Here is a 214,072-nt window from a genome sequence, read left to right on the forward strand (position 1 = left end):
CATGACGGGCCGGGGCCTGCTACCGGGCGCTCCGATGCTTACCCGGACGGGACTTTCACCCGCAGGCCTGGACCAGCTTCCAGGACGCAACATGCAGGTCAGCTTACGCGCACCTTTAGCATTCTTTATTTGTGCTTTACGGCTGTCAGTCCGGACAATGACGGCCATGGACCTCCTCTTCGCCGCCGTCGGCTGGGTGGGCGCCGCCCTGCTGCTGGTCGGGTACGTTCTGGTCACGCAGTCCCGGTTGCCCGGCGACGGCGCGGCGTACCAGCTCATGAACCTCGCCGGCTCGCTCGGGCTCATGGCCAGCAGCGCCTACAGCGCCGCCTGGCCGTCGGCCGGCCTCAACCTGATCTGGGCGGGCATCGGCGTCTTCGCCCTGGTCAAGCTCGCCCGCGTAGGAGTGTCCGCGTGATCGTCGAACTCAGCCACCGCATCGTGGACGGGATGGTCACCTATCCCGGCATTCCCGGCCCGAAACTGGGGGTGCATCTGAGCCGGGAGGACTCGCGCAAGGTCTACGCGCCCGGCACGGAGTTCCACATCGGCGTGATCACGCTCGCCGCCAACACCGGCACCTACCTCGACACCCCGCACCACCGCTATCCGGACGGGCCCGACCTGTCGCAGGTGCCGGTCAGCAGGCTGGCCGACCTGCCCGGCCTCGTCGTGCGGGGCGGCGCGGGCCGCGAGGTGGCGATCGACAAGGACCTGGACGTACGGGGACGGGCCGTGCTGATCCACACCGGCTGGGACCGCCACTTCGGCACCGGCGCCTACCTCCACGGCCACCCCTACCTGGCGCCCGGGTCGGCGCAGTGGCTGGCCGACCAGGGGGCGGCGCTGGTGGGCATCGACTCGCTCAACATCGACGACACCCCGCCGCACGGCGAGCGGCCCGCCCACACGATCCTGCTGAAGGCGGGCATCCCGCTGGTGGAGCACCTGACGGGCCTGGGGGCGCTGCCCCCGGAAGGCTTCCGCTTCCACGCCGCGCCCCCGATGGTCGCGGGCATGGGAACCTTCCCGGTCAGGGCCTACGCGGTCGTGCCCTAATCGTCGTCGTTATCGGCTTCGTCCCAGGCCTTGTTGCGGTCGGCGGCGCGCTGCAGCGCCCCGGCCGCTTCCTGCTCGGAGGCGTAGGGACCCATCCGGTCCTTGTTGGGGCAGCCCTGCTCGGGCTCGACCCGCATGTGCTTGAGACAGAACCACCACTGGCCTTCGCTCACGGGGTCAATTCTGCCCCGTAGACTCATGTTTCATGACGACACTGCTCCAGCCCGGCCGAGTTTCGCCCATGCGAAAGGTCCCCGCCCAGATCGAGCGGCCGGAGTACGTCGGCAAGAAGCGCCCCAAGACCGGCGAGTCCGACGTGAAGAGCCCCGAGATCATCGAGCGCATGCGGGTGGCCGGCCGGATCGCCGCCCAGGCGCTCGACGAGGTCGCCAAGCACATCCGGCCGGGCGTCACGACCGACGAGCTCGACAGGGTCGGCCACGAGTTCCTCATCGACAACGGCGCCTACCCGAGCACGCTCGGTTACAAGGGTTACCCCAAGTCGCTGTGCACGTCGATCAACGAGGTCATCTGCCACGGCATCCCCGACGACACCGTGCTCCGGGACGGTGACATCGTCAACGTCGACATCACCGCCTACATCGGCGGCGTGCACGGCGACACCGACGCCACCTACCTGGTGGGCGAGGTCGACGAGGAGTCTCGGCTGCTGGTGGAGCGCACGCGCGAGGCGATGATGCGGGCCATCAAGGCGGTCGCGCCCGGACGGCAGCTCAACGTGGTGGGCCGGGTCATCGAGGCGTACGCCAAGCGCTTCGGCTACGGCGTCGTCCGCGACTTCACCGGCCACGGGATCGGCACGAGCTTCCACTCCGGGCTCATGGTGCCCCACTACGACGACCCGTCGCTGCGGGTGGAGCTGGTGCCGGGGATGACGTTCACGATCGAGCCGATGCTGACGCTGGGCACCATCGAGTACGACATCTGGCCGGACAAGTGGACGGCGGTGACCAAGGACCGCAAGCGCACGGCCCAGTTCGAGCACACGATCGTGGTCACCGAGACGGGCAGCGAGATCCTCACCCTCCCCTGACCCGCGTCAGCCGCGTTTGGGCACCACCCCGGTCACCGTCGTGCCCTCACCGAGCACGCTGTTGACCGACAGGCTCCCGCCGAGCTCCGCGAACGCCGCCCGCATCCTGGCGATCCCGCTTCCCGCCCCCGCGGCGGGAAAGCCCTGGCCGTTGTCGCTGACCGTCATCCGGAGCCCGCTCTTGGAGACCGTCACGGCGATGGACACGGTCCGCGCCCGGCTGTGCAGCTCGACGTTGGACAGGGCCTCGTCCATCGTCGCCATGACGGCCCGGGTGACCTGGGACGGCACGTCGGTGGCCGGCAACGCCCAGGTCTCGACGGCGATCCCCGTGCGCTCGGACCATGCGGCCAGACAGCTCTCTAGAGCCTCGGCCAGGCTCTGCCCCCCGCGCATCCGTGTCTCTTCCGACAATGGTTCTCGCCTTCCTAGGCACGCCGGGCCTGCGCCGGTCCCCACTCCGGCGCTCCCACCTGGCGGTGCGCGTCCCCCCTCAAGGCCTACGCACGCTGGTCATGGGGTTATGCCCGTCTCCCCTGCGAGACAGGCTACCTGGCGGTACAGAGACTTGTAGTGGGAAGATAGAAGGCCATGGCCGAACGGCTACTCGCCGGAAACCTGCCGCTCACCTTTGTCCGCGCGGTTGAGACGGGCGAGGTAGGCGTTGTAGGAGTCGAGTTCGGAGTCGGCGCCGGAGCGGTCGGCCTTGCGGTCGGTGCGCCGCGCCTGCCGCTCGTCGTCCTGATACCACTGCACGGCGATGGCCAGCAGCACGATCAGCGTCGGGATCTCGCCGAAGCCCCAGGCGATGGCCCCGCCGTCCTGCTGCGTCTGCAGCAGCGAGGGCCCCCAGGCGCGGCCCAGCTGCTCGTACCAGCCGGAGGCGATCACCGTGCCCATCATCATCAACGCGACCCCGAAGAACGCGTGGAACGGCATCGTGACGAAGAGCATGAGCAGCCGCCCGACGTACGGGAGCCGGTTGGGGGCGGGGTCGATCCCGATGATCACCCAGAAGAACAGGCACCCGCTGAGCAGGAAGTGGAGGGTCATCCAGATGTGCCCGAGATGCTCCTCCATGGCCGACTCGAAGAGCGGCGTGAAGTACAGCGCGTACGTCGAGGCGATGAAGATGGCCGTGGCGACGGCGGGATGCGTGACGACCTTGGTGAACCGGCTGTGCAGGATCGTCGTGATCCACTCCCGCGGCCCCCGGTCGCCCCGCCGGGTGGCGGGCTTGAGCGCGCGCAGGGCCAGCGTGACGGGCCCGCCGAGGACGAGGAAGATCGGCACGACCATGGAGAGGGTCATGTGCTCGATCATGTGGATGTCGAACAGGACCTTGGCGTAACGGGCCAGCCCGCTCTGCGTGGCGAACACCAGCAGCGCGATCCCGACGTACCAGGAGGCCGTGCGCCCCCACGGCCACTTGTCGCCGCGCTTGCGCAGCCGGCGCACGCCGAGCGCGTAGAGCCCGGCCAGCACGGCGGCGACCGTGGCGAAGAACAGGTCGAACCACCACAGGGAGAACACGTTGCCGAGCGTGATCTCGGCGGGAAGGGGGAAGCCGAGCAGCTCGAAGGCCCGGTCGGCGGGCACGGTGAACTCGGGCGGCGGCGTGCGCGACAGCGCCACGGCCACTCCGACGGTGGCCAGCATGAGCACCATCTCGCCGCCGGCCAGCCGGGTGAACGCGCGCGGCCTGCCCTTGCCGAGGTCGGCCAGCGTGCGCTGCCGGTGCCAGTAGCCGATGTAGCCGAGCAGCACGAACGCCACGATCTTGACCACGGCGAGCAGGCCGTACTGGGTGGTCCACAGGTCGGACACCGCACCCAGCCGCGCGACCAGGCTGAACACCCCGGACAGCCCCACCCCGGCGTAGCACCACACGGCCATGTCGGAGAACCGGCGCGCGGCCACCTCGAGCTGCGGCTGCTTGCGGACCGCGTGGAGGGCCAGCACGGCGAGCCCGCCCACCCACAGGGCGAGGGCGAGCAGGTGGAGCGACACCGCCGACGTGGCGAGGTCGTGGTTGGGCGAGGAGGAGGTGTGGCCGGTGAGCGGCGCGGGCAGCAGCGTCACCAGCGCGAAGACCAGCAGGCCCGCCGCGGCCCCCGCGGTGATGGCGCCGCGGGAGAACAGCGCGATCGCCACCCCGAACAGCACCACGAGCGTGAGCGCCACGCCCTGCGTGGTCTGGGTGGCGTAGCTGGTGAGGAAGGTGCGGTCGAGGATCTGGGGAACGGTCCTGCCGATGGACTCGGCGGTGCTGAACACGATGGCGACGAAGGCCGACCCGGCCCAGGCGAGGGCCGCCCACGAGGCGGCCTTGACGTACTGGGTGGCGGTCCTGCCGAGCACGCCCTTGTCGTTGGGCAGCAGCGCGGCGGCCATGAGCAGCAGGCCGACGGTGGCCACGCCCGCCATATCCATGAGCAGCTTGGACAGCGGCAGACCCCAGCGGACGACCGCGCCGGAGTCGGGCAGGCCGGGGATGATCCTGGGGAACGCCCTGCCGCCGGCGATCATGCCGATGACCAGGGCGACGACCGCGGCGGCCGCCCCGGCGAGCGCGAGCCGCGCCGCTTTGCTCATGGCTTCTTCTTCCGCGCGCTGAACAGGAAACCGATGCCGATGCCGACGAGCGCGCCGATCACGATGATCAGCCAGACGGGGAACGTCACCGGCTGCGCGGCCGAAGCCCGGTCGGTGGCGGGGTCGGTGGCGGGCGGGGTCTGGGCGGGCTGCGTGGCCGGTGCCGAGGTGGCCAGCGCCGATGCGGCCGGCGCCGCGCTCTCGGAGGCGCTGGAGGTCGGGCTGGGGGACGGGCTGGGGGACGGCGTCTTCGCCCCCTTCACCCGGAACGGGATCTCACCCTCGATCGGATGCCCGTCGGACGAGACGACCCGGTAGGCGATCGTGTACTTCCCGTCGGGCACGGGCTCCTTGACCGCCTGGGTCACCACCTTGCCGTCCGCCTGCGGCTTGCCGCTCTGCAGCTCGGCGCCGCCGGGGCCGCGCACGATGACGAACGGCAGGCGCACACCCGCGGTGAACTCCAGCCGCACCTCGTCAAGGCTCTTGACCTCGGCGTCCTTGGCCGGGGAGCTGCTCTTGAGCGCGTCGTGCGCCAGCGCGGGAGCCGCCATGCCGAACACGAGCACGAGCAGGGCGGCGGCAGTCGCGGCGAGGGCCGCAAGCGGGGATCTCTTCATGGCACCCCCCAGGCTACCGACGCCACCGCCCGGTCCGGACCTCGCTATAGCCCCGCACAGGCAAGCGCCCGCTGGTACGCCTCCACGGCCCCGTCGGCGTCACCCAGCATCTCTATGCTCTCGGCCGCGGCGTACCAGGTGCTGGCCACCTTCCGCGAGTCGGGCAGCGGCGTGAGCCGGTCACGTACGGCATGCGCGTGGGTCTCGGCCTCCGCGAAGTTCCCCAGGGCCCCGTGGGCCCGGCTGAGAAGCAGATCGGCCTCCGCGCCGAGGGCGCGGGCGTTGCCCGGCAGCACGGCCTGCCCGGCCTGGATGTGACCGAGGGCATCGGCGGCCAAGCCGAGGACGATCTCGGCCCGGGCCAGCTCGGTCTGGGTTCGGCCCAGGTCGACCGCACTCGCCGAGGTCTGCGTAAGCTCCCCCGTGGCCCGCGCCAAGATGTCACGGGCCGCCTTCGCCTGATCGGGTCGCACCCGCATCAGCTGCGAGCCGAAGAAGGATCGCACGCGAGCGAGATTGCGCGGGTGGCCGTTCTCCGACTGCACCGCCAGTGCGCGCTCGGCAAAACCGAGCGCCTCCTCACCGTGCCCGGTGCTCTGCGCCACCAGCGAGGCGTTCCAGCAGGCGGCGACGATCGATCGGGGCGTGCCCAGCAGGTCGGCGGCGTTGAGCAGCTCGGCAGCGAACTGGCTGGCGCGGAGCAAGTCGCCGCGGTAGAGGTAGGCCGACAGGAGTGTGGAGCCCAGCTCGACGAGGAGATCCGTCCAGACCGGACGGGTGTGCGCCCCCAGAATTTGCTCTCCGACCCCGACCGCCTCGGTGAGCCTGTCGCGGTCGCGATAAACCCGGCAGAGGGCGATGGCGAGTTCGGTCGCGCGCTCCTCCGTGATTTCCTCGCTCCGCAGCCGAGTGAGGATGGAGATCGCCTCATCGAGGTCGCCGGCCGCCTCCGTGGCCAATGCCAACCCGAATTCCGTATCTTGACGAAGCTTGGTGAGACCTGTCAGGTTGTTGTCCGTCAGTAGCTCAGCGAAGCGGGCCCGAGCCTCGGAGACCTCACCGTTCTCCAGGGCGAGTCGCGCGTAGCCAAGTGCCAGCTCGATGTCCTCCATCTGCTCGGCCGTGACACCGTTGACCAGATAGGAGAGGGAACAGTCGAGCTTCTGAGCCAACAGCTCGAGCACCGCCGGAGTCGGGGTGCGCTTGCCGCTCTCGATCAGAGAGACGTAGCTGTCCGACAGCTCCGGGTGTGCGAGCTGCGCCTGAGACAGGCCTCGTTGACGCCTGACCGTCTTAATACGGAGTCCGACCATGTCAGATGTGGTCACCGCTGCCGCTCCCTGAGATTATTACGTCCGAGCACCACACACAGGCTAGGGAGAGACCCCATGCGCATCCGTGCCGCCCTGTCCGTACTTGTTGCCGTGATTGCGGCCGTTGTGGCCGTTGGAGGTAATGCTACGACCGTGAGTGCCGAATCGTCTCTAGCGATACAAGCCGATGGCGTCCCCTGTTGCTGACCTGTTGCCGAGCAACAGACGACGACATCACGGTCCGGAGCCGACCTGGGCGGCCACGTGTCCCTGGGCGCGAGGAAAAGTCGACCTGGTCCGCCATGCTTGACAGGCTCCTCCCTGTGAGCTCTTCCACTCGCCGGACCCACTAGCGAACCGTGTGCACGTGCACGTGAAGCCGTTTGGCGTAGGCGTTCCACGAGTCGGCGCAGTCGAGAAGTTGCCGAGCGCGCGCACCAGCTCCGGCTGGTGCCTGCGCTCGTAGTCGAGCAGCGGCGACAGCAGCCGACTGACGAAGGGGCGGCGCGCGTCCCCCGGCAGAGTGGCCGACAGCAGCAGGTTCGTCTCTCCAGGTGAAGGCGAAATTCCTGCTTGTTGCCGAGCAGCATAGGGCCGGGGCGGCATGATCGATCTGCCCGCGGCGGGCGGCCCGTGGCGCCCATGGCCGGCGATTCCTCGACCACCTGGCCGCCCAGCGTGGCGGGACGGGACGGCGGGTGCCGGCCGATCTCGGGGCCGCCACATTGACGATCGCGTACGGAACCGCTAGAGAAGCGCATTCGCCAGCCACTGACCGATGCCGCATCCACCCCGCAGGCAATGCCGCCTCAACATGGCCTCCCTTCCGGCGCTGTCGATAGCCTAGCGGCCGGCTCATATATTGGATCTACATCGTCTCCCTCGCTTTACGGGATCGCGAGGGGGTTACGCTGCCTTGTTGACACGGGTTGGAGGCAACAGGGGGTCGGCATGAGCGACGGGATCTTCATCCACCTACTGGGAGCGGTGACCGCCACTCGCGGATCACAGTCGATCGACCTTGGCCCCGCCAGGCAGCGGGCCGTTCTCGCCATCCTCGCCTTGTCCGCCGCCCGTCCGGTTCCGTTGGACCAGCTTGTCGCCGATATCTGGGGCGAGGGTGCGCCGCGTAACGCCGAGCAGAGCGTCTACACCTACATCGCCGGCCTGCGCCGTGCCTTCGAGCCTGATCGCGGGCGTCGCAAGCCCTCGCAGCTGCTGGCCGGGACCCCGGCCGGCTATGTCTTATCCCTGCCGTCTGCACAGGTGGACGGGTCTCTGTTCACGGAGCAGGTCAGCGAGGCCCTCCGGGCGCGGCGCGACGGCGACGACCTCCAGGCGCTGCATCTGCTCGACCAGGCCATGGCCATGTGGCATGGCACCGCGCTGAGCGGCCTGTCCGGGCCGTTCGCAGAGGCGGAACGGGCCCGCCTGGACGACCTGCGACTGACGGCGCAGGAGCACCGCGCGGACAGCCTGCTGCGGCTGGGGCAGCACTCTGAGATCCACTCTGAGATCGCCGACGAGCTCCGGGACCTCACCCGGCGTCACCCGCTACGCGAGCGAATGCGTGAGCTGCTCATGACGGCCCTGCTCCGCGCGGACCGCCGGGCGGAGGCGCTGGAGGTGTACGAGCAGGGCCGGACTCTCCTGGCCGAGGAGCTGGGTCTGTCGCCGGGAGAGGGCCTGCGTCGCTGCCACGAGATGGTGCTACGCGCCGACGCGATCGCCTCCTCGGCCGCCCCTGCCCCGCGCACGCTGGTCGAGACTCCCGTCTCAGGCAGCGCGGTTCCCGGCGCGCAGGCACCACACCAGCTGCCCCGCTCATTGGCGGAGTTCGTCGGCAGGATGCCGGAAATCGTGCGGTTGAAGGAGCGGCTCGCACCCAAGGACGACAGCCCGCCCCTGCCGCTGCTGATCGTCTCGGGGCCGCCTGGCATCGGCAAGTCCGCGCTGGCCGCACATGTCGCCAACCTGATGGTGGAACGCTTCCCCGACGGGCAACTCTACGTGAACTGCCGGGGCGCCACGCCTGATCTTCCCGCGCTCACCGCGCTCGACGTGTTGGGACGATTCTTGCGCGGGCTCGGCGTGCCCTCCCACGCCGTGCCCGCCGACCTTGACGAGGCAGCGGCCATGTGGCGCAGCCGTCTGCACGACCGCCAGGTGCTGGCGCTGCTGGACGACGCCGCTGACTTGGTCCAGATCCGGCCGCTGCTGGCGGTTCCGGTCGGCAGCGCGCTGCTGGTCACGAGCCGCGAGAGCATGACCTGGGGCGAGGATGCCTACCAGCTGGAGCTCGGCAGGTTGTCCGAGGAGGAGGCGGCCGCAATGCTGGCCAAGCTCGCCGGCGTGGGGCGGGTCGCGGCCGATGCGGAAGAGACGGCCAGGCTCGTACGCCTGTGCGAGGGCCTCCCACTGGCGCTGCGCATCGCCGGAGCGCGCCTGGCCGGGCGCCCCGACTGGAGTGTGTCGGCCTTGACGGCCCGCCTGAGCGACGAGAGACAACGCCTGCACGAACTGGCCGTAGGCGACCTGGCCGTCCGTTCCAGCCTGGCCGCCAGCCACGCCGCACTCGAACGCGGCACACGGCCGGTGGACCGGCTGGCCGCGCGCGCCCTGGCGCTGCTCGGTCGGCTGCACGTGCCGGAAGTGACCGCTGAGGTAGCCGGCGCGCTACTCGTGGTCCCGAAGCCGGAGGCCGAGTCGGCGCTGGAACGGCTGGTGGATGCGCACCTGGTAGAGCGCGCCGGGCGTGAGCGCTACCAACTGCACGACCTTGTCCGCCTCTTCGCCGGCGAGCTGCGGCCGGCGGGCGCCCGCGAGGCGCTGATCCGCGTCCTGTCGTACTACGCCGCCTCTACGCGTCTGGCCAGTCAGGTCAGCGACCCACACCGTACGCAGCCGGCGTGGCCAGTCGAGGCGGCCCCCCACGCGGTGGTCACCCCGGAGGAGGCGAGAACGTGGTTGTACGAGGAGGAGGGGGTTCTGTTCGCTGCGGCGGTCCAGGCCCTCAACTCCGCCGACGACACGATCGCCGGGCTCGGCATCAATCTCGCATTCGGCCTGTTCCGGCATCAGGAGCGCGCGTATCACACATCGGAGGCGTACAAGCTGAACACCCTCGCTCTGCGGGTGAGCGAGCGGCTCGGCGACGAGGCGAGCGCCGCGCTGGCGCACGGCCACATCGCCTGGGCCCTGCGCCTGACGGCACGCATCGATGAGGCCGTGGCGCATCTCCAGGCCGAGTTGACGATCGCCAGGCGGCTCGGCGACACCTTCAGGGAGATGTGCACACTGGGCAACCTCGCCAGCGCCTTCGACTCGGGACAACGCTACGAGGAGGCCTTGCCCTGGGCAGAGTGTCAACTCACGCTGGCCAGGCGCATCGGCGCGGGCGTGGGAGCGCGGTACGCGCTGATGATCAAGGGCTATGCCCTCGCGGGCATGGGGGACCCGGACAAGGCGCTCGAGCCGCTGCACGAGGCTCTGGCCGACGCTGCGAAAACGGGAGACGCCAGCCACGAAGCACAGATCCGCACCGCGCTGGGCGAAGCCCACCTCGACATGGACGACCCGCAGCAGGCCCTGTCCTATCTCCTCACGGGCCACGACCTGATTATGGAGAACGGCTACCGGATCGGGCTCGTACGCTGCCTGATCGCGATGTCACGCGCATTTCGGACGCTGGGTGAGCTCGACCGGGCTCTGGCCTGCGTCACCGAGGCCATCGCCGGCGGCGGCGGGCTCGGGCATCCCCGCTGGGAGCAGCGGCTGAGGGAGGAGCAGGCGGCCGTGGCCGAGGCTCGGGCGGCTATCTCGGCGGGCCCGTGTCTCTGAGCGCCAGGAAGAAGTCCACGCGGTCGGCCATCGTGGACAGGTTTCTGCCGGTCAGCTCCTCGACCCTGCGGATCCGGTAGCGGACCGTGTTCACGCGGACGTGCAGCCGCTCCGCGCAGACGTTCCACCAGCCTGAGCAGTCGAGGAAGATCCCGAGCGTGCGCACCAGCTCGGACCGGTGCCGCCGGTCGTAGTCGAGCAGCGGCGACAGCAGCCGGCTCGCGAACGAGCGGCGCACGCCGCCTGACGGGGTGGCCAACATTCGCGCAATTCGTTGATCTCGGCAGTAGCGGCACCGTCTACATTTCCCCTCTCCTCACGCCACAGCGATCTTCACTACGCTGCCTTCTCGACGGGAATCCGGGGACAAGTCGAGGAGGCAGCATCAGCGAAGGAATCCTCATCCGCCTTCTCGGCGAGGTGACCGCCGAGTTCCGCCGTCAGGGCGCCGAAGAACCCATCGATCTCGGACCTGCCAGGCAGCGGACCGCCCTGTCGATCCTGGCCGCGGTGGCCCCGCACCCTGTCCCCATGGATCGGTTGGTCGCCGGCATCTGGGGGGAGAACGCCCCGCGCAATGCCGAGCAGAGCGTCTACACCTATGTCGCCGGCCTGCGCCGCGTCTTCGAGCCCGGTCGCGGGCGGCGCGAGCCGTCGCGGGTGCTGGCGGGAACGCCGGCCGGCTATGTCTTACAGGTGGAGCCCGCCCAGGTGGACGCGCTGCTGTTCGCCGAGGGGATCGAGGAGGCCAGGCGGGTCCAGCGCGCAGGCGACGACCTCCAGGCCGTGCGCCGCCTCGACGAGGCCCTGGGGATGTGGCGCGGCACCGCGCTGAGCGGGCTGTCCGGCCCGTTCGCGGAGGCGGAGCGCGATCGCCTGGAGCAGCTCCGGCTCGCCGCCCTGGAGCTGCGCGCGGAGAGCCTGCTGCGCCTGGGCCGCCACCGGGACATCGTCGAAGAGCTGGGAGACCTCACCCGCCGAAACCCGCTGCGCGAACGGGCCCGCGAGTTGCTCATGACGGCCCTGTTCCGCTCGGGCAACCCGGCGGAGGCACTGAAGGTCTACGAGGAGGGCAGGGTCCTGCTCGCCGAGGAACTCGGCCTGTCACCGGGCGAGGGCTTGCGCCGGTGCTACGAGATGGTGCTGCGAGCCGACGCGGCGCCCGCCCCGAGCGCGCCGACGCCCCATGAGACACCACACCAGCTGCCCCGCCCGCTCGCGGAGTTCGTGGGCAGGTCCGCGGAGACAGGGTGGCTGACGGAGCGGCTCGCGCCGCGGGGCGAGACCTCGTCGAGCCCGTTGGTGATCATCACCGGGCCGCCGGGCGTCGGCAAGTCGGCCCTCGCCGCCCACGTCGCTCACCTGGCCAAGGACCGCTTCCCCGACGGACAGCTCTACGTCAACTGCCGGGGGGCCACGCCCGAGTTGCCCGCGCTCACCCCGCTCGACGTGCTCGGGCGGTTCCTGCGGGCGCTCGGCACGCCGCCCAGCGCCGTGCCCGCCGATCTGGACGAGGCGGCGGCCGCGTGGCGCAGCCGCCTGCACGACCGGCGGGTGCTGGTCCTGCTGGACGACGCCGCCGACCTCGCGCAGATCCGGTCGCTGATGTCGGCCTCGCTCGGCAACACGCTGCTCGTGACCAGCCGGGAGAGCATGAGCTGGGGCGAGGACGCCGTCCAGCTGGAGCTCGCCAGGATGTCCCAGGCGGACTCGGCCACGATGCTGGCCAACCTGGCCGGCACGAGCCGGATCTCGGCCGACGCGGGCGAGACGGCCAGGCTCGCCCGGCTGTGTGACGGCCTCCCGCTGGCGTTGCGCATCGCGGGAGCGCGCCTGGCCGGCCGCCCTGACTGGAGCGTGTCCACGCTGGCTGCCCGCCTGAACGACGAGCGGACCCGGCTGCACGAGCTCGCGGCCGGCGACCTGGCGGTCCGCTCCAGTCTGGCCGGCAGCCACACCGCGCTCGAACGCGGCTCGCGCCCCGTGGACCGGCTGGCCGCGCGCACGCTGGCGCTGCTGGGGCTCCTGCACGTGCCCGAAATGACCGCGGCGGCCGCGGGCGCGCTGGCCGGCATCACGCCCGGCGAGGCGGAAGCGGCCCTGGAGCGGCTGGTGGACGCCCACCTGCTCGATCGCGCCGGCCCCGGCCGCTACCAGTTGCACGATCTCGTCCGCCTCTTCGCCGGCGAGCTGCGTCCCCACGACTCACGCGGGGCGCTGATCCGCGCGCTGTCGTACTACGCCGCCTCCACGCGCCTGGCCAGCCACGTCAGCGACCCACACCGCACTCAACTATCGGCCCCGGTCGACGCGCCCTCGCACGAGATCAGCACCGCGGAGGAGGCGCGGGCATGGCTGCGCGAGGAGGAGGCCATCCTGTCGGCCGCGGCCGTGCAGGCGCTGAACTCTCCTGACGACACGATCGCCCGGCTGGGCGTCAACCTCACGTTCGGCCTCCTCTGGCACCAGAGTCGCGCCTACCACATGGCGGAGATGAAGGAGCTGAACACGCTGGCGTTGCGGGTGAGCGAGCGCCTCGGGGACGAAGCCAGCGCCCTGCTCGCACACGGCCACATCGCCCTCGCCCTGCAGATGACGGGACACACGGATGAGGCCGTCGCGCACCAACGATCCGAGCTGGAGCTCGCCCGGCGGCTCGGCGACGCCTTCGCCGAGATGCGAACGCTGGGCAACCTGGCCAACACCTACAACTCGGGGCAACACTATGAGGAGGCGCTGTCGTTTGCGGAGCTCCAGCTCGCACGGGCCAGGAGCATCGGCGCGAGCGTGGGGGTCAGGTACGCACTGCTGATGATGGGGGAATCCCACCTGGGGGCGGGAGGTCCGGAGAAGGCGCGCGAGGCGCTGCATGAGGCGCTGGCCGACGCCGAGGAGGCAGGAGACTCCGGCTACGAAGGGCAAATCCGACTCGCACTCGGCGAGGCCTACCTCGACCTGAAAAGCCCGAAGCAGGCTCTGCCACACCTTCTCCGTGCTCTTGAACTGATCTCGGCGAGTGGTTACCGAATCGGGAAGGTACGCTGCCTGATCGGGCTGTCGCGCATGTACCGGATGCTTGAGGACCCCAACCGGGCATTTTCCTTCGTCACCGAGGCGGCCGCATCCGGCGGAGCATTCGGGCACGTCACCTGGGAGCAGCGGCTGAGGGAAGAACAGGCGGCCGTGGCCGAGGCTCGGGCGGCTATCTCGGCGGGCCCGTGTCTCTGAGCGCCAGGAAGAAGTCCACGCGGTCGGCCATCGTGGACAGGTTTCTGCCGGTCAGCTCCTCGACCCTGCTGATCCGGTAGCGGACCGTGTTCACGTGCACGTGCAGCCGCTCCGCGCAGGCGTTCCACGAGCCAGCACAGTCGAGGAAGATCTCAAGCGCGCACACCAGCTCGACTGGCGCCTGACTCCCCCACCACGCTCCTATGGCCGGGGTTCAGGCCCCGAATCGTCGTCGAAAAGGTCGTCGATGTGCGTGGCTTCGAGGGCGCGCCGCAGCCAGATCTCCAGGAGGGCAAGATCGGTGCAGGTGGTGATCTCCCGATGCCGGGCGGGGGGAATGTCGATGCCGCGGACGCGCAGGACGGTGCACAGAGCGGCCACCTCTCCCATGGCGCGGCCTTGTTCACCGCCTTCTTTCCAGCCTTCTTTCCAGCCTTCTTCCCGGCCTTCTTCCCGGCCTGCGGCCTGGCCCTTGCGGTACAGGTTCTGGGCCCAGGGGCTGTGCTCGGGGATGTAGATCGTCACGGTCTCCTCCAGAAGACGGCGGGCCTGCGGCGCGGCCATGTCGATAGTGTAACCAAACAACGACGCCGCGTCATCGTCCGGCAAGTCGCCGAGGAGCTTGATGAATGCCTCGGCGACTTCCGGCAGGTGGCCGTGCGCCATCACCGACAGCGCCGCCACCAGCAGGTCCGCGGCCATTTGCGTCGGGTCGGTCAGGACGGGGATGCGGTCGGGCCCGACGATCACCGGGTCCATGGTGATGGTCAGGCAGCCACTCTGGATCTCCACCGGCTCGGTGAAGCACGCCGCGTCGGGATCGGGCGTGATGAAGATGACGTAGACCGGTTTGCGAGTCTCCAGCCGCAGCATTTCGGCTGCCTCGACGGTCTGCCGCAACTTCTGCTCGGACATTTCGGTCTCAACCTCGACGATGGTGGAAAACCATCGGTCTTGGGGCGGGCCGGCGAACACGACGGTGTCGGCATGCATCTCCCTGGAGATGCGGTCGCGCAGGTCGCCCGGCCCCACCCACAACGGACCGCCAGTCGGCAGTTCGATCCCGCCGACCTCGCGCAGCAGGCGGATCGGCAGGTCAAGATGGTCGCGGATAAGCCGGGTGAGGGCGTCGTGCCGGGGGGAGGGCATGCACGCAACGTTATCATCCGATCACGCATTCGTATGGCTTTCGGCAAACAGCCCGACGCCGGTTCGCGATCAGCCCGGAAAGCAAGCAGGAAGGCCCGCGGAAAGATCGGCTTACCTGGGCGGGCCCGTGTCTCTGAGCGCGAGGAAGAAGTCCACGCGGTCGGCCATCGTGGACAGGTTTCTGCCGGTCAGCTCCTCGATCCTGCGGATCCGGTAGCGGGCCGTGTTCACGTGCACGTGCAGCCGCTCCGCGCAGGCGTTCCACGAACCGGCGCAGTCGAGGAAGATCCCGAGCGTGCGCACCAGCTCGGACTGGTGCCGCCGGTCGTAGTCGAGCAGCGGCGACAGCAGCCGGGCCGTGAACGAGCGGCGCACGTCCCCCGGCACCGTGGCCAGCAGCAGCGCGTGCGTGTAGATCTCGTCGCTGGTCACCACGCCCCCGGCGCGGGCCTCGGCCAGCCGCCGGGCGTGCCCGGCCTCCTCCACGCCTCCCTTGACGGCGGCGGCCCCGGTCAGCGCGCCGCTCACGCCGACGCACAGGCGGGTGTCGGGCAGGGCGGCCAGCACCCCGGCGCCGGCGCGCAGCCGGTCGGCCAGCTCGGCGGTGGTGCGCTCGCGCAGCGGCACCACGGCGACCGCGCCGTCCGCGCCCGCCGCCGCCACGACCTCGCGGCCGAGCAACTCCTCCACGACCTGGCCGCCGAGCGCGGCGGGGTCGGGGCCGCGGGTGGCGCCCGGCCTGGGCGCGGTGGCGTTCACGACGGCGTACGGCTCCGCCGCGTCGATCCCGCAGGTCCGCAGCCTGGCGTTGAGCTCGGCCGCGTCGGACTCGGCCAGCGCGGCCACGAGCAGCTGCTCGGTCAGGCGGCGCTCGACGCGGCGGCCCTCCTCCATGCGACTGCGTTCGAGGCCGACGCAGGACGCCAGCTCGTAGCCCAGGTCGGCGCGCCCCATCAGGTCGCCGTCGCAGGCCAGCGCCCAGCCCGCGGCCCGATGGCCGCGCCCGACCGCGAAGATCGTGTGGTCGCCGACGCGCGCGGGCAGCCGCGACGCGGTCAGGTACGCCTTCGCCAGCCGTACGGGATCCTCGGCCGCGCCCACGATCACCTCGCCCGAAGCGGACAGCACGGCGCCGGTGACGCCCAGCTCGGCGGCGGTCAGCTCGAACAGCTCGCGCAGGTCCACGCCCTCGGCGATGGCCGCGACCAGCCTGCGGTGGCGGCCGAGCGCGTCGCGCACGTCGCCCGCCAGCTGCGGCACGACCAGCTCCGCCAGCGTCCGGAACGACACCTCCGTCGGAACCTCGACCAGCGGCAGGCCGGCGGCCTCGCACGCGGCCACCAGGTCGGCCGGGACGTGCCCCAGCCGCGCCTGCCCCGCGCCCAGCGCGGCGACCCCGGCCTCCACCAGCGCCGCCACGAACCCGGCCGAGTCGCCCGGCTCGTGCCACCACATCAGCCCCGACAGCACCAGCTCGCCGCCGCCCAGGTAGCGTCCGGGCTCGGGCAGGTCGGTGATGTGCACGGCGTGGAACTCGTGGGAGGGGTCGCCGACGAGCAGGGTCAGGCGCAGTTCCTCGATGGCCAGCAGGTCAGAGATGCGCACTTGGAGGAATATACAAGGTTCTGAGGCCAACCGCTGACCGGGATTTCACGCGACGCGCATATGATGCGGCCCGGCGGCGGTGCTCTACTCGGAGGATGACGGAGACCGCGTACCCGACCACCGTTCATGGCACCAGGGAGGGGGTCGGCCAGAGCGCGCGGCGGCCCGACGCGACGTTGAAGGTGACGGGCGAGTTCGCCTATGCCTCCGACCTGTGGCTGGACGGCATGGTGTGGGGAGCGACGCTGCGCAGCCCGCACCCGTCGGCCTGGATCCGCTCGATCGACGTGGGGCCCGCGCTGCGGATCCCGGGCGTGCTGACCGTGCTGACGCACGAGGACGTGCCGGGCGAGAAGTTCTACGGCCTCGACCACAAGGACCAGCCGGTGCTGGCCGTCGACCAGGTCCGCTACCAGGGCGAGCCGGTGGCGGTGGTGGCCGCCGACCACCCCGAGACCGCGCGCAGGGCGGCCGCGGCCATCGTGGTCGAGTACGAGGTCCGCGAGGCCGTGACCGACCCCCGCAAGGCCCGGCGTTTCGTGCGGCACCAGCCGGTGCGGCGGGGCGACACGTTCGAGGCCGAGGTCGTGGTCACCGGCGAGTACGAGGTCGGCATGCAGGACCAGGCCTTCCTCGGCCCCGAGTCCGGCCTGGCGGTCCCCGCCGAGGACGGCGGCGTCGACCTCTACATCGCCACCCAGTGGCTGCACGTGGACCGCGACCAGCTCGCCCCCTGCCTCGGCCTGCCCCCGGACAAGGTGCGCCTGACGCTGTCGGGCGTCGGCGGCGCGTTCGGCGCCCGCGAGGACCTGTCGATGCAGGTGCACGCCTGCATGCTGGCGCTGCGGCTGAACCGGCCGGTGAAGATCGTGTACGGCCGGGAGGAGTCGTTCTTCGGCCACGTGCACCGCCATCCGGCCCGGATGCGCTACGAGCACGGCGCGACCCGCGACGGCAAGCTGGTCTACGTCAAGGCCGACATCCTGCTGGACGGCGGCGCGTACTGCTCCTCCTCCCCCGCCGTGGTCGGCAACGCCGCCTCGCTCGGCGTGGGCCCGTACGAGGTGGAGAACGTCCAGGTGGACGCCACCGGCGTCTACACCAACAACCCGCCCTGCGGCGCGATGCGCGGCTTCGGCGCGGTCCAGGCGTGCTACGCGTACGAGTCGCAGATGGACCGGCTGGCCGAGGCGTGCGGCCTGTCGCCCGTGGAGATCCGCGTGCGCAACGCCGTCTCCCAGGGCTCCCATCTCATCACCGGCCAGGTGATCGACTCCCCGGCCCCGCTCGCGGAGATGCTGCGCGACCTGGAAGCGATGCCGCTTCCTTCAGAAGCCCTCAGTGACCTGCGGTCGATGCCCGGCGGCGTCTCGCAGACCACGCACGGCGAGTCCGTGCGCCGCGGCGTCGGCTACGGCGTCGGCATCAAGAACATCTGCTTCTCCGAGGGCTTCGACGACTTCTCCACGGCCAGGGTGCGCGCCGAGCTGGTGGGCGGCGAGCCGCACGTCACCGTGCACACGGCCGCCGCCGAGGTCGGCCAGGGCCTGGTGACGATCCAGGCCCAGATCGCCCGCACCGAGCTGGGCATCGCGAACGTGACCGTGGCCACCGCCGACACCTCCGTCGGCTCGGCCGGCTCGTCGTCGGCCTCGCGCCAGTCGTACGTGACCGGCGGGGCGGTGCGGGCCGCCTGCGAGGCGGTGCGCGAGCGCTTCGGCGGGCTGACGCCGGAGGAGGCCCTGGAGAAGTTCGGGCCGATCGAGGAGACACGCGAGTACCGGCACCGCCCCACGTACCCGATGGACCCGATCACCGGGCAGGGCAGCTCGCACACCCAGCTCGCCCTGTGCGTGCACCGAGCCGTCGTGGACGTGGACGTGGAGCTGGGCCTGGTCAAGGTGGTCGAGCTGGCGGCCGTCCAGGACGTCGGCCGCGTCCTGAACCCCCAGGCGCTTGAAGGCCAGATCCAGGGCGGGTCCGCGCAGGGGCTCGGGCTGGCGCTCATGGAGGAGATCCAGATCCGCGACGGCCGGGTGCTGAACCCGTCGTTCACGGACTACCTCATCCCCACCATCCTCGACATGCCGCCGATGCAGATGAAGATCCTGGAAAATCCGGATCCGGCGGCGCCGTACGGGTTGCGCGGCGCCGGCGAGCCCCCGACGCTGTCCTCCACCCCCGCCGTCGCCGCCGCGGTGCGCGCGGCGACCGGACTGCGGTTGACTCGGGTTCCGATCAGGCCGGAAGATATCGCGTTGTTTGATAGCGGATCGACTATGGGGGTAACCGATGGCAAGCGCTCGTGAAGCGGCCGAGGCGGAGTTCAGGCGCTTCGACACCGACGGCGACGGGTTGCTGACCGCCGACGAGATCCGCCGGGCCAACGAGGCGCTGGGCGGCCAGGGCGCGTCCGAGAGCGAGATCGAGGCGTTCATCACGTCGGCCGACGACGACGGCGACGGGACGATCGGGCTCGAGGAGTTCGTGGGACTCGTGGGTCACGGGCGCCACGAGAAGGCGTGATCTCGTCACCTGCCGGGTAGCAATGCGCCATCCCCCTTGACCATTCGAAGGGGGATGGCGGGTGCTCGGCCGATTCTTCGAGCTCACCGGGCGAGGCACGACCGTCGGCCGCGAGGTGCGTGGCGGGATCACCACGTTCGTGGCCATGGCCTACATCATCCTGCTCAACCCGATCATCCTGGCCGGCGCCAAGGACGTCACGGGCGCCCGGCTCTCCATCGCCCAGCTGACCACCTCCACCGCGCTGGCGGCGGCCGTCTCCACGCTGCTGATGGCCTTCATCGGCAACGCCCCCTTCGGCCTGGCCGCCAGGCTCGGCCTCAACGCGGTGGTCGCCTACCAGGCCGCCCCGCACATGACGTGGGCCCAGGCCATGGGCCTGGTGGTGCTGGAGGGCTTCGTCATCATCGTGCTGGCCGTGACGGGCCTGCGCACGCTGATCATGAACGCCATCCCGCTCCCGCTCAAACATGCCATCAGCGTGGGGATCGGGCTGTTCATCGCCCTGATCGGCCTGGTGGACGCCGGGTTCGTGACGCGGGGCACCGGCACGCCCGTGCAGCTCGGCACCACGGGCCACCTCACGGGCTGGCCGGTCGTGGTGTTCTGCTTCGGCCTGCTCCTGATGATCGCCCTGTTCGTACGCAGGACCCCGGCCGCGATCCTGATCAGCATCGTCGTGACGGCGGCCCTGGCGGTCCTGGTCAACTCGGTCGCCACGGTCCCGCCCGGGTCGTGGGGCGTGGTGACGCCGCGGGTGCCGGAGCGCCTGATCGCGGCGCCGGACTTCGGGCTGGTGGGCGCGTTCGACCTGTTCGGCGGGTTCGCCAGGGCGGGGGCGCTGACGGCGGCGGTGGTGCTGTTCACGCTGGTACTGTCGGGGTTCTTCGACGCGATGGGCACGATCATCGGCGTGAGCGACGAGGCCGGGATGGTGGACGAGCGGGGCCAGGTGCCCCGGCTGGGCCGGGTCCTGACCGTGGACGGCGTGGCGGGCATGGTGGGCGGCTCGATGAGCGCCTCGGCGAACACCGTCTTCGTCGAGTCCGCCGCCGGCGTCGGCGAGGGCGCGCGGACCGGCCTGGCCAGCGTGGTGACCGGCGCGCTGCTGGGGCTGACGCTGCTGTTCACGCCGCTGGCCACGGTGGTGCCCGCCGCGGCTGCCGCGCCCGCGCTGGTGCTGGTCGGGGCGCTGATGATGACGCAGAGCAGGAACGTGCCCTGGGACGACCTGGACGTGGCCGTGCCGGCGTTCCTGACGATCGCGTTCATGCCGTTCACGTACTCGATCACGAACGGGGTGGGCGCGGGCGTGATCGCCTACACCCTCGTCAAGGCCGCCAGGGGGCGCTTCTCCGAGATCCCGTGGCTGCTCTGGATCGTCTCGCTGATCTTCCTGGCCTTCTTCGCGATCGACTGGTTGGAGGAGCTGTTCGGTTAGCGGATGTCGCCGCTGTTGCAGGCCACGCCGTTGCCGTCGACGTCCACGTACCAGGAGTATTCCTCGTGGGTGCCCTTGAAGTAGGGGCCGTCTCCGGCGGCCACGGCCTCCTTGCAGCCGGCGTAGCGCTTGTCGGGGGTGCGGCGGGGGCCCGACGCGGGGCTCGTGCCGGCGGGGTTGGTGGTGCCGGGGTTGGTGGTGCCGGGGTTGGTGGTGCCGGGATTGGTGGTGCCGGGATTGGTGGTGCCGGGGTTGGTGCTGCCCGGGTTGGTCGTGGTGCCGGGGTTGGGGTTCTGCTGGGCCGGAGGGGTCTGCGGCGGGGTGCCGCCGGGCTGCTGCGGCTGCGTGGCCGGGCCCGTGGGCTGTGCGGACGCGCCCGGCGTGGCGCCCAGCAGGCGGGTCACCAGCGCGTCGGCCTCCTCCTTCTCGAAGCCCGCGATGCTCATGCTGTCGCCGTCCATGTACTGGGTGACGATGGGCGCGGCAACCACGACCTTGGGCGCGTCGGGCTGCACCGGCGCGAGCACGATGGCCACCTGCCGCTGGTCGGGCACCAGCTCGTCGATGAGCTGCACGAGGCGCTCCTTGAAGCGCGGGGCTATCGCGATGCGCACGGAGTATTGGCCGTCCTTCTCGCGCACCGGCTCGATCCGCTGCACGGAGTCGACGGTGACGCCGTCCTCCAGGAGGTAGCAGTTCTTCTGCTCCTCGTCGAGCACGGCCGCGGCGCCGGGGCACGGCGCGGCCTTGGTCTCCCGGACGGGGGCGAAGTGGACGGGCACGGCCAGTTGCTGCGCCGGCGCGGCGCCTAACAGCGGCGTGTCGGGATTCTTGGTCATCAGGACGGCGATCGAGCCGACCACGCCCGCGACCAGCACCACGAGCACGAGCGAGACGATCAGCAAGATGGTGGTGGCCTTGCTGGCCCTCGCCTCCCCCGGGTCCGCGGGTGGCGGCTCTTCCGGCTTGTCCATCTCTATGAAGATCCCATCCTGACGTTCGGACTGCCGGTGAGCCTACCGAGGTACCGCGACACCCGGGTAATCAGCCCGATAATCGTCGCCTATTCGGGGGAGAGGGGAAGAACGGAGGTCCAAACGCATCAGAGCGAGAAGAGTTCGCCCATGAAAGTCGGTGTTCCGAAAGAGCTCAAGAACAGCGAATATCGGGTGGCCCTTACCCCGGCCGGAGTGCACGAGTTCGCGCGTCACGGCCATCGAGTCTTCGTGGAGGAGGGGGCGGGCGTCGGCTCCGCGATCCCCGACGACGACTTCGCCGCGGCCGGGGCCGTCATGGTCCCCGACGCCGACGAGGTCTGGGCGACCAGCGACATGATCATGAAGGTGAAGGAGCCGGTGCCGGAGGAGTACCACCGGCTGCGCAAGAGGCAGGTGCTGTTCACGTACCTGCATCTGGCCGCCTCCAGGCCCTGCACGCAGGCCCTGCTCGACTCGGGCTGCACCGCCGTCGCCTACGAGACCGTCCAGACGGCGAACGGGGCGCTGCCCCTGCTGGCGCCCATGTCCGAGGTGGCGGGCCGGCTGGCGCCGCAGGTGGGCGCGTACCACCTGATGCGCTCGGGGGGCGGCAGGGGCGTGCTGATGGGCGGCGTCTCCGGCGTGCGCGCGGCGCAGGTCGTGGTCATCGGGGCCGGCGTGTCCGGCATGAACGCCGCCGCCATCGCCCTCGGGATGCAGGCCGAGGTGCTGCTGCTGGACAACAACATCGACAAGCTGCGCCAGGCCGACCTGATCTACCAGGGCCACTGCCAGACCGTCGCCTCCAACATGCTGGAGATCGAGCAGGCGGTGACGGAGGCCGACCTGGTCATCGGCGCGGTGCTGGTGCCCGGCGCCAAGGCGCCGACGCTGGTGAGCAACACCCTGGTGAGCCGCATGAAGCCGGGCTCGGTACTGGTGGACATCGCGATCGACCAGGGCGGCTGCTTCGAGGACTCCCGGCCGACCACGCACGAGCGGCCCACGTACCGGGTGCACGACTCGATCTTCTACTGCGTGGCCAACATGCCCGGCGCGGTGCCGCACACCTCGACGTTCGCGCTGACGAACGTGACGCTGCCGTACGCGCTGGCCATCGCCGGCCTGGGCTGGAAGCGGGCGATGCGCGAGGACCCGGCGCTCGCGCTGGGCCTGAGCACCCACGACGGCCACCTGACCAGCCGCCCGGTGGCCGAGGCGCACGGTCTGGAGTGGACGGCCCTCGAACACGCTCTTTCGTGAGCCTTCTGTCCATCACACCCGACGCGAGTTACGCTAAGTAGCAATAGACTACTTAATGTAATCAATCGGAGTCACGATGGCGCAGATGAGCAGCTTCCGCGAGAGCGCGGAGCGCAACTTCCAGGACCTGGACGCCGACGGCGACGGCTTCCTGACCAGATACGACTACCTGGCGCTGGCCCAGCGGCGGCTGGAGCAGACCGGCGTGCGCGCCGACTCGCCCGAGGCCGAGGCCGTCGTCAACGCGTTCCTGAACGCCTGGGACACCCACGCCCGGGCCCTCGACACCGACCGCGACGGGCGGATCAGCAAGGAGGAGTACGTCAAGTCCTTCGAGTCGCTGGTACGCACGGGCGCGCTCGAAGCGGTGCTCGCGCCGATCACCCGGGCCACCTTCGCCGTCGCCGACCGCGACAAGGACGGGTGGATCACCATGGAGGACTTCCGCACGGTCTGGAACCGCGCGGACACCGACCTCGCCGCGGCCTTCTCCCGCGTGGACGCCGACGGCGACGGCCGCATCTCGTTCGAGGAGTATGCCCGCGCCCGCCAGGGCCTGCTCATCGACGGGATCTGACGTCTCTGGCCGGAGAGCGGGGTGCGTGCCGCCGAAAGGGCCACACGCGCGCCGCTCCTCGCGTCCGGCTACTTCTGCGACTGGGTGGGCGCCGGCGAGATGGTCTCCATCGGCGGCTGCTGCTGGTTGCCCGTCGGCTCCGGCGGCAGCGGCGCCTGGTCGGACGTCGTCGTGATGGCGTCCTCGCCGCCACACGTCGCGCCGGGCTCCGGCGTGTCACTCCCGTTCTGGAACTTCTTGATGAACGCCCCCAGCTTCGGGTCGGCGGGGTCGTTCAGCTTGAGCTGGTGCCCCCACGACGACGCGACCACCGGCGCGGGCAGGTTGGGGTACGGGCTGACCAGCATGTAGTCCTGCTGCCCCGTGGACGACGCCACTTCCTTCAGCTTGTCGACCTGCGCCTTGGGCAGGTCGGGCCGGTAGGTGAGCCAGACGGCCCCATGCTCCAGGGAGTGCACGGCGTGCTCGTTGTGGATGGGCTTGTCGTAGATCGAGCACGCCTGCCAGTAGTTGTTGTGCTGACCGCCGACCGGCGGGTTCTCCTTGTACGTGACGGCGTTCCACACGTGCTGCCCGGCCTCGTACTTGTAATTGGACACAGCGTCCAGCGAGGTCTCCTGGGCCTGCTTGACCAGGTAAAAGCCGACCACACCGACGAGCACCACGATGATCAGGCCGCCCGATCCCCACATGAGCAGCGCGGCGCGGCGTTGTTTGCGCTGCTGCTCGGCCCGCATCTTCGCAAGATGCTCGCGCCTCGCCTGCGCCTTCTCCTTCGTCATCGTTCCTCCATCGGCGTGCCAACTCCGGTCACCCTATTGCCTCCTGGGGTATGCGGAGAATAAGGCGCTCATAAGCGTCCGATCACGACGCCCTGGGTGGGTACGCTGGACGCGCCATGGAAAAACCCGTGAGGAAACCCATCCTGATCGTCTGCGGCGTGCTCGTGCTCGCCCTGGCCGCATTCTTCCTGTTCGGCCGCGACGGCACGCCCGGCGACACCTCGCCCGAGGCCGGATTCGCCCGTGACATGGCCACGCACCACGCCCAGGCCGTGGACATGGCGTTCATCGTCCGGGACAAGGGCCCGGCCAAGGAGATCAGAAACCTGGCCTTCGACATCATCAACACCCAGGCCAACCAGCGCGGCATGTTCCTGGGCTGGCTGCAGCAGTGGGGTCTCGACCAGGCGACCGACCAGCGGCCGATGGCCTGGATGAGCGGCCACGGCCACTCCGGCACCACCACGGCGACGCCCGGCACCATGCCCGGCATGGCCACGCCGCAGGAGCTGACCCAGCTCAAGCAGGCGCAGGGCACGCAGGCCGAGGTGCTGTTCCTGCAGCTGATGATCCGGCACCACGAGGGCGGCGTGCAGATGTCCGAAGGGCTGCTGAAGCTGTCCACGCGCGCCGAGGTCGTCAGCATGGCGCAGAAGATCGTCCAGGGGCAGAGCGGGGAGATCAAGCTCATGACGGAGCTGCTCGAGCAGCGGAGCGCGCAGCCGTTCCCGTCGATCCTCAAGCCCCAGTAAGGCCGTGGACGCCGACGCGATCGTGGTCGGCTCCGGGCCCAACGGGCTCGTCGCCGCCGTCACGCTGGCCCGCGCCGGGCGCAGGGTGCTGCTGCTGGAGGCCGCCGACCGGTTCGGCGGCGGGCTGCGCTCCGGGGAGCTGACACTGCCCGGGCGGGTACACGACCTGTGCGCGACGGTGATGGCGATGGCCGTGGCGTCTCCCGCGTTCCGGGCGCTGGAGCTGCCGGGCGTGGAGTTCGTCCATCCGCCGGTGCCCGTGGCCCATCCGCTCGACGACCGTCCCGCCGTACTCGTGCACCGCGACGCCCACCGCACCGCCCAGGGCCTGGGACGCGACGCGGGCGCGTGGCTGGCGACCGTGGGGGCGGCGGCCCGCGCCGGGTTCCCGCTGGTGGACCTGCTCCTCAAGCCCCTCGGCCCGTGGCGGCCGACGGCGGCGGCGCCGCGCGAGTTGGCGCGGGCGGCCGGGTTCGGGATGGCCGCGGCCCTGCCCGCGACGACGTTCGCCCGGCGGGCGTTCAGGACCGTGGAGAGCCGGGCGCTCATCGCGGGCATGGCCGCGCACTCCGTACGGGACCTGCGCGCGCCGATCACCGCCGGGTACGGGCTGATGCTGGCCTCCCTGGCCCACCTGGTGGGCTGGCCGCTGGTACGGGGCGGGTCACAGGTGCTGGCCGACGCGCTGGTGGCCGAGCTCAGGTCGCTGGGCGGGGAGGCGGTCACCGGCCACCGCGTGCGCCGGCTGTCGGAGCTGTCCGCGCCGACGGTGGTGCTGGACGTGTCGCCCCGGCAGTTCCTCGCGATGGCGGACCTCCCGGCGGGCTACCGGCGGCGGCTCGCCCGCTTCCGCTACGGCCCCGGCGTCTTCAAGGTGGACTGGGCCCTGGACGGGCCGGTGCCGTGGCGGGACCCGGCGGTGGCGGACGCGGGCACCGTGCATCTGGGCGGGACGCTGGAGGAGATCACGCTGAGCGAGGCGGAGACGACCGCCGGCCGGCACTCGCCCAGGCCGTACGTGCTGGCGGTCCAGCCGTACGCGGCGGACCCGGCGAGGGGCGGGCACACGTTCTGGGCGTACTGCCATGTGCCCAGCGGTTCGACCGTGGACATGACGGACGTCATCGAGACCCAGATCGAGCGGTACGCGCCCGGCTTCCGCGACCGTGTCCTGGCCCGCCACGTCATGGGCCCCGCCGCCCTGGAGGCCGCCAACCCGAACCTGGTGGGGGGCGACGTCACCGGGGGCGTCACCAGCCTCGTCCAGTTCCTCCGCCGCCCCGTCTGGTCCCCGGCGCCGTGGCGCACCCCGCTGCCGGGCGTCTTCCTGTGCTCGGCCTCCACCCCACCGGGCCCGTCGGTCCACGGGATGGGCGGCTGGCAGGCGGCCCGCCTGGCCCTGAAGCCCGGCCCGGGGATGGGCGGTGGCTGAAATGTCCTGGTGGCGTCAGGGGTGGGCGGTGCGCATTTCCTCGGCCAGCGCGGCGGCGAAGGCGTCCACGTCGGCCTCCGTCGTGTCGAAGGCGCACATCCACCGCACCTCCCCCGTCGCCTCGTTCCACGTGTAGAACCGGAACCGCTTGGCCAGCCGCTCCGTCACGTCCCGGGGCAGGATCGCGAAGACGGCGTTCGCCTCCACCGGGCGCGACAGCCTCACCCCGGGGATGCCGCCGACCGCCTCGGCCAGGCGCCGGCCCATGGCGTTGGCCTGGCGGGCGTTGCGCAGCCACAGGTCCCCCGACAGCAGCGCATCGAACTGCGCCGACACGAAGCGCATCTTGGACGACAGCTGCATGAACGTCTTGCGGATGTAGTCGATCCCACTGGCGGCGGCGGGGTTGAGGACGACGATCGCCTCCCCGTACAGCAGTCCGATCTTGGTGCCGCCGAAGGAGAGCACGTCCACCCCCACGTCCGTCGTGAGGGCGCGCAGCGGGACGTCGAGGGCGGCGGCGGCGTTGGTGAGGCGGGAGCCGTCGAGGTGGACGAGCAGCCCCAGGTCGTGGGCGTGCGAGCAGATCGCCGCGATCTCCTCGACCGTGTAGAGGGTGCCCAGCTCGGTGGTGTTGGAGATGGACACCACGCGCGGCTGCGCCCGGTGCACGTCGCCGAACCCCCACGCCTGCCGGTCGATCAGCTCCGGCGTGAGCTTGCCGTCGGGCGTGGGCACGGTGAGCAGCTTGATGCCGCCCGCCACCTCGGGCGCGCCGCCCTCGTCGGTGTTGATGTGGGCGCTTTCCGCGCAGATGACCGCCTCCCAGTGGGCGGTCATCGAACGGAGGGAGACGACGTTCGCGGCCGTGCCGTTGAAGACCGGCCAGACCTGCGCCTGGTCGCCGAAGTGCCGTTTGAAGACCTCCCCCATGGCCTCGGTGTAGACGTCTTCGCCGTAGGCGATCTGATGGCCGCCGTTGGCGGCGGCGATGGCCTGGAGGATCTCGGGGTGCACCCCGGCGTAGTTGTCGCTGGCGAACGCCTTGAGCCGGGGGTCGTGCCGGGAAGTCACGCAGTAAGGTCCAATCGGGTGCCGTTGATCTCGGCGGCGGGGCGGTCGTAGAGGCCGCCGATCGCCTTCGCGAGGTCGTGTACGTCGGTGAAGCCGGCGAACTTCGCGCCGGGCTTCTCGGCCCGCATGGCGTCGTTCACCAGTGCCTTGACCACCAGGATGGTGGCGGCGTTGCCGGTGCCGGAGAAGGAGTCGGCGAGGGAGAGCGTCCACGCCTCCGCCGCCGCCTTGGCCGCCGCGTAGGCGGCGCCTCCGGCGGAGGGCCGCTCGGCCGCCTTGGCCGAGACGATCACGAAGCGGCCGTTGTCGCTGTGCCGCAGCAGTGGCTCGAAGGCCAGCGACACGTGCTGGAGCGTGCGGATCAGCAGGTCGTGCAGGAGGTCCCAGTCGTCGAGGCTGGTCTCGGCGAAGGAGTCGGAGCCGCGCCAGCCGCCGACCAGGTGCACCACGCCGTCCACGCGGCCGTGCTCGCGCTCGATCCAGTCCGCCAGGCCCTGTACGGCGACGCGGTCGAGCAGGTCGACGTGTTCCTTGTCGACCCCGATCACCGTGTGGCCATTTTCCCGGAAATATCCGGACACGGCCTCACCCGTCGGCCCCCCGGCACCCGTAACCAGAATGATCATGCGCGCAGTCCCTTAGTCGATTCGACCACTTCGGTCAGCTTACGGCGCAGTGCCTCGTAGAACATGCTCAGCGGGAACTCGTCCGGCAGCACCGCGTCCACCTTGGCCTTCTGCTCCTCCGGCAGCGCCTGGACGCCCTTGGCCCAGACGGAGCCGGGGTGCGGCGCCACGTACGCGCTCACCAGCTCGTACGCCGCCAGCCAGTGCGCCAGCTTGGACCGGTCGATGCTGTCGCGATACAGCTTCTCGACCTCGCCCCGCAGATCGGCGACCCCGTCCGCGACCCGCTCCCAGTCGATCGTGAGCCGGTTGTCCGTCCAGCGCACGATGTCGTTGCGGTGCAGGTACGCGAAGAGCAACTGCCCGCCGAGCCCGTCGTAGTTCCGCACCCGCTCCCCGGTGATCGGGAACCTGAACAGCCGGTCGAACAGGATCGCCACCTGTACGTACCGCGCGTGCGGCACACCCCGCGCCTCCAGCTTGACGGCCTCGCCGAACGCGGTCAGGTCGCAGCGCAGCTCCTCCAGCGAGTACAGCCAGTACGGCATCCGCTGCTTGATCATGAACGGGTCGAACGGCAGGTCGCCGTGGCTGTGGGTGCGGTCGTGGACCAGGTCCCAGAGCACGAACGTGTCCTGCGCGAGCCGCTGCGAGGCCAGCAGCCTGGCCGCGTCCGGCGGCAGGTCGAGCTTGAGCGTCTCGGCCGCGGCCCGCGACACCCGCCTGAACCTGGCGGCCTCACGGTCGGCGAAGATCCCGCCCCAGGTGAAGCGCGCCGGAGCCTGCCGCACCGCGACCGTCTCGGGGAACAGCACGGCGGAGTGGGTGTCGTAGCCGGAGGTGAAGTCCTCGAACGCGATCGGCACGAACATCGGGTTGTCGTAGCCGCCCGCCTCCAGCTCGGCCAGCCAGTCCGGCCAGATCGTCCGGATCCAGACGGCCTCCAGGTTGCGGCCGGGGTTGCCGTTCTGGGTGTACATGGGGAACACCACGACGTGCTCCAGCCCGTCCTCGCGCTGGGTGTCGGGGTGGAAGAGGTCGAGCGAGTCGAGGAAGTCGGGCACGCCGAGGTCCTGCTCGGCCCACTTCGCCAGGTCGTCCCGGACGGCCTGGAGGTACGCGGCGTCATGCGGGAAATATGGCGATATTTCGCCCAGGCGCGCCCCGATCCCGGCCACCAGCGCCTTCGCCCGCTCCTTCTCCTCCGGCACCGAGCCGTCCTTGACCTGGAGCGGCCGCAGCTCCTCGACGGCCGCCTTGAGCCGGGTGAACAGGGCCGCCTTGGCCTCGTCGCGCGGCCCGGCGGCGCCGTCGGCGTCGGGGACGCGGGCGGCCCAGGTGATCACGTTCCCCCAGAGGCGGCGGTGGTCGTAGTCCTCGATGGAGTCGTCGCCGAAGAGGTCGGAGTCGGCGAACGCGATCACGCGCCCCCTGCCGTACCGGACGGCGACGGCCAGCGGCGCTCCCGCCGGGTCGGCGGCCGGCGAGGTCGCGAACAGCACCTCGCCCTCGCCCTCGACGGTGAGGACGCCGGTGCGGTAGAAGCAGGCCGTGCGGACCCCGGCGACCAGGCCGGAGGCGGTCGCGGGCTCGGCGAGCACCCAGGTGGCCACGTCCCGGTGGGCGTGCCTCGGGTCGCGCACGGTGGCGTGCCTCACGCCCACCCCGAACCGCCCGAGCAGCTCACGCAGGTTGTTGCCGTACTTGTCCTGCTCCTCCTCGGCCAGCACCACCAGCCCGCCGCCGTCGGCGACGAACGACTCGATCGCGTCCAGCTCGGCGGTGGTGAAGACGGGGCTGCCCTGCCCGATGGTGCGTTCCCACCGCTCCCCCGACGGGTGCGCGATCACCAGGACGTCCCGCTCGGCGAGCGCCTCGGGCGTGAGCGCGCCGGACGTGTGGACGCCGACCGTGTGACCCAGGTGCCGCAGCAGCCCGGCCGCGCGGGCGTAGCTGTTGTCGTCGGGATGGGCGGGGTTGATGGCCTCGGCCACCTCGCGCCGGACGGTCCACGACTCGCTGTGAGCCTCGTCGAACAGCACCCGAGGGAACGCTTGCATGAAATATCTCCTGTTTCTACCGCCTTCTGACGGAAAATATACACAAGGGCACCGCGTGCCCGCCAAACCCTCAGGCGGCGCCCGGCCGGACCACTCCGGTCTCATACGCGAACACCACGGCCTGCGCCCGATCGCGCAAGGACAGCTTCATCAGCACCCGCGCCACGTGGGTCTTGACCGTGGCCTCCCCCACGTACAGCTCCCCGGCGATCTCCGCGTTGGTGAGGCCGCGTGCCAGCAGCCGCAGCACCTCCAACTCGCGCGGCGTCAGGTCGGCCAGCCGGGGCGAGGGCGTCGGCTCGGCCCGGCCCGCGAACGTGGCGATCACCCGGCGCGTCACGGCCGGGTCGAGCAGCGCGTCACCGGAGTGCACCACCTTGATCGCCTCCAGGAGCTGCTCCGGCGGCGACACCTTTAGCAGGAACCCGCTGGTCCCGGCGCGCAGGGCGGCGTAGAGGTTCTCGTCGGTGTCGAACGTGGTCAGCGTGATGACCTTGGGCGGCGACGGGTCGCCGAGCAGTTCCCCGGCCGCGGCCAGCCCGTCGAGCCGGGGCATCGAGATGTCCATGAGCACGATGTCCGGCCGCGTACGCCTGGCCACGGCGACGGCCTCGCGCCCGTCGGACGCCTCGCCGACCACCTCCATGCCGGGGTCGCTGTCGACGACCATGCGCAGCCCGGCCCTGACCATCGCCTGGTCGTCGGCGATGACTATGCGAATGCTCACAAGCCGGAGGGTAGACGCCGGGCCCCTCCTTGAACACCGCTCGAACACCCAGGCCAAGCCGCACGCAAGTGAGTCACAAGTCACGACACGCGGACGCTCTGCCGGATGCGGGTCTGGGTGGCGTCGTCGCAGGTGGTCTTGGCGCAGAAGTACATCACGAGCATGGTCTTGGGCTGGCGGTCGATCACGTAGCTGACGAAGCCCAGCCTGGTGCCGGTCGCGGGGTCGTGCAGGGAGCCGTCGAAGCGGGTGGCGGGGCTGCTGCCCGCCTGGTCCTGCACGGGTTTGCCGACGTCGACCTGGCCGGGCAGCAGGGCCTCCATCTTGGCCTTCATCTGCTCGGAGTTGCCGCCGGCGTCGAGGGTGTCGGAGACCTGGACGTAGACGCCCGAGGCCGAGTCGGGGTCGTCCTCGACGACCTGGGAGATCGCCGTCCAGTCCGCGCCGGGGCCGGCCACGAACAGCGACTCGAACTCCTGGGCGTGCGGCGAGGCCACCGCGAACAGGTCCTGGTGGGTGCGTATGGTCCAGTCACCCGGGTACTCGAACGTGAGCGGCGCGGCGGCGCTGGTCTTGTAGCGGGCCCAGGTGTCGCCGCGGTGGTTCATGATGATCATGGCGACGAGCGCGAGTGCCGCGACGGCGGCGACCAGCGTGGCGGCCACGATCGGGACGCGCCCGGGGCGTTTCTTCAGGACGGACGGTTGCGTGGGCGGCGCGGGCGCCCGGTCCGAGCCGACCGGCGCGAACACGGGTGCGGGATGAGGCCCGGACGTGGGGCCCGTCCCAGGGCCTGTCGTAGGACCCGGACCTGTCGTGGGCGCGGGGTACGGCGCCGGGTAGGGCGCGGGGTGCGGGCCGGAGTGGGGGCCCTGGCGGGGCACCAGGTGGGGGCCGCTGACGGGGTCGGCCTGATACCCGCTGATCGCGTCGCGCAGCGCGGTCACGAACTCCGTGCAGGTGGCGTAGCGCTGCTCGGGCGCCTTGGCCAGCGCCCGCAGCATCACGGCGTCGATCTGCGGGGGCAGCTCGGGCCGCAGCTGCGACAGCGGCGTCGGCTGCTCGGCCAGGTGGGCCCAGAGCAGCGCGATGTCGTTCTCGCGCTGGAACGGCAGCCGCGCCGACAGCCCCTCGTAGATCACGCAGGCCAGCGCGTACTGGTCGCAGCGGCCGTCGATGTGCTCCTTGTTGATCTGCTCGGGCGCCATGTAGCGGGGCGTGCCGATGAACTGGTCGGTCTGGGTCAGCCCAGAGATCGACGAGCGGTGCTTGGTGATGCCGAAGTCGGTGAGGTAGACGTGCTCGCCGGCCAGCAGGATGTTGGCCGGTTTGACGTCGCGGTGGATCAGGTCGTGCGCGTGCGCGGCGTCGAGGGCGGCGGCGACCTGGGCGAAGATCTGGTTCGCCTGGCCGATCGGCAGCGGTCCGCGGTCGTAGATGAGACGGCGCAGGTCGAGCCCGTCGACGTAGCGCATGGCGATGTAGAGGACGCCGTCGGCGTCGGCGTTGGCCTCGTAGATCGGGATGATGTTGGGGTGCTCGATGCTGGCGACCGTTCTGGACTCCAGGATGAACCGCTGCCTGAACCGGTCGTCGACGCTGAGCACCGGGTTGAGGATCTTCAGCGCCACCCGGCGGCTCAACCTGGGGTCGAGCGCAAGGTAGACGACGGCCATGCCGCCCTTGCCGACGATGTCCTCGATGTAGTACCCGGCCACCTCCTGGCCGATGAGCGATCTTTCGTTCAATGGCATCACGTCTCGATGGGGTGGCCGCAGTAGCCGCAGAAGCGATGGGCGGGCCCGAGTCGCATGCCGCACGAGGTGCAGTACTTGATCGCCGGGTTCGGCGCGGTCATCACCTGCTGCTGTTGCTGCGGGACCATGGGGAACGACTGCGACCGCCGTACGACCACGGTCTGGTTGGCCCCGTCGTCGAGCGGTGGTGCGGCCGCCGCCAGCGGCTCTGGCAGCTCTGTCACCTTTTCAGGAGCACGGCGGCGCCAGAGCAGATACGCTCCGCCCCCGGCCGCGATGAAAAGGACTCCGGCGGCCACGATGAACGGCCACAGCGGCGTCGACCGGGTGGTCGGGCCGGCCGGCTGTTTCGTGCCCTGGTCCTCCGGCCCGCCCCGTTTCTCCAGCGAGGTCTTCAGCAGCTTGGCGGCCACCACGTCGCCCGGATAGAGCTCCAGCACGCGCTGGAAGCCGGGCGCGGCCTCCGTGTAGTACTTGGTGTGATAGCGGGTCAGCGCCGCCTCGAACGCCGTGTCGATCGCGCCTCTGCGCGGCACCACCTTGGCGGCGGCCAGGATGGCGGTGATCTCCCTGACGCCGATCATCCTGCCCTCTTTGCCGCCGCCCACCAGCAGGCCGATGACGTGACCGTTCTTGTCGCCGATCACGGGGGCCCCGACGAGTCCCTTGTCCGCGAGCCCGCCCAGCTTGACCGGCTCGTCCACCTTCTTCTCCGGGTCGGCGAACGGCCTGCCGGCGTCTCCGCCCGCGCCGCCCTTGCCCAGGTGGGCGATCTCGACGGTCTCCAGGACCTTCGGGCCCGGCCGGCCGAGGAAGCCCGCCACGTTGGTGGGCGCGCCCTCCTGGTCGGGCACCTTGTCGGCGAGCGGCGCGGTGGGCATGCCGACGCTTCCGGCCGTGGGGGTCACCGGCACCAGCACGGCGGGGCTGTCGGGCGTCGGGCCGGCCTTGATGCACTTGACCTTGATGCCGTCGGGGCTCGGCGGCGACACGTTGGGGAAGGCCGTGATCTCGGTGGTCACGTTGATGATGCAGGTGGCCGTGGAGGTCTTCGGCGGGTAGCACTCCTCCAGGTGGTGGTTGAGCAGGTCGTCCTTGAGCTTGTGCTTCTTGTAGTCGAGGGGGATCTTCACCTTGTGGTGCTCGGCGAAGACCTTGTTCGCCGCGTAGATCGCGACGTCGTTCGGGTTCACCGCCAGGCGCCTGAGCGCGACGATCGTGCCGTCGGGGTTGACGACGGTCCCGGTGCCCGTGGCGAACGGGATGTCGTAGGACCGCTCCACATGTTTGAGCTCGCCGACATGGTCGAGCAGGGTGATCTCCACGTGGGACACGGCTTCCAACCGCACCACGGCGGGGGTCACCAGGTCGGTGATGCCGCTCGGGTGTTCGTGGGCCGCGACCGGCATCGCGATCAGCGCCAGGGCTGCCACGATGCCACCGGCAAAAGCTGTGAAGCGTGCCATCTCCGCTCCAAACGCAGGTCTAAAACCAGGGTCCCAATCACATGCGGTAAGTCAATAGACCACCACGTAGACAAGCGCTTGCTAGGGGGCATAACGTACCTGGGTGGGCTACACGATCGGCGTAGATGTCGGTGGCACCTTCACCGATGTGGTCCTTGGAGGCACGTCCGGCGCGATTGCCGTGGCCAAATGTTTGAGCACCCACTACGACCCCATCGCGGGCATCGTGGCCGGCGTTACGCGCGCGCTCGGCGACCGCGACCCCGCGCAGGTCACGCGGGTGGTCCACGCGACGACGCTGGCCACCAACGCGGTGCTCGAACGCAAGGGGGTCCGGGTCGCTTTTGTCACGACTCAGGGCTTTCGCGCCTCCATCCCGCTCGGCCGTTACGCGCGGGTCGAGGAGGACCGCTACGACCTGCGCTTCTCGCCGCCGCCTCCGCCGGTGGCCGCGGGCGACTGTTTCGAGGTGGTGGAACGCGTCTCGGCGCGCGGCGACGTGCTGACGCCGCTGGACCTCGATTCCGTACGCCGGGCCGCCGCGTCGATCGCCGCCCGCGGGATCACGTCGGCGGCGGTCTGCCTGCTGCACTCCTACGCCAACCCGGCCCATGAGCGGCAGGTCGCCGAGATCCTGCGCGAGTCGGTCCCGGACGTGGTGACGTCATCGGAGGTCTGGCCGGAGATCCGCGAGTACGAGCGCGCCACCACCACCATCATGTCCGCATATATCGGTCCGTTGATGGCTTCGTACCTTTCGCAGCTCCGCGAGCGCCTGGCCGAGATCGGGGTCCGCGCGCCCGTCCACGTCATGGAGTCCAGCGGCGGCGTGATCTCCGCCGAGCTGGCCGCCCGGCGCGCGGTGGCCACGATCGAGTCGGGCCCGGCGGCGGGGGTGCTGGCGGCGGCGGGGACCGGGTTCCCGAACGTGATCTCGTTCGACATGGGCGGGACCACGGCCAAGGCGTGCGTGGTGCGCGGCGGGGCGCCCGAGATCACGCACGAGTTCCACGTCGGCGGCAAGGGCAGCTTCGGCGGGCGGCGGGCGGGCACCGGCGTGCCCATCAAGACCCCGGCCATCGACCTGGCGGAGGTGGGGGCGGGCGGGGGCAGCGTCGCCTGGCTCGACGCGGTGGGCGCGCTCCGCGTCGGCCCCCACTCCGCGGGCTCCTCCCCCGGGCCCGCCTGTTACGGCCTGGGCGGCTCCGAGCCCACCGTCACGGACGCGAACCTGGTGCTCGGCTACCTCTCCTCGGCCTCGCTCCCCCTGACGCCGGACCTGGCCGCCAAGGCCCTCGACCGGCTGGCCTCGCCGCTCGAGGTCTCCCGGGAGGAGGCCGCGTACGCCGTGCACGAGATCGTCAGCGCCTCGATGGCCTCGGCCGTCCACGTGGTGACGGTGCAGCGCGGCATCGACCCGCGCGGCTTCGCCCTGGTCGCCTTCGGCGGCGCCGGGCCCATGCACGCGGCCCGGGTGGCGGAGCGCTTCGGGATCGGGACGGTGGTCGTGCCCGCGCACTGCGGCGTCGCCTCGGCGGCCGGCCTCCTCGCCGGCGCCCTCTCCACGGACCGCGTCCTGTCCCGCCTGGACGCCCCCGACCCCTCCGCCGTCTTCACCTCCCTGACCGAGGAGGCCGCCGCCGACCTGGGCATCTCGCCTTCGGCCCCCGGGGTGCTGGTGTCGCGGTCGGTGGACGTCCGCTTCAAGGGCCAGTCGCACGATCTGACCGTGGAGTGGACGCCTTCGCGCGAGGTGCTGGCGTCCCGGTTCTTCGCGCGGTACGAGGAGGTGTACGGGATCGCGCAACGGGGCGAGATCGAACTGGTCAGCTACCGCATCCGCCTCACCGCCCCCGCCGTCACCCCGTCTCCCCATACCCCCACCCCAGCCCCTCCCGGCGCCGGTGCGGCGAGGCGCGGCACGGCGGAGCCAGGCGCAACGGAGGCCGGGCATGGGATGGCCGGGGGCGAGTCACCCCAGGGCGGGGCGGTGGCGGATGTGCCGCGAGCAAGGCAGGCGTACTTCCCCGAGACGGCCGGGTACGCCGACGTCCCCGTCCACACCAGGGACACCATGCCCGGCGCCCCGCTCCCCGGCCCCGCGATCATCGAGGACGCCGAGTCCACGATCGTCGTCCCGCCCGGCTGGACCGCCGCACTCGCCGCGACCCGCGCCGTCCACCTCACCAGGAGCACCGCATGCCAGACCCCCTGACCGCCGAGGTGCTCAGGAACGCGCTGGTCGTCGCCGCGGAGGAGGCCAGCATCGTGGTGGTCCGCTCCGCGTACTCGACGTTCATCGTGGAGGGCTCCGACGCCTCGGCCGCCGTCCTCGACGCCGGGGGCCGCCTGATCGCCCAGTCCATGGCCACCACGCTCATGAACAGCATGGCCCTCAAGGTAGCGCTGCCCGAGCTCCTCAAGGACATCCCCGCGGACCGGATGAGCCCGGGCGAGGTGTACGTGCTCAACGACGCCTACCGGGGCGGCGTGCACACCAACGACCTGCTCGTCTACCGCCCGGTCTTCGTCGGCGGGACCCCGGCGTACTTCACCGCCACCATGATCCATGTCTCCGACCTGGGCGGCCTGTCGGCGGGCGGCATGGCCCCGCTGGCCACGGACATCTTCCTTGAGGGCCTCCAGCTCCCGCCGGTGCGCCTGGCCACCGAGGAGGGCCTGGATCCGACCGTGGAGGCCATCCTCCGGGCCAACAGCCGTACCCCCGACAAGGTCATGGGCGACGTGCGGGCGCTGGTGGCCGGGACGGCGGTGGCCGCCACCCGCCTGGAGACCCTGGTCGGCGAGTACGGCGCGGAGGGCCTGGGCGCGGGCGTCGACGACTATCTCGGCTACACCGAGGCCAGGACCCGCGCGGCGCTGGCCGAGCTGCCGGCGGGCAGGTTCGAGGCGGCGTACCCGATCGACGATGACGGCATAAATCCTGAAAAATCGCATGAAATCCGTGTCGCCGTCACCCTCGGCGACGAACGAGTCGTGCTCGACTTCGCGGGCACCGGCCCCCAGGTCCCGGCCGCGATCAACGCCTCGGCCTCGCAGTCCCTGGCCGCCGCCGTCTTCGCCGTCCGCTGCTTCCTGGACCCCACGATCCCCATGAACGACGGCTGCCTGCGGGCCATCGACGTGCGCCTCCCCGAGGGCTCCCTGCTCAACGCCCGCTCCCCCTACCCGTGCGGCGGCCGGTACGTCCCGATCTACGCCGCCATGGAGGCCGTCTTCCAGGCCATGTCCGACGCCGTCCCCGAGCGCGCCATCGCCCCCAGCGGGATCCTGCAGCCGTTCTCGATCGCCGCCGTCGGGGCGCCGTACTGGATCCACCTTTCCTACGACTTCGGCGGCGTGGGCGCCCGCCGGGGCCTGGACGGCCCGGACGCCACGGGCGTGCACTTCGGCATCGGCCGCAACTCGGTGCCGCAGGCGGAGCCGGTGGAGAGCCGCTGCCCGCTGATCGTCGAGTCCGTCGAGACCATCCCCGACTCGGGCGGCCCCGGCCGGTTCCGCGGCGGGCTGGGCTCGCGCACGGTCTACCGCTTCCTCGCCGACTGCCACGTCACGACCCGCGGCGACCGCCTCCGTCTCCCGCCCCCGGGCCGTGACGGCGGACTGCCGGGGCGGCTCGGCGGCTTCTTCAAGCGCCACCTGGACGGGACCGTGGAGCGGCTGGCGTCCAAGGTCAACAATGTACGGTTCGCGGCCGGAGAGGCGTTCGTCGTGGAGACGACGGGCGGCGCGGGGCTCGGCCCGCCCGCCGAACGCGACCCCGAAGCGATCCTGGCCGACATCGAGGCCGGGCGCGTCACGGCCCGAGCAGCAGCCGAAGATTACGGGTTCCAGCCGCGGAGGCGCATCAAGTCGGCGGGGTCGAAGCTCACAGGGAAGGGCGACGACAAGGCGACCGTGGTTCCTGCCTTGTAGGCCACAGGTCCTGCGTAGGTGCGACCGTCGAGCTCGTAGACGTAGACGGTCGGCCCCTCCATGGGCTCGACGCGCCAGTAGAGGGGGATACCCGCCTCTGCGTACGCCGCCACTTTGGTCGCTCTGTCATGCGCCTTGCTGCTCGGGCTGACCACCTCCACGGCCAAGAGTAGGTCGCTGGGCGCGTACATGAGGTCAACCGCCTCAGACACCTGCTCGGGCACGACGACAAGGTCGGGGATGTAGAGATCCTCGTTGCTCGGGCTGACGTTGACGGTTGTCAAGCACTCCAGCTCAGGCGGTGCCGCAGCTTGGAGTATGGTCAGCAACCGGGTGATGACCCGCTGGTGCCGGGGGGTGGGGGCAGGGCTCACTACTAGGCTCCCGTTGAAGAGCTCGTAACGATTCCCGTCGTCGGGGAACTTGAACAGGTCGTCGACGGTGAACGGCGCGACAGGAAATGCCGTGCCCGCCGCCGGGTCGATCGTCGCCATTGCGGTCACCCACCCAGTATCGGGAATCTCGCCCTCGCCCACATGTTACTTGCCCAAATTCCGTCACTTAAAGTCACGAGGTCGCCACGCCTCGGCGCCCTGGCGGACGGCTGCGTGGACGGCACGGGCCGCGCGGGCGCCCCACTCCGAGCGCGGCCCGCCGAACAGTTCGGCGGGCCCGTCCGCCGGCGCGGCCACGCAGACCGCGTCCGACGCCGTCCCCGTGCAGGGGAAGCCCGCCTCGATCAGGGCCTGGGACTTCGCCTCCGTGACCGTCATCACCGCGTTGACCAGGGCCGCGTCCGTCATGGCGACCGGCAGCACGGTCACGATGTTGACGGTCCCCACCCGCAGCGGCGCCAGCTCCGGGTCCGCGGTCCCTTCCGGGGCGGCGGCCCAGGTCGGGACGCGGAGCCCGACGGTCGCGTACGCCTCCACGCCTCCGTCCGAGGCCCGGACGCAGCGGTCGACGGAGGCGGCGGTCAGCATGCCGACGCCGTCCCCCTCCGGGCCTAACGACAGCAGGTGGTCGACCGGGTCCATCCGCGAGTATCCGGCCACCACCTGCGCGTTCAGCACCCACTCGCGGGCGCCGATCCCGCCGCCGAGCAGCGCGGAGGAGATCATCCGCCACCCCGGCCCGAACTCCCACAGCAGCGCCCCCAGGCGCGCCCCGTCCTCCACCCGATATGTGAGCTTCACGGCCCTCCCCTGACCAGGTGCACGACGGGCCGGCCGTCCGGCCCCGGCTCGATCTTGACATGGGCGTCGAAGTGCCGTCCCACCAACGACTCGGTGAGCACCTGGTCGGGCTTGCCGGAGGCCACCGCGCGGCCGTCGGCCAGCAGGAGCAGGGAGTCGGCGTAGAGGCCGGCGACGGTCAGGTCGTGCAGGGTGGTGACGACGGTCAGGCCGTCCGCCCGCCGCAGCCGGTCCACCAACTCCAGCACCTGCTGCTGGTGCCCGAGGTCCAGCGCGGTCGTGGGCTCGTCCAGCAGCAGCACGGGCGCCTCCTGGGCGAGCGCCCTGGCCAGCACCACCCGCTGGCGCTCCCCGCCGGACAACTCCCCCACCCGCCGCCTGGCCAGCGCGGTCAGGTCGAGCCGTTCGAGCACGCCGGCGGCGACCTCCCTGTCGTGCGCGCTCTCCCTGCCCAGATAGGGGATGTACGGCGTGCGCCCGAGCAGCGCGTAGTCGAAGACCGTCATGTCGGGCGGCAGGGCGGGGGTCTGGGGCGCGTAGGCCAGCAGGCGGGCCCGTTCGCGGGGCTTGAGCCGGGCCGCCGGCCGGGAGTCCAGCGTGACCTCGCCCCGGTGCGCGACCAGGCCCATAACGGCCTTGAGCAGGGTCGACTTGCCCGCCCCGTTGGGCCCGATGATCGCCAGCCACTCGCCGCCGCGCACCTGGAGGGTGACGTCGGACACGACCTCGCGCCCACCGAGCCGTACCGACAGCGCCTGAGTGCTGATCACGTGGCCGTCCGCCTGGTCATGCGCAGGACCCCGACGAAGAACGGCGCCCCCACGAACATGGTCACCACCCCGATCGGCAGCTCGGCGGGCGCGATCACCGTGCGCGCGATGAGGTCGGCCAGCACCAGGAACGCCCCGCCGCCGATCAGCGACAGCGGCAGCACGATCCGGTACGAGCCGCCCGCCAGCCGGCGCACCACGTGCGGGATGACGATGCCGACGAACCCGATCAGCCCGCTCACCGCCACGGCCGCCGCGGTGGCCAGGGAGGCGGCCAGCAGCACGGCGAGGCGCACCCTGGCCGCCCGCACACCGAGGCTGGTGGCCTCCTCGTCGCCCACGGACAGCACGTCGAGCATGCGCCCGTGCAGCAAAAGCAGCACCGCCGAGACGGCCGCGTACGGCAGCACCAGCCAGAACTGGTCCCACCCGCCGCCGACGTCGCCGAGGATCCACGAGTAGATGCGCTGCAGCTCCTCGACCTTGAACTGCTGGAGGAACGTCTGGATCGCGGTCAGGAACGAGGTGACCGCGACCCCGGCCAGCACCAGCGTCGCGGTGCCGCCGGAGCGCCCGGCGGTGTTGCCGAGCGTGTACGCGAGGAACACCCCGCCCACGGCCCCGGCGAAGGCCGCGACGGGGATGCTCGCGCCCGACTCCGGCAGCAGCACGATGGCCACGGTCGTCGCCAGTCCGGCCCCGGCCGCGGCGCCCAGCAGGTACGGGTCGGCGAGCGGGTTGCGGAACACGCCCTGGTACCCCGCCCCCGCCATGGCCAGCAGCCCCCCGACCACCGCGGCCACCAGCACCCGGGGCAGCCGCAGCTCGAACAGCAGCCCCTGCTCGACCGGCGCGAGCCCGGAGTCCACGTGCACGAACGGCAGCCAGTCCACGGCCTGGAGCACCACCCGCCAGGGCGAGATGTCGGCCGCTCCGTCCAGCAGCCCGGCGATCATGGAGATGGCCAGCACGCCCAATGCGCACACGATCCAGAGTGGTCTGGCCTTGGACGGACCGGCCTGCGCCGCCATGGTCAGCCCTTGGCCCCGGCCTTGGCGACCGCGGCGCCGATGGACTCGGCGAGCTGGACGACGCGCGGCCCCCAGCGGGAGGCGAGGTCGTCGTCGAGCTGGATCACCTGGTCGTTCTTGATGGCCGACAGGCCCTTCCAGCCCGGCCGCTTGGCCAGGGTGTCCTTGCTCTGCTGACAGCACTTGACGTCGCCGAGGAAGATCATGTCGGGGTCGGCCTGGGCGACGAACTCGGCCGACAGCTTGGGATAGCCGCCCGCCTGGTCGGGGGCCTTGTCGGCGATGTTGGTGAGGCCGAACAGGCTGTAGATCTGGCCGATGAAGGTGTTGGACGTGGCCGCGTACGGCGTCTGGTCGAGCTCGTGGTAGTACGTGAGCTTCTTGTCCTTGGGCGCCTCGGCGGCCAGTTTGTCCATGGCCGTCTTCATGCCGGAGACGACCTCGTCGGCCTTGGCCTTGTTGCCGGTGGCCGCGCCGATCTCGGCGATCTCCTCGTACGCCTCGTCGAGCTTGGTGGCGGCGGGTTCGAGCAGGACGGGCACGTTCACCTTGCCCAGCTCGGCGACGATCTTGTCGATGTCGTTCGAGACGATGACCAGGTCGGGCTTCTGGGCGACGATGGCCTCGACGTTCGGCTTGAACCCGGACAGGTCGGTCTTGGGGGCCTCCGGCGGGTAGTTCGACTGGTCGTCCACCGCGACGACCTGGGCGCCCGCGCCGATGGCGAAGAGCGTCTCGGTGTGGGTGGCCGAGAGGGAGACGATCCGCTCGGGCTTCTTGGCGAGGGTGACCTTGCCGTTGCCCGCCTCGACGGTGACGGGGAAACCCTCCCCGGAGACGGGTGCGGAGGCGGGGGCGGAGGAAGCGCTCGGGGCGGCGGAGGGGGTGGCCGTGGTGCCGGTCTGGCCGCATCCGGCCAGGATCAGCGTTCCCAGCAGCGCGCCCGCGAGGGCCGTACGTCGGGGCCTCACGAGTAGTCCTTTCACTGTCGGAACCGAGAGACCCGCGTTGAGCGACGGATCACCCTTTTCCACGAGGGTTGATGACGTCAGCGCAGAGGCAGGCGACCTGGCTATGACAGTTGCGGGACAGCGCCGGACTCACACCGGACTTCGCTGCGACCCTGCGCATCGGACAAACGCTATCAATCCTCCGGATGCCCGCGCCGTCAAGGGGTGAGTTGGGACTCGGCCTCGGCAATGATCTCCTGGAGCCTGAGCCCGCGGGCGGCGTCGAGGGGGTGACCGCCGCCGTTCCGCACGGTCTCGGCGAACTCCGCCACGAGCGTGGCCTTGGGGTCGTCGTCGCCCCGCGTCAGCACGGCGCTGCCCGCGCGGCCGTACACGGCGAACATGGCCGGGGGCAGGTCTCCGACGGCGGCCATGCACATGGACGCCTCGCTGACCGCGCCGCCCTCGTGCTCCAGCAGCAGCCCGGTCCAGCCGAGCGGGTCTCCGTGCGCGCGCACGCCGGTCACCGGGCCGAGGGCGGCGTCGAGCAGGTCGATCACGTGCGGCCCGACGTCGAGCAGGGCGCCCTTCTTCAGCCGCCACGGCGTGGCGAAGGGGTGGTCGCCGAGGAGGACGCCGGAGATGTTCGCGGCGTGGCCGCCGAACGGCTGGATCTCGCGGCACCGGGCCAGGAAGGCGCGGGTCCGGGCGGCGTAGCGCAGGGAGAGCACCATCTGGGAGGCGACGCCCGCCTCCTCGACGGCCTCGGCCAGGCGGCGCGCGCCGTCCAGCGTGTCCGCGAGCGGCTTCTCCAGCAGCAGCGCCTTGCCCGCGCGGGCGGCTCGGATGCCGAGCTCGGCCTGTACGTCGGGCGGCACGCAGAACGCCACGGCCTCGCAGGCGTCGAACAGCTCCTCGATCCGCTCGAACACCGGCGCCCCGAGCCGGGCGGCGGCCTCGGGACGGCGGGCCCACACCCCGGCCAGCCGCGTGTGCGGCCCCCTGGACAACATCGGCGCGTGCGCCCGCTCTGCCCACGGTCCCGCTCCGACCAGCCCGACCGCCACCGGCTCCATGAAACCTCCCCTGTTCACCGCACTTAGGGAAGGATCTTCCCATATCCCAACATGACGGTCGGTTGGCTCGATGGGCGGGTGCCCCGCGCGGCGCCCGCCCATCGGCGTCAATGAGCCCCGTCGTTCAACTCGTCGTCCAGGTCGCGCCGGCGCTGTACGGCGTGCTGCGGGCGGTGGGCCAGGGTGCCGGAGTCGATGGTCAAGGTCTGGCCGGTGATGCAGCGGGCCTCGTCGGAGGCGAGGAAGCACACCAGGTTGGCGACGTCGTCCGGGGTGCACGGCCACGGGAGGAGCCGTTCGGCGGCCTTGTCGGCGAGCTGGGCCTGGCTCAGGGCCCGCCGGGCGAGCCGGGTGAGGACGAGGGCGGGGGCGACGGCGTTGCAGCGGATGCCGCGCGAGCCGTACATCGTGGCCACGTACCGCGTGAAGCCGATCAGGGCCGCCTTCGAGGCCCCGTACGCGGCGTGGACCTCGTCCCCGACCAGGGCGGACACCGACGACATGAGGACGATGGCGCCGCCGTCCGGCATGGCGGGCACGGTGTGCTTGACCATGAGCATGGCGCCGCGCAGGTTGACCTCCATCGTGCGGTCCCAGACGCCGACGTCGAGCGAGTCCAGGTCCCGGTCGCGGCCGTAGACGTCGGCGTCGAACACGGCGGCGTTGGAGTGCAGGACGTCCACCCGGCCGAACGACGCCACCAGAGCCGCGACCGCCTCCTCCACCTGCTTCTCGTCGGAGACGTCGCAGGTCAGGGCCATGGCCGTGCCGCCGTGGCCGCGGATGGCGGCGGCGGTGGCCTTCGCCCCTGCCGCGCGCAGGTCCAGGACGCCGACGAAGGCGCCCTCGGCGGCCAGCCGCGCCGCGCAGGCCGCGCCGATGCCCGAGCCCGCGCCCGTCACCATCGCGACCCGCCCGTCGAACCGGCCGGTGGGGCTGCCAGTGGGGCTGCCAATGGGGCTGCCGGTGGGGCTGTCGTTCACCACTCCACCGCCAGGGACGGCAGGCCGCGGCCCACGATCGACTTGCGGTAGGCGATCGGCGCGCCCGGCACCAGCCGCAGTCCGGGCAGGCGGCGGCCGAGCACGTCGAGCGCGGTGCGCAGTTGCAGGCGGCCGAGCGCGGCGCCGACGCAGAAGTGGATGCCGTAGCCGAAGACCATGTGCTCGGCGGCGTTCGGCCGGTCGATCAGGAAACGCTCCGGCTCCGGGAAGACGCTCTCGTCGTGGGCGGCGGAGTCGGTGGAGAGCAGGACGAGGGCTCCCGCCGGGATCGTCACGCCGTGCAGGGATATGTCGGTCACGGCGTAGCGGAACGAGCCCAGCGACGCGCCGTCGATGCGCATGCACTCCTCGGCGGCGTTCGCGGCCAGTTCGGGCGGCACCGGCCAGACACCCTCCCTGAGCAGGCGCAGGACGGTGTTGCCGAGCTGGTTGGGCACGGTGTCGTTGCCGCCGAGCAGGATCGTGGAGATCAACTCGACGACCTCGCGATGGGTCAGCTCCTCGCCGATCAGGGAAGTCATCAGGGAGGTGAAGTCGTCCCGCGGGTCCTTGGCCCGGGAGGCGACCAGGCGGTCCACGTAGTCGAGGTAGGTCAGGAAGCTGTCGGCGAGTTCGAGCTGGCGCTCCGGCGGCTGCGGCGACAGGAAGAGCTGGAACCAGTCCTTGACGTGCGCCTGCACGAACGCCTCGTCGGACTCGGGCACGCCGATGAAGCGGGCGGTCAGCTTGATCGACGGCTCGTGACCGATCTCGCCGACGAAGTCGGCGCTCCCGTGCGGCCCCAGGCGGTCGAGCAGGTCCTCGTTGAGCCGCCTGAACGCCTGTTCCATGGCCGCCACGGCGCGCGGCGTGAACGCCTTCGACACCGATCGGCGCAGGCGGGTGTGGTCGGGCGGGTCGACGTTCGCCACGAAGCTGGACAGGAACGAGCCGTGCTCGCCCAGCTTCTCCCTGGTCTCGCCGGTCAGGCTGCGGGAGATCGTCAGCGAGCCCTTGGAGGAGAAGCGCCGTGGGTCGCCGTAGGCCGCGCGCACGTCGGGGTAGCGGGTCAGGACGTACGCGCCGAGGTGCTCGCTGCGGAAGACCGGCCGCTCCGCGCGCAGCCGCCGCAGGAAGTCGTACGGGGCGGCGACGTGCCAGTCCGCGCTGACGTCGAAGTCCTCGATGTCATCAGTCATGCGAAGATCCTCCGCGGGTTGTCGACGAGCATCTGGTGGACCTGGTCGTCCGTGACGCCCCTTTTGCGGAGCTCGGGCACGACGTCGCGGGGGACGTGGAGGAGGTGGTAGTTGGGGTGGCGCCGCCGTACGACGTCGGCGTCGAAACGGTCGTTGAAGCAGTACGAGTCGTGACTTAAGACCATTTTTCCTGCGTGTCCGCGCTCGCACATTTTCGCCACGATCTCCACGCGGTCCTCGAACGGGCTGATCGTCTCGATGCCGAAGCGGTCCATGCCGAGGTAGGAGCCGTTCGCGATCAGCTCTTCCAGGTAGGCGACGTCCGTGGAGTCCCCGGCGTGCCCGATGACCACCTTGCCCAGGTCCACGCCCAGCTCGCCGAGCAGGCGCTGCTGTTCGAGGCCGCCCCTGGAGGCGCTGTGGGAGTGCGTGGTGATCGGCGTGCCGGTCTCCAGGTGCGCCATCGCGACCGCCCGGAACACCCGCTCGCATCCCTTGGTCATCCCCAGGTGGTCGGAGGCGCACTTGAGCATGGCCGCCTTGACGCCGGTCCGGCCGATCCCCTCGACGATGTCCCTTACGAAGAACTCGGCCAGCCGGTCCGGCCCCCCGAACAACGATCCCGGGCCCCGGTTGGCGAAGTACGGCGGCAGCGCGTCGTAGGTGTAGAGGCCGGTGGCGGCCACGATGTTCACGCCGGTCAGCTCGGCCACCCGCTGGACGGCGGGGACGTACCTGCCCAGGCCCACCACGGTCAGGTCCACGATCGTGTCGATGCCCTCGGCCTTGAGCGCGTCGAGCTTGCCCGCCGCCTCGCGCGCCCGCGTCTCGAGGTCCCATCCCTCGGGGATGTCCGGCCAGCTCCACAGGATCTCGGGGCTCAGGCCGAAGACGTGCTCGTGCATGAGCGTCGCCCCCAGCTCCGCCACCGGCCCCCGCACGGTCTCAGGCATCCGGGCCCTCCAGGCTCACGCACGGGAACCTCTCGTGCTCGAACGGCCGGTTGACCTCCAGCCCGAGCCCGTCGGTCTGCCGGTAGGGCAGGCCGGTGTAGAGGGCGTCGGCGTCGAAGTACGTGACGGTGAACGACAGGCGCGGGCTGTCGCGGCGGTTGGCGGGCGCGCCGTGCACGGTCAGGGCGTGGTGCACGGTGGCGTCCCCCGCCTTGAGGTCGAGCGGCGGCGACAGCTCCAGCTCCTTGAGCCACGGGTGCTGGGTGAGCTGGTCGTCCCCCGGCCGGGTGAAGCTGCGGCCGAGCAGCCCGTACCGGTGCGAGCGGTCGTAGAAGCGCAGCGACCCCATGTCGGCGGGCACGTCGGCCAGGGCCAGCCAGACGGTCAGCATGGCCGAGCGGTCCATCGGCATCCAGGGGAAGTCCTGGTGGAACTCGGTCGCGCCGTGCTCCCCCGCCTCCTTGACCAGGAGGTTGGTGACCTGCACGCGCACGGCCCGGATGCCGCGCAGCAGCCGTACGGCGTTGCGCCCCATCTCTGGGCTCGACGTCAGCGTGCCGAACATCTCGTCGCTCGCCGCGATGTCCCTCGACTGCCCGAACGCCTCGTCGACCAGCGTCGCGTGGCTCCTGGACCGGCCGTTCAGAAAGCCGAGGGCGCGTTCGCGCAGGGCCGCGGCGGTGCCCGGATCGACCAGCCGGCCGAGCCGCACCCAGCCGTGCTCGCCGAAGAACGCCGCCTCGTCTTCCGTCACCTGGCGCACCGGGATCTCCATGCCCCTTAGTCTGGCACCTGAGCAAGCGCTTGGTAAACCCGCGATTTGAGTAGCCCTTACTCATGCGCGCCCCGCCCCGCGGGCCCACCCTCGGAGCATGACCGCAGTTGAGACAACCCCCTCCACCACCGGCTTCACCCGCAACGCGATGATCGCCTGCGCCGCGATCTCGCCGCTCACCATCGCCGCGACGCTCCTGCTCGCCCCGTTCGTCACCACGGCCGAGGGCGAGCCGTACATCCGCGCCCTCGTCGCCAACCTCGACGCCTACGCCCTCTGGAGCTGGGTCGGCGCCCTCGGCACCGTCACCCTCATCCCCGCGATCTTCGCGGTGAGCAAGGTGGCCCGGTCGGGGCGGCCCGTGCTGGGCCTCGTGGGCATGATCCTGGCCTTCGCCATGGCCCTCCCCTACGGCCTGACCTCCGACGACACCATCTACGCGGCCGCCAAGGCCGGGCTCGACGTGCCCACCACGAACCGGCTCGTCACGCAGCTGAGCGAGGGGACGCCGACCTCGATACTCGGGTTCACGTTCTTCCTGAGCCTGCTCGGGTTCGTGCTGCTGGGGGTCGCCGCCCTGCGCGGCGCCGCGCCGAAGTGGGCGGCCATCGCCATGATCGTGGCGCCGGTCCTCATCCCGGTCCCCTGGTTCGCCGGGCTCCCGGCCGCGGCGGGCGGCGTCGCCTGGCTCGTCTTCACCGCCGCCACCACGGGCATCGCCCTCGCCCTGCTCTCCCGATGACCCGCCCGGCTCCCGCGACGGGGGGCGTCCCCCGCGGCGTCGAGGGAGCACGACGCCGCCGAGCGGGAGCGGGCGTTCGCGCGTACAGTGTCGCCCAAGCGCTTGCTCAAGGTGATGGGAGGCATCGTGCGGCGGTTCAGGTTCGGGGCGGTGGTGCGGGAGGCCGAGTCGGGTGAGGCGTGGGCGGAGAAGGCACGGCGGCTCGAAGGGCAGGGGTACGACGTGCTCCTCGTGCCCGACCATCTCGTCGGCCCCAGGTTCGCGCCCGTCGCCGCGCTGACGGCGGCCGCCTGCGCCACCACCAGGCTGCAGGTCGGCACGCTGGTGTTCGCCAACGACTTCCGGCATCCGGCCGTGCTGGCCAAGGAGACGGCCACGCTCGACCTGCTGTCCGGCGGGCGGCTGGAGGTCGGGATCGGGACCGGGTGGATGGCGCGCGACTACGAGGGGGCCGGGCTGACGCTGGAGCCGCCGGGGGTGCGGGTGGAGCGGCTGCGCGAGGCCGTGACCGTGCTCAAAGGGCTCTGGGGGGACGGGCCGTTCAGCTTCCAGGGCAAGCACTACCGCATCGACGGGCTCGACCAGCGGCCCAAGCCCGTACGGAGGCCGCGCCCGCCGATCGTGCTCGGCGGGGGCGGGCCGCGGATGCTGCGGCTGGCGGCCGAGGAGGCGGACGTCGTGAACCTCGGGATGCGGGTCCGGCCGGACGGGAGCGGGCCCGACGAGAAGGACGGCGGGACGGCGGCGTTCCTCCGCAAGCTCGCGATCGTGCGCGAGGCCGCGGGCGAGCGGTACGAGGCGCTGGAGCTGGGGACGAGCGTGGTGCAGGTGGGCGAGCGGAAGGCGGAGGAGGCGTGGAGCGCGGCCGACAGCTCCTCGCTCGACGAGACGCCGCAGGTCCTGCTCGGGACACGCGCCGACATAATCGACAAGCTCCGCTATTGGCGGGATGAGCACGATATTTCGTACTTCGTGGTGCATCACGAGCGTGACCTGGACGCCTTCGCCCCCGTCGTCGAGGAGCTCGCCACCTGACGCCGGGCCGGAACCGGGCATACCGGATGATGGACACCATGGATGAGATGCTGCTGCTCCGGCACGGCGAGACCGAGTGGAGCAAGGCGGGCCGGCACACCGGACGTACGGACCTGCCTTTGACGGAGCACGGCGAGGACCAGGCCAGGGCGCTGGCGCCGCTGGTCAAGGCGCAGTCGTTCGACCTGGCGCTGGTCTCCCCCGCCCAGCGCGCACGGCGTACGGCGGAGCTGGCCGGACTGACCGACTACGAGGTGGACCCCGACCTGTGGGAGTGGGACTACGGCGGCTACGAGGGGATCACCACGCCCGAGATCCGCGAGAGCCACCCCGGCTGGTACCTGTGGCGGGACGGCGTGATCCCCGGCGACGCCGAGCACCCGGGCGAGAGCGCGGAGCAGGTGGCCGCCCGCGCCGACCGGGCCATCGCGCGGGCCAGGAGGGCCGGCGGGCGGGTGGTCCTGGTGGCGCACGGACACTTCCTGCGCGTGCTGGCGGCCCGCTGGCTGGGCCTCGGGCCCGCGGAGGGCAGGCTGCTGAAGCTGGACACGGGCACGTACTCGCGGCTCGGCCACGAGCACGCCGAGCCCGTGCTCGTGGCCTGGAACGCCCCGCTGAGCTGAGCGGTCAGCCGACCTTCGAGCGCACGGCCGACTCGTGCAGGGCCCGGCTGACCAGCCAGCCGCGCAGCGATCCCAGCGCGGGGTCATAGGAGAGCGGCTGCTCCCACAGGGCCGTGAACACGTTCTGGGTGATCTCCTCGGCGTGCGCCTGGCTCCCGGTGACCTTGACCGCGACCCCGTACACGTACGATCCGTGCTCGTCGTACGCGTCAGCGAGCGCGTCGAGGTCACCGGCCGTCAGCCGTGCGCAAAGCTCCATGTCGCTCATCAATCGCACCCCAGCGTCGCGGCGGCGGCGATCATGTCGCGGGCGAGGGCGGGGTCGCCCTCGGCGGCGTACGGGAAGGAGCCGGGCGGCCATCGGCTGGCCAGCAGCCGGCAGAAGTCCACCGCGCCGGCCGACAGCAGCACGGCGACGTGGTCGGAGGCGGGCGAGAGCGGGATCGTCCAGGTGCCGCCGCCCGGCCCGGTCAGCACGACGGTGGCCGAGACGTCGCGGCGCGGCTCCCGCATCGCCCGCGGCAGCAGCGCCAGCCCGAACTCGGCGATCATGTGCACGTGCTCGGGACGCGGCGGCGCCTGGGAGCGGTCGATGGCGGCCCTGATGTCGTCGGCGTGCGTCCACGTCTCGAACGTGCGCTGGATCAGCGCCTGGCGCAGCGGCGCGCGGGCCGGCCGCGCCCCCGCCAGCGCGACCTCGACGCCGAGCAGCACCTCGCTGCCGGCGGAGACCCGTTCGAGGAGGTTGCCGGCCTGCTCGCGCCAGCGCCGGTGCACGGGCAGGCCGGTCATGCCGCGCACCCCCATGAATCCGGCCACGGTCGCGTCGTTGTCCGCCAGGTGCTCCATCAGCCCCCTGACCGTGCCGTGCTTGGCGATCGGGACGTCCCACTGCGGCACGCTCAGCTCGGCGAGCAGGTCATCCATGAGCGCCACCTGCTCGGCGTACGGGACCACCACGGACGACACGCCCAGCACGGCCGGGCTGCGGCGGCGGCGCGCCTTGGACAGCACCGCCTCGCGCAGGGTGGGCGGCGGCTCGGCGGCCGGGTCGGGATGGTCGAGCAGCGCGATGGCGGCGCGGCAGTCGGGGCACGCGGCGACGTGGTCGTCGGGGCTCTGCCCGTTGTAGAGGTACGAGTCCGTCATGGCCACCTCCGCAGCCGACGCTAACCCGGCTGGACCTCCGGCGCCAGGCGGCAACCGGGGAACGGTGCCAGAAGCGTCTCACGCCACGGGCCTTCCAGGTAGTCGCGAGCCCGTTTGCTCCAGTCCAGAAGGCGGGAATCGGGCGGGACCTCGTCGTCGAGGCCCAGGGCGGCGTCGCGGGCGCGCTGGGTGGCCAGGTGGTCGTCGAGGGAGACGGCCCAGACGGTGACGGCCTCGGTGTCGCAGAACAGCACCTCGTACAGCCCGACCAGGGTGTGGCCGTGTTCGGCGAGCAGCGGCGCCCGCTCGGTGCGCACCGCGTGCAGGTAGTCGAGCGCGGCCCCGGGGCGCACCCGGGCACTCTCGAAGAGGAAGAGCTCGGCGGCGGGCGCCTCGGACAGCGGCGGGCAGCCGGGCGCGGCGCCGAGGGGCCGGGAGAACGCGGAGAAGCGCAGGTCGTCGATGTCGGACAGGAAGAGCCGCTCGTCGACGCCCTGGTAGATCTCCATCATCTGCCGCCAGCCGCCGTCCCATCCGCCGTGGCAGTCCCACAGCGTGACGGCCTTGAACTGCGGATGGCCGGTGATGCCGACGGCGTAGAAGGCGCCCACGAGATCGATCTCGCGGGACCTGATGGACATGCCGGAGGTGAGCGAGGGCGCGCCACGGCTCTCGTCCTCGCGCTTGTAGCGGGTCAGCCAGGTGAGGTACTCCAGGGGCCGCCTGGAGTTCATCGGCCGGAAGTCGACCTCCTCGATCAGGTGGATCGCGCGCCGCACCACGCCTCCTCTACCAAGCGGTTGCTTGGCACGAGGATAGCGATCAGGTCAGCGCTTGGGAAGGTTGCGGCCCCCGCCCCGTGAGCCACTCCAGGACCCTCCGGTGCCCGGAGGTGGCGTCCTCGAAGTGGCCCCAGTGCCAGTACCGCGGCTGGTCGCGGATGCCGGTCACCCAGGTCCGGTAGGAGACGGAGGCGCCCCCGGCGGCGGGCGCCACTCCGTACGTGCGGATCACGACCTTGCCGCCCGGCGCGAGGAGCACGTCGTCGGCGATCGGATACAGGGTCATCTGATCGAGCATGCCCCTGATCCTCCCGGCCGCAGAAAGCCGGGCTGTTAAGCCTCCGGCGCGCCCCCGTTAAGCGAGCGCGCCGGAGGTTACAAGGCCGTTAAACGAGCAGGCCGTCGAACTCTCCGTCCTTCACCCCGAGCACCAGGGCCCGGATCTCGTCGCGGGTATAGATGAGGGCGGGGCCGTCGGGGAAGCGGGAGTTGCGGACCGCGATCCCCCCGTCAGGAAGCTCTGCGAGCTCCACGCAGTTGCCCTGCGAGTTGCTGTAGCGGCTCTTGCGCCAGGCGACCTGCTTCAGGTTCGCCGCCGGCATGCCGTTGTAGGTCTGGTTCATCTACATCTTTCTGAGAAGACCGCCGATGAGCTCGACGGTGCCCCCTGGCGTGGTGCTCTCCACGCACAACTGCTCCATGGCCGTGAGGTACGGGTCGATGTCCTCGCGTTTGTCCAGGTACAGGGCACCCCATAGCTGTTCGACGTAGACAACGTCCGACAAGTCGGACTCGGGAAACCGCAAGATGCTGAACGCGCCCCCTTCAGCGGCGTGCTTGCCGAACCTGAAGGGCATCACCTGGATCGTGATGTTGGGAAGGGCAGCCACTTCCAGCAGATGCTGGAGCTGCTCCGACATGACCTCCCGCCCGCCGATGGTCCGCTTGAGCGCCGCCTCGTCGATGACGGCCCACAGACGGGGTCCGTCTTTCTGGGTGAAGCGCTCCTGGCGCTGCATGCGCATATGCACACGACGTTCGATTTTGTCCGGACTCAGACCGGGGTTGCCAAGCTGGAATACCGATCGCGCATACGAGGCCGTCTGCAGCAGGCCCGGCACGAACTGCACCTCATAGGTGCGAATCAGCTCGGCGGCTTCCTCCAGGCCCACGTAGGTGGTGAACCACGAAGGCAGCTCGGCCGAGTACTTGTGCCACCACCCGGGGGTGTTGGCCTCGCGAACCATCTCCAGCAGGGCACGGCGCTCGGCATCGTCGACGACGCCGTACAGGGTGAGCAGGTCTTCCACGTCACGTGTCTTGAAGCCGACCCGGCCGAGCTCCATCCGGCTGATCTTGGACTCGGACGCCCGGATGTGGAATCCGGCCTGTCCACGGTCGAGCCCACTGGCCTCACGCAGGCGCCTGAGGCTCGCCCCCAGCATGATGCGCCGTACGGTCGAGCCTGAACCGGGCGGATCAATGGACACGTGCTGCTCCTTGTTTCGTTTCCTTGCGACGCGGTAGCTGCGTTAAGTAGCGGAGTATGCACTTACGGCGAGCCGCGCTCGGCGACCCACCGCATGTAGCGGGGTATGCACGTATGGTGGGCCGCGCTCGGCGGACCGCCATAAGTAGCGGAGTATGCACGTACAGTCTGTCACTTCACGGCCGAAAGATCATGGGCCGCGGACAAGATCCCCTTTCCCCCATATTGACCATTTGAGGGCAACCGTAGCGTGTGCACGGGCTGTCTGCACGTGCATTCGCTCTTGCACCTGCACGAGGATTTGTCGCAGAATGATCAACGTGCAATCCACCACGGCGCACGGCCAGTGGACCACGTTCGATTGGTGGCCTCCGGTCGGCTGGTGGCCGGAGGCGGCCCGCGATCTGCTGGTCCCCGGCCCGTCCGCGAGCGCCACGTTCGTGCTCCCGCCCAGCCCCGCCTCGGTCCACTCGGCCCGCAGCTTCACCGCCGGCACGCTGTCGGGATGGGGGCTGGCCGAGCTGATCGAGAACATGGAGCTGGTGGTCTCCGAGCTCGCCACCAACGCGCTGCGCCACGGCCTGCATCTGGACGAGGCCCACTGCCAGCGCCCCGTCCACATGTCCCTCGTCCGCCGGGGCCCCCTCGTGACCAGCGCTTTCACCGATCCCGGCTCATCGGTGCCGGTGCTGCGATACCCTGGCCCCCTTGACACCGGCGGCCTCGGACTCCACATCGTCGAATCACTCAGCCTCCGCTGGGGCTGGTCCGCACTTGCACCTCACGGGAAGATCGTCTGGGCAGTCCTCTCCTGACCGGGGGTGATCTGCATTACCGTGGATGCTCATGGCTCACGGTGAGTCCCGCGTGCGACCCCATGAGAGTTGCTGACAGATGGAAGATCACCTGCTCGGCTGGCTGCGAAAACTGAACGAAGACCGGCTGGGGCGCATCCTGGCCAACCGGCCCGACGCCATCGCCGCTCCCTGGCCGCGCCGGCTCGACACCCTGGGCCAGCGGCTGAGCAACGGCTTCGCCGTGATGGAGACCCTGCGGGCCCTGCCGCTGCCCTGCCTGCAGCTCGCCGAGGCCGCCCTGGCCATGACCCGCCCCACGGCCGAGGGGCTGGCCGCGTTCGTCGACGCGCCGGTCGAAGAGGTGACCCCCTGGCTGGAGCACCTCTACGACCACGCGCTGGCCTGGCCGGGCGACGACGGCGTCATCCACCTCGCGGAGGGCGTCACCCGCTGGTGGTCCGCCCCGCTCAGCCTGGGCGAGCCGCTCGACCACTACCTCAACTCCTGGTCGATCGGCAACGACGCGCTGCACGCGCTGACCCGCAACCTCGGCCTGTCCTCCCACGGCAACAAGCGCCGCGTCGTCACCCGCGTCACCGAGGCGCTCGCCGACCGCGAGCGCGTCAGCGCGATGCTGCGCGGCGCTCCCGACGGCACGATCCCGCTGCTCGACCGGTTCGCCTGGCAGGGCCCGGCGCTCAACGTCGACGGCGGCCGGTTCGTCACCCCCGGCACTGCGGAGAAGTGGTGCGCCGACCACGGCCTGCTCTTCCGGCCGAGCTGGCACGTCGCGGAGATCCCCCGCGAGGTGGCGATCAGCCTGCGCGGCCCCGGCTACCACCCGGCCTACCGGCCCGAGGCGCCCGAGGTGGCCACGATCCCGGTCGACCCCGAAGAGGTCGACCACCTGATGACGCTGGCCGCGCCGCACGTCGTCGAGCGCTGCGCGGCCCTGCTCGACAACACCGCCAAGACGCCGCTTCCCCTGCTCAAGACCGGTGGCGTGGGCGTGCGCGAAGTCCGCAGGGTGGCCAAGGAGACCGGCTGCGACGAGGACGAGACGCGGCTGCTCCTGGAGGTCTGCGCCGTGGCCAGGCTGCTGGCCTGGGACGAGCAGTCGGGCGGCATGATCCCCACCGAGCGCTTCGACCGCTGGCGGCTCGACGAGGGCTCGGCGCGGCTGCGGGTGCTGCTGGCGGCCTGGTGGCGCATGGAGCGCTCGTCGCTGCGCAAGGTCGACGGCAAGTACGGCACCGTGCTCGGCGACGACCCATCGGGCAGCGCGGTCGCCAGGATCCGCCGGGCCGTGCTGTCGGTCCTGGCCGGCCTGCCCGCGGGCACCGCATTCGCCGACCGCGAAAGCCTCGTGGCCAACGTCCACTGGCACGCGCCGCTGCTCGACCTGGAGCTGCTGCTGGCCTGCGCGCCCGCCGTGCTCGCCGAGGCCACGCTGCTGGGCCTGCTGGCCAACAACGCCGGCACCGATCTCGGCCGGGCGCTGGCCGGGCTCACCGCCGGGCCGGGCGACGAGAACGACGACGCCGTGCCCATGGTCGAGCACGACCCCGTGCTGGCCGAGGCGGCCACCAGGGCGCTGGCGAGCGTGCGCAGGAGCGCGCTGTTCGGCCCCGACCTGACCGCGGTCGTCACCGGCCCGCCGTCGGCGGAGCTGGCGGCGCTGCTCGACCGGGCCGCCGACCGCGAGTCGCGGGGCGCGGCCTCGGTGTGGCGGTTCACGACCGAGAGCGTGCGCCGCGCGCTCGACCACGGCTACGACGCCGACGCGCTGCTCGACGAGCTGGCCGGGGTCGGCACGATCCCGCAGCCGCTCGAATACCTGGTACGCGACACCGGTCGCAGACATGGCGAGGTCACCGTCAGCACCGTCGGATGCGTCGTCCAGGCCGGCGACCCCACGCTGCTGGCCGAGATCGCCGCGCACCGGCGGCTGGGCCGGCTCGGCCTGCGGCTGCTCGCGCCCACGGTGCTGGTGAGCTCCGCGCCGGCCGACCGCACGCTCGCCGCGCTGCGCGAGGTCGGCTACTCCCCCGTGCCCGTCGCCGACACCGGCCAGATCACCATCCATCGGGCCAGGCCCGAGGAGCCGCCGAGCGGCAAGCTGATCCTGCTGCCCGGGGGGCAGGTGGCCGAGCTGTCGGAGTTCCCCGGCCTCGCCGAGCTCGACGTGCCCTACATGCTCGCCGAGCCGACGCCCGACCCGTACGAGCACGCCCGCCGCCTGGTCATGGCCGACCGGACCGACGCCGACAGGAACGGCCGCACGTGGGCGATCATCGGCAGGATGGCGACCAGGCTGCCGACGGCCCAGCAGTCGCTGCTCGGGTTCGTGGTCGACCGGGGCGTGCGCGCCGGCATCACGCTCACCGACGGGCTGACCGCGACGATCAGCCACGGCGAGCTCAAGGGCGGCGCGCTGGACGCGTGGTGCGAGGAGGCGGGCGACTACCTCGAGTTCCCCCTCGCCGAGATCGTCGAGGTCAGGGGAGCTCTTTAGCCTTCTTCAGGTTGGCCACCAGCCCTTCGAGGAAGGCCGCGTAGCCCTGGTAGCTGTAGGGCGCCTCGGCGTTCCACGGATAGAGCTGGCCGGCCTTGACCGCGGGGAGCTTGGCGAAGGTGGGCTTCTTCAGCATCTCCTCGGGCTTGAGCGACTGGGTGCGGGTGTCGTAGAGGATCACGTCGGCGTCGTACTCGTCCGCGTTCTCCCAGCTCAGCGTCTGGAAGAAGCCGCCCTCGTCCACCTTCGCGGGCTTGACGACGTCCAGGCCCGCGTCCATCAGGTGCACGATGTCCGGGTACTCCGGCGGGTTGACCACCCACATCGCGTCGGGGCCGCCGGACATCATGAGGATCTTGAGGTTCTTGAACTGGGCGAGCTCCTTGGTGGCGGCCTCCATGCGGGCCTTGGCCTCGGGCACGCCCTGCATGTCGGCGCCGAGGGTCTTGGCCAGCTCCTCGTACTTGCCGATCACCTGGGTGGCGCTGCGGCCGGTGAGCATGACGCCCGCGGTGGGGGCGACCTGCTCGATGGTGTCCTTGGACTTCTCGGGCACGTACCAGAGGGTGCCCTTGATGTACATGCTGCTGACCAGGAGGTCGGGCTGGAGCGCGATGTACTGCTCGACGTTGAACTCGTCCCACACGTTGCCGAGGCCCTGGACCTTGGTGATGTCGACGTTGCCGACCTGCGGGTCCTTGGAGCCGTCCTTGAGCTTGTGCGGGCCGAAGACGGCGACCGGGCGCACGCCGAAGTCCCACAGCGCGGCGGCGGCGCCGACCTGGGCGACGATCCTGGACGGGGTCTTGGGCTGCTCGATCTTCTTGCCGCGGTCGTCGGTGAACGTCCAGCTCTGTGCGGCGCCCGAAGTGGCGGCGGCCGAACCGGTGGGGGCGGCGGACCCGCCGGGAGCCGCCGTCTCGCCGCCGCAGGCCGCCAGTGTCAGGGCTGCCGCGAGGCCCGCGGCGGCCGCCAGAAAGCCCCGGCGAGGCAGAACCGGTCCTGACATGTACATCTCCTAAGGTTAGGCTTGCCTGATTACCAGGCGATTAGATTAGCCTTGCCTAAGTTTGACCGTTACGAGAGGGGGTCGGGTGCGCCCGGCTGAAGACACGACCCCGCCGCATTGGGGGGCCGCGGTGGGCGATCCACCCGACACCGGCCGCCCCGCTCCCGCAGCGGGTTCGAAGGGGCCGGCCTTCGCGCTGAGCGCCGGACTCGTCGTCACGGTGGCCGTGCTGGCGCTGGTGGCGATGGCGAGCGTGGCGCTGGGGGCGCGGTCCGTGTCGTTCTCGACGGTGATCGACGCCTTCCTCGCCCCGAACGGCTCCAACGACCACACGGTCATCCGCGAGCTGCGCGTTCCGCGTACGCTGCTGGGCCTCGGCGTCGGCGCGACGCTCGGCCTGGCGGGGGCGCTCATGCAGAGCCTGACCCGCAACCCGCTGGCCGACCCCGGCCTGCTGGGCATCAACGAGGGGGCCGCCCTGGGCGTGACGCTGGCGCTCGGCCTGTTCGGGCTGTCCGATCCGGCGATCTACGTCTGGTTCGCGTTCGGCGGCGCCGCGCTGGCCTCCGTGGTCGTCTACGCCCTGGCCTCGGCGGGCCGCTCGGGCTCCAGCCCGGTACGCCTCACGCTCGCCGGCGTCGCCTTCGGCATGGTGTGCACGGCGGTGGCCTCGGCCATCCTGCGCATGGACACGCAGACGTTCGACCGGATGCGGTTCTGGCTGACCGGGTCGCTGGCCGGGCAGACCGCCGACACGCTGGTGCGGCTGGCGCCGTTCATGGCGGTGGGGCTGGTGCTCGGGCTGCTGCTGGCCAGGCCGCTCAACATGCTCGCCCTCGGCGACGACGCGGGCCGGGCGCTCGGCGTGGCCGTGAACCGTACCAGGGTCCTCACCGGGGTGGCCGTCACGCTGCTGTGCGGCGCGGCCACCGCCGCCGCAGGGCCGCTGTGGTTCGTGGGGCTCATCGTGCCGCACGCCGTGCGCGCGGTGGTGGGGCCCGACCAGCGGTGGGTGCTCCCCTACTCGGCGCTGGCCGCGCCGGTGCTGCTGCTGGCCGCCGACGTGGTGGGCCGGGTCATCGCCCGGCCAGGAGAGGTGCAGGTGGGGATCGTGTGGGCGGTGATCGGCGCGCCGATCTTCATCATGCTGGCCAGGCGGAGGCGGGTGGCGGCGCTGTGACCGTCCGCGTCGGCCCCTGGTCCGTACGGCTCGCGCCCCGCGCCCTGCTCGTCGGCGCGGTCCTCGTCGTGGTCGCCTGCGCGGTGACCGTGGCGGCCATCTCGACGGGCGAGTTCACTGTGCCCGTGCCCGACATCGTCTCCGCGCTCTTCGGCCAGGGCACGCCGGTCGCCGAGCTGATCGTCAACAAGCTCCGCGCCCCTCGCGTGGTGACCGGGCTGCTGGTCGGCGCGGCGTTCGGGCTGAGCGGCGCCATCTTCCAGAGCCTCACCAGGAACCCCCTGGGCAGCCCCGACTTCATCGGCTTCACCGCCGGCGCCTCGACGGGCGGCATCATCGCCGTCGTGGCGGGCGGCTCCGCGATGGCGATCTCCGGTGGCGCGCTGGCCGGGTGCGTGGTCACGGCCGTGCTCGTGTACGCGCTGGCGTTCCGGGGCGGCGTGCAGGGCTACCGGCTGGTCCTGGTCGGCATCGGGGCGAACGCGCTGCTGCTGGCGGTCAACTCGTACCTGCTGACCAGGGCGAACATCAACGACGCGGCCACCGCGGGCGCCTGGCTCACCGGCAGCCTCAGCGGGCGCGGCTGGAACCACGCGATTCCCGTGGCGCTGGCCCTGGCCGTGCTGCTGCCGGTGTGCGCGTTCGTCGCGCGCCCGATGCGGATGATCGAGATGGGCGACGACGCGGCCAAGGCCATGGGGATCCGGGTGGAGGTCGTGCGCGCGGTGGCGATCACGGCCGGCGTGCTGCTGTCCGGGGTGGCCACGGCCGCCGCGGGGCCCGTCGTCTTCGTCGCGCTCGCCGCGCCGCAGCTCGCCCGGCGGCTCACGCGTTCGGCCGGGGTGACGATGGGGGCCTCGGCGCTCATGGGCGCCGTGCTGCTGACCGGCGCCGACCTGGCCGCCCAGCGCGTGCTCGCCCCCACCCAGCTGCCCGTCGGCGTGCTGACCGCCGCCATCGGCGGCACGTACCTCGCCCTGCTCCTGCGAAAGGACCGCCACTGATGGCCCGTTTGTCAGGCACCGATCTCACGCTCGCCTACGACCAGCGCGTCGTGGCGGCCGACCTGAGCGTGGCGATCCCCGACGAGTCCTTCACCGTGATCATCGGCCCGAACGCCTGCGGCAAGTCCACCCTGCTGCGCGCCCTGGCCCGGATGCTCAAGCCCAGGTCCGGCGCCGTCCACCTGGACGGGAGCCTGATCACGTCGCTGCCGTCGAAGGAGGTGGCGAGGCGGCTGGGCCTGCTCCCGCAGAGCTCGATCGTGCCCGACGGGATCACCGTGGCCGACCTGGTGGCCCGCGGCCGCTACCCGCACCAGCGGCTCATGCGGCAGTGGTCGCACGCCGACGAGGCGGCGGTGTCCGAGGCCATGCGCGCCACCGACGTGGCGGAACTGGCCGACCGGATCGTGGACGAGCTGTCGGGCGGGCAGCGGCAGCGGGTGTGGCTGGCCATGGCGCTGGCCCAGGAGACGCCGATCCTGCTGCTGGACGAGCCGACCACGTTCCTGGACATCTCCCACCAGATCGAGGTGCTGGACCTCTGCGCCGACCTGCACGAGGCCGGGCGCACCATGGTGGCCGTCCTGCACGACCTGAACCAGGCCTGCCGGTACGCGACCCACCTGATCGTGATGCGGGGCGGCGAGGTCGTGGCGGAGGGGGATCCGACGGAGATCGTCACGCCCGAGCTGGTGCACCGGGTGTTCGACCTGCGCTGCGAGATCATCCCTGACCCGCAGTCCGGCACCCCGCTCATCGTCCCCGAGTCCCGCCGGCGCATCTCCACCACCGCCTGACCCTGCGTTGTCCGGCGGGTGTGGTCAGGTGGTGAGGGCGGTGGCGAGGGTGGTGGCGAGGGTGGTGATGGTCGCGGCGGCGCGGGCCGGGCCGTAGGCGTCCTTCAGAACCGCCGCCGCCTCCGCGCCCATCGCGGCCAGCAGCGCGTGGGACAGGGCGTCGGCGTCGCACCCCGCGCGGGACTCGGCCAGGAGGATCGCCACGTGCCGGTGCCAGAAGCGGTAGGCCCCGATCCGGTAGCGGGCCCCCGGGCTGGCGGTCTCCGACATGCGGACCAGGTCCAGGTGGGCGAAGAGGTAGTCGAGGTAGGCGGCCACGAAGGCGGTGAGGCGCTCGGGCGCGGGACCGCCGGGCCCGAGGGGCGGCGGGCCGGACAGGATGCGCTGCTGCAGGTCGCGCTCGCGCGAGTCCAGCAGCGCCACGGCGAGCCCGGACTTGTCGCCGAACCGCCGGAAGAGCGTGCCCTTGCCCACCCCGGCCTCCGCCGCGACGGCGTCCATCGAGACGGCCTCCACGCCCTTCTCCGCGAACAGCCGGGCGGCCGCGGCCAGCACCTTCTCCCGGTTGCGCGCCGCGTCCGCCCGCTCCTTCACCGGGCGGCCGACCAGAAGCTCCAGGGACTCCGACATGATTCGGACTCTAGTCCATTTCAGTGCCGCCGACATCCGCGGCGCGGGACGCCGTTCAGAGCACTCCGCACCGGCGTACGACCAGCAGCGCCAGGGCCCGCGTGACCTCGCGCAGCTCCCTCAGCTCGACCTGCTCCCTGGGCGCGTGCGCGTACCGCACGTCCCCGGGGCCGTAGTGCAACGTCGGGATCCCGCCGGCCGCGTACAGCCGCAGGTCGCTCCCGTACGGCGCCGCCGCCTCGGCGGGCCGCGCGCCCGTGACGTCGGCGACCGCGCGGCCGACCTCGTCCAGCAGCGCGTGTCCCGCGGGCAACCGGCCGCTGGCGAACTGGCCGCCGGGCCACGTCACCACCGGTGGGTTGTCGCGCAGCCAGGGATGGGCGACGGCCGCGACCGCCTCCTCGAACGCGGCCCGCGCCGCCGCCGGGTCCTCCTCCAGCCGCACCCCGAGCCGCCCCTCGGCGACCAGCAGGTCGGGCACGGTGCTGGCCCAGTCGCCCGCGCGCACGGTGCCGATCTCGATCGGGTACGGCGCCCCGTCACCCCGGAAGAGGCCGGGAACGTCGTGGTTGCGCTCGGTCTCCAGCCGCCTGATCGCCTCGAACACCGGCCAGAACGCCTCGACCGCGCTGACCCCCTCGTGCCGCGTGGCCCCGTGCGCGGCCCGCCCGGCGATCTCCAGCCGGAACGTCAGCGCGCCCGCGTTGGCCGTGATGACCGCGCCGCTGGTGGGCTCGGTGATGACCGCGGCCTCCGCCGTGTGGCCCCTGGCCAGCGTGGCGAACGCGCCGAGCCCGCCGTCCTCCTCGCTGATCACGCAGTGCACCGCCAGCGGCCGGGCCAGCCTGACCCCGGCCTTCTTGATCGCCCGCGCCACGGCCAGGTTCGCGACCAGACCCGCCTTCATGTCGCAGGCGCCCCTGCCGTGCAGCACGTCGCCGGTGATCCGGGCGGCGAACGGGTCGTGCCCCTCCCACTTGGCCAGGTCGCCGGTGGGGACCACGTCCACGTGACCTTGGAGCGCCAGCGCGGGCGTGCTGTCGCCAGGGTCGGCGCCGCCGGTCACGGCCACCACGCCGTACCCCTCGCTCCTGGGCGCCTCGGTGCCGGGGAAGCCGGGGCGGGCGGCCAGGCCGGGGAGGTCGAGTTTCCAGACGTCCACGTCCATGCCGGCCTCGGTGAGCAGGCGGGCGAACCGGTGCTGCAGCTCGGACTCGGCGCCGGTGCCCGTGACGCTGGGGACGCCGACGGTCTCGGCCAGCAGGTTCACGGTCTCGGCCTCGTCGATGGCGTTCAGGACGCCGGCCTCCACGTCGCGCATGGTGCACACCCTACTCATGAACCCCGATCGCGTTTCGCGGCAATACAGGGCGTGCGGACATGGGTGAGTTGGATCGTGGTGGTGCCGTTCGCGGGGTGGGCGGTCGTGCGGTTGAGCGGGTTCGAGCCGGACTGGCCGTGGGTGCCGGTGGTGGCGTACACGCCGTACGCGGTGTGCGCGGCGCTGGCGGGCCTGGCGCTGGTCTGCCTGCTGAGGCGGTGGGCGGCGGGCACGGTCGCGCTCGTCACGGTGCTGGCGTTGACGCCGGCCGTGCTCCCCCGGGCCCTGTCCGACGGCAACCCCGACGCCGGCGGGCCGGTGCTGCGGGTGCTCGCGGCGAACCTGCTGGTGGGGCGGGCCGACACGGCGGAGCTGATGGCGCTGATCACCAGGTTGAGGCCGGACGTGCTGACGTTGCAGGAGTTCACGCCGGACGCCATGCGGCGGCTGGACCGGGCGGGGGTGCGCGCGAGGTTGCCGTACGCCGTCACGCGGCCGCGGGAGGGCGTCGGCGGGTCGGCCGTGTACGCGCGGCACCCGCTCGCGGCCGGCCGGATCATCAGTTACGGCGGGTTCGGGCAGGCCAGGGCCTGGCTCACGCATCCCGGCGGGGCCCGCGTGGAGATCGTGTCGGTGCACCCGTGCGCTCCCAAGCGGATCGGGCGGCAGCCGTGCTGGCAGTCGGGTCTGGCGGCGCTGCCGCCCGCGGGCAAGGAGCCGCGGGTGCTGGCGGGCGACTTCAACGCCACGCTCGACCATCTCCCGGTACGCCACCTGCTGGCGAGCGGCTACCGGGACGCGGCCGACGTCATGGGGCGGGGGTTCGTGGCGACCTGGCCGCAGGAGGGCTCGGACGTGGACCTGCCCGGCGTGGCGATCGACCACGTGCTGGCGGACTCGCGGATGGCGGTGCGGGAGTTCGAGGTGCTGTCGCTGGAGGGCACCGACCATCGGCCGGTGTTCGCCGAGCTCAGGCTGCCTTGATCGCGCTTCCGGAGTCTCGGGGCTGTCATGACTCGTAAACTTGGGGCCGTGGTAGAGCCCAAGTTCGAAATTCAGATGCTGCACGACCGGGTCATGATCAGGCTGGAGCCGGAGGCCGAGGAGCGGCGCAGCGGCTCCGGGATCGTCATCCCCGCGACGGTCAAGATGGCCAACCGGCTGGCCTGGGGCGAGGTGTGCGGCGTCGGTACGAACGTGCGCTCGGTCAAGGTGGGCGACAAGGTGCTCTTCAACCCGGAAGACCAGTTCGAGGTCGAGGTGCACGCGCGGACCTATCTGGTGATGCGCGAGCGCGACCTGCACGCGGTGGCCACCACGGAGACCGACCACGGCACCGGTCTCTACCTATGACCCGCGGGTGAAGGAGAGCCAGAGGTCGGCGGCCCACGTCGTACGGGGCAGGTCCGCGAGCACGCGCGTCGTTCTGCCGGTCAGATCGAGCAGCACCAGCCGGTAGGCCGTGCCGCGCGCCACGACGGCGATGACGTGGCTGTCGTCCCACCAGCCGAACAGCGCCTCCGGCCGGGCGTTCACGCGCTGGACGATCTTGCCTTTGGCCGGGTCCACCAGGCAGAGCTGTTCCTTGAAGCGTGACGGGCACCAGGTCGTCAGCCGGGTGCCCGTCGGCGAGAACGAGTCCTCGGGGCCGGTCGGCAGGCCGACCCCGGCGTAGGTGCGCAGGACCGCGCCGTCCACGGCCCGGTAGACGCGCAGGCCGGTCCCGTACATCGAGACGAGGTTGCCGTCGGGGCTCCACCAGAAGCCCGCCTTCGCGCTCAGGCCGGTGACCCTGACCGTGCGCGCGGCCTTGGCCGCCACGTCCACGACGGTGAAGCCGATCACGCGCCATTTCCCGCCGGTCTTCTGCTCGACCGTGAGCGCGACCTGTTTCCCGTCGCGGGACCAGGACGCGTAGGAGGCGGTCAGCGGCTTCTTGACCGTGCGGATCCGGCCGGCCGCGCCCGTGGTGCGATCGGTGACGATCAGGGAGTCGTAGCCCGACCGGTACGCCTTGGGCACGCCCGCCGTCAGCCGCCCGCCGGGCGCGACGGACACTTCGGACAGCGCCTGCTCCAAGGTGAACCTACCGCCGGTCGTGGACCTGAGGTAGGTGCGTTCGGTGCCGAGGCCGTAGGCGCTCAGGCGTACCGGATCACCTGCTGTCTCGCGATATTTCACGCCCCCGGTCCCGGGGAGCGCGAGGTCCGCCCGGGCGGCGGCCGGCAGCGTCGTGGGACCCGTAAGTCCCGCGGACGCGTGGCCGGAAAGCGTTAAGGACAGCGCGATGGCGATTTTGGCGAGCACGCCCGCAGAATAGGCAGGAAAGCGCGAAATTTCGGTCCGCTATGCCGGACCGATCTATATGTGACCCCGGACGAACTCGATCGCGTCGAAGCCGAGCGTGAGCAGGCCGAAGTAGATGATCACCCCGGCGGCGGCCACGGTCACGACGAGCACGACGATGCGCACCAGCCAGCCCTGCCGCTTGTACCACTCCATCCAGGCGTGCAGCGTGCGCTTGCCGAACTCCAGCACGCGGCGGGCCCAGTGGAACTCCACGGCCAGCACCGCCAGCCCCGCGAACACGACCGCCCACCCCGGCCCGGGGAACGGCACCATGATCAGCCCGGCCGCCACCATAAGGGTCCCGACCACGCCGAACACGATCTTCAGCGTGAGCGCGCCCGTGCGCGTGGACCTGATCCCGTCCAGCCACCCGTGGAGGCCGGTACGGCGTTCGGGCATGCTCGAATGCCCGGCGGCTTCACCCTTGATCACGTCGGCGTCGCCGGTGTCGGAGTTCTGAACCTGCACAATTCCCCCCGGCAGTCGGTGTGCCACCCAGGATACGGGCCTTCACTAGGTGCCGACTTGCAGGCCGCTAGCAAAACGCGGAACCCCGCGCACGGTAAAATTTCCCGCCAGAAGAGGCTACTTCCGGCAAACATCGGTTAATGTCTGCTATGCCCGAGGTCTTGCTTCGTACCGTCACCGGTCCCGTACGCGCGGCGGCCATCACCGGCCCCGTACTCCCGCACGAGCACCTGCGCACCGACATGCGCTGGGCCGTCGGCATCGACTCGGACCCGCACCGGTGGCTCGACGAGGAGCAGGCCGTCACCGCCGAGCTCCGCGAGCTGCGCCAGGCAGACGGCCTCGGCCTGGTGGTCGACCTGACCTGCATGGGGATGGGCCGCGACGCCTCCGCCCTGGCCCGCATGGCGGCCGGCAGCCGGGTGCCGGTGATCGCCTCGACCGGCCTGTTCGCCGAGCCGTTCACCGAGGTCGGCGACGCGGACGTGGACACGCTCACCGCCCGGCTCATGGACGAGATCCTCAGCGGCGTGGACGACATGGGCGTCTTCCCCGGCGTGATCGGCGAGGTCGGCACCTGGGGCGCCGAACCGACGCCGCGCGAGGAGCGCTGCCTGGTCGCCGCCGCCCGCGCCTCCCTGAAGTCGCGCCTGCCCGTCGCCACGCACGGCGCGCACGCCCCCGCGCTCCTGGAGATCCTGCTCGGCCAGGGCCTGCCGGGCTCCCGGGTGGCCGTCGGCTACGCGGGCACCGACCTGGGCGCGGCCAGGAAGATCGCCGAGGCCGGCGCGTACGTGAGCCTGGGCGTGCTCGGCCTGGGCCCCGACCAGGCGGCCAGGATCGCGCTCGGCCTCATCGAGGACGGCCACGCCGAACGCCTGCTCATCAGCACGGGGCTGAGCCGGGTGGCGCAGCTGCGCAAGTACGACGGGCCGGGCTACGCGCACCTCCTCCGCGTCCTGCTGCCGCGCCTGCGCGAAGCCGGCGTCGGCGAGGACACGATCGGCCTCATCACCAGCGCGAACCCTGTGCGCTGGCTCACAGGCGGAATGGCTTGACCTCAACCAATGTCAAGGTTGCAGACTCGGCCGCATGACCTTCACAGCAGCGGAGCTTGACTACCTGTCCTCGCAGCACCTCGGCCGGCTGGCCTCGGTGTCACCCGGCGGGCAGGTGCAGAACAACCCGGTCGGCTTCTTCGTCGACTCCGGAACCGGCACGATCACCATCGGCGGGCACGCCATGGGCGCGTCCAAGAAGTTCAGGAATGTCGAGAAGGGCAGCACCGTCGCGCTCGTCGTGGACGACCTGGCCTCGGTCGATCCGTGGGTGGTGCGCGGCATCGAGATCAGGGGCACGGCGGTGGCGCTGAGCGACGTCGACCCGCCCGTGCCGTTCTTCTCGCGAGAGATCATCAGGATCACCCCGAAGAAGATCACCTCGTGGGGGCTGGAGGGCCCGCGCCAGACCCGGAACGTGTGAAAGCTCGCTAGGATCGGGGCAACACGAGCCTTGGCCGGGTGGGGATGGTGACGGAGCAGACGCACAGGGCCGGCCGCCGGCGCCGGTCGCTCGCCGCCCTGTCACGCCTGGTCCGGCTCGGCGACGTCCCCGTCGTCATCATGCTGGCGTGGGCGGGCTGGCTGGCCGTCCCGTGGTCGTTCAGCGGCCTGGCCCAGGCCCGCGCCGCGGCCGCTGCCGCCGCCGCGGAGGCCGAGCCGCCGCCGTTCGCCGCCGAGTCCGTACGCGCCGAGTCGGCGCCGCAGGCCGCATGGGGCATCCCGGCGGCCCAGCACCACCGGCTCACCACGGTGCGTTCCACCGCGGACGCCGCGCCGGACGTGGTGATGCCTGACCTGGTGACGCCGGACGTGATGAGGCCGGGCCTGGCGACGCCGGGCCTGATGGCGCCGGACTCCCTGGCGGCGGAGCGGGCCAGGATCGCCGGAGCGGTGCACGACGCGGCCGGGCACGGGCTGGCCGCCATCGCCATGCAGGCCGGGATCGCGCTCGTCACCCTCGACGACGACCCCGAGCAGACGCGCGCCTCGCTGCGAGCCATCAGGGAGACCAGCGCGACGGCGCTCGCGCAGCTGCGGGCGGCGCTCGACGGCATCGACCCGCCGGGCGCCGACCTCGCCGGGCTCGCGGGGCTGATCGACGGCGTCCGGGCGGCGGGCGTGCCGGTGGACGTCGAGCCCGCGGACTTCGCCGTGCCCAGCCGGCTCCGGGCCGCGGTCTACGGGGTGGTGCGCGAGTCGCTGACCAACGTCCTGCGGCACGCGGGGCCCACCAGGGCGCTCGTGCGGGTGGGCGGAGGTCCGGGCGAGTTCGTGCTGGAGGTGGCCGATCGGGGCGCGGGCCGTGCGAGCGCGGGCGAGGGCCGCGGGCTGGCCGGGATGCGCGCCCGGGTCACCGAGGCGGGCGGCCACTTCGCCGCCGGGCCGCGCGAAGGCGGCGGCTTCCAGGTGATCGCCCGGTTCCCCCGGGTCTCGGCGTGACCACCCCGGGCCGCGCGACCTCTCCGGACGGCGCGACCTCTCCGGACGGCGTGATCAGGGTGGCCGTCGCCGACGATCAGGCGGTGGTGCGGATGGGGCTGCGGGCCCTGCTGGAGCGCGCGCCCGGCATGGAGTGCGTGGGCGAGGCCGCCGACGGGGCCGCCGCGCTGGCGCTGATCCGCCGCGCCCGCCCCGACGTCCTGCTGCTCGACATCCGCATGCCCGGCATGGACGGGCTGGCCGTGCTGCGGGCCATCGCCGACGACCCCGGCCTGCGCGCCACCAGGATCGTCGTGGTGACGACCTTCGCCGTCGACGAGTACGTCTTCGCCGCCCTCCAGGCCGGGGCCAGCGGCTTCCTGCTCAAGGACAGCGCCCCGGAGGAGCTGGTCAACGCCGTGCGCGTGGTGGCCGCCGGGGAGGCGCTGCTGTCACCGGCGATCACCAAGAAGGTCATCGGGCTGTTCGGGCGGCACGGCACCGAGCCGGTCGAAGGGCTGGAGACGCTCACGCCCCGGGAGCGGGAGCTGGTGGCCTGGGTGGCCACCGGCAGGTCCAATGAGGAGATCGCCAAGGAGCTGGTGATCAGCCCCGACACCGTCCGCACCCACGTCAGCCGTGCCATGGTCAAGCTGCGCGCCAGGGACCGGGCCCAGCTCGTGGTCTTCGCCATGCGAGCCGGGCTCGGCGTGTGACTCACCGCCGGAGGAAGCCCTCGTAGTTGCGCTGCTGGAGCTGCGACTCGATCTGCTTCACCGTGTCCAGCCCGACGCCGACCATGATCAGCACGCTCGTCCCCCCGAACGGGAAGTTCTGCTGCGTGCCCGGATCCCGGAGGATCGCGAACGCCACCAGCGGCAGCAGCGCCAGCACCCCCAGGTAGAGCGCCCCGGGCGCGGTCAGCCGGGAGAGCACGTACGCCAGATAGCGCGCCGTGGGCCCGCCCGGCCGGATCCCGGGAACGAATCCCCCGTAGCGCCGCATGTTGTCCGCCACCTCCACGGGATTGAAGGTGATGGAGACGTAGAAGTACGCGAAGGCGACGATGAGCAGCACGTACACGCTCATGTAGAGGGGATGCGTCCCCGAGGTCAGGTTGAGCTCCACCCACGTCCGCGCCGAGTCCCCCAGCAGCGGCGCCGCCAGCGTCGGCATGTACAGCAGCGAGGAGGTGAAGATCACCGGCACGATTCCCGCCTGATTCACCTTCAGCGGAATGTACGAGTTGCCGCCTCCGTACATGCGCCGCCCCACCATCCGCTTCGCGTACTGCACCGGGATCCGCCGCTGCGCCTGCTCCACGAACACCACGGCCGCCACCAGGCACAGCCCGGCCGCCATCATCACCACGAAGCTCACCGGGCTCAGCACGAAGATCTTCGCCATGTATCCCGGGAAGACGGCCACGACCTGCGTGAACATCAGGATGGACATGCCGTTCCCGATGCCCCGGTCCGTGATCAGCTCGCCGAGCCACATGACCACGCAGGCCCCGGCCACCATGGTCAGGACGATCACGATCACGGGCAGCAGCCCGTCGTCGCGCAGCAGCGGCTTCGCGCACCCGGGCAGCAGCTGGCGGGAGCGGGCGAGCGCGACGATCGTGCCGGCGTTCAGCACGGCGAGCCCGACGGTCAGGTAGCGCGTGTACTGGGTGATCTTCGCCTGGCCCCGCTGCCCCTCCTTGCGCAGGGCCTCCAGCCGGGGCACCAGCACGGCGAAGAGCTGCATGATGATGCTGGCCGTGATGTAGGGCATGACGCCCAGCGCGAACACCGACAGCTGCAGCATCGCGCCCCCGCTGAGCATCTGCACCATGTCGAACAAGCCGCCCTTGGCCGACCCCACGCACTCCCGCACGGCCACCACGTCCACCCCCGGGGAGGGCAGGAGTTGCCCGAGGCGGAACAACGCGATCAGTCCCAGCGTGAACAGCAGCTTCTTTCGCAGCTCCGGCACCCGGAACGCCCTGGTCAAGACGGTCAACATGGTCAAGGAGTCTGACCTGGGCGGCGCCCGGGGTCGTCCGCCGAGACGAGGCACCCGCGTACGCAGATCCGCGTACGCCACCATCAGGACTCCACCCGGTCAGGACGGCACGCGATCAGGACGAGCCGCCGTCACGACAAGCCGCCGTCACGACTCCACGCGGTCAGGACGGCACGTGGTAGTCGTCGTCGCGGGCGTCCAGGATCGCCATGTGCCCCGGCAGGTGGCCGATCGCGTACTCGACGCCGCTGGCCATGACCGCCGCCTGCGGCGTCACCCCGCACGCCCAGAACAGCGGCACCTCCCCCTCCCGCACCTCGACCGGATCGCCGAAGTCCGGCCGGGCCAGGTCGCGGATCCCGATCGCCGCGGGGTCGCCGACGTGCACCGGCGCCCCGTGCACCAGCGGGTACTGCCCGCTCACCTCGACCGCGGTCTTCACCAGCTCGTCCGGCACCGGCCGCATCGACACCACCAGCGGCCCCGACAGGCTCCCCGCGGCCGCGCAGGCGACGTCCGTGACGTACATCGGCACATTCGTCCCCAGCTCCAGGTGCCGCACCGGCACCCCGGCCGCCAGCAGCGCGCGCTCGAAGGTGAAGCTGCACCCGATGAGGAACGGCACCAGGTCGTCCCGCCAGCGCTCCACCACGTCGCCGAGGTCCGCGACCGGCTCGCCGTCGCGGAAGAGCCGGTATCCGGGCAGGTCGGTACGCAGATCGCCGGGGAACAGCGGCGTGGACCAGGCGCCCGGCTCCCCCACGTCCAGCACGGGGCACGCCTGCGGGTTGAGGTGGGCGAACAGCAGCAGCTCGTACCGCAGCCGCCGCGGCACGGCGATCAGGTTGGCCTGCGTCCACCCCCGGCACCACCCCGCCGTGGGCACGCGCTCGCCCGCTCGGAAGCGCTCCCGCGCCTGCGCCGGGCTGAGATCGGCGACGTCCACACCCCCGACAGTACGCCCGCGTGGCAGGTCCGCGTGATGCCGGGCGCTTGCGGGGCAGCGGGCTTGCCGTGCGTCTCGGCCGACCTGGGCGCGATCCTCGGCATGGTGGCCAACGGCATGCAGTACGGCGCCATGACCGTGCACTACTACTGGATCGGCGCCGTGCCGGCCATGGTGTCCCTCGGCATCGTGATGATGCCCTTCTACCACCACTCGAAGGCCCGCAGCGTGCCCGAGTTCCTAGGCAGGCGCTTCAACGGCGCCACGCAGCTGCTGAACGCGATCACGTTCGCGGTCGTGCAGATCCTCATCGCGGGCGTGAACCTCCACGCGCCGACCCCGGTCATGGAACCGCTGCCGGGCTGGCCGCTGTGACGTACGGGGTGATCCTGCGAGCGACATCCGGACGGTGATCGGCGGGTTGTTCCTGGTGTACGGCGTGATCCTCGTCGTCGCCGGCGCGCTCGGGAACGCGGTCGACCTGTGGACCGGCCTGGCCATAGCCGTCTTCGGCGGCGCGTTCGTGGCATGGGCCCAAGTCAGACGCCTCTGACCGACGCCCACCTCAGTGGCGGCGGGTTCGTGGCGTGGGCCCGGGTCAGACGGCTCGGACCGGCGCCACTCTCAACACTCGCTCAGTACTCACTCAGTACTCGACCTCGAACGTGTGGGGCCCGAGCACGTACCCACCCTGCCCTGGCACCACGTACCCGTGCTCGATCAGGTGCGCGAGGCTCTCCCGCACCTGCTCCTCGGTGAGCCCGGACGTCCGGACCACCGCGGCCGGCTCCGCCAGGCCGTGCTCCACCGCCAGGGACGCCACCGCCTCGTAGACGTAGACGTCGACGTCCGACAGAGCCTGAACATCGTGGACCTCGATCATGATCGCTGTCTCGCCCCCTCCCTCAGCCGGTTCGGGTCGACCTCGCGGTCCGGGTAGCGGCGAAGGTATTCGCTCTCCAGTTCGTTCATGCGGGACGTGTGCACCGCCAGAGCGTCGTCCGACCCGTGGAAGAAGGTGTCGCTCCGGGTGATGTGCAATTGCCGCAGCTCGCGGAGCAGATCCTTGTCGCTGAGCTGCACCGGATCTATTCCCATCGTCGTCATGGACTCCCTCTACCCCAGAGTCCTCCGACAATATCTGTCACATTTCCTGACATTTGGGCATTGTCTGTAAGAGATCGTCGCCTTACGGTCCCCTTATGGACCTCGAGCTCAGGCACCTCAGGATCGTCCGTGCGGTCGCGGACGCGGGAAGTGTGAGCAAGGCCGCATCCCAGCTCGGGCTGGCACAGCCGGCCCTGACCGCCCAGCTCAAGCGCATAGAGCGGGTGCTCGGGGGCACGCTGTTCGAGCGCGACCGGCATGGCGCGAGACCCACCAGGCTGGGCGAGCTCGTGCTCTCCAGGGCACGGGTGCTGCTTCCCGCGGCGCAGGAGCTGCAGGAGGAAGCGGTGCGTTTCGCCGCCGCCCCCTCCCCCGGATTCCGCATCGGCGCCACCAACGGCCCCGTACTGGGCGGCCTGGTCCACCGGCTCGCCGCGGAACGCGCGGTCAGCACGTACACCTCCTGGTCGGCCCACGAACTGACCAGCATGGTCGAGCTCGGCCGCCTCGACTACGTGCTGACCGGCGCCTGCGGCGACTCCGGCGCCCCCACCGGCACGCTCGTATGGGAGACGATCAGCCTCGACCCCGTGTTCTGCCTGGTCGGCGAGGAGCACCCGGCCGCCAAGGAGAAGGAGGTGGAGCTCGCCGATCTCGCCGGCGAACAGTGGGCGGTCACGCCCGGCGACGGCTGCTTCGCCGACTGCTTCGCCACGGCGTGCGCGCGGGCCGGGTTCACGCCGGGCACGATCTACGAGACCGACGTGTCGACCTGCGCCCACCTCGCCCAGGTCGGTCGCGCGGTCGTGCTCTGCCAGGCCACCCACCAGCCCGCCCAGGGCCTGTCGATGGTGCCGCTGGCCGGCGCCCCGCTGCGCTGGCGCCAACTCCTCGGCCACCACCCCACCGCGTCCGAGGCCGACTGGGTGGTGTCACAGGCCAAGCAGGCCCACATGGACGCGGTCCGCCGCAGCCCCGTCTACCACGATTGGCTGGTACGGAACCCCGGCTACGGCACCGCCCCGTGAGCCGTACGAACCGGGGAGGGCCCGGACTCCCTCCCCGGTTCACCGTGACGTATCACGCCAGGCTGTACTCCCACCCGGGCCGCCATTCGAACGGCGCGTCGACCAACTCCTCCAGCGGAGTCCCGTGCAGCAGATTCTGCAGCGCCCACCGATTGGCGGAGTGCGACACCAGGAGCACCACCCGCCCCTGCCACTCCTTCATCACGTCCCGCAGGAACCCCGCCATCTCCGCCACGACCTGCCGATAACTCTGCCCACCCGGCCACGGCGTGTCGATGTACCTGCTCCGCAGCGCCGCCACCTCACTGACCGGCCGCCCGTTGTAGATCCCGTAGTCGCACTCCCTGAGCCGGCGATCGAGCCTGATCTCCTTGCCGTCCCCCGCAAAGGCGATCTCCGCCGTCTGCACGGCCCGCCGCAGATCGGAGGCGTAAACAACATCCACCGCCGCCCGCCGCACCCCCAGCTCCGCCGCCAGAACCCGCCCACGCTCGGACAACTCACCAGGCAACCACCCGGTGGCGATGCCCGTCTCGTTGTCCACGGTGATGGAGTGAGTCTCGTAAACCAGCTTCACGGCCACGCCCAGACGCTACCGCCCCAGGGATCCCCCGAGACTCAGCTTGGAGCGAAGACCCCGAATATGATCGAGTCAGGCTCCAACAACACTGCCGGGCATGGAATGATATCCGCGGAGACCCGTCTCCCGTTCGGCCGGACGCCACGACCGGAGCCGATGCTCTAGCCTTAGCATGCGCAGGGGCTCAGCATGGTCTCCCGACGTCCCACCGCACGCCACACAACTTCATCCAGGGGCGGTAGCTCAGCCGGTCAGAGCATCGGACTCATAATCCGTGGGTCGTGGGTTCAAGTCCCACCCGCCCTACTCTCAAATACGGCGTTCGACCTGGGCTTTCTCGGTCCTCGCCGGCCTCGGATCTCGTTGTTGATCATGGTTGGTTGCTCGGCGGTTGCTCGGCCGCGGGGGTTGCGTAACGCGGTAGATCATTTAGGCCGCCATCGTCACGACAGACCCCAGCGACGATCAAGAGAAGATCAAGCCGGAACGCCTGCACGGTCCACTCCCCCAAGCCACAGCACCGGGGTGGTCAACTGCTGGTTCCTGAGCATGCCCCCCCGCCCTCGCCTCGCGGCCAAGCGCACTTTTCATCCGCTGGAGCATACGCGGCCAGTCGACCGCACTGCGGTTCCAGCATCGCGCTCAAGACAACGCGACACGCCCGAGCTTTGCGGCTCTTGGGGCGTGAACTGGCATTTCTCAGATAATCACCAACTGTGATTGCATGCCAGCAGCTGGACTCCTAGCCTCTAACCACTACATGTAGTAGGTCCTTCTGGGTCGGTCCTCTACAAGTTGTGGTTGGCATGCCTGCGGACGCCGCCCTTCCGAGCATCGCGTTCCTCGCCTGCCGTTACGCGTCCTGAGGTACGGGTTCGCAGATCTACGACGATTGGCGAGGCGACGATGGCGTCTGGCGAGCTGGACACCGGCACGATCTCTGAAGCTGCCCTGAGGGAGCTGCATGAGGGCCAGCCAGGTCCGGCGACCATAGCGCTCCTGCAGCAGATGGGGCGGCAATGTACACGATCTGCCCGTACCAACTTCCCGCCACCGGAGGGCTACCCCTACTGGAGTGACGACGCCGTCGATCACCTGCTCGCTGACATGTTCGACCGTGAAGATCACGACAACCCCGGACAGGAACACAAGTGGCTCCTCAACTGCTACCTCCGAGCTACAGACGGGGCATCCCTGGAGCGGCTGCTGCTGACCACCATCGAGAACTTCCTCAAGGACCAGGCCAAAGGCACACTTCGGGGTCAACTTCGGCGAAGACTGCAGACGCTCTTCGAGGCCGACGACCGGTTCGAGCCCGTGGAAGGAGATCGCTGGACCCTGGCTGACGAGCCGGTTCGCATCTGGCAAGGTGACCTCACCGAATTGGAGCGAGCTGCCCTCGACGTGCGCGGCGTGGAGATCACCCGCTGGAACCACGCCGGCAAGACGCCGCGTGACAGCAGGGAGGCCCTGCTGACAGTGGCCGAGGCGGTCCTTACCTCGGCCCGGGGGGCGGTTCGCGCCGAGGACCTTGCCCGTGTCCTGCAGCAGCGCTTCCGGATGCTTAACGAACCGAGTTTCGTGTCCTTCGACGATCAGCTTGATCAGCCGGACGAAGTAGCAGCGGTCGATGTTGACGTGCGGGCGCGTGAGCTGTTCGCGCTGCTGTCGCCGGGGGAGCGCCGTTTGGTACCTCTGCTGGGCGAACGGAGTCGTTGGAAGGAGGTACTGGGCACGGGCCGGGCGCGAGCTGGTGTGATGGGTGACGCGCTCATCGAACTGTTGCGTCTGGCCACGGTGGATGACGCCGACCATGACAGGGTGGTGCTGGCGCTGGTGGAATTGTGCGGCGGGCTCGATGACCCGGGTTAGGTCGTCTGTCGATAGAGACGGAAGTGACGCCAGGTCGAGCGGAGGAGCATCATGTCGTCGGTGGGACGAGATGGAGAGCAGGGGCTGGGTCGGCTCATGGCTGCGGTCGGCGCGGTTCGAATACCCAACGAGGTTCGCGCAGTGGTGCAGGCTGAACCACATGATCCGGTTCCCGCCCAGTTGTGGCGTGCGCGCTGGGCTGAGGTCATCGAGCTGTTGCTGATCACGGAAGTGAACGATTCGGTCGTCGCCATGCCGATCACGCTCGAGGACCATCACGCCGACGCGCGAACGCTCGTGCTGGCGCCTGGCCAGAGCTCCCTCGCCGTGACGCTGGTGGTGTGGACGGACCTGGCGCACCGGGTGCCCATGTGCGTTCTTGACCGTCAGATCGGGACCGTGGCGGTCGACGTTTCGCGGCCGGGGTGGGAAGCCGCTGCAATCGCCGGGGGTGCCCAATGCGCCGGCGACCCGGTGAGCGCGGCCGATTCCCGGCATCAGGTACGGGCCAGGTTGCAGGACGCCATGGATGCGTTCGTGGAGGCGGCGTGGGCTCCATCAGGCACCGGGGATCTCGCCCGACTGCTGGCGGCGGCATCTCTCAGTCCGCAACGGTTGATCGACGCGCTGGGCGTCACGCCGCAGCGGGCGCTGGCGCTACGGCGGGGGCAAGCCGCGGTGTCCGATGTGGAGGCGGCAGCGCTGGCTCCACTGCTGGGCATTACCGAGGAGGCGGTGTTAGCCGCCAACGCCCCACCGCCTGCGGGACTGGTGGCGCACATGAGCAAGCCACACCGCCGGGCACAAGTCATGAGACTCGCACGGAAACGCGGCGTCAGCGAGTACCGCGCCCGGCTTGCAGCGACGTACGGAGTGAACGCGCAAGCTGCGCGCCAAACCGGCCAGTCCCACGAGCCGGCGTGGGAGGAACGGATCGATCGCTACTTTCAGGTGACCCTGGAGGACTGATGCCGCTCGTGCTCCGTGAGATGGTCGCCGCTCAAGTGGCGGCGATGCTGCAAGTGCTGGAGCAGCTCTCGCCAGGAGCAGTCGTGCGGCTCGGCACCGACCCTTTCACCACCTTGTCGACGTTCCCCGATCTCGAGGTGCGCCTGGTACCGGAGAGCGGAACAGGTGACCGTGTGGAAACCTCGGGATGCAGCGTGGCCGGGGTGTACATCTCTGACGCGGTGCCGCCCATCCTGGCCGTGGCGACCTCCACCAGCGCCGGCCGCAGAGCCTTCACCGTGTTGCACGAGCTCGGCCACCATCTGCAGCAGCACGAGACGACGCTCACCGACCTGCTGCTAGAGCAGCCCGATGACGGGCTCGCGCTGGAAGACGCGGCATGCGACGCCTTCGCCACCGAAATCCTGCTGCCTGTCTCGCTGGTCGACCGGTCCATCGGGGCACGCGGCCCGACCGCCGTGCAAGTCTTGGACCTCTGGCAGGCATCAGTGGCCTCGCGAGCGGCCGCGTGTGTGCGTGCCGCACAACGCCTTTCGAGCCCGGGCCATATCGTGCTCTTGGAGGCGGACGGCAAGGTGTCCTTCGCGACCAGCGTCGGTCTCCCTCCGATCGCCCGCGGCAGCGTACAGGCCGACATCAGCACCGTCCGCGAGGCCCTGGCCGGTTCCGGGCGCGCCTCTGGACACACCCGATTGCGTTACCGCGACGGTATCCACGGCGATGAATTGCATGCTCAAGTCGTACCGATGGGCGGCCTTCTCCTGCTGGTGGCCGTCACCGACCGCGCGCCTTGGCTGAAATTCGCGCCTCCCTCGCCCGCGTCTGGCCCGGTTGCCCCCACCTGGGTGTGCGAACACACCGAATGCGGCCACGAGTTCACCTCTTTCGACGCTCGTTGCCGGGGGTGCGGCCGTCCGCCATGTCCCGAGTGTCAGCGATGCCAGTGTCCACTCAGAGTCAGCGAGCAAACCTGTTCCCGCTGCTTCCAGCGCTTGCCCGCCTCGGTGTTCACAGCGGGGTCCGCGGCCTGCTCCGAGTGCTCCTGAAGAACTTTTGTCTGTTGGGGCGTCAGAGGCGCAATAGGTCGTCTGTTCCTGCTGTGAGGCCCCATCGCAGAGGACTCACCGGGTGCCGCGAACGCCGACGACGCTCACCTCGCACCATCGGTCGGCGGAACAGGAAAAGTACAACCTCCATGAATCGCACAACGATCCCGGCGGCCTTTGGGATCTTCGACACAGAGCTCAACCTCGATCCCGCGGAGCGGGAGAAGGCGATGAAGCGTCACCAGGACATCACCGACGTGCTCACCAAGGCGGGCATCGCGGCCTCCACCTTCCTGCAGGGCAGTTTCGCCCGCAAGACCATGCCCAAGCCGTTGAAGGACGTCGACATGGTGATCGTCCTGAGCGAGGAATTCCGTCAGGCGTGGTTCGGGGCGGGCAAGGGCGGGCCTGCGGGGGCGATGGCGCGGCTTCGCCGTGAGATCGAGAAGCACTGGCCGGATGCCCGTTTCGATGTCACCGACGCGCCTGCCCACGCCTTGCAGATCACCTTCCCCGACTGCACCTTCACCGTCGATTTGGTCCCGGCCTTCGCCGACGTCAACGGTGGCGAGGACGTGTTCATCGCCGATCGTGAACTCGACCGCTGGGAGTGGTCCAACACCCGCACCCTGCGCCGGGTGGTGGCTGAGAGGAACCAGGCGACAGACGGTGTGTTCGTTCACCAGGTGCGCATGGGCAAGGCGTTCAAGAGCGACAAGCCCGAGCTGCAGGGCCTGTGTGGGCTGGTCATCGAGTCGCTGTGCTACGACGCGATCACCAGGAGGATGGCGCACGCGAGCGCCATGGTGGCCTTCTTTGAGCACGCGGCCAGTGCGGTGATGGGCAAGGTGATGGACCCCACGGGGGTCGACGACCTGGCCGCGGAGTGGACGTTGTCCGACCGGACGATCTACAGCAAGGCCTTCACCACGGCAGCGGCGCGCGGCCGGGAGGCCCTCGATCTGGCTACTGACGGCGAGCACGAGGCCGCCATCGAGATCTGGCACTCGGTGCTCGGCGACCCGTTCCCGGCGCCACCACCGCAGACGTCCGCCCAGGCGCTGACCGGACTGACGGCCGGCAGCATCACCTCGACCGGTCGCGCCGTCTCCTCCCGGCGCGGGACCCAGCCGAACAGGCCGGCGAGGTCATGGCGTACTCGGTAACCGAGGCGCTCGCCAATCCCGCCGAGGCGGCCGAATACCTCCTCCGCCACGCCGATTTGTACGGCGTGGCGGAGGCCACCGGCCACAGCGGTTGGCGAGGCGCCGCCTTGTTCAACCTGACCCTGTTGCCCCTGCCCTCACTCACCCGCGACGGCTATCCGGCCGAGCACGTGCGGCTGGTGATCATGCCGCCTGGCGATCGGATCCACGTCTACCCGCGATCGAGCTCCGGACGCCGCTTCAAGCACCGCAACTCACAGCCCGCCGACCTGTGCCTCCAGTACGACCGAGACGATCCGGCACTTCGGTGGCTTCCTGAGGACGGCCTAGAGCCGCTCATCACACTGATCCACCGGCACCTGATGTTCGAGGAGGCGTGGCGACGCACCGGCGTCTGGCCGTGCGAAGATGCCCCGCACGGTGACGGCACTGATCAGCCCCACCGTATTCGCTCACCCCAGATGCGGAGGGAACAACACCGATGGGTCCGACGCTGCTGATCACACACTTAGCCCCCAGCCAGGCCAGCGAACAGTCAACCTTGCTCTCGGTCGGCCTGGCCATTCTCGGATCAAGCGTACTCGCCGGAGTGCTCGGCACCCTCCTGGGCAACGCCAGGGCCAACGCCGCCCTCCGGCGCGACCGCTACGCCCAAGCAGTCCGGTGCCTGGTCGCCTGGGCGGAATACCCCTACCGGATCCGCCGGCGCACCGATGACGAGCCCGGCACTCTCGCGGCACTCGCCAACCACGGGCATACCCTGCAAGAGCAGCTTGCCGAATCCAAGGCCTGGGTCGCCGCCGAAAGCCAAGCCGTCAGCAAGGTCTTCGACTCCTGCCTGGCAGAGCTCAGCGCTCGCGTCTCACCGGCATGCGTATCCGCCTGGCAAGCACCGCCCGTTACGACAGCTGCCGGAATGGTTCTCGGCTATACCGACCCACAAGGCGTTGACCAGATTGTCGCCCGGGTGGAATTCGCAGTCATCTACCGATTCGGATACCGCCGCCTCATGTGGCGGCGATGGGCATTGTGGCGTCTACGACGTCGTGGCTGCCTGGAGAGCTTCGACGCGATCGTGATTGATCCGGCGCTGTCGAAGCAACGTGAAGTTGGACCTGTCGGGGACGGTGAACAGTGAGACATCAGGAAGGATAATGGGCTGTGAAACCCAACAAGCGGCGCCGTAGAACGCTGCGAGGGACGCCGCCTCCTGGCAGAAGCCCTACAAGTGGTTAAGGTAATACTCGCGAGTCAAACTAGCGTTCGACCCATTGCTCAGTCCCGGCCCGAGACCACAAGACCATGGCTGCGCTGCCGTTAGCAAGAAGGCTCCAGCCCGCGTCCCTTTGACCACCACTCCAGCCTAACATCACAGGATGGAACGGATGAGAAGACGAGTTTCAATTCCCAAGTTACGCGAGGATGACGAGACGAAGGTTTCCTCCCTATGCGAGGAACGGGTTGAGGTTCGCCGCGATATAGGCGACCTGTATCCGATGATTATCGGGCTGTGCAGGATCTGCGGTCGACGTCGGATGTATAACACTGCAATCGCAGGGCCGCCCGCACGCTGCTCCTGCACCCAGGAGGAAGCAAGCGAGAAGAAAAAGGAAATGCTCTTCATCGACAAGCTGGAGCCACTACTCGCGACTCTACCATACATAGATCCCGTTCTCGATGCACAGCGAGGCGCAAAGTACTTGCCATACTACGCATGCGGCATTGACGCTCAGCATGGAGAACGTGTTTTCATAAATCTAGGCAGACTGCCTCTTGGAGACGAAAGTCCAACATACATTTACCTAATCGATTTCCCGGATTGGCACGGCGAAGCTTTCATCAAGGTAGGAATCGGCCTAGCTGAGAGACTGCGAGCCCACGAACGGTACGGCGGAGTCGTTCTTCAGGCGATTGAGGTGCCTCGCTGGCAAGCGTATGCGATCGAGCGGAGGATACTTGCGGAATGGCCTAGCTTCTATCCGGCCACGCCTCTCCCTCAGAACGGGGATACGGAATGTCTCGTTCGCGCCATAGCAAGCCAAATACAGCTGAGTCGATATGTCAGCTTGTTCTCCGAAGGCATGACAGAGTAGACGCGACATAAGGTGAGCCTTTTGGGATAGAGCCGATAGAACTGCGGATCGACCGTTCTTGACCCGACTCTAGGAAATGATTCAAAAAGCGTCGAGCCAAGCCAACATGACGATATAGATAATCTCAATCTCGGCGATACAGAACAACCGTCCAATGACGCAGAGTAGCAGTAATCGAGGCGATTTTTAGTCCGCTGGATCACCCCCCCCCCCCAAACGAGGCGAGCCCGCGACAGATGCCGCGGGCTCGCCTGAGCTGCTACGTAAGGTTAGGTGCGGACGGGCAAGGTGAGCAGGCGAGCCTGCCGGACATCCGGAGCCGCGCTGATGAGGGCTGCGGTGGATTCAGCGGCGGCGCGAGCGACCTCCGGATAGACGCTGGTGTAAGTATCCCGTGTAAACGTGGACGACACATGCCCAAGAGTCTCCTGCACGATCTTCAGGTCCACTCCAGCGGCCAGCATCAGCGACGCCGCACCGTGCCGGAGATCGTGCAACCTCACCGGTGGCAGGCCTGCCTCGTAGGACAGGAGATAGAACTGGTCACTGACATGCTGCGGATGTAGCGACCGCCCGAACTCGTCGGTGAAGACGAACCCGCTGTCCACCCACGTCTCCCCCGCGGCCAGGCGCTCGGCCGCCTGCGCTTTGCGGTGCCCCCGGAGGGCGGTAACGGTGTCGCCGTCCAGGGCGATGGTACGGTCGCTGGCCTCGGTCTTGGGCTTGCCTTGGATGGTCTCCCAGCCCAGCTGGGTGATCTGCCAGTGCACCCCGGCCGTTCCGGCGTCCAAGTCGATGTCCTTCCAGCGCAGCCCGACGGCCTCGCCGCGCCGTAGCCCCCGTAGAGCGATCAACCTGTACAACACGACCAGCCGGTGGCCGACCGCCCGGGTGAGAAAGGCCGAGGTGTGAACTGGGGTCCACACCATCACCGGCGAAGGACGCGGGGTGGAGATGTAGACATTGATCGGATTGACCCGGCCGCCGCGTCGCTGCGGCTCGGCGGCCAGCCGTTGGTGCAGGTCCCGGTTCCAGACAGTGACCCGCTCGTCGGTCCACACCAGCGCCCTCGGCTTGTCGGCATCCGGCAACTCGACCACCGCGGCGGGGTTGAAATCGATCAGCCGATCCTGCTTGATCGCGATGTTCAGGGCGTGCCGGAGGGTGGCGCGGATGCGGTGCATGGTGCTCGGGCCGACGGGCCTCCGGTAGCGCACCTTCGCCCGCTGTTCCGGATCGTTGCTGGCGCGGGCGGTGGTGATGACGTCGTTGAACTCCTCGATCGCGTCGAACATGCCGGCTATATCGGAGACCCGCAGCCGATCCAGTCGGATATCGCCCAGGTACGGGGTGAAATAGAGCCGGATGTGCGCCTCATAGGAGCGGCGTGTGGTCTGGTCGATCTTGCGCTTGCGGCGCAGGAACTCGGTCATCCATTCGGCGACCGTGATGGTCGGGTTCAGGTCCTGGTGGGTGCGCACCTTACGCCGCACCTCCTCCACCGGCGGCAGCGCGCGGGTGTCCTTGAGTACAGCGAGCATCAGCTCAGTGATCTTTCGCCGCACCTGCGGGTCCTCATCCAACGCCAGCAGCGCACGAGCCTGCTCCAGCTCGGTCTCCGCCTCTTCCACCGTGGTAAAGCCCCGGCGGCGCAGCGGATTACGCCGCTGCCCGTCTGCGTGTGCGGGCAATTCCAGTTGGTAGGCCCATCGACCGTGCGTGGTGCTCCACCGCTCCCCCTTACCTCCGGAGCGGCGCAGTTGCGGGCAGCTCTTGCCGAGCTTCTTTCCGCTGGCCTGGTCCCGGCAGGAACAGGTCTTGTAGATGGTGCCGTTCATCGTCGCGGCTGGCCTTTCTCGTGCGACTGTCGCCTTTGTTCGTCACCCGCCCACCCGCACAGGACGCTGGCTGCCGCACATCTGGCGTGATCCCGGTGCGCAGGCACCAGCCACGGCAGAGGCCGTTGGACAACCCCAGCGGACTACCGGGTGGCCGGGCAGCCGTATCGACGCCCACCTTCACGGCCCGCGTCAAGCAATGTCCGCTGGTCACATCTACGGCGCTACGCCGGCGGCCGATTCGTTCCTGTCACTCATGTAAATACCGGCTCGAAGGCACGAGTTAGGACAGCGTCGCAGATCAAGACCTGGTCAAAATCCAGAGACAAACCACTGGGCCAAGGACGCCGTTCCGCCACCTTGACGACCTGAGCGTAAGGCGAGGTCGGGTGCCGGACAGCCTCGCGCCAATGACGCAGCGACGAGATCCCCGTCCTCATGAGCCCCGGCCACCATGAGCACGGAGGCGTGTCGACGGACCCACTCATCCACCTCTCCCGGGCCCCTGAAGAGGGCTCACCAAAGGCCCCCTCGTCTTTGCCTCATAGCCGAGCGTAAAGATCACCAGCTACAACATCCGGACCTTGTGAGTGCCTCAGAATTCGATGCCATAAGAGGCTGGTTAAAGGTTGATCAAGCCATGGCACCATGACTCTGGCCTGCGAGCTTCAGGTAGCTGAGAGGGATCACAGTGGCACCGTTCTGCCCACTCACAGGAACGGATTGCTCATGTTCGCTCGTACCGGGGTGGCGGCCGCCGCTCTGGCCGTCATGTTGGCTTCCTCTCCGGCCGCTGCCCAGCCCCTCGATGGATGGGGTGATGATGCCGGCTGGGGGTCGGTCACCGTTTCCGCCGATCGCAAGCACATCACCGTTTGCGATCTGTCCCGTGACGGCCAAGCGGTGCGGGTCGAGTACGCCACCACGTACCTGCAGGAGTGGACGGTAGTTGATGCCAACGGCCCTCGCTGGGGCTGCGGCACCGACTCGGCGTTCTTGAGCCGTATCACTGTCTTCAAGCTTTGTGAGGGGGCCAAGTACGGCTCTTGCCGACCTTCGGTCTGGGTCTCACGGGCCGGAACCCTGGGGTAGAGCTGCATGTCACCAGTGCGGTGTCCGGCTGCCTGCCGCCGGTGTCTTTGCATTCAGACGGGGCGCCAGGTAGCCGGTGTTCCTTCGACAAGGCTGGTCAGGCGGCGCTGGAGTTCGACATGGACTTCTGGTTGGTGGGATGCGCGGAGGTACGCCGCCAGGGAGCGCAGTTCGCGGGCGGCGCGGAGAGTGGCAGCGGCAGGATGATCTTCCACATCCGAATCGATGCCGTAGTCGCGACAGAAGCTGATCCAGTAGGCGCGTGAGTGACCGAAGCGGCGGTGTTGCATCATGGCCGGGACGAGGTCGGACAACACCGGACCGTGAGCGATTGAGTCCCAGTCCCCGAAGACCCAGCGGTCACGATCGCGGAAGAGATTGCCGGTGTGGGCGTCACCATGCAGGAGTCCTTCGCCGAGCGGTGGGGTCAGCTGCCGATAGTCCTGTTCGATCTCGACGCAGCGCCGCAGGAGCCAGCGGTGGTGCTCCTCTGGCAGTTCGGTGGCGTGCTGTGTGAGGTCAGCACGTAGAGTGCCCAGGGGCTGCAGGGCGGGCACGTCGATCGGAGCCCGGCGGGTATGAAGATCGCGTAACAGCACAGCCAGATCATGCGGCGCCGATGCGCTTCTGGCCGTGCCGGAGACATACCGCCAGGCGGTGGCGATCCAGCCGTGCACGGTGACGGGCTGGTCGACGGGCAAGGGTTCGATGGTGGCGAACCCCTCGCCGGCCAGCCAACGGGTCATCCGGATGGCGCTGTCCAGCCGCTGGAGTGCTTGCCGGTTTCCGGGAGCGTGTCGCATGCGCAGGACGGCGTTCGGGCCAGGCAGGTGGTAGACGGCGTTGGCGCGTAGGTGCAGCAACCGAGCGCCGTCGGACTTCAGGCCGAGCCGCGCGCTGGCGGCACTGAGCGGCGGACTGGTCATGGGACAGGTCAACCGATCCGTGCACTGTGCCGATAGTCCTTGAACTCTCGCACCCGACGATCGGAGGAGTGCGGCTGGAGACGTTGAGCAAAATCGTCCATCAGCGCGCGGCCACGAACCGAAGCAAGCTGCTTGGTCGCCGGAACAGCTCTCCGGGCATAGTGCAGCGATTGCTCAAGTTCGCCCAGTTCGAGGTAGGAGCGGGCGGCGTGGAGCTGGTTGAAGTGGGTGGAGCGCGGAAAGTCTGAGCCGAACCCCTTGAGGGCTTGCTCGGCGCACGCGGCGGCGCGCTGGTGTTGGCCGGCGAGTTGCCAGCAGTAGCCGATCTCGGCGGCCAGTTCGGCTTCGGTGAAGGTCGCGCTCCAAGTCGCGTCCCGACCGTTGCTGTCGCGGTCGAACGCGGTCTCGGCCTGTGCCAGCAGCTTGGCGACCTCTCCTACGGTGTGCGCGTCGTGGTGTTCGCGGTCGTCGTCAGCGACGGCCAGTGCGCGAGCTTGGCGGATCAGCAGCTCGGCCGTCACCCGGGAGGGTGCTCCTGCTTTGCGGGCCGCTTCCACGGCGGCGCCTGCCAGCCGGATGGCCCAGCGCCGCTGCTTGAGGTCGCAGGCCTGCTGTGCGAGGGTGGCCAGCGCCCAGGCGCCAGTCAGACCGTCTCCCGCCTGTTTGGCCAGCTTCAACGCCTGGCCGAGGTGCTGCTGAGCTTGACCGTGCTGGGCCAGGTCGTAGGCCATCCATCCGGCCAGTCGACTCATTTGCGAGGCGACGGTGAACAGCTGCGCGCGGACGTCCTCGCTGGCGCTGCCCTGCAGCAGCGGCGCCACCTTCGAGTTCAGGAAGTCCATCACCGCGGGACGTACGAGCCCGGCACCGTACTGGTGGTCCATCCGCGTGAACGCCTGATGGGCCTCCTGGATGGCTTGCACCTCTGTCATACCGACCCTGACTGACCCTGGGCCCGGCGAGGAGGTTGTGGTCGGTGGATCGAAGCTCCACGAAAGCAGCCACTCGCCAAGAACCGCCGGAGTGAACGGTAGGGCTGTCAGTAGATGACGTCGTGTTGTGTCGATCTCCCACCTCCACAAACGGCACGCCGACTCCCTACAACACCCTGCTCCGTCATCGCGCTTGTCCAGTGCGGACACGGGCTCGATATGGAGCTGTTCGACGGCCAACCAGCCCTCGACTTCCTCCACCGGCACCTGCCACGCCCGGGCGATGCGGACACGGTAGACAGGGCGCATGCTTTGCTCGGCGCGCTCCCAGCGAGCCCAGGTGGTCGCCGAGACGCCGATCAGCTCCGCGGCTTCCTCCTGGGTGAGGCTTTTGCGTTCACGTGCGCGGACCAAGCCGGGACGGCTCTTGCCGGATTGCCGTTTGGGCTGGTCCACCGCGCCACGCTCCCTCACCGTCTAGGGGACCACACAGTGTGCGACACCAACACCCATCAAGCCAGTCCCCGGCCGAAACGACCAGCAAACGACCACCGCATTGGCATGGAGCGTGACCGGGCGCGGCGAACGACCACATCACGCCGTTCACAACCCCGCGTCGCCCCGATTGCATGGACGTCGTCACAGCGCGTGACCGTTCGGGCTCACACCGACCGCGCTGGGGACCAACGGGGAGTCCTCGCCCGGCCGTGCCTGCCAGCCGCCGACGGCCGGGCGAGTCCCCTGTGAAGGAATGAGAGAGAAAGGTGGCACCGTGCTCCGTGGGGACACCGCACGAGACGAGCACATGATGCCACCGCCGGCTGGTCAGATGCGGGAGAGGCAGGGCTTTGCCTTCCTCGCCACCAGCCTCACCGCGGTGTGGCCGGGATTGGCTCTTCCCGGTGAAGCGCCCCGGCGAACACCGTACTGCCACCGTCGGCCCTGGCCAGTACCGCCTCAAGGGGTGGCCCATGACCGGCATATCTCCGGATTCGGGCCGCCCATTCCCCTAGCAGTCTCCTGCGCGCCGTCCAAGCCTGCTTGCTCGACGCGGTTCGCGGCGGCCGGGCCGGGGAGGGCAGATGCCCCCGAAAGCGTAACCGTCTGCCCTCCCTCTCAGCCGGTCCACACTCATCACAGCCCGGAATCCGAGCTGCCGAGTGCGTTAACGCTGCCGGTGTCGCTCTCGCCCGTGTCTATGGCCGTGGCGCGCCACCGGCAATCAAGGCAGTCCATTCCCCTGTCGGCCCGTATGCCGGACCGCAGGGGGCCTATCCACGCTTGGAAAGAGCAGACAAGTGGTTCACGACGGACGTGGCCTCAAGACGGACAACCGTCGACATGCTGAGCAAGCCGACGAGCTCGTACGTCATCACGGAGCAGCCATCAGAATCCGGTGCAGCTGCAGTCTCCTGAGCAGTGGAGGCCGGGCTCCGTGCTGAGGTGGGATCCGTATCAGCGTTCGGAACGCGACCCGGTCCGAGTCAGGGAAATCTCATGCTGCGACGTCTACGAGTACGTCTGTCAGGGCGGGGAATATGTGATCTTTCGCCGCAACGATGAGGGCCGCCGTGAGGAGACGGCACGCGGGCCTCGTCTCCGAGCCCTCAAGGTGTGGCAACAACTTCTCGCCGAGCACGACCGGACCTGCCACCAGGCCGAGGACTCGCCATCGCGGCAAACCACTCCGGCAACCGACCCCGCGCCACAGGCCAGGAGGCGGGTCCGCTGAGACGATCTGGTCGGCCCACCTCTTCGAGCGGGATGCTCGTAGAGGTGGGCTCCAGGTGGATGGGCCCGTGGCACCCTGCGGGCACGCCGGGTGCCACCTGATGTCACGACGTCGGCCCTGCGCACCGCCTCAGCCGCTAAGGCTCCGTTGGGACGGCTTCGGCGTTCTGGCCGACGTCAGCCTCGCCTGATGTGGACCCGAACCGCTCGTCGTCTCCATTCCCCAAGAACGCATGTACGCCGCGAAGCGGCACCGTGTAACGGCCGCCGATTCTCAGAATGGGGCAGGGGAACTGGCCGACTCGAGCAAGCCGGTATGCCTTGGTACGACCCATCCCCAGCATCCGCCCGGCTTCAACGACACCCACCACCAAAGACGGCTTCGACACCGCGGACGCCTCGGAGGCATGTTGCTCTGCAGAAGCATTCTGTTCGGCAACGATCTGAGAGGTCTGATCCTTCATTGATCAACACCCCCCAAAGAGGAGCCCGGCGGCTTACGGAACACCACCAGGTCCTCGTGCGCGACCGCGTGGATCGGTATGCCGCGCGCCCAGCCTTTGCGTGCCTCATGGAGTTGGAAGAATGACGCCCGGTTGAGGAGTTGGCCGTCGCCGAGCCCGCACAGCAGGCACACGATCCGATCGGCGAACACCAGCCCGGCCTTCTCGGCTAGGTGGTGGACGTGGCCGGGTAGGTCGACCAGCTCGCCGCGTACCCGGTATGGCCGCACCGTGATCGCCACCACGCCGCCCGGCCGCAGCAGTGTCACGCATCCGGCCAGGATGCGGCCGAACCCGTCGAGGAGTTGCGGGAGCTGCTGGTGGGCGAGGTTGTCGCGGTCGGCCGAGTAGCGCTGGTTCCACTTGCGCACGCCCGGCTCGCCGGTGTCGCGGGTGGAGCGGATGTGCCCGTGCGTGGCCGCTCCGTACGGGGGCGAGGTGAGCACCAGTGCCGCCCGGCCGGCCAGGTCAGGCAGCAGCCGGGCGATGTGCCGGGAATCTCCGGCCACCACCTGCCCAAACCCCGCCGCCCCCTGCTTGCGGGCGTGACCGAGGTTGGCGACCGCCAAGCGTGCCCACCTTTCCTCGTACTCCACGCCCGCGGCGTGCCTGCCGAGATGCGCGGCTTCGACGAGGGTGGTGCCGATCCCGCACATCGGATCGACCACCAGTTCACCCGGACGGGTGTAGGTCTCGATCGCCCGGGCGGCGATCGAGGGCAGCATTTTGCCTGGATGCCTCATCGACTCCGGCACGTACCGGTCCTTACGTTGAATCCGCGACGGCTTTTGCCCCGTCGCCCATACCGACGTGGTCACCTCCACCATCAACGCTCACCCCCGGTCTGAACCGAACCCTCGGCGCCGTTTGGCTCGACGGCACCTTCCGAGGCCAGGGCCGTCGATCCGTCAGGGCCCGAGGGCGTCCTGGGTTTCGTGAAGATGAGCAGGTCGCTGTGCGCGCGAGCGCTCGCCGGCAGCCCGGGGCATTCCGGCGGCTCCTGGATCGCGGCCAGGGCACAGTGGGAGAGGTCCGGGTCGATGTGCTCACCGCGAGCGGGATGCCGCAGGGCGATGATGTGCTGCAGGTACACCAGCCCCGCCTCGCGGGCCTGGGTGATGATCTGCGGCATCGGGTCGACCACACCGGCTTCGCGGTGCAAGCCGGTGACCACGGCCAGGTGCCCGCCCGGCTTCACCAGCCCTGCTGCGCAGGTGACGTCGAAATCCTCGGCTTCACCCTCGGTGCCCAGCCGGTCAGTGGGCTTGGACCGGCTCAGGGGCTGTTGGCAGGTCTGCTCGGTCACCACCAACCCTGCACCGCCCGCGAGATCGGCCAGCGCCGAGGACTCATCGCGAGGATCGATGACGCGCAGTTCGGTGACCTCCAGGTCATAGTCGGGGTGTGTGCGCGCGAGGCAGGTCCAGGACACACCCGCGCGAGCCACGTCGGCGAAGACGGCCACCGGCAGGCAGCCCGCCGTCAGCGCGGCCGAGACCAACTGGTGATCGCTCGCGCCGAGGTGAACCACCGTCTCGCCGGGCCGGGTGCACGCGGCGACGAGGTGACGGGCCAACCGGCCGCTGACCGGATGGCAGCAACCCGCCGGACAGGTCGCGATCGATTCGGTGTCGGCTTCCGCCAGCCACACCGACAGCGGCAGATGTCCCCGAACCGCATCCCGAACCTCCCCAACCAGGCGAAAGCCTGGCTCACCGAGCCGAGCGTCCGGTTCGGATGCGAGGAACGAGGAGCCGGTCGTGGCAGGCGCGATGAGAGGGCAGGAACTCGCGGTTGTGGAAGCGGTTGAGGTGGTGGGTTCGGTCATGTGGGTGTGGCCCGAGTACCGGGCCACCGATCCCTGTCACTGTTCCAAATACCTGCCGCAGGACCCGAGTTAGGACAGCCCATCAAGCAAAGGTTCGACAATGCCAGCGGTGTCGTGCCCTCGCCGGATGCGCCGAGCGGGCCCGGGCTTCCTATCAACAGCCTGGGGCCGGATCGTGTGGTCAGGCACTCACCTGATCATTGAGGCTGTCTCGCACCTGGAAGGACGCATTTCGCATCCCACCTGTACCTTCACCCTCCGCAACCAGCCGACCACGCAGATAATGGCACGGTGCGGGTCGGACGCTGAGGGGGTCCGGCCTGTACGGTGTGCTGGTCCGGCGTACCACCCGTCCAGGTCAGCGCCCATGTTCCCGCATCTCCTTCCTCCGACATCTCGCCAAGGACGCCGTTTTCGCAGGTCACAGCGCTTTCGTGCAGGTTCCGGGCAGCGTCCGTCACCGGCTCTGCCACGGTTGCCCGGTGTTGATCTTTTGCAGCGAAAGTTGAGCATTATCACTGAAGGCTGGTGACTGCCAGGTTTCTCACCGATGGTTAAGCGCGCAGGTCAGAGCGCTGTGTCGAACGTCGGGACGAGGGAACCGCTGCGGCCCCAGGCACATGCGCGGCCGTGCCGCCACGTCTCGAAGGCGCTGCGCAGCCCTCTCACCTGCGGTGTTCCCCTCACTCAAACTTCGATGACAACGCTCAACCTTCGCTGCGAGAGGTCAGGTGTCCCCGGACACGGGACCTTGAGCGCGTACCACCGAAGTGTGGGTGATCGCTACTCTGGCCATCATGCACACGCGACTGAACCAGATCGTGGTGGATTGCCAGGATCCGCAGAGCCTGGTGCGCTTCTGGGCCACCCTCCTCGGCGGTGACCCGGTGGATCACGCCCGGGGCTGGTCCCATGTCGAGCTACCGGGGGGCGTACGGCTGGCGTTCCAGCCGGTTGCCGAGGACAAGGCCGTGAAGAACCGACTGCACCTGGACATCGAGGTCGACACAATCGAGGAGGCTGCCACCCACGCGCTGCGGCTGGGCGCCACGCGGATCGGCGAGACCGTCACTGACGATCAAGGCTCGTTCCAGGTTATGGCCGACCCGGAAGGCAACGAGTTCTGCTTCGTCTGTCATCGAGCCGCCGCTGCGTGATCTGCCTTCCCGGGATCGCTCAGACTTCGGCGGCATGCGCTCAAGGTCTCCTGTCAAAGGCGACCCGGCACCGTGGACGGGTGCGACCTACCCTGGGACGACGGCACAGCACGACGTGCCAGAGGGAGGCGATCTGCATGCCGAGCCAGAGGAACGAACTGGCCGAACGCCGCTTCGCCAAGCTCGTCAACCAGGTCAAGGCGATGATGTCCGCCTGTCTCAAGCCGGAGTACCGCGGCTTCTACGGCCAGCTCGTACTCGCCCGCGAAGCGGTGACCGAGCTGGGCGAGGTGGCCGAGGTGCGACGGGCCGCACGGGCGGCGGGACGCCAGCTCGGCTGGCGGGTCCGAACCCATGTCTCCGACGACGGGACCGTCATCATCATCGACGACCGCGACCCGCCCCAGGAGGTCCATGAGCTGGCGGCCCGCCGTTCCGCCGAGGCCGTATCGGCCCTCATCACCCGAGCGCAAGCCGAGGCCCGCATGCGCCGCACCAGCGCGCCCCCAATCCGCCCACGCGGCCCAGGCGAGGACCTCTGAGCGATCGCACTGCAGGCCAAATCCCGTAGCGGCGCCCCAGAGCCCGCCAGGGGCCGGGCCTTGGTCCACTGCGTTGACGCAACTTTGACCCGAGGCTTTCGGCCTCATCCCATTACCGCAGGTCACGGCAGCTTTCCGGGCGCGACGTCATGGATCCCACCTTCTTGCTACCCCACGGGCGCACGCCCCGATTCCAGCGTTTTCGCAGGTCACTCATAATTCCGGAGGCTGATCCAAGCTTGGCGCGATCTTTGCCGTGCCCGATGTCTGATCGTTTTCTGCCCGGTTGCTGTCCGGGCGCTGTGGCGGCATAGCGACGTCCGAACCGAACACGCCTTTTCGGGAGCGTCGCTATGTCCCACCCGGTCCGTCTCTCCACCGACACCACCGATGCGGCCATCACCAGCACGACCATCACCGGCCCGACCGATCGTCCGGCCGTTACCGGTCCGTCCACGGCCCACCCGGCCCCAGCCGAAACGTTGCCCACTGGCGACCTCGAAGCGGAGAACGCGCAACCCGGCCAGGCGTCCGATGGCGTCGGCGGCAGCCCGTGCCGTCTGGCCGGCTCGCTGCCGCTGGATGTGGCCGAGCATGCCTTCGCCCTGCTCATGCGAGGCCCTGCCCCACTGTCGGTCGATGGCGCGCAGCTCGGGCACGGGCTTCCGGCCCGGCCGATCCCGCTGAACGAGCTGCGGGAGATCCTGCTGCATCCGTCCTGCTCACGCACCACCCGTGACCACGTGTGGCGGCAACTCATCGACCAGGCCCGCACCCATCGAGGAGCGTGGATGGTCGCCGCCGTCACCATGGCGATCCCGATGCTGCGCCGCCTCATCAGCACCCTCGCCAGCAAGATCCCGGCCGAGCGGATCGACCGCGAGGACCTGGAAGCCGAGGTCCTGACGGCCTACATGGAAGCCATGTGCCGGGTGAATCTGGCCTGGTCACACCCGCTGCTACGGCTGTCGCGGCTGACCCACATCGCCGTCATCCGCGCCCACGCCACCGACCAGCCCGCTCTGCTGGCCGACCCAGATCTCACCGACCGAGCCGACAGCGGACACCAGACGCTCGCCTACCCAGCCGGCCACCCTGACCTGCTCCTGGCCCGGGCCGTCGCCCAACAGATCATCACCGATGAGGAGGCTGAGCTGATCGCCTTCACCCGGCTGGAGGGCGTCCCGCTCAGCTCCTACTGCCGCCGCCGTGGCCTGCTCTACTGCACCGCGATCAAGCGCCGCCAGCGCGCCGAAACAGCCCTCTACCAGGCACTCCAGGCTGGCGACGTGCCCAGCGACCTGTAGCGATCGCACAGGGGCCGACGCAGTTCAGCCAGCAAAGACTGCACAAAATCCGCTGGCCCCGATGTCCTAACTCGGCTCTTCACCCAGGTCTTTTACCAGGTGAGAAGGCAGCGCGGAGGGTGCCGAGCCCGGTAGCGGGACCGTACCTGGTCACCGGTCCCTGTCACCCGGCCCAGCCCACCCACTCCGCCCGCTGAAGGAGGACGCCCACCCGGCCCCGCAGCCGGGCCCGGCACCTCCGCGCCGCCCTCACCCGCATCGCATCCAGCACGACCGTTCCGGGAGACAGAACATGACATCCGGCCCGCGCCGCACCACCGCCTCGTCCCAGTCCCACAGCCTCAAAGTCCTGCTCATCGCCTTGGTGATCCTCGGCGGCATCGTCCTGGGCGCCCTGCTCGAATACGCCATCGCCCACGCCACCACCGCAGCCACGCCCGTTTCTGGCCCTGTCTCAGCCCCTCTGTCTGCCGCTGTCTCTGTCTCCGGCGAGGTTCTGGCCGCACCGGCCTCGCTGAATGCGGTGATCGACAATCTGCGCAACGTCATCGTCGGCCTGCTGGTGGCCCTGGCCACGCTCTTCCTCACCGTCGGAGGAGTCCGCTACATCCTCGCAGGCGGCGATCCCGGCGAAGTCGAAGCAGCCAAAAAGACCCTGCGCTACGCCGCCCTCGGCTACGGCATCGCCGTCCTCGCTCCCCTGCTCGTCACCATCCTCAAAGGCATCGTGGGCGCCTGATGCCCCGCCACCAACACGGCCATATCAGGCGAAGGCTGAGCTGGCTGGTTCGCACCTGTCTCGTCGTCACGCTGGCCACCACCGCAAACGGGTTCGCCGCTGCTGCACCCGCGTACGCCGATCCGACGCCCACGCCCACGCCATCGTCCATCTCCAGCCCGGTTCCGTCGCCGCAGGTGAGCTGGATTCCCCCCGCCCAGCAGGCGCCGTCCTCGCCATCCGCAGGTGTGCAGGAGTGCGGGTGGATGGACGTCGGCTGCAAGATCAACCATGCGATGAACGGCTGGTTCACCCGCCTGGTGGTCGAGGCCATCAATCCCGCCTTCGTCCTCGTGGGCAGCGTCCTGCTCTCCGCGCCGCCGCCCATGATGCTGGAGCGGGTCCGGGAGCTGTCGGGTCACGTGCGGCTGGTCGCCAACGCCTTGTTGGTGCTGATGGTGCTCGCCGGGGGCGTCATCGTGATGGCGTACGGCAGCGTCCAAACTTCCACCACTCCGGCTGAGGTCATCCTGCGCGTGGTCGTCGCGGTGGTGGCGTTGAATGCCTCGCTCACCATCTGCCAGTACGCCATCGAGCTGGCCAACGCTCTGGTTGCCGCGCTGCTCGGTGATGGAGTCGATGGGCAGCGGGCCGGGAACCTCATCGCCGCCAAAGTCGACGGCCTGATCAAGGACCCGGAAGGCACCGCGCTGTTCCTGGTACTGCTGATCGGCGCTGCGGTGCTGATGGGGCTCCTGCTTGCCTTCATCGGCCTCATCCGCGTCACCCTGCTGCTGTTTCTCATCATCGCCGCACCGCTCGCCCTGCTGTTTCACGCCCTCCCGCAGACCGAAGGCGTCGCCCGGCTGTGGTGGCGGTGCTTGTTCGGGCTACTCGCCATCCAAATCTTGCAAGCCCTCGGCTTGATCCTGGCGTTCAAGTTGTTCCTGACCGACTCACCCGCCACCTACCCGCTCAAGCCCGCTGGCCCCAGTCTCGGGGACGCCGCCGAGACGACATTGCGGCCCACGGTCAACCGCGTGCTGGACGCGCTCATCGTCATCGGCATCCTGTTCGTCCTGATCAAGATCCCAGGCTGGGTCGCGCGCACCATCTGGCAGCAAGGCCAGCCTCACATGTTGAAACGGCTACTCAAAGCCGTAGTCGTCTACAAGACCCTAGGCGCCGCCCGCGCCCTCGGCAAAGCCGGACAACGCGCGACCCACCGCAAAGCCGCCACCATCAACCGGCATCGCCGACGTCCTCCTGGCAGCAGCCCGCAGAGCGGCCCCCGTGGACCACGGCGCGCCCCCAATGGCCCCCGCCCATCCACCACAGCTCCAGGAGCCTCACCCATGCCCAGCAGCGCACCCGCCTGGCAGCAACTCCCGCTACCCCTCGGCCTGCCACCCAATGCCACCACCTCGGCACCCGCTCCCGCAGCATCTCCCGCCGCCGCGCGGCGAATTCGACAGGGCAAGCAACTGACGTTGCCGTTCCCGGTCACCCGCGTCCCACGCCCACCCGCACCACGAACAGCGCCCGCGCCCACCACCGGACCGTGGATCCGTCCACGCCCGCCCTGGATTCAAGATCGGCTTCCGGGCATGCCCACCCGCGCCCCCCGACCGGGCCAGCTCCGCCTCCGGCTGGACCCGCCGCCCCGCCGTATCCCGCGCTCCCAGCGTCAACCCAGGAATGAGGGCCGGTGAACCACAACCACTTTGAACCGCCGCCTCTGCTGGCCCGCATCCCCGCCGACATCAACCAGCCGGACAAGATCGCCTATGGGCTCACCTTCCGCCAGATCCTGATCATCATCCTGACCGGCGGCATCGCCGCCGCCATCTACTACCTGTGTCACCAGCATCTGCCCGTCATCATCCTCGCCGCCATCCTGCTCCCGCTCCTCGCGCTCGGCCTCACGGTGGCACTCGGGCAACGCGACGGGCTGAGTCTGGACCGCTTCTCCCTCGCAGCCCTGCTGTTCGCCCGGACCCCTAAAAGGCTGATCTCCGCCCCTGAGGGGGTTACGGGCCCGCCGAGGTGGTGCCGCCTGCGCGGCAAGCTGCCCGCCCCGCTGCGGCTGCCGGTGCGGACGATCCGCACCGACGGAGCACTCGAACTCACCGACGGAGGCGTCGCGGTCCTGGTGGAGACCAGCACCCTGTCTTTCCACCTGCGCACCACCAGCGAGCAGGCCGCACTCGTCGGGGCGTTCGGGCGGTGGCTGAACTCTCTTGAAGCACCCGTGCAGATCCTCGCCCGTGCCCGCCCTGCCGACCTCACCGGCCTGGCCGAGATCGTTGAGCAACAGGCAGCGAGTCTGCCCCACCCGGCACTCGCTGCAGCCGCCCGCGAGCACGCCGACTACCTGGTTGAGCTCAACGCTTCTCGCGAACTACTGACCCGGCAGGTGCTCATCGTGCTGCGCGACCAGCCCACCACCAGTAGAGGTCGCCGCTCGGTGCGGCGAGACGCCGCCGCGGCCGTCGTCCTGCGGCGGGCCGCCGAAGCAGAACGCAGCCTAGCCGCGCTCGGCGTCACCACTCGCATCCTCGACGCCGAGGCCGCCAACCAGGAGCTGACCGAGTGCCTCGACCCCGGCGGCCGGCAGCCGCTCGGCCAGGCCCTCCCCGGCGAGCTGATCACCTCGACCAGGAGCACCACGTGAAACTACGCCGCCGTACCCGCGACCACGGACCCGGCACGCTGACCCATCCAGCCGCTGTCCAGGTCGGCGTCCGGACTGTCACCTTGCCCAACGCTGTCTGCGCGTCGTTCGTGGTGACCGGTTACCCGCGCGAGGTCGGCGCGGGATGGCTGGAGCCGCTGCTCACCTACCCGGGGCACCTCGACGTGTCCCTGCATGTCGAACCAATCCCGCAGCAGGTGGCGGCCATGCGGCTGCGTCGCCAGCTCGCCCGCCTGGAATCGGCCAGCCGCTCCGACGCCCAACACAGCAGACTCCCCGACTTCGCCACCGAGGCCGCCGCTGATGACGCCACCGACCTGGCCGACAGCCTGGCTCGAGGGCACGGCCGCCTGTTCAAGGTCGGCCTCTACCTCACCGTCACTGCCGCTTCGGAGCCGGAGCTGGCGGCAGAGGTGGAGCGGGTCCGGGCGCTCGCGTCGTCGCTCCTGCTCGATGCCCAACCGGCGACTTTTCGCGCCTTGCAGGGGTGGACGACTAGCCTCCCGCTCGGAGTCGATTCCCTTCGGGCGACGCGCACCTTCGACACGATCGCGCTGGCGGCGGCCTTCCCGTTCACCTCGCCCGACCTCGCTACGGCAGTCGGAGAGAGCGGGGTCTTGTATGGGTTGAGCGCCACCAGCTCCGGTGTCGTCTTGTGGGACCGCTACGCCCAGGACAACCACAACTCCGTCGTCCTGGCACGATCCGGCGCGGGCAAGAGCTTCTTCACCAAACTCGAAACCCTCCGCCTCCTCTACCAAGGCGTTGAGGTCGCCGTCGTCGACCCCGAAGACGAATACGCACGCCTCGCCCAAGCGGTCGGCGGCACCTGCCTGCACCTCGGCGCAGCAGGCGTCCGGTGGAACCCCTTCGACCTGCCCGCCAGCCACGGCCCCCGCGACGACGTCCTGTCACGCCGGGCCATGTTCCTGCAGACCTTGATCGCCACCATGCTCGGCGGCACACAGCTCTCCCCGCAGTCACGCGCCGTTCTCGACGCGGCGATCATCGACACCTATCAGGCGGCCGGGATCACCCGCGATCCGGCCACATGGACACGGCCCGCGCCACTCCTCGCCGATCTGGTCACCACTCTTACCAGAAACGCCGCCGGTCCCTTGGGGACAGAATTGGCCGCACAGCTCGCCCCCTACGTCACCGGCTCTTACCGCGAACTGTTCGACGGCCCCACCACCACCCATCCCTCCGGGCACTTGACCGTCTTCTCTCTGCGGGATCTGCCCGAGGAGATGAAAGCTGTCGGCACTCTGCTGGCGCTGGACGCTATCTGGCGGCGGGTGGCCAACCCGCGCGACCGCAAGAAGCGCCTCGTCGTCGTGGACGAAGCCTGGCTGCTCATGAAGGAACCCGAGGGCGCTCGTTTTCTCTTTCGGATGGCCAAGGCAGCCAGGAAGCACTGGGCCGGGCTCGCCGTCGTCACCCAGGACGCCGCCGACCTGCTCGGCACCGAACTGGGGCAGGCGATCGTCGCCAACGCGGCCAATCAGATCCTTCTCCGACAGGCGCCGCAGGCTATCTGCGCGGTCGGGGACGCCTTCGACCTGACCGATGGCGAACGCCAGTTCCTACTCACCGCCGAGCGAGGCGAGGCGCTCCTGGTCGCCGGCCCTGCCAGCCGAGCCGCCTTCCACGTCATCGCCTCACCCCGCGAAGTCGAACTGATCACTACAGACCCGCAGTTCCTCAACCAACTCGACCAGCACCATCAACACGGCCCGCTCCAAGCCCAAGCCGCGCAACCACCCAGCCCGGCCGACTTCACCGAGATCACCACCGACAGCCAAGACGAGGATGAGGAAGGCGACCCGCTATGACCATCCAGGAGTCGCCCCGACAGGATGGGCCGTGCCTGCTGTGCGGCATCGACGATCACGACGTCCAGACCGCCCTCGACTTCCTGGCCGAGCTACCTGCCCGCCTGCCTGAACTCGCCCTTGCCCACGGACCCCGGCTTTCTGCGGTCATGGGGGTGATATGGGCTGTGGCTGCTGTGGTGCGTTACCTGCTCGGCTGGCTTCGTCACGCCGACATGACACCCGAAGCCCGGCTCATCGAGATCTCCTCCCCGCCGCGCAGTGATCCCGAGGGCGCCGTGGTGCTGTGGCGGCAACTCGTCGGCCTCCTCCGCCCTGCATGGAAACGCGCCTTCACCGGGCAACCGCATCTGGTGTGGGAATACCACGGCAGCGACGCCGGAGTCCGCATCCGGCTGTGGGTGCCCGGCACCATCCCGCCCGGCATCGTGGAGAAGGCTGTCCAAGCCGCGTGGCCGGGCGCGACCACCACCACAAGCCCCGCCACCTCACCGCTCCCGGACGATGCCGAGGTTGCCGGTGGGCAGCTTGTGCTGGCTGCACCCGAGCACTTTCCACTCAAGACGGACCACGACCACGACCCTGTCCGCTCCTTTCTGGAGGCCATGAGCGGACTGCGCGAAGGCGAACACGCCGTCGTGCAGATCCTGGCCCGTCCCACCACGGGCAGGCGCCTGCGGCACGCCTACCGAGCAGCCGCCCACTTGCGCGGAGGAGGCAGCCGCCACAGCCTCGGCCGCGTCTTCGACGAGATCCTCCCTCTGCCCGGTGCCAGCCGCGACCGCCGCCACAACGGCGAGCTTGCCCGCGACTTCCCCGAACGCACCGAGCAAGTCCGCACCATCCTGGCCAAGGCCGGTCAGCCGCGCTATACCGTCGCCATCCGCTACGCCGTCGCTACCAGCCGCGAACCCACCTCCACCCCGACTCGCACTCCGATGAGCAGTCGCCAAGATGGTGTGGGCTCCTCTGATCTGGTTCGCGGGTGGCTGCGAGGCCACGCCCACACCCTGGCCGGCATCTTCGCCCTCTTCACCGGAAGCCACCAGTACCTGCGCCGAGCCCGCCTCTTGCGCCCCAGCCGCACGATCAGCTCACGCCGCCTCGACGGCGGCTACCTGCTGTCCGTCACCGAGCTGGCCACGCTCGCCCACCTGCCCTGGGACATCGACGCCCCCGGCATCACCCGCGCCGGAGCCCGCCCCGTCGCCCCGTCACCAGCCGTGCCCCGCACCACGGCGGGTGGAACCGCCCGCATCCTGGGCGACGCCGACAGCGGCCCACACCGGCCCGTGGCATTGCCCGTGGCCGACGGCCGCCACCACACCCACGTGCTCGGCGGCACCGGCGTCGGCAAATCCACCCTGCTCGCCAACCTGGTCCTGGCCGACGCGGCAGCAGGCCGGGGCGCCCTGGTCATCGACCCGAAGGGCGACTTGATCACCGACATCCTCAACCGCCTGCCCAAGCGGGCGATCGGCAAAACCGTGGTGTTCGACCCGCAAGACCCCGCGCCACCACCGTCGATCAACATCCTCGCCGGGCACGACCCCACCTTCGCCGTCGACTCCGTCGTCACCATCTTCCACCGCTGCTTCTCCACAGCCTGGGGGCCACGCGTGGATGACCTACTCCGCTCCGCCTGCCTCACCCTGACCAGCGTCCTCGGCCGCAAAGCCACCCTCGCCGACGTCCCCCGGCTGCTCACCGACCAGGCTTTCCGCACCAAGATCACCGCCCGACTGGACGACAGCCTGCTGGCCGGGTTCTGGAGCGCCTACGAAGCCCTCACCCCCGCCGGGCAAGCAACCGTCATCGGCCCCGTGATGAACAAACTCCGCGCCGTCCTGCTCCGCCCCTTCGTACGGCAAGCGCTGGCCAGCCCAGACACCACCGTCCCCATCGGCCGACTCCTCGACCGGGGCGGGCTCGTCCTAGCCCGACTGCCGAAAGGCATCCTCGGTGACGATGCCGCCCGGCTATTCGGCTCCATCCTGCTCGCCCACACCTGGCAAGCCACCACCCGCCGCACCAACGTCGCCGAGGCCGACCGGCCCGACGCCTCGCTGGTCATCGATGAGTGTCACAACTTCTTGAACTTGCCTGGCCACATCAACGACGTCCTCGCCGAAGCGCGCGGCTACCGACTCTCCCTCGTCCTGGCCCACCAGCACCTCGACCAACTCCCAGCCGACCTGCGCGAAGCCCTGTCCGCCGACGCCCGCAACAAGATCTACTTCAACGCCTCGCCCAAAGACGCGAACGACCTCAAACACCACACCGCGCCGCTGATCAGCCCGCACGACCTCACCCACCTCGGCGCCTACCAAGCCACCGCCCGCCTCGTCATCCATGGCCAGCAGACCTCCGCGTTCACCCTGCGCACCCGCCCGTTGCCGTCAGCGATCGAGGGCCGGGCAGACGAGATCCGCCAGGCATCACGCGAGCAGTTCACCCAGCCGGACACCGCACTCCAGCCGCCCGCCCCCAAGCCGCGCGGCCACAACAGCGTCGAACACGACCTGCGCACTGACCTCCGCAACGGGCTCCTCGGCCACGATCACGAGCCCATCTAAACCCGCCAACGCAGCCCGCCAACCGGATCGCCGCCGCGCATCCACTCAGCACCCTTTGCCTTCAGGAGAGTCCGCTATGCCCGCAGCTCGTATCCCACGTGGCCTGCCCCGCTTCGACGCCGCCGCCATGGCCAGCATCGTCGCCCGGCTCACCCCCCGCGACTACCAGGTCCTGGAACACCTCCTTCATCACCGCGTGCTGACCACCCACCAGCTTCAGCGGCTGTTCTTCACCAAGCCGCAACCCACCCGCCGCCGCCTGGGCATCTTGCACAAGCTCCACACCATCACCCGCTACCGGCCCTGGACTCCCTACGGCGGCTCCGCCCCCTGCCACTGGGTCCTCGGCCGTGCCGGGGCCGAACTCCTCGCCCTGCGCAGCCACACCACCGTCAAAGAGCTCGGCTACCACCCCGACCTGGCCATGTCGATCTCCGTCTCGGCCAAGAGCGGCCACCAGATCGGCGTCAACGACTTCTTCGTCCACCTGTGCCATCTGGCCCGCCACACTCCTGAAGCTCACCTGCGCGCGTGGCTATCGGAAAAGCAGTGCGCCACGATCTGGGGCGGCCTGGCCCGGCCCGACGCCTTCGGCTGCTGGCACGAAAACGGCCGCCAGATCGACTTCTTCCTCGAACACGACACCGGCAGCATGACCCTGGCCAAAGTCGCGGACAAACTCGCCGCCTACACCGACCTCGCCGACACCACCCAGATCACCACCCCGGTGTTGTTCTGGCTGCCCAGTCGCGCCCGCGAAACCAACCTCCGCACCCTCATCGCCACCACCGAGATACCCATAGCCACCGCCGTCCAGACCGACCTCGACGACGGCCCCGCCGGACCCTGCTGGCTCCCCATCCCGAACCGGCCGAGTCAGCCTCGGATGAGGCTGACCGACCTCGCCAACGCGTGGCCGCATCTCACCCTCGGCCGAAGCCCCGAACAGCCCACCACCACCACCAACGACTCCTACGACGACTACCTCGACAGCCTGTTCCCCAAGGAGGACGAGAGCAGGTGAAGGCCGCCGCGGCCGGCGCCGCCCTCCTGCTGCTCATCGTCTTGGCCTTCATCGCAGCCGCCACCAGCATCCTGACCACGTCCGGAACACCCGGTGGCACCGTCTGCGTGATCACACCCAGCATGGCGAGCAACCTGGCAGGCAGCCCGGTCGCGGCCCCGGCCTCAACGCGGACAGCACCGATACTGGACTTGGACGCCGAGCAGCAGGCCCACGCCGCCCTCATCGTCCAGGTCGCCATGGAACGTGAGCTGCCCGCGCGGGCAGCGGTGATCGCGGTCGCCACCTCGCTGCAAGAGTCCCAACTGCGTAACCTGCGTTACGGTCATCTCGACAGTCTTGGGCTGTTTCAGCAGCGCCCGTCGCAGGGCTGGGGAACACCTGAGCAGGTCCTCGACCCCCGCTACGCCTCCGGCGCCTTCTATGATCGCCTGGTCACCGTGCCGCACTGGGAGCAACTGCCACTCACCCAGGCCGCTCAAGCCGTCCAGCGTTCCGGCCGCCCCGACGCCTACGCGCAGTGGGAGCCGCTCGCCCAGCGCACCGTCGACGCCCTCGCCGGGACGTGCGTCCCGATCATCCCGGGCGAGCAGGTCGCTGCCGTGCTCGCGTATGCGCATGCCCAACTCGGCAAGCCGTACCTGTGGGGAGCCGAAGGACCGGCTGCCTTCGACTGCTCCGGGCTGACCATGCGCGCCTACCAAGCAGCCGGAATCACTATCCCACGAGTGGCAGCCGACCAATGGCGCCACGGACCGCCCATTCCGCAAGGGCAGGAGCAGCCTGGCGACCTCGCCTTCTTCCGCATGGAGCCAGACGGGCCCGGGCACGTCGGCCTCATCATCGGCAACGGACAGATGATCCACGCCCCCAACCGCCGCACCGTCGTCAAAATCGACACATACCAGCGCGGGGACTTGATCGGGTTCACCCGGCCATCCGCCCACCCCGCCACCGGTCAGCCCGACCCACGCTGACCGTACGCCGCAGCGGCAGCGTGGCCGCGCGACGGCACCCGACGGCACGCCCTCCCGGCCGCCGTACGGCTACCACGGGCCGTGGACGGGCCCGCCACACCCCCGCTACAAGCACGGCGACCGCGCGGGATGACGCCCCAACAGGGGCCGTACCAGCATCCGGCATAGTGTGGCCCGACACCAGACGGATTCCTACCTGGTGAGGTGAGCTGCACTTTCTTCCCGAAACTCGTGGTTACGAAGAGCAATGTGTCCGATACTGTTCGGGAGAATCTCCGGCGGCACCGTGAAGGAGACGCCACGTGTGTGCGATGCGGTTCGCCCCGTCCCAGCTCGTCGTCAGCCTCTCCTACGACCTCAACAACCCGATGAAGATCCGAGCCAAGCACAAGGTCGCCGGCATGCTCCTGCTCGACCGCGACCACGCCAACCGCCTCGAGAAAGGCTGGAACGTCCCCGGCGTCTACCTCCTGCTCGACCGGCCGAACGCCGAGGGCCGGTGGGGAGCCTACGTCGGCAAGGCCACCACCCCCGGGCTACGCCACCGCGTCCTGCAGCAGCTCAAGGAGCGCGCCCACTGGTATCGGGCGCTGCTCATCCGCTACGAATCCAATGAGGATGAGACGCTCAACAGCAGCGAGGCCGGGTGGCTGGAGGGGCGCCTCTACGACCACCTCGCCAAGGCCGGGCAGGTCGACCTTCACAACCGCAACCGGCCCCAGGACCCCACCCTGTCCGACGATGACGAGACCAGCCTCATCGACTACCTGCTGCCCATCGAGTCCGTGCTCCGGCTCATCGGTCACACCCTCTACCCGCGTCCAGTCGACGCCCCCGACGGCGGCGGGCCCCTCATCAAAATGAGAGAACCTGCGCCTAAGCCGGACAAGCCCGCACCCTACGTGAGTCCACTCGGTCTAGGACCGAATCCGTACCTGCTTCAAAACCCCACGCCCGAAGCGGTGCGGGAGAAGATCGCGCTCATCATGGCGGGCAAACATCCTCGGGTTATGGGGAAAGATCCGGGCAGACGGACCTGATCCGGTGGTGCAGGAGGTATGCCCCGGCCAGCACACTGTGATTGTGCTGGGCGGGGCATGCCACCTACGCCACCGGATCAGGCGCTACCAGGCGCATCATCCTCTACCGTCTCTTCTCCGCCGAAGATCCGGCAGGCGCGTTCCTCCTCGGCCGTGAGCACCACGGCGAGCAACTCCGGAAGGCCGATGGTCACGGCCTTGCAGAGGCGGTGCCAGCCGTCGATGATCAGCACACCGCCGTTCGGGACCGTGGCCACGATCAGCGGCTCGGACAGATCCACCTGGGCCGCGTGCTCGGCATTGATGGCGACCAGTTGGAGCATGGCCGCCCACCACTCGGTCACGATCCGCCCGTCCGGGGCCCGGCCCTGGGTGAGCTGCTTGGCGGCGGTGATGTCCCAGCACCAGCCAAGCATCCGGAAGACCTCCACACGCGAGCTGTCCGCCCGCTCTGATCCCTGCCGGTTGGAGGGCGGAGAGTCTGGGGAGACGGCCTCGGGTTCGCCGGTGGCGGTGTGGTGGGTCATGCCGTGGCCTCCTGCCCGGTCGAGGCGCTCGGAGACTGCTCTGCGGAGCGGGCCGGCGCGAGTGTCTCGGCTTGGGTGAGGAAGATACGGGCGGCGCCTTGACGGATGAGCGCGAGGCTGCGGTCAAGGTGGGCCAGGGCGAGCTCGTGCTCGCTGCTCAAGCCGAGGGCCCGTTGGGCGATCCCAGGGTCGGATGAGATTGGGTCGTCGAGGTAGGGGGTGATCCAGGAGACGAACCTGGCGACAGCCTGCGCCGGAAGCAAACGTCCGCCGTCGGCGTGCTCGATGTACCGGGCCACCAGCAACCACCACGTGCACAGGGTCTGCGCGCACAGGGTGTCGTAGATCTGCTCGGCGGTCAGCCGCTCGCCACGGCCGAGGCGCCGGACGATGTCGTCGAGGTGATGCTGGCGGGTGCGTCGGGCCTGGTCGATGATCGCCTCCAGGGAAGCCGGAACCCCTTCGGGCAGTGCGCCCGTGGCGGGATGCTGCGGGGAGTTGCTCATGACGTTGGTGTCCTTTCTTCAGGGGAGTCGCCAGCGCCCGGATGCGCTAGCGCGGTCGGTTGACCGGTCATGGCCCCGCCACCGTGGAGGGTCGCGTGTCGGGGCTGGCCGCTCGGGGATGGTCATGTTCCACGGGCGCGGCCGTGGAAGGGTTGCCTGCCTGGTCGATCAGGTGCTGGGTGAGAAGGTGGCCGCTGTCGTTGAGGAAGTCACGGGTGGCGATGCGCGCGGCGTGGGCGAGGGCGTGATCGAACAACGTGCCCGGCCGGGCGGCCGGAGGCTCCCCGGTGAGGTAGTGGCGGGCCCAGGAGCGCACCCGCCGTAGCGCGTGATCGGAGGTCAGCTTCTTACCGGTGATCTCCTCGTCCACCAGATCCCACCAGGCGCGTGACGCCTGGGCGTGGGCGGCGGCGAACGACTGCTCGCCGGAGAGCCGTTGCCCGTTCTGCAAGACGAAGATCGCCTCGGCCGACGCTGCGTAGAACGCGTGGCGGACTGCAGCGATCTTGTCGGCGGTCAGCTGATCGAACGAGCGCCGCGCCTGCTCGGCCTGGTTCGCGCTGACGTGCCGGGCGGGGATGATGCTGCTCGGCTCCCCGGGCGGGTGGAGGGGGGTGGGCTGGCTGAGGTCATCCATCGTGCGCATTCCTTTCGTCGAGTGACGGGGATCGGTGAGAGGTGAGGGTCGTGAGGGTGGCCGCTCGACCAGCCGCTGTGACCTCATCCGTGCCGGAGTGGGACGGGTGAAGCGGACAGGGGGAAGAGGGGGCCGGACGGTAGGCGGTGCGTGATGGCCGCCCTGGTACGGCACGCGCGCTCGTCGGCCCGCGCCCGTGAGGCGCCGGTCAGCCGCGTCGTCGGCTCGGCCTTGTCCCTTTCGCCCGCCCGAGGTGGGGATGGGGGAGCCCAACCCCGCCCACCGGGCGACGGCGAGGCGGGCAGCCTGCTTCGTGGCGGCCGTGGACCTCGCGATCGCAAGGTCCCATTCCCAGCCCATCAGCTCGAACCGGGAACCGCCCGTGCACGGCGTCACGGCCGGTAGCCCTCGGCCGAGGCCCGCTCGTTCGCGGGGGTGGCTGGCATGCCCGTGTCGGCCGGAGGAGTGTCTTGATCGGTGGGGAGGGCGAGCTCCTCGGCGAGCTTCTCGGTCGCGTCCAGGAAGGCACGCGCGCCACCCCGCCGGGACTCGGCCATCGCCAGGGCGAACAAGCCACCGTTGTTCACCGGGCGGGCGTTGATCAGCGACTCCCGTGCCCGTTGCCGCACGGTCATCAGCGCGGTTGCGCCGTCGACCGTCTTCTCGAGGCCGTGGGTGAGGTCGGTGACCTGCTGCCACCACGACATCCGTTGGTAGGCGTAGGCGATACGCCCCAGGTCCTTGTCACGCAACGTGCCTTCATCGTCGAGGGAAGCGATGCGGGCGAGTGCCTCGCCGAGTTCCCAGCGGGCGGCGGTGGCGTAGTGGACCGCCAGGTCTTCGAGTCGTCCCATGATGATCTCCTTTTGCTCGTGGGTGCGGTGTTGTGAGGGGTGGGTGCCCTGTGCCTGGGGTGGGCCGGTCGGGTGGCCGGGTGCGGCAGGAAGTACGGGACCGTGGGTTCTACCGACGCGGGCTACGGTGCGGAATGGTCCATAGGCGCGGGTTTCCGTAGCGCCCCACGTAAGGCCGTGGTGTCGGGTACGGCCCCCGGGCGGGGCCGTACCCGACAGGCCGCTCAGGCGGTGGCCAGGAGCCGGAACGCGCGAGCCTTGAGTTTGGCGTTGTCGTGGTCATCCAGCAGGGCCCGCTCCGCCCGTACGGTCGCCCCGTCGCGGCTGCCGAACACCGGGCTCTTGTGGTCCAGCCGCTCGGTCACCGCGTTGTACGCGGCCCACCGCGTGTTACGGATCGGCTCCTGGGTCGGAGCCTGCGCGAACAGGTACTCCAGATCCCGCATGGTCAGGTCGTGATTACGCTTGCCCAGCTCTTTGGCGTCGGCCGGGAGGGGGTGCAGGCGGGCGGCGAACTGCCGGAACTCCTTCACATCCATCGGCATGGCGAGGAGCTTCTCGGCCTCGGCGGCGAACGCTTCGCCGTGCTTCCAGGTGAGTTTCAGCGCCTCACGCGCCTCGGCGATGCGCCCGGCCACGTTGCCGGTGTGCCGGACGGTGAACTTCGAGGCGTGGTTGGCGAGCGCGGCCCGTTCGGTGTTCGCGCACACCACCCGGACCGGGGTGGCAACCGTGACGAACGCCCCCCACCCGTCATGCCGGGAGAACGCCGCGAGGTACAGGTCGATTTGATCGAACCCGCCGACCATGAGCGGCTCGGGCAGCCGCATCGTGACGAACACCCGCCGTCCGCCGTTCAGCGAGCCGCCCGTGTCGAAGATCGCCCCCGACTCGTCCACCAACGTCTGCAGGAAGCCGGTCACGTCCTCGTTCTGCAGAACCTGGTAGTCCCTGCCGACACGGCCGAGCCGTTCGGGCTGGCCGCTTGCCGGGTTGGTGCGCACCACGAGGAAGTCCTCGTCCGTGACGACCGGCAGGCCGGTGACCGGGTCGGTAACCTGACCGACCGGCACCTTGCGCACGTTCCACCCGGCGAGCTGGGCGTTGGACAGAAGCTCCTCGGCGGTCATCGGACCGGGCGCGGTATAGCCGAGCCCGTGCCAGCCCGGCTTACCTGCGGCGGCGAACCCGGCCGAACCATTGGCGAAGATCTCGATCTCGTGAGCCATGACAGTGCCTTTCTGATGTGTGGGCATGCGAAACAGACGAGGTGGCGGATGGGGCGGTCCGGTCTGGCCCCTCAGCGTCGGGGCCGGTGGACCGGTGATCGGTGGTGGCCAGGGCGGGCCGGGCGGTGTTGCCGCCCGGCGGGAGAGCCGGGGGCCGTAGACGGTGGGGGCGTCGGTGGGGTGACCGGCCGGGCTAGGAGTCCGGGCGGGCCGTTGTGGGGTGGCCCGCCCGGACCCCGGGCTTCAGCCGTTGTAGGTGTCCGCCTCGGCGGGCGTGCCAGGCTCAGCCGTGACCTCGATCGGGGCCTCTGTGGGGTTGGCGGTGGGGGCGAGGGCGAACCGTCGGGGCCGCTCACAAGTCAGCACCGCTTCCCCGAGGTTGACGAGGCGGTCCAACGCGTTGGCCACCGCACCGGACGAGGCGTCCAGCACCTTCCCGATCTCGTACGGGGTGAAGTCCTTGTCCGGGAACTCGATCAGGTGCGCGTGCACCCGATCCCGCAACGCCCCCGGCCGCACCCCGCTCCCCACGCCGCCGCTGACAGTGCCCGGCCGCGCGGCCGACGCGGGGCGGGCCGGGGCGGCGGCGGTACCGGTCAGCGCCGCCCGCGCGTTACGGTGCACCGAGGCGACCCTCGCCATCGCCATCTCCAGGCACCCCAACGCCATCACGGCGTTACCGTCGTCTTTTGCCAGGGCGACCCCGCCGAACAGGTCGGTCAGTTCCGCCAGCTCGGCCCGTACGCGCGCCCATTCCGGGTCATCCGCCGTCTCAACAGCGGGCTCGTCGGTGTGGGTATCGACGGGCTCTCCGCCACCCGTCAGGGCATCCGGGTGACCGTGCGTCTCCCCGGTCGGGTCCTCGTCGGTCCGCTCGTCCTCGGTCCCCATCTCAGATGCTTCCCCTAGGGTGACATCGGCCGTTTCGGTGATGGCGGGAAGCGTCTCCTCCTGCGGTGTGGGCGCTTCCGCAGCGTCGGCAGGTCCGGCCTCGGTGCCCGAGGTTCCACTGTCCGGGTCGGTGATGTCGCCGGTGTTGGTGGTGATCGGGTACCACCGGTCAGCGGCGCGGCCCCGCGTCTGGCCGTCGTTCGTGCCCGGCTCGCGGCGGGCGCGCCCGTCGGCTTCGAGCTGGTTGAGGATCTTGCCCGCCACCATCCGGCTCAGACCGGCCGCCGCCCCGATCAGCGTGGCGGATGCGCCGGGCTCGGCGTTCAGCGCCGCCCACACCGCCTCCACACGCGCGTCCCCGCCCGCCGTGGGGTCGGCGTCCGGGGCGGCAGTGCCGGGGCCCTCAGGGCCGGTCAGGGACGCGGCGTCGGCGGGGACGATGACGGCGGATTCCGCGTCAGCGGCGATGTTGTCAGTGGCGGTCATTTCCGGAGTGTTGATAGCCATTGCGTGATGCCCTTTCCGGTCGCATTTCCCGGCCCCGTTCGGGCCCGGTGTTTTTCGTTTGCGTGACGACCATCCCTCGCATACAACGCGGACGGCAAGTCGACCGGGCCACATTTTTTGTCACTCCAACGGCTGGAGAGGCTAACCAAACAAACCAACCGCTGATCTGCAGAAATATCTCATGAGAAGCTCGCCGCAGCGGCTTGACATTCGCGGCCGGCCCAGCTCTTCCCGCATTCCACCGAACGACGGCAAACGACGCCACTTTACCCGATTCTCGATGAGTGTAATCTCGCAGATAAACACGCGGCCGGGTTGACATTCATACGCGATCGAACGTCCATGGAATTAGGCGATGAACCGCCGCCGACAAACCGCACCCGGGAATAACGCGCCGGGGAAACGAAAGGGAAAATCGCATGGCACGCACGATCACCGCCACCGACGAGCTCACAGTGGACACCGCCCACGCCGACGTAGCCGACCACGGGGCCGTCTTCGAGATCAACGACTACGACGACCTCACCGCCATGCACGAGGCACACGCCCAGCGCGGCCAACCGGCCGACCCCGCTACCATCGCCGCCGAGGTCACCGGCCAGGCCCGCACCCACCTCAGCCAATGGCGGCACACCCTCACGATGATGGCCGCCACCAGCTCCTACACCACCGTTCTACGCCCCCACGGCATCTACCGCCGCCACCGCCTAACCCCGCCCCACCACCCGCGACCGGCCCTGTGACTGGCCCCGGCACCGCCCCTCACGCCGGACCGGGGCCCACTCATGCCCAATCCCGGGCCGCACACCCGCCGAGCATCGGCCGTGCCCGACAGGGGAACCTCGGCGATCACGCGAACGGCCCCGCCCCATGACGGGAGATGGCCGAGCCGTCCCATCTGACAAGGGCAAACCAGACAATGTCGGCGAATCCGCACCCGGGCGACCGGTACGGGGCGGCGGCCCGGGCTCGGCACGCGAGGTTCCGATCCCATGCTCAGGGACGAGCCTCCTGAAAGGCCGGCACGTGCGAAGCAGAAGAGCCAGCAGAGAGGGAGGGCAAGCAGCTGACCAAGGTCAACCACAACCAGATGCAACAGAATTGACAGCCGCATGAGAACACGCCTGCGCACATATTCAGGGAATCGCCTTAAGGCGATTCGGGGCGGCCACCGCAACAGACGAAACCCACACGGCCTGAGGAAACGGCACGCCAGGGGGTGAGGCGCTCTCAGCGGCAACACCGAACGCGACAATAAAACGCGACACCGAAGACAACACCGAACAACGCCCCGCGCGTGAACCCGCAACAGCGAACGCCACACCCCAAGCGGACTCAGCTGTGAGCGATTTCCAGCCTCCGGCGGTGGGTTCGCCCCTCCCCCACCAGAAGCGAACCCATACCGGCCCGGTCCGCCCGCCCGACGCTTCTCCACGGCGGGCGGGCGAATAGGTATCGACGCCCACCTGCACCCCAGGTGTCAAGCCCGCACCCCGACCATCACGCGCGGCCCGTTCCGTCAATCAGGCGGCAACAGCGGCAGCCACTGCGGTGAGCTTCGGCTGAACCCGGCGATGACGAGGCGCGCCCCCGCCCGAAGGCCGGTCCCGGCCCATCGGATGGCCGCCTTCCTCGACTCGTGAGCCTGGCCACGAGCGGTCCCGCCGCTTGCCCCACGTCCACCACGCCCACCCCTGCTGCCTCCACACCACCCGAGCCCGGTCAGCGGCAGCTACCGCCCATGTGCGCGTCCCCAACTGTTCGTCGGCCAACACCGCCAACGGCGGCGCAACGGCGGTCAGCATGTCGCTCAACCCCGCTCCCGCGCCATCACCCCCGCGGGCCCAACCCGCGCCCGTCCCTAATGCTGAGGCCGGTGGCGGCGACGCGCTCAGCCTTGTACGACCCTCATCCAGGTCCGTCGCCGGCAGCTCGGCCAAGGTTGACAGCGCCGGTCCGATCTCCGTCGCGCCGCGCTCGATCGGGCCAGATGCAGACGAGGCGGGCACGGCCGAGGCTGGCTCTGTCGGGATGGGCTTGACCGGGATCGGTGGCAAAGCCTGACGCAGTTCCTCCGGGCCGGTGGCGCTGATCATGACCTGCTTGCCGCGCATCGCGAGCCACCGGTACCGCACTACCAGGAAGGCCCAATCGGGCCAGTCCCGGCGTAGCCTGGCCAGCGCCTGCTGCGCCCACGGCTCCTGGCCGTACGCGGACACCTGGTCCGCCCTCTGTCTCAACATGGCCTCCACAGATCCGTGGAAGGGTCCAGATCAACAGCCCCCTCCCCTCCGTCCGAGCCCGGTCTCCTCATCGGCACCATCAAGACGCCCGGCACGCCGCCGGGCCGACTGTCCGGCACATCGCCGGCAGTCTCCTCGTGCCTTGAGACTGCAGCGTCGTGGCAGGCAGTAGCGCTCGCCACCGGCGCGCTCAGCCCAGCAGACGCCGGCTCGAACTCCCGCGCAGAAGCCACTTCCGGCTCCCGCCCGGCAACGTCGACCGCACCAGCTGCCGGGCGCAGGCGAACCTCGTCGGCGTTTCGGGCCGCTCGGGCAGTCCCGCTTGTAAAGGCGAGCTCGGCCCAGACCGCGTGCCCAGTGATCGCATCACCCGCCGCCCCGATCCGGACTGCCAGTTCAGCTACCCCGGCCAAGCCGCGCCCGTGCTCGGCCAGCTCAGGTGGCGAGCCGGGCGTTCGGGAGAAGTCCGGGGCCGGACCGCCTCCCAGGTCATAGACGACGATCCGGGCCACGTCCGCGCCGCGCAGCACCTCCACCACGAAGAACCCCCGCTCCCGGCCCGAGCACGTGTGCCGCAGCGCGTTGCTGACCAGCTCAGCCGTCACCCACTGCGCGTCCTCCGCCCGGCCGGTGTCGGCCAGCAGTTGGCCCACCATCCGACGCGCGGGAGCCGACTGATCTCCCCGCCCCGCGAACGCCCGCCGCCAGGCCATCCCACGCCACAACTGCCGCGAACGGAACGTCGACATCACCAACCCCGGCGCCAGGTCCGGGAACTCCTCCCCACGCGACGGCTGGTGCGCCCGCGCGGCGATGTCACGGATCGGCTTGCTCGAAAGCGTGTACTGGGTGCGGTTGTCCATGCTGGGTCGTCCCTTTCCGGTCACGCCCCCGCCCGTCCGGGAGCAGCCAGCACGATCGCTCACCTCGCCGCCCGAATCACACCCCCAACCCGCATGCCCACCCCACACCCTGTCCCGACCCGCACCAACGCCGCCCGCGCGCCCACCGCACACACCCACCAACCCCCGACGATCACCCCGCGCAGATGCTTGAGCCTCTCGGCAGGGCCCGCCTACCGTCGCCCAACCCCATGCGCACGGGGGTACCACGTGCGGCCACGACCTGAACGGGAGAAGGGGGACCTCGCCTATGTCCGGGACCGGCTACCAGACGCTGCTCGACTGCCGTCGCCGCAGCCGATACCTGCGCCAGCACGGCTTCACCATTGACCAGATCGCCATCATCCTCAACCTTGACCACCCCGCCACACCTCTACGTCTCTACCGCCACGCCGCCGGACTCACCGCGGCCCAAACGGTGGCCACCTATCACAGACTCGCCGACACCACCGGCGCAGGACTGCGCGAATCTCGTCTCTACGACTACGAGAGCTGGCCTGAGGCAGGCCGGCGCCCCTCTGTCTTCACACTTCGCCTGCTGGCCCGCGTCTACGGCACCCGCCCCATCCACCTACTTACCTCGGCGGTCCTGGCCACCTACTCGGTGCGCGACCAACACGCCCTCCGCCAAGACGGCTGAGGCCCCTGGCCGCCGCAGGCTGGGGGTTCACATCGTCTGCTCCCGGCCTGCGGCGCCCGAACTAGCGAACGAGCCGCTCGTACAGCTGACGAGCATGCGCACTCGGCACCGCGTCAATCTCCGTCAGCCGCTCTCGCAGCAGCTCGAAGGAGCGCCGTACAGCAAGCTGACGCCCCAGCTCGCCCTGAATCGACATCAGCAGACACCACAACATTTCGCTGTGCGGGTCGATGCGCTCCACCGCCAGCCGCAACACATCCAACGCCCGATCCGGATCGCTCACACGCACCAGCTCGGCCAGCCGCTCAGCCGCATCAACTGCCTGTCGCTGAGCGGCCTGCCGCAGCGGAAGCACCCACAGGTCCTCACGCCCAGCCAGCAACGGCCCCCGATACAAAGCCAGCATCTCGTGCAACGCAGCAACCCGAGCCGGCTCCTCCTTCGCGGTGCCCGCTCGAACGAAGGCATCCTCGAACCGCCAATAGTCCACATCGAAGTACGCAGCCGCCAACTGCCGCCGCTGCCGCGCCTTCACCACGAACTTCACCCCCACCGCCAGACCAGACGCCTGCCGCATCACCTGGTTGAGCTGCCGAACCGCCGACTCCAGCAGGCGACCACCTCGCTCACCATCGCCCGGCCACAAAGTGTCGATGATGCCCTCCGTCGACATCCCCTCCCGTGACGTCGACAACAACGCAAACAGATCGGACGCCTCCGCACGACCGAAAGAGACCTCTACCCCGCCATACGACAACCGCGGCACTCCCAGCACCTCGGCCTTCGCCTTCCCCGGCACCGCCACGAACCCGGACGCCATCAGCGCCGCGGAAGAAGAGGCTACTGCAGCGCCCTCCGGCTCAACGACGCCCGTCTTATCGGCGTCTCCCTCAGTGCTGCCCGACCGAGGCACATCGACTTCGGCCTCCTCTTCTGCTTCCTCTGCGCGGCAGTCACCAGCAACAAACCCCGTCACAACGGGGCCGATCACCGGCGCCTCCGCGGAGACAGCAGTCACCAAACCGCTGTCTCCCCTGCCCTCAGAGCGCCCTCCAGAAGGGCCTCCCGGCGAGCCCGCAACCGCCAAACCAGCCCGAAAGCGCCGACGGACGATCAGCACAGCGCCCAGCAGCATGACGAGCAGCCCGAACACCAGCGCAGCGCCAAGAGGCTGTCCCACCTCAGACGAAGCCCCCACGCGCTGCCCCGTCGCCGCGCCTTCACCACCAGTCGCCGTAGGCGACGGAGATGATCGAAATACCGAAGGTGACGGGGAGGGCAACGGCGGAGCGGTCGGACTCGGTCGGTCATCACGCCGCGGCGAGCGTGAGCCGTTGTCCTGACCTTGCCGACGATCGACGCGCCTGACGTTCTCACCTCGGCGCGAGACGGATTTCGACGGCCGATCCGGCCGCGACAGCGCCTCCCGCTGCCCGCGCGGCCCGCCTCCCCCTCGGTCCATGCTCGCCACAGGCACAGGAGCTGGCGCTGGCGTGGACGGCTTCTCCCTGGAGAGCGAGCCCTTCGGCATCGAACGCACCCGCGGCCTCGGAGACGACGCCGTCTCCGCTGGCACACGCCGAGCCTCCGCAATCCGCTTTTCGAGATCAACTGCTCGGCCCTCTGCCAGGTCCCCGTGTACCAGCGCGCACAGCTTCTCGATGTCGAACATCTGGTGCCCCTGCTCCGGGACCGACTCCGAGGGACAATACGGATCCACACGCGCCACAGCCACGCTTGGACCACCGAGCAAAACGACCATCAACGCGCCCGCGATGATAAATCGGCCCAAAAACCCGGAACCTTCGCACTTCCAGTGGCTTGGAAGGCATTCCCGAATCACCAGGCTCCTCCAGAGGGGTTGACTACATCATCCCGATCTACCACCACATCCTTCGCACCACGCCACGGAAATAGAATGCAATTCACAAAGACTTGAAATCGCGGTGCGCCCCGCGCTCGCGGCCCCGTTCCAGCACGGCGGGCTCAGCCCTGACGACAATGGCATAGGGGCCGACGAGCTTCGCCACGGGCAAGGCGATCACGCCGGTACTGATGATCAGGTCCAGGACCCGCTACCTGCCGTCAAGGCCAGAGACTGAAGCAGTCGGCGAGCGCGTCATAGAAAGCGGACGGCAGCCGGACAGGTATTTCGCGTTTCACGCGGCGGTGGAGGCGAATACGCTCGTCGAGCGTGCCGGGCCTTACTTCATATCATCACTCAAGGTGTCGCTGATGTCGTGCAGGCCGGAACTCCTCCACGATCCGGGGGCGGGGTCGTCGAATGCGCCGAGCCAGCGATAGCCGCACTGCACCATTGCCGCCAAGCGAGCACAACCGGAGGCGTTCAGACCACCCAGGCGCCAGACGCGTTTCTCGAGCAAGCATCACATCGATGGGCCCGATGCCAGCAGTGACGGCACCCGCGCATCGATCTCGCCGATCGCGGACGCTGACCAGCCCCGTGCCCAGGAGACTGCCGGGCGCAGGGCCCGCCGCCGGCCTCGACCTGCGCGCCGCCCACCTGCTGCTTCACCACGACCTGGACGCCATGCAGGGACCAGTCTTTCCAGCCCTGGCCGTCCTGGCGGAACAACGCGCCACCATCGGGAATCAAGCGCCTCGACCACTCCTTGATGAGTGGATCCGTGAGCAGCAGCCCAACCGGCCAGCACATGTTGGCTGAGTCGGGGCCCCGTCAAAAGCGGAAGACTGGGCCCGTCTTGGCGTAGAGCTCACAGGCGTTAGGAAAGGTCTTCCGCCAGCCGATCGTCCGGTTCCGCCACATACCGTCCATCGTCGCTGTGACTGGGGCATCCTCTTCGGCGCACCGGCGGCGTGGGTTGCTAGGAAGACGGTCGAAGTCTCCGTCCGCCGCATCGATTGCGGCGCATGCAGCCCCGCCGTACGGGTGTCCCTGCGTCAGACCTGGGCACTGCATGAAAACCGCCTTCAGAGTGGTGCCTCCATGAGCTGTGACGGAGAGGAAGACCGCGTCCGGCCGGGCAGCACCGTAGGCCGGGATGGCTGCGAGAACGAGGCTGGCGCAGAGACCGGCACTGGCGATCAGCAGGGGCGGGCGCATCGGCACTCCAAGCAATCTGTGACTTAAAGTAGTCATAACGCTACCTTAAGCTGCGCTCCTCTGCTTGGTATCCAACCAGTAAGCCTCCTGAGACAAGACCGCCCCTCTTTCGAGGCGCCAATTCCATACAGCCGACGCAAATCCCGTCCCCGCACCGATCCCACGCGATACGAAACCCCTGCTGGACGCATCCGCACACGAACAAGCCCAGCCTCAGCCCCGACAGTCACCAGGGAAGCGACCTTCCCAACAGGGGTTGGAAGGTGCAGCCACCCGGCGAACGGCCCAGGATTCCAACGTCATGAATCATCCAGGGAAGATCAAAACCCGCAGTGCGCCCGTAGAGTCGCAGCTACTCTACGCTCCGTATCGATCAAGAGCATCGGGGAGCAGAACATGCCCGACAATGGTCCGCTACCGCGTGGACGAGTGCGCACCAGGACTCTGCTACTGGGGGGCGGAGCCGTCGCCGTCATAGCCGCCGCGATAGCACTCGGCGGCGCTGGAACATCTCGGCCCGGCAGCCAGCAGGACTCTTCACCTCGAACCGCGGACGCCCTGCGAGACGTCACTGGCCATGATGTCGCTACGTCTTCTCCGCCGTGGCACAAGTCGAGCATCTCAGCCACGTCCCCCGCACCGGTGTCGCTGATCCTCCTCCACGGGAGGACTGGAGAACGAGACGAGGTCAGGGGCGGTGCCAAGCAGATGGGCGCGGCCAGAAACCGGGCACACATCAATGAGCCGCACGACCGCCATCAACGCCTACGCCCACGGCCGCCGGCCGGTCCCGCAACCGACCGCCACGCTCCCCAGCCGGGCCCCCGAGCAAAGCGCACGCCGAGCGATCCACGCCCGCCCTCGCCGGGCACCTCCACAAGCGATAGAAGCCCATCACTGATCGCCATGAAGTGCGACGAGTTGTTCCCACCTCACAAACGAGAGTTTCAGCTGCGCAACATCGCATGCCATCGCCTCCTCGGCTGATCCACCACGCCTATCGACCCAGTCCAACCCCCATGACGACAACAACTCCCCGACAAGAGTGAGCAGCCTGCCGCATCTGGGCGTCTTCGTCCACACCCCGGTACCGAGCACCCGTACTGTTTGGCTGATCCGCCTGAAAGAGAAGGGCGGGGAGGGCACGATGGGTCTCTCACCCGCTGGTCAACTCGTGGAGGAGAAGGTGCAGGACGCCTTGTTCAGCGGCCCGTCCGCCGAGCCGGAACCGATCGTGATGACCCTGTACGCCGAGTATTACGAGCTGATGTGGCAGGGGCTCAAGACGCACGAATTCCGGCGCAGGTTCCTGCGTGACCAGCCGGCGAGGTGGTGGGTGTACCTTAACGCGCCCGTCTCCCGGTTGATGGCAGTCATCGACCTGGGTCCGGCAATCGTGGGCAGCCCGCAGGAGATTGCCGCGATCGCCGAGCGAGTGCGGCCCGGCAACGGGGCCAGCGTGTTGGAGTACGTCCAGGACTTGGAACAGGCGTACGCGATTCCGATTCTGCAGGTGCGCGAGTTCGAGGGCCTGTCGGCGGAGGAGTTGCGCGCACATCTCGGCTCGTGGCACCCGCCGCAGGGCTATCTGCGGCTGCGCAACCCGGGAAACCTGGACATGTTGCGCATCTGCGAGAAGATCGCAGGTGGGGAGCCGATCCGGCAGATGACCGTGCACCATCCGTAAGCTGCCGCACCGCGGCCAGGAGGTGAAGGGCCGATGGCCCGCCGTACGGAAGCACAGGCAGAGCCGTCGCCGCTGCGCCGGGCGCGCCTGGCGCGTAACTGGACGCTGGAAGACGTCGTCGAGCAGATGGACCGGCGCAGCCCAGACGGCCACTCGGGAGTGACACCGAGCATGGTCAGCAGCTGGGAGCTGGGCCGCCACACCACGAGTATCGGCCACCGCAAGACGCTGTGCGAGATCTACCGGCTGCCACCCGAGACATTGTTCGCCCACCAGGACGCCGGGCTGGGCCAGCGGGCGGCACTCCGGCTGCTGGCCGACTACCGCGACCTGCAGCAGGCAATGTTGGCTACCGTCGCAGGAGCGCGCGAGTGCCTGGTGGTGATGGGCTCCAGGTCGCGTGATGTGGACTATCTGCGAGCGATCGAGACGGCGCTGGAGCAGCACCCGGCGCTGATCTACTACCGGGTGCTGTACGGGCCGCCACATCACCAGGTGCTCACCGCACATCTGCTGCGGCTGCTGGAGCTGCGTGATCCCGAAGACCGTAGTCTGGGGGTCAAACGGCTGCATCTGGGGGTTGTGGAGGACCCGATGGCACCCGAACGGTTTTTCGTGGCCAGCGAACGCCAGGCGGTCGTGCCCATCCCCAGCCTGACCTCGCATGAGGCGTTCGACTCCGGCGTGGAGCTGGGTGCGGCCGAGGCACGACGGCTGTTGGACCACGGTCGGCAGGCGTACGCGGCTTCCCGCCGGGTCGAGACACGCCAGCAGGTGAATGACCTGCCGGTGCTGCGAATGCGAGAGGACCGCCCATGAACGCCACCATTCACACGATCGCGCTCCACGGCGCCCACGACGATCATCGGGCGGTGGTGAAGCTGACCCGCGAGCTGGTGCGCATCCCGAGCCGCGGTGGCGTTGACTCCTACGATCCGGTACTGGACTACACCGCGGCGTGGCTGGCCGAACACAACCTGCACCCGCGCCGGCTGACCGAGTCCGGGGCGACGGTCGCGTTGATATGCGAGGTTGCGGGTGCCCACCCTGGCCCCCGCTACGTGCTGGACGCGTGCTTGGACACCGCGCCGTACGGTGACGAGGCGGCCTGGTCGTACCCGCCGGCCTCCGGCGAGATCACCGGTGGGTGGTTGCATGGGCGAGGCAGCGCCGATTCCAAAGCGGGTGCGGCGATCTTCGCGCATGTTCTGGCGAGGCTCCAGCAGGCACGACACGATCTGCATGGCAGTGTGGTGCTGCTGCTGGACGTGGACGAGCACACCGGCAGATTCGGCGGCGCGAAAACCTACTTCGAGGGACCGGCCGCGCCCGACCGTGTAGACGGCGTCATGATCGGTTACCCGGGCATCGACCACCTGGTGATCGGCGGGCGGGGAGTACTGCGCGCCCGCGTGCACGTGCACGGGGTGGCGAGCCATTCCGGTGGCAGCAGGACCACTCCGTCAGCCATCGCCAAGGCCGCCGAACTGGTCAGCGCGCTTGGCCAGGTCCACCTGCCCGCTGGAGACGGGGAAGGATTCCCGCCGGCTGCGAAGCTGACGGTGACTGCGATCCGCGGCGGTGAGGGCTATTCGGTCACGCCGGACCTGTGCACACTCAGTGTCGATATCCGGCTCACCCCGTCCCTGGACGACAGCGCCGCAGAGGATCTGCTGCGCGGCTGCGTGACCCGGGTGGACGCCGGGTGGTCGGGCACCCAGCCGTCCCACGTGGAGATCACCACCCGCTGGCCGCCGTATCGGCTGAACGACGCGTCGCGGCTGAAGGCGGCGATGCTGGAGGCGGCCTCGGCCGCCGGGCTGGCCACCGAAGCGAAGGTGGCCGGCCCATCGAACATCGGCAACTACCTGGCAGGCCTCGGGATCGAGGCTACTGCTGGGTTCGGCGTCGACTACATCGGGCTGCACGGCACCGACGAACGGGTCCGCCTCGACTCAATCCCGCCGGTGCAAGCCGCCTACCATCACGCGCTGCTCACCCTTCTGCGTCCCGCCTGAACTGGGACGACGCGCTCCGCGTCGACAGCTGGCCGACAAGTGGAAGACAAGCGGCCACCAACCGGTGCGCTGGTCGGCCGCCAGGCTCCGGGCGATGGTGCAAGCAACACCACCATCACCTGGGAGGTCGCGTGGAGCATCGTCCCCTTGATCTGACGATCGGGTTCCCGCGTGAAACGGGACCTGAACGTCGCACCATCTGCACGCCCGCGCTCGCCGCCGACCTGGCGGGCGCCGGATTCGGTCTCATCGCCGAGCCCGGTATCGGAGCGGGTGTCGGCATCACCGATGACGCCTACACCGCGGCTGGGGTCCGGCTGGTCGGAGCCGACCGGGTGTGGTCGGCGCCGCTGGTGCTGCGTTACAAGTCGCCCGATCCTGCCGATCTGGCTCGTCTCAGTCCGGGGCAGCACATCGGCGCGCTCTTCCACGCCGAGGGTGACGCCGGCCTGCTGGCCGCTCTGCAGTCGCGCAAGGTGACCGCGTGGAGCTACGAGTTCATGGCCGAGGGCGGCCGCTTCCCGCTCGGCAAGGCTGGCGGGCAGATCGCCGGTATCCAGGCGGTGCTGGCCAGCGCCCAGGCGCTGCAGCACCCGGCCGGGCGCGGCGTCTTGCTCGGTGGCGTGGACGGCGCCGAGGCGGCCCGCGTCGTCGTTATCGGCAGCGGCAACGTGGGTGCTGCCGCTGCTCGCACCGCGGCCGCGCTCGGCGCTCAGGTCGTTGTGCTGGCCAGATGCGAAGCCTCACGCGCCGACTACGAGCGGAGGGCCCCGGCCGGGGTCCGGGTGCTGGTCAACTGCCGTGACGTGCTGCTGGAGCAGTTGAAGGACGCCGACCTGCTGGTGGGCGCGGTCCTGGTCTCCACCTACGACACCTCGCCCATGATCACTGAAGCGGATTTGGGGGTGATGCGGCCCGGCGCGGTCATCGTCGACGCCACCTGCGGCTACGGGCCCGGCTACCTGCCGACCGCAGGGCCGGTCCAGCAACCTGGCGATGAACCCCGCCTGGTGAGAGGCATCCTCCACATCAAGGTCGACACGTGGCCGGCGCTGGTGCCGGCGACTGCAACGGCCGCCTACACCAGCAACGCTGCCCCATACCTGATGAGGCTCGCCCGCGTTGTGCTCCTGGGGAAGGAGGACCCGGTCGTCCAGGCCGCGCAGATCTCCCGCGCCGGGCAGCTGACGCACCCGGTGCTCCTCCAGCACGCCCGCTTCTACGGGATGCAGCCATGACCGCCACCAGCACCGCCCCCACCGTTACGGCCGGTCAGGCGCTGGCCGAGAGGGGTTATGAGGAACGGGCCGCCACCTACGCGGCGGAGATTGCGTCGCTAGCGCCGCCGCGCCTGCTGGACGGGCTCCTGCATACGGGGACGACGGTGGCTGAGATGCCGTCCGGCACAGGCCACTTCCTGCGCGCCTACGCCGCCGCGGGCGCGCGATGCACGGTCCTTGTCGACTCCAACCGGGCCATGCTGGCCACTGCCCGGCCCGCGGTGCGCGGGCAGCACCTGCACACCGTGTGCTCCCCCATCCAGAACGTGCAGCAGGCCCAGACGGGGCCGGTCGGGCTGGTGGTGATCCCGAACGGTGCGCTCAACCAGCTGGCCGCCGACCTCGGGTGTGAAGGCGTGCTGGCCGGGATGAGCCGGGTGCTGGCGCCCGGCGGACTGCTCCTGGCCCAGCTGGTCGACGAGGTGGGCGGCTGCGGCTTCTACGATCCACGGCTGCCGGACGGGAAGTGGACGATCGACCGGCGCATGCGCGGCCTGCACGGAGAAGAGCTCGTGCGGATGCGTCGACAGCGCCGCCACGGCGACCTGGTCAGCATCGACCTCACTCTGACCGCCGCCACCGGAAGCGTGCGATACGACCACCAGGTGCGCATCCGGCTTCTGGGCGCGGACGGGCTGCGCGAGCTGCTGGCCGCCGCCCGCCTCGAGGTCGTACATGAGCTGGATGGCGACGACGACCACCTCACCGAGCTGCTGATGCGTCCCGCCGGGGACGTGCGGTGAACTCGACCGTCGCAGAAGCCAGCCGGTATTGGGACCGCTACTACAACCAGGCGTTCGTGCCAGGTCAGGGCCTGGAAGAGATCCTCGACACCCTGCAAGCTCTGCCACCGGTTCGGACGTGGCTGGACGCCGGCGCGGGGTCGGAGTCGCTGCTGTGGTCGATACCGCTTCGCGCCGAACGGCTCGTCGCCGTCGACATCGACGCCGACCGGCTGGCGCTGCTGCGCGCCTACGCCGCCACCGGCCGGCCCCGCCCCGCCTATCAGACCGTGCTCGACCTCTGCGCCCGCAGCCAGCGGGACTTCGCCGTACGCTGCCAGTCGCTGGCCGCCACCGTGCGCGCCGACTGCCTGACCGGGCCGCTGCCGGTCGCCGACAACAGCGCGGACCTGCTCACTCAGGTTGGGCTGCTCGGCCTGACCTCCACCCCGGCGGCGTTCACGACGGCGTGGAAGCACCTGCACCGAGCGGTCGCGCCGGGCGGCTGGTGCGCGGGCGCCAACTGGGTCGCCGCCGACCCCGCTCCCGGCCGCGTCCTCCTCACCGCCAGCCTCTACCAGCGGGCCTGCACCGCCAGCGGGATCACCCCGCATCTGCTCACCAGGGTCCCCATCAGCGGCGACCCGGACTTCACCGCCGTCTGGATCTACGCAGGGAGGGCATCATGACACGCCAGCACCCCAGCGACAGTCTGATCTTCGCCCCCGTCGGCATCGCGCATCTGACCGGAGACAATACTGACCTTCTGCGCTCGGCCGCCGCCAGCCGCTCGCAGCTGCGCATCACCACCGCCGCCCAGCTCAATGGCGTCCCCCACTTTGGCACCGTCGTGACGATGCTGACCGTGTTCGCCGTCGCCGCCCACGCTTCGCAGGCCCTCAACCTCCCCGCCATAGTGATCTTCGACGCTTTGGAGAACGCCCCGGCGGAGCACATCACCATCGACGATGAGGACTACACCCGCAACGTCGGCGACCTCATCGACGCCGGCCGCCTCGACGCCGGCGACCGCACCGCCGCATTCGAGCGGCTGCTGGCCTGGGCCGCCGATCGATCCGGCATCAGCTACGAGGTCCGCCCCTACGACGCCTACCAGGGACTGCGACCTGTGCGCGAATGCCTGCACCACATCGCCTCCCGTCTGGAGGACTTCCGGCCGATCGTCGCCCCCGCAGACGGGATCGTGCGGATCCGGCCCCGCTGCCCCACCTGCAGGCTGATGCGCAAGTCCGCGAAAGACCTGCAGATCACCGCCCTGTCAGGCGCGGTCCGCCTCGACAGCACCTGCCCGCTCCACGGCCCCTACAGCGAGACCGTGCACCTCGACGGCGGGGGCTGGTACGACGCCAACACGCCCGTCCGCTCCATCCAGAAGGGCTACCTCCTGGCCGCCGAACGCGACATGTACGAGGCGTGCTCGGTATCGGTGGACGGTGCCGACTGGGGCGGCGCCTGGCACGCCCACGTCCTAGCACCTGGCCTGGCCGCGCTCGGCGTCCCACCACCCGCCTGGCCGGTATCGATCTTCACACCGCTCATCGTGGACCGCACCGGCGGAAAACTATCCAAGAGCCTGTACGTAGCGCGCGGAGCCTACGCCGACCTGCCAGCACAGTTCCTGGACCTGAACGTGCTCCTCGACACCCACGGCGAGGACGTCTTCGACGTGGTGTGGACCGAGGTCACCCGGTGGGCCGCCGAACCCCAGCGGCTGCACCGCTCCTACACCGTCGACTACCTGCGCGCGCTGCTGGAAACGGGCTTGTCCGTCCCCTTCGAGCAGACCGGGCAGGCTTCCCGCAGCGCCTGAAACGAGCGCCTCATGACCATGACTCATGTCGTCTACGACATCACCGGCTGCCCTGGACTCGATCAGTTGTCCGGCGACGAGCTGATCGACGCGATGCGGCAGACCGCGCACCGGCTCGGCTGCACACCCCGCACCTCTCTCATCGACCCGTTCGAACCGTTCGGGCACACGTGCGTGCTGGTGCTATCCGAGTCCCACATCACCGTCTCCACGTGGCCCGAGAGCGGCCTGGCGCACGTCGACGTGTTCACCTGCCGGGCACAGGTAGAGCCTGGCGAGGCGATCGGCCCGCTGTTGCGGCTGCTCGGCGGGCAGATCGCCAACACCCGGCAGGTCCCGCGCCTGCCCCCCGACAACGCGCTGCACGCTGCGCAAGCAGGCGAGGCGATCCGATGAGCGTGATAACCGGCGCAGGCATCCTGCGCGAGATCAGCGCCCGTCTGCAGAACACACGCCGTGACAGCGAAGCTGGCGGCTCACCGCCGCTGCTGCCGCCGCTGCTGATGCTCGGCTGCATGGAACGGGTCGGCTCGAACTGGCTGTCCGACAGCCTGCGCCCCCTCATGAGCCAGCACAACGAGCCGCTGCGACAACAGCTCGGACCAGATCACCCGCTGTCGGCGCTCAACACGCACCCGGTCGGGTTAGATACAGCCGATCAGATGCTTACACCGTACGCGCGACACTGGTTGACAGCATTCGCCGTCACCAAGTACACCTCCACCCGTCAGGTGATCAAGGAGACCAATCTGTTCGCTGCGGTTGAGCACGTCCTGACGCTATTCCCCGACGCGCCCGCCGTAGTGCTCACTCGCAACCCGCTCGGCGTCGCTAGCTCCTTCCGGCGCGGCGATCTGTTCACACGCTGGCGCTACCCAGACCGCTATCGGCAGATCGCCGCCGCGGCGGCGGGTACCGGCCTGGCCCACCTTGTGCCTGACGACGATCCGCCCGAGGCGGTGGCCCTCACGCGCCTGCACGTGCTGAACACGCTCTATCTGGCCGCCGCCCTCGACCGCCGCCGCGACGGCCGGCCACTCGCCGTGATCTCCTACGAGGAGGCAGTCCTCGACCCACCGGCGTCCTGGGCCCGGCTGGCTCACATCGTGCCCGAGCTGGACGGCGTACCACGCCGCAACACGACGCCGCCGGGCAGCTGCCAGCCTGTCAGCGACAACACCTTCGCCACCACCACGGCGAAGACCAGCCTCGTCGCCCACCTCGACAGCCGATCCGCCAAACTGGTGGGCGAGACCACAGACCAGACACTCCTCGCGGCCCGGAACGTCTTTTGTGCACCGGTCACAGCGCTGGCCACACGGTGGCTGACGGGAGAAAACCTGTACACGCTGGCCCCACCGCCTGCCCGCCGCCCGCCCGCACCGCGCCCCGGCATCAGCCCGTCCAACACCCCGACTACATACGTAGCTCGTTACGGTCTGTACTGGCGCAACCTGCTGGTATCGAACAGCGAGTTCGCCGCATTCCTCAACGAGCTCGCCGACCACGGCCTCCACAACACCTCCGGCGGCTCCTACCTGCTGTGCTGCGAGATGCCGCACGAGCGCGGCGGCCGCCTGCACCGCGACCCCGTCAGCGGCCGGTGGATGGTCAGCCCCGGTTTCGAGAACCACCCGGCGTACTGGGTGACATGGATCGGCGCCGCCACGTTCGCGGCCCGCCACGGCGCCCGCCTGCCGCAGTTGGCCGAGATGGCTGACCTGATGGCCGGCGCGCAGGCCACCAACACCGACTATGCCGTGGGCGACACCGTGGCGGTCGTTCAGGACGACGTACCGGCTGGTGCCATCCACCACCTGCTCGGCAACGTGCAGGTGTGGTGCGCCAACGGGCCCGATCCGGCCGACGGGCCCATGGGTAGGTGGCTGACCGGGGCCGCGTGGAACACCCCGTCGACGTGGGAGGAGGTTATCCGGTCGCGGCACCGCCACCTTGCGGGCAGCTCTCGCGGCGTCGGCATCCGCCTCATCGCCGATGATCCGGACCGTCCGATGCCGGTCGGCCTGGTGTCCAGGCTGCTGGGCGAATGGATGAACGGGCTGGCCGAGCGCAGCCTGCCCTTGAGCGTGCTCGACGGTCGCCTGGTGGCGGCGTTCACACAGTCACAGGCCGATATTGGACTTGGCGCCCATGTAGGAGCCAGCACCGGGCCATTCAGCCCGAGCCAGCTCGACGAACCGCGGGGAGAAGCCGATCGCCGACAGGTCGGCCAGTGGCACGAACTGGACGCCGCGGATCGGTGTCGTGTCGGCGCCCTCGGCGACCGCGCCCACGCTGCCGCCGACCCGGGTGGCCTCGAACGTCAGGTGCACGACGTGTGTTCCGCCACCGGGCAGGTGGTCGCACACGTACAGGAGCCGGCCGACCTCCACGTCGATGCCGGTCTCCTCGCGCATCTCCCGCACCAGGGCGTCGCCGATGGGCTCGCCCGGCTCGACCTTTCCGCCGGGCAGCGACCAGGAGCGGCCGGTGTCGGTGTCCTGGTCCAGGAGCAGAATCTGGCCGTCCTCGATGACGACGCCCGTGACACGTACCTTCACCCGGGCACCGTACCCCGGCAGGCTGCTGCAGGGGTGGGGAATGGGCGGTCACAGGTGGTGATCGCCGCTGGAGGGCTGGGCACGAGAGTCCACGGATGGGCCCGGTACCTGCCTAAGGAATGGCAGCCAGTGGACGGCCGGCCCGGCATCGTCCACATCCTGAAAGAAATCGCCGACCTCGGCCCTGCCCACGTCGTCATCGTCTACCACCCCTACTACGAGCCGTTCGTCGCCTGGGCCAGCCAGGCCCTGAGCCTCGACGGGCACGATCGCTACCTGCGGTCTGCCGGCCGCGCTATGCGCGGCGACGCCCTGCCCCATGAGGTGATTCTCGAGTGGGTGCCGCAACGTGGTCGTTACGGCGACCTCACGTCCGTCCTCAACGGCGCCGATCACTTCGCCGGTCGGCGGGCATCCAGCGCTGGCGAGCTGTGGGTGGCGTTCGGTGACAATCTGTACCTGGCGTTCAACCCGCTGGCCGCGCTGCGGCAACCCACGGCCGGTGCAGTCGTCCTTGCGCGCCCGTATCAGTCCGAACTGGCCCAGGACCGCGGCGTGATCGCCACCGAGCGCTGTGCCGGCGGCGCCCTGATGGTGGAACTCGTGGAAAAGCCGGGACGGTGCGCCGCGCGAGCGCTGGAAGAACGCTACGGCCCGGACAACCTGATGCTGCTGGAGGGCCGGGCTCGCGTCGACGGCGACTTCATCGACTACGCCCGCATGTACCTGTCCGAACCCAGCGGCGAGCCGAGGCTGTCGCTGGCCCTTGCGGCATACGCCCACAAGCGTCCTGTCCACGTCGTATGCACGACCAGCGAGGTCGTGGACCTCGGCACCCCTACGGCTTGAAGCGGCCGCGGGAAGCAGGACTGCCCGCCGTGGTGGTTTCCGGATTCGAGATCGACAGGCACGCTGGCCAGGACGCCGCGATCGGCGGCGGCGTCCTGCGCCTGCTCCCGACTCAACCCGGCCTACCGACAACAGAGCAGACCAAGGAGGATAGCTGTGACTCCATCACCCGCCGTTTTGCCGCAGCGCATTCTCGGCCGGTGCAGGGTGGATCGTCCAACCATGTACCGCTCGAATATTGAGTTACGCACACTGAGCTGCGGTTAAGCGGCGTGGTGGTATTCGCTGATCGTGCCTGCGGCGACGGGTTTTCGGCGGATGGATCGCAGGTCGCTAAGGTCGGTCACGTCCCAGGCGGGCTTCGCTGCGATGTCCGGAGGACGTTGGTGCCGGAACTGGTGCGGCCGTCCCGATGCTCCCGCGGAGTCAGCAGCCGCAAGGCAAGATCGACCACCGACTGCCGGTTGTGAATCCCGTCGAAGGGTGACCAGACCGTCGCGCGTCAACATCACGGCGGCTCGTACCGGCCCGTCGCTGCGCGTCAGGCTCACGTAGTGGCTGGCGAAAGCCTCGTGGGTTCACCATCATCACCTCCGATACCTGCCGGGCGGGGACTTCGGCTTCAGCGTCCGATAGACCCTCTGGATTGGACAAGTGACAGATTGTCAACTCCCGGAAGCCCGGTTAGCGGCGAGCGACCGTGTTAGGTTCCAGGCACAGCCATCAACGGAGAGAGGTCGCTGCTGATGAATTACCGCCCGCACACGTTTCCTGTGTCGGTGAAGGGCGTGATCGTCCGCGATGGCAAGGTGCTGCTCCTGCGCAACGAACGCGACGAATGGGAACTGCCCGGAGGCAAACTGGAACTCGGCGAAGATCCGCCGGCCCGCCTGGAGCGCGAGATCACCGAGGAAACCGGCTGGGACGCGCGGATCGGGCCAATCTTGGACTCCTGGCAGTACCACATCCGTGACGGCGTCGACGTGCTGATCGTGACGTACGGCGCCACGGTGTCCACCGACAAGCCGCCCGTGCTCAGCCACGAGCACAAACAGGTCGGCCTATTTGCTGAGCATGAGGTGGAGGACCTGCGGATGCCGCAAGGCTACAAGCGGTCGATCGCCGATTGGTTCTCCAGGCTGCGTGATCCAGTGAGGTAGCCCTGATGCTGTGTGCGGCATGCGCGACCGTCGTCAATGACGGATGGGATGCCTCCCGCCTGTGTCCTGCCTGTCACGTCATCAGCGGAGCCCCGCTGCCCAGTCTCGCCTCCGCCGGTTCACCGCTCTGGCTGTGGACATCGCCGTCCGCGAGTCCAGCGCTGGCTTCAGGCAACCTTGCGGTGATCATCAAGGCGTACCGACACGCCGCGCGGATCACTCAGTCCGCTCTGGCTTCGGCGCTGGGCTACGACACGACCTACATCTCGATGCTCGAAAATGGGCGGCGAGTCATCACGGACGTGCCCACCCTTCGACGGGTGGCTCAACATCTGGGACTGCCCCCACATGTGCTCGGCGTTACCGACCCTGCGGATGCCGACTTCATCTCCATGATCAAGTTTGGAGAATCCACTATTCGCCTGGCTTCCGTGGCGCGCGAGTCCGGACATAGCGCTGAGGCCATCAACGAACTGTGGCCTCTCGTATGGCGACTCGAAGCACGGCTCGCCGAAGGACGCGCCGACCGCGCCGCCGCGCAACTCCTCGGACAAGCTCGCGCTATGCTCGGCGTCGCCCTCGGTGACGTTCTTCCTGAGGAAAGCCTCGCAGCCGCTGCGCGCTGGACCGGACGCGCACTCCTCATCGCCCATCGCCTCGACGATGTCGCACTTCTTGCCCGCGCTCTACGCGTCCACGGCAACGAACTACGCAAGATCGGAAAGAAGCCGGCGGCCGCCGCTCGACTGCAACGAGCCGCCGACATCGCTCCGGCCTTCGAACGCGGCGCAGTCCTCATCCCCCTCGCTCGTACGCTCGGCGAACTCGGCAACGTCGAGCAGTTCGACACCGCGATCATTGACCTGCAACGCTTCGTGGACTCCCATCACGGCACGCCACTGGTCAATCCCTTCGTTGTACGGGAAGTGCACCTGCGGGGTTTGCTCGCCACAGGTCGTCTGCACGAGGCGACACGACTTGCCGAAGCAGATATACCAGACGCCTCTGGTGTCGCCCCGCAATGGCAGACGATCGAACGCGTCACCGTCGCCGAAATCTTCCGCGCCACGGGCGACGAAGCCGCGGCCTCCCAAGCACTCATGCAGTCGATTACGACCGCGGAGAACACGCGCCTTCCCCACCAAATCCAGCGCGCCATGCGAGCCGCAAGAGGAGCTCTGCCAGAAATCGAGGAGGCTGGCGCCGCTGCTCTCCAACGCCTGCACCTAACGTTGTCGACGGCCTAACCCCTCTCTCCGGGCCGTCACGGGCCACGCCGGAAATCACCGATGGGCCTGAGCAGCGTCGCCACCGAACAAGCCCCATCTCCCTCGAAGAGCGCTCGCTATTCTTGCGCCAGAAGATCGGCAATCTTAATGGCGCAGCCTCGGACGTCGCGCACGATCTCCCCGCCCCAGAAGGAGATGACGGTCCAGCCGTCGGCGCGCATGGCCTCGCGCTTGACTCGATCGGAAGCCTGACGTTCAGCTGAGTGATGGTGCTTCCAGCCATCGCAGAACACCGCGACCTTGTGTTGGGGCCACGCGAAGTCGGCCACAGTGACCGGCCGCGGCATCCCATCGGAAGATCCTCGGTCCCCCCAAGAGTACTGCGCGTGCCCACGCGGAATTCCGAGCGTCATTAGCGCGATCGCGAGCTGCCGTTCGATCGCCGACCGTGGCCGCCCGAAGAAGCCGTCCGCGTATGTTGGGACCTTCCGGCCCTCCACATCCTCTGCGCCTACGAATCTTCTGAGGAAGTCTGCAGCTACGCTCCGGTTGAGCAAGTCGACTTCGAGCTGGTTGCCATAAGAGCGTAGACAGGCATAACACGAGCGCTCGCAGCCGCAGCCATCAAGTACCGGAACGAGGGCGGCAGCCACCTCGCCGAAGCGCTCGGCAAGCTGTCGGAGATATCCAGCACCACCTGGGACTTCTTCGTAGAGGACTGCCAGTCGCAGGGCTGCGTCCTCGCTCTCTGGGTCGGGCCGGGGCCAGTCGAAGCCAGCCACCTCGTCCTCGCCAGCCTGGAGAACCACCCGGCAGCCGAGGTCTAGGGCTGCTCGCACGCTGGCGAGGAACTCCTCAAGTTGATCCGCCCGGATGTCGAAAACTTCAAGGTCAGGAAGGATCTGCAGGCAGTCGACCCGGCGCTTGACCTGCAACACGCTGGTTTCGAGCTGCGGTCGATTACAGATCGCGTCGTGCAGTTTCGCCCGCTTCTTCTGTGCTTCGGTGGGTTTCGGCCCGGGGAAATCATCGAACCAGAGGCCGCAACTGGTGCAGATGACGAAGCGCTCGTTGTCTCGGTGGTCCTTGGCCACTCGGCCTCGGTTGAGGATCGTCAGGTCCGCACCACGTTCCCAGTGCAGGACCAGACCGGCACGTTCGAACAACCACGTCTCATTGGTGTTCGGTGCGCCAAGGTGATGGGTGACGTCGAAAGGCGTGCGAGAGCGGTGCTCCTCGTCGGCTGTAATGCGCTGGCGGCGGGTCGCCCGCATGGCCCGCATGGGAACGCTCAGATGCGGGTTCAGCTCATCGCTGTTGCATGACTGGCAGTGCGCGTCGACTGAGTCGTTAATTGTGTCGCAGCGTGTGCAGATGTTCACCTGCGGCAGCGCTCCGAGGCCGTCGGCGTTGAGCAGGTTGGACCGGCGGAAGTCCACCTGGTCCACGTGCCAGCGGGCGCCTCGTGCGTAGACCATCTGCCCGGGGGCATAGTCCTTGATCGCCTGTACGGAGTCCTGAGCAAGTTCGGTAGTCTCGCGCTCCAGGAGAAGCGCGGTGGTGTCGGTTGGGAACGCGTACGAGGGCAGGAAGCCCACATTGCCGAGGTAGGAGAGCACATACGCTCGGTTACGGTCACCACGCCGCATGGCATCGAGGCTTGCGCCGATAGTAGCAACGGCCTTTGCCGCCTCGCTGCTGACCTTCGCCGTAGCCTGGATCCACTCCTCCATCAAGCTCTTCTGCTTGACCCGGTACGGTTCCACCGCCTTGTCCAGGTCCGCGACAAAGCCTTCGACGACCGTCCGAGCCCACTCCATCGTCAGCCATGACAGATCCGTCTCTTCCAAGCCGAGCCGGAAGGCGCTGTAGATCCGTTCGGTAATCCGATCCGTGTCGGCCGCCAGCGCCGCCTGCACATCTTCGACGTCCTGAAGCGTTCCCGCTTGGTCTCCCGCAACGAGGTCGCCCATCCAAGTAGGCAAGTCGTGGCCACACAGCTCCAGCGCCATTGCACGGGCGTGCCGCTTGAGTACGCGCTCGTTGTCCAACAGGAATGCCGGCGGTCGGATGGCACCGCGGATCATTTCGACAGGCCTGGCGAAGTAGTAGCTGTCGTGCGGCATGCCGCCAGCGAAGGTGACGATGAGCGCAACTCGTTCCTCACGACGTCCCGCACGTCCAGCCCGTTGGGCGTAGTTGCTGGGCCTGGGCGGCACGTTGCGGAGCATCACCGCAAGGAGTTGGCCAAGGTCGACGCCGAGCTCCAGGGTCATCGTGCATACGAGGACGTTGAGGTCCCCGTCCTTGAAACGGTCCTCGATCTTCTCACGCTGCTCCAGCGGGATCTGTCCGGAGTGCTCCTCTGCCTTGATCACGAGGGGAGCATCGCTCGTGACGAGCTGTCCCTCGTAGTCGTCGGGGTCACCGGTCCATGGCTCGACCCGGCCAACGCAGTTGAAGGTCGTGCACCTGTCCCGTGGCGGCTGCTCCGGCTGTACAGCACGGCAGGCCCGGCACCGGAACAGCGGACCGATCACTGGCCGGACCTCAATCGCCTGCGGCTCAACCTGCCGCAGCAGTACCCGAGCTCGTCCCGTACCAATTACGGTGTCCGCGACCAGCCCTCGCGCCGCGAGAAAGTCGATCGCAGTCTTGATCCCACGCTCGACCTCGTCGCTATCTAGTATCCGTGGGAATGCCGTCTTCACCAGCCGGGCGATCGCTCCCTTCACGCCCATGCTGATCGCGCTCGCGCCCGCGACCTTGACCCCGGTGTCGCCGATGCCGGTGACGGTCATTCCACCGTTGAGGGTCGCCCCGGCTTCTGTAAGCTCCATTTCGACCTTGGCGTCGAGCCGCGCTCGCAACAGTTCATGTGCGACGCCCTTGCGCGTCCTGACCAGGTCAAGGATCCGGGCCAGCAACCACTTCGCGGCGGCTGGATCACTTCCGAGACGAGTCAGCAGAGGGTTCAGATCGGCGTCGGTCAGTGAGTCGATCCCCGGGTAGCCAATGGTGATCGCGCCGAGCCGTTCCAGTGTCGGCGGGCGCCGCTCGTCGCTCGCGATCTCTCCCAGAATGTCCCACTCGCAGACCCGCAGCGCCCGTTGGCGAGCGTCGACGCCGGCGGGATTGCCGTACAGGCCGGTCTCCTGGCCACGGCGGAACACATCCTGGACCAGCCCGTTGAAACTGGCCGCTGGCTGGCCATCGCGCTCACGAGCGGTGACACTTTCGACGATCAAACGCCGGACCTGTACAGCCCGTGCCCGGTCCCGCAAGTATCCAGCTTGAAAGGCCGTGTCCTGACGCGAGTCTGCGAAGATCAGCAGGCGGCGCAGCATCTCGTTGCTGTCTTGCTCACCCAGGCCGCTGTGCAGGCTGAACGCGGCGGCAGTGACGGCGGCCGCCGTTCGGGCGGTGAACTCCTGTACGGCACCGCCGCGCGCCCGAAGATAGCCGCAGACTGGGCAGCGGGTGAGCGGCTTGCCTGGATCGGGGACGGCGACGAACACCTCGCGGGTCGGCGCCCCGCATCCGAGACATGTGGCTCCGTGGGCGTCGTTGCCGCAGACGGTGCAGCGCCGGGCCGGGTGCCAGCGTCGATCCCTAGGCTTCGGCTCCTCGACAGGCTCATCGGTGATCAAACGTCGAGCGACATAGCGCACCGTAGGACCACCCGGCTCGTCAGACTCCAGGTCGTAGTCCTGGCCACAGCCAAGGCAGACCCCGAGCGGGGTGGTCGCCTGCGCCAGACAACTGGCGGCGGAACAGGTGGTCGGGCCGTCAAGGAGCAGGTGCTCGGCCTCGCCGCTGCACCGCACTGGGCTCGGCAAGCTGCGCAGGAACAGATGGACCTTAGCCTCCAGCACGGGTGGCCCCTCGGCCGTGTGACTTCCGGCGCCGAGCAGCAGCCAGCCGGCCACCTCGTCGTGCAGCGCCTCCTTCTCAGCTCCCGTACGCTGGGGGAGTTCCGCCAATGCGGTGACCAGTTCTTGAATGGTCTGCGGCTCGGCTAGCTTCGCCCGGAACAGGTTGAGCATCGGGCTGGTCTCCGGATCGCCCAGTAGAGCCCGCAGCTGACCCGGATCTCCTCCTTGAGCAAGGACAGCCCGCAGCTGTTCGGTGTCCGGGGCTGGGCCGATCGCATCGATGTCAGGGGCTGTGAAGGGGACGGCGGTCTCCTCCACGATGCCGTCGATGTTGAACGGGGAAGCGAACAAGCGACTGGCGAACGATGCCGTGCGCCGCAGATCGGCGTCGTGGTCACCGCCCGCGCTGACGGTAGCAGACAGGCCGACGCAGACCAGTCCGTCGGCGTCTACATGATCGCGGAGTCTTCTCACCAGTCCGGCGATCTCTGTACCAAGCGCGCCCTGATAAGTGTGCACCTCGTCGAGGATCAGGTGACGCAGGACCCCCGAGCCGAACAGTTTCCGGTCGTCGCGCCTGGTCAGGATATATTCGAGCATTGAGTAGTTAGTGAGCAGGATGTCGGGCGGGTTGTCCTGCATCCGCGTCCGCTCATTCATGGCGGTGGCACCCGTGTACACGCCGTACGTCAGGCCCAGTGCCTCGCAGGCAGTCCGCACCCGGTCCTGCTGGTCGTTGACCAGGGCATTCATCGGATACAGAGCAATCGCCTTCACACCGGCGCGGCGCCGGTTTTGGAAGGCGTGGGCCACAACCGGGATCAGGAAAGCTTCTGTCTTGCCGGAGCCAGTACCCGTAGCGACCAGGGTGTTCTGCCCGTTATGGATTCGGGTGATCGCCTCAACCTGGTGGGTGAAGAGCCGCTCTACCCTCGGGAACGCCTTGACGATCTGTGTCGGGAGCCCAACCTTCCCGGCGAGGCCGACGAGGGTTTCGTCAAGCTGGAAGCGCGGCTGGACGGACAGGTACGGCCCGCGCCACAGGAGCGCCTCGTGGTCAACCATCCGTTCCAGCTGTTCGCGGAGCCCGGCGTCGGCGATCGGGTAGGTCGTCCAGGTGAAACGCCGATAGTCATCCCGTAGCCGCTCGGCAAGTTCCAACGGGTTCATCCTGGACTCCTCGTGTGGTCGACCTCTCACACTTGCGTGCAGGCGATCAATGTAACGGACGAGACCGACAAAGCGCCCCCACTTGTTGAGGCTGGCTATTGGCCCAGGCGGGTGAAGTGATCCCGGACCATTCGCTTGTACGCATCGTTAGGTCGAACCGGGCTACCTTCGCTGTCTGCACTCTGTTTGAAGTTAGCGAGGATCAGCTCGAGATGATCGAACGAGAGTCCATAGAGGTGCGCAACCCGCGCATCCAGCTCAGCTCGAAGCTCGCGTTCCTCATCCTTCGACAAGGACGCGCAATCCACTCCGAGAACATCGGCCAACTCATCAAACTCACTCGTTCGGCAGGTCAAACGACCCGACAACCGCACAATTTTCGCTCCCAGGCCACGATCCAGAGGCACATCGACGATAGGCAGTGTGGCCATAATCGACTTTGTGACATGGGCACTGGCCTTACGGCGGACCACGAAGTCAAGTACCAAGCTGTTCATCAGACCCACCACGTACATCATTGCAGCGGCAGAAAGAACAGTTTGATAGCCATTCTTAGACTTATCTCCACTTTCATTCATTTCGAATGTAGACCGATAGAAGTAGTGAAGGGCATGAGTGACGATGGTTCCCGGCGGAAGAACTGCCGCGATCAATGTCCTTTCATCGCCTGGCCGAGCAACTTCACGGAAACACACCCGGAAATGGTCGGAGGGCAGCTCAAGAACTCCGGCGCGCGGACCGGACTGCATGAGTGCCTTCTCGCCTCGATTACGGGCCAACCCCTGAACGTTCTTCTTTTTCGCGCGCTTCCGTGCACGGTTCACCAAAGCCGCCTCCCCGACCTCATCCTTCAAGAAATAAGTCGGCTCAGCAAAATCATGCACGAACTGGTGAATGTGCTTGCCTTCGCGCAGTGGAAGACCAGTGCCCGATTCAGAGAAGAAGGCACGGTCATCATGCAGGTGCAACTCGCGACCCCAGTCGATCTGCCAACCGCCGGTCTCCATAGGCTGAAGTAGAAGCGGCTTACCCTTGTAGATTGCGGTGAGGAGATCGAGCAAGGAAAGGTCACGGGCGTCTGGGATGGCGAGCGTGTCGGGGGCGAGAGCTTCGATAGTGGCACGCGGAATCGGCAGAGTGCGCGACTCCAGGGCAAGCAGGTGCTCAAGCTGGGAGACACCACTGGTGAACGGTAGTGGATCTGTCGCCCCTCCGACCTTAGCGACCAAGAGGAGAAACTGTTCCCGGCTATCGATCGGGAAGATCTTATTAACGTTGTCACAGAGCACAAACTGCTCGATCGTGCAGCGTTCCAGCAACTCGCGGCGATGCTCGGCGGTCGCAGCGTCGGAGATCACCCCGGAGTCGATGACTAGACCGAGACGGCCGCCCGGCGCGAGCAGGCTCAGTTCCCGCTCGAGAAACGTGCGGTAGTAGTTGAACGTCGTGCCGTGCGCGTATAGCATCCGATATTCACCAGACGCGCCGATGAAGCTCTTCACCCCTGCGAGATGCGCGTCCGCACGCTTTCGCGCCGCCACGACCTCCGGCCGCTCATCGAGCGTTGCCTGGCGGGCGAACTTCTCATCCTTCTTCCTCAGCAGCGAATACGCCGGATCGAACCGACCGTAGAACTCGGCGGCCTTGAAGGTGATGCCCTCCCACGGCGGATTACCGATCATCGCATCGAATCCAGCATCGGCGCGCCGCCTCCCATCGGCGTCGAAGAACACCTCAGGAAACTCGATCTCCCAATGGAAGGGCCGGATCCCTTCCCGAACCGCAGTGGTCACGCCCTGGTAAAGCTCGGGCAGCGCGTTGCCGTCCTTGAGTTGTTTCCGGAAAGTCCGCCAGCGACTGCTGTTACCGCGCAGTGGCTTGGCCTCCTGTCCGGTTCTTGGATCGCGAAGGTTGGAGTCCGTGAACATCAGTGGCCCTTCGAAGAAGGGTGCCACCCACCAGTCGCCCATGGCCTGAAGCCGGGCGAAGTCACGACCCTCCAGCAGCCGAGTAAAGCGTTGCTCTTTCGCGCGAATCTGAAGCCGGTCATCCGAAGGGCTGACGGCCAAGCTCTTCCGCACTCGGATGACGCTGGTCAGGTCGGGCTCATCGAGATCGAAGAGGCTACCCTGATCCTCGTTCGCCGGCTGGGCGGCCTTGCCCCGGGTCCCCTGTGCAGGGGCGGGGACGCCTTCCCAGGTGCCAACGCTCGCGCCGATGACCGCGTTGCCGCAGCGCAGGTGCGAGTCGAGGAATGACAGTGGCTTGCCAGCCGCGGCGGTCGCCAGCCAGAGCGAGACTTTGGCCAGTTCGACGGCCATCGGGTTGAGGTCGACACCGTAAATGCAGCGTTCGACGATGAGCCGCCGGTATGCGGCGCGCTGCGCGTCGTCAAGCTTGTGGTCGAGTAGTTCACCCTCACGAGCGAGCGCCTCGCCGTAGGCCTCAGTGAGGCGGTGAACCGCAGGGACCAGAAATGCTCCCGAGCCCATCGCTGGGTCACAGATCCGCAAGCTGAGAATCTCATCGGAGCTGGCGTTCTCGGTCAGCGGGCGCAGAGTCTCACCAACAACGAAGTGGGCGAGCGGCCTGGCTGTGTAGTAGGAGCCGGAGCCCTTGCGTTGCCCTGTGGCTTCGAACAGGTAGAACGTGCCGGTGTCGTACCGCTCAAGTTCCTCGGCGCCGTCAGGGAGCTGGTCGGCATCGAGCACCTGAACCACGGCAGCTTGACCCCGGCCGACCCTGGCCAGGGCCTTCGGGGCAGCGGCGATCTGTGGCTCGAACGAAAGCAACCCCTCGTAAATGCTGCCGAGCTGCTCGACGCCAAGTTCCCGGTAGTTGACGGGCCGGCGTCCAACCGTGCCTTTCCCGACCATACTCTTGACCGGCTCGGTGTAGGAGAGTGCGTCGACGACATCCCGGACGAAGCTGTCGCCGATGGTCAGTTCGGGATCGTCCAGCAAGGGGCACTTGGCCGGGTCGAAGAGCCCCCCGTCGAAAGCAGTGATCTGGAGTTCGCCCGCGTCGGCGCCGTCACGGAGCATCGCCCACTGCGCTCGCAGTGAGCTCCACAGGTAACCGCCATCTGGAGTCCACACCGACTGGGGGTCGATGAGCTGCTTGCGAAGTCCGCGAAGTGCGTAGCCATGGTCGTAGGCGGGTGTTCCGACCGGGAGCAACCCACGGTCCTCGGCGTAGGAAACAAAGAGCAGCCGATACGCAATCTTCAAAGCGTCGGCAAAGAGCGCTCTAGGCGCGGGGATCGGTTCGCCGCGTCGTCGCCAGTCAGCCAGCGCGCCATTGGCGATCGCGCTCAATGCCGCGCGCACGCCGCCGGACAAGTTTTCGCTAACAGCGCTGGCGGCATGGGTGCTCGCCGCCTCAAACCGGTCCCACAAGCATTCACCGTTGCTGTCGGCTGTGAACGCTTCTGGGCGGAGCAGAGCCCATAGGACTCGCCATTCGTGCTCGTCGCCGAGTTCTGCGAGGCCATGGAGGTCGACCGACAGGTAGCTCGCTTCGCCTCCCAGGCCGGGATCGCGGCGAATAACACGCAGCTCAAGCCCATTGCTGAGCAAGACAGCAGGCAACTTGCCTTCCCTTGCACACACTTCGGCCTGTCTCTGGGGCCGGAGCTTGCCCGTTCGTCGGCCGCTAGGCGCGGTGTCGAGGTGCTGGCTGGGTGGGGTGACGAGCACCCAGGCCAGATCATCGGGCGAATCCTCGGGATGGGCGGCGACCGCTTCCTCAACGGGGGGCAGCGTGGCTGGGAACCTCCAGCCGAAGCAGGCCAGCCAGCTGAATACACGCTTTCGGGTCTGGCCGGTAGTGCTGGTCTCGTCGATGTCCGCGACAAGGGCGCGAAGGTGCTTGCGGGCCTCCGGGATTCCTGACGCGGCGTCCTCCGCACCGATATGCGCATGCTGCTCGCGGAGGAACAGCCCAGGGTCGGACAAATAGTAGGACGACAGCGTGGTGCCGGCGACGGTGATGTTCAGCATGGTTACGCCTCCACGCGGACGATGCAGCCGACAGGTTCCGCAGAGCCGACCGGGGCGACCTGGAAGCCGCGAGATAGCGAGTTACGGCGCTTGGCGAACTCCTCATCAATGACTGCCTTGGCCTCGTCAAGGCTGTGGAAGGCGCCGTGACCCATGTCGGTGAAGAGCCCGATCTGAACGGAGTCTCCGAAGTGTGCGGCGAACTTGTGCTCGGTCTCGGCCAGCTCAGCCTCGTGCCACCGGTCGAGATCACGCCGTACACGCGCGGCCTCGGTATTCAACTGCGCCTGGAGCTTCTCTGCGCGAGCGGTCAGCCTACGGGTGGCCTCCTGCTGCGCGTGCTCGGCGGCGCTGTCGAACCCTGCCGCGAGACGCGCGCGCGCTTTGCCCACGGCGTCAACGGCGTTGGCAACAGCACGTTGACGCAGCAATTGCAAGTCGGCCGTCTCATCATGCGATGAAGCGCCGTCGCGGGGTACGAACACAGGGATGAACGGCTCCTCCAGGACTCGGCCGTCGTCGGAGACGACACGACCGACGAACGTGAACAGGTAGCCCTCCTCCCGCTCGACCGCGCGGACAGCAACCCGGTCGGATGCCTTCTCATCGTAAAGACGAGTCCGTACAAGCTGAAGAACTGCGCGCACCAGGGGATGGACGGGGGTGAGGAACGCAAGACCTCGGTTGGCCGGGTCCAGGGCCACCGAGCGATTGAATGTCGCCTCGAACGGTTCATCAGGCACCTGGGGATACTGGCTGAGCCTCGATCCGGGAAGAATCTCAACGATGTCACCTCTTCCCTTGACCTTGCCTCCGCTCTGCTCAACGACCGAAGTCACCAGGCGACGGAAATCCTCGAAATCGGGCAACAGCCAGCGCGCCTGCTCCCGGGCCGTGTCGGTGTCGGCCTCGGCTTCCTTCTCGTTCCGCATGCCCTGCATGAGCGCGAGTGCACCGGTGCGCTCCAGATAGTCGCGAACCTGCTGAACCGCACGCTCCAACCGCGCTTCCAGCTCCTCATCGGAGACGTCCTCCAGGAGTGCGTCAGCGATATCAGTGCGTCCGGCCACGCCCAGGACGTCACTGCTGGAGCCGAGTTGTTTGGCGATCACTCCCAGCTTCTGGCGAAGGCGCTGAAGGATCTGCTCGTCACGGGTGTCGGCAAGATAGAGGTAGCTGATCTCAACGACTTCCTTCTGCCCGTACCTGTCCACACGGCCGTTGCGCTGCTCCAGTCGATTGGGGTTCCACGGCAGCTCGTAGTGGACGACGACGTGACAGGCATCTTGAAGGTTGAGTCCCTCACCCGCGGCGTCAGTGGCCAGCAGGATGGCGCCCGGTGTCCCGGAGAACGTTTCAAGTAGCTCATGCCGCCTGCCGAGCGGCACTTCTCCATCGATGCGGAAGATTGGCCCAAGTCCGAGATGGTCCTCCAAATATTGCAGAGTGTCCTTGTATTCCGTGAAGATGATCACTCGCTCGCCGCGACGGCCCGCGCGGAAGCCTTCCAGCCAGCCACGTAGCCGCGTCAGCTTGCTGTCGTCTCCTGGGGCCAGCGCTCGGACCTGATCCAAAAGGGTACTGACCAGGCGCTGTTCTTCGACGAGGTCACTGGCTGGGAGGTGCGCGGCGATGCCCTCCAAAGCGAGTTCCTCCGCCGAGATCAGCTCAGCTTCCGGCAACGCCACGTCGCCCCGGTACTGCTGGAGCACTTCCTTCCGCTTCCGCCCAGCGTGTTCGACAGGCGTCCCAACGAGCATGGCCAGACGGCGCTCAAGGCTTTTCATCAGGGCGAACGGGCTGGACAGCGCCCGCTTACGCAGCACCTCAAGCGCGAAGGCGTGGGCATAGTACGAGTCGGTGTCCCGCAGGGCACGTAGAACGCGCTTGCTGTGGCCGCGCAGCCGCTGGTGGATCTCCTTCTCCCGGCCACTCGGTGAGACCTCGATCGGCTTCGGTGGATTGCGTCGGCTGATCGGCTGTGGCGGATTACCGCGTGCGACGTCGTCCTTGAGCCTCCGAACAAGATAAGGCCGGACAAGGTAAGGATCGAGCCGCCCCTCATCAGTGGCTAGGTGTGGAGACAACAGCTGCAGCAGGCTGGCAAACGACTCCGGGTAGCCGTTGTGTGGGGTAGCCGAGAGGAGCAACAGCTCTCGGCTATGGTCAGCAAGGACGCGAGCGAGACGACTGCGATCCGTCCCAGTCGACTTCCCCTCACCGGCGTATGCGCGAGCGACATGATGTGCCTCATCGATGATCACAACGTCGAACTGAGGCGCAGATTGGATAGCCGACAGATTGCTCTTGAGGTAGTCGATGGACGACACCGCGTACGGCACGGCCGTCCACGGACTAACCGTCGTGGGGTTGTCCCGTCGGAGGTTCAGCCACTTTTTGCTGTCGACCTTGGCGAAGTCCAGGTTGAACCGGAAGCGCATTTCATCGACCCACTGGTCCTGCAGTCCTGCGGGGCAGGCGATGAGCACCCGGTCTGCGCGACCGCGCCGAGCAAGTTCAAGCAGGACAAGCCCTGCTTCAATGGTCTTCCCAAGGCCGACGTCGTCGGCGATCATGAGGCGTACGCGCGGTTGACGGATGCCCGCCAGGACCGGGACAAGCTGGTAGGGCTCAACATCGATCCGACCGTGCTCTACCGCCAGCAGGTCACCACGGCCATGGGCCATTGTGAGCGCGAGCGCGTCGTGAAGTTGACCGAGGACGATGGGATTGCCCGGTTCGAACCGGAGCTTGGTCGTCTCCTCCAGCTTCAGCGTGGGCTCCGCCGCTGCCAGCACCCTGAGCCGGCGTGGACCGGATCGATCGTCCGCTCGGCGGAGATCAAGGAAGGTCTCTGCGCCGGCTCCGCGCACGTCCTCGATCTCCCACAACCGGTCACGGAGTCGCACTCGCATCCCACGCTCGTACATAATTCGCGAGCTCTCCCCATGATGTCGTGATACCAGACGCCCTAGGGTACAGCCGAAGCGACCTGTTCGGCCTCCCACATGAACCGGATCGAAACCGACCGGAATGACAGGCCATACCGACCCTGCGTGTCGTGACCGGAGGCGGGCTCAAGGGCTCCGAGATTCACGTGCGCCTCCTTGCTAACTGAACCTCTTGCCATGGCGTTAGCGGTAGGAAGCACAGGCAGGATGCAGTGCGGCACACACTTCGACGGGTTCGCGAGATGAACTGGGTGCGGCTCCTTTTGAGGGACCGAGCTGATCAGGCGATGAGCTCGTAGTCGTGCTGGCCGTGGACGCGCTGATGTTCTTGGCCGAGGTGATGGCGCCAGTATTCGGGCAGATCGTTGTTGGTGATGAGGGCGCGGAGCTTCAGGATGGCTTCGGCTCCAGCAAGGCCCCAGCGGGCGCCGGTGATATCGAGGCGGTCGGCGATGAGGTGGCGACAGGCGCCTTCGATGACGCCGGTCGCAATGGGCCATCCAGCGGTCAGGGCCTGGTCGTAGCGGAGGAACTCGGCGTGGTCGGTCAGGTAGCGGATGCAGGCGTCGATGCCGACTCGCTGGCCGGTGGGCAGTTGCGCGGCCTGGGTGTCGAGATCGGTGATGACCTGGCGTGTGCGTCCGGCCAGGAGAGCCAAGGCGTGGGTGGCGACCCAGTCCTCGGCCGCGGGATCGGCTGGTCGGTGTAGGCACCACGCGCTGGCCCACAGCTTTTCGATGACGTGAATGAAATCGATGACGATGTCGATGACCGCACTGCGGCGGATGGCCTCGGCGCGGATGAGGTCGAGTTGGTGGCGGGCACCGTCGACGAGCACGACCCAGGCCCGAGCATGGCGGGGATCGCGGGCTTCGGCCTGGTCGAACAGGGCGGCAATCACCTCATCCGGGTCGTTGATCACCGAGCCGCACAGCCATTTCCCGCTCGCGTGCGGCCCTGGCCGTGGCCTGCGTTCGCTGGTGCGTCCGCCGGGCAGGGCGATCACATCGTGCGGACGACGCGGCGCGGGCTCGGCATCGTAGAGGGCGGCGAGAGTGGCCATCCGCTTGCGGCACGACTTCTGACCGGCCGCAAGGCGGGTCCGGAACGTGCGGGTGGCTCGGGCAGCCGCTTTCGCGGTGGCCGGGCGAAGCGCCTCGGGCCGCATCACCACGCCCTTGGCGTCACAGCTGAGCACCAGCAGCTCATCACGGGTCCGCGGCACGGGGGTGCGCTGCTGATAGAAGGCGTCGATATCGACGGCGGCGGCCTGGACCAGGCGTTGCAGCTGCCGTTTGCCGAGCACGTTCCCGCACCGAGCGGTGATCGCGGCGTGTGCGGCATCGAACGAACCGCGGACCGCTTCGGCCACCGCCAGGCGGGCCAGGCCGTGGCTGTGCCGACCCGCGGGCAGCGACAACGCCATGTCCGCGGGATAGACGTTCGGCAGGCCGGGAGCACGCCAGGCGCACCGCGTCACGGTCACCGTCCCGAAGACGGTGGCCAGCAGCCGGTGATGCCGCATCTCCACCCGCCGCCGCGGCAGGCCATCAGCTCCCACCACCGCGGCCCCACCGATCCCGGCCTCGGCGACGGCGTCCTGCTCGCGTAGCGCCCGCAGGTCCAGATGGGCCTGTAACAACAGCCGCAGCAGCTCACGGCCCTGCTGCTCGATCACCTCCTCAAGCCGATCATGCGTCCAGGACGCGGTCTGGGGGTCGGCGAGCTGTCCGAGTAGACAGTTGAAGGTTTCGATCGCCGCTGCAAAGACGTCAGCGGCCGCGTCTGCACAGTACGGTTCCACCGCAGGGCTCTTCTCGTGGGCGGTTTCGACTGGTTGGCACCTTCGAACCTCCCTGGCAGGAGAGCCCCGCCGCAATCACTGCGGCGGTGAGGACCCGATGCCATCACCGGAACCAGCCGGCCCCCTCTTCGATGCGCGGCCGGTCACCTGCCCGGTCACCTGCGCGGCTACCTGCTCGGTCACCATGAACAAGCCAGCGCCCACCTCCTCCAGCCAACCGCGCTCGACCAGCCGTTTCAGCTTCGACCGCAGCCCCTCCCGCGTCGAGGCCGCATCCTGTAGGCCCATCGCCACCAGCAGCTGCCCCGCCCGCATCGGCCCGCCCCCATCAACCAAGATCTCAACCGCGTCCCGATACGCCTGCGGCAACACCTTCGTCCCCATCCCCGAACGCCATCGCGGCACCGTCACCACCCCCAACCGCACCACCTCCGGGGGCCCCTCTTCCGCCCCCGCGGCATCAGCCGAGCCGCCCTCCTCTTCGGGCTCCTCGACCTGCGAGGCGGCCTCACCAAGGATCTCCTCAACCGTCTCGCGCGTGACCACCAGACGAGACAACCGGTCCTCCTCGGCCCCCAGCCGCTCGGTCAGCTCGCTGATCTGCTGTCGCAGCCCCTCGATCCGACGCCGAGCTGCAGCCTCCCGCCGCGCCAGCTCCTCCAGCAACGAGCCCATCGCCACCACCGCCTTGCCTCAGACGGTAGGACGCGATCCCTCACACAACCAGGCCCGAACCACGAACCCCCAGCTCAGCCACTCCCTCAGAAGGAGCCGTACCCAGATGAACTTCCGGATGGGCGAGCACACCACAACCATCAGCGGTCTCGCGCAGAGTCCAAATATTCCCAACCCGGCATAATGTCGCTGCCGCCCCAAGTCGGTACCTGGGGCCAACACGCTCATCGAGAACCTCGCCAGATTGCTATGCCCACGCCTCCAGAGCGTCGCTTACCGAAGGAGCGTTCTTCGCCAGTGTCGTCCGCCAGTCAAGGCGACGGCGGTGCTGAAGGTGACCGATGACGACGATGCGCGCCACCCCAAGCCCATCGGCCGCCTGATTGACCCAATGCGCACTGATGCGGGCTGGGATGTCGGGGACGCCGTGCGGAAACACCAAATTCGTGGCCTCCCTGTCCGCGTCCTTCTCCCGCCCTGTTTCGTTACTTTGAGTATCATCGAGCCCTTCGACGATGAGGTGCTCGGCGTCGACATGCTCGAGCAGGATGTGCGCGATCTCGTGAAACAGAGTGAACAGGACTTTATCGAGCCTTTTGCCACGGCCGGACAAGCCAATGACCGGATAGCCGTCGACCCACATCGAGCACCCATCAATCTTGGCGCCCGGAAGCGATTCGACGTATACCAGGCGCACACCGACCGCGCTGAACCGGTCAGGCAGGTCATGGAAGTCGGCGACCGACTTGAGCGTGCTCGAAAGAGTGCTAGCGAGCTCCCTTAGGCGGCTCGCAGAGTACCTCTCCTTCGGGCGAAGCTTGCGGGCCTCCCTCCTGATACACGCGACCCATGCTCGCTGTAGCAAGCTGATGTCTTCGCAACGGTTGGCGCGCCTCGCTGCCGCTGCGAATCCTGGCTCATCGTCAAGAGAGTCCAGCTCGAACAGTTCCTTCACCTCGGCCTCAAGGGCATCCAAGGTCGCGCCGGTAAGGAGGCCGCGCTTCTTCAGCAGCTGGATCGGGCCCTTGTCGTTTAGACGAGCGCGCCGGCGCACCTCATCCAACTTGACTTGGGTGTCCTCGTTCTTAAACTGCTCGGCGAGCAGGTACTGGTCCTGAAGGTTAAGCCAGAACTCGGCCGTGTGGCCCAGCGCGGCGCCGATCTGCGCCGCCGACTCCCTGGTGATCTCCTTCTTGCCCGTGACGATCTCGGAGACGAACTGGGTAGGGCGGTCCAGAACCGCGGCGAAATCAGCTTGAGACCAGTCTCTGGCCTCAAGCTCCCTCCCGAGGAGTTCACCGACCGGCACCTGGGCGATCGGTAGCGGGTCGTGTGGGCGGTTACTCATCGCGAGGTTTCCATCTCTGGAGCCAAGAGCTCGAAGACCACGGCTCCGTGGCTCTCCGCGTTCTTGAACGTCAGGTTGATAGCGCGGCCGGAGCTCAACGTCGCCCGTGCCTTGTGCGGGTCGCGGGTGTCACCGGGCTGGATACGCAGCATGCGGCAGTTCCGCAGGTCGGTGTCGAGGCTCGCTGCCCGCGCGCACTGAACGAGGACTCGAAAGTCCGCGACCTCCCGGGCAGTCCAGCCTCTCGGCCGGAATGCGGGGTCCGTGGCGAGGCGATGCAACTCCTCGTCCAGGTACTCCCGGTCCACGTATCTGCTCTCCATCACCCATCGGCTGATGACGCACTACTTCAAGTGGATGCTACAAGCCCACTCGGGTTGAAGCGCAGACCCCTCGACAGGATAACTCGAATCATTGTCATCACCCAAAGGGTGATGACAATGATGCTACAGTCGCATGTGGGTCCACCGAGCAGCGGTGGGCAGGATGGAAGGGGAGTGCCATGGTTATGGCGCCCATTCACGAGCCGGACGACATCAGGAACAAGACGTTCGAGGTGATCATCAACGGCACGCCGGTCGTCCTCGACCACGACACCGTGACCTACGACGAACTCGGGCAACTCGCGCACCCGGGTCACAATCCGCAGGCGATGTTCACCATCACCTACAAGAACGCCATCGGACCCCACGGCGGGAACGGCGTCCTCGTCGCTGGCGAGTCCGTGAAGGTCAAGAAGAAGGGCACGAGCTTCAATGTCCGGCTCACGACTCGTTCGTAACAGCGCCGACCTGGCGCGCCTGGTGCAGGACGGTTACGCCGTCCGCATCGTGGGCGGGTTCCTCGTCGTCGACGACATCCCATTCGTCAACGACGAAGCCCAGGTGCAGTACGGCTCGTTCCTCTGCCCACTGGATCTAAGCGGTGACACCACCGTCGCCCCGAGCAGCCATGTGATGTGTTTCGTTGGCGGCGTCCCCCGCGACAAGAACGGCCAGCCCATCGACGGCCTCGTCAATGACAGCGTCGAGAAGTGGTCAGCTGACCCTGACCTCACTGCGGTCTGTGGGTTCTCCCAGAAGCCCAACGGCGGCTACCGGGACTACTACGAGAAGGTCACCTACTACGCTGCGATGGTCCTCGGGCCCGCCCAGACCGTCGCCCCCGAGGTGACTCCGCTGACCTTCAAGCCAGTCGAGACCGACGAGGACGACGGCGTCTTCCTCTACCTCGACACCTTCTCAAGCAGGGCCGGCATCACCGAGTTCAATTCCCGTCTCGCCCTGAAGAAGGTCGTGATCGTCGGCCTCGGGGGAACCGGCGCTTATCTGCTCGACCTGCTAGCGAAGACCCCCGTAGTCGCGCTCCATCTCTACGACGGCGACTTCTTCCGCACCCACAACGCCTACCGGGCCCCCGGCGCAGCCGGGATCGAGGACCTTCGAGCTGGCCTGAAGAAGGTCCATTACTACGAGCAGATGTACTCAGCAATGCGTCGCGGCATCAAAGCGCACCCGGTGAATGTCACCTCCGAAAACGTCGACGAGCTCCTCGACTCCGACTTCGTATTCCTCGCGATGGACACCGGCCCGGACAAAAAGATCATCATCGACGCACTCGTCGCCAATAGCGTCCCGTTCATCGACAGCGGCGTTGGGGTCAGCAAAGACGCCGACGGCATCAATGGACAGGTCCGTATCACGGTTTCGTTGCCCGGCCGCATCGAGCACATCCAGCGAGACAGCTTGATCTCCTTCTTCGTTGGCGACGACGCCGAGTACGACACCAACCTGCAGGTCGCCGAGCTCAACTCGCTCACCGCCAACCTAGCTATCTTCCGGTACAAGAAGCACCTCGGGTTCTACGTAGATACCGAAAACGAACTGCACACCGTGTACGCGATCGACTCCAACGAGCTCTACAACCGGTACGGCACCCCTTCAGTCCAAAGCGAGGACATCGAGCCTGACGCTCAGGCCGCGACGGGCTCGGCTGGCACTAACGCGGGCGATAGTTCGGGAGCCGCCGTGTGAAAGCCCAGGCCCTGACGCCGGTATTCACCGAATACATCCCGGCCGAACCCGAGCCGGGCAATCTGTACATCTCAATGCAGTTCGAGACCGCAGTCCACCTGTGCGCGTGCGGATGCCGCTCGAAGGTCGTGACCCCATTCGGACTGCATGACTGGATCCTGACCTTCGACGGCACAGTCTCCCTGCGGCCGTCCGTTGGGAATGGCCAGCAACAATGCCGGTCGCACTACAACGTCCGGAACAACCGCATCGACTGGCTGCCGCAGATCTCGGCAACAGCCACTCGATCCGCTAACTTCCGCGACCGCGCTGTGCATATGGAATCGATATCCCATCCGATGCCGCAGTCGCCTGGGTGGCTGCGAATCTGGACCCGCATACGACGACGCCGATCAACCCGCTGAACACAGAAGATCAAGACTGTGAACATGACGCTGGTCACCGGCGACGGCTGCGCAGCGAGGAGCTTCAATCGTCGCTGCCTAAATTCAGCTCGATACATTCACCGTGGATGTCTCATCGTCTCAAGCCGCCGGAGGGGCAATCGAGCGAGTCGTAGGCCGATCTGCTGCACGATGCCAAGCGGCGAAGCATGCGCGCGCCGGTGCTGGCCATCGGCGACGGCACGGCTCTGGCTATCGTTCCGGGTCTCCTTCGCGGGATTCCAGAGTACGAAGCAGCGGCTCCAATTCCGACTCCCCGCGGTTGAGGATTATGTCGGTCAACCGCTGCTCGAACCATGCGGAGCGAGGATCGAACCCATGGCGCCTGAGCGCCGCACTGTAGGCCGCCGGGATCTCTACGTCAATCGAATTTTCGGTGGCGGATGCGATTTGTCCGATGAGAGTCCGCAAACTTTCAGTTAGGCTGCACCCAAGTTCAACATCGTGGCCCGTTGCCTCGCGGGCAAAGAAGCCGCCCTGCTCAGCGCGCCACCGCAGGAAAACCATCGACTTCCGTGCCTCTGGGGCGATTGTTGAACCTTCGGCATGCCACGGGCAGACCTCATTGATGACGTACGTGCACCACGCGATAAAGGAACGCGGATCGGCCTCTTGGCTTGACCAACCCCAGTCGATAACACATCCGCATGGATGTTCAAACGGCGTCCAGTAGATATCGCCCGTGCTGTTAGGGGATTGGGTCCTTTCCTCAGTTTGGGCCATGCGTTCAGAGACCGATCCGAAGGCATGCTCGATAAGAGGATCGCCAGCCTCATGGGCTCGTTGCGCCCAACTCGTTGCCTCATCGATGTCTCCATGTTCGAGCAGGTGAAGTGCGAACCGGCCCATCGCGTACGGGGCGCCGCCGTCGGCGGCTTTAGCCAGCCATGCCCCTGCCCGTGCCGTGTCGCCGCGGTCGTCCATAATGAGGGCGAGGTAGAACATGGCGTCGTGGTTCCCGGCGTCGGCGGCCGGTTCAAGCCAGCGAACGGCCTCGTCGTATCTGTCGAGATCCCACAGCATCGCCCCAAGTTGAGCCATGGCCTGGATGTTGCCGAACCCCGCGGCTTGGTTCAGCCACGTGTAGGCCGTGTCGGACTCGCCCAAGGCGCGATGTACCTCGCCAAGCCTGGCAGCGGCATCGGCGAAGTTATTGAGATAGGTCTGACGGATCTTTCTTCCCGGCGCGTCTTGGTCGCCGTCACCGGCTAGGAGGTGGGGCAGGACGTAGGCGGCCTCGGCTTGGGCGTGATCGGCTGCCTTTCGGAACCAATCACGCGCGCCTTCCAAGTCTCCGTGGTTCCGCAGGAATGTTCCTAGAAAGAGCGAACCATAGCCGTTTGGATCTTGAGCGGATCGTTCGTACCAGTAACGTGCGGAGTCCAGGTCGCCGTCGTCCTCAAGTTCACTTCCCCAGCCAGCCATCGCACCAGGATCTCCGGCTTCGGCTCCGCGCCGCAGCCATGACCTCGCGCCATCCAGGTCGCCCAGTTCCTTGTGGACGACGGCCAGCATCCCGGCCGCAGCAACATGTCCAACATCGTGTGCCTTCAGGAACCATGTCCGGGCCGACTCCAGGTCACCCTGATCGTAATGCGCCATGGCGAGGGCGAAGGCGAAGAGGGCATCCCCATCCCCAGCATCGGCCACACGCGTCAGAGCAGGGATGACGTACTGCACGAGGCCGTACATCATCGCTCGCATTCCTACTTGGGCGCAGGCGTCCAAGTCCGTCTCGGCGACGAGGATGTCCCATGGAGTGTCCGGCACGCGCCTGGCCGTGCTCCACTTTCTGGATTCGTGGTAGACGAGCACGTCTGAGACAGCGTAGCCATCCAGTTCGCCGACCTTGAGAGCTGACGGAGACATGGGGGCCACCTCGCCGAGTACGGGCCTGCAAGCCCAGCTGATCGCCGAGGCGAACCAGTCTGGTTCCGCAAGCGCGCGCTGAGCTGGCGTCAGATATTCCTCTGCAAGGCGTTGCAGCAAGCTGGGTGGAATCACGTCAGGGTGGCCACAGAATCGGGCCTCCACAGCAGCTGTGATCACTGCCGCTCCCATCGCGTTGCCGGGAGCCGCCCGGCGGCGAAGCAGCTCCGGTGCGCATGCCAACACTGCTGGGGGTGCGCCGTCGCCAACGGCCGCCGCCGCCTCCTTGACGCGTGGATCGACGAGGGCGATCTGGAGAGTTCGGGCAGCTTCCGAGTCTGAGAAACGCTCAGGGAGATCGATAAGCTGCGCCAAGCTGAGAACGGCCCGCGCCTCTCCACTCGTGCTCATCATCCCGCTGGCGCTGGCTAGTTCGTGGAAACGTTCATAGTCAGTGGACCACAGAGTGCCCATCAAAACGATTGGCTCTTGCGTGTTTCCCAGGAGCCTTCGCACCGTGCCGCTTGAGAGACGCCCGGATTCGAGAAAGCCAGCGAGACGGTCAAGCCAGATCACACAACGACCGAGCGGGATCCCAGAGTCGATCAAAGAAACCAGGTCGTCAGGAGACGGCGGCAGGATGAAGCCCCACTCCGGCAGCACTGCGCGAATCGCTTCGAAGGCACTGCGCGTCTTGCCTGCGGTTGCGGCACCGAGTAGGACCGCAAAGCCTCCGCCGCTGCGGGCACCTTCGAGGTACCTGCGCAATTCGGCATCGATGTCTCGTGGGATGTAGGTCGGGAGCTCAGGCGAGAGCTCCTCACTGGCCTGCTTCGGAAGTGGTCTCGCAGCATGGATTCCAAGAACGGCGCGGTTGGTCACGTCGCAGACCCTGGGCAAGGCGTCACCGAGGCGCACGAACCAGTCTAGGTAATCGCTGTCTACGGGTTCGCCGCTGGTGCCGGCTGTGGTGACTGCGTCAATCGCTCCTAGGCGTCGCAGCACTCGCTGCTCGTGTGCCTGTTTCATGGCCAAGAGCCGATCGACTGTCCAGGTCTTCGGCTGGGAGTCGATGAGTTGATGATGGTGGCTGCACAGCAGGATGAGGTTATCGCAGCGGTTGCGTTCCTCAGGGGTGAGAGGCGAGACGCCACGGGGTCCGTTCGGGCTGTCTCCCACGATGTGCGCGATCTCGCCTAGCGAAGCGATCTGATCGACCACGCTTGGCTCGGCGGTTAGTGCCCGGCGACACCCGGGAAACGCGCAAACACCCCCAGAGCGCTGAAGAAGCTTGCGTTGCTCAGCCACTGGAACGGCCATGTTAACCCTCCCTTCAGAGCCACAGCAGCTGCCCTGCGGCGACGCGCGGCCTACGTCCTACCAACAGCCCGCGAGGCGACTGCCCGACCCCTCAGGATTCTCCCGCACATCCAGGTTCCTCAAGGAACTTTGAAACCGCTCGGATCTGATTGTCTGACGAAGGCGTGGCTATGCATCCATCCTGGCCGAAGGTACGCCACAGGCCCAGCGCCCAGAGTGGCCACAGCCGCGCCACGAAAACAGGCGACAACTGGGCCGCGCTTTCGCTGCTGTAATGAAGCGCCGACACCAGAGTCATCCGGCGGAGCACCGGATTACGGCGGAGGCCGCGCAGGGCCGATCCGAGATGCACCAGCACGTTCAATTCCAGCGGGCCGTGCACCCGCGGTTCCCGGACCCGCAAGGCGACGAGCACGCACAGCACCTGCAGCACGACCACCACACGCAGCGACCACGCGCCGACGACCACGCCACCTATGGCTGCCGCCAGCGCGAGCGCGATCCCGAGCAAGGCCATGAGCGGGCAGCTTGAGACCGAGCCCAAAGACGCATTTACAGCACAAATTGAATAGTCAAGGCCATGCAATCAGCATCGGGGTATCGCCACCGACGCCATGGTTACATGCTCGGTGGTTGCTCTTCGGCCCGCGATACGGGCTAGCACCGGGCGGCATTCTTGGACATTTTGAAAGCGACATTTGCGGGCGGAGCGATACAATAAAATACGCCTTTTAATCCGTAGGTTCCGGGTTCGAGCCCCGGGCGCCCTACCACCCCCACCTGCGGTTCCTTCCCCTATGGGAAGGTTTCTTGCTGATCGTAAGACACATGTGGGTCACACCTGGGTCACTTCGTCATGCCGCCGCCTTCCGGAGATTGCGGGCGGTCCTGCGCCTTGCCCAGGACCAGCCGCGCGATCGCCTGGGCTGAGCGGTGATACACCTCTGGCAGCACCGAGGTGTAGATGTCGGAGATCACCATGATGCTGCTGTGTCCGAGCGTGCCTTGCACGACCCGCAGGTCGGAGCCGCAGGCCAAGGCGAGGGTGGCGGTGCCGTGGCGCGGGTCGTGCAATCGGATCGGGGGCAGAACGCTCGCGTGCACGAGGTTACGGAACCGGACGGTGAGACCTGGGGTTTCCCGCGATTCTGTAGTCGAGTCGTTTGATGGTGAGTCATGGTGAGACACTTGTGAGTCACGTGCCGGCGCGTGCGTTGTTCACCTTGCGGGTGCACGAGAGCCTGCGATACACAGCCTCACCAGCCGGGCGAGAATTTCCCAAACGGCGTGCTGTTGCCCGCCACACGGCTACGTCTCTAGCTTCATAGCCCTCGGCATCGTTCGAAGGAGACGGGTTCGGGTGGACGACAAGGTCTGGGTTGTGATCGTGATCGGGCTGTTCTCGATCATTGTGGCGCTGGCCGCCGGTATCCTGCGGAGCATCGGTGGTGACCGGGTTCCCGCGGTGATCCAGGGCGGAGCCGTAGCGTTCGTCACCACGATGACATTGGGGCTGGTCGTGGCAAACGCGCTGGGGGTCGTGTGAGCGGCACGCGTGCCGCTGTGGCCGAGGGTCACCGGCTGACCAAGGTGTGGGATGCGGTCGACGGGCTGACCGGGCTCGTCTCCCCGTTGGTCGCGTATCATCTGGCGCTGCGTGTGTTCTTCCTGCACGGCTTGAGGAAGCTGCAGGAGGCGGACCCGGCACCGTCCTGGCCGACGTGGGAGAGTCTGATCGCCCGTGCAGGCGGCCAAGGTGCCAGACAGCCGCTGGCTCAACTGCTTTCGAAGGTACGGCTACCGGAAGAGAACCTGCAGGGACGTTCCCGCTCGACGGAGGACATCGTCTCGCTCAGCCCGTCCCCCGCGGCAGAGCGGCAGTTGGGGGCGCTCGTTTTGGCGCTGGATTCGGTGGACGAGTCTCATGACCTGTTCGAGGACTGTTTGGAGCGGTTCTCCACCCGGTATGGGGTACGCGGCGAGTACTACACAGCCCGCGCGATCACCGAGCTCATGGCAAGTATGCTCGCGCCGCTGGAAACGGATCGGATTCTCGATCCGGTGTGTGGATCGGGAGGATTCCTCTTCGCAGCGGCACGGCATGTAGCGGCAGGGCCCATCGCAGGACACTCCCCTGTGCTGCATGGCCTGGACGTCAATAACGAAGCCCGCCACATTGCCATGATGCGCTTGGTCCTACACGGCCTCGATGCGGACATCGGCCTCGGCCCCGTGGACACCTTGCACAACGGCCTTGCACCCTCCTCGTTCGACGTAGTGCTCGCCAATCCGCCGTTCAACATGCCCAACTGGGACTACAACGACAAGCTCCGCAACCACCCGTGGGCCTATGGCCCCCCTCCCAAGGGGAACGCCAACTTCGCCTGGCTGCAGCGCATCCTGGAGACACTCAACGCCACGGGACGAGCAGGCGTGTTGCTCGCCGCCGGCGCGGCGACCGGCTCACGTGTTGGTGAACGGCTCATCCGTCAGCGGTTGCTGGAGGACGACGTGGTGGCCGCGATCGTGGCGCTGCCCGGCAAGATCTTCCGACACACCAAGACAGCCGCGTGTGTCTGGCTGCTGAGCAAGGACAAGAGCGCGAACTCGCATTGGGGGCGTAATCCTCGCCAGGAACAGGTTTTGTTCATCGATGCCGGTCGTACGGCCGAACGCGTCGACGGCAGGCAGCACGTGCTGTCCCGAGCCGGAGCGGACCGGATCCATCGCACGGTGTCAGCCTGGCGTGGGATCGGCACCGAGGCGTATGAGGACCAGGAGGGCTGGTGTCGCTCCGTCACGCTGGAGGAGATAGCCGCCCGGAACCATGACCTCCTGCCGACCCGCTACGTCAAGACCATCGCGCCCAAGTCCCCGTCCACGGAGATCGAGGCGCTGACGCGCGAGTTGTACGGGCATTTCGACCAGGCCACCCAGCTCGAACGGCGGCTACGCGAACTTCTGGAGAAGGGCTGAGCGGAGGCCGACATGGACAGAAGGGTCGTGGACGAGCACGGATGCGCCTGGTACCGACTCGGCGCTCTGCCGGGTGTCGCCTCGATCACCTACGGCGTCGACCGTGCCGGGCCGAACCTGCAGGGCGGAGTTCCGCTGTTGCAGGCGGGGCACATCAGCGACGGGCGCATCCGCGTTCACCAGCCTGCCTCCATCAGCCAGGAGGAACACGCGGCGTGCACCCGGTCGTGGCTCCATGCCGGGGACATCGTGATCGTCCTGGTCGGCCGGGTCGGCGATGCCGCCGTCGTCACACCGGGAGAACATGAGTGGAATGCGGCTCGCTCTGTTGGCGTCGTCACCTGCACCGAACAGGGACGCCGCGACGGCATCGGCTCTTGGGTGTCCTTTTGGTTGAGGAGTCCTGTCGCACGAGCCTGGTGCCTCGAACATTCCGCAGGTACGGCTCGGGCTTCGCTCAGCGTGACAGCGCTCAGAGATCTCCCCGTGCCAATGCCGCCGACGGCTGACCGCACCCGGATTCATAGCCTGCTGCGTGTCATCGACGAGAAGAAGGCCGTCAATGAGCGGATCGCGGAGTGCGCGGTGAAGCTGGCCGACGCCTACTTCGCCGACATACCCGCTACGGATCTCAGCCGGGACCGAACACCCCTTGCCGACGTGGCGAAAGTGAGCACCGGCGTGGGCCGCCCGACACAAGATGACCAATCACCAGCAGTGGGATGGGTCACATCGGCCGAGGTCCTGCAGAGCGCCCTCCCCCACCTGGACCAGGTCGCCCGTGTGATCGCTGCGTCATCGAAGCACATCGTTCAGCCAGGATCCCTTTTGATCGCCTCGACACCCGACGGAGTACAGACTGTCGAGACCCTTGTTCCCGTGATTCCCAGCCGCGGCATGCTCGCCGTCAGTCCGTTCCACGAGTCCGATCGCATGTGGCTCCTGCACGATCTGCGGGCCAGAGCTTCTGAGCTCGTGCTGACGGCCCAGGGGCGGCAGGCTCGTGAGCTCAGCAGGGGGATATTTGAGCAGCAAACTGTCCGATGGCCTGATCAAGCGGTGCGAGAGTCGTTCGGGCGCATTGCCGGACCGCTCCATGAGCGGGCGAAGCTGGTGACCGCGGAGAATCGCACCTTGGGCTCCCTCGCCAGAGCGGCATGGCGTGAGATGACTCCCCCAAGCGACTGGCCACCTGGCGACTCATAGCCTCCGACCCCGAAGAAGAGGAACAAGTAAGCGACTGAGAATCCTCAGAATGGGGCATCGGGAAGCGGCTGCGATAAGCGTGGCGATGAGACCTCCGATTCGAGGCCAATTATCGATGGCAAACGGGCTTCCAGGGAGCGCTACTGCGGATACTGCCGGGCTCGACCTGCGATTCCTATACCAACTCCCAAGCGGCTGCTCGTCCGCTGAGCAACTGAAGCTAACAATTCGGGACGATCCGGCTTTCCTCTTGTTTCATCGTCATGCGTCTGGCAGGTTTCGAATGTTCAGGTCGAGAAAGGGTGATGTATGTACGAAGACGTTCGGCCGGTTGCCGAGCCACGAGCGTGGATGATTCGCGGTGGCAGGGAAGGGCAACGCGAGGCGCGGGCGCTGCAAGAGGGGCTGGTCATCGTGGGTTGGCATGAGGCCGGAGACCTCAGCCGCTTGACCTGCCCCGTTGATGCTGGACGGTCATGGCGTGCACCCAATGCACATCGATGAGCTGGTCGAGCACTGGACGATCCTGGACGAGGAACGCGGTCTGATCGCTGGGAAGCGTGGTCCCACGCGACTCGCTTTTGTGATCTTGCTGAAGTTCTACACCCGCTATGGCCTATTCGGACATCGTCCAGCCTGGTCTGCACGGCCCCAGCCGCCCTGACCGTGTGCGCTGCCAGGGCTCAGGGGGACTCCGGGGGCGCGAGGAGGTCGGAGATAAAGGCCCGTACGGTCGCCTGCATGTCAACCTCCTGGGGGTCTAGGAGCCACTGCAGTTGGACGCCGTCGAGCACGCTCAGCAGCAGCGTGGCCAGGGTCCGGGGCGGTATGGAAGGCCGGATCTCGCCGCGTGCGGTGGCCGCCTCGAAGGCGTCGGTCAGCAGTTCCCGGGCCATGCGGTAGCGGTCGCGGAAGTGCTCGTGTGCCGGATGCTCGGCGGAGGTCGCCTCCGCCGAGAGCATGCAGTGCAGTTCGGCCAGTCCCGGGTGCTCGATGTTCTCGGCGAGGATCCGCATCACATGGTCGGTGATGTCGGCGCGCGAGGGGGATGGAGGGATCGCGGTCTCCGCCACCAGAGCCGGACGGTCCCGTTCCTGGAGGACAGCAGCGAGGAGTGCGTCCTTGTCAGGGAAGTAGTAGGTCAGCCCGGCGGCGGTCATGCCGAGTTTTGCCGCCACGTCCTTGAAGGTCGCTCCGCGGTAGCCGGCGGTGCCGAAGAGTTCGGTGGCGGCTTCGATCGCTGCAGCCCTCACCCGGGCGCTCTTCGCATAGGGTCCCCTCGCGCTCGACACTACTGAACCAGCCTCCATCTGTGTGGGGTACTAGTCGGTAAAGAAATCTTACTCCGGTGAGATTTTAGATGCCTCAGGCCACGGCCATGCCGTCTTGACGGTAGCCGTCGCGGCCAATCCTGCCGAGCCAGCGCAGGCTCGGCTTCGGGGTGCGCACGAAGGTTTCGCGGTCTACGGCGATCAGGCCGAACGTGGGCCCCCAGTGCCCCCACTCGTAGTTGTCGAGCGCGGACCAGTGCAGGTAGCCGCGTACGTCGATGCCGTCGTTGACAGCGGCGAACAGGGCGCGTAGGGCCTCGGAGATGTACTGGATGCGGCGCTCGTCGTCGTGGGTGGCGATGCCGTTCTCGGTGACGATGATCGGGGTCCCTCTCGTCACCTGGGCGGCGTTGCGCACGGCGATGCCGAGGGCGTCGGGGCGGTAGGCCCAGCCGGTGAGGGTGTTGTTCGGATGCGCCGGGTGGGGGACGACACCGCTCGCGTCGACGATCTGGCTGGTGTAGGCCTGCACGCCGGTGAAGTCGTCGCCTCGGGAGTGCTCAAGATAGAAGTCCTCCCAGGCGTACTTCACCTCGCCGAACTTCGCTTCGCTGCCGGGAGCGGGGGTGAGCGCCTGGCAGGCGACCGTCCAGCCGGTCTTGGCGTCGGTGCGGGTGTGGAGGATGTCCTGGGCGACGGCGTGGGCCTTGGCCAGGACGGCTCCGATCTCGAGGTCGGGGGTGGGCAGGCCCTTGTTGGCCTCCGACGCGACGGTCATCGAGGTCGCCCGGCCCGAGATGAACCGGTCGACCAGGCGTGTCGACAGGGTCAGGATGTTGGGCTCGTTGATGGTGCACACCCAGGGAACGTCCCGGAGGATCGTGGCCGCCTGCTCCACATAGCGGGCGAAGCGATCGACGCCTCTGTCTCCCTGCCAGCCGCCTTCCTGGATGAACCAGAGCGGGTGGGTGAAGTGCTGGAGGGTGATGACGGGAGTGAGACCCAGGTCGAGCGCTCCGTCGATCATGCGACGGTAGTGGGCCAGGGCGGCGCGGGAGAACTCGCCGGGCTCCGGTTCGATCCGCGCCCATTCCAGGCCGAAGCGGTAGGAGTTGAGTCCGGCGTCGGCGAGCAGGCGCATGTCCTCGGGGTAGCGGTGGTAGCTGTCGACGGCGTCACCGCTGCGCTCCATGGCGCTGTGCTCATGGTTCTCGATCCACCACCAGTCGCTATTGGCGTTGTTCCCCTCGATTTGATGGGCGGATGAGGCAGCGCCCCACAAGAAGTTCGGCATGGGTTCCTTCGGTGACTAACGAGTCGTACAGGTAAATCGGTGGTGGCCGACGCCGCGGTGATGGACGTCGCCGTTGGGCAGGACGATCTCCGCGGTCGCGGTGGGGGGAACATCGACGTCGAGCGCGAAGTGGGCGTCGTCGAGGCGCCAGCTGACGTCGATCGAACCGCGAGGGGTGAGGTGGAGAAACTGAGCCGCCGTGAGTCCGCCGCCCAGGTACGGGTGGACGGTGAAGCGGTGCCAGCCCACTGAGGACGGGTCCTGCCGCAGCCCCGCCACGTACCCGTGGAGGAACTGGATCACCGCGCCCTTGCTGTAGTGGTTCAGGGAGGCGTGGGCAGTGCCGTCGGCATCGATGCCCTCCCACTCCTCCCACATGGTGGTCGCGCCTCGGTCGAGCATCCCCAGCCAGGAGGGGGTACCGCGGCGGAGCAGGAGGGTGTAGGCGAGGTCTGAGTGGCCGGCGTCGGCGAGAGCGGGCAGCAGGAGGCCAGTGGTGAGAAAGCCGGTGCCGAGCCGGTCGTCGTTCTCGTGAATGAGCGTGACGAGGCGATCTGTGGCAGCGTCGCGCAGTTCCTCCGGTAGGAGGCCGAAGGTGAGGGCGCGCACGTATGCGGCCTGGGAGTCCGAGGCGGTGCGTCCGCCGGGCCGCAGGAATTCGGTGCGCCAGGCGTCGCGTACGCGTCCGGCGAGGGCGCCGTAGTGGTCAGCCGCTTCCGGACGTTCGAGGACAGCGGCGATGGAGCTGAACCGGGTCAGTGAGCGGTAGAGGTAGGCGGTGGCAACCTCGCCCTGGTCGGCGGCCATCACGCTCTCAAGGGAGAGCGGCGGGTCGTCGGGACGCCGCGGCTCACACCATTCACCGAAGTGGAACGGGCCGTCCCAGATGTACTGCTCATGAGGCGCGGGTGCGGCGGTGCGGGAGGGATGACGGATCTCCCTGGCGCAGCGCAGGGCGTACTCGATCCAGGCCCACATGCTCTGCCAGCTGTCCGCCAGGATCCCGGTGTCGCCGTACTCGGTGTACAGCGTCCACGGCACGTCGATCAGGGCGTCGCCCCAGCCTGCGGAGCCGCCGCCGACCAGCCCCTGGTGGTCCGGATGGTTCCGCATCCGCTCAGAATCCGGGGAGAACATGGCGGGCAGCCCGTTGTCGAGCTGGTCGTCGCGGACGGAGTGCAGCCACTTCCGGCTGAAGCCGTCGATGTCGTAGAGGCGTGCGGCGACCGGGGCGAACAGGCCGAAGTCCCCGGTCCAGCCGGAGCGTTCACGAGTGGGGCAGTCGGTGGGGATGTCGACAATGTTGCCGCGGAAGCTCCAGTCGGCCGCGTGGTGAAGCCGTTCGAGGTCGAGGTTGCTGCAGGTGAACCAGCCGCGTCGCGGCAGGTCGGTGTGGACCGCGACGACGGTGATGTCGTCGGCGCTCAGGGCGCGGCCGGGGTGGGTGACGCGGATGTAGCGGAAACCGTGGATGGTGTGGCGCGGCTCGAACACCTCGCCTTCCTCGCCACTGGCGGTCACCTCGTCGACCTGGCCGAAGGGCAGGGGCGCGATGTCGAGGTGGGCAGTGGTCAGGTCTCCGTCTGGTGCGAGGTGTTCGCCGAATTCGAGGCGGGTGTGCGCTCCCCGTGCGCCGAGGTTGCGCAGGCGCAGCCAGCCGGAGATGTTCTGGCCCGCGTCCACGATCGACACGTCCGTGCCGAGCAGCGTGACGGAGCGGGGCCACCACTCCTCCACCCGGCGTACGGGCGGCGCGGGGGACCAGCTTGGGGTCGGGGCCGTGACAGCATCGACCAGGACAGGCTCGCAGAGCTCGTCCTCGCCGGGGCGGATTCGCAGGTCGCTCGCCTGTCCGCGCATCAGGTCCGCTCGCGTGATCGGCGACGGCCTGGCGGACCAGTCCGACCCGGTCATGGCGACCGTCGTGGTGGTCCCGGCAGTGTCCTCGGTCTCCACCTGGGCTCGTACGGCAAGCGTTTCGCCCCAGGCGTTCCGCACCTGCCGGCCACCGTTCCGGCCTCGGAACCAGCCGTCCGAGACGGTCAGGACGATCGTGTTGCGGCCAGGTCGCAAAAGGGAAGTCACGTCATACGCCTGGGCATGAAGCGTCGCCTGGTAGCTGGTGAAGCCGGGGGTCAGCTCGATGTCGCCGACCCGGGACCCGTTCACCAAGACCTCGTACACGCCCAGGGATGTCGCGTACAGGCGAGCGCTCGGGGGGAGCTCGGCGAGCTCGAACGAGGTGTCCAGCTCCCAGGCTCCGTGGTCGACGGCGTCGATGTCGCGATCCGGCGGCGAGATCCACCGGCCTGCCCAGTCCTCCTCATGCCAGAGCGCCGAGCGCACCGTCAGCGTGTCCGACCAGGGGGACCCGCTGTCGTCCGCCACCCGCACACGCAGGTCCACGCGTGTGCGGCTCGGTATCGGCGACCAGGGCCAGGCGAGCCGCGGCACGCCGTCGCGGGTCCGGTGGCGTTGCGGAGCACCACCGTCCCAGGACGTCTCGACCTCGTACGCCGAACACTCCGCCCGACCGGCAGGCGGCCGCCAGCTGAGCACGGGCGTGCGCGTCGACAGGACTCCCGTGCCGGGCTGTTCGCAGGCGGACCACCAGGTGGGGGCGGGAGTCTGCTGCATGATGCCGTCTCTCCTTCCGTCAGCGGCCTTCAGCGGACGCCTCGTACGCGGCGCACGAGCAAGCCTCCGGCGATGGCGACGATGCCTCCGGCCAGGTACAGGACTGGATATCCACCCAGAGCCGTCATCCCGCCCAGCGTCATGACGGCTGGTGCGATCATCGGGCCCAGGGAGCGCGGGAGCCCGTCCGCGATGGTGAAGAAGGACATGTACTTGGCGTTGGCCCCGTCGCCGCCCGGCAGCACGCCCATGACCAGCACCCCGTCGGTGGGGATGAGGAAACCGTTCGCGAAGGTGAGGAGTGCGCTGCCGACGAAGAAGACCGGGACCGACGGGGCGAAGGCGATGATGGCGCTTCCCGCGGCCAGCATCAGCGCGGCAACCAGGACCAGCCGCTTGCGGCTTCGCACCTTGTCCGTGACGAAGGAGCCCACGACCGTGCCGACCAGGCCGCTGGCCATGCCGAGCACGCTGTTGATGGAGATCAGCGAGGGCAGTTCCTGCGGGCTCACCTTCAGGTGGTCGGTGAGGAGGTAGATGGTGAACACGCCGGTGAACGCGATGCCAAGGGTGATGAAGAACCGGCTGATCCAGACCCAGGAGAAGTCCGGGGCGCTCTTCGGGTTGAACCGGTATCCGCCCACCACGGTGCGCAGGAGCGATTGCGGCGGCACCTGCGCCGGGTCGAGCCTGCGGTCTCGGTAGAGCGCCATCCCGACCACCAGGCCCAGGAGGTACAGGGGCACACCGCCGGCGGCGAGGACGAACTGGTTGTCGATGAACTGCGGCCCCACGATGCCGGCAAGGAGGGCGGCCAGTACACCCATCATGGACGCGAATCCGACGACGCGTCCCCGCGCATGCTCGGGGATGGTGTCGGGGGTCATAGCCGCGTGGGACGCTCCATAGAGAGCCTGCCCGACGGCGAGGACGACCAGCGCTGCGAAGACGGCGGGCAGACTGTCGGCAAGGCCGAGCAGTACGAGCCCCAGCATCGCGAGCAAGCCGCCGATGACCATGCCAGGCCGGCGCATGCCGAATCGGGATGTGGTGCGATCGCTCAGCGCCCCGAAGAGCGGGCCGAGGATCATTCCGCCGAACGCCGAGATCCCCGTGGCGATGCCGAGCGCCGTCTCCTTATTGTCCGGGGCGATGCGCGCCATGATGATCGGAAGGGCGATCAGGGCGGGCATCATGGCGGCGGCGGTGCTGCCGAAGATCGTGATCAGGATGGCGACCACGGCTCGCTTGGACACCTTCTCGACCGGCGTCTCGTCGGCTACGTCGGTCGCCACGCCACGGATGTCGTCCGGGGCGGGCTCAATGGGGCGGAGCGCAGGTGTTGCCGGGGCCAACTCCGGCTGCGGCTCAGGCTGGGACATCGCAGATCTCCCGTGATCAGCGAAGGAAATCTAGCCGTAGCTAGATATTGACGTGGGGGAAACGTAGCAACAAAATCTGGCTACGCATAGATTTTCGTTTGGCCCAAGTCCGCATGACCCCCGAGGCGCCGGCCCGGAGGGGCCGGGGGACCGGATCGAGCCGCCCCTTCCGACCGGTCGAGATATCGCATCCGCCCGGCTGCCCAGCCCCAGTCCCTGTCAATCGTCGAGAGAGGCGAACCGTTGAGAGCCGACAGTACCCACCTGACCTCCATGCGCGTCCACGTCCAGAAGGCCGTGGACGAGGGAGCCTGGCCGGCCGCGCAGTTCGCCGTCGCCCGCCACGGCGAGGTCCTGGCCTTCGAGTCCTTCGGTGAGGCGCGGGACAGCGACCGCTTCTGCCTGTTCTCCTCCACCAAGCCGATCGTGGCGTCCGTGATGTGGCAGCTCTTCGGCGAGGGGCTCATCACCCTCGACACAAAAGTGGCCGAGGTGTGGCCCGAGTTCGCCGCGCACGGCAAGGACACCGTCACCCTCGAACACGTCCTGCTGCATACCTGTGGGCTTCCCAACGCCGCCGTAGACCCCGCGTCGCTGGCCGACAGGGAGACGCGGACGGCGGCCATGGCCGAGTGGCAGCTCGAGTGGGAGCCGGGGACGCGTTTCGAGTACCACCCCTTCTCGGCGCACTGGGTGCTGGCCGAACTGATCCAGCGGCTGACCGGCCAGGACTACCGCGAGGCACTGCGCACCCGGATCCTCGACCCGCTCGGCCTCGACCGCTTCGAGCTGGGCGTGCCCAAGGAGCGGCAGGGAGACCTCCAGCGTGTGGTGGCGACCGGTGAGTATCCGATGGAGGCGTTGGAGGTTATCCTCGGACGTCCGATCGATGTCCGTGTCCTGGAAGCGAGCGACGCCGCGGCGCGGGCCGTCGCCAACGATCCGGATCTGGTCGCCCTCGGCGTCCCAGGCGCCAACGCCTTTTCCAACGCGGCTGGCGTGGCCCTCTTCTACCAGGAACTGCTCCACAACACCTCCGGTCTGTGGCGGCCGGAGGTGCTGGCGGACGCCACCGGCCGGATCCGGAACACTTTTCCCGCTGACCCCTCGCGGTCGGACGCTCCTGCCAACCGGAGCATCGGCATGATCATCGCTGGTCCGGACAACGGCGCCACCGTGCAGCTCCCGGGATACGACACCCCGCTGCAGGCGCGCCCGTACGGGGGCCGCACCTCACCCCGGGCCTTCGGCCATCCCGGAGCAGGCGGTCAGGCCGCGTGGGCGGACCCCGAGACGGGCCTTTCCTTCTGCCTGCTGACCAGCGGGATGGACCGCGACATGGTGCGCGACTTCCAGCGGCACATCGCGATCGAGTCACTCGTCCCCGAGTGGGCGTGACGGCAGCCGGTCCCCAGCACCACTTCATCACCGAGGAACCCATGACATCCGAACAGCTCAGCCTCACCGAGCAGGCCTCCCTTACCTCCGGCGCCAGCCCATGGACGACCACCGCCGTCCGGGACGTCGTGCGCACCCTGCACGTCTCCGACGGCCCGCATGGGCTACGGCACAGCAAAGAGGAGGAGAACATCGCCTTCCCCGACGCTGTGCCCGCCACCTGCTATCCGCCGGCGGTCACCATGGGCTCCAGCTGGGATCCCGGCCTGTTGCACCGGATCGGGGCCGCCGTCGCCCGGGAGGCGTCCGCGCTCGGCGTCGATGTGGTGCTCGGTCCTGGCCTGAATATCAAGCGCAGCCCGCTGTGCGGACGCAACTTCGAGTACTTCTCCGAGGACCCGCACATCAGCGGTGTCATGGGCGCGGCCCTGGTGAACGGCATCCAATCCCTGGGCATCGGCGCGTGCGTGAAGCACTTCGCCGTCAACAATCAGGAGACGGACCGGATGCGGGTCAGCGCGGATGTCGACGAACGCACCCTGCGGGAGTTGTATCTGCCGGCCTTCGAGCACATCGTGCGGGAGGCGAAGCCGTACACGCTGATGAGTTCCTACAACCGGGTCAACGGCGTGTACGCGAGCGCGAATCCGTGGCTCCTGACGCAGGTGCTGCGTGAGGAGTGGGGCTTCGACGGCCTGGTGATGTCCGACTGGGGAGCCGTCGTCGACCGGGTCGCCTCGCTCGCCGCGGGCTGTGATCTCCAGATGCCGCCCAGCGGCACCGACCACCGGATCGTGGCGGCCGTCGAGGAGGGACGTCTGGACCCGGAGATCGTCGCGACCACGGCACGCCGCTTCCTGAAGCTCCAGGAGCGGGTGGACCGGGCCCAGCGGTTCGAGGACTGGGACGAGGACGCCCATCACGAACTGGCACGTGAAGCGGCCGGCGCGGGCGCAGTGCTGTTGAAGAACGAGGACGGTCTGCTGCCGCTCGACTCGACGGCGCGGCTGAAGGTGGCCGTCATCGGCGAGTTCGCCCGCACTCCGCGCTACCAGGGCCATGGCAGCTCCCGGGTGAATCCCACCCGTCTCGACAACGCCTGGGACGCGTTGCGTGCCGCGGCCGGGCCGGAGCTGGAACTGATCTTCGCCCCCGGCTTCTCCCTGGACAGCACAGCAGATCCAGCACTGTCGGAGGAGGCAGTGGCCCGCGCGGCAGAAGCGGATGTGGTGCTGCTCTTCCTCGGTCTGCCGGACGAGTCGGAGACCGAGGGCGAGGACCGTACCGACATCCTGCTGCCGGCCGACCAGGTCGAGCTGGTGAGCGCTGTGTCCGCGGCATGTTCGCAGGTCGCGGTGGTGCTGTCGAACGGCGCGACGGTCTCGGTGAGCGAGTGGCAGGGCGACGTGCAGGCCGTACTCGAGACCTGGCTCGGCGGCCAGGCGGGCGGCGCGGCCGTGGCTGACGTGCTGTTCGGGGCCGTGAATCCCGCGGGCAAGCTCACCGAGTCCATCCCGCTGCGCCTCCAGGACGTCCCCTCCTACCTGTACTTCCCCGGGCAGGACGGTCACACCGTGCACGGTGAGGGCCGCTACGTCGGCTATCGCCACTACGACACGCTGGACGCGCCCGTCGCCTACCCCTTCGGTCATGGGCTGAGCTACACGACGTTCGCCTACAGCGGCCTGGACGTCGAGCAGACCGGCGACAACGAGTGGATAGTCCGCGCCACCGTCACCAACACCGGCACCCGCGCCGGAGCGGAGGTCGTCCAGCTCTACGTCGCCTTCGACGAGGCGCGCCCCACCCGGCCCCGGCACGAACTGCGCGGTTTCACCAAGCTCGCGCTGCAGCCTGGAGAGTCGGGGCCGGCGGAGTTCCGGCTCACCGGCCGCGACCTGGCCTGGTGGTCGACCCGCCGCGGCGGCTGGCGCATCGACTCCGGCGCCTTCACCGTCGAGATCGGCGCCTCCTCCCGCGACATCCGGCTGAGCATCGAGCTGCACACCCCGGGCGACGGCATCATCGACGAGCTGACCACCCAGTCTCTGTTCGGCGAATGGCTCAGCCACCCCGTCGGCGGCAGGCTGCTACGCGAACGCGTTGCCGCCCACCCCGGCACCGTCCAGCTCGACACGATCGGCCCCATGGCGATGAAGGTGGCCGGTCAGATCCCCTTCGACCGGTTCACCGGCCCGATGCTCGGGCTCGACGAAGAGGCCATCCACGCACTGGCCGCCGCGGCACGAGCCGAGGTCGGTGCCGCACAGCCCACCCCCTCGTCAGAGGAGCCACCCATGACCACGACGCATCCGCGCCACACGTTCCATCCCCAGCTCGCCGACCGGCTCAGGAAGTTCGCCGAGAAGCCGGTCGACAGCCTCACCGCCCGCGACTTCGAGCCGCTCGCCGAGCCGTACGGCCCGCGCGAGGAGTGGGAGTTGGCGATCGACGACCGCGAGATCCCGTCGCCGGAGGCGCCGATCCCGGTGCGCGTCTACCGGCCGGCCAGTCCCACGTCGTCCCCGCGACCATGCCTCGTCTGGCTGCACGGCGGCGCCTGGGTCGGCGGTGACCTCGACATGCCCGAGGCGCACGAGACCGCCCGCGGCGTCGCGGGGCGGGCGGATGCCGTCGTCGTCTCCGTCGACTACCGCCTGTGCGGTGCGGATGTGCACTTCCCCGCCCCACACGACGACGTCGTCGCCGCCTACCGGTGGGTCCGCGCCAACGCCGCGGACCTAGGCGTCGACCCGGCCCGCATCGCCGTCGGCGGAGCAAGCGCCGGCGGCAACCTCGCGGCCGGAGCAGCCCTGCGTTTGCGCGACGAGGGTGAAACCCCCTGGCAGGCGTTGCTCCTCTACCCGCTGGTGCACGCCCCGTTGCCCGAGCCTTCCGACGAACTGGCCGCCGCCCTGGCCGAACTCCCGGCCGCTTTCAACCTGCTCACCAAGCACGCGGACCAGGTGTTCCGCGCCTACCTGGGCGACGAGCCGATCGAGACAGCGTCCCCTTATGCCTTCCCTGGCCTGGCGAAGGACCTGAGCGGTTTCCCGCCCACCTACGTCGACAATGACGAGTTCGACCACCTGCGCAGCAGCGGCGAACTCTTCACCGAGCAGCTCCGTGCCGCCGGGGTGGATGTCGAGCAGGCGCTCTCGGCAGGAGTGCTGCACGGGCACCTGAACCTCGTGGGCCTCGACACCGCGCACGCCACGCTCGACCGGATGGCAGCCCGCCTGCGCAAGCGCTGACGAGCTACCCGCACCCCGACTCCCCGATCAGCGACAAAGGAGCACCACACGTGCTGGAGCACGCAACCATGATCACCGCCGATGCGGACCGCGGCACGGCCGTCGTGCTCGCCGCCACGCTCGTCCTCGATCAGCCGCAGGCACAAGTGGAGCGGGCCCTTCTGCGCGCGACGGCCCACGGGGTGTACGAGGCGCGGATCGGCGGTCAGCCCGTGAGCGAGGCCGTCCTCGCCCCCGGCTGGACCGCCTACGAGTGGCGGCTCCAGGTCCAGGAGTACGACGTAACCCGGTTCATGGCGGACACCGTCGACATCGAGGTGCTGCTCGGCAACGGCTGGTGGCGCGGCGGCCTCGGCTTCAACGGCCTGAATCTGGACTACGGCCCCGAACTCGGCTTCATTGCGGAACTGGAGGTGACCTACCGGGACGGGGCCATCCAGCGGTTCGCGACAGGTCCGTGCTGGCGCGCGCGCCGCTCCCACCTGGTCGAGAACAGCCTGTACCACGGGGTGCGGATCGATGCGGGAGCCGTGGACCGCGGACAGCTCGTCGTCCGCACAAAGGAGTTCGACCGGGCGAGTCTGACCCCTCAGGTGAAGCCGCCCGTCATCCGACAGGAAGTGCTGCGGCCAACGCGGATCTGGACCTCGCCGGGCGGGAAGACCCTCGTAGACTTCGGGCAGAACCTGGTCGGCTGGGTCAGGCTGCGCGCCTCGGGACCTGCGGGGACGGAGATCGTCGTCCGGCACGCCGAGGTCGTCGAACACGGGGAACTCGCCACCCGGCCGCTCCAACGCGCCCGCGCCACCGACACCTTCGTTCTCTCCGGCGGCGACGACACCTTCGGGCCCGCCTTCACCTTCCATGGTTTCCGTTACGCCGAGATCACCGGCTACCCGGGCACGCTCACCGCGGACGTCCTCGAAGCCGTGGTCGTCCACTCCGCCATGCTCCGCACCGGCACGTTCGAGTGCTCCAGCCCACTGGTCAACCGCCTGGTAGAGAACTCCGTGTGGGGGCAGAAGGGCAACTTCCTCGACTTGCCGACCGACTGCCCGCAACGGGACGAACGGCTGGGCTGGACCGGCGACATCGCGGTCTATGCGCCCACCGCCTGCTATCAGTTCGACTGTGCGGACGTGCTGCACGGCTGGCTGCTCGACCTTGCCGCGGAGACCGAGCACGCGGGTTACGTGCCGTTCGTGGTACCCCACGTGCTGAAGTACATGTCGCCGGAGGCCCACGAGCACGTCGCACGCCTGCTCGGCCCGACCGCGATCTGGGGCGATGCCGCCGTGTGGGTGCCCGAGAGCCTGTGGTGGGCCTATGGCGACCGCGCCCGGCTCGCCGAGCATTACCCGGCCATGGTCGGGCATTTGGAGGCGGCCGAGGCTCGGATCTCCCCGACGGGCCTGTGGGACGAGGGTTTCCAGTTCGCCGACTGGCTCGACCCGACGGCCCCCGCCGACGAGCCCTGGGCGTCGAAGGCGGACAACGGCGTCGTCGCGACGGCCTGCCTCTACCGCAGCGCCTCTTTCGCCGCGGACACCGCGCACATCCTCGGAAAGCCGCGGGATGCCCGGCGGTGGCGGGACTTGGCCGACCGTACCCGCGAGGCGTTCCTCAAGCACTACGTTCACGACGACGGCACCATCCAGTCCGACGCTCAGACCGTGTACGCGCTCGCGATCCATTTCGGCCTGCTCGGCGACGCCCAGCGACAGGCGGCCGGCGACCGGTTGGCCGCCCTGGTGGCGGAGGCCGGCTACCGCGTCGCGACCGGGTTCGCGGGAACTCCCTTCATCACCTGGGCACTTGGAGAGACGGGGCACATCGACGCCGCGTACCGACTGCTGCTTCAGGACGAGTGCCCATCCTGGCTGTACGCAGTGACGATGGGTGCCACGACGGTCTGGGAGCGCTGGGACTCGATGCTGCCGGACGGCACGGTCAACCCCGGCGCGATGACCAGCTTCAACCACTACGCGCTGGGCGCGGTCGCCGACTGGCTCTACAAGGTCGTCGCCGGCATCCGCCCCGCCGAACCCGGCTACACCCGACTGCTCCTCCAGCCCACCCCCGGTACCGGCCTCGACTGGGCCCGCGGCGCCCTGGACACCCCGCACGGCCGCGTCGAGTGCGGATGGCGGCGCGTGGATGCAGCCGACGAGAGATTCGAGGTCGACATTCGTGTCCCGGACGGTATCGAGGCGGAAGTCGTCCTACCCGATGGGGCCCGGCACACGGTGATCGGGGGAGCCCACAGCTTCCGCGCCACCGAGCGAGCCTGGGCTGCACCGGCTGCTGTTCGATGCGGTCGAGTGCCACCATTTCCGGCGTGTGAAGGAGATCGGGGTTGATAGCCGTTGGACGGATGCTCTCGCTGAGGGCGATCTTGCTAGGTGCGGGGCTGCGGGTTGTCCTTAAGTCCCTTGAGCGGCCCAGTGCGACCGTTCCTGTGCCCCCGGGGCGTGGCGAGACCGGGGGCGCCAGGTTGTTCTTTCGGGGTCAGGCCGTGACGACGACGGGCTGATCGGCCGGGACGAGGGCGTCCCGGGTTGTGCGGTGGCCGGGGTCCTTGTGGAAGGCGCCTCCCTTCATGATTGCGATGATCTTGTCGCGGTTCTGCAGGATGCTGATGTCCTTGAGCGGGTCGCCGTCGACGAGGATGAGGTCGGCGTAGAAGCCGGGCTTGATCTGCCCGAGCTCGTCCGGCATCCGCATGATCTCCCCGCCCAGCTTCGTCGCGGCCAGCAGCGTCTCCGTCGGGGTGTAGCCGAGCAGCTCGACGAAGTGCTGCAGGTCGCGTGCGTAGGTGCCGTGCGGCGTCCAGGCGAAACCGTAGTCGCCGCCGGGCAGGACGCGGATGCCGCGCCGCCGCATCTCCTGCAAGCCGGCGATGGCGTACTCGAGTTCGCGCTTGTAGCCGGCGGCTTCGGCGGCCTCGGGCGGGTAGCCGAAGGTGGACGCGTCGTTGAGGGTGGCCACCAGCCAGTTCAGTCCGGGGGCGACGAAGACCTCGTCTTTCTTGGCTTCGAGCATGTCCAGGCCCTCTTCGTCGATGAAGCTGGCGTGGTAGATGATGTCGACGTTGTTGCGCAGGGACATCTTCACGCTCTCCGCGGAGCGGGCGTGCGTACACACGCGCAGGCCGCGGCGGTGGGCCTCGGTGGTCACGGCGAGGACCTCCTCGTCGGAGAAGTAGTTGTCCTCGGCGTGCTGGTTGCCGGTGATCTCCTCGCCGGACATGCTCAGCTTGACCAGGTCGGCGCCGTAGGCGACGTTGCGGCGGACCTGCTTGCGCATCTCCTCGGGGCCGTCGGCGAACGCGGTGATGCCCGCCACGAGGGCGCCCCCGGTGACGGCGATCTCCTGGCAGTTGGCCAGGTAGCGCGGGCCGGGGATGAGCCCGTCGTTGATGGCGTTGCGGATGACGACGTCCAGGCGGGGTTTGGCGGCGGCCGCGCCGACGCACATGGTGTACCCGGAGTTGAGGTAGGTCAGCGCGGAACGGGCGGACAGCAGGGTGTGCTCCTCCACGCCCAGGCTGCCCAGGCCCGGCAGGTCGGCGGAGTCGATCCAGCTGAAGTGCGTGTGGGCATCGCACAGGCCGGACATGAGGAACTGCCCGCGGCCGTCGACGACGCGCACGCCGTCGCGGGGCAGGTCGCCGCTTCCGCGGCGGACCTCGGCGATGCGCTCCCCGATGACCAGGACCTCGCCCTCGAACGGCTCGCTGCCGCTGGAGTCGAACACGCGGACGTTGGTGAACAGGATCGAGGTATTCGGTGACATGGTGGTCACCACCCTTTCGTGCGGTGTTGTCAGAACTGGGCGAGGAATTCCTGGAGTCGGCGGGTGACGTCTTCGGGTGCTTCGAGGGTGTGCCAGTGGCCGATGCCCTCGATGACGTGCAGCCTGGCCTTGGGCAGCAGGGCCAAGATGTCGTCGTTGACGGCCACAGGGCTGGTCTTGTCGTCGCTGCCGGTGAGCAGCAGCACCGGGGCCTTGATGCTCGCGAAATCCGGCTCCTCGGCCGAGGCCAGGGCCTCGCAGGCGGAGGCGTAACTGTCCGGGTCCTGGCCGAGCACCAGTTCACGGACCAGGGCTGCGGCCAGGGGCCGCTCGGTGCGGGTCTGCTCGGAGGTGGCGATCGACACGATGGTGTCGGCCACCGCGGACATGCCGTTCTTGCGCACGATGCGGGCGCGGGCGCGGGTGGCTTCCTTGGCTTGCGGGACCTGGGCGCGGACTGGCCCGAGCAGCGCGAGCTTGGTGACCCGGCTGGGATGGGCGACGGCGAAGGTGGACGCGACCAGGGTGCCCATGGAGTGTGCGACGATGGCGATCTCCTCGATGCCTTCCGCGTCCAGCAGGGCAATGAGTTCCTCGACCCAGCCGGTGATGCTGGGGGTGCCGTTCCTGGGGGAGCGGCCGTGGCCGGACAGGTCGTAGCGCAGCACCGTGTGGTGCTCGGCCAGGGCGGAGACCTGGGGATCGTAGACGGTGGTGGCGCCCCCGAGGCCGTGGATGAGGACCACGGGCGAGCCCTGCCCGGTCTTCTCGACGAACAGCTGGGCGCCCGCGGCGGGCCGGAGGTTGTCGCGGACGGGCACGGGGCCGATAGTGTTGGTCAGCTCGCCCAGCCCCGGGGCGGAGACGACGACCTGATCTCCGGTGGTGAGGTACTTGGGCGGGTCGAAGCCGATGCCGACGCCGACGGGGGTGCCGGTGGCGATGACGTCCCCGGGTTCCAGCGTGATGCCGGCCGAGAGGGTCTCGATGATGGTCGCCACGTCGAAGATCAGCTGGGAGGTATTCGTGTCCTGGCGCAGCTCGCCGTTGACGCGGGTCTGCAGCTGCAGATCGTGGATGTCGATCTCGTCGGCGGTCACGGCCCACGGACCCATCGGGCAGAAAGTGTCCAGGGACTTGCCGATGAACCACTGCTTATGGTCACGCTGCAGGTCACGGGCGGTGACGTCGTTGATGAGGGTGTAGCCCCACACGTAGTCCATCGCCTCGTGCCGGCCGACCTTCGAGGCGTGTCGGCCGATGATGACGCCGATCTCGCCCTCGTAGTCGAGCGCGGAGGTGATGTCGGTGTGCGGGTCGACCACGTCACCGGAGGCGATCACGGACGCCGCCGGCTTGGTGAAGACGACCGGGTGCTCCGGCACGTGCCGGCCGTCCGGGGAGCCGGTCGCGTCGAAACCGCTCTTGGCGAACTCCGCCGCGTGCTCGGAGTAGTTGCGTCCCACGCAGAAGATGTTGCGCGCCGGGATCAGGGGGGCCAGCAGGTGCCCGTCGACGGCCCGGCTGCCGATCTCCAGGCGGCGTGCTGCCTCGGGGCCCGCGTCGATGATCTGCCGCAGGTCGCTGACGGGAGCGCCGGTGTCGGCGAAGCGCACCTCGCGGGCCGTTCCGTGTTCGTCGACCGCGCACACCCGTACGCCGTCCTTGCTGTGAATGCTTGCGAAGCGCACCACACCTCCTGAGCCAATATGAACCAATGTCGATAATCGGTTCGCATCGGTCAGCCTAGGTCTGTGTTTCCGGGAGGTCAACACTCGATTTCCTGCGCATTGATCAACCCAAGTGCTAGCATTGGTCCTCATTGGTTCAGGAAGGGAGCAGAGATGGACCAGGCTGTGGGTCCCGCGGCCGCCGTGCTCAAACATGTGGAAGAGATCATCACCACTGGCGGCCTGAAGCCCGGTGACCGCCTGCCCACCGAACGGGACCTGGCGGCAGCCACCGGGGTCGGCCGCGCCGCGGTCCGTGCCGCCCTGCAGGACCTGGAGACCCGCGGACTCGTGCTGCGTCACGTCGGCCGAGGCACGTTCGTGGCTCCAGACGAGACCGCCCTTCCCGACGGCGCCGCCCACCAGCCCAGCCCCGCGGAGATCATGGCTTCACGCCTGGTCCTGGAGCCGGAGCTGATGCCGCTCGCCGTCGCTTCCGCCACCGGGGCGGATCTCGCGGAGATGGAACGCTGCCTGCGCGGTGGCGAGCAGGCGTCCAGCTCGGAGGAGTTCGAACGCTGGGACACCGCCCTGCACCACAGCTTCGCTGTGGCCACCCATAACGCGGTCTTGATCAGCGTCAGCTCCCTGCTCATCAACGCCCGCCGCCAGCCCATATGGGGCGGGCTCAAGCGCCGCAGCTTCAACCCTGAACGCCACCACTGCTACTGCACCGAACACGAGCAGATCGTCGCCGCCGTCCGCGAACGGGACCCGCAAGGCGCCCGTGACGCCATGCGCGAACACCTCCACCACGTACGTCGCGTCCTGCTCGGCGACCACCTCTGACGCCCCGCAGCCCGTCCCGCGTTCCATGGCTCAGGGCGTTGCGATGGGCATGGCGGTCGAGCGGGCGGGTAAGCGGGGTAGCGCCCGCGCCCAGGTGCGAATCCTCCAAGATCGGCTGAGACGGGCGGCAACACCGCGTGAGCCGGGATGTCCGCACCCGAAGTCGCCACCGAGCGAAGTGTCTGTGCGTGACTATCCCGTATCATCCGATCTTGCCAACGGACGACGTCCTTACTGGGACTGGACGCCCTGGAGGCACACGGCATCGGCCGCAAGATCTTCAGCGAGAAGATCTCCCCGGTGAAACGTGTTTAGGCGCATTCCGGAAGTGGCCGCGATACCTGCGGCCATTTCCACCGGGTCAGGGCAGGCGGCCCAGCCGGCGAGCGATGACGACCGCCTCATGCCGGGTGTCGGCGCCGAGCTTGCCCATGAGGGACTTCATGTAGCTCTTGACCGTGAAGGTCGTGAGGCCGAGCGCCGCAGCGATCTGCGCGTTCGTCAGTCCGCCCGCCACCAGGGCGAGCACGTCGTTCTCGCGGGCCGTCAGCATGAGCGCCGACGGCCTCGAGCCCTGATCGGTGAACTGCTCTGCCTTACGCAAGAGCTCCTCGCGGATCACCGAATCGGTGGTCCGGGCGGCGAGCAGACGCAACTGTGTGTAGGTGTCGCGCAGGGTTTCCCGCAGCCGGCGGTTCTCCTCGACGACCGCTGCATCGCCGCCCTGCGGATGCTCGGTCGTCTCGAGTGCGTGAGCGACGACGAGGTCGTGCTCGAGTGTTCTCGTCTCGGCGGCGACGACGTCGTAGATGCGGCCGCCGATGATCTGCGTGTCGCGGAACGCGGCGTAGATGACGGCGACTGTCCGCTTGGCGACCACCACCGGGACCCCCACCATCGCGCGCAGCCCTTCGGCTCGGATGATGCGGTCGTACTGGTGCGTGATGTGCGGTGCGCGGACGTAGTCGTTGACGACGACGGGCCGCTGGATCGTGGCGGCCTTCCCGCCGAGGCCGTGCCCGAAGGGCAGCTTGACCCCGGACAAAGGGCCCACGACAGGGCCGTCGAAGCGTTCGAGGAGCACGCCGTCACGATCGACAGGCCCGGCGAACGCGAGGGACACCCCGGTGAGAGACCTGATTCTGGCCAGCGTAGCCTTCACGCGTTCAGCCTGCGGCTTCCGGATCACCATCGGTACCCTCTTCGGAGGGTACGCGTGTTGAACATCACGGCGCAGAGTATGGCTCATGCCATACGCGAATCACAGGGCCCACCACTCCTCCGTGAAGGCACAGATCGAGTCCTGGCGGGCCGAATTCGGCACGGCCGAGGCCTGTGCGGCGCAATTGTTGTGCGACCGTCACGACCCGTCGGCGGTCGCCTTCACCTTCGTCGAACCCGATCTCAGTGCCCGTGATCTGACCTACGGAGAGCTGGCGGACGCGTCCAGGCGGCTGGCGACGGTGCTGGCGCTGTCCGGCGTCGCCGCCGGGGACAGTGTCGCCGTGCTGATGGGCAAGCGCCGAGAACTGGTGGTGACCCTGCTGGCGATCTGGCGGCTGGGCGCCGTGCACGTGCCCTTGTTCACCGCGTTCGCTACGCCCGCGATCGAGATGCGCGTCCGGGTAAGCGGTGCCCGGCTGGTCGTCACCGAGCCCAGCCAGCAGGACAAGCTCGCACCCCTCAAAGACCTCACGACACTGGTGGCCGGACCTGAGCTGGACGAGCTCATCGCCGGCTGCGAACCCATGGGTGACGCTGTGGCCGTCGGGGGAGCGGGCCTGCTGATCCGGTTGTTCACCAGCGGCACCACCGGCGAGCCAAAGGCCGTTCCGGTCCCGGTCAAGGCGCTGGCCTCCTTTGCCTGCTACATGTACTACGGGCTGGACGTCACCGCCGAGGACGTGTTCTGGAACGCCGCCGACCCTGGCTGGGCCTACGGCCTGTACTACGGCATCCTCGGACCCCTGGCCACGGGTCGGCGCAACCTGCTGCTGAACGGCGGGTTCACCGCCGAATCCACTCTCGCCGTCTTCAAGGCGTTCGGCGTCACGAACTTCGCCGCCGCGCCGACCGTGTACCGCGGCCTACGGAGGAGCGGCGCGGTGGACGGTCTCTCCCTGCGCCGCGCCTCGTCGGCCGGCGAGCCGCTCACGCCCGACATCACGGCCTGGGCTCCCGGTGCGTTTGGCATCGAGGTACGCGACCACTACGGGCAGACCGAGCACGGCATGATGATCGTGAACGCCTGGCACCCCGACCTCGCCGAACCCACCCGCCCCGGCTCGATGGGCAAGCCGCTGCCCGGCTTCGCCGCCGGCATCCTCGACGGCAAGGTGGCGCTCGACGTCGCCGCCAGCCCGCTGATGTGGTTCAGCGGCTACGCCGACGCGCCCGACAGGACCGCCGAACGATTTACGCCCGACAGACACTGGTATCTGACCGGCGACGCGGGGTCCGTGGACGACGACGGGTACTTCTTCTTCTCCGCCCGCGACGACGACCTCATCCTGATGGCCGGCTACCGGATCGCGCCCTTCGACGTCGAAAGCGTACTGGCCACCCACCCGGCCATCGCAGAGGTGGCCGTGACCGGACGGCCCGACGAGCTGCGCGGCGAGGTCGTCGAAGCGTTCATCGTTCTAGCCAACGGGGTTCACGGGACGCCCGAACTGGCCGCCGAGCTGCAGCAACTCGTCCGTACCGGGTACTCCGCCCACGCCTACCCACGCCGCGTGCACTTCGTGGACGCGCTGCCAAAGACCCCCAGCGGAAAGATCCAGCGCTACCTTCTCCGCCAGTCCGGCGCACCCAGCCAACTGTGACACACGCCACCCTGTGGCAGTTTCCCAGAACCCCGGCTTTCTACCACATGGAGAATCGCCATGTTCCAACACGCTTTACGCCCACGCGGTACGCGGCTGCGCCGTACCACCGCCGTGATGGTCACCGCCTGCGCACTTGCCCTGTCGGCTGCGACCCCGGCCACCGCGAGCGGCACGGATCCGAACCAGCCGCTGCCCGGCTACACGGTGGACAATCCCCCGCTGACCCCGCTGACGGTCGGCGGCCGGCCGACCCGTGTCCTGCAGGGAATTCATCAGCACGCGGCCTACACCATCGAGATCCCGCCGAGGTGGAACGGGCAGCTGGCGATGTGGGCGCACGGGCTTCGCGGCGGCACCGTCCTCACCGTTGACACCCCGCCCTTCGGGCTGCGCGAAAGCTGGATCAACCAGGGCTACGCCTGGGCGTCCTCCAGCTTCACCAAGAACGGCTACGACGCCGGTGACGGCGTGACCAGCACCCGCGATCTGGCCCGCCACGCCGCCCGCCTGCTTCCCCACCAGCCCAGCCGCACCTATCTCACCGGCGGCTCGATGGGTGGGCACGTCCTCGGCCGCTCCCTGGAGGAATACCCCGGCTTCTACGCCGGTGGGCTGTCGCTGTGCGGCCAACTGGGCGACAACCGCCTGTTCGACTTCTTCCTCGACGTCAACCTGGCGGCGCAGGCCCTGTCCGGTGTGGACGCCTACCCGGCGCCGGCAGACTACGCGAGCACCGCACTGCCGCAGATCCAGACCAAGCTCGGCCTCACCGGCCTGCCACCCGGCCAGAACCCGACCACCGACCTTGGCCGGCAATTCCAGCAGATCATCACGCAACTGTCCGGCGGTCCCCGGCCGGGCGCCGACGCCGCGGCCTCGCTGTACGCGAACTTCATACTGTCCGTGGCGCCTGCGGGGCCGAGCGTGGCCCAGAACCTGACCACCCGCTACTCCCCGACCACGCCCATCGACGTCAACCCGATCGTCGAGCGCGTCGCCCCGGCCAGCGTCAAGGAGCGCACCAGCATGGCGCTGAACGCCGCCCCGCGGATCCTCGGCAAGCCCCGGGTACCCGTGCTTGCCCTGAACGACGTGGGCGATCTGGTCGTGCCGCTGTCGATGGGGCAGATTTACGCGCAGGCGGTCGCCCGTCACGGCCAGTCCGAGCTGCTCGTGCAGCGCGCGATCCGCGCCACAGGACATTGTGACTTCACTTCTGCCGAGGTGACCACGGCGTGGAACGACCTGCGCACGTGGGTCGAGGCACCCGGCCGCCAGGCGCGTGCTGCGGCCCGCCCGGCCGGAGACGACCTCCTGAACAGGCAGAACGTCGCCTCTCCAACATTCGGCTGCCGCTTCACCGACCCCACCGTGACCCGGCAGTTCTACGAGGCATGCCCCGGCACCTCCCGCTGACCAGAACGGCCGTGCACCAACGGTAAGCACGACCGCCTACCAGGCCCATCCCGCTGCCGTCCACCGTGAAGGAGAAGTAGTCTCCGCCCATCCGATGAATCGCCCCGGCTTCGGTGGAGACTTGATCTCTTGAGAGGATCGAGTCCATGCCAGGCAAGTCCCCCTACCCCCGCCGAGCTGCGCCGACGAGCGGTTCGCATGATCGCCGAGGTGCGACCGGATTACCCGACCAAGTGGGCCGCGATCAACGCGGTCGCGACCAAGCTCGGCATCGGCACCGCCGAGACGCTGCGCACGTGGGTCCGCCAGGCACAGATCGACGAGGGCAGCCGGCCCGGCCGCACCTCTGATGAGTCGGCCGAGCTGAAGCGGCTGCGCCGGGAGAACGCCGAGTTGCGCCGCGCCAACGAGATCCTGTTCGCGCGGCAGGAACGAGCGGCACGGTGGCGGAAGTGATCTCCCTCTTGACTTCACAGCTTCACCGGCGCAGCTTTTTATGAACTACCTAGTCCGTACTTTCAGAAAGGAGCCCGCATGCGCCCTCTTCTGGACTGCCTGTTATCACTGATGATGCTGACCCCACAGCCCCTCTCAGCGATCTCCCCCTTCGACGAGCCCGGCGCTCCGACGGTGATCGGCCCCATCGCCAGCAGTGACGGGCCTCGCAACCACCCGTTCTTCGCCACCGACCAGAATCTCGGCAAGGCCGGCTACGTCGAGGAGGAGTACTTCGTCGAGGGCACCGCCAACCGGTACACCACCCCCGACCAGGCCACCGGAACGATCATCGACACCGGCCACCCCTACAGGACACGCATCGTCGTCCGCCGCCCGATCTCACCGAAAGAGTTCAACGGCACCGCGATCGTCGAGTGGTACAACGTGACCAACAACTTCGACTACGAGGTCATGTGGTCCCGCTCCTTCCGCCACCTGCTCGACGAAGGATACGCGTGGGTGGGCGTCAGCGCCCAGCGCAACGGTGTGCACACCCCGACCGGCCTCAAGGCGTGGAACCCGGCCCGGTACGGCAGCCTCGACCTGACCGCGGATGGCACCGTCACCGACGACGGCCTCGCCTACGACGTCTTCACCCAGGCCGCCAAGGCGCTGACCAGCCCGCGGGGCGCACGTCCCCTCGGCAATCTCAAGGTCAGGACGCTCATCGCGACGGGCCAGTCCCAGTCGGCCTCCCGGCTGGCCACCTACGCCAACTCGGTGCATCCCCTCGCGCCCGTCTACGACGTGATCACCGTCGTGGACGGCGGCGTGCAGATCCGCCCCGACCTGACCACCAGAGTCTTCAAGACGGCCAGCGAGTACGACGTGCTCGCCAACCAGGCCACCCGCCGCCGGCCCGACACCGACCGCTACACCTCCTGGGAGATCGCCGGCGCCTCCCACTCCGACCGGCACGCCTACCTCGTCAACAATCCGATCCGCCTGCGCGACGCAGGCGTGTCGGGCCTGCTCGCCGGGCCCACCGCGCCGTGCGTGGCGCCGGCACGCAGTAACGTCCCCTATGAGTACGTCCTGAACGCGATGTTCGACCACGCCGTGCGCTGGGCGCGAGAGAACCGGCGACCGCCCACCGCCCCCAAGCTGGAGATCACCGACACCACCACCAGCCCCGCCGCGCTCACCAGGGACGCCTACCAGATCGCCCGCGGCGGCATCCGGCTCGCAGCGGTGGACGCCCCGACGGAGCGCAACACCGGCTGGAACATCGGCCTGACCGACGCCACCAACAGCGCCTGCCGCCAGGGCGGCACCTGGATCCCCTTCGACGAAACCACCCTGAACGAGCTGTATCCCAGCCACCGCGACTACGTGACCAAGGTGCGCCAGGCCACCGAAAGGAACCTGCGAGACGGCTTCATCACCCGACGGGACGCCGACAGAACCATTCGCGACGCCGAACGCTCTCAAGTTGGTAGGTGAGAAGGTGTCGCTGTGTCGGCAGGCAGCGGCCGAAACCACTGCGATCCCTTGAACGGTGACCTCTCGCCATGGGCCCCGCACACCTGCGCAGCCGATTCGTCTCGGCGGCGCGGAGCCGCTGTCCGCCACAGCACAGTGGGGCCAAAATGGGCTCGTCATTCTCAACCGTGGGCGTCAGGGTGTGTCACCGCGGGTGCCGGCCGCCGGGCATGCTTCGAGGTCGTCGGGGCTGGAGACCCGATCAGCGGCTCGTCAAGTGTGGGTCGGCTGATCCTTGGGCGGTTGAACGCGCGGGCCGGGCCCTCAATATCCCCGCAGCGCCGGTGACCAAGAGGCAGCACGCGACCGGCACGATCAGAGCGATTCGGAGAGTCGTGACCTCGGCGATGAATCCGATGAGCGAGGGTCCTGCGAGAAACCCGCAGTACCCGAACGCCGCCACCCTCGAAACGTAGGTCGACGAGTGGCGTGGATCCACGTTCCCGGCCGCGGAGAACGTCAGGGGCACGGTGCCCGCGATGCCGAGCCCGGCGAGGGTCCAGCCCAGGATGGCCATAGGCGGATTGTCGCTCAGGATGGCCAGACCGAGTCCGGCTGCGGCGAGAATGGTGGCGGCCCGGCAATACCTGCTGGGGCCGACGTGCGCGACCACCCGGTCCGCGATGAGACGCACGCCCAGCATGCCGACGGAGAAGGCTCCGAAGGCGAGGGCGGCCACGTTGGGTTCGGCTCCGATGACGTTGCGCAGGTGCAGGTTGGACCAGTCGTAGGCCGCCCCCTCGGCGGTGAAGAGTGCGAAGGCGACCAGTCCCAGCACGATGATTCGCCTGTTCCTCAGTGTCGGCTGTCCCGTGGGTTCGTCTTCGGCGGTGGCGTGGTGGGGCACTGTGGGTAGCCAAGGGGCCAGGCACAGGCTGAGGATGGCGGTCGCGGCCGCGGTCCCGACGAGCATCCACCTGACATCGATGCCTGCCCGCAGCACGGCACTGCCCAGGAGGGCCGACAGCAGGCCCCCGGCTGAGAACCAGGCGTGGAAGGAGATGATGATGGGTCGGCCGATCTTGCGTTCGAGCGCCACCGCCAAGGCGTTCTGCGAGGCGTCGAAGATGCCGTTGCAGGCGCCGAGGACCACGGCGGCCGCCAGCAGCTCTGGCCAGGTGCGAGCAGCGGCCGGTCCGAGAGCCGACAGTCCGAAGAGCACACCTCCGCAGATCAGGACTCGACGTTCCCCAAAGCGCGACATCAGTCGTCCCGAGACGGACATGGCCGCGAGGGAGCTCAGCCCGAGCACCAGCAGCGTCAGCCCTACCTGCCCGTAGGAGAGGGCCATCCGATCCTTGATCGACGGGATCGACACGGCCCACACGCCGAGCACGAAACCCAGGATGAGAAAGTTGGGCGTCAAAGCGACTCGCTGCTGCGACAACGACGGCATCGGCTTCTCCCAGAAGAACGGGGCTGGTGCGGGTGGTCAGAGACTTCCGGCGCTTGCGGCGGGGCCGCTCCCGGCGCCCGCGGTACTGAAAGCGGTCGCATGGCGGACCGCCTCGGCGACCGCAGGGGAGACGGTCGGGTCGAAGACGCTGGGGATGATGTGGTCGGCGTTGAGCTCGCCAGGCTCGACCCGGTCGGCGATGGCGTTCGCGGCGGCGGTGAGCATGGTGTCGCTGATGTGGGTGAGCCCGCCGTCGAGGAGCCCCCGGAAGACCCCGGGGAAGGCCAGCACGTTGTTGATCTGGTTGGGGTAGTCGCTGCGGCCGGTGGCCACCACCGCTGCGTGCCGGTGCGCGGCGACCGGGTCGACCTCGGGCACCGGGTTGGCCAGCGCGAACACCACCGCGCCGGGGGCCATGGCGGCGATGTCGGCCTCATCGAGCAGGTTCGGCCCGGAGACGCCGATGAACACGTCGGCGCCGGCCAGCACCTCCTTGAGGGTGCCCCGGCGGCGGTGGGGGTTGGTGTGGTCGACCAGCCAGCGGCGCATGTCGGAGGAGCCGTCGGGGGCGTCGTACACCGCGCCCTTGCGGTCGCAGCCGACGATCTCGGTGGCGCCCTGCTGGAGCAGCAGCCGGATGATGGCCGACCCGGCCGCGCCGACCCCGGAGACGACGATCGAGACGTCCTCGATCCGCTTCCCGACCACCCGCAGCGCGTTGATGAGCGCGGCCAGGACGACGATCGCGGTGCCGTGCTGGTCGTCGTGGAAGACCGGGATGTCCAGCTCGGCCCGCAGCCGCTCCTCGATCTCGAAGCAGCGGGGGGCGGAGATGTCCTCCAGGTTGATCCCGCCGTACACCGGTGCCAGCGCCTTGCACACCGCGACGATCTCGTCGGTGTCCTGGGTGTCCAGGCACACCGGCCAGGCGTCCACCCCGCCGAACTGCTTGAACAACGCCGCCTTGCCCTCCATCACCGGCAGCGCCGCGGCCGGGCCGATGTTGCCCAGACCGAGGACGGCGCTGCCGTCGGTCACCACCGCCACCGTGTTGCGCTTGATGGTCAGGCGGCGGACGTCGGCGGGGTTCTCGGCGATGGCCAGGCACACCCGCGCCACCCCCGGCGTGTACGCGCGGGACAGGTCGTCGCGGTGCCGCAGCGCCACCTTGGGCGTCACCTCGATCTTCCCGCCCAGGTGCAGTTGGAAGGTCCGGTCGGACACCTTGACCACCAAGCAGTCCGGCAGCGCGGCCAGCGCCTTGGTGATCACCTCGCTGTGCCCGGCGTCGCCGGCGTTGCAACTGACGTCGACCACCAGCCGCCCCTCGGCCGACTCGGCCACGTCCAGGGCGGTGATCGCCCCGCCCGCCTCGGCGACCGCCTGCGAGAGGCGGGCGATGTCCATCGGCTCGGTGGTCGTCTCGACCCGGATGGTGATCGCGTAGCCCGGGCTGGTGGCCACTCCCCCACCCGACCGTGCCGGTGCTTGAACAGGGGGCGCGACTGCGGTCGCCGGCGTCGACCGGTCGCTTGCTTGTGGTCCTGCGGCAGCGGCGCTGTCGATCTCGGTACGGGGAGTGGGAGACGTCATTAGATGGTCCTCGGGAGGCAGTCTGATGGGCACTACGCGCGGAGCGGGCCGGCCCCTGCGTCGGGTAAGCGGCATGGCTGGGCGCTCATGTGATCAAGGATTCGCGGTCGGCTGACCCGGCGATGGCGTGGGTGAAACGGCGGACTAGGTGGAGGGCTGGGCAGTTGCCCAGCGGGGCTCGGCCATCCGCAGGTGGGTGCTCGACTCGTACGGCATGCCGGGCTGCCACTGGATGAGCTCCAGGACCAATCCCCAGTCGGTGCGGAAGTAGGTCCACAGCAGACCGTCCAGCGGGGGCCCCACCTCAGGGATGACACCGGACAGCGACTGAACGTCGGGACGCTGCATGAGTTCCTCGGCGGCGGCATGGATGTCATCGACGTGGATGGCCAGATGCCAGCCGCCGGGGTCTGCGGGGCGAGGCGCCCCTCCGGCGGCGTCTACGCTGCGGTCGGTGTATTCCAGGAGCTCGAGGTTGAACGAGTCGCCGAGGACCAGGTTGGCCTGGCGGAGTGTGCCCTTCTCCGGAGCGTCCTCCCCTGGCCACACGTAGCCGAAGTCGTCGTAGGGACCGGCAGTGATGACGACGTCGAATCCCAGCGCGTCGACGAAGAACCCGACCGCCTGGTCCAGGTCCGGTACGGCCATGCCCACGTGATCGAAGGCTCGCTTCACGCTGATCATCGGTTTCTCCGTTCTTCACTGCCGATGGCCGTGGACCCAGACCGATCGGCGCAGGAAGGTCCTCCTCGGACGACCTTCGAAGTGGGCTGATGCATCTATGAGAGACCCGCCCAAGCCGCCACACCTGAGGCGCCCCAGCGAGCTACCGGCACCATAGCCTAACGTACGTTAGTTCGCCAGAGCGGGCTCCGTCAGACGGATCCTCAGAAGTGCCGGCGACCCGTGGACTTGCATCTGAAGACCCATGGCCAGACGGCCTGTTCACCACTTGACCGGAGGCGCTTACCGGCCGACTCGCATCGACAGGAGAGCCTTGCGGCGGCGTTTCGACGGTTCGCTCACGATCGGTTGGAGATGGCTGGTTGGGGCCGCATAGCCCGCCGCCACTCGGAGATGTGCGAGGTCAGCAGCTTTTCGCGGCGCAGCTCGGAGTCCAGGCTCCACCCAGTTGGCCGGCTACAGCGGCAGGTTCAGCAGCGCGTGGGAGATCAGGACTGCTTGGTCGGCGCCGACAGCCAGCTCGGCGTCGGAACTGTCTGGGGCGAACCAGCGGGTCGACCCCTCCAACACGGTCATGACGACCTTGATGCGTCGCTCGGCATCGGGAAAGCCCATGTCGAGCGCCGCGGCTTTGAACAGGGCCTCGTACAGATCGATCCAGTACATCACCTGCTCACTGAGGTCAGTGGGCAGCATGTGCACCATCCGGTCGGTGTCCACCAAGAGGTCCCACAGGTTGCTCTCGGGCAGCCGAACCTGGCGGGTGAAGTGAAGCCTCACCATGGCGTCCCAGAACTCCGGCGCGTCCGCTGCGTCGGTGACGGCCTCACAAAGGGCTCGTCCAAACTGGTGGAAGTGCCACCGCAGGCATTCCGCGACGATCTCATCGCGGCCCTCGGGGAAGTGAGAGTAGATGCTCGGTGGTTTGATGTTGAGCTCTTTGGCCAGCGTCCGCATACTGACCGACTCCATGCCGTGGCGAATGCACAACTGCAGGAAGGCTTCGAGGACGCGCCGCTTCGCTGCGGTCATGCCGGTCCAGTTGTCGGATTCGAGCTTCTGGACGAATTCGTCGAGGGCTTCCTGACGGCGTGAAGTACCTATGCCGGCGGGCAGCTCCGACAGCACGTAAGCCTCCGACCTAACTCGTTGATTGGCCATCGTTGAAAGTCTACGGGAGCCAGGGGGGCGGGCCCGGTCAATAGGCACCATGCCCGGGCCGCGACCGAGACCTCGCCCTGGAGCCTGCCCGGGCGAATGCCCGGTGTGGTGGCCTGTTCGGGCCGAGCCACGGATCGGACCGACGATTCCGCTGCCGTCGTCCGCACCGGGTCGTGTCCGATGTTCGTCTGTCATCCCGAGATCCCTTCTCCTCATCAGTCCGCTGATCGGCTGGCTCAGCGGCGACGGACCCTGTGCGTGGGTGCAAGGGCGTCGATGGCACGCCTCGAATTTCGGCCCGCCGACGCCTTCCGTCAGGAGCTCGCAGACAGGTTGATGCCGACGTACTTGGTCTCCACGTACTCATCGATTCCCTCGGGTCCGCCTTCGCGGCCGAAGCCGGACTGCTTCACACCGCCGAAGGGCGCAGCAGGGTTGGACACGATGCCCTGGTTGATACCGACCATCCCGAACTCCAGGCGCTCGGCGACTCTGACCGTCCGCTCCAGGCCGGCGGTGAAGACGTACGCGACCAGGCCGTACTCGGTGTCGTTGGCGAGCTGCACGGCCTTGTCCTCATCGGAGAAGGTGGTGATCGGGGCGACGGGCCCGAAGATCTCCTCGCGGAAGACGTCGGCTCCCTGAGGCACGTTGGCCAGGACGGTGGGGGTGAAGAAGTAGCCGGGGCCGTTGCCCGGCCGACCGCCGGTGAGCAGGTCGGCGCCGCGGCCGGCGGCGTCGTTGACCAGATCGGCGACCTTGCGCTGCTGCTTGGCGTCGATGAGGGGCCCGACCGTGACTCCCTCATCGGTCCCCGGGCCAACGACCTCGGCCTCCATGCGCGCGGCCAGCCGCCGCCCGAACTCGTCGGAGATCGACTCGTGGACCAGGAAGCGGTTGGCCGCGGTGCACGCCTCGCCCATGTTGCGCATCTTGGCCAGCATCGCGCCGTCGACGGCGGCGTCGAGATCGGCGTCGTCAAAGACCAGGAACGGCGCGTTGCCGCCCAGCTCCATGGAGACTCGCAGCAACTGGCCGGCTGACTCCTTCACCAGTGCCTTCCCCACCGGTGTGGACCCCGTGAACGTGAGTTTCCGCAGGCGCGAGTCTGCGATCAGCGGGGTCATCACTTGGCCGCTGATGCCGGTGGGAATGACGTTGACGACGCCGGCGGGGACCCCGACCTCGGTGAGCAGGTCGGCCAGGGCCAGCATGGTCAACGGCGTCTGGGAGGCAGGCTTGACCACCATGGTGCAGCCGGCGGCGATCGCCGGCCCGATCTTGCGGGTGCCCATCGCCAGGGGGAAGTTCCAGGGCGTGATCATCAACGTCGGGCCGACCGGCTGCCGCATGGTCAGCAACCGCGTCTTGCCGTCCGGCGCGGTCGACCAGCGCCCGTCGATGCGCACGGCCTCCTCGGAGAACCACCGGAAGAACTCCGCACCGTAGGTCACCTCGCCCTTGGCCTGGGCCAGCGGCTTGCCCATCTCCAGGGTCATGAGCATGGCGAAGTAGTCGGAGCGCTCGGTGAGCAACTCGAACGCCGCGCGCAGGATCTCTCCGCGCTGCCGCGGCGGGGTGGCCGCCCACTCGGTTTGGGCCGCGACCGCGGCGTCCAGGGCGGCGGCGCCGTCACCGACGGTCGCCGATGCGACCTCGGTGAGGGTTCGACCGGTTGCCGGGTCTTCCACTGCGATGGTGCGGCCGTCGGAGGCGTCGCGCCACTCGCCATTGATGAAGAGCCCGACGGGCACCTGGCCCAGCGCGGTTTCCCGCAACTGAGCCGTCGTCGCTGCCTCGTTGGGTGCAGATCCGCTGTCCATCGGCGTCCGTTCTGTGTGCGATCAGGGGGCGTTGCAAGGAGGTGCGGCGTCGGCCCGCCAGCGGGTGTGGGCTCCGGGCCGGCCGACGCTGTCGGTCAGTTTTCTGAGACCGAGGTTCGCCGGAGTCAGGTGAGGATGGCCGGCATCTTCTCGAAGGCGACCAGCCGGTCGGTGATCACACGGGTCGGGGGCTCGGGCAGCTCGACCTTGGTGAACCGCTCGGTGGCCATGGTGAAGATGACGTCGACCTCGGCTCGGGCGATCAGTTGCCCCGCGCAGCTGTGGGCTCCGAGACCGAAGGTCAGGTTCCGGCTGGTCTCCATGGGCCGCTCATAGTCGAACTCGTGCGGGTTGTCGAAGACGGCCGGGTCCCGGTTGACCGCACCGATGGGGAACTTGATCATCGACTCGGCCGGGATGATCGTGCCGGCGATCTCGACGTCCTCGGTCGGGAACCGCGTCAGGAGCAGCTCGACAGGGTGGAGCCGGGCGAGCTCGTTGATGATGCGCTCGCGGGCCTCGGGCTTGTCGCGGTAGTCACGCATGATGTCGGGCCGCTCGGCGAACAGCTCGAACCCGACGCCGACCAGGTAGGCGGGGTTGGGGGCGCCGGACATGTAGAACAGCACCATGTTCTCCAGCACCTCGCGCGGGGTGACCTCGCCGCGCTTGCTGGCGGCCAGCAGCTCGTCGGCCAGGCCGTTGCCGGGGTTGGCCTCCTTCTCCTTGAGCAGGGCCTCGGTGGTGTCGAACATGTATTTCAGGTTCTCGATGGACTTCTCCCGGATGCCCTCGCCGGGGTCGGTGGCCTGGACCAGCATGGCGTTCCACAGGGCCCAGAACAGGGGCTCGACCTCGCCGTCGGGCAGGCCCAGGACCTGGGCCATGGTCGTGTGGGTGGGCAGGACCCCAAGGTCGAAGTGGGCGTCGATGACCGCGCCGGGCTGGTAGCCGTCCAGGATCCCCTGCAACGAGGCGCGGGTGGCCTCCACCCACTGCTTGATCAACTTGGGGGTGAACCAGCGCGAGAAGAGCCGACGGGCCCTGGTGTGCTCGGGCGGGTCCAGGGAGAGCACGGTGTGCCCGAAGGCCAGCCAGGGGTTTTCATGGACCCAGCTGGGCTCGCGGATGCTCATCACCGGGGCCTTGACGAACTTCATGGCCTCCTCGTAGCCGAGGACCACGAAGGTGCGCTCGTCGGTCTGGTGGACCGGGCCGAGCTCGCGGGCGCGGTCGTACCAGGGGTGGGGGTTGTTCTGGAACTCCTTGTTACTCCACGGGAACAGGTCGTCCTCGATCGTGGTGGGCGCCATGGTGGTCCTTTCAGCGGCAGGGATGAGGATGGGCAGAGCGTCGTTGTCCGCCCAGTCCGCGGCGACCTGGGCGGGGTCAAGCCCGGAGGTGGCGTCGTGGCGGCCGGTGACGCCGATCTGGGTGGCGCCGAGGTCGACCAGCAGCTGCGACATGGTCTTGATGGCGTTGTTGTAGTTCTCGTAGCTGCTGTCGCCCAGGCCGAAGGCGGCGAAGCGCAGGTGGCGCAGGTCCGGCCGCTGGTCGCTGAGAGCGTCGTAGAGGGGTTCGGTGGTGGCCGGCAGGCCGCCCTCCCCGTAGGTGGAGGTGATGACCACCGCGATCTGGGCATCAGCGACGTCGCCGGCCTCCAGCTCGGTCATCTCGGTCAGCTGGGTCTCGATGCCGGCGTCGGAGAGGGTCTCGACGATCTCGTCGGCCACCATCTCCGCGTTGCCGGACTCGGTGCCGTACCAGACATGGATGAGCGTCATGGGAGCGTTCCTTCGGGTTCCTGGGCTGCGGTGTCTCGTGTTGGGTCTGCTGCTTGGCTACTGCTTGTCCGTCACGCTCACGTGGTCGTGCATCGCGTCGGTCGTTTCGGCGGCCCCAGCCGCCTCAGAGGCGGGGTCGGTCAGGTCAGTCAGGTGGTCGGGCTGGGGGCGGTGGCCCCGCGGTGGCTCTCCACCACGTCAGCCATCTCCTCGCGGGTGGTGAACTTCCACCGCAGCCGGTCGGACCGCGCACGCGCGATCTCGGCGCGGTCGATGGCTTCCCAGTCCTTGAAGGAGACGGCGTCCGGCGGCAGCAGGTCACGGATGCCCTCGAGGCCCGGCCGCCCGGAGGATCGCTTCAACCGGTCAGCCACTTCCTCAGCGGCGATCTTGGCCAGCGTGCGGTTCTCGGCCAGGTTGCCCAGCGCGCCGCTGTGAGCGCCACCGACCCACACCTGACGTTCAGGGTCGGCGTGTGCCACCGGGTTCTGCTCGACGGTCGGTCGGACGAAACCCATGGCCGTCACGACGGTGTCGACGACATAAGCCTCCTCGCCTGCCCCGGCCCACTCCCCCGGCTTCCCGGAGTCTTCAGATCCGGAAGTCGCCCTGGTCCGTCGCGCGCGGACCAGAGTTCGGCCGCCGGCGTACTCGATCGCTGCCGGGGACTCGTTGAAGTGGATGTCGACATGGATGACATCGCGCACGGGCGACGCTCCAACCTCGGCGCCGCCGGACAGGCTGCGTTCCTCAACCTCACCGTCGACGGTGATCACGACGCCGGGCAGGCGGCACAGCTCGGTGAACATCGAGGCGTCCCAGCAGGCGCGTTCGCGGGGGCCGCGGGCCAGCAGGGTCAGCCGACGGAGGTCGGGTGTGGCCAGGCTGAGCCACGCCTCGTCGTCGATGTCGGACCCTGCAAACGCTTCCTCGGTCTTGCACAGCAGCCTGGCTACGTCCATGGCGACGTTGCCGGCGCCGACCAGGAGGAGGTCGGTTCCCAGCGGTCCGTGAGAGCCGGCGAGTGAACGCACGTGACTGTCGGGGTCCCCGTTGAGGAATCGGAGGAGCTGACCGGCGCCGTAGACCCGCGCCTCCGGATCGATCGGTACCTGCAGCGGCCGGTCCTCGGAGAGCCCGGTCGCGATGACGACGACGTCGAAGGCCTGCTCAAGTGTCTTGAGTGAGATGTCGCGACCGATGACGGTGTTGCCGACGAACTCGACGCCATCGGAGTCGAAGAGCCGGTCGAACTGCCGGCTCACGCCCTTCGTGCCCTGGTGGTCTGAGGCTACGCCGTAACGGACCAGGCCGTAGGGGGTGAGGCGACCGTCGAAGACGGTGATCTTCACCTCCGGGGCCAACCGCCGGAGGGCGAGCGCGGTGTAGCAGCCAGAGGGTCCACAGCCGATGATGGCGACCTCTCCGGTCACGCCCGAACTGCCGGCGCCCGCGCGTCCCGCCCGAGCCTCGCGTCGAGCCCGAACATCACGAGCAGGCCGCGCATCACAGACTGGCCGGGCCACGGCAGGGTCGGTGGGACCACCGGTGTCCCCGGACGAGTTTGGCGTCATTTGACAGCCTCCGTGTGGCGTCGGCGTCTCGGCTGATTGCGAGCTTGGATGCCGGGACCATACCTAACGACCGTTCGTAAGTCTAGAGGTATAATGACGAAAAACGCCTCGTCTGCCAACGGACTTGCAACTGCGTCGCAGCACGCCTAGCGGTCGGCCGCGACGGCGGAACCGCAGGTCGGCGAGCTACATAGGGTGTCAGGGACGTATTTCAACGCTGCTCTTCCCATACTGACGAACGTTAGGTAGCGTCCCCTGTCATCCCCCAGCGAGCGCGAGTGACATCGCCGTCAGATCTCCCGTGAGCTTTCCGACTCAATTCCTCAGAGGGATCCACCGTGAGCGAAGCAATCAACAGTCCGGGCTCCGCCGCCGTCGGCGTCACCGAGTCCACGACCCGTCTGTCCGGCAACCTCGGGACCACCTCACTGGTCCTGAGCGTCCTCGCCTTCTCCGCCCCCATCGTCACCGTGTCCGGCTACATCGCCTTCGCAATCGGCTTCGTCGGCGATTCCGCACCCCTGGCCTGGGTCATCGCGACCGCGGGCCTCTTCATCTTCGCGGTCGGCTACACGACCATGACCCGCCACATCCACCGGCCGGGCGCCTTCTACGCCTACATCAGCCTCGGGCTGGGCCGCCTCCTCGGCGTCGGCGGGGCCTACCTCGCCTCGGTCTCGTACATGCTCATCACCGTCGGCATCTACACCTTCTCCGGCGTCATGGTCTCCGCCGCCATCGACCACCTCGGCGGCCCTTCCATCCCCTGGTGGGCGTGCACCGCCGGCTGCTGGGTGCTCATCACCATCCTCGGCCACTTCCAGATCGAGCTGTCGGCCAAGGTGCTGGGCACCGTCATGGTCTTCGAGGTCATCCTCGTCGGCATCTTCAACCTCTTCGTCCTGGCCAAGGGCGGTGAGAGCGGCCTGTCGGCCGAGCCACTGAACCCCGGGGACTTCTTCAACGGCGGAACCGGCCTGGCCCTGCTGTTCGCCTTCGGCAACTTCATCGGCTTCGAGGCCACCGCCCTGTACCGCGACGAGGTGCGCCAGCCCAGCAAGACCATCCCCCGCGCCACCTACCTGGCGGTGTTCCTGATCGGCGCCTTCTACGCCCTGTCCGCCTACTCGCTGATCATCGCCTACGGCTCCGGCGCGGCCGATCGAGCGGTCAACGACCCCACCACCATGTTCGACCACGCCCTGGCCGTCTACGTCAACAGCAACCTGGCCACCATCACGCTCCTGCTGGTCTCCACCTCGGCCCTCGCCTCGGTGCTGTCCACGCACAACGTCGTGGCTCGCTACCTGCAAAACCTGGGCGCCGACCACGCCCTGCCCACCTGGCTCGCCACAGTCCACCCTCAGCACAAGTCGCCCTACCGGTCCTCCCTGGCCAACTCGATCATCGTCGGGACACTCCTCGTCCTGGCCGTCTTCTTCGTGCCCGACGAGAACAAGGTCATCGGCGCCGGCAGCGGTATCGGCACCGCCGGCGTGCTGACCCTGATGGCGCTGGTCAGCCTGGCCGTGTGGCGCTACTTCGCCACCACCGGCCGACCGGCCGGTGAGACCGCCTGGCGTGTCACCATCGCCCCGATCATCGCCTTCGCGATCCTGGCCGCGGTCGTGATCTTCGCGATCATCCGCTTCGACCTCCTCGTCGGCGGCGCACCCGGCCAGAACCTGTGGATGCTCCTGGTGCTGATCGCCTTCCTGGCCGCGGGCTCCGGTGTCGCCTACTACATGAAGCAGAACCGGCCCGATCTGTACGCCCAGCTCGGCCGGGCCGAGGGCGACAACATCGCCACCGACCCCACCGGCGAGGCTCAGATGGAGGCCACCGGCGGCGCCTGACCCGCACCCGCTCCAGCGCCCCGCCGTCAAGCACTCCGTCCAGCGCAGTCAGTGCCGTCCACCGGCCACCGAACGGAAGCCGACGGCGGGGCACCCACCGGGTCGCAACACCCAGCACGTCACCGCTGAGCATCCAGCGAACAAACCGACACAACAGCAGCACACCAGCTGCGTAGAAAGCGGGTTAGCAGTCATGACCGGAGTCAAGATCGGACTGGTCGGCGCCGGGCCGTGGGCCAAGGTGTTCCACGCCCCGATGATCACCGGTGGTCCCGAGACCGAGCTGACCACCGTCTGGGCGCGACGCCCCGAGGCCGCCCAGGAGATCGCCACCGAGTTCGGGGCCACCGTCTCGAACACCTTCAAGGACCTGCTCGACGCCGTCGACGCCGTCGTGTTCGCCGTCCCGCCCTTCGTACAGGCCGAACTCGCCCCCCAGGCCGCGGCCGCCGGCAAGCCGCTGTTGCTGGAGAAGCCCATCGGCCTCGACCTGGCCCAGGCCGAGAAACTCGTCGCCGCGATCGACGCCGCCGGAGTGCCCACCCAGGTGATGTTCACCAACCGATACAGCCCTCGAATCCGCGAGTTCCTCGACCAGGCCGGCGAGCAGACCCCGATCGGCGCCGTGGGCTACTACGTCAACCAGGCCGCTCTCCCGGGTGGGTTCTTCGCCACCCCCTGGCGGGTGGAGAAGGGTGGACTGCTCGACCTGGGACCCCACATCCTGGACACCCTCGACGCCGCCGTCGGTCCCATCGTCGACGTGCAGGGACAGGGCGACCCGCAGCGCTGGTACGTCATCACCGCAACCCACGCCAACGGCGTCATCAGCCAGGCCTTCATGTCCCTGACCAGCCCGGTCGTCCGCGACGTCGCCGGGGTCAAGGTCTACACCGAGCAGGGCGAACTGGAGTGCGAGTTCGTCGGCAAGGACGGCGATCCCGCCGTGCCCGGTGTGATCCGGCGCGAATTCGCCGAGGTCGTCGCCTCGGGGAAGTCCCACGAGGTCGACATCCACCGAGCCCTCTACATCCAGCGGCTGCTCGAGCAGGCCGCTGTCACCAACCCCGACAGCACCGCGCCGCTGAACGCGTGACCCACAACCGATGGCTCACGGCCCCTGCCCCCGTAGGAGGCATGGCCTCACGGGCTGAAACAGGCATCTGACCACAGCCAGACCCGGCTGCCACGGACGACGTACCGACAGCCGGTGACTTCGACAAGGAACGAACCCATGGCCGACAACAACCCGGTAACCACCATCGAGCAACTGCTGGGCCCCGACAGCCCCTCGAACTGGGGCAAGTGGGGCCCCGACGACGAGGTGGGCAGCCTGAACTACCTCGGCCCCGCCGAGATTCTGCGCGCGGTCAGCGCAGTGCGCAGTGGCGAGGTGTTCACCCTCCAAGTGCCCATCGGCGACCCAGACCGGCCCGACCCCGTGTGGCCCGGCCGCACCCCGGCAGTGCGGACTCAGGTCATGGACGAGGGGTTCTTCGCCCGCGGTGAGGAGCCCGAACCCTCCGACGGGCATCACTGGGCCGACGACAAGATCGAGATGTTCACCCAGGGATCTACCCAGTACGACGCCCTCGCGCACTACTGGTACGGCGACCAGGTGTGGAACGGCTACCCGGCCAACACCACCATCGGCGCCTTGACCCGTGCCTCGGTCCTGCCCATCGGCGAACGAGGCGTGGTCGGCCGCGGCGTCCTGATCGACATCGCCCGCGCCCGTGGCAAAGACGTCCTCGACAGCGGAGAGCAGATCTCCCTCGACGACCTGCTCGCAGCCGCCGGCCAGCAGGGAACCTCCATCGAGCCCCGCGACATCCTTATCATCCGCACCGGCTGGATCGGCTCCTACTACCGCACCGCCCGCGAGGACTTCTACCGCGACTGGAACGAGCCCGGCCTGGTCTACAGCCCCGAGCTCGTCAAGTGGTTCCAGACCATGGAGATCCCCAACCTGGTCACCGACACCATCGCCAACGAGCTCAGCTTCTACCCCGGCGGCCTCCAACTGCCCCTCCACTGCGCCCTGATGCGCAACCTCGGCGTCACCTTCACCGAGCTGTGCCAACTCGACGACCTGGCCACGGCCTGCGCCGACGACCAGCGCTGGACCTTCCTCTACGCCGCCGCACCACTGAAGATCGTCGGCGGCAGCGGCGCACCCGTGAACCCGATGGTGATCCGATGACCACCTCCCCCACCCCACCTCCGGGCCCGCACACGACCTCGTCTGCCGACATGGCCGCCGCGATCGACGTCTTCCGTGACTCCCACGGCTTCTTCACCATGGTCGCGGTCGACCAGCGCGAGTCCCTACGGCACATGCTGCGCGAGGGACAACAGCTGGACGAGGTCGACGACGCGACGCTGGCCAACTTCAAGACCGCCGTAGTGGACGCCATCAGCGGAGCCGCCAGCGGCATCCTGCTCGACCAGCAGTACGGCATCGAGGCCGCGCGGCGAGCCCAGTGCCCGGTCATCCTCGCCGCCGACATCCTGTCCTCATCCGAGGCAGGAGGACCGGTTGACATCGCTGCCATCGACGACACCGTCACCGCGGAGACCGTCGACCGGTTCGGTGCCCAAGCCCTCAAGCTGCTCCTGCCGTGGCATCCGCAGCACCGAGGCGAGGCCATCGACCTGGCTCACGCCTTCATGGCCCGCTGCCGCGAGCTGGGGCTCCCGGGAGTGCTCGAGGGCGTCGTACGGCCCCGCGACGGTCGGGCCGCCACCTCCGGCGGATTCGCCGAAGCCCTCATCGCCGCCGCGGTCGACCTCGCCCCCACCCAGCCCGACCTCTACAAGACCGAGGTCGTCTTCGGCTCACCGGCCGACCGGCACCTGGCCACCACCACCGCCCAGGCCATCACCGACGTGATGGCCTGCCCGTGGGTCGTGCTGTCCTCCGGCGTCGCCGCCCACGACTTCGCGGCCGCGGTCGCCGCCTCCGCCGCAGGCGGAGGCAGCGGGTTTCTCGCCGGACGCGCGGTATGGAGCGGAGCCGTCACCGCGCCCAACCCGCACGAGTACCTGCGGTCCTACGCCGCAACCAACCTGCAGGGCCTCACCGACCACATCTGGGATGCCGTCTCATGACTCGAGCCACACTCGCCAACACACCATCCGTCGCCGCACAAGCAAGCGTGGACAGCGCGGACGCCCCAGGCCGCACGAGCGTCCCCGACGTTCTCGTCGTCGGACGGATCTGCATCGACCTGTACCCCGAGCAGGTCGGCGTCGGCCTGGAGCAGGTGCGAACCTTCAGCAAGTCCATCGGCGGCAGCGCCACCAACGTCGCCGTCGCGATCGCCCGGCTCGGCGACACCGCCACCCTGGTCACCCGCATCGGTGACGACCCTTTCGGACGGTTCGCCTGGGACGAGCTCGGCCGGCTCGGGGTCGACAACACCTGGATCACCCCCGTCCCCGACACCCAATCAGTGCTGACCTTCTGCGAGATCCACCCTCCCGACGACTTCCCGCTCTACATCTGGCGCAAGCCCACCGCGCCCGACATGTACGTCGACGAGGACGACCTTCCGCTGGACCTGATCCAGCAGGCGCCCATCTTCTGGGCCACCGCCACAGGCCTGTCCAGCGAACCCACCCGCAGTGCTCACCACGCCGCCTGGCAGGCCCGCGGCCGCCGCCCCAACACCATCCTCGACCTGGACTACCGGCCCATGTTCTGGGACAGCGAGGACCACGCCTACGGCGCCGTCGACACCGCCCTGGACCACGTGACCGTCACCGTCGGCAACCTCGAGGAATGCCGTGTCGCCATCGGCGAGACCGAGCCCGACCGAGCCGCCGAAGCGCTCCTCGAGCGCGGCGTCGAACTGGCCATCGTGAAAATGGGCCCCCGCGGCGTCCTCGCCAGAACCCGCGACGAACGAGTCGTCGCGGCACCCATCCCCGTCGACGTCGTCAACGGGCTCGGCGCCGGCGACGCATTCGGCGGCGCCCTGTGTCACGCCCTTCTGCAAGGTCTCCCGCTCCAGGAGACCCTCGACCTGGCCAACGCTGCCGGGGCACTGGTCGCCACCCGCCGCGAATGCTCCCTGGCCATGCCCACCCTGACCGACCTCACCGAGTTCGCCGCCGCTAACCGGACGTCGAGAAGCGTCACAGCCGGCCGGGCCTCCGCCGGATAGCCATCCGACCGGGACAGCCACCCTGGCAGCACAGCGCGGGACCATCCCGCAACCGACCAGCCCCGCCCCCAGTCCGTTCTTCACCGCTCGAACAGATTCTCTGAAGGAGTACCCGTCATGACCGAGATCCGGGTCGCCATCGTTGGTGGCGCTGGATTCATGGGCTTCGCGCACAGCCTCGGCTGGGCGGTAGCCCCCATCGCCGCCGACCCCGGCGCCGGCATCCGCAAGGTCGTCCTCGTCGAGGCCGACGACGAGCGCGCCGCGACCGCCGCCAAGCGACTCGGCTGGGAGGAGTGGTCCACCGACTGGCGAGAGGTCGTCGCCCGCGACGACATCGACGTCATCGACATCGTCACCCCGCCCGCCTCGCACGCCGAGATCGCCATCGCCGCGATCGAAGCCGGCAAACACGTCCTGGTCGAGAAGCCGATCAGCAACGACCTGGCAGAGGCCGACGCCATGGCCGCCGCCGCGGCGGCCAGCACCGTGGTCAACCAGGTCAGCTTCAACTACCGGCACGCGCCCGCCATCACTTTCGTCAAGCGGATGCTCGAGGACGGCACGCTCGGTCACCCCCTGCAGTTCCGCACCCACTACACCCAAGACGGCAGCATCCTCGGGCGCGTCCTCAGCGGCTGGCGCGCCCAGAAGGGCGCCGGCGGATCCGGGGTCACCGGTGACATCGGATCCCACCTCATCGACATGGCTTCCTACCTGGTCGGCGACATCGAGCAGGTCAACGCCATCCTCGGGGCCAAGAACCCCGCCGAGAACAGCAGTTGGCTCTCCGACAACGACCGCCGCGAGGGTGGCCACCTCGACGACGCCGCTCTGTGGATGGTCACCTTCGACAACGGCGCCATCGGCTCCTTCGCAGCCACCATGTACGCCTCCGGCCGCAAGAACCGCATGTTCTTCGAGCTCGAATGTACCGGTGGCACCGTCCAGTTCGACTGGAACCGCTCCGACGAGATTCAGCTCAGCCTGGTCAACGACCCCCCCGAGCAGCAGGGCTTCCGGACCATCATCGTCAACGAGCACCACCAGGACGTCTGGTGGCCCATCGCCGGCATGGGATCGGGCTACATCGACGACCACGCCCTGCAACTGCAGAAGTTCGTGCGAGCCATCGTCGAGGGTCGACCCGGCTCACCCGACTTCGCGGACGCCACCCGCACCCAGCGCGTCATCGCCGCCGTCATTCAGTCCGCCGACAGCCACCGGTGGGTCACCGTCGACGAGGTGAAGGCATGAGCCTCGACCTGAGCTGGTCCACCGACCTGGTCACCTTCTTCGCCCCCCGCTACTGGGGTCTGCCCGCCGACCTCCCCTACGACGCCTGGGAGCGAGAGGTCGACAACGATCCCCGCCGCTTCTTCGACCGCATGCTCGACGAAGCCGCCCAGGTCGGGCTCGCCGGCATCGAGCTGGCGCCCGCCCCCGGCGGCTGGGTCAACGCCCTGCGCGCCTACGGGACAGCCGCCGCGTTCAAGCGGGAACTCGACCGCCGCGACCTGCGGATGTCGTCCAGCTACGTCCTGCCCGTGCTTCTCAAGGCCGCCCTCGACGCGCCTGACCCCCAGGCCCAGGCCGAGGCGGAGCGGGCACTGGACGAGGACACCGCACGCCACGCCGCGTTCCTCCGCGAGGTCGGCTGCCCCACCCTGGTGACCAGCACCGTCCCCCGCGCCCCGTTCTCCGACATCGAAGGAGTCGAGGCCTCCGCGGCCGCGTTCGACGCCCCCGTCGATGAACACCTCATGGGTGCCGTCGCTGAACAGCTCAACCGCATCGGCCAAGTTGCCGCCGCTGAAGGGCTGCACGTCGCCGTCCACACCGACGCCTACTCCTTGGCGTCCCGAACTGACGACATCGACCTTCTGATGTCGCTGACCGACCCCGCCAGAGTCAAGCTCTGCATAGACGCCGGGCACATCGCGCTCGACGGCGGCGACCCGCTCGCCGTGGTCCAGCGGCACGCCGGCCGAGCCCCCGTCCTGCACTGGAAAGACTGCGCCAGCCATCTTCCCCCGCACACCCTCAGCGGCCCTCCCATGACCCGGCACGACGTGATGATCAAGTACTTCCGCGTCATGGGCCCTGACGGCGTCGTCGACTGGGCCGAGTGGACCCAGATCCTCCGCGACCATGACTGGAAGGGATGGGGCGTCGCAGAAATCGACATGTCCCCTGACCCACAGCGCCAAATCCGAGAAGGCATCGACTACTTCAACCGCGTCCTCGCCACTGACTAGGGTCGGATGACGGCCATGATGCCGGGGCGGATGGGTGCGGTGGCGACTGTCTTTCCGGTGCTGGCTGCGTGCACCATGGCGGTGGCGTTGTCGGCCAGGCCCACGTCGTCGGGACCGAAGCGGGCAGGGCCGGTGTCGTAGAAGATCAGATCTCCGGGTTGGTTCTTCGACCGTAGGATGCGGGTGCCATCGTTGATCTGCTCATAGGTGGTGCCGCCGATCCGGACCCCGGCTCTGGCTCAGGTGTACAGGGTCAGCCCGCTGCGGTCCAAGCCTTTGGTGCCGGCGCCGTGGCTGATACCGGAGCTTGCCCCGTCGACGCCGCCGCCTCCCCAGGCGTATCTCTGGCCACGCATCGCCAGCGCTACCCGGACGGCGATAGATCCGCGCGCGGTAGATCCGGTTTGGTTCGAGGGCCTGCGGGTGTGCCTGCCGAAAATCACGTCCATGCACGTCAGGCAGACCATGCATCGCATCCGAGGTCCGCTGCGAGCCATCCTGCCTGTGGACGCTAATGACCAGGCGATGGCTGCTCGGTGGTTGCTCGCACACGTTCGATCCGCCGTAAAGTTCGAGTTCACCACGCAAGCCTGGTCCCAGACAGCCGCGCCGAGATGGGGGACAAATGGCACATAGCGCCGATGGTCAAGAACGCATGGTTGCTCGGTGGTTGCTCGCGTGTACGCGATACAGCACGGCACACGTCGGCACAGACCGACACGACGACGGGGATAATTCCGGCCACGACAATACAGAACAGCACTCCGTGACACTGAGCGACATCAGCCGAGGATTCTCATAATCCGTGGGTCGTGGGTTCAAGTCCCACCCGCCCTACCACGCCGACCTGCGGCTTTACCCGGGTCTGTAGTCGCGTCATCTGATCGTGAGTCACGGTGAGCCACATGTGAGTCACGTCGAATCCCGGGCCTTGCCGATCTTCCGGTTGGTCGCCCGAACCGCCCTCAGCACCAGCCGCGCGGTCGCCTTGGCGCTGTCGTGATACAGCTGCGGCAGCACCGAAGCGTAGGTGTCGGCGGTCAGCACGATGCTGGCATGCCCAAGCGTCCCCTGCACCACCTTCAACTCCGTGCCCGACGCCAAAGCCAACGTCGCAGCTCCATGGCGCAGGTCGTGCAATCGGACCGGCGGCAGCCCACTGGCGGCGACCAGCTTATGGAAGCGGTGCGTGAGATAGCTCGGCTGCACCGCCGTCCCGCTGCCCAGGGCGAAGACCGGGCCGGTCGGTGACCACCGCTCCCCCGGCCCCCGGCGCTGCGCCCGCTCGTGTCGGCGCAGCAGCCGAACAGTCTCCGGATCGAGTGCCAACGTTCTCCGGCTGGCCGCGCTCTTCGGCTCGCACAAGACCAGCCCCTCGTCGGTGTGCACCAGCTGATGGGCAACGGTCAGCTCACGCCGCTCCAGATCGATATCCACCCAGCGCAGGCCCGCGACCTCCCCGCGCCGCAGCCCGCGCAAGGCCACCAGCCACCACAGCACGAACAACGGATCCTCCCGCGCGAAGCGCAGGAAGGCGGCCAACTGCTCGACCGTCCACACCGCCACCGGCGGACGCTCTCCCCCGCGCCGCCAGGCCGCCTCCCGACGAGCCGTCCACACCACGGGATGCGTCTGCACCGGCGCCGGCAACCGGACGCCCTGCGCCGGATTGCCCGCGATCAAGTCCTCACGCACCGCGTGGTTCAGCGCCGCCCGCAACGTCGCCCGGATCCGCTCCAACGTGGACGCGCTGATCGGCGCACCATACCGAGTCCGCCGCCGCCCCAACGCCACGAACATCCGCGTCACATCCCGCCGCGACAACTCCACCAGCTTCACCCGGCCCAGGTACGGCACCAGATGCAACCGAACGTGATCCCGGTAGGCCCGGTGCGTGGTCGGCCGCAACCGCGACTCCACCACCGACAACCAGTACCGCAACCACTGCCCCACCGTGCACCCAGCAGAAAGCGGCCCATCCGCCTGGGCCGTCAGCAGTTCGCAGCCCGCCGACCGCGCCGCCTCAGCGGTCGCGAACCCCCCGCGCCGAACCCGCTCCCGCCGACCCGACGCCCCCACAACCTGGGCCGCGAAATACCAGTTCCCATGCCCCACTTCGGTCAACCGGGCACAGTGACCGCCCAGCCGCCTGCCACTCGCCCCATCGCTACACCCGCACCGCTTGTACACCACGCAATGTTCGTTGTCGCCCGACATCGCTTACCTCCAGCGTCCGTCTCACGAGCAACGTACGAGCCGAGCAACGACAGACCCGCTACAGACCCAGACAAGAGGAACAATCAGGTAGGCGATCTTGTCTGCAGGGATGAACTTCGCCAACCACAGGTCACAGCTGTCGTGACTGCGTCCTGACGCGATACACGATCTCCAGAACCTCGGTCCGCCGCGGTAACGGGCACCCGGGTCGGAAGGATTCCTCATCGTGGGCATCTATGTGCGCACCAGCCTCAGGGTTGGACCGTTCCGTTTCACCCTCAGCCAGGCTGGGATGGGAGTATCGACCGCAATACCGGGCCTTCGGGCGGGGATGGGCCCCCGCGGCAACGTCGTGCGCATGGGACGCGGAGCGATCTCCTACCGCACCATCGCGCCCGGCCATGACGTGGCCATGCACGATGTCGTCAGCCTGGTCCCGGCCCAGCCGAGTGACATCGTCCAGCAGTTACAGAAAGCCGCCAACCGCCGACCGTACTGGCCGTTCGCCCTGGCCGCGCTCCTCGTCGCGGGACTGGTGACAGGACGCTTTGGCCTGGTCATCGTCGCCGTCGGGCTGCCTTGCGTGATCTGGGTGGCGTTGCGCGACCGGGCGGCTCGCGCGGTGGTCGTCATGTACGACGTGACCGACGAAGCCGCTTCGCGCTTCGATCACCTCGTCAGCTCGATCACCGGCCTCCAGCAAGCCCACGGGTTCTGGCTGATCACCGCATCCGGCGCGATCACCAGCACCTACCAGTTCAAGGTGAACGCCGGCGCCTCCAACCTGCTGCACAGGCTGAACTCCTCGGCCCGGCTGGCGGGACCGCGAATCCTGGTCACCAACGTCGCCGTCCCGACCCTGACCTCAGGCAACCTGTCGGTGCACTTCCTCCCCGACCGCGTCCTGCTCCGCGACGGCCGCCACGTCGCCGACCTCGCCTACCAACACCTCCAAGTCGGCGTAGAACACGCCCGCTTCATCGAAGCAGGCCCGGTCCCACCCGACGGCACGGTCGTGGACTCCACCTGGCGCTACGTCAACGTCAAGGGCGGCCCCGACCGCCGCTTCAAGAACAACGCCCGCCTGCCCATCCTGGTGTACGGCAGGCTCATCCTCCGCAGCCACAGCGGCCTCAACCTCGTCTGGGATGCCTCTCAGGTCCCGCTCGTCCACGCTGTGGCGAACGCACTCCACCGGACCATCGCCACTCGCCCACCTATGATCCACCCCTGAGGAGCTCTCTCGTGGGGCACTACACAGCACGAAGGACGAGATCGCGGAGGTGGCTAGGCCGCTCAGGTGAGCCGCCATACGCATACGTTATCAACGTTAAGGGTGGCACTCAGGGCCCAGCTGAGAGTTACAGTGATTGGCGTGGCTGGCGATGTCATGGCATCCGGCGGTTCGTCCGGCAGCGGGTTCAGCAAGAGAGTCAAAGCGCTATCGCTCACTAAGCCGTTACACGAGCTTGATGAGAGGAAGGGCCTCGTCACCTGGGCGGATGCGCGAGCGTACCCGATGGCCGAGCTGGCCTTGCACACTATTGACATCGTCGCGATCGCTCAGGACTTCGAAACGGGCGCCGGGCACGAATACGTCATCGAACGACTCGCGGAATTCGTCCGGGAGATCGCTCCGGACCGGCCAGCGAGCGAGTGGACGGCCGTGGCGCGCTGGGTGCTGAACGGTCTGCTCAACTCCCAAAATGTCGAGCGGGGCTTCACTTCGACTTATGGCATGACGGATGAAGAGGGGCGTCACCAACGGCTGCTCTTCCGTTTCCGGCTCCTGGAGGAACAGCGGGATGAGCGCGGTGGTCTGGTCCTAAGAGCGTCCAACGAAGCACTCAACGTGCTGGTTGGGGCTCTTGACACAGATGTCGAGAGTGCACAGATCGCTGCCGAGGTTCGGCTCCAGAATCTGATCAAGCGGGGAAGACTCGAAGACGCCAGACTGGTCGCGGAGCAGGCGAGAGTGCGGACGATCCAGTTGGGAGAAGATATCCGGGCGCGTCTCGACGCCACCCGTCGCGACGTGTGGTCGGTCGACTGGATGGAGGCGATGCCCGCGCTGCTCGATGAGGCATTGGAGCACATCGAGGAGCGGGTCGTCATGGAGCGCGGGATCGCCTCACAGGTCACTCAGCTGCGAGACGAGGCCATCGATCCAGACCCCAAGCGAATGGCGGCCGAGCTGGTGGATATCGTCGAAGACTGTATTCGCCGACACACAGTACTGCAGCGATGGTTGATCGGGGCGCGCACGGTCTTCCGGGAGGAGCAGGACCGGCAGGAGTTCTCAGGAAGGTCTGACGGTCTCGGTATCGATTTGTACGGAAGCCTACTCAAACCGCTGATGGGCCTCTCCATCGCCGAGGCCGCTGAACCCGTCGCGCGCTTTTTCGCCGCGTCCAGTGGGCCTGAACCGGACTGCCCGGTCCATCTGGCGACGCTCGTCCCAATGCTGCTCGATCCCCCACCCGAGCGCCCCCGTCACGCCGAGCCCGTTCCCGAGCCCGACCTCGTTGCGCCGATCGAGCGCGGTGGATTCACCGAAGAGGAGTGGCGTGCCGCCGAAAGTCTCCTCAACCTGCCGGGCCGGGTCCGCTACCTGTCGGATCTTCTCGCTGAGGCGTCGGAGTCCGATCTTGAGAATCTTCCGGAACTGGTGGCCTTGCTGGCCCTGCACTCCTTCGGGCCGGAAGCGCTCTCAAGCGTTCGCCGCGGAGACGGCACGATGCGCCTGGCCGTACTCGCGGACGCCCCGCTCGAGGTCCCCGGTTTCGGCGGTGACGACCTTCTGGTGACTTCGGCGCTTGTCGAGGGAGACAACGAAAGGACAGACGGGTAGTGAACGCGGTGCTGAATGACGAGGACGACATCGAGGCCGCCGGCCGTCTCGTCTCCTATGGCTTCCGGCCTCGATTGCGTCCGGCCCGCGATCCTGACTACGCGGCCCTCATCCGGCGTTACTGCGAAGACCCCTACTTCGAGCAGGTCGTCCACCACTATGTGGCGGGGCTTAAGGTGCGCATCGTAGGGATCACCGGCCGTGCCGGTGCCGTTCTCGCACCGTTGCCTGGCTCAGTCTTCGAGACGAAGCTTGAAGCCTATGCTCGGGTGTTCCGTCCAGCCCAACACAAGGAGACCGAACGCGTCCTCCACGGCATCGTCCATCTGGCCACGGCCGCACTCGGCTTTCCCCGGCCCGCCGATCTCGTCGATGACAGCTACGTCGGCCGGGTCTCGATCAAGGAGGTCGACCGGGTCGTCCAAGACGTCTGCAAAGAACTGGACTCTCGTGCCTCGGCGATCGGCGAGAACGGCGATCCCCCGCAGGACGAACCGAAGCTAGAGCGGGTATGGCGGCTGTACGCCCGCCGCCCGGACGCCACGGAGACCCGAGATGATCGGGTGGCGCCCCACACCAACGAGGCGCTCATCTCCAGAGTCGTGAAATACCTCGTCGAAGAGGGCATGCTCACGCCTTACAGCGAGGAGGGCGAGGAGAGCGATCGGGTTTTCCGGACGACCAGCCGATACCAACTGCAGGTCCGGGAGCTCGCAGCTCTCGAACTGTTCAAAGAGCTGACCAGAATCATGGACGGACCTCCCGCTGGGGGCGGCGGTTTGAGTCGGCGGCCGGATTCCTCACCACTCCTCGGAGCCGACTGAGATGTACGAGATCTCGCGGATCTACCTCCGCTCGGTCGGTCCTGCCGGGGCGCGATATGAGAACGTCCTGCTCGACTTCAGCAAGGCGGGGCATCCGGTCACCGAGTATCAGGACAACTTGTTCGCGAGCGTGTCGGAGGTCCTGCGCCCATCTCCGGCGAGCATCATTTTCCTGGAGAACGGAGGGGGCAAGTCCGTCCTTCTGAAACTCGTGTTCTCCGTCCTGCTTCCCGGCGTCCGCAACACCGTCGGCAGTGCCGACGGAAGCACCTTGGCCGACTTCGTGGGCGCCAAAGACATCTCTCACGTCGTCTTGGAGTGGACACACACGGTAACAGGACGACTGCTGATCACCGGGAAGACCATGGCATGGAAGGGGCAGGCGGTTTCCGCGGTCGCCGACAACTTCCTTGAGCAGTGGTATTGCTTCTTTCCCACCGAAACGCTCCACCTCGACAACCTTCCGCTGGTCGAGAATGGCCGCTATCTGACCTTCCAGACGTTCCGGTCCCAGATGAACGCGGGGTTCACCGAGGACTCCCAGCTGGATCTCTACTGGCTCAGGACCCACCGCGACTGGACGGAGCGCTTGGGGAAGCTTGGCATCGACACTGAACTCTTTCGCTACCAGCGGCATATGAACGCGGGAGAGGGCGAAGCGGTTCGGGCGTTCGCTCTCGAGACAGACGATCGGTTCGTCGACTTCCTTTTGGAAGCGGTCCTTCCCGAAAAGGAGCTGATGCCACTCGCCGACCTCGTCGCCGAGCACGTCGACAAGTTGGCTAGGCGCGCGACCACCCTGCTGGAGCGGGACTTCGTTGACGGGGCCTTGGCGTTGCTCGAACCGCTGCGAAGAGACGCAGAACGCGCTGCGGTCTCTCAGAAGAGGTCGGAGCAGGCGCAGGCGTTCATAAGTGCTTTCGCTGGCCGGATCGCCACTCGGCGGGATCGGGAGAAGTCCTCACTGGTAGACCTCGTGGAGAAGGTGAAAGCAGCCGAGAACGACTTCAAGGCCGCCGACACTGCGGTCGCCGACCTACGACGACGCGAAGATGCGCTACGCCTTCAGAAGGCCTCACTGGAACTCCAAGAGGCGGAGCGGCACGCAGACGAGGCAGCTGGTAAAGCCCTCCGAGCCGATACCGAGGTCAAGGCCTGGGAGAGCACTGACAAGGTGCTCGAGCATCTAAAGAACTCGGCCGAGGCGGAACGGCTCCGCATGCTCGTTCAGCTACATGACGTACAGGCACGCCCCGTCCTCGAAGCTCGCACGATCGCTGCCAAGCGCCTCGCCCGCGCTCTTCTCGGTCTCGCGCAGGAGGCCGCCGAGGCCGCGTCTGGCTGGGATGAAAGAGCTGAGGATCATGAGAAGCAAGCAACTTCCGCACGCAAGACCCAGCAGGAGGCGATAGCGGCAGCCGCCACGGCCGAGGCGAACGCGGCTCAGTTCTCCAAGATGATCGCCGGCGTGGACGGGCAACTCAGCGAAGCCGTAAAGGGCAACTTCATCGACTCGGTTGAAGAGCTCCCGATCGTGCTCTCGGCCGCCCAACAGAAACTGGAGGACTCCGTGAAGGAAGTTCTCAGCATCCAGAAGCGGATCGATGAGCTCATTGATAACGGACCAATCCTTGATGCGGATCTGCGCACTGCGGACTCTCAAGCAAAGGATGCCGAGCAGCGAGACAGGACGGCGAGAGCCGCGGTCGAGGCGGCCTATCAGCGGCGCGGTCTTCTTGAGTCCGAGGAACGTCTCGCGGCACTCCTCGACACCGAGGATGTCCGCCTCGAACAAGACGCTCCGGCTCTCGTGAAGCTCCTGACCCAGGCAATCGCGGACTGCACTCGCGACAGTGTGGGTCTCATGGTCGAAGAGACCCGGGATGAACGCGACCGTCTAGCTCTCGCCGAAGGCGACCTACTGCCTCCGCCAATCGAGGTAGAGGAGGCGTGCGCAGCACTCGATGCTGAGGGCGTCCAAGCCTGGCCAGGGTGGGAATATGCCGCCGGGATTCCCGATCCGGACCGCCGACGCGAGTTCATCCGCATCCACCCCCATCTGGTGGCCGGCATCCTGCTGAACTCGAAAGACGACATCGACAGCGCCAGGCGGATCCTCTCCGGGGACCGGCACCAGTCGGCATGGGCTGTGACTATCGCCGCAACAGAGGCGCTGGAACAGCCCGGTCCGAGCGCACCGGCCTTGGTTCTACCTTTCAAACCCGCGCTCTACGACCCGGCGGAGGCTGACCAGGAGCATCAGCGGATCGAGACACAGCACCAGGAGCGGACCGCAAACCTCGCTGTGCTCGCAAAGTCCCGCCAGAGGGACATTGATCTATCGAGGAGGGTCGGCGACTGGTTGCGAGACTATCCTGCGGGTCGCGTCGCCGAGCTCGAAGAGCAGCGGGACAAAGCCGCTGAGCAGTACGCCGCAGCTCTGTCCGCCGTCACGGAAGCCGAACAGGCGAAGGAACGGAATGAGGCCCTCCTCACCCGAGCGCGCACAAAGCAACTGGTCGCGACGGAAGAGAAGATCGAGCTAGAGGAGCGAGCCCGAGCACTCGAGGCTCTGGCCGAGCAGGCAGCGAAGATTCCTGGCTGGCGGAACGAGCAGAAAGCGCTAGTAGAGCTCGCACGGATGAACCGCGATGCCGCCGAGGCTCACGGACGACGAGCACAGGACAAAAGCAACAAGGCCACGCAGGCGGTGCTGGCCGCCGATCAGCAGCGCAGAGCGGAGCAAGACCTCCATGGGGAGAGAGCCGCGCTACCGGGCTGTGGAGGAGTAACGGTCGAGGATGAGCGACCGTCCGAGCCCGTCCCGGTACTGCGCGACCTCTACGAGACTGCCGCCGAGCGCTACCGAACTATCGGCACCGTCGAGGATTTGCGAGATCGGCTCGCGGGCGCAGAGAAGGCGGCTACGACGACGGCGACTGCCTACGAGGCGCTATCCGCCAAAGTCCGGGAACGTGCCAAGGAGCTTCTCGGCACGCCGGAGGGGGCGAACGCTACCAGCCGAACGTCGGCGTTGAGACTAGCCTCACGAGTGAAGACCGCCGCGGACCAAGAGCACCAGAACGCGCTCGTACTATGCGGAGAACGACGCAACGAGGTTCAGCGACAACAGGAAGCTTGGAACGACAGCAACGTCGGACCTATCGATGAGCTCCACGATTTTCTGCCAACGGACGTCACGATCTGCGATCAAGGCATCCAGGAAACACATGACGCGCTGGCGAAGGCCATCCCTTTGGCCGTCGATCGAGAAAAGGCACTTCTCAGCCGGCGACGGGAACACTCGGACGCGAAAGAAGCAGCCCAGTCCTTCGAGACAATGGCCGACATTCTTCGGGAGGACCTGCCCGAAACCGCCAGCGTGCCTTATGAGGGCGGCTACTTGGCCGCCAAAAGCGAACACGCCATTCTGATTACCGCGAGGAAATCCGCGCGATCCATGGCAGCGGAAGGCGCAGACTTGGTCAAAAAGTCCGCACGTGCCCTACACACCTTCAGCAGGGAGGAGCGATTTGCACAGCTGAGCGCTGCGGTCCAGCGTGAGATCAACGGGACAGAGGCTGAACGGCTCGCCAAGAGCGCTCCGCATTGGGAGGAACGGCTCCGTCCTCGGCTCCGGTCCCTCAATGACGATCTGGAGCAAATCGAGCGGCATCGCCGGACCATCGTAACTCTTCTTAAAGGGGAAGTCGGCAAGGCACTCAACATCCTGCGCTCCGCTCAACGGGTCTCCCGGCTCCCGAGTCACCTCGGTGATTGGCGAAACGAGGAATTCCTACGCTTCCAGTACGACCGCCTAAGCGATGAAGTGCTCATCGAGCGTCTTGGTGAGGTCATCGACGAAGCGGCCGCTGGCAAAACTTCCGACAACCGCAAAGTCCAGCGCACCGGCCTCGCCTTAGTGCTTAGGGCCGTCCACGCCGCCGTACCTAGAGGGTTCAAGGTCCTCGTCCTCAAACCCGACACAACTCTGCGCGTCGAATGCGAGCGAGTGTCACGAGTGAAGAAGGTCTTCTCCGGCGGCCAGCAGCTCACCGCCGCCATCCTCCTCTATTGCACCATGGCGGCACTCCGGGCCAACGACCGGGGGCGGCGACTGGACCACCGCGCCGGCTTGCTGTTTCTCGACAACCCGATCGGTCGGGCCAACGCCGACTACCTCCTTGATCTTCAACGGTCTGTCGCACACGCGCTCGGCGTTCAGCTCATCTACACGACTGGGCTCTTCGATGACAAGGCACTCCGTCAGTTTCCTTTGATCATCAGGCTTCGCAACGACGCCGACCTCCGATCTGCCCGGAAATACCTGTCCCTTGAGGCACGCATCAAGGGACAGCTCGACCACCTACCCCCTGCCGACGGCACAGGGCTGATCACTGCTGCGAGAATCTACGACCATGGCAGAGACCCCGGAGAGCCTTCTTCCCAGGCGAGAACGTGAGCTCGCCGCCGGACTCCGTCAGTGGGCCACCGACCGTGGCCTCGGTAAAGGCTCCAAGACCCGTATCCCGATCCAAGACGTCTTCGACATCTTCCGGCGCATCAACAACCGCAACCCCGACGACGTCTACGAACCGGAAGTGCTCGCTCATCTCCTCCAGCAGCTCGAACTTCATCACATCATCAAACCGCTCCGAGAGCTGACTCCCGAGAAAATCCCACTTCCTATCGGAATCTGGCTGCTGCCTAAGCCTGTATCGCAACTGTCCCCTACCCCCATGCCGCCTTGGCATCCTGAAGTCAGCTTCCTCGCCCCTGGTTGGAAAACAGCGGGTCGACGTCAACGGGCTGCCTACGCTGCCATCAACACGTGGCTAAAAAGCTCTCCTGATCTGACACCGCTTCCCCTTCGCGAGCGCACGTTGGAGATCTTCGGCACCTACGGATCCGATGATGACTTTCCCGTCCCTGAAAAGGCCCTCGACAATCTCAAGAGTGGCATTCTCTTCTCGGAACCCTCACGCCTCGACCGTGTAATCCGCACTTTCCGCCCGCCACTTCCCCTCCTCACCGAGACCTTCCCTGGCGAGGACGAAAGCGGCCGGTTCCATCGGGTAGGTGGAGGTGACATGCTGTTGGTGATCGAGAACTCCACAACTTGGTGGTCCATCGTCGACAGCCTGCCGTCAAAGCACCGGCTCGGATATGTGGCCTGGGGAGTCGGAAACTCATTCCGTGCATCGATCCGATCGATCGCCGCAAAACACCGGATCACCGAAATCCGCTACTTCGGAGACCTTGACCCAAGCGGCCTAACCATCCCCCTTGCAGCGTCACGGGCCGCTATTGCGGCTGGCCTCCCACCCGTTCTCCCGGCCAACGCCCTCTACGACCTGCTCCTGCGCGTTGGTCGACCCCGCCACGGAACCGAGGCAGCCATCAACCCATCCGCTGCGGCTTCCCTCACCTCTTGGCTACTTCCTGCTCATCTCCCAGCCGTTACCACCCTCCTCACCAACGGTCAGAGAATCGCCCAAGAATGGGCCAACCACCGCCATCTGACTCGTGAATCAGCCTGGCACCTGGACGTTACATAAAGGCACAATGGGGTATTGTTTATGGTCGGCCCTTTATTGAGCTTCAAATAGTGCTCCCGCCGATAATTCATGAAGTTCAAGCGGCATGCGACTATTCGAGAAGGGGCTCGGCCGAGAGGTTCAGGCCAGCGCTTCGCCCTCGATTCCTACTCGGCTCCGGAATGGCATGCAGCGAAGCCGCTGGGTCAGGGCTTGATGAACTTAGCGCAGGTTGTAGAATCGCCGTACTCACAGATGAGAAGCGCCATCCTGCTGGGCGCCGTATCGATGGCCCCATGGTTGCTCAATGGTTGCTCGTGTACGTCCAATCGGCAAGGAGATCTGGCCCTGCGCAGGGCGATGCCCTCAATGAGGAGAAGACAAATACCACATAATGCCGACGGCAAAGAATGCACTCATAATCCGTGGGTCGTGGGTTCAAGTCCCACCCGCCCTACCACGCTGACCTGCGGCTTCACGCGGATCCGTAGTCGCGTCATCTGATCGTGAGTCACGGTGAGCCACATGTGAGTCACGTCCCAGCCCGCTCCTTGCCGATCTTCCGGTTGGCCGCCCGCACCGCCCTCAGCACCAGCCGCGCGGTCGCCTTGGCGCTGTCGTGATACAGCTGCGGCAGCACCGAGACGTCGGTGTCGGCGGTCAGCACGATGCTGGCATGCCCCAGCGTGCCCTGCACCACCTTCAACTCCGTGCCCGACGCCAGCGCCAACGTCGCAGCTCCATGGCGCAGGTCGTGTAGCCGGACCGGCGGCAGTCCGCTGGCGGCGACCAGCTCGTGGAAGCGGTGCGTGAGATAGCTCGGCTGCACCGGCGCTCCGCTGCCCAGGGTGAAGACCGGGCCGGTCGGTGACCACCGCTCCCCCGGCAGCCGGCGCTGCGCACGCTCGCGCCGCCGCAGCAGCCGAACCGTCTCCGGATCGAGTGCCAACGTTCTCCGGCTGGCCGCGCTCTTCGGCTCGCACAAGATCAGCCCCTCGTCGGTGTGCACCAGCTGATGGCCGATGGTGAGCTCGCGCCGCTCCAGATCGACGTCCACCCAGCGCAGCCCAGCGGCCTTCCCCCGCCGCAGCCCACGCAAGGCCACCAGCCACCACAGCACCAACAACGGGTCCTCCCGCGCGAAGCGCAGAAAGGCGGCCAGCTGCTCGACCGTCCACACCGCCACCGGCGGCCGCTCTCCTCCACGCCGCCAGCCCGCCTCCCGACGAGATCCCGGCCGACGTCGACTCCCTTGAGCAGGTCGATACAAGATCGTCCCGGAGCGGCAGGCGACGGTACGCAAGTTCGGCCTGCTGCTGGCGGTCCCGGAGACGGAGGCCGACTGGGAGGAGATGCCTTGGCTGATGGGGCAGGGCGTCGGCCTGATCCACGACATCGAGCCGACTGCGGAGCTCGTCAGGGAGATGATGGAGCAGGCCAAGTGGATGCTGGCCGGCTTCGGAGGCTGGCCGGGCACAGCGGGCCGACCCCCTGGGAAGGAGGGCGGAGTGATGTCGCGTGCCTGGCGCGGGTGGTGTCTCCTGCGGCCCGGCCTCATGCTGTACGGCGGCGCGATCGGCGGCAACGACCTGCACGCGCACCACGCGGTCCAGCTCGTCATCGCCACCGAGCCGTTCACCATGGCCGACGCCCACGGCGAACAGCTGACCACGCGCATCGCCGTCATCCCGCCCGACACCGGCCACACGGTGCTGACCGGGGCTCGCGACGCGCTGCTCGCCCACCTGGATCCGCGCAGTTCGCCGGGCAGGTCCCTGCTCGCGCGCTCCAGCACCGGGCCGGGGGCTTCGTCCTGGTCGCTGTCCGCCGCCCGGGCCGGACACGGCCCTCCGCCGATCGACCCCGTGAGCTCGCAGCCGGCGAGCCGCGTGGGAACGCGGCCGCTCATGTTCACCGAGCCACCGGTCGGTCACGCGCGCTCGGCCGAGGCGGCGAGCGCGCTGCGCGCCGTCGAGGCGTGGAGCGGCCTCGTCGGCCCCGGCGGCGTCCCGCCGCACCCGGCGGTGGAGGCGGCGATCGCCGTCATTCCCGCGCTCCTGGCAGGAGGACCGGTAAGACTGCGGGCGGTCGCGGACGCGGTCCACCTGTCGCCGAGCCGGCTCGCGCACCTGTTCAGCGCGCACGTGGGGATCCCGCTACGGCCGTACGTGCGGTGGCTGCGCCTGCGGCGGGCCATCGACCGGGTGGCCGCCGGGGAGACGTTGACGGCGGCTGCGCACACGGCCGGGTTCACCGACGGCCCGCACTTCACCCGGGCCTTCAGGCGCACCTTCGGCAACGCGCCCTCCGAGCTCGCCGCCGCGATCGACTGGTTGCCCTGACTCCGGCGAGTGCCTAGCGCAACTCACGCTTGAGGATCTTGCCGGTCGCGGTCATCGGCAGGCTCTCACGGAACTCGATGGTCCGCGGGTACTTGTAGGCGGCCATGTTCTCCCGGCACCAGGCGACGAGCTCGCTCTCACTCGCCGTCGCACCGGCCGACGGGACGACGTACGCCTTGACCTCCTCCCCGTACGAGCCGTGCGGCACGCCGACCACCGCCACCAGCGAGACCGCCGGGTGCGTCATCAGCACCTCCTCCACCTCACGCGGGTAGACGTTGAACCCACCCCGGATGATCATGTCCTTGGTGCGGTCGACGATGGCGTAGTAGCCGTCCTGGTCGCGGGTGGCGATGTCGCCGGTGCGGAACCAGCCGTCCCGCAGGACCTCCGCGGTCTCCTCGGGCCGCCCGTGGTAGCCCTTCATGACGTTGTGACCGCGGATGGCGATCTCGCCAGGCCCCTCGCCCTGGACGGTGTTCCAGTCGCTGTCCACCAGCCGCATCTCCACCCCCCAAAGGGGGAAGCCGATGCTGCCGGGCTTGGTGGGCCGGCTGAGCTGGTTGAAGCAGGCCGCGGGCGACGTCTCCGACAGGCCGTAACCCTCCAGGATCGGGATGCCGAACGTGGCCTCGAAATCCTTGAGCACCTCGACCGGGCAGGCGGCCGCCCCCGACACCGCCACCTGCAGCGTCGGGGGCGCCTCGACCCCCTCCGCGTGAATCTTCGACAGCATCGCCCAGTACATGGTGGGTACCCCGGCGAACATGGTCACCTTCTCCCTGCGCATGAGCTCCAGCGCCTGGCCGGGCTCGAAGCGCGGCAGGAGCACCAGGGTGGCGCGGCGGCGCAGGCTCACGTTCATGACCGAGGTCTGGCCGAAGGAGTGGAAGAGCGGCAGTACGGCGAGCGAGACGTCACCCTCGGGATCGGCGGGGAACATCTGGTCGCTGACGATGGCGTTGATCAGCAGGTTCGCGTGAGTGAGCTCGGCGCCCTTGGGCCGGCCGGTGGTGCCGGAGGTGTAGAGGATGGCTGCGACGTCCTCCGGCCCGGATCGAACCGTCTCGAACTCCCCGGGCATGCCGTCCAGCGCCGCCCAGAACGACTCGCCGTACTCCGACTCGGTGGCCAGCGGCGTGGCGGGCAGGACGAAGAAGTGCTCACACCCCTGCGTGCCGTCGAACCCCTCCCGTCCGCGCGTCCCCGTTGGCAGCTCATCGGTGCCCTCGAAGCAGAAGAGTGCCTTGGCGTCGCTGTTGGTCAGGTGGTACGTGATCTCGCGCGGCTGCAGCAGCACGCTGAGCGGGACCACGGTCGCCCCGGTCTTGAGAATGCCAAAGTAGACGAACGGGAAGTAGGGGAGGTTCGGGCAGAGCAGCGCCACCTTGTCGCCTCTGCCGATCCCCCGCGCTACCAGCAGGTTGGCCACTTGGTTCGCGACGGAGTCCACCACGGCGTACGACAGGCGCAGGTCACCGAGGACCAGGGCGGTACGGTCCGGCGCGTTGCGGGCGCTGTCTTCCAGAACGATCGACAGATTGAGCATCGTGACCCTCTCGTGGGAACGCGTCGTCCGTCTCCAGGATGCTCCGGTGGATCACGGCAGCACTTGTACGAACGTGCCGACTCCTCTCCCGCTGCGGGCGCCGGAACACGGCGGCCCGCGAGGGCCTCAAGGCAGGGGGCCGGTGAACCCGACGGCGGGAGCCGTTCTGAATGCGGCACCTGGTGGAACCGGGCGGGATAGGTGCCGCTGGCGCGACGCAGGCTGACCTGGAATTCCTCGACGATCAGGGCGGCGAACCCGGGCGGCAGGGTCGGTGGGCAGGCAGGAGGCCGGACTGCACGGGTCCGCATCTTCGCCCGGGCAGCGGCCGGTCCGAAGCCCGGTCAGCCCATCGAGATGAGGATGGGCGCGACGTATCGCCCACGGTCGCCCGGGTGGCGGCGGGCGCCGTAGAGCATCGTCGGCAGGGCCGCGGGTCCCTCCGTGGGCCCCAGCTTGGTGAGCCACGGGCGCAGGCCCGGGTAGGCGTACAGCAGATCGATCCGCACGTCGCGGTCGGAGCCGTGGGCGGCGGCCAGGATCAGCTCGCGGGCCGCTTCCTCCGAGGGTGAGACGACGGGGCCGATGACGCGATGAGGGCCGGCGGTCCAGGCCACGGCGAAGCCACCGTCGGTGACGACCGTGCGCTCGGCCGTGGCCAGCAGCGCGGTCAGCGCCTTGCTCCGGTCGGCGCCGGTGACCTCGGCGTCCAGGTCGAGGAGCGCGGCGTGGTCCTCCGGTGTCGCCACGCGAACTCCGGACGGCCACGCCGCCCCTTCTATCGGACCCATAGTGATCGTCAGGCTGCCGACGGGTCGGAAGCCCAGCCGCTCGTAAACGGGGCGCCCGAACCGGGTCGCGGTCAGCTCCACGATGCGGTCCCCGGCGACTTGCAGGGCGTGCTCCATCAGCCGCGTACCGAGCCCCTGCCTGCCATACCTGCTGGCGACCAGCATCATGCCGACGTCGGCCAGCGAGTCACCGTAGCAGGTCACCACCATGCACCCAGCCAGGCCGTCGCCGTCGGCCGCGTCGATGGCGTATACCTCGCCCGCCTCGAACATCAGCCGCCATTTGGCCTCGTCGGTGGACCACTGGCGATCGCTTTCGAGCCGCTGGCACAGGGGCAGTTCCGCTGGAGCGAGAAGTCGAATATCAGTCACAGGCGAGAACCTACTCCGTCGGCCACTGCGGCCCAGCCCCGGACGTACTGGCTGGATCCGTACGCGCCCGCGATGCCCGCCGTCGCTGACACGGCTGCGGCTCATAACCCGTGGGTCGTGAGTTCAAGTCCCGCACGCCTCACCACGTCGGCCTGCGGTTTCACGTCGCCTCCCGGGCCATGCCGGTCTTCCGGTTGGTCGCCCGCACCGCCTTCAGCACCAGCCGCGCGGCCACCTTGGCGCTGTCGTGCTACAGCTGCGGCAGCACCGGGACATAGATGTCGGCGGTCAGCACGACGATGGCATGCCCCAGTGTGCCCCGCACCAGGGTGACGGAAGAGCGGACATCCGCAGCTTGAGGACCGGCGCTCAAGACGACTGCGCTGGTCGGAACGACGACACAGCCGGGGCCGGTCAGAACCTTGCCGCCGTCCACCGCAGCGGGTGAGCAGGGGCGGAGGCTCCGTCACGGTGAAGTTCTGGCGGACTTTCTTCAAGGGTGGACGGCACGTGTGAGTAAGGCTGATGAGCTGATCGGCGCGGCGTTGGAGGCGCTTGCCCATGAGGATGAGGCGGCCTTCGACTCCGCCGCCGCCTTCCTGGCCGATCGGGACGACGCCGATCGTGTGCTGGTGGAGGCCGTGACCCGTGCGGTTTCGGGGTTGTGGCGGAACGGCTGGCAGCCCGCTGGCGTGGTGGAAGGGCGGCTACCTGGCGGCGCGGCAGGCGCGCGACGGGACCGGCCGGCTGATGACCGTCTCCGGTGTGCTGGAACTGCTGGGGTTCCTGACCGGGCTGCCCCGGCTGGATCGTTGAGCCCGCCGCACGGGGCCGCTCGCCGTACGGTCCGGGCACGCTCGCACACGGTCAGTGAGAAGACGTTGGCGCGGGTGCGGGCGCTGCTGGCCAAGGCGGAGTCGACGGCGTACGAGGCGGAGGCGGAGACGTTCACACATCCGGCATCGACGCGCCGTACGGGCAGCCCAAGGCCGTGCTGCTCGACCTTGTCGCCGAGGCCAACAGGTGCGCGGTGACCTGGTCGAAGGAGCTGGGGTTCTGGGCGGACCTGTCCTGGCTGGAGGTGCTGTTCACCTCGCTGCTGGTGCAGGCGCAGACCGCGCTGGTGAACTCGGGCACCAAGAAGCACGGCACCGGCCGATCGAGGAACAAGACGTTCCGCCAGTCGTTCCTTTCGGCGTTCACCTCCAGGATCAGGGAGCGGCTCGCCGAGGCCACGGCGGCCACGGTCCCGCAGGAGAGCGCCAGCCGGGGCACCGACCTGCTGCCGGTGCTGGCGGCCCGCGAACAGCAGGTGGAGCAGGCGGTCGAGCGCATGTTCCCGAACCTGGTCTCGCATGCGGTCCGCACGTCCTGGGACCGGGAGGGCTGGGCGGCGGGCCGTGCCGCCGCCGGTCAGGTCAGCCTCGGGACGCGTAACCGATAGCGCTCCGGGTGCCGAATATCCATCCGCGCCGGCATGGAGGTGATGCGCTGCTTCGATGCCGATGCCGATGCTGCGCCTGCCGAAAACCACATCCATACACGTCAAGCAGGCTGCGCATCGCTTGCGAAACGACTATGAGGCATCCTGCCAAGAGAACGCATATCGCCTGCCCATGACTGCTCGGTTGCTCGTCCGCGCTCGGCTGCGTGAGAGTCGAAGCCTCGTCACGGCACATAGCCGCGCCAAGAAGACCCTGCTGGTTAACTCGTCTCAGGCCGCGAGAGCGAGTTCTGCCAGTTCGAGGCGGGCAAGGTGGCTGGTGCGGGTCCGGTCGAGCGGGTTCC

177 protein-coding genes, 1 tRNA gene and 5 pseudogenes are annotated in these 214,072 nt (G+C 68.5%); 94 read left to right on the plus strand and 89 right to left on the minus strand.

Going from position 1 to position 214,072, the window contains the following annotated elements:
• Positions 1–166: 166 nt before the first annotated feature.
• Together ACIBQ1_RS36365 and ACIBQ1_RS36370 are read left to right on the plus strand one after the other, a co-directional pair.
• Positions 167–418, plus strand: a complete 252-nt coding sequence (locus ACIBQ1_RS36365) for a hypothetical protein (RefSeq protein WP_397283882.1) — start codon at positions 167–169, stop codon at positions 416–418.
• Positions 415–1,059, plus strand: a complete 645-nt coding sequence (locus tag ACIBQ1_RS36370) for a cyclase family protein (RefSeq protein WP_397283884.1) — start codon at positions 415–417, stop codon at positions 1,057–1,059. The genes ACIBQ1_RS36365 and ACIBQ1_RS36370 overlap by 4 nt, the downstream gene beginning before the upstream one ends.
• On the opposite strand, the gene ACIBQ1_RS36375 is transcribed toward ACIBQ1_RS36370, so the two are convergent.
• A complete protein-coding gene (locus tag ACIBQ1_RS36375; RefSeq protein ID WP_397284225.1) occupies positions 1,056–1,232 on the minus strand; it encodes a hypothetical protein in 177 nt (58 codons plus the stop codon). The genes ACIBQ1_RS36370 and ACIBQ1_RS36375 overlap by 4 nt on opposite strands.
• A 32-nt stretch (positions 1,233–1,264) precedes the next feature.
• Here ACIBQ1_RS36375 and map point away from each other — a divergent pair, with 32 nt between their 5' ends.
• The gene (map, locus tag ACIBQ1_RS36380) at positions 1,265–2,113 is read left to right on the plus strand and encodes a type I methionyl aminopeptidase (RefSeq protein ID WP_397283887.1); all 849 of its coding nucleotides are present in this window, start codon (positions 1,265–1,267) and stop codon (positions 2,111–2,113) included.
• Between the two features lie 6 nt (positions 2,114–2,119).
• Here map and ACIBQ1_RS36385 read toward each other — a convergent pair whose 3' ends face one another.
• From ACIBQ1_RS36385 to ACIBQ1_RS36400, 4 genes are all read right to left on the minus strand, one after another.
• The gene (locus tag ACIBQ1_RS36385; protein ID WP_397283889.1) at positions 2,120–2,509 is read right to left on the minus strand and encodes a sensor histidine kinase; all 390 of its coding nucleotides are present in this window, start codon (positions 2,507–2,509) and stop codon (positions 2,120–2,122) included.
• Positions 2,510–2,716: 207 nt separating this feature from the next.
• On the minus strand, positions 2,717–4,708 hold the full coding sequence (locus tag ACIBQ1_RS36390) for a cytochrome c oxidase assembly protein (protein ID WP_397283891.1): 1,992 nt from the start codon (positions 4,706–4,708) through the stop codon (positions 2,717–2,719).
• Positions 4,705–5,328, minus strand: coding sequence for a copper resistance protein CopC (locus tag ACIBQ1_RS36395; protein WP_397283893.1), 624 nt, complete (start codon positions 5,326–5,328; stop codon positions 4,705–4,707). Before ACIBQ1_RS36395 ends, ACIBQ1_RS36390 begins: the two co-directional genes overlap by 4 nt.
• A 44-nt stretch (positions 5,329–5,372) precedes the next feature.
• Positions 5,373–6,656 (minus strand): helix-turn-helix domain-containing protein, encoded by a 1,284-nt coding sequence (locus tag ACIBQ1_RS36400; RefSeq protein WP_397283895.1) that lies wholly within the window; start codon positions 6,654–6,656, stop codon positions 5,373–5,375.
• 936 nt (positions 6,657–7,592) lie between these two features.
• Between ACIBQ1_RS36400 and ACIBQ1_RS36405 the strand changes: the two genes are divergently transcribed.
• Positions 7,593–10,481, plus strand: coding sequence for a BTAD domain-containing putative transcriptional regulator (locus ACIBQ1_RS36405; RefSeq protein WP_397283897.1), 2,889 nt, complete (start codon positions 7,593–7,595; stop codon positions 10,479–10,481).
• Here the strand turns inward: ACIBQ1_RS36405 and ACIBQ1_RS36410 are convergent.
• Positions 10,456–10,719 (minus strand): annotated as a pseudogene (locus tag ACIBQ1_RS36410) (PucR family transcriptional regulator); the annotation flags it as partial. The gene ACIBQ1_RS36405 and the pseudogene ACIBQ1_RS36410 sit on opposite strands and share 26 nt — an antisense overlap.
• A gap of 293 nt (positions 10,720–11,012) precedes the next feature.
• Here ACIBQ1_RS36410 and ACIBQ1_RS36415 point away from each other — a divergent pair.
• Entirely contained in the window at positions 11,013–13,709 is a 2,697-nt protein-coding gene (locus ACIBQ1_RS36415) for a BTAD domain-containing putative transcriptional regulator (RefSeq protein WP_397283899.1), read from the plus strand.
• Here ACIBQ1_RS36415 and ACIBQ1_RS36420 read toward each other — a convergent pair.
• From ACIBQ1_RS36420 to ACIBQ1_RS36430, 3 genes and pseudogenes are all read right to left on the minus strand, one after another.
• A pseudogene (locus ACIBQ1_RS36420) lies at positions 13,684–13,881 on the minus strand (helix-turn-helix domain-containing protein); the annotation flags it as partial. The gene ACIBQ1_RS36415 and the pseudogene ACIBQ1_RS36420 sit on opposite strands and share 26 nt — an antisense overlap.
• 29 nt (positions 13,882–13,910) lie before the next feature.
• On the minus strand, positions 13,911–14,858 hold the full coding sequence (locus ACIBQ1_RS36425) for a hypothetical protein (protein WP_397283901.1): 948 nt from the start codon (positions 14,856–14,858) through the stop codon (positions 13,911–13,913).
• A gap of 111 nt (positions 14,859–14,969) precedes the next feature.
• Positions 14,970–16,463 carry a PucR family transcriptional regulator gene (locus tag ACIBQ1_RS36430; protein ID WP_397283903.1) on the minus strand — a complete coding sequence of 498 codons (1,494 nt, stop codon included), beginning with the start codon at positions 16,461–16,463 and terminating at the stop codon, positions 14,970–14,972.
• 95 nt (positions 16,464–16,558) lie between these two features.
• On the opposite strand from ACIBQ1_RS36430, the gene ACIBQ1_RS36435 reads away from it, so the two are divergent.
• From ACIBQ1_RS36435 to ACIBQ1_RS36445, 3 genes are all read left to right on the plus strand, one after another.
• Positions 16,559–18,772 carry a xanthine dehydrogenase family protein molybdopterin-binding subunit gene (locus ACIBQ1_RS36435; RefSeq protein ID WP_397283905.1) on the plus strand — a complete coding sequence of 738 codons (2,214 nt, stop codon included), beginning with the start codon at positions 16,559–16,561 and terminating at the stop codon, positions 18,770–18,772.
• Positions 18,756–18,989 (plus strand): EF-hand domain-containing protein, encoded by a 234-nt coding sequence (locus ACIBQ1_RS36440; protein ID WP_397283907.1) that lies wholly within the window; start codon positions 18,756–18,758, stop codon positions 18,987–18,989. Before ACIBQ1_RS36435 ends, ACIBQ1_RS36440 begins: the two co-directional genes overlap by 17 nt.
• A gap of 61 nt (positions 18,990–19,050) precedes the next feature.
• Positions 19,051–20,430 carry an NCS2 family permease gene (locus tag ACIBQ1_RS36445; RefSeq protein WP_397283909.1) on the plus strand — a complete coding sequence of 460 codons (1,380 nt, stop codon included), beginning with the start codon at positions 19,051–19,053 and terminating at the stop codon, positions 20,428–20,430.
• On the opposite strand, the gene ACIBQ1_RS36450 is transcribed toward ACIBQ1_RS36445, so the two are convergent.
• The gene (locus ACIBQ1_RS36450; protein WP_397283911.1) at positions 20,427–21,404 is read right to left on the minus strand and encodes an excalibur calcium-binding domain-containing protein; all 978 of its coding nucleotides are present in this window, start codon (positions 21,402–21,404) and stop codon (positions 20,427–20,429) included. The two genes, ACIBQ1_RS36445 and ACIBQ1_RS36450, sit on opposite strands and share 4 nt — an antisense overlap.
• A gap of 150 nt (positions 21,405–21,554) precedes the next feature.
• Here ACIBQ1_RS36450 and ald point away from each other — a divergent pair, with 150 nt between their 5' ends.
• The gene (gene ald / locus ACIBQ1_RS36455) at positions 21,555–22,670 is read left to right on the plus strand and encodes an alanine dehydrogenase (protein ID WP_397283913.1); all 1,116 of its coding nucleotides are present in this window, start codon (positions 21,555–21,557) and stop codon (positions 22,668–22,670) included.
• 85 nt (positions 22,671–22,755) lie between these two features.
• Entirely contained in the window at positions 22,756–23,247 is a 492-nt protein-coding gene (locus ACIBQ1_RS36460; protein ID WP_397283914.1) for an EF-hand domain-containing protein, read from the plus strand.
• 68 nt (positions 23,248–23,315) lie between these two features.
• On the opposite strand, the gene ACIBQ1_RS36465 is transcribed toward ACIBQ1_RS36460, so the two are convergent.
• The gene (locus ACIBQ1_RS36465) at positions 23,316–24,029 is read right to left on the minus strand and encodes a DUF3105 domain-containing protein (protein WP_397283916.1); all 714 of its coding nucleotides are present in this window, start codon (positions 24,027–24,029) and stop codon (positions 23,316–23,318) included.
• Positions 24,030–24,157: 128 nt separating this feature from the next.
• Between ACIBQ1_RS36465 and ACIBQ1_RS36470 the strand changes: the two genes are divergently transcribed.
• Together ACIBQ1_RS36470 and ACIBQ1_RS36475 are read left to right on the plus strand one after the other, a co-directional pair.
• A complete protein-coding gene (locus tag ACIBQ1_RS36470; protein WP_397283918.1) occupies positions 24,158–24,781 on the plus strand; it encodes a DUF305 domain-containing protein in 624 nt (207 codons plus the stop codon).
• A gap of 4 nt (positions 24,782–24,785) precedes the next feature.
• Positions 24,786–26,213 carry a phytoene desaturase family protein gene (locus ACIBQ1_RS36475; RefSeq protein ID WP_397283920.1) on the plus strand — a complete coding sequence of 476 codons (1,428 nt, stop codon included), beginning with the start codon at positions 24,786–24,788 and terminating at the stop codon, positions 26,211–26,213.
• A gap of 15 nt (positions 26,214–26,228) precedes the next feature.
• Here the strand turns inward: ACIBQ1_RS36475 and ACIBQ1_RS36480 are convergent, their stop codons facing one another.
• The 6 genes from ACIBQ1_RS36480 to ACIBQ1_RS36505 form a co-directional block, all read right to left on the minus strand.
• Positions 26,229–27,287 carry a threonine aldolase family protein gene (locus ACIBQ1_RS36480; protein WP_397283922.1) on the minus strand — a complete coding sequence of 353 codons (1,059 nt, stop codon included), beginning with the start codon at positions 27,285–27,287 and terminating at the stop codon, positions 26,229–26,231.
• Entirely contained in the window at positions 27,284–27,913 is a 630-nt protein-coding gene (locus ACIBQ1_RS36485; RefSeq protein ID WP_397283924.1) for an SDR family NAD(P)-dependent oxidoreductase, read from the minus strand. Before ACIBQ1_RS36485 ends, ACIBQ1_RS36480 begins: the two co-directional genes overlap by 4 nt.
• Positions 27,910–29,973: a DUF6421 family protein gene (locus ACIBQ1_RS36490; RefSeq protein WP_397283926.1), complete on the minus strand. Its 2,064-nt coding sequence runs from the start codon at positions 29,971–29,973 to the stop codon at positions 27,910–27,912. The genes ACIBQ1_RS36485 and ACIBQ1_RS36490 overlap by 4 nt, the downstream gene beginning before the upstream one ends.
• A 70-nt stretch (positions 29,974–30,043) precedes the next feature.
• Complete coding sequence (locus ACIBQ1_RS36495) at positions 30,044–30,700, minus strand: response regulator (RefSeq protein WP_397283928.1); 657 nt, start codon at positions 30,698–30,700, stop codon at positions 30,044–30,046.
• Between the two features lie 80 nt (positions 30,701–30,780).
• Complete coding sequence (locus tag ACIBQ1_RS36500) at positions 30,781–32,454, minus strand: serine/threonine protein kinase (protein ID WP_397283930.1); 1,674 nt, start codon at positions 32,452–32,454, stop codon at positions 30,781–30,783.
• On the minus strand, positions 32,454–33,923 hold the full coding sequence (locus tag ACIBQ1_RS36505) for a zinc ribbon domain-containing protein (RefSeq protein ID WP_397283932.1): 1,470 nt from the start codon (positions 33,921–33,923) through the stop codon (positions 32,454–32,456). Before ACIBQ1_RS36505 ends, ACIBQ1_RS36500 begins: the two co-directional genes overlap by 1 nt.
• A gap of 103 nt (positions 33,924–34,026) precedes the next feature.
• On the opposite strand from ACIBQ1_RS36505, the gene ACIBQ1_RS36510 reads away from it, so the two are divergent.
• Entirely contained in the window at positions 34,027–36,138 is a 2,112-nt protein-coding gene (locus ACIBQ1_RS36510) for a hydantoinase/oxoprolinase family protein (RefSeq protein WP_397283934.1), read from the plus strand.
• Positions 36,123–37,859, plus strand: coding sequence for a hydantoinase B/oxoprolinase family protein (locus ACIBQ1_RS36515; protein ID WP_397283936.1), 1,737 nt, complete (start codon positions 36,123–36,125; stop codon positions 37,857–37,859). The genes ACIBQ1_RS36510 and ACIBQ1_RS36515 overlap by 16 nt, the downstream gene beginning before the upstream one ends.
• On the opposite strand, the gene ACIBQ1_RS36520 is transcribed toward ACIBQ1_RS36515, so the two are convergent.
• From ACIBQ1_RS36520 to ACIBQ1_RS36565, 10 genes are all read right to left on the minus strand, one after another.
• Positions 37,766–38,353, minus strand: a complete 588-nt coding sequence (locus ACIBQ1_RS36520; protein ID WP_397283938.1) for a Uma2 family endonuclease — start codon at positions 38,351–38,353, stop codon at positions 37,766–37,768. The genes ACIBQ1_RS36515 and ACIBQ1_RS36520 overlap by 94 nt on opposite strands.
• Before the next feature lie 63 nt (positions 38,354–38,416).
• Positions 38,417–39,055, minus strand: coding sequence for an adenosylcobinamide amidohydrolase (locus ACIBQ1_RS36525; protein ID WP_397283939.1), 639 nt, complete (start codon positions 39,053–39,055; stop codon positions 38,417–38,419).
• The gene (locus tag ACIBQ1_RS36530) at positions 39,052–39,825 is read right to left on the minus strand and encodes an ABC transporter ATP-binding protein (RefSeq protein ID WP_397283940.1); all 774 of its coding nucleotides are present in this window, start codon (positions 39,823–39,825) and stop codon (positions 39,052–39,054) included. The genes ACIBQ1_RS36525 and ACIBQ1_RS36530 overlap by 4 nt, the downstream gene beginning before the upstream one ends.
• Entirely contained in the window at positions 39,822–40,856 is a 1,035-nt protein-coding gene (locus ACIBQ1_RS36535; RefSeq protein ID WP_397283942.1) for a FecCD family ABC transporter permease, read from the minus strand. The genes ACIBQ1_RS36530 and ACIBQ1_RS36535 overlap by 4 nt, the downstream gene beginning before the upstream one ends.
• Positions 40,857–40,858: 2 nt before the next feature.
• Positions 40,859–41,827, minus strand: coding sequence for an ABC transporter substrate-binding protein (locus ACIBQ1_RS36540; RefSeq protein WP_397283944.1), 969 nt, complete (start codon positions 41,825–41,827; stop codon positions 40,859–40,861).
• A 197-nt stretch (positions 41,828–42,024) separates the two neighbouring features.
• A complete protein-coding gene (locus ACIBQ1_RS36545; protein WP_397283946.1) occupies positions 42,025–42,882 on the minus strand; it encodes a Gfo/Idh/MocA family protein in 858 nt (285 codons plus the stop codon).
• 107 nt (positions 42,883–42,989) lie between these two features.
• Entirely contained in the window at positions 42,990–43,865 is an 876-nt protein-coding gene (locus ACIBQ1_RS36550; protein ID WP_397283948.1) for an SDR family NAD(P)-dependent oxidoreductase, read from the minus strand.
• Positions 43,862–45,064 (minus strand): cytochrome P450, encoded by a 1,203-nt coding sequence (locus ACIBQ1_RS36555; protein WP_397283950.1) that lies wholly within the window; start codon positions 45,062–45,064, stop codon positions 43,862–43,864. Before ACIBQ1_RS36555 ends, ACIBQ1_RS36550 begins: the two co-directional genes overlap by 4 nt.
• The gene (locus ACIBQ1_RS36560; RefSeq protein ID WP_397283952.1) at positions 45,061–46,017 is read right to left on the minus strand and encodes a phosphotriesterase; all 957 of its coding nucleotides are present in this window, start codon (positions 46,015–46,017) and stop codon (positions 45,061–45,063) included. The genes ACIBQ1_RS36555 and ACIBQ1_RS36560 overlap by 4 nt, the downstream gene beginning before the upstream one ends.
• Positions 46,010–46,792, minus strand: coding sequence for a phytanoyl-CoA dioxygenase family protein (locus ACIBQ1_RS36565; protein ID WP_397283954.1), 783 nt, complete (start codon positions 46,790–46,792; stop codon positions 46,010–46,012). Before ACIBQ1_RS36565 ends, ACIBQ1_RS36560 begins: the two co-directional genes overlap by 8 nt.
• Positions 46,793–46,889: 97 nt before the next feature.
• On the opposite strand from ACIBQ1_RS36565, the gene ACIBQ1_RS36570 reads away from it, so the two are divergent.
• The 3 genes from ACIBQ1_RS36570 to ACIBQ1_RS36580 all read left to right on the plus strand — a co-directional run bounded on the left by ACIBQ1_RS36570 (position 46,890) and on the right by ACIBQ1_RS36580 (position 49,192).
• The gene (locus ACIBQ1_RS36570) at positions 46,890–47,534 is read left to right on the plus strand and encodes a hypothetical protein (RefSeq protein ID WP_397283956.1); all 645 of its coding nucleotides are present in this window, start codon (positions 46,890–46,892) and stop codon (positions 47,532–47,534) included.
• Positions 47,535–47,660: 126 nt separating this feature from the next.
• Positions 47,661–48,569, plus strand: coding sequence for a TIGR03621 family F420-dependent LLM class oxidoreductase (locus ACIBQ1_RS36575; protein ID WP_397283958.1), 909 nt, complete (start codon positions 47,661–47,663; stop codon positions 48,567–48,569).
• Between the two features lie 38 nt (positions 48,570–48,607).
• On the plus strand, positions 48,608–49,192 hold the full coding sequence (locus ACIBQ1_RS36580; protein ID WP_397283960.1) for a histidine phosphatase family protein: 585 nt from the start codon (positions 48,608–48,610) through the stop codon (positions 49,190–49,192).
• Between the two features lie 4 nt (positions 49,193–49,196).
• Here the strand turns inward: ACIBQ1_RS36580 and ACIBQ1_RS36585 are convergent, their stop codons facing one another.
• From ACIBQ1_RS36585 to ACIBQ1_RS36610, 6 genes are all read right to left on the minus strand, one after another.
• A complete protein-coding gene (locus ACIBQ1_RS36585) occupies positions 49,197–49,460 on the minus strand; it encodes a sigma factor (protein WP_397283962.1) in 264 nt (87 codons plus the stop codon).
• Positions 49,460–50,341 (minus strand): hypothetical protein, encoded by an 882-nt coding sequence (locus ACIBQ1_RS36590; protein WP_397283964.1) that lies wholly within the window; start codon positions 50,339–50,341, stop codon positions 49,460–49,462. The genes ACIBQ1_RS36585 and ACIBQ1_RS36590 overlap by 1 nt, the downstream gene beginning before the upstream one ends.
• Before the next feature lie 20 nt (positions 50,342–50,361).
• On the minus strand, positions 50,362–51,120 hold the full coding sequence (locus tag ACIBQ1_RS36595; protein ID WP_397283966.1) for a hypothetical protein: 759 nt from the start codon (positions 51,118–51,120) through the stop codon (positions 50,362–50,364).
• Positions 51,121–51,163: 43 nt separating this feature from the next.
• Complete coding sequence (locus ACIBQ1_RS36600; protein WP_355383563.1) at positions 51,164–51,421, minus strand: hypothetical protein; 258 nt, start codon at positions 51,419–51,421, stop codon at positions 51,164–51,166.
• A gap of 88 nt (positions 51,422–51,509) precedes the next feature.
• The gene (locus ACIBQ1_RS36605; protein WP_394498615.1) at positions 51,510–51,746 is read right to left on the minus strand and encodes a DUF397 domain-containing protein; all 237 of its coding nucleotides are present in this window, start codon (positions 51,744–51,746) and stop codon (positions 51,510–51,512) included.
• Complete coding sequence (locus ACIBQ1_RS36610) at positions 51,747–52,568, minus strand: helix-turn-helix transcriptional regulator (protein ID WP_355383852.1); 822 nt, start codon at positions 52,566–52,568, stop codon at positions 51,747–51,749. It lies immediately after the preceding gene.
• A gap of 355 nt (positions 52,569–52,923) precedes the next feature.
• Between ACIBQ1_RS36610 and ACIBQ1_RS36615 the strand changes: the two genes are divergently transcribed.
• Together ACIBQ1_RS36615 and ACIBQ1_RS36620 are read left to right on the plus strand one after the other, a co-directional pair.
• Positions 52,924–53,427 (plus strand): ATP-binding protein, encoded by a 504-nt coding sequence (locus ACIBQ1_RS36615; RefSeq protein WP_397283968.1) that lies wholly within the window; start codon positions 52,924–52,926, stop codon positions 53,425–53,427.
• A gap of 79 nt (positions 53,428–53,506) precedes the next feature.
• Complete coding sequence (locus ACIBQ1_RS36620; protein WP_397283970.1) at positions 53,507–55,924, plus strand: helicase-associated domain-containing protein; 2,418 nt, start codon at positions 53,507–53,509, stop codon at positions 55,922–55,924.
• On the opposite strand, the gene ACIBQ1_RS36625 is transcribed toward ACIBQ1_RS36620, so the two are convergent.
• Entirely contained in the window at positions 55,908–56,933 is a 1,026-nt protein-coding gene (locus ACIBQ1_RS36625) for an ABC transporter substrate-binding protein (RefSeq protein ID WP_397283972.1), read from the minus strand. The genes ACIBQ1_RS36620 and ACIBQ1_RS36625 overlap by 17 nt on opposite strands.
• Before the next feature lie 130 nt (positions 56,934–57,063).
• Here ACIBQ1_RS36625 and ACIBQ1_RS36630 point away from each other — a divergent pair, with 130 nt between their 5' ends.
• The 3 genes from ACIBQ1_RS36630 to ACIBQ1_RS36640 are packed head-to-tail and all read left to right on the plus strand — an operon-like array spanning position 57,064 to position 59,914.
• Positions 57,064–58,113, plus strand: coding sequence for a FecCD family ABC transporter permease (locus ACIBQ1_RS36630; protein WP_397283974.1), 1,050 nt, complete (start codon positions 57,064–57,066; stop codon positions 58,111–58,113).
• Positions 58,110–59,117, plus strand: a complete 1,008-nt coding sequence (locus ACIBQ1_RS36635; protein ID WP_397283976.1) for a FecCD family ABC transporter permease — start codon at positions 58,110–58,112, stop codon at positions 59,115–59,117. The genes ACIBQ1_RS36630 and ACIBQ1_RS36635 overlap by 4 nt, the downstream gene beginning before the upstream one ends.
• Complete coding sequence (locus ACIBQ1_RS36640; protein WP_397283978.1) at positions 59,117–59,914, plus strand: ABC transporter ATP-binding protein; 798 nt, start codon at positions 59,117–59,119, stop codon at positions 59,912–59,914. Before ACIBQ1_RS36635 ends, ACIBQ1_RS36640 begins: the two co-directional genes overlap by 1 nt.
• Positions 59,915–59,938: 24 nt before the next feature.
• Here ACIBQ1_RS36640 and ACIBQ1_RS36645 read toward each other — a convergent pair whose 3' ends face one another.
• Together ACIBQ1_RS36645 and ACIBQ1_RS36650 are read right to left on the minus strand one after the other, a co-directional pair.
• On the minus strand, positions 59,939–60,544 hold the full coding sequence (locus tag ACIBQ1_RS36645; protein ID WP_397283980.1) for a TetR/AcrR family transcriptional regulator: 606 nt from the start codon (positions 60,542–60,544) through the stop codon (positions 59,939–59,941).
• 55 nt (positions 60,545–60,599) lie between these two features.
• On the minus strand, positions 60,600–61,865 hold the full coding sequence (locus ACIBQ1_RS36650; protein ID WP_397283982.1) for an ArgE/DapE family deacylase: 1,266 nt from the start codon (positions 61,863–61,865) through the stop codon (positions 60,600–60,602).
• 51 nt (positions 61,866–61,916) lie between these two features.
• Between ACIBQ1_RS36650 and ACIBQ1_RS36655 the strand changes: the two genes are divergently transcribed.
• Together ACIBQ1_RS36655 and ACIBQ1_RS36660 are read left to right on the plus strand one after the other, a co-directional pair.
• Complete coding sequence (locus tag ACIBQ1_RS36655) at positions 61,917–62,849, plus strand: endonuclease/exonuclease/phosphatase family protein (RefSeq protein WP_397283984.1); 933 nt, start codon at positions 61,917–61,919, stop codon at positions 62,847–62,849.
• A 48-nt stretch (positions 62,850–62,897) separates the two neighbouring features.
• A complete protein-coding gene (locus ACIBQ1_RS36660) occupies positions 62,898–63,218 on the plus strand; it encodes a co-chaperone GroES (RefSeq protein WP_355383532.1) in 321 nt (106 codons plus the stop codon).
• Here ACIBQ1_RS36660 and ACIBQ1_RS36665 read toward each other — a convergent pair.
• Positions 63,213–64,172 (minus strand): hypothetical protein, encoded by a 960-nt coding sequence (locus tag ACIBQ1_RS36665; RefSeq protein WP_397283986.1) that lies wholly within the window; start codon positions 64,170–64,172, stop codon positions 63,213–63,215. The two genes, ACIBQ1_RS36660 and ACIBQ1_RS36665, sit on opposite strands and share 6 nt — an antisense overlap.
• 54 nt (positions 64,173–64,226) lie before the next feature.
• The gene (locus tag ACIBQ1_RS36670; protein ID WP_397283988.1) at positions 64,227–64,682 is read right to left on the minus strand and encodes a TIGR02611 family protein; all 456 of its coding nucleotides are present in this window, start codon (positions 64,680–64,682) and stop codon (positions 64,227–64,229) included.
• 149 nt (positions 64,683–64,831) lie between these two features.
• Here ACIBQ1_RS36670 and ACIBQ1_RS36675 point away from each other — a divergent pair, with 149 nt between their 5' ends.
• The 4 genes from ACIBQ1_RS36675 to ACIBQ1_RS36690 are packed head-to-tail and all read left to right on the plus strand — an operon-like array spanning position 64,832 to position 67,878.
• Positions 64,832–65,740, plus strand: a complete 909-nt coding sequence (locus ACIBQ1_RS36675) for an aryldialkylphosphatase (protein WP_397283990.1) — start codon at positions 64,832–64,834, stop codon at positions 65,738–65,740.
• Between the two features lie 34 nt (positions 65,741–65,774).
• Positions 65,775–66,164 carry a PPOX class F420-dependent oxidoreductase gene (locus tag ACIBQ1_RS36680; protein WP_397283992.1) on the plus strand — a complete coding sequence of 130 codons (390 nt, stop codon included), beginning with the start codon at positions 65,775–65,777 and terminating at the stop codon, positions 66,162–66,164.
• Positions 66,165–66,208: 44 nt separating this feature from the next.
• Complete coding sequence (locus tag ACIBQ1_RS36685) at positions 66,209–67,183, plus strand: sensor histidine kinase (RefSeq protein WP_397284215.1); 975 nt, start codon at positions 66,209–66,211, stop codon at positions 67,181–67,183.
• A gap of 50 nt (positions 67,184–67,233) precedes the next feature.
• Positions 67,234–67,878, plus strand: coding sequence for a response regulator (locus ACIBQ1_RS36690; RefSeq protein ID WP_397284217.1), 645 nt, complete (start codon positions 67,234–67,236; stop codon positions 67,876–67,878).
• 1 nt (position 67,879) lies between these two features.
• Here ACIBQ1_RS36690 and secY read toward each other — a convergent pair whose 3' ends face one another.
• Positions 67,880–69,172 (minus strand): preprotein translocase subunit SecY, encoded by a 1,293-nt coding sequence (gene secY, locus ACIBQ1_RS36695; protein ID WP_397283994.1) that lies wholly within the window; start codon positions 69,170–69,172, stop codon positions 67,880–67,882.
• 163 nt (positions 69,173–69,335) lie between these two features.
• Positions 69,336–70,118 carry a putative hydro-lyase gene (locus tag ACIBQ1_RS36700; RefSeq protein WP_397283996.1) on the minus strand — a complete coding sequence of 261 codons (783 nt, stop codon included), beginning with the start codon at positions 70,116–70,118 and terminating at the stop codon, positions 69,336–69,338.
• Between the two features lie 63 nt (positions 70,119–70,181).
• Here ACIBQ1_RS36700 and ACIBQ1_RS36705 point away from each other — a divergent pair, with 63 nt between their 5' ends.
• Both ACIBQ1_RS36705 and ACIBQ1_RS36710 read left to right on the plus strand, forming a co-directional pair.
• On the plus strand, positions 70,182–70,493 hold the full coding sequence (locus ACIBQ1_RS36705) for a hypothetical protein (RefSeq protein WP_397283998.1): 312 nt from the start codon (positions 70,182–70,184) through the stop codon (positions 70,491–70,493).
• A gap of 34 nt (positions 70,494–70,527) precedes the next feature.
• Positions 70,528–70,671 carry a hypothetical protein gene (locus ACIBQ1_RS36710; protein ID WP_397284000.1) on the plus strand — a complete coding sequence of 48 codons (144 nt, stop codon included), beginning with the start codon at positions 70,528–70,530 and terminating at the stop codon, positions 70,669–70,671.
• A 93-nt stretch (positions 70,672–70,764) separates the two neighbouring features.
• On the opposite strand, the gene ACIBQ1_RS36715 is transcribed toward ACIBQ1_RS36710, so the two are convergent.
• Together ACIBQ1_RS36715 and ACIBQ1_RS36720 are read right to left on the minus strand one after the other, a co-directional pair.
• Positions 70,765–71,001 carry a hypothetical protein gene (locus ACIBQ1_RS36715; RefSeq protein ID WP_397284002.1) on the minus strand — a complete coding sequence of 79 codons (237 nt, stop codon included), beginning with the start codon at positions 70,999–71,001 and terminating at the stop codon, positions 70,765–70,767.
• The gene (locus tag ACIBQ1_RS36720) at positions 70,998–71,225 is read right to left on the minus strand and encodes a DUF6158 family protein (RefSeq protein ID WP_397284004.1); all 228 of its coding nucleotides are present in this window, start codon (positions 71,223–71,225) and stop codon (positions 70,998–71,000) included. Before ACIBQ1_RS36720 ends, ACIBQ1_RS36715 begins: the two co-directional genes overlap by 4 nt.
• 95 nt (positions 71,226–71,320) lie before the next feature.
• Here ACIBQ1_RS36720 and ACIBQ1_RS36725 point away from each other — a divergent pair, with 95 nt between their 5' ends.
• Positions 71,321–72,253 carry a LysR family transcriptional regulator gene (locus ACIBQ1_RS36725; protein WP_397284006.1) on the plus strand — a complete coding sequence of 311 codons (933 nt, stop codon included), beginning with the start codon at positions 71,321–71,323 and terminating at the stop codon, positions 72,251–72,253.
• Positions 72,254–72,305: 52 nt separating this feature from the next.
• Here ACIBQ1_RS36725 and ACIBQ1_RS36730 read toward each other — a convergent pair whose 3' ends face one another.
• Positions 72,306–72,836, minus strand: coding sequence for a histidine phosphatase family protein (locus tag ACIBQ1_RS36730; RefSeq protein ID WP_397284008.1), 531 nt, complete (start codon positions 72,834–72,836; stop codon positions 72,306–72,308).
• A gap of 229 nt (positions 72,837–73,065) precedes the next feature.
• Between ACIBQ1_RS36730 and ACIBQ1_RS36735 the strand changes: the two genes are divergently transcribed.
• The 8 genes from ACIBQ1_RS36735 (at position 73,066) to ACIBQ1_RS36770 (ending at position 79,979) form a co-directional block, all read left to right on the plus strand.
• Positions 73,066–73,139, plus strand: a tRNA-Ile gene (locus ACIBQ1_RS36735).
• Positions 73,140–73,739: 600 nt separating this feature from the next.
• Positions 73,740–74,705: a hypothetical protein gene (locus ACIBQ1_RS36740; RefSeq protein ID WP_397284010.1), complete on the plus strand. Its 966-nt coding sequence runs from the start codon at positions 73,740–73,742 to the stop codon at positions 74,703–74,705.
• 51 nt (positions 74,706–74,756) lie between these two features.
• A complete protein-coding gene (locus tag ACIBQ1_RS36745; protein WP_397284011.1) occupies positions 74,757–75,674 on the plus strand; it encodes a hypothetical protein in 918 nt (305 codons plus the stop codon).
• Positions 75,674–76,720, plus strand: a complete 1,047-nt coding sequence (locus ACIBQ1_RS36750; RefSeq protein ID WP_397284013.1) for an ImmA/IrrE family metallo-endopeptidase — start codon at positions 75,674–75,676, stop codon at positions 76,718–76,720. Before ACIBQ1_RS36745 ends, ACIBQ1_RS36750 begins: the two co-directional genes overlap by 1 nt.
• Before the next feature lie 149 nt (positions 76,721–76,869).
• Positions 76,870–77,886, plus strand: coding sequence for a hypothetical protein (locus ACIBQ1_RS36755; protein WP_397284015.1), 1,017 nt, complete (start codon positions 76,870–76,872; stop codon positions 77,884–77,886).
• A complete protein-coding gene (locus tag ACIBQ1_RS36760) occupies positions 77,871–78,386 on the plus strand; it encodes a hypothetical protein (RefSeq protein ID WP_397284017.1) in 516 nt (171 codons plus the stop codon). Before ACIBQ1_RS36755 ends, ACIBQ1_RS36760 begins: the two co-directional genes overlap by 16 nt.
• On the plus strand, positions 78,368–79,024 hold the full coding sequence (locus ACIBQ1_RS36765) for a hypothetical protein (protein ID WP_397284020.1): 657 nt from the start codon (positions 78,368–78,370) through the stop codon (positions 79,022–79,024). Before ACIBQ1_RS36760 ends, ACIBQ1_RS36765 begins: the two co-directional genes overlap by 19 nt.
• Before the next feature lie 238 nt (positions 79,025–79,262).
• A complete protein-coding gene (locus ACIBQ1_RS36770; RefSeq protein WP_397284022.1) occupies positions 79,263–79,979 on the plus strand; it encodes a hypothetical protein in 717 nt (238 codons plus the stop codon).
• Between the two features lie 269 nt (positions 79,980–80,248).
• Here ACIBQ1_RS36770 and xerC read toward each other — a convergent pair whose 3' ends face one another.
• Complete coding sequence (gene xerC / locus ACIBQ1_RS36775) at positions 80,249–81,817, minus strand: tyrosine recombinase XerC (protein ID WP_397284024.1); 1,569 nt, start codon at positions 81,815–81,817, stop codon at positions 80,249–80,251.
• A gap of 729 nt (positions 81,818–82,546) precedes the next feature.
• Here xerC and ACIBQ1_RS36780 point away from each other — a divergent pair.
• Positions 82,547–82,909, plus strand: a complete 363-nt coding sequence (locus ACIBQ1_RS36780; RefSeq protein ID WP_397284026.1) for a hypothetical protein — start codon at positions 82,547–82,549, stop codon at positions 82,907–82,909.
• 53 nt (positions 82,910–82,962) lie between these two features.
• Here ACIBQ1_RS36780 and ACIBQ1_RS36785 read toward each other — a convergent pair whose 3' ends face one another.
• The 5 genes from ACIBQ1_RS36785 to ACIBQ1_RS36805 all read right to left on the minus strand — a co-directional run bounded on the left by ACIBQ1_RS36785 (position 82,963) and on the right by ACIBQ1_RS36805 (position 88,829).
• A complete protein-coding gene (locus ACIBQ1_RS36785) occupies positions 82,963–83,835 on the minus strand; it encodes a phosphotransferase (protein WP_397284028.1) in 873 nt (290 codons plus the stop codon).
• A gap of 8 nt (positions 83,836–83,843) precedes the next feature.
• Positions 83,844–85,223, minus strand: coding sequence for a helix-turn-helix domain-containing protein (locus tag ACIBQ1_RS36790; RefSeq protein WP_397284030.1), 1,380 nt, complete (start codon positions 85,221–85,223; stop codon positions 83,844–83,846).
• 1,412 nt (positions 85,224–86,635) lie between these two features.
• Entirely contained in the window at positions 86,636–86,962 is a 327-nt protein-coding gene (locus ACIBQ1_RS36795; protein WP_397284032.1) for a helix-turn-helix transcriptional regulator, read from the minus strand.
• Positions 86,959–87,828, minus strand: a complete 870-nt coding sequence (locus ACIBQ1_RS36800) for a TRM11 family SAM-dependent methyltransferase (protein WP_397284034.1) — start codon at positions 87,826–87,828, stop codon at positions 86,959–86,961. The genes ACIBQ1_RS36795 and ACIBQ1_RS36800 overlap by 4 nt, the downstream gene beginning before the upstream one ends.
• Positions 87,828–88,829, minus strand: a complete 1,002-nt coding sequence (locus tag ACIBQ1_RS36805; RefSeq protein WP_397284036.1) for a hypothetical protein — start codon at positions 88,827–88,829, stop codon at positions 87,828–87,830. Before ACIBQ1_RS36805 ends, ACIBQ1_RS36800 begins: the two co-directional genes overlap by 1 nt.
• 797 nt (positions 88,830–89,626) lie before the next feature.
• Between ACIBQ1_RS36805 and ACIBQ1_RS36810 the strand changes: the two genes are divergently transcribed.
• From ACIBQ1_RS36810 to ACIBQ1_RS36860, 11 genes are all read left to right on the plus strand, one after another.
• Positions 89,627–89,986, plus strand: coding sequence for a VOC family protein (locus ACIBQ1_RS36810; protein ID WP_397284038.1), 360 nt, complete (start codon positions 89,627–89,629; stop codon positions 89,984–89,986).
• A gap of 137 nt (positions 89,987–90,123) precedes the next feature.
• Entirely contained in the window at positions 90,124–90,528 is a 405-nt protein-coding gene (locus ACIBQ1_RS36815) for a hypothetical protein (RefSeq protein ID WP_397284040.1), read from the plus strand.
• Between the two features lie 353 nt (positions 90,529–90,881).
• Entirely contained in the window at positions 90,882–91,835 is a 954-nt protein-coding gene (locus ACIBQ1_RS36820; RefSeq protein ID WP_397284042.1) for a hypothetical protein, read from the plus strand.
• A 292-nt stretch (positions 91,836–92,127) separates the two neighbouring features.
• The gene (locus ACIBQ1_RS36825) at positions 92,128–92,574 is read left to right on the plus strand and encodes a pilin (RefSeq protein WP_397284044.1); all 447 of its coding nucleotides are present in this window, start codon (positions 92,128–92,130) and stop codon (positions 92,572–92,574) included.
• Between the two features lie 245 nt (positions 92,575–92,819).
• Positions 92,820–94,265 (plus strand): hypothetical protein, encoded by a 1,446-nt coding sequence (locus ACIBQ1_RS36830; RefSeq protein WP_397284046.1) that lies wholly within the window; start codon positions 92,820–92,822, stop codon positions 94,263–94,265.
• Positions 94,262–95,227, plus strand: a complete 966-nt coding sequence (locus tag ACIBQ1_RS36835; protein ID WP_397284048.1) for a PrgI family protein — start codon at positions 94,262–94,264, stop codon at positions 95,225–95,227. The genes ACIBQ1_RS36830 and ACIBQ1_RS36835 overlap by 4 nt, the downstream gene beginning before the upstream one ends.
• Positions 95,224–97,083 (plus strand): VirB4 family type IV secretion system protein, encoded by a 1,860-nt coding sequence (locus tag ACIBQ1_RS36840; RefSeq protein WP_397284050.1) that lies wholly within the window; start codon positions 95,224–95,226, stop codon positions 97,081–97,083. Before ACIBQ1_RS36835 ends, ACIBQ1_RS36840 begins: the two co-directional genes overlap by 4 nt.
• Positions 97,080–99,659, plus strand: coding sequence for a type IV secretory system conjugative DNA transfer family protein (locus ACIBQ1_RS36845; RefSeq protein WP_397284052.1), 2,580 nt, complete (start codon positions 97,080–97,082; stop codon positions 99,657–99,659). The genes ACIBQ1_RS36840 and ACIBQ1_RS36845 overlap by 4 nt, the downstream gene beginning before the upstream one ends.
• Positions 99,660–99,735: 76 nt before the next feature.
• Entirely contained in the window at positions 99,736–100,683 is a 948-nt protein-coding gene (locus ACIBQ1_RS36850; protein WP_397284054.1) for a replication-relaxation family protein, read from the plus strand.
• A complete protein-coding gene (locus ACIBQ1_RS36855; RefSeq protein WP_397284056.1) occupies positions 100,680–101,660 on the plus strand; it encodes a C40 family peptidase in 981 nt (326 codons plus the stop codon). The genes ACIBQ1_RS36850 and ACIBQ1_RS36855 overlap by 4 nt, the downstream gene beginning before the upstream one ends.
• Before the next feature lie 302 nt (positions 101,661–101,962).
• On the plus strand, positions 101,963–102,700 hold the full coding sequence (locus ACIBQ1_RS36860) for a hypothetical protein (RefSeq protein WP_397284058.1): 738 nt from the start codon (positions 101,963–101,965) through the stop codon (positions 102,698–102,700).
• A gap of 77 nt (positions 102,701–102,777) precedes the next feature.
• Here the strand turns inward: ACIBQ1_RS36860 and ACIBQ1_RS36865 are convergent, their stop codons facing one another.
• The 6 genes from ACIBQ1_RS36865 to ACIBQ1_RS36890 all read right to left on the minus strand — a co-directional run bounded on the left by ACIBQ1_RS36865 (position 102,778) and on the right by ACIBQ1_RS36890 (position 107,830).
• Positions 102,778–103,227 (minus strand): hypothetical protein, encoded by a 450-nt coding sequence (locus tag ACIBQ1_RS36865; protein ID WP_397284060.1) that lies wholly within the window; start codon positions 103,225–103,227, stop codon positions 102,778–102,780.
• On the minus strand, positions 103,224–103,733 hold the full coding sequence (locus ACIBQ1_RS36870; RefSeq protein ID WP_397284062.1) for a hypothetical protein: 510 nt from the start codon (positions 103,731–103,733) through the stop codon (positions 103,224–103,226). Before ACIBQ1_RS36870 ends, ACIBQ1_RS36865 begins: the two co-directional genes overlap by 4 nt.
• Positions 103,734–103,800: 67 nt before the next feature.
• Positions 103,801–104,370: a hypothetical protein gene (locus ACIBQ1_RS36875; RefSeq protein WP_397284064.1), complete on the minus strand. Its 570-nt coding sequence runs from the start codon at positions 104,368–104,370 to the stop codon at positions 103,801–103,803.
• Between the two features lie 392 nt (positions 104,371–104,762).
• A complete protein-coding gene (locus ACIBQ1_RS36880) occupies positions 104,763–105,224 on the minus strand; it encodes a hypothetical protein (protein WP_397284066.1) in 462 nt (153 codons plus the stop codon).
• Positions 105,225–105,448: 224 nt separating this feature from the next.
• Positions 105,449–106,453 (minus strand): DUF932 domain-containing protein, encoded by a 1,005-nt coding sequence (locus ACIBQ1_RS36885; RefSeq protein WP_397284068.1) that lies wholly within the window; start codon positions 106,451–106,453, stop codon positions 105,449–105,451.
• A gap of 243 nt (positions 106,454–106,696) precedes the next feature.
• On the minus strand, positions 106,697–107,830 hold the full coding sequence (locus ACIBQ1_RS36890) for a hypothetical protein (protein WP_397284070.1): 1,134 nt from the start codon (positions 107,828–107,830) through the stop codon (positions 106,697–106,699).
• 440 nt (positions 107,831–108,270) lie between these two features.
• Here ACIBQ1_RS36890 and ACIBQ1_RS36895 point away from each other — a divergent pair, with 440 nt between their 5' ends.
• Positions 108,271–108,594: a hypothetical protein gene (locus ACIBQ1_RS36895; RefSeq protein WP_397284072.1), complete on the plus strand. Its 324-nt coding sequence runs from the start codon at positions 108,271–108,273 to the stop codon at positions 108,592–108,594.
• 1,493 nt (positions 108,595–110,087) lie between these two features.
• Here the strand turns inward: ACIBQ1_RS36895 and ACIBQ1_RS36900 are convergent.
• The gene (locus ACIBQ1_RS36900; protein ID WP_397284074.1) at positions 110,088–110,957 is read right to left on the minus strand and encodes an ATP-binding protein; all 870 of its coding nucleotides are present in this window, start codon (positions 110,955–110,957) and stop codon (positions 110,088–110,090) included.
• Between the two features lie 289 nt (positions 110,958–111,246).
• On the opposite strand from ACIBQ1_RS36900, the gene ACIBQ1_RS36905 reads away from it, so the two are divergent.
• Positions 111,247–111,636, plus strand: a complete 390-nt coding sequence (locus ACIBQ1_RS36905; protein WP_397284076.1) for a helix-turn-helix domain-containing protein — start codon at positions 111,247–111,249, stop codon at positions 111,634–111,636.
• Positions 111,637–111,697: 61 nt separating this feature from the next.
• Here the strand turns inward: ACIBQ1_RS36905 and ACIBQ1_RS36910 are convergent, their stop codons facing one another.
• Positions 111,698–112,654, minus strand: a complete 957-nt coding sequence (locus ACIBQ1_RS36910) for a BTAD domain-containing putative transcriptional regulator (protein ID WP_397284078.1) — start codon at positions 112,652–112,654, stop codon at positions 111,698–111,700.
• A 1,680-nt stretch (positions 112,655–114,334) separates the two neighbouring features.
• On the minus strand, positions 114,335–114,757 hold the full coding sequence (locus ACIBQ1_RS36915; protein WP_397284080.1) for an SSI family serine proteinase inhibitor: 423 nt from the start codon (positions 114,755–114,757) through the stop codon (positions 114,335–114,337).
• A gap of 1,009 nt (positions 114,758–115,766) precedes the next feature.
• Here ACIBQ1_RS36915 and ACIBQ1_RS36920 point away from each other — a divergent pair.
• From ACIBQ1_RS36920 to ACIBQ1_RS36960, 9 genes and pseudogenes are all read left to right on the plus strand, one after another.
• Positions 115,767–116,408: a hypothetical protein gene (locus ACIBQ1_RS36920; protein ID WP_397284082.1), complete on the plus strand. Its 642-nt coding sequence runs from the start codon at positions 115,767–115,769 to the stop codon at positions 116,406–116,408.
• A gap of 33 nt (positions 116,409–116,441) precedes the next feature.
• On the plus strand, positions 116,442–117,227 hold the full coding sequence (locus ACIBQ1_RS36925) for a helix-turn-helix transcriptional regulator (protein ID WP_397284084.1): 786 nt from the start codon (positions 116,442–116,444) through the stop codon (positions 117,225–117,227).
• Complete coding sequence (locus ACIBQ1_RS36930; RefSeq protein WP_397284086.1) at positions 117,224–118,426, plus strand: M20 family metallopeptidase; 1,203 nt, start codon at positions 117,224–117,226, stop codon at positions 118,424–118,426. The genes ACIBQ1_RS36925 and ACIBQ1_RS36930 overlap by 4 nt, the downstream gene beginning before the upstream one ends.
• A gap of 131 nt (positions 118,427–118,557) precedes the next feature.
• Positions 118,558–119,664, plus strand: a complete 1,107-nt coding sequence (locus tag ACIBQ1_RS36935) for an NAD(P)-dependent oxidoreductase (protein ID WP_397284088.1) — start codon at positions 118,558–118,560, stop codon at positions 119,662–119,664.
• Positions 119,661–120,449, plus strand: coding sequence for a class I SAM-dependent methyltransferase (locus ACIBQ1_RS36940; protein WP_397284090.1), 789 nt, complete (start codon positions 119,661–119,663; stop codon positions 120,447–120,449). The genes ACIBQ1_RS36935 and ACIBQ1_RS36940 overlap by 4 nt, the downstream gene beginning before the upstream one ends.
• Entirely contained in the window at positions 120,446–121,117 is a 672-nt protein-coding gene (locus ACIBQ1_RS36945; protein ID WP_397284092.1) for a class I SAM-dependent methyltransferase, read from the plus strand. Before ACIBQ1_RS36940 ends, ACIBQ1_RS36945 begins: the two co-directional genes overlap by 4 nt.
• Positions 121,114–122,259 carry a hypothetical protein gene (locus ACIBQ1_RS36950; protein ID WP_397284094.1) on the plus strand — a complete coding sequence of 382 codons (1,146 nt, stop codon included), beginning with the start codon at positions 121,114–121,116 and terminating at the stop codon, positions 122,257–122,259. The genes ACIBQ1_RS36945 and ACIBQ1_RS36950 overlap by 4 nt, the downstream gene beginning before the upstream one ends.
• Before the next feature lie 12 nt (positions 122,260–122,271).
• A complete protein-coding gene (locus ACIBQ1_RS36955) occupies positions 122,272–122,655 on the plus strand; it encodes an S-adenosylmethionine decarboxylase family protein (protein WP_397284096.1) in 384 nt (127 codons plus the stop codon).
• Between the two features lie 266 nt (positions 122,656–122,921).
• Positions 122,922–124,025 (plus strand): annotated as a pseudogene (locus ACIBQ1_RS36960) (SUMF1/EgtB/PvdO family nonheme iron enzyme); the annotation flags it as partial.
• Between the two features lie 357 nt (positions 124,026–124,382).
• On the opposite strand, the gene ACIBQ1_RS36965 reads toward ACIBQ1_RS36960, so the two are convergent.
• On the minus strand, positions 124,383–124,820 hold the full coding sequence (locus ACIBQ1_RS36965; protein WP_397284219.1) for an NUDIX domain-containing protein: 438 nt from the start codon (positions 124,818–124,820) through the stop codon (positions 124,383–124,385).
• Positions 124,821–126,448: 1,628 nt separating this feature from the next.
• Here ACIBQ1_RS36965 and ACIBQ1_RS36970 point away from each other — a divergent pair.
• Both ACIBQ1_RS36970 and ACIBQ1_RS36975 read left to right on the plus strand, forming a co-directional pair.
• Positions 126,449–126,829: an NUDIX domain-containing protein gene (locus ACIBQ1_RS36970; RefSeq protein ID WP_397284098.1), complete on the plus strand. Its 381-nt coding sequence runs from the start codon at positions 126,449–126,451 to the stop codon at positions 126,827–126,829.
• 182 nt (positions 126,830–127,011) lie between these two features.
• A complete protein-coding gene (locus ACIBQ1_RS36975; protein WP_397284100.1) occupies positions 127,012–128,076 on the plus strand; it encodes a helix-turn-helix domain-containing protein in 1,065 nt (354 codons plus the stop codon).
• Positions 128,077–128,174: 98 nt separating this feature from the next.
• Here the strand turns inward: ACIBQ1_RS36975 and ACIBQ1_RS36980 are convergent, their stop codons facing one another.
• The 7 genes from ACIBQ1_RS36980 to ACIBQ1_RS37010 all read right to left on the minus strand — a co-directional run bounded on the left by ACIBQ1_RS36980 (position 128,175) and on the right by ACIBQ1_RS37010 (position 144,208).
• Positions 128,175–133,103, minus strand: coding sequence for a DEAD/DEAH box helicase (locus ACIBQ1_RS36980; protein ID WP_397284102.1), 4,929 nt, complete (start codon positions 133,101–133,103; stop codon positions 128,175–128,177).
• 95 nt (positions 133,104–133,198) lie between these two features.
• Positions 133,199–137,104 carry an Eco57I restriction-modification methylase domain-containing protein gene (locus tag ACIBQ1_RS36985; protein ID WP_397284104.1) on the minus strand — a complete coding sequence of 1,302 codons (3,906 nt, stop codon included), beginning with the start codon at positions 137,102–137,104 and terminating at the stop codon, positions 133,199–133,201.
• Positions 137,105–137,106: 2 nt separating this feature from the next.
• Complete coding sequence (locus ACIBQ1_RS36990; RefSeq protein WP_397284106.1) at positions 137,107–139,995, minus strand: helicase-related protein; 2,889 nt, start codon at positions 139,993–139,995, stop codon at positions 137,107–137,109.
• Positions 139,996–140,335: 340 nt separating this feature from the next.
• Positions 140,336–141,859, minus strand: a complete 1,524-nt coding sequence (locus ACIBQ1_RS36995) for an ISKra4 family transposase (RefSeq protein WP_397284108.1) — start codon at positions 141,857–141,859, stop codon at positions 140,336–140,338.
• A gap of 75 nt (positions 141,860–141,934) precedes the next feature.
• The gene (locus ACIBQ1_RS37000) at positions 141,935–142,534 is read right to left on the minus strand and encodes a hypothetical protein (protein WP_397284110.1); all 600 of its coding nucleotides are present in this window, start codon (positions 142,532–142,534) and stop codon (positions 141,935–141,937) included.
• 247 nt (positions 142,535–142,781) lie between these two features.
• Complete coding sequence (locus ACIBQ1_RS37005) at positions 142,782–143,882, minus strand: hypothetical protein (RefSeq protein WP_397284111.1); 1,101 nt, start codon at positions 143,880–143,882, stop codon at positions 142,782–142,784.
• Positions 143,879–144,208 (minus strand): hypothetical protein, encoded by a 330-nt coding sequence (locus ACIBQ1_RS37010; RefSeq protein ID WP_397284113.1) that lies wholly within the window; start codon positions 144,206–144,208, stop codon positions 143,879–143,881. Before ACIBQ1_RS37010 ends, ACIBQ1_RS37005 begins: the two co-directional genes overlap by 4 nt.
• Positions 144,209–144,390: 182 nt before the next feature.
• Between ACIBQ1_RS37010 and ACIBQ1_RS37015 the strand changes: the two genes are divergently transcribed.
• Genes ACIBQ1_RS37015 through ACIBQ1_RS37025 form a run of 3 tightly spaced genes read left to right on the plus strand, consistent with a single transcriptional unit; the run spans position 144,391 to position 146,319 of the window.
• Positions 144,391–144,663, plus strand: coding sequence for a multiubiquitin domain-containing protein (locus ACIBQ1_RS37015; protein WP_397284115.1), 273 nt, complete (start codon positions 144,391–144,393; stop codon positions 144,661–144,663).
• A complete protein-coding gene (locus tag ACIBQ1_RS37020) occupies positions 144,638–145,915 on the plus strand; it encodes a ThiF family adenylyltransferase (RefSeq protein WP_397284117.1) in 1,278 nt (425 codons plus the stop codon). Before ACIBQ1_RS37015 ends, ACIBQ1_RS37020 begins: the two co-directional genes overlap by 26 nt.
• Positions 145,912–146,319: a DUF6527 family protein gene (locus ACIBQ1_RS37025; protein ID WP_397284119.1), complete on the plus strand. Its 408-nt coding sequence runs from the start codon at positions 145,912–145,914 to the stop codon at positions 146,317–146,319. Before ACIBQ1_RS37020 ends, ACIBQ1_RS37025 begins: the two co-directional genes overlap by 4 nt.
• A gap of 231 nt (positions 146,320–146,550) precedes the next feature.
• Here ACIBQ1_RS37025 and ACIBQ1_RS37030 read toward each other — a convergent pair whose 3' ends face one another.
• From ACIBQ1_RS37030 to ACIBQ1_RS37040, 3 genes are all read right to left on the minus strand, one after another.
• Entirely contained in the window at positions 146,551–149,448 is a 2,898-nt protein-coding gene (locus ACIBQ1_RS37030; RefSeq protein ID WP_397284121.1) for a tetratricopeptide repeat protein, read from the minus strand.
• Between the two features lie 190 nt (positions 149,449–149,638).
• Positions 149,639–150,064 (minus strand): hypothetical protein, encoded by a 426-nt coding sequence (locus tag ACIBQ1_RS37035; RefSeq protein WP_397284123.1) that lies wholly within the window; start codon positions 150,062–150,064, stop codon positions 149,639–149,641.
• Between the two features lie 329 nt (positions 150,065–150,393).
• Positions 150,394–150,651, minus strand: a complete 258-nt coding sequence (locus tag ACIBQ1_RS37040) for a hypothetical protein (RefSeq protein ID WP_397284125.1) — start codon at positions 150,649–150,651, stop codon at positions 150,394–150,396.
• Between the two features lie 256 nt (positions 150,652–150,907).
• On the opposite strand from ACIBQ1_RS37040, the gene ACIBQ1_RS37045 reads away from it, so the two are divergent.
• The 3 genes from ACIBQ1_RS37045 to ACIBQ1_RS37055 are packed head-to-tail and all read left to right on the plus strand — an operon-like array spanning position 150,908 to position 153,729.
• Positions 150,908–151,093: a hypothetical protein gene (locus ACIBQ1_RS37045; RefSeq protein ID WP_397284127.1), complete on the plus strand. Its 186-nt coding sequence runs from the start codon at positions 150,908–150,910 to the stop codon at positions 151,091–151,093.
• Positions 151,090–152,523 (plus strand): N-6 DNA methylase, encoded by a 1,434-nt coding sequence (locus ACIBQ1_RS37050; protein ID WP_397284129.1) that lies wholly within the window; start codon positions 151,090–151,092, stop codon positions 152,521–152,523. The genes ACIBQ1_RS37045 and ACIBQ1_RS37050 overlap by 4 nt, the downstream gene beginning before the upstream one ends.
• 12 nt (positions 152,524–152,535) lie before the next feature.
• The gene (locus ACIBQ1_RS37055) at positions 152,536–153,729 is read left to right on the plus strand and encodes a hypothetical protein (RefSeq protein ID WP_397284131.1); all 1,194 of its coding nucleotides are present in this window, start codon (positions 152,536–152,538) and stop codon (positions 153,727–153,729) included.
• A gap of 683 nt (positions 153,730–154,412) precedes the next feature.
• Here the strand turns inward: ACIBQ1_RS37055 and ACIBQ1_RS37060 are convergent.
• The 4 genes from ACIBQ1_RS37060 to ACIBQ1_RS37075 all read right to left on the minus strand — a co-directional run bounded on the left by ACIBQ1_RS37060 (position 154,413) and on the right by ACIBQ1_RS37075 (position 160,226).
• Positions 154,413–154,982, minus strand: coding sequence for a TetR/AcrR family transcriptional regulator (locus tag ACIBQ1_RS37060; RefSeq protein ID WP_397284133.1), 570 nt, complete (start codon positions 154,980–154,982; stop codon positions 154,413–154,415).
• A 112-nt stretch (positions 154,983–155,094) separates the two neighbouring features.
• Positions 155,095–156,294 (minus strand): glycoside hydrolase family 1 protein, encoded by a 1,200-nt coding sequence (locus ACIBQ1_RS37065; protein ID WP_397284135.1) that lies wholly within the window; start codon positions 156,292–156,294, stop codon positions 155,095–155,097.
• A gap of 15 nt (positions 156,295–156,309) precedes the next feature.
• Entirely contained in the window at positions 156,310–158,931 is a 2,622-nt protein-coding gene (locus tag ACIBQ1_RS37070) for a family 78 glycoside hydrolase catalytic domain (protein ID WP_397284137.1), read from the minus strand.
• A 29-nt stretch (positions 158,932–158,960) separates the two neighbouring features.
• Entirely contained in the window at positions 158,961–160,226 is a 1,266-nt protein-coding gene (locus ACIBQ1_RS37075; protein WP_397284139.1) for an MFS transporter, read from the minus strand.
• 330 nt (positions 160,227–160,556) lie between these two features.
• Between ACIBQ1_RS37075 and ACIBQ1_RS37080 the strand changes: the two genes are divergently transcribed.
• Genes ACIBQ1_RS37080 through ACIBQ1_RS37090 form a run of 3 tightly spaced genes read left to right on the plus strand, consistent with a single transcriptional unit; the run spans position 160,557 to position 167,325 of the window.
• The gene (locus ACIBQ1_RS37080) at positions 160,557–161,711 is read left to right on the plus strand and encodes a serine hydrolase domain-containing protein (protein ID WP_397284141.1); all 1,155 of its coding nucleotides are present in this window, start codon (positions 160,557–160,559) and stop codon (positions 161,709–161,711) included.
• 41 nt (positions 161,712–161,752) lie between these two features.
• The gene (locus tag ACIBQ1_RS37085; RefSeq protein ID WP_397284143.1) at positions 161,753–164,965 is read left to right on the plus strand and encodes a glycoside hydrolase family 3 C-terminal domain-containing protein; all 3,213 of its coding nucleotides are present in this window, start codon (positions 161,753–161,755) and stop codon (positions 164,963–164,965) included.
• A gap of 50 nt (positions 164,966–165,015) precedes the next feature.
• The gene (locus ACIBQ1_RS37090) at positions 165,016–167,325 is read left to right on the plus strand and encodes a family 78 glycoside hydrolase catalytic domain (RefSeq protein WP_397284145.1); all 2,310 of its coding nucleotides are present in this window, start codon (positions 165,016–165,018) and stop codon (positions 167,323–167,325) included.
• Between the two features lie 148 nt (positions 167,326–167,473).
• On the opposite strand, the gene ACIBQ1_RS37095 is transcribed toward ACIBQ1_RS37090, so the two are convergent.
• Together ACIBQ1_RS37095 and ACIBQ1_RS37100 are read right to left on the minus strand one after the other, a co-directional pair.
• The gene (locus ACIBQ1_RS37095; RefSeq protein WP_397284147.1) at positions 167,474–168,760 is read right to left on the minus strand and encodes an amidohydrolase family protein; all 1,287 of its coding nucleotides are present in this window, start codon (positions 168,758–168,760) and stop codon (positions 167,474–167,476) included.
• Positions 168,761–168,789: 29 nt separating this feature from the next.
• Positions 168,790–170,451 (minus strand): alpha/beta fold hydrolase, encoded by a 1,662-nt coding sequence (locus ACIBQ1_RS37100; protein WP_397284149.1) that lies wholly within the window; start codon positions 170,449–170,451, stop codon positions 168,790–168,792.
• A 153-nt stretch (positions 170,452–170,604) separates the two neighbouring features.
• Between ACIBQ1_RS37100 and ACIBQ1_RS37105 the strand changes: the two genes are divergently transcribed.
• Complete coding sequence (locus tag ACIBQ1_RS37105) at positions 170,605–171,279, plus strand: FadR/GntR family transcriptional regulator (protein WP_397284151.1); 675 nt, start codon at positions 170,605–170,607, stop codon at positions 171,277–171,279.
• 361 nt (positions 171,280–171,640) lie between these two features.
• On the opposite strand, the gene ACIBQ1_RS37110 is transcribed toward ACIBQ1_RS37105, so the two are convergent.
• Complete coding sequence (locus tag ACIBQ1_RS37110) at positions 171,641–172,528, minus strand: LuxR C-terminal-related transcriptional regulator (protein ID WP_397284153.1); 888 nt, start codon at positions 172,526–172,528, stop codon at positions 171,641–171,643.
• A 34-nt stretch (positions 172,529–172,562) separates the two neighbouring features.
• Here ACIBQ1_RS37110 and ACIBQ1_RS37115 point away from each other — a divergent pair, with 34 nt between their 5' ends.
• From ACIBQ1_RS37115 to ACIBQ1_RS37130, 4 genes and pseudogenes are all read left to right on the plus strand, one after another.
• Entirely contained in the window at positions 172,563–174,104 is a 1,542-nt protein-coding gene (locus ACIBQ1_RS37115) for an AMP-binding protein (protein WP_397284155.1), read from the plus strand.
• A 60-nt stretch (positions 174,105–174,164) separates the two neighbouring features.
• Positions 174,165–175,523, plus strand: a complete 1,359-nt coding sequence (locus ACIBQ1_RS37120) for a hypothetical protein (protein ID WP_397284157.1) — start codon at positions 174,165–174,167, stop codon at positions 175,521–175,523.
• Positions 175,524–175,721: 198 nt separating this feature from the next.
• A pseudogene (locus ACIBQ1_RS37125) lies at positions 175,722–175,946 on the plus strand (transposase); the annotation flags it as partial.
• Between the two features lie 111 nt (positions 175,947–176,057).
• The gene (locus ACIBQ1_RS37130; protein WP_397284160.1) at positions 176,058–177,464 is read left to right on the plus strand and encodes an alpha/beta hydrolase domain-containing protein; all 1,407 of its coding nucleotides are present in this window, start codon (positions 176,058–176,060) and stop codon (positions 177,462–177,464) included.
• Between the two features lie 241 nt (positions 177,465–177,705).
• Here ACIBQ1_RS37130 and ACIBQ1_RS37135 read toward each other — a convergent pair whose 3' ends face one another.
• From ACIBQ1_RS37135 to ACIBQ1_RS37165, 7 genes are all read right to left on the minus strand, one after another.
• A complete protein-coding gene (locus ACIBQ1_RS37135) occupies positions 177,706–178,869 on the minus strand; it encodes an MFS transporter (RefSeq protein ID WP_397284162.1) in 1,164 nt (387 codons plus the stop codon).
• 66 nt (positions 178,870–178,935) lie between these two features.
• Complete coding sequence (locus ACIBQ1_RS37140) at positions 178,936–180,363, minus strand: NAD-dependent malic enzyme (protein WP_397284164.1); 1,428 nt, start codon at positions 180,361–180,363, stop codon at positions 178,936–178,938.
• A 273-nt stretch (positions 180,364–180,636) separates the two neighbouring features.
• A complete protein-coding gene (locus tag ACIBQ1_RS37145; protein ID WP_397284166.1) occupies positions 180,637–181,176 on the minus strand; it encodes a VOC family protein in 540 nt (179 codons plus the stop codon).
• A 456-nt stretch (positions 181,177–181,632) separates the two neighbouring features.
• Positions 181,633–182,304 (minus strand): TetR/AcrR family transcriptional regulator, encoded by a 672-nt coding sequence (locus ACIBQ1_RS37150; protein WP_397284168.1) that lies wholly within the window; start codon positions 182,302–182,304, stop codon positions 181,633–181,635.
• A gap of 347 nt (positions 182,305–182,651) precedes the next feature.
• A complete protein-coding gene (locus ACIBQ1_RS37155) occupies positions 182,652–184,160 on the minus strand; it encodes an NAD-dependent succinate-semialdehyde dehydrogenase (protein WP_397284170.1) in 1,509 nt (502 codons plus the stop codon).
• A gap of 125 nt (positions 184,161–184,285) precedes the next feature.
• Entirely contained in the window at positions 184,286–185,944 is a 1,659-nt protein-coding gene (locus ACIBQ1_RS37160) for a cytochrome P450 (RefSeq protein ID WP_397284172.1), read from the minus strand.
• Positions 185,945–186,093: 149 nt separating this feature from the next.
• Positions 186,094–187,377: an FAD-dependent oxidoreductase gene (locus tag ACIBQ1_RS37165; protein WP_397284174.1), complete on the minus strand. Its 1,284-nt coding sequence runs from the start codon at positions 187,375–187,377 to the stop codon at positions 186,094–186,096.
• A gap of 479 nt (positions 187,378–187,856) precedes the next feature.
• Between ACIBQ1_RS37165 and ACIBQ1_RS37170 the strand changes: the two genes are divergently transcribed.
• The 7 genes from ACIBQ1_RS37170 to ACIBQ1_RS37200 all read left to right on the plus strand — a co-directional run bounded on the left by ACIBQ1_RS37170 (position 187,857) and on the right by ACIBQ1_RS37200 (position 195,801).
• Complete coding sequence (locus ACIBQ1_RS37170) at positions 187,857–189,374, plus strand: APC family permease (protein WP_397284176.1); 1,518 nt, start codon at positions 187,857–187,859, stop codon at positions 189,372–189,374.
• A gap of 193 nt (positions 189,375–189,567) precedes the next feature.
• Entirely contained in the window at positions 189,568–190,470 is a 903-nt protein-coding gene (locus ACIBQ1_RS37175; protein ID WP_397284178.1) for a Gfo/Idh/MocA family protein, read from the plus strand.
• 138 nt (positions 190,471–190,608) lie between these two features.
• Entirely contained in the window at positions 190,609–191,577 is a 969-nt protein-coding gene (locus ACIBQ1_RS37180; RefSeq protein WP_397284180.1) for a cyclase family protein, read from the plus strand.
• Positions 191,574–192,485 carry a hypothetical protein gene (locus ACIBQ1_RS37185; protein ID WP_397284182.1) on the plus strand — a complete coding sequence of 304 codons (912 nt, stop codon included), beginning with the start codon at positions 191,574–191,576 and terminating at the stop codon, positions 192,483–192,485. The genes ACIBQ1_RS37180 and ACIBQ1_RS37185 overlap by 4 nt, the downstream gene beginning before the upstream one ends.
• Positions 192,482–193,543: a 5-dehydro-2-deoxygluconokinase gene (gene iolC / locus ACIBQ1_RS37190; RefSeq protein ID WP_397284184.1), complete on the plus strand. Its 1,062-nt coding sequence runs from the start codon at positions 192,482–192,484 to the stop codon at positions 193,541–193,543. Before ACIBQ1_RS37185 ends, iolC begins: the two co-directional genes overlap by 4 nt.
• A gap of 117 nt (positions 193,544–193,660) precedes the next feature.
• Positions 193,661–194,800: a Gfo/Idh/MocA family protein gene (locus tag ACIBQ1_RS37195; RefSeq protein WP_397284186.1), complete on the plus strand. Its 1,140-nt coding sequence runs from the start codon at positions 193,661–193,663 to the stop codon at positions 194,798–194,800.
• The gene (locus tag ACIBQ1_RS37200) at positions 194,797–195,801 is read left to right on the plus strand and encodes a sugar phosphate isomerase/epimerase family protein (protein ID WP_397284188.1); all 1,005 of its coding nucleotides are present in this window, start codon (positions 194,797–194,799) and stop codon (positions 195,799–195,801) included. The genes ACIBQ1_RS37195 and ACIBQ1_RS37200 overlap by 4 nt, the downstream gene beginning before the upstream one ends.
• On the opposite strand, the pseudogene ACIBQ1_RS37205 reads toward ACIBQ1_RS37200, so the two are convergent.
• Both ACIBQ1_RS37205 and ACIBQ1_RS37210 read right to left on the minus strand, forming a co-directional pair.
• Positions 195,798–196,025, minus strand: a pseudogene (locus ACIBQ1_RS37205) (NlpC/P60 family protein); the annotation flags it as partial. The gene ACIBQ1_RS37200 and the pseudogene ACIBQ1_RS37205 overlap by 4 nt on opposite strands.
• A 688-nt stretch (positions 196,026–196,713) precedes the next feature.
• Positions 196,714–197,916, minus strand: a complete 1,203-nt coding sequence (locus ACIBQ1_RS37210) for a tyrosine-type recombinase/integrase (protein ID WP_397284221.1) — start codon at positions 197,914–197,916, stop codon at positions 196,714–196,716.
• A gap of 340 nt (positions 197,917–198,256) precedes the next feature.
• Between ACIBQ1_RS37210 and ACIBQ1_RS37215 the strand changes: the two genes are divergently transcribed.
• The 5 genes from ACIBQ1_RS37215 to ACIBQ1_RS37235 all read left to right on the plus strand — a co-directional run bounded on the left by ACIBQ1_RS37215 (position 198,257) and on the right by ACIBQ1_RS37235 (position 207,251).
• The gene (locus tag ACIBQ1_RS37215; protein ID WP_397284223.1) at positions 198,257–199,252 is read left to right on the plus strand and encodes a DUF4236 domain-containing protein; all 996 of its coding nucleotides are present in this window, start codon (positions 198,257–198,259) and stop codon (positions 199,250–199,252) included.
• A 141-nt stretch (positions 199,253–199,393) separates the two neighbouring features.
• On the plus strand, positions 199,394–200,869 hold the full coding sequence (locus ACIBQ1_RS37220) for a hypothetical protein (protein WP_397284190.1): 1,476 nt from the start codon (positions 199,394–199,396) through the stop codon (positions 200,867–200,869).
• A complete protein-coding gene (locus tag ACIBQ1_RS37225; RefSeq protein WP_397284192.1) occupies positions 200,869–201,693 on the plus strand; it encodes a hypothetical protein in 825 nt (274 codons plus the stop codon). Before ACIBQ1_RS37220 ends, ACIBQ1_RS37225 begins: the two co-directional genes overlap by 1 nt.
• A gap of 1 nt (position 201,694) precedes the next feature.
• On the plus strand, positions 201,695–206,155 hold the full coding sequence (locus ACIBQ1_RS37230) for a hypothetical protein (protein ID WP_397284194.1): 4,461 nt from the start codon (positions 201,695–201,697) through the stop codon (positions 206,153–206,155).
• Positions 206,112–207,251 carry a hypothetical protein gene (locus ACIBQ1_RS37235; protein WP_397284196.1) on the plus strand — a complete coding sequence of 380 codons (1,140 nt, stop codon included), beginning with the start codon at positions 206,112–206,114 and terminating at the stop codon, positions 207,249–207,251. The genes ACIBQ1_RS37230 and ACIBQ1_RS37235 overlap by 44 nt, the downstream gene beginning before the upstream one ends.
• A gap of 511 nt (positions 207,252–207,762) precedes the next feature.
• Here ACIBQ1_RS37235 and ACIBQ1_RS37240 read toward each other — a convergent pair.
• Positions 207,763–208,416, minus strand: a complete 654-nt coding sequence (locus ACIBQ1_RS37240) for a site-specific integrase (RefSeq protein ID WP_397284198.1) — start codon at positions 208,414–208,416, stop codon at positions 207,763–207,765.
• Positions 208,417–208,582: 166 nt separating this feature from the next.
• On the opposite strand from ACIBQ1_RS37240, the gene ACIBQ1_RS37245 reads away from it, so the two are divergent.
• Positions 208,583–209,572, plus strand: coding sequence for a helix-turn-helix domain-containing protein (locus ACIBQ1_RS37245; protein ID WP_397284200.1), 990 nt, complete (start codon positions 208,583–208,585; stop codon positions 209,570–209,572).
• Positions 209,573–209,585: 13 nt separating this feature from the next.
• Here the strand turns inward: ACIBQ1_RS37245 and ACIBQ1_RS37250 are convergent, their stop codons facing one another.
• The 3 genes from ACIBQ1_RS37250 to ACIBQ1_RS37260 all read right to left on the minus strand — a co-directional run bounded on the left by ACIBQ1_RS37250 (position 209,586) and on the right by ACIBQ1_RS37260 (position 212,720).
• A complete protein-coding gene (locus ACIBQ1_RS37250; protein ID WP_397284202.1) occupies positions 209,586–211,121 on the minus strand; it encodes a long-chain fatty acid--CoA ligase in 1,536 nt (511 codons plus the stop codon).
• 344 nt (positions 211,122–211,465) lie between these two features.
• Complete coding sequence (locus tag ACIBQ1_RS37255; RefSeq protein WP_397284204.1) at positions 211,466–212,284, minus strand: GNAT family N-acetyltransferase; 819 nt, start codon at positions 212,282–212,284, stop codon at positions 211,466–211,468.
• Positions 212,285–212,534: 250 nt separating this feature from the next.
• Positions 212,535–212,720 carry a hypothetical protein gene (locus ACIBQ1_RS37260; RefSeq protein WP_397284206.1) on the minus strand — a complete coding sequence of 62 codons (186 nt, stop codon included), beginning with the start codon at positions 212,718–212,720 and terminating at the stop codon, positions 212,535–212,537.
• 212 nt (positions 212,721–212,932) lie between these two features.
• Here ACIBQ1_RS37260 and ACIBQ1_RS37265 point away from each other — a divergent pair, with 212 nt between their 5' ends.
• The 3 genes from ACIBQ1_RS37265 (at position 212,933) to ACIBQ1_RS37275 (ending at position 213,728) form a co-directional block, all read left to right on the plus strand.
• Positions 212,933–213,100, plus strand: coding sequence for a hypothetical protein (locus tag ACIBQ1_RS37265; protein WP_397284208.1), 168 nt, complete (start codon positions 212,933–212,935; stop codon positions 213,098–213,100).
• A gap of 65 nt (positions 213,101–213,165) precedes the next feature.
• Positions 213,166–213,318 carry a DUF2786 domain-containing protein gene (locus ACIBQ1_RS37270; RefSeq protein ID WP_397284210.1) on the plus strand — a complete coding sequence of 51 codons (153 nt, stop codon included), beginning with the start codon at positions 213,166–213,168 and terminating at the stop codon, positions 213,316–213,318.
• Positions 213,276–213,728: a hypothetical protein gene (locus ACIBQ1_RS37275; RefSeq protein WP_397284212.1), complete on the plus strand. Its 453-nt coding sequence runs from the start codon at positions 213,276–213,278 to the stop codon at positions 213,726–213,728. The genes ACIBQ1_RS37270 and ACIBQ1_RS37275 overlap by 43 nt, the downstream gene beginning before the upstream one ends.
• Positions 213,729–214,072 lie beyond the last annotated feature (344 nt).

The organism is Nonomuraea sp. NPDC050153 (genome assembly GCF_044460125.1).
Classification (GTDB): domain Bacteria; phylum Actinomycetota; class Actinomycetes; order Streptosporangiales; family Streptosporangiaceae; genus Nonomuraea.

Coding starts and splice junctions, on each gene's coding strand:
- ACIBQ1_RS36675 (WP_397283990.1), top strand. CDS start 64,832: ATGCCCGAGGTCTTGCTTCGTACCGTCACCGGTCCCGTACGCGCGGCG.
- ACIBQ1_RS36545 (WP_397283946.1), bottom strand. CDS start 42,882: ATGGAGCCGGTGGCGGTCGGGCTGGTCGGAGCGGGACCGTGGGCAGAG.
- ACIBQ1_RS37055 (WP_397284131.1), top strand. CDS start 152,536: ATGGACAGAAGGGTCGTGGACGAGCACGGATGCGCCTGGTACCGACTC.
- ald (WP_397283913.1), top strand. CDS start 21,555: ATGAAAGTCGGTGTTCCGAAAGAGCTCAAGAACAGCGAATATCGGGTG.
- ACIBQ1_RS37175 (WP_397284178.1), top strand. CDS start 189,568: ATGACCGGAGTCAAGATCGGACTGGTCGGCGCCGGGCCGTGGGCCAAG.
- ACIBQ1_RS36825 (WP_397284044.1), top strand. CDS start 92,128: ATGACATCCGGCCCGCGCCGCACCACCGCCTCGTCCCAGTCCCACAGC.
- ACIBQ1_RS37185 (WP_397284182.1), top strand. CDS start 191,574: ATGACCACCTCCCCCACCCCACCTCCGGGCCCGCACACGACCTCGTCT.
- ACIBQ1_RS36590 (WP_397283964.1), bottom strand. CDS start 50,341: ATGACGGACTCGTACCTCTACAACGGGCAGAGCCCCGACGACCACGTC.
- ACIBQ1_RS37085 (WP_397284143.1), top strand. CDS start 161,753: ATGACATCCGAACAGCTCAGCCTCACCGAGCAGGCCTCCCTTACCTCC.
- secY (WP_397283994.1), bottom strand. CDS start 69,172: ATGTTGACCGTCTTGACCAGGGCGTTCCGGGTGCCGGAGCTGCGAAAG.
- ACIBQ1_RS36485 (WP_397283924.1), bottom strand. CDS start 27,913: ATGATCATTCTGGTTACGGGTGCCGGGGGGCCGACGGGTGAGGCCGTG.
- ACIBQ1_RS37120 (WP_397284157.1), top strand. CDS start 174,165: ATGTTCCAACACGCTTTACGCCCACGCGGTACGCGGCTGCGCCGTACC.
- ACIBQ1_RS36565 (WP_397283954.1), bottom strand. CDS start 46,792: ATGGAGATCCCGGTGCGCCAGGTGACGGAAGACGAGGCGGCGTTCTTC.
- ACIBQ1_RS36800 (WP_397284034.1), bottom strand. CDS start 87,828: ATGGTGGAGGTGACCACGTCGGTATGGGCGACGGGGCAAAAGCCGTCG.
- ACIBQ1_RS36815 (WP_397284040.1), top strand. CDS start 90,124: ATGCCGAGCCAGAGGAACGAACTGGCCGAACGCCGCTTCGCCAAGCTC.
- iolC (WP_397284184.1), top strand. CDS start 192,482: ATGACTCGAGCCACACTCGCCAACACACCATCCGTCGCCGCACAAGCA.
- ACIBQ1_RS36795 (WP_397284032.1), bottom strand. CDS start 86,962: ATGAAGGATCAGACCTCTCAGATCGTTGCCGAACAGAATGCTTCTGCA.
- ACIBQ1_RS37235 (WP_397284196.1), top strand. CDS start 206,112: ATGGCAGAGACCCCGGAGAGCCTTCTTCCCAGGCGAGAACGTGAGCTC.
- ACIBQ1_RS37200 (WP_397284188.1), top strand. CDS start 194,797: ATGAGCCTCGACCTGAGCTGGTCCACCGACCTGGTCACCTTCTTCGCC.
- ACIBQ1_RS36460 (WP_397283914.1), top strand. CDS start 22,756: ATGAGCAGCTTCCGCGAGAGCGCGGAGCGCAACTTCCAGGACCTGGAC.
- ACIBQ1_RS37160 (WP_397284172.1), bottom strand. CDS start 185,944: ATGACGCTCATCCATGTCTGGTACGGCACCGAGTCCGGCAACGCGGAG.
- ACIBQ1_RS36715 (WP_397284002.1), bottom strand. CDS start 71,001: ATGATCGAGGTCCACGATGTTCAGGCTCTGTCGGACGTCGACGTCTAC.
- ACIBQ1_RS36770 (WP_397284022.1), top strand. CDS start 79,263: ATGGAACGGATGAGAAGACGAGTTTCAATTCCCAAGTTACGCGAGGAT.
- ACIBQ1_RS36930 (WP_397284086.1), top strand. CDS start 117,224: ATGAACGCCACCATTCACACGATCGCGCTCCACGGCGCCCACGACGAT.
- ACIBQ1_RS36875 (WP_397284064.1), bottom strand. CDS start 104,370: ATGGATGACCTCAGCCAGCCCACCCCCCTCCACCCGCCCGGGGAGCCG.
- ACIBQ1_RS36520 (WP_397283938.1), bottom strand. CDS start 38,353: ATGGCGACGATCGACCCGGCGGCGGGCACGGCATTTCCTGTCGCGCCG.
- ACIBQ1_RS36555 (WP_397283950.1), bottom strand. CDS start 45,064: ATGACTGATGACATCGAGGACTTCGACGTCAGCGCGGACTGGCACGTC.
- ACIBQ1_RS36895 (WP_397284072.1), top strand. CDS start 108,271: ATGGCACGCACGATCACCGCCACCGACGAGCTCACAGTGGACACCGCC.
- ACIBQ1_RS36405 (WP_397283897.1), top strand. CDS start 7,593: ATGAGCGACGGGATCTTCATCCACCTACTGGGAGCGGTGACCGCCACT.
- ACIBQ1_RS36615 (WP_397283968.1), top strand. CDS start 52,924: ATGATCAACGTGCAATCCACCACGGCGCACGGCCAGTGGACCACGTTC.
- ACIBQ1_RS37095 (WP_397284147.1), bottom strand. CDS start 168,760: ATGTCACCGAATACCTCGATCCTGTTCACCAACGTCCGCGTGTTCGAC.
- ACIBQ1_RS36900 (WP_397284074.1), bottom strand. CDS start 110,957: ATGGACAACCGCACCCAGTACACGCTTTCGAGCAAGCCGATCCGTGAC.
- ACIBQ1_RS36505 (WP_397283932.1), bottom strand. CDS start 33,923: ATGGCACGCTTCACAGCTTTTGCCGGTGGCATCGTGGCAGCCCTGGCG.
- ACIBQ1_RS36560 (WP_397283952.1), bottom strand. CDS start 46,017: ATGCCTGAGACCGTGCGGGGGCCGGTGGCGGAGCTGGGGGCGACGCTC.
- ACIBQ1_RS36940 (WP_397284090.1), top strand. CDS start 119,661: ATGACCGCCACCAGCACCGCCCCCACCGTTACGGCCGGTCAGGCGCTG.
- ACIBQ1_RS36740 (WP_397284010.1), top strand. CDS start 73,740: ATGGCGTCTGGCGAGCTGGACACCGGCACGATCTCTGAAGCTGCCCTG.
- ACIBQ1_RS36750 (WP_397284013.1), top strand. CDS start 75,674: ATGCCGCTCGTGCTCCGTGAGATGGTCGCCGCTCAAGTGGCGGCGATG.
- ACIBQ1_RS36870 (WP_397284062.1), bottom strand. CDS start 103,733: ATGAGCAACTCCCCGCAGCATCCCGCCACGGGCGCACTGCCCGAAGGG.
- ACIBQ1_RS36570 (WP_397283956.1), top strand. CDS start 46,890: ATGACCGCAGTTGAGACAACCCCCTCCACCACCGGCTTCACCCGCAAC.
- ACIBQ1_RS37145 (WP_397284166.1), bottom strand. CDS start 181,176: ATGATCAGCGTGAAGCGAGCCTTCGATCACGTGGGCATGGCCGTACCG.
- ACIBQ1_RS37180 (WP_397284180.1), top strand. CDS start 190,609: ATGGCCGACAACAACCCGGTAACCACCATCGAGCAACTGCTGGGCCCC.
- map (WP_397283887.1), top strand. CDS start 1,265: ATGACGACACTGCTCCAGCCCGGCCGAGTTTCGCCCATGCGAAAGGTC.
- ACIBQ1_RS36950 (WP_397284094.1), top strand. CDS start 121,114: ATGACACGCCAGCACCCCAGCGACAGTCTGATCTTCGCCCCCGTCGGC.
- ACIBQ1_RS36435 (WP_397283905.1), top strand. CDS start 16,559: ATGACGGAGACCGCGTACCCGACCACCGTTCATGGCACCAGGGAGGGG.
- ACIBQ1_RS36625 (WP_397283972.1), bottom strand. CDS start 56,933: ATGTCAGGACCGGTTCTGCCTCGCCGGGGCTTTCTGGCGGCCGCCGCG.
- ACIBQ1_RS36830 (WP_397284046.1), top strand. CDS start 92,820: ATGGACGTCGGCTGCAAGATCAACCATGCGATGAACGGCTGGTTCACC.
- ACIBQ1_RS36760 (WP_397284017.1), top strand. CDS start 77,871: ATGGCGTACTCGGTAACCGAGGCGCTCGCCAATCCCGCCGAGGCGGCC.
- ACIBQ1_RS36755 (WP_397284015.1), top strand. CDS start 76,870: ATGAATCGCACAACGATCCCGGCGGCCTTTGGGATCTTCGACACAGAG.
- ACIBQ1_RS36385 (WP_397283889.1), bottom strand. CDS start 2,509: ATGCGCGGGGGGCAGAGCCTGGCCGAGGCTCTAGAGAGCTGTCTGGCC.
- ACIBQ1_RS36500 (WP_397283930.1), bottom strand. CDS start 32,454: ATGCCATTGAACGAAAGATCGCTCATCGGCCAGGAGGTGGCCGGGTAC.
- ACIBQ1_RS36645 (WP_397283980.1), bottom strand. CDS start 60,544: ATGTCGGAGTCCCTGGAGCTTCTGGTCGGCCGCCCGGTGAAGGAGCGG.
- ACIBQ1_RS36850 (WP_397284054.1), top strand. CDS start 99,736: ATGCCCGCAGCTCGTATCCCACGTGGCCTGCCCCGCTTCGACGCCGCC.
- ACIBQ1_RS36810 (WP_397284038.1), top strand. CDS start 89,627: ATGCACACGCGACTGAACCAGATCGTGGTGGATTGCCAGGATCCGCAG.
- ACIBQ1_RS37155 (WP_397284170.1), bottom strand. CDS start 184,160: ATGGACAGCGGATCTGCACCCAACGAGGCAGCGACGACGGCTCAGTTG.
- ACIBQ1_RS36490 (WP_397283926.1), bottom strand. CDS start 29,973: ATGCAAGCGTTCCCTCGGGTGCTGTTCGACGAGGCTCACAGCGAGTCG.
- ACIBQ1_RS37015 (WP_397284115.1), top strand. CDS start 144,391: ATGGCGCCCATTCACGAGCCGGACGACATCAGGAACAAGACGTTCGAG.
- ACIBQ1_RS36415 (WP_397283899.1), top strand. CDS start 11,013: ATGGATCGGTTGGTCGCCGGCATCTGGGGGGAGAACGCCCCGCGCAAT.
- ACIBQ1_RS36425 (WP_397283901.1), bottom strand. CDS start 14,858: ATGCCCTCCCCCCGGCACGACGCCCTCACCCGGCTTATCCGCGACCAT.
- ACIBQ1_RS36720 (WP_397284004.1), bottom strand. CDS start 71,225: ATGACGACGATGGGAATAGATCCGGTGCAGCTCAGCGACAAGGATCTG.
- xerC (WP_397284024.1), bottom strand. CDS start 81,817: ATGAACGGCACCATCTACAAGACCTGTTCCTGCCGGGACCAGGCCAGC.
- ACIBQ1_RS36535 (WP_397283942.1), bottom strand. CDS start 40,856: ATGGCGGCGCAGGCCGGTCCGTCCAAGGCCAGACCACTCTGGATCGTG.
- ACIBQ1_RS36585 (WP_397283962.1), bottom strand. CDS start 49,460: ATGAGCGACATGGAGCTTTGCGCACGGCTGACGGCCGGTGACCTCGAC.
- ACIBQ1_RS37250 (WP_397284202.1), bottom strand. CDS start 211,121: ATGCTCAATCTGTCGATCGTTCTGGAAGACAGCGCCCGCAACGCGCCG.
- ACIBQ1_RS36440 (WP_397283907.1), top strand. CDS start 18,756: ATGGCAAGCGCTCGTGAAGCGGCCGAGGCGGAGTTCAGGCGCTTCGAC.
- ACIBQ1_RS36600 (WP_355383563.1), bottom strand. CDS start 51,421: ATGCTCGATCAGATGACCCTGTATCCGATCGCCGACGACGTGCTCCTC.
- ACIBQ1_RS36765 (WP_397284020.1), top strand. CDS start 78,368: ATGGGTCCGACGCTGCTGATCACACACTTAGCCCCCAGCCAGGCCAGC.
- ACIBQ1_RS37110 (WP_397284153.1), bottom strand. CDS start 172,528: ATGAGCCATACTCTGCGCCGTGATGTTCAACACGCGTACCCTCCGAAG.
- ACIBQ1_RS37105 (WP_397284151.1), top strand. CDS start 170,605: ATGGACCAGGCTGTGGGTCCCGCGGCCGCCGTGCTCAAACATGTGGAA.
- ACIBQ1_RS36450 (WP_397283911.1), bottom strand. CDS start 21,404: ATGGACAAGCCGGAAGAGCCGCCACCCGCGGACCCGGGGGAGGCGAGG.
- ACIBQ1_RS37130 (WP_397284160.1), top strand. CDS start 176,058: ATGCGCCCTCTTCTGGACTGCCTGTTATCACTGATGATGCTGACCCCA.
- ACIBQ1_RS36640 (WP_397283978.1), top strand. CDS start 59,117: ATGGCCCGTTTGTCAGGCACCGATCTCACGCTCGCCTACGACCAGCGC.
- ACIBQ1_RS36620 (WP_397283970.1), top strand. CDS start 53,507: ATGGAAGATCACCTGCTCGGCTGGCTGCGAAAACTGAACGAAGACCGG.
- ACIBQ1_RS36780 (WP_397284026.1), top strand. CDS start 82,547: ATGTTCGCTCGTACCGGGGTGGCGGCCGCCGCTCTGGCCGTCATGTTG.
- ACIBQ1_RS36610 (WP_355383852.1), bottom strand. CDS start 52,568: ATGCTGGGGGCGAGCCTCAGGCGCCTGCGTGAGGCCAGTGGGCTCGAC.
- ACIBQ1_RS37245 (WP_397284200.1), top strand. CDS start 208,583: ATGCCTTGGCTGATGGGGCAGGGCGTCGGCCTGATCCACGACATCGAG.
- ACIBQ1_RS37065 (WP_397284135.1), bottom strand. CDS start 156,294: ATGCCGAACTTCTTGTGGGGCGCTGCCTCATCCGCCCATCAAATCGAG.
- ACIBQ1_RS36395 (WP_397283893.1), bottom strand. CDS start 5,328: ATGAAGAGATCCCCGCTTGCGGCCCTCGCCGCGACTGCCGCCGCCCTG.
- ACIBQ1_RS37000 (WP_397284110.1), bottom strand. CDS start 142,534: ATGGGCTCGTTGCTGGAGGAGCTGGCGCGGCGGGAGGCTGCAGCTCGG.
- ACIBQ1_RS36820 (WP_397284042.1), top strand. CDS start 90,882: ATGTCCCACCCGGTCCGTCTCTCCACCGACACCACCGATGCGGCCATC.
- ACIBQ1_RS36745 (WP_397284011.1), top strand. CDS start 74,757: ATGTCGTCGGTGGGACGAGATGGAGAGCAGGGGCTGGGTCGGCTCATG.
- ACIBQ1_RS36955 (WP_397284096.1), top strand. CDS start 122,272: ATGACCATGACTCATGTCGTCTACGACATCACCGGCTGCCCTGGACTC.
- ACIBQ1_RS37195 (WP_397284186.1), top strand. CDS start 193,661: ATGACCGAGATCCGGGTCGCCATCGTTGGTGGCGCTGGATTCATGGGC.
- ACIBQ1_RS37020 (WP_397284117.1), top strand. CDS start 144,638: ATGTCCGGCTCACGACTCGTTCGTAACAGCGCCGACCTGGCGCGCCTG.
- ACIBQ1_RS36880 (WP_397284066.1), bottom strand. CDS start 105,224: ATGGGACGACTCGAAGACCTGGCGGTCCACTACGCCACCGCCGCCCGC.
- ACIBQ1_RS36685 (WP_397284215.1), top strand. CDS start 66,209: ATGGTGACGGAGCAGACGCACAGGGCCGGCCGCCGGCGCCGGTCGCTC.
- ACIBQ1_RS37070 (WP_397284137.1), bottom strand. CDS start 158,931: ATGCAGCAGACTCCCGCCCCCACCTGGTGGTCCGCCTGCGAACAGCCC.
- ACIBQ1_RS36680 (WP_397283992.1), top strand. CDS start 65,775: ATGACCTTCACAGCAGCGGAGCTTGACTACCTGTCCTCGCAGCACCTC.
- ACIBQ1_RS36980 (WP_397284102.1), bottom strand. CDS start 133,103: ATGAACCCGTTGGAACTTGCCGAGCGGCTACGGGATGACTATCGGCGT.
- ACIBQ1_RS36925 (WP_397284084.1), top strand. CDS start 116,442: ATGGCCCGCCGTACGGAAGCACAGGCAGAGCCGTCGCCGCTGCGCCGG.
- ACIBQ1_RS36365 (WP_397283882.1), top strand. CDS start 167: ATGGACCTCCTCTTCGCCGCCGTCGGCTGGGTGGGCGCCGCCCTGCTG.
- ACIBQ1_RS37230 (WP_397284194.1), top strand. CDS start 201,695: ATGTACGAGATCTCGCGGATCTACCTCCGCTCGGTCGGTCCTGCCGGG.
- ACIBQ1_RS36890 (WP_397284070.1), bottom strand. CDS start 107,830: ATGACCGCCACTGACAACATCGCCGCTGACGCGGAATCCGCCGTCATC.
- ACIBQ1_RS36580 (WP_397283960.1), top strand. CDS start 48,608: ATGGATGAGATGCTGCTGCTCCGGCACGGCGAGACCGAGTGGAGCAAG.
- ACIBQ1_RS36650 (WP_397283982.1), bottom strand. CDS start 61,865: ATGCGCGACGTGGAGGCCGGCGTCCTGAACGCCATCGACGAGGCCGAG.
- ACIBQ1_RS37005 (WP_397284111.1), bottom strand. CDS start 143,882: ATGAGTAACCGCCCACACGACCCGCTACCGATCGCCCAGGTGCCGGTC.
- ACIBQ1_RS36465 (WP_397283916.1), bottom strand. CDS start 24,029: ATGACGAAGGAGAAGGCGCAGGCGAGGCGCGAGCATCTTGCGAAGATG.
- ACIBQ1_RS37035 (WP_397284123.1), bottom strand. CDS start 150,064: ATGGCCTTGCTCGGGATCGCGCTCGCGCTGGCGGCAGCCATAGGTGGC.
- ACIBQ1_RS36845 (WP_397284052.1), top strand. CDS start 97,080: ATGACCATCCAGGAGTCGCCCCGACAGGATGGGCCGTGCCTGCTGTGC.
- ACIBQ1_RS36865 (WP_397284060.1), bottom strand. CDS start 103,227: ATGACCCACCACACCGCCACCGGCGAACCCGAGGCCGTCTCCCCAGAC.
- ACIBQ1_RS36985 (WP_397284104.1), bottom strand. CDS start 137,104: ATGCTGAACATCACCGTCGCCGGCACCACGCTGTCGTCCTACTATTTG.
- ACIBQ1_RS36390 (WP_397283891.1), bottom strand. CDS start 4,708: ATGAGCAAAGCGGCGCGGCTCGCGCTCGCCGGGGCGGCCGCCGCGGTC.
- ACIBQ1_RS36515 (WP_397283936.1), top strand. CDS start 36,123: ATGCCAGACCCCCTGACCGCCGAGGTGCTCAGGAACGCGCTGGTCGTC.
- ACIBQ1_RS36885 (WP_397284068.1), bottom strand. CDS start 106,453: ATGGCTCACGAGATCGAGATCTTCGCCAATGGTTCGGCCGGGTTCGCC.
- ACIBQ1_RS36915 (WP_397284080.1), bottom strand. CDS start 114,757: ATGACTACTTTAAGTCACAGATTGCTTGGAGTGCCGATGCGCCCGCCC.
- ACIBQ1_RS36805 (WP_397284036.1), bottom strand. CDS start 88,829: ATGACCGAACCCACCACCTCAACCGCTTCCACAACCGCGAGTTCCTGC.
- ACIBQ1_RS36785 (WP_397284028.1), bottom strand. CDS start 83,835: ATGACCAGTCCGCCGCTCAGTGCCGCCAGCGCGCGGCTCGGCCTGAAG.
- ACIBQ1_RS36725 (WP_397284006.1), top strand. CDS start 71,321: ATGGACCTCGAGCTCAGGCACCTCAGGATCGTCCGTGCGGTCGCGGAC.
- ACIBQ1_RS36605 (WP_394498615.1), bottom strand. CDS start 51,746: ATGAACCAGACCTACAACGGCATGCCGGCGGCGAACCTGAAGCAGGTC.
- ACIBQ1_RS36905 (WP_397284076.1), top strand. CDS start 111,247: ATGTCCGGGACCGGCTACCAGACGCTGCTCGACTGCCGTCGCCGCAGC.